The following is a 230686-nucleotide window of genomic DNA, read 5'->3' as shown; positions in this document are numbered from 1 at the left end:
ATGCAGATGGTTCAAAAACAAGACGTGGCGATTCCGGATCTTGCAAAGGAAATTTCGAACGATCCCGGACTTACAACCGAAGTGATCAAACTTTCCAACTCCGCTTATTACCGCGCGGCAAAACCGATCAAAACCGTACAAGAATCCTTGATGACCTTGGGAATCAAAACGGTAAAAGACATCATTCTTTTGACGGCGGCGAGAGGGATCTTAAAAAAAGATCTCAAAGGTTATCAAGTGGACGGCGAGGACAATTGGATTCATTCTTTGACGGTTGCAGAACTTTCCAAAAGAATCTGCGAACAAAAAAAACTCAAAGTAGGATCTGATCTCGCATTCACAGGTGGACTCCTGCACAATATCGGCAAGGTCATTCTCGCGGATTTTTTTCCGGCTGTGATCGTCAATCTTAGGGAAGAATTGAAAGCACATTCCTCTTCTTTCGAGGATCTGGAGCGAAAACATTTCGGTTATTCTCACGAGGAAGCCGGAGCCAAACTATTAGAAAAATGGAATTTTCCAAAAGAATTGGTTCACGTTGCGCAGAATTACAGTCGCCCCGAAGATGAAACCGAGTTTCCGGAATTGGTTTCCGTGATTCATATCTCTCATTCCATTTCCGTTGCGGCCGGAGTGGGAATCGACATCGCCGGTTTGTCGACTCCGATTTCCAATAAAGCTTTGCAGATTTTAGGAATTGCCGATTCTGACTTGCAGATGTATTACACGGTTCTTCCGGAAATACAGAAACATATCCGTGAGTTAATCCAGGCTTGAAAAAAAATTTCGCTTTGATCGGCCCAAGAGGGGTCGGAAAATCCAAGGTTTCTCGCAAACTTTCCAAATTAACGGGCATGCCCGTGGTTTCCACGGACATGATCGCCGTATACGAGATGGGTGGAATTTCAATTCCCGAATTCATCCAGAGAAAGGACGGGGATTGGAGAGCGTTCCGCGATTTAGAATTTAGAATTTTAGAAAAACTAAAATCTTCCCAAGGAATCATTCTCGATTGTGGTGGTGGAATCTTGTTTGATTTGGATTCCAAAGGAAAAGAGATTCTCAGTTCCCGAAAAATCGAACTTTTGAAATCGATCGCAATTGTTTTCGGTTTATCCCGTCCCACCGAGGCTTTGGTGGAAAAAATCCAAAATGACCCTACTCGCCCCCCGCTCAGCGCCGTAACTTCCTACAAAAATATCCTCGAAAGTCGCCTTCCTTCCTACCAAAATGTGTCCGATTTTTATCTAGAAATAGATGATTTGAAGGTCGAAGAGATTTGTTCCAGAATTCTGCAGAAAATTGAATATTGAATTGACACATTTTAGCGATATTTGGTTCCCTTTTTTCAAAGCTTTTAGAAAAAGAATACAAAACCGTATAAAGGCAACTAACGAGCCTCAAAACGGTATTAACAGGGAAGAACGATGTCAGAATTGGAAGTTCCAAAAAAGAACAAAAACTCGATTGAAAGACTCACGAAGATTATCCGCCAGAGAAACTATAAAAAAGCCACGGCTTATACTTACCTAAAATATAATATAGATTTTCTGCATTTTGCGGATAAACCCGCGGAAAAGATCACCTTAAAGGATCTGAACCGCTACATGGATCACTTAAGGAAGAGAAAAGTGTCCTCTTCCACCATTCAAATCAACGTAAGCTCCTTGAAGATGTTCTTCGAAGACGTGATGAAGATGGATTTGTTCCGTGACTTTCAAAGACCGGTCCGCGAATACAACAATCCGAACGCGATCACTTATAAAGAAATGCAGAATATTCTAAAAACTGCATCTATCAACGCGAAACACGAGCTGATGTGCGGCCTTGTATATTTCGGAGGTCTTCGTGTCGGAGAATTGATTTCGCTCAGATGGGCGCATCTCGATTCCAAAAGAAAATCGATTCAGATCAAGTCATCCGCTCTCGCACAATCCAGAACGGTGGAAATTCCGGTAGAACTCGGAGTTCTGATTAAAAAGTATGAAAGAGCGGCTTTGTCCTCGGCGAACTCGTATCTTTTTCCGGGAAAGAGCATGGGATCTCACACCACTTCGAGAAACGTGGAAAGAATCATTTCCGAAATCGGAAGAAGTTCCGGAATCCCGAGCCCGGTGACCGTTTTTACTCTGAGACACAGCAGAGCTTTACATTTGATCGCGGACGGCTCTTCGTTGAATCACGTGAAGGATTTTCTCGGTCACAAAACTCTTGCAAGCACGGAGTCTTACATTCCGGTTAAGAAGAATCTCAGAGCTTCGGTTCGCGAAAAATCAAGACAAGACGCTTTGAAAAACATCCGTAAAAAGTTCAGAACCGGTTAAAAATATATATTAGAAATCTTGAGTGAGTTCCTTCCGCGTCGACTTGATTCTTATCTCTCTTCTTTTTAAAAGAAGAGTTTGAATTCTTTGATGTCTTTCCTTGGTAAGAGGCATTCCTAAAAAAACAAAAGCGCCCAATAGAAAAAAACTGCCCACAACGGGACCGAAAAGAATCGAAAGACGAAAACCGAGTTCCGGGATCTGATCGGCGGATCCTTCCTGATAACCGATACCGCTCAAAAGAATTCCTCCGAAGCCGAGACCGAGCGCTCTCGCAACCTTGGTTGCCATTTTCCAAAGTCCGAAGAACCACCCTTCTCTCTTGTGTCCGGTGATCAGTTCGTCGTAGTCCACGATGTCCGCGACTAAGGAATCAAAGAGCAGGATCGCTCCCGCGAAAAAACCTCCGAACACTGCGACGAACAAGATCGGAACGATTCCTCTTTCCGGAAATAGAGGATAAACGATTACGGTCATCAACCCTAAAAGGAAAACTCCCCAAAACGCGGGCCATTTTTTTCCGAACTTTCCCGCCAAATAAACCCAAAGAAGAATGGAAAGAATCAAACAAAGCACGAACGGAACAAGAATCATCAGGCCGATTTCGGCTTCGGTTAAACGAATTCTATATTTATAATATAAGTTTACGATCGATGAATTGAATGTTCTTCCGAAAGTGGCGATGATAAACGCGCCGATCAAGGGTAGAAAATAACGATTTTTGAATACACTTTTTAAGTCGGAGAATCCGATTCGTTTGTTTTTGCGAGGATCGGTTTTTGTTTCCGGGCTTTTTTTGAAATCGGCGGCCGTGGCGGTTTGATCTCGTCCTTCGGTTGCGAGAAAGGCGATCGCGCAGGTTACGATCAAAATTCCCGCGATCGCGATCGAAGTGTAATTTCTCGTGATCAAAAGCCGTGATACTTCGTCTTGTGTGGGAAACAGAGCCGAAAAAACGGAAGGTAAAATCAAAACGAGAATAAACCCCACGTTGCTAAAAAAGAATCTCCATCCGAAAATACGGGTTCGTTCGCTCGGAACGAATGCCATCTCTCCACCGAGCGCGATATGCGGAACCGCGAGCACCGTCATGGACGTGTTTACGAGAAGATATACGAGCAAAAGAAAGAAAAATTTCTGGGTCTGCGTCTCCAAAGAAGGGGGAGAAAACATTAAGAAAACGGAAAGTCCTAAAAGAATTCCTCCGCTTAGGATATAAGGTCTTCTTTTACCGAAGTTCGTTCTCGTATGATCGGAGATATAACCCATAAGCGGGTCCGAGATCGCGTCCCATAAGACCGCGACCGCAAGTGCGATTCCGGCTAACGAGGCCTTGAGTCCCACCGCCGTTACGAAAAATTCCAAAAGATAAATCTGCGCTAAAACTTCTACCGCGGTGATTCCGATTTCGGCCACCGCGTATCCGGCCATAACTCGTGTGGGGACAGACTGAGAAGTCCGCATCGTAAACTTGGGAAGAATTCTTCCTAAGACTTAACCTTTCGAATAAACGGCTTGTTTTTTCAGACCTTTCTTTCGAAGCATTGGCCCGAGGCTTCCGGTCATAGCGGGAAATAAATTTCCGATCTTTGCGAGAATTCCTCTGCTTCCCGGAATCAAAACCTCGAGAGGTTTTTTCGTAAGAACCTTCCCAAGAACGATTTTGGAAACCTCTTCCACGGTAAGAACCTTATCTCCGGAAAAAGTCATGGAAGCTTGTTCGTAATCTTTTTGAAGATCGAGCATCGGAGTTTTGATCGCATCCGGACAAACCACGGATATGTAAACGTTCTTCTCTTTGAGTTCTTGAGCGATTGCAAGGGAGAATCCTCTGACCGCAAACTTGGAAGTGGAATATAAGGAGATCCCCGAAATCGGAGCGACTCCCGCCAACGAAGCGATGTTTACGATATGACCCGCGCCTCCCGCAACCATTCTTGTTGCGGCTTCTCTCGTTCCATACATCACACCTTTAGCGTTGATGTCCATGTGACGATCGATTTGATTCGCGGGGACCTCGTAGATATAACCGGGTAAAAGATAGCCGGCAACGTTTAGGAGCGCGTCGACTCTTCCCCATTTTTTATACGCGAGATCCATAACTTTTTTCCAATCGGAAGGAGAAGTTACGTCGAGTTTGGAAACAAGAACCCGATCCTTTTCGTTTTTCCAAGGAGCTGAGAATTTTTTAAGTTCCTTCTCGTTGATGTCCGTAATCAAAATCGAATGACCCGCCGCAAAGGCGTCTTCGGCCAATTTTTTTCCAAGACCGCCTGCACATCCAGTGATGAATAAAATCATATTCTTTTTTCCTTATTTAGGTTACGGGAGAACCGAAAGACAATCTTCCGAAGCTGAAAGTCGGAGCCGTTCCCGGAAAAAGCCAATAACTCGTCATTTCCGAAGAAGGCGTAACGTTGTAAAAGTCCGGATTGCGCGAGGAAATTCCCGCCATTTCCTTTTCCTGAACCATGGAAATGTATTGTTCCAATCCGATCTCGAGAGTGTTTCCGTTTAGGATCACTTCCATTCCGGTCGCTTTTGCGTATTTCTTAACGCCCGGGATGCGCGATTTTAAAGGAGAATAACTGTCCGCGCTCACTCCATTCTCACTCGAAACGAAAATCCCTTCGGGTGTATGAGCCACAAGAGAATGATTGCCCGCGGTATGTCCCGGCGTGCGGATGAGCGCAACCCCTTGTCCAAGTTCGACGTCGCCGTCGAGAACAATGATACGATTGCTCGCAACACCTCCGGTTCCGTTCGGACAATACCAATCCGATTGTGGAGGAAGAAGTCCTTGTACGGAATCCCATTCCTGTCTCATCACCAAAAGTTTTGCGTTTGGGAAATATCCTTTTTCACCGTTGGCGCCCAACCACTTGCGAATGTCCTGTGTATGAAGATGATCGTATGAAATGTAATCCACTTTCTCGGGAGAAATTCCCGCGTCTTGCAGACATTCTTCCACGGTGTTTAAGATCGGTGCGATGATCTTTTTACCGATGGATTGAAGCGGTCCGAAACTTTCGGAGAGTCTTTTGAAAAAAGGAGTTTCCGCGTTTCCGTCGAGATCCGAAGGGGAAAACAAAAGTGTTTTGATTCCTTCGGAGGTTCTATACTGAACGATAAAAAGCCGGTTCAGTATGTGCATGTATGGAGTCGGAAGGCTGTATGCGTTTAAGAGCGCATAACGTGTAGGATACGGAACTCGTACCAGATCGTACGACCTGTAAAAGACCACCTGGGAACCGGATAACATCTTCTCCCGAAATTTGCGAGCACGACGACGAACGTCTTCCAGACGGTCCACGGGATGTGGTAGATCCCTCGAACCTAAAAAATCGTGAATCGGTTTCAGCGAAGAATCCTTTTTTGTTTTGGAAGTGGAAGCGGTTTTAGTTGCGGAAGCTTTTGCCATCTCTTTTGGTTCCCTCGGATATGTGTTCGTATCCTACTGTTTTATTTTTTGAAAGTCAATTCAATCGTTCCAACGAAACGATCAGAAAGGTTTGTAGAGAACGATGTACGAAACTACAACACCTAAAAGAGGAAAGCCGAACCAGAAGACCTTTCCCAGGCTCGGTTTTTTGTAAACCGCCGTTAAAAGCCCGCCGTATGCGAGCCAGATTGCAAATTTTGCGATTACCCAACCCGGCCAAGGCCAAAGGATTCCAAGTCTCGCGAGCATTCCGAATCCGCCTAACAGGATTAAGAAGAGACCGATCCCGTGTGTGATCGCCACGATTTTTCGATTGGAGAATTCTCGGCCGCCTCCGTTGAGAACGTGAAGAGTCACACCGCCGAGCGCGGTGAAAAGAAGAAGGATTCCGAAAATATGGACCATTTTATATACTGTGTAAGAAATCATAAACCAGCGTTTCCTTTTTGAAAGTCGTTGTTTTCAATTTTAAATCGAGAGCCGCCGCGCTTGCGCGGCGGTCGCAGAGTCGGAGATCCGCTCGCGGCAATCCAATCTTTCGGGGAGAATGGACTTTGGCAACGATTGTTTGGAAAGAATAGTTTACTTTTCGAGAAGATGTTGAACTCCGATCCAGTTTCCGGTCGGAGGAGAAGCGATGTATTCCTGACAACGTTTCCGATACAAAATCGAAACGATGTCTTCCGGAAAAACCTTGAGCGCTTGTTCAAAATTGATGAGAGCTTCTTGAAAATCCGCGACTTTGTAAAGAATGATTCCTCTCGTAATCAAAGGAAGAGTTGTGTCCTTGAGTTTGCGGATATGAGGCGCGTCCGCTTCGTATACTTCATAGATGATGATCGGATCGGTTTTCCCTTTGACCACAACGGAATCGATTTCGCGGATCGCAAGACCGTCCGCGATCGTCATCGAAGAAAGAGTATTCTTCGTAATGAGAATATCGGCTCGGTAAAGGTTCGTTAAACTTTCCAAACGAGAAGCCACGTTAACCGTATCACCGATCACGGTCGTATCGAGTCTGGAACGACTTCCCACGGTTCCGAGCATCAGATTTCCCGTGTTGATCCCGATTCCAATTTTTAAACCTCTAAAGTGAGAATCTTTTGCTTCCGCGTTGATCGCCTGCACTTTCTTTTTCATCTCGATCGCCGCAAGAATCGCCTTGTCCGCCGAAGTTTTACCGTGAAGGTTCGGGTTCATCGCTTCACCTTCTCCGGAGAAAAGAGCGAGAATTCCGTCTCCCATAAACTTATCCACAAAACCTTCGTGTCTTTGAATCACGGGTTCCATACTCGCAAGATAGTCGTTGATAAAACGAAAGTTTTCTTCCGGCGTCATCTGTTCCGAAATCGTAGTAAACGAACGAATATCCGTAAACAAAACGCTCATTTCTTTGAGAACGGAATCTCCCAGATTCACTTCCACAGCGGAATCTTTTCCGAGAACGTTTAAGAATTGAACCGGAACAAAACGGAAGAACGCATTCTTCTGTCTTGCGAGTTCGAGTTTTTGTTGACTGAGTTCGATGTTTAAGTCTTCGGATTGACGATACAAAGAGATAAAACGGTTCGCGAGAATGGTGGTTAACGCGACTACGAACAAGAAATACGCAAACTGAGTAAAACGAATTCCCGATTGAAAGAAAACGGAATCGATCACGTCGTAAACCGCGATAAACACAACCGTGAACATGCTCGTCGCCAAAAGAATCGCGTCCTTCTTTCTTAGATAAACCGCCTTGCTCATAAAATACAAAAGATACAAAAGCGTGGGAAGAATGGAAATCTGCCAAAGTCGAAGGCTTGTCATCGTATAACGAAACGGTTCGACAAGAGTTACCGCCGCGATGATCAGGTTTAAGACGAGAATTCCGAAAAGAACTTTTGAGAACTTGGCTCTTCCGTAAAAATAATCCTGCATAAACAGAAGAAACAAGGGAGATAAAAGCGAAACGGTGGCGTATTCGATTCTTGTAATCCAGGTCGTATCGTGAATCACGTCGAACGCGATGTTCGATCTGGAAAGGGAATAAAGCGCCATAAAAACGCTGAAAATTCCGAAGTAAAGATTGTATCGATCCTCTCTTCGTTTTGCGTAAATCAAAAGATGATAAAGACCGAAGAATACGTAAATCGTATTCAAGCAAAGGTTGACTAACGTGGAAATTTCGCCGGAAAGTTTTTGTTCGGTTGTGATGGAATAATCCCCGTCGATATAAAAACCAAGATCCACGTTTTTAGAAAGCGCCGAAGCCGGAACGTCTCCGATCAAACGAAAGGTCAGAAGATTCTCACCCGGTTTTAAAAGACTTGAATCGACCGGAAGACGAAAACTACGGATCGTCCTTCGCAAAAGCATATCTTTTCCCGAAGAATCCAGATGAACTTCCCGATCGAGAGAATGTCCGTTCAGAAAAATCTCCCAGTTTTCGCCGATGGATTCTAGATATAAAAAGATGGGTTTGTAGATTTTGGTTTTGGAAAGATCCTCTCGGATTTGAAACCGTGTTTGAAGCGTGTATTCTTTCAAACCGACTCCGACGGGGGTTTCGAAAATTTCATTTAAGACGATCGGAAAGTTCGAGATTTTTTTTACGTTCGAAAGGGAAGAATCGATTCCGTTCGGATATTCTTTTTTGAAATCGTCGACCGCGATCCAAGTTCCTTTTCTTAAATCTATGGGTTTCCAAGATTCTTCGTTTTCAGAAAAAATCAAAGTTGGAATGAATGCGCAAAGGAAGAATAGGATCGTTTTCAAAGTCAGTGTTTTCCGTTTGAGGAGAATGTCGTTCTCAGAAGAGAAGTATATGGATTAGAAGTTTAGATTGTCTAATTTTCAACATTTTTATTCGAATCCGCTCCAAATCTTTTATTTCGTATCGAAAAGCGGTTGCATCACAGTCGAATTCTATATTTTTACTTACGGAGGAAATTTGAATGTCAGATTCGATGTTAGGAACAAATCTTCCCGCACTCAGTTTGGAAAGTACGGAAGGAAAGAGTGTAAAACTTCCGGAAGATATCGCGGGTTCTTGGACCCTTCTTTATTTTTATCCGAAAGACGATACCCCGGGTTGTACAAAACAAGCCTGCAGTTATCGGGATAATATTGGAGAATTCAAAAAAATCGGAGCCAAGGTCTACGGCGTGAGTTTGGACGACTTGGGTTCTCATGGAAATTTTATCGAAAAGTATTCCCTGAACTTTCCTCTTTTATCGGATCCCGATCATAAACTCAGCGAAGCGTTGGGAGTGTACGGAGATCAGGAATGGAGAGGAAAAGTTTATAAAGGACTTTCTCGGGATTCTTTTTTGATTTCTCCGGATGGAAAGGTTCAAAAGGTTTGGAGAAAAGTTGACCCTACTACAACCGTGGAAGAAACTCTCCAAGAGATTTCAAAAGTCAGCGGTAAATGATTGTCTAAACTTAAATTTTTAGTTCAGGAATACCAACTTACGGGACACTATCTTCAAGTAGAATTGGAGGTAGAGTCCGTCAAAAAAGAAACCGTTCTTTCTCTTCCCGTTTGGTCGCCGGGTTCCTATATGGTTCGGGATTATTCCAGACATGTTCATAAGATCGAGGCCTTTGCTTTAGGGAAGAATGGAAAGAGTTTGGAAGTTGTTCCAATCGGTCTCGATTCTTGGAGCGTTCAATCCGAGGGAGAATCCTTTCGCATACGTTATGTGGTATACGGTTACGATTATTCGGTTCGTTCCAATTACTTTACGACGGAATTCTGTCTTTTACATCCGCCGGCTTTGTTTTTATATCCCCGAGACGAGGAAGTTTCGGAAATTACATTAGAAATATCGAATACTCTCCCCTTTGAATTTTGTCATACCGGTTTGCACGGTAAGGGCAAAAAAAGATCTTCGATCAATTTGGATGAATTTTTGGATGCACCGATTCTTTTATCGAACCGCACGTCGATTCCGTTTCGTTCCGGAGAATGCGACCACGAAATCGTTCTCGAGGGAGAATTGTCCAAGTCCGTTCAAAAAACTTTGATCGCGGATCTTCAAAAAATTACTGGTGAACAGATCCGCGCGTTCGGCGGATCGCCGAACGCGCGTTACTTGTTTGTTCTGATTTTGTCGGAAGGAGCTTACGGAGGATTGGAACATCTCAATTCTTCCGTAAACATGTATGATCCGTTGAAGGCTCTTTCCAAAGACGGTTATTTAAAACTTTTGGAGCTTTTGTCTCACGAATACTTTCATCTTTGGAACGTAAAAAGAATTCGTCCCATCGCACTCGGACCTTTCGATTATCAAAAGCCGAGTCTTACGAAAGAATTGTGGATCGCGGAAGGAATCACTTCGTTTTACGACGCTTATTTTTTACTGAGAACCAAACATCTGGGCGCGGAATCCTATCTTGCAAAGGTAATGGAAGATCTGCAAAGTTTGGAAAAGTCGGAAGGAGAATCCTGGATGAGCTTAGAGGATTCTTCCTTTACCGCTTGGACAAAATTTTACAATCGCCCGAACGATCCGAACGCGAGCAACACGGGAGTTTCGTATTACGTAAAGGGCGGGATTTTGGCTCTTGCTATGGATCTTTATCTTTTATCTGAAACTTCCGGAAAATTTTCTTTGTTGGATGTGATGAACGAAGTTTATCAGATTTTTTTTGTCGGGAAAAAACGGGGTTTTACGAAAATCGAATTCTTTGAAGCGGCGAAAAAGAAAACAGGCGTCGATCTCAAGTTGGAGTTCGGGGATTATTTGGATAAACCGGTCGCGATTCCGATCGAAAGATATTTCCACAAAATCGGTGTTAAACGATCTGATTCCGCTCCGAGCATTGAACTTGGGTTTAGTACGAGAGAGGAAAGAGGAAATCTGATTCTCAGCAAGGTGGATTGGAAAGTTTTGGATCCTTCCGTGGATTTGAGTCAAGGCGACGAATGGATTGCGTTGAATGGAACCAGAATTCATTCAGGAAATCGTAAGGATCTTTTGAAACAATTTAAAGCCGGTGATAGGGTGGATCTTTTGATTGCGCGCAGAGGTAAGATTCTGAAACGAAAGTTGAAACTTTCCAAACGGTTTCAATCGAGTCAGTTTAAGTTCGAGGAACATCCGTCGGATGATCAGGTTCGTTTGCGGAATTTATTCTTCGGTCTTGGTTGAATTTGAAAATTGGATCCAACCGGCTTTGTTGTTTGCGATTTTGTTTTTGAATGTAGGAATTTTGTCGTGTTCTCACTTCTTTTCAGGACGGATACCAATCTCTGTAGTCCAATGTGAGAAAAATTCCGTTCGGTTCGCATTGTAGCCGTCTTGTGATGCTGTTGTTGATTAAATCGAGGTCGAGAATATATTTGTACTTTCGGTGGAACGTAGGAACTCCCGCATTCATAACATCCACGATAGAATTCGCGACTTCTAACTCCTCCAACGACAAAAGAAAATTAAAAAGATAACAACGAGACACCCCATGCACTTGCGCAAGAGTTCCTAAAAAAGTCCAACTACCGGTGCTAAGCCGAACATTGATTCTTTTCATCGTTTCTTTTCCGAAACTAGGTTGATACAAAGTGGTTCTCGCGTTCCTCCCTAATCTTGGAAGAGCTGTGAGATACTTACCATAACGACGCAACAAATAAGGAATTTTCTTGGGAAGTTTCCGCGCAACCTCCGGACTATAACGAATCCAAGTCGTTTCAGGAATCAGAAGAGTTGCAGTAATCGTAATTCTTTGCTGAAGCGGAGATTCAATTTCTTGATCAGAATCTAAAATCAGATAACCCATACAGGATACGGTTCTTAAACAAGATCAAACGTATCGATTTTCAAAATAAAAACGTGTTCAAAAAACCGAAAAAGGTATTTTCTTTTTCCGACAACTGACCACAAAGAAGGTCGTTCCACAATGTTTGCTAAAAAAAAATTAGAATTTTAAAAGACGCAAATCGCAATCAAATCGCGGTGATTCCACCGTCGACAGTCCAATTGGCTCCGTTGATATAGGAAGATTCTTCTTTTAACAAAAACGAAACGACTCGTGCGATCTCCGAAGGCGACGCAATCTTACGGGAGGGAGTCATCGCAAGAATCTTATTTCGATGATCGGAAACCTGATCCTCCTGAATGCCCATCGAAGTTTCCATATAACCCGGGCTGACCGCGTTAGACGTAATCCCAAAGCCACCCCATTCATCGGCGAGAGAGCGAACAAAACCGATCAACGCGTGTTTCGAGGAAGAATATGCGACCGAATTCGCGGCTCCGATCAAAGATAAGGAAGACGCGATGAACACCATTCTCCCTAATTGCAATTTTTGGAATATAAGCAAGAGCATTTTGGAAATTCGAAACGCCGATCGAATATTGATCGAAAAAATTCGATCCCATTCTTCCAAGTCAACTTCGGTAATCGAGTGATACGGACCTCCGTAACCAGCACAATGAATGAAACCGTAAGGAACCCAACCTTCGGCGGCACCCAAATTCTCCCATTTCAATAAGGAAGAAGAAAGATCCTCATCGTTCGTCAAATCCGTTTGGAGAAAGAATTCTCCGGAAAGAATTTTTTTCGGAGCCTGAACGTCGAGATTCACGACGGAGTAACCTTCTGCCACAAGAGATTCCACGATGGCACGACCGAGTCCCCCGCTTCCTCCCGTGAGAATCACATTCTTCTTTCCGATCGTTTCCTGATTTTTCGAAGACACTCTATAACCTCTTTGTAACCTTCCGTTCCGTATTTCTGGATGACAGAGGGACACACAAGAATTCTTTTGTTTCTCATGGAAAAACTTTTAGAAAGAGTCAATCATATCCTCGAAGCCCTCCCCTATATCACGAAGTATTCGGGCAAGACGGTTGTGATCAAATACGGCGGGGCCGCAATGGCAAAGGCCGATCTAAAAGAATCCTTCGCAAAAGATATCGTTCTTTTAAAATACGTGGGAATCAATCCCGTGATCGTTCATGGAGGCGGACCCGAAATCAATCGCCTCTTGGACAGTTTAAAAATTCCAACAGAGTTCGTTCACGGACATAGAGTTACGAACGCTCAAACCATGGACGTAGTCGAAATGGTTCTTACCGGAAAGGTAAACAAACAAATCGTGTCCATGATCAATTCTCAGGGAGGAAAGGCCGTAGGAATTTCCGGCAAGGACGGAAACCTAGCAAAGGCGGTAAAAACTCCGATCGAGATCGAACTCGAAGGAAAAGAAAAACAACTGTTTGACGTAGGCCTCGTCGGAAAGATCGAATCCGTAAATCCGGAAATTCTTCACAACCTCCAGAAAGAAGGATTCATACCGGTCATATCTCCCGTCGCGGAATCGGCGGAAGGAGACAGCCTCAACATCAACGCGGATACGTTCGCCGGTGAAATCGCGGGCGCGCTCAAAGCCGAGAAATTGATTCTTCTTACGGACACGGAAGGAATTCTCATCGACGGAAAACTCGCTACGGGTCTCAACCGAGGCAAGGTAAAGGATTATATTCGAAAGGGAGAAATTTCAGGCGGAATGATTCCGAAAGTGGAATGTTGTCTTACTGCGATCGATCAGGGAGTGAGAAGAACCCATATCATCGACGGAAGAGTTCCACATTCCATTCTCATCGAGATTTTTACGGATCAAGGTATTGGTTCTTTAATCGAATAATTTTTTGCAAATTTTCGATTCTTCAATTGTTATCGAAACTCCTTGACAGGGAACACTTTCTTGTGTCCAATGATTGAATTCTTCTTTTAAACGGTCCGTTAACCCCCTTTATGAGTGAAAGGCAACTATCCTTATCCCTAATTTCAGATATTACGGCGAGAATCAACTCGACCGACGACCTGGAAGAACTTCTCGGTATCATCATTGAAACAACGAAAGACGTTCTCAACACGGAAGGTTGTTCCCTTTTGTTGTACGATCGGGACGAAGACTGTCTCGTATTCAACGTAGCCAAGGGAACCAAGGGAGAATCCTTAACGGAACTGAAAGTTCCCCGAGGAAAAGGAATCGCCGGAATGGTTCTAGAAACTCTGGAACCCGTAATCGTAAACGACGCGGCGAACGATCCGCGCATTTATAGAAACATCGACGAAACGGTGGGCTTTGTTACGAACAACCTGATCTGCGTTCCGATGAGTACTCAAGGTGAAATCCAAGGAGTTCTCGAAGCGGTCAATTCTTTGGGAAGAAACGAGTTCACGAACAAGGACATTAAGGTTCTTCAATATCTTTCCGATCTCGCCGCGATCGCGATTCGAAATCGAAGACTGATTCTGGATTTGAAAAGCCGCGCCAACGAGCTGGATTGTTTGTTTCAACTCAGCCAGGCGATTTCGAACATCGCCGAGATGGATCAGTTCTTAAATCTCACCGTACATTCCATTTCGGAAGTGATGGGAGCGGAACGTGTTTCCTTGATCTTTTTCAACTTAAAAAGCGGTAAATACGAACTCAAAAAAAGCATCGGCTTTAGTCTTGAAGACGAAGAACATTTCATCAACGAGAAAGAAGGTGTGATCAAAAAAATCATCGAAACCGGCGCGCCCTTGCTCGTTCAAAACAATTCGAACAACATGGAAGAATGGGTTCGTCCCGAAAGATACAAAACGAAATCCTTCATCTCGGTTCCGATCCGTCAGGACGGAAAGATCATCGGGATTCTCAATTCCGCGGATAAAAAATCCGGGGATAGTTTTAACAACGCGGATCAAAACGTTCTCAGCACGATCTCGAATCAGATCGCCGAAGCGTACAATTCTCTTCTTTCCAAGGATCAAAAGGAAAAACTCAATTCGATCCGAAGAGATATGCAGATCGCTTCTCAGATTCAGGTGAATTCTTTACCGAACATTCCGAAAAAGATTCAAGGCCTCGAACTCGAAACGAGTTATATCGCTTCGAAAGAAATCGGCGGCGATTTTTACGATCTGATCTATCATAACCCCGACGAAGTGAGCGTTCTCATTGCGGACGTTTCCGGTAAAGGAATCGCCGCCGCGCTTTTTATGGAATTTTCCAAGACGATCATCGCCGGCGAGGTTTCTCGGAATTCTTCGACTAGCATCAGTTTGATGAGTGCGAACCGAATCATCCAGGAAAAATCCGGTTACTTTATGTTTGTCACCGTGATGCTCGCGAGAATCAACATGGCAAAACGTAGAATTCGTTTTTCAAGCGCGGGTCACAACGAACAACTTCTTTATAAGGCCAAAGAAAAAAAGGTGGTGAGTCTTTCCGGAAAAGGAATGCCTCTCGGGATTAAGGAATCCGAAATCGACGAACACGAAATTGATTATTCTCCCGGCGATCTTTTGATCCTTTATACGGACGGGGTCAGCGAAGCGATGAACGAATCGAACGAGATGTATGGACTTGAAAATCTTACAAGACTCATCGAACGAAACGGAGAAATGCCTCTCAGCGCCTTAAAAGAATTGATCATCGATACGACCGATGCATTCCGAGGTGAAGCCGATCCTCACGACGACTACACCCTCTTTATGGTTCGTCTTCCTTAAAAAAGTTTTTACTCTTCAAACGGAACGGATTTGCGTTTTCGATACATTGTGCGATTCCGTGTGATACGATAGAGTTCGATTTTCCCTTTCTTTAAAAAACGGTAAGAGTTTGCGAACGCTTCCGAGTAACATTCCGATAAAATCGAATGCATTGATAAAGAGGATGTGAGCAATCACGACGATTCTCTGCGCAAAATTTACTTTCGGCATGTCCTGTCTGTCGATGGAAAAGACACTTGCAAAAAATCGAATACTCAAGATCAGAATCGGCAAAACGGGACCGCAGTTTTTCAACCATAACAAAGATTTCGGCAGATAGGCCTTTGCCAAAAACGGAGTCAAACCCACCGTGTCTTGTCCTCGAAAAATTCTCAATTGAATCAATTCCAAAAAAGAATCGGGAAATTTATGAATGGTTTTTGCCTTCGATACAAAATGAATCGGAACGCCATCCTTCAAAAGTTTTAAACCCAAAGCCTGACATTGTCCCCGATACTGACCTTCGATCGGAACGAAATGATAACGATCGAATAATTCTCTTCGAAACGCGATGTTGTTCGCGTAAAAATTTTTCGTTTTCGTCGGATTCAAGACACTGCCGAAATACATAAAGTCGATCGTCGTTGCGGCGATTCCAAAAAGAGAATGATCGTATGTAGTTCTTCCCGAAACGACCTGCGCTGATTGTGTTTCAAAAGGCAGAAGAATTTTCTCCAACCACTCGTTTACCGGAACACAATCGGAATCCGCAAAGACTACGATTGCGGCCGTACTCGCCTGAAACCCCAATTCCTTGGCCTGATAATAATTGTCGAGCGGAGAGATCTGTAAGAATTTTAGATTTTTGAGTTCCGTTGTGCGAATCACCTTCGCTTTTTCCGTTTCGGAAATTCCATCGTGGGTTACGATGATTTCCTTTAAAGTTTTTATATCCAGGGTTTGATTTTTGTAATGAAGGAATAAACGCGTTAAACCGTGCAAAATTTTCTCTCGGTCTTCCGAGCCACCTCGTAAATTATTCGTTTCTAATATCAATGCAACGTCTTTCATCGTTTTACCTCGTGTTCTAAAAAATAACGAATTGTGGATGTCCACAAGTCACTTGAGTTTTTCAAATTCGGAAAAGTGTTCGAGTTCTGATTTCTTTTTTGAGTTAAAAGAATTCTAATATTCTGAATCAGCAAAGGATACAGATCGGTTTGGTTGGAAACGTCGATGGAAGTAAACAGTTTAGAATCTATCTTTTTTAAAACTTCCAGATTTTTCTCCTGCTCCGGCTGATCCGTCGATAAAGCAAGATAAGGAACCCTGTGATAGAGAACCTGCGCCAGAAGATTCATTCCGGGAGCGGAGATTACGAGTTTTGATTCTGAGAGAATCTTTGAAAAATTCGTATCGTAACTTCTCCAATTTTTTCTATGTGCGTATTGTTCTCCGATTGCGACATACGGAATTTTCAAATCGTCCAAGGCCTCTTCGAGCGACTCGGCCAAATACGAATCCGAAAAATAAGGATTCAAATAAACGAGAGCCGTGTTTTTACTTTTTTTTCGAGGAGTAAAATGAACGAGCGGCGGTAAATAAATTTCATCGGCTTTACGTTCTTGTTGGATCAGAGAATGGACGATATTTCCTTTGGATTGATTTTTTAACTTTCGAACCGTATCTCTGAAAAAAATTGCAAAGAACCTCGGAGCGATTCCGAAAAAATAATTCTCGATCGTAAGCCAAAGATTTTCCCCGTATACATGTATGATATCGACGGTAAAAAACTTAGACGCAAAGATCGGAACCGGATGTAGATCGTTCAAAATCAAATCGAACTCTTTGGAAATTTTCTTCAGAAATAAAAGATCTCTCACTGCATTTCCGAATAATAAGTAGAATGCCATTTTAAAAACGGTGAGAATTCGAATTAGGTTTTGTCTGGAATCATAATACAATCGATAGTTGCCCGGAAGAACAGCAGATGTAGTTCCCAAAGCCTCCAGAAATTTTTTTCCGTCCGCGTTGGTAGTTACGATGGAAACGTGAATTTCGGAAGTTCTCAAAACCGTCCACGCCAAGTGAGCACGAAATAGATGCCCTCTTGCGTCTGCGTTTGCGATCCAAAGAACTTTTTTCATCGCTACTAATGTTTTCTCACAAACAAAAAACGAATCGGCAAAATAGATAACACAAACATTGCGATTGCGGAAATCAATCCTCCTTTGTGATCCAGAGCCAGAGCTTCTTTTCTGAGTTTTACGTAGTCGCGGAACTCTGAAGGTTTGACAAGTCTGCGTAAGAATTTTAGAAATCCGCGAACATGTCTTTTCTCGTCGCGGATGATCGTCCTTAACAAAGAACCGGTTGGCGATTCACCGTCGATTCGTTTTAAAACTTTTAGATGTCTTTTGAAAATTCGAACGCCCATGTTTTCCAAGGTCAAAGCGACGACTAACGCGGGCACGACCGCGCCAGATGTAAATCGGTTTTCGAATTTCAAAATGAGAGAATGAAACGTTTCAATCTTTCGATTCGAAAATAAATACAACGGAATTTCAAGGTTCGACGGAGAGATATGTTGAATCCTCGTTTCGAAAATTCTTACGTGACCCGCTTCTTCTTTTTCATGAATTCTCAGTTCCTTACAAAGCCATTCGGGAGCGTTTTTCAGAATTTCGTCCAAAGAAAAAGATCCGTTGGATGCCGCCAATTCCTCCGCTCGCAAATAATGTTTTAAGATGAGAATTTCTCCCCATTTGCTTTTCTGTAAATTTGCAAGCGCCGCACTTTTGATTCGATCGACCAAAAAACATTTGAACTCGAACCAGATTCTGGAACTTCCGATTCGTTTCTGAACCGGAGGATGCGATTCGGGAAGAAGAATGGAAATTGACTCGTTCATGGACGTAAGGAAGATTCCAATTTTTCTAAGAAAATCGATCCAGTAAACGTGCCGGTGAAAAACGATTTCACCACGTTCTGATAGTTTTTGAGTTCGATCCGACCTTGCGGCCAGATCAAAACTCCGTTTGATCCCGATTTTTTAAAGACCAAACTTTCCCGTTTCGGAAGACCGTTTGTCCGGATATACTGAACCAAACTCGGATCGTCGATTCCAATCAGTGAAAGTTCCGTGATCAATACGGTTTTTGGGAAGAATGATGTAAGCGATTGCAGTTGAATTTCCCAATCGGTTTCGTTTAACGTGGATATTACGTCTTTTTTAGGCGCGGTGTCGCCGCCTGTGATCGTAAATTTACAATTCGTAATATTCTTGGATAACTTCCCCTTCCCGACTTGAATCGTAATATCGGATATTACCTTTCGATCGGTTTCCGAAGTTTTGGAAGCGCTTGTGTTTTCCAGATTGTCGACGACTTGAACCAATTCTTTTAGAAACTTGCTTGTTAAAGTCGGTGACAATACGGAGTTGCTCGAATCCTCTTTGGAAATTAAAATCGAACTTTTTTCTCCTTCGCGTAATTTGATTTCGAAATTCTCCATTTCCGCGGTCTTACATTTCTTTCGGCTCGTGAAGTGAGCGTGAATTTGAGGATTCAACTTCTTTCCTTTCTTTTCGATTTTATAATGGATGTTGATTCTTTTTTTTCCTTCATCGGTTTCGCAGGTTCCCGGTACAAGAAGATCGAAGAATAAAGTTTCTTCTTCGTAACTCTGAGAGTTTTGAAGTTCGATGGAATATTCGTTCACTTCGACTTTTGTATAGTCGTCAAACAAACTGAGTCGGACACAGGAATTTTCTTTTCCTATAAATCCATAGTTACCCAACGCACATGGGAACTGACTTTTTATAGAATAGAATCCTTTTTTCTCAAAGGAAGTCTGAGCAATCAACGAAAACGATGTCGTTAAGAATATTAAGAATATAGTATATAGAATTTTCATGTGGATCTCCTTTCCTTCGAACAACGGGTTCAAAGTCCGATCCGGGTTACTAAAAAGAAAAGAATTAGGCAATTCTTTTTTATGCGTTGTATTTTTTTAAAACGAGAATCGAAAGGCGATCGGAAAGAATTAGACGGTCACGTCTTTTAACACTTTGCCATATCCTGAATACAAATTCTCCGAAGGCAATTCTCCGCGGGAAAATAAGATATCATGCGCTTCTTTTAGACGATAGAATGGAACGCGGGCATATTGATGATGTTCTATGTGATAATGAATGTTATGTGGTCCGCAAAAGAAAGTCTGCCAGTTGGATCGAACAATGGACCTTGCGTTCAGGGTTTGATCCTTGTTCGGTGGATAACCTGCGTGTTCCGTAATTGCGCGGATTCTTGCAAATACTTGTAATATCGTAAGAGAAGGAAGAATCCAAAGACCGAAATAAAGTCCCATATGTCCGTAAAACGTCAGAACCCCGAGCAGGACACAATGAAAACTGAATATTGAAACCGCGACGAATAGTTTCGTTTTCAACGAAAGATTCTTCCTTAGGAGAAGATTCTTATGTTTTCCGCTTAAAAATTCGTAAACACTCGCAAAGTAAGAAATGCTCGTCAGATCTTTGAACAATCTCCAAGCCAATTCTTTTTTGGAAACCGGATAGTCGTTGATTTTAAAAATGACAGCGACCGGATCGTCGTGGACCATCGGAGCTTGATGATGTTTCAGATGTCCCGTTCTGTAATCATACAAGGAAACCGTCAAGGGCCCTGCCGTAAAGATCTGACCGATACGATCGTTCCAATTTCGATTTCGAATTAGAATTCCATGCGCGCTTTCATGCATCAATACCGCTAAAGCAAGTTGCGTTCGTGCAATTAAGACTGCTGAAATCGCATAAACAAAAAACGATTCAAAATAAGCGGAAGCGGCAAAACAAAATCCGATCAATGCCCAATCGAGCACCAAAGCCGTCAGCGATTTCATAGAATCGATCTTTGTTAAATGCGGAGGCAAACCGTTTTTCATTTTGCTTCCAGATGCGCCGGTTGTCCCGTCGAAGCCAAAAGCGATCTCCACAAAGTACTCCGATCGGGTTGTAACACCTTTCTTTCTTGAATGGCAACCGAAATCGGAAGATGTGTAAACACGTTGTTCCACATTCCTACGACCATATCGGTTTTACCCGCCATTGCCGCGTGGACCGCATTCTGAGCCAAAAATCCGCAGAACACGGAATCTTCCGCGTTAGCCGGAATCGATCTGATCGTATAACTCGGATCGATGTATTTGATGTTTACGGGGATGTTTTCCTTTTTAAAAAATTCTCCCATCGTGTTCTTTAAAAATATGCCGATGTCCCCCAGTTTCAGATTTCCGGAAGCATCCCGTTCTTCGGTCACGTCAAAAAATTTTTGACCGGCTCCTTCCGCGACGATGATGACCGCGTGTTTCTTTTTCTCGATGCGTTTTTTTAAGTCGTCCAAAAATGCTCCGTTCCCGTTTAGATCGAAGTTCACTTCCGGGATTAGACAATAATTTACGTTTCTGGAAGCGAGCGCGGCGTTGACCGCGATAAAACCGGAATGACGACCCATCAACTTGACGAGACCGATTCCGTTAGGCGCTCCTTTGGCTTCTACGTGTGCGCATTCCACGGCTTCCATCGCTTTGGAAAACGCGGTCGAAAAACCGAACGTTTTTTGGACATAGTTGATATCGTTGTCTATGGTTTTGGGAATTCCGATTACGGAAATTTCTTCTTTCCTTTTGGCGATTTCGTCCACGATTTCACGCGCGCCGCGTAACGTGCCGTCGCCTCCGATACAAAAAAGCATCTTCACACCGTAAAGACTCAGATAATCCACCATCTCGACCGCGGATTGATTTCCTCGGGAAGAAGCGAGCATGGAACCGCCTTCTTCCACGATATGCGCCACCTTCTCCGGAGTGAGTTCGATCGGTTTATGAGAATATTTTTTGACAAGACCTTGATAGCCGTATGGAAACCCGAGAATTCTCGAAACCCCGTAACGATAGTAGAGTTCCATCACTACGCCCCGGATCACGTCGTTGATCCCCGGACAAAGACCTCCGCAGGTCACGATTCCCGCGGTCACTTCCTTCGGATGAAAGAAAATTCTTTCCCGAGGACCGGCTTGTTCGAAAAAATCGGGACCGTTTTTGATATAGGAATTCCAATCTTCCTCGGATTGAAAAACCGTTCTGAACAAAAGCCTGGAAGAATCGCTAGTATAGTATTCATAATCCGCAGGACTCGGGATTGTACATTCGCCAAAATTTTTTATTTTTGTTTCCATCTTCTTGCGGGAGATATTTCAGGAATTCGGGGAAAAATCACCTCATTTTGCAATTTTATACTGACAGTTCTGTTCTATTTATATAGTCTTACAGACAGAACGGTTTATGAGCAAAAAGAGATCCCTCATTCTTTCTTTATGTTTGTTTTTGTTCGGGGTTTCGATTTTTTCCGTCGAGGATCCGACCTTTAGTCCGTTTGAACCGTACCATCTTTCTCGGGATTTCGATCTCAATCGTCAGAAATATCTACAAGTAGTCGCGATCCCTTATAAGGATCCGATGGAACTCAAACTCGGACCGGAATACGATACCGCGCCCGAAAAAAAATCTCCCGAACCTACGTTTATCAAAACTCCCGGACTTTCCTTTTCGGGAATGTTTCAACCGTTTTTATTTTCCGTCGTTCCGCACGGAAGCGTTCAATTCTTACCCGTTTCCGAAACCGTTTTTGTAAACGAGCTTCCTTCTCGAAACAGCAAACTCGTATCGGGAGCCTTTTCCGAAAAAAGAACCATGGATCGTATCACCGATTCCAGAAACCAAATCCAAGGATTCGGTTTGATGAGTTGGAATACGAACCCTCTTCAAAATGGAAGTAGCTCCGGGGTTATGTTTCTTTATATGAAACGTCATGCGGGTTTGGAAATGGATTTTAACGCGAGGATGATCGGAAATCAGGCCGGGCTTGCGGTTCTCGAATCCGCAAAGTCTACGATCGCGTTCAACTACTCCGTGTTTCCCGAAATCGGAGAAAGTTCCAAGATGAATTTCTTTCTTCAATTCTCCAGTATCAAACGGTTTCAGGATAGAAACCTCGGCTACTCGGGAACGACCGATCTCGGCGCGAACAACGCACGCGGTTTAAAATCCTACGAGTATTACTTGAACCCTGGGATTTCGTTTTCTTCCAGAAACTTGAGTCTGGAAGGAATGGTAAGAGTTCCGGTTCCGACCGCCGCTCAACTCGCGGGAGAACAACACCAGTGGATGCAGGACGTTCAGGGAATTCTCGGAATCAAGTATAGCTTCTCGGAAACTTCTTCCAAATAACGACAATCGATCGTAATGCGCGCTTGGCCTTTTCACGCGTTGTTACAAGCGCGGTCCATCGATAAACGACTGTTAGGTTATGATCCCCTGTTTTTTTAGGGAGAATGCAAGATCCATTTTACTGATTAAATGTTTCGCTCTTCCGAAACGAATCATTTTCTTCGGTTCGTTATCCTGTTTTGACGCGAATACTTCCAGACAGGTTTCGATCACCGGACAGGAATTATCGGTACAACCGATTTCGGTTAACTTTAAAACTTCTTTTCCCGTAAGTTCCAACGGATCTTTGAGCCACGAAATCAGCGTGGGATGAAAGGAAAATTCTTCCGTAGCGTTTCTGGTCTCCGAAAAAACGGGACCGTGATTGTGCACGGAAGAATGATTTGGAACCGCCGGTTTCATAGTGTTCTAGTTAGACGAAAAATCCCATGAGAATCTCAAAACATTTTATCGCGCTACGGACACCGCGAGAGGATCATACGCGAGATTCGGCGCGAGCCAACGTTCCACCGCTTCTATGCTCATTCCTTTTCGAGTCGCGTATTCTTCGATTTGATCCCGGTTGATCTTTGCAACCGCGAAATACTTCGATTGAGGATGTGCGAAATAAAGTCCGCTTACGGAACTCGCAGGCCACATCGCAAAGTGTTCGGTAAGAGTGATCCCGGTATTTTTTTCCGCTTGGAGCAAATCAAAAAGAACTCTTTTTTCGGTATGATCCGGCGAAGCAGGATAACCCGCGGCCGGACGAATCCCTCTGTATCTTTCACGGATCAGATCTTCCGGTGAAAGATTTTCGTCCTTATCGTATCCCCAATATTCTTTCCGAACTTTGTAGTGCATGTATTCCGCAAAGGCTTCCGCGAAACGATCGCCTAACGCTTTCGCCATGATGGAGTTGTAATCGTCCTGATTGTTTTCGAATTCTTTCGCGAATTCCTCCACTCCGTGTCCCGCAGTGACCGCAAATCCTCCGATATAGTCGATTCTTTCGGATTCTTTCGGCGCGACGTAGTCCGCCAAACAGTAGTTAGGTTCCGTCTCGTCTTCTTTTTGAATCTGCTGACGTAAGGTATGAAATACGGTAAGAAGTTTGGAACGTTTTTCGTCTTCGTAAACTTCGATGTCGTCTCCGACCGAGTTCGCGGGAAAAATTCCGATCACACCCTTGGTTCTGAAAAGTTTTCCATCTACGATGGTCTTCATCAGTTTTTGTGCGTCCGCGAAAAGTTCTCTCGCTTGTTTTCCGGTGGTTTCACTTTCTAAGATTGCGGGATATCTTCCTTTGAGTTCCCATGCGGTGAAGAACGGGGTCCAATCGATAAAAGGAATGAGCGTCTCCAAAGAAACTTCCTCGTCGAAAACGCGAACTCCGGTAAACGAAGGTTTGTCGATCTGCGTCGTCGCCCAATCGATTTCTTCGCGATTCTCCCTTGCCTGTTCCAAGGTGATCAGTTTTCTTTCGGCTCTTGTGTTGAAATAATTCTCACGAGCGGCCTTTTGATCCTCTATAATTTTTTGAGAATACGCTTCCTTTAAATCCGGATGAAGCAGTTGATTGACTACGTTCACAACACGGGATGCGTCGACTACGTGAACGACCGGTTGATCGTATGCGGGTGCGACCTTAACGGCGGTATGCGCTGAACTTGTAGTCGCGCCTCCGATCAACAAAGGAATTTTAAAACCGGTTCGTTTCATTTCGGAAGCAACGTGCACCATTTCGTCAAGCGAAGGTGTGATCAATCCCGAAAGTCCGATGATGCTTGCGTTATGTTTCTTTGCTTCCTCGAGAATCTTATCCGAAGGAACCATCACTCCCAAATCGATGACCTCGTAGTTGTTACAAGCAAGAACAACTCCTACGATATTCTTTCCGATATCGTGAACGTCTCCCTTAACCGTTGCGATCAAAAACTTAGGACGCGCGGCCTTTTCTTCGGATTGATTTTTTTCGTCTTCCATAAACGGCAAAAGATAAGCCACGGATTTTTTCATCACCCGAGCGCTTTTGACGACCTGAGGAAGAAACATTTTACCGGCTCCGAACAACTCGCCGACGATTTTCATTCCGTCCATCAGCGGCCCTTCGATGACGGTTAACGGACGTCCGTATTTAAGACGCGCTTCTTCCGTATCCTGATCGATGTATTCCACGATTCCTTTGACGAGAGCGTGAGAAAGTCTTTCCTCGACGGAGGTTCCTTCTCTCCAGGCTTCTTCTTTTTTCTCAGCCTTATCCCCGCCGCCAGCTTTGATGTTTTCCGCAAACTCGACAAGACGTTCTGTCGCGTCCGGCCTTCTGTTTAATATTACATCTTCAACATATTCTAATAGATCTTTCGGAATCTCTTCGTATACGGCGAGCATTCCCGCGTTTACGATCGCCATATCCATTCCGGCTTGGATCGCGTAATACAAAAAGACTGAGTGCATCGCTTCTCTTACGGGATTGTTTCCTCTGAAAGAAAAGGATACGTTCGACAAACCGCCGGAAATTTTCGCACCCGGGCAGATCTTTTTGATTTCACGAATGGCTTCGATGAAGTCCATCGCGTAATTGTTATGTTCTTCGATACCCGTCGCAACCGTGAGAATGTTCGGATCGAATATGATATCGGAAGGACTGAAGTTCGCCTTTGTTACAAGAAGGTCATACGCCCTTTTACAGATTCGAACCTTTTCGTCTTTGGTCGCCGCCTGTCCTTGTTCGTCGAAGGCCATTACGATCGCGGAAGCTCCGTATCTTTGAATCTTCTTCGCGTATTCCAGAAATTTTTCCTCTCCTTCCTTTAAGGAGATGGAGTTTACGATCGGTTTTCCTTGGATACATTTCAGACCTTCTTCCAAAACGCTCCACTTGGAAGAATCGATCATAAACGGAACCTTTGCGATATCCGGTTCGCCGGCGATGAGATTTAAAAAATGTCTCATCGAGGCTTCTCCGTCTAACAACGCTTCGTCGAAGTTGATATCGATGATGTTCGCGCCCGCTTCCACCTGTTGTAATGCCACGGAAACGGCTTCTTCGAAATTCCCTTCGATGATGAGTTTCTTAAACTTAGGCGATCCGGTTACGTTGGTTCTTTCTCCCACGAGCAAGAATCCCTTATCGGGAGTAACGTTCAAAGGTTCCAATCCGGAAAGACGCGTAAGTTCTTCGATACGAGGAAGAATTCTCGGTTTTTTACCGCGTACGGATTTCGCGGCTTCCGCGATATGTTCGGGTGTGGTTCCGCAACAACCGCCCGCGATGTTCAACCAACCGGAACTTGCAAATTCTTGAATATACTTTCCGAATTCTTCCGGGGTTTGATCGTATCCGCCGAATGCGTTCGGAAGCCCGGCGTTCGGATAACAACTGATATGACAGGAGGAAACTCTCGCAAGATCCTCGATATAAGGACGCATTTCGTCGGCGCCCAACGCGCAGTTGATTCCCACGGAAAGAGGATTACAATGTGCGATGGAATTGTAAAAAGCTTCCACGGTTTGTCCGGAAAGTGTTCTTCCCGATGCGTCGGTGATCGTCACGGAAAGACAAACCGGAATTCTTACTTGCAAATCTTCGAATACTTGTTCGATCGCAAAAATCGCCGCTTTTAAGTTGAGAGTATCGATGTTCGTTTCGGGAAGAAGAAGATCCACTCCCGCTTCCACAAGAGCGCGCGTCTGTTCGTAAAACGTCGCGACTAAGTCGTCGAAGGTGACTGCGCGAAACGCCGGATTGTTTACGTCCGGAGAAAGTGTCGCGGTTTTTGTGGTAGGTCCGATCGCTCCCGCCAAAAAACAAGGCTGATTCGGATTCGTTTTTTTGAATTTTTCGATCGCGTTACGCGCGCATACGACCGCGGCCTTATTCAGATCGGCTACTAAAAATTCGGTTTTATAATCCCCTTGCGAAATTTGATTCGAACTGAACGTGTTCGTTTCGAGAATGTTCGCGCCCGCTTCGAGGAACTTCACGTGGATCGCTTCGATCACGTCCGGTCTCGTCAAACAGAGAAGTTCGTTGTTTCCTTTCAACGGATGAGCGTGGTTCTTGAGAATTTCTCCCCTGAAATCTTCTTCTTGCAGGGAGAATCTTTGGATCATCGTTCCCATCGCGCCGTCGATGACCAAAATTTGTTTTTCGAGGAGCGAAAGGATTTCCTTAGCGGCGGGATTCGTATAGTTCTGAACTTTATAAGTCATGATAAACTTCTTCGATTTTTCTAAAAAATAGTATAACGTTATATTCTAATATTCAAAAATTTGGATCAACACATCCCTCTTTTTTTAAGGGGACCTTTACGTCCAAAATTAAAGGAGAATGTTTCGATTTCCGAGCATTCTCTCCCGTCCAATGACGCCAGATCGAAGGAACCTCGTAATCGGGGTAAATCGCTTCGACCGGACATTCGGGTCTGCACTTGTTACAATCGATACAAACCTCGGGATCGATATAAAGACAATCGGTTCCTTCTCGGAAGGCTTCGACCGGACAAACCGCGGCACAGTAAGTGTATTTACAATGCCTGCAAGGTTCCGTTACAACGTAAGCCATCGTTTCCGAGAAGACCGATCCTCCCGATACGAACCGTCGGACTTTAAGTCCGAAGCGCGCACCGGAAGTCTGCGGATCAGATCAATATCTGTAATTTTCCGGTTTGAAAGGTCCGGTTACCGGAACTCCCAAATAGTCCGCTTGTTTTTGGTTCAGTTTTGTTAAACGAACTCCCAACTGCTCGAGGTGAAGAGCCGCAACTTTCTCATCCAAATGTTTCGGAAGAGTGTAAACTCCCAACTCGTATTTCGTGTTGTAAAGTTCGATCTGAGCCAATACCTGATTGGTGAAAGAACAAGACATTACGAAAGAAGGGTGGCCTGTAGCGCAACCCAGGTTTACAAGACGACCTTCCGCAAGAACGATAATGGATTTACCTTCTGGGAAAGTGTATTTGTCTACTTGAGGTTTGATTTCTTTTTTGGTTACGCCCTTTTCGCCGTTCAATCTGGACATTTGAATTTCCGTATCGAAGTGTCCGATGTTACAAAGAATCGCTCCGTCTTTCATCGCTTTCATGTGTTCGAGAGTGATGATGTCGTCGTTACCGGTTGCGGTTACTACGATGTCGACTTGTTCGATGATGTCTTCCACACGAAGAACTTGATAACCTTCCATAGAAGCTTGAAGAGCGCAGATCGGATCGATTTCGGTTACGATCACTCTTGCGCCGAAGTTTCTAAGAGAAGCCGCGGAACCCTTACCTACGTCTCCGAAACCGCAAACGAGAGCCACTTTACCGGCGAGCATAACATCGGTCGCTCTTTTGATTCCGTCCGCGAGAGATTCACGGCAACCGTAGAGGTTGTCGAATTTGGATTTCGTTACGGAGTCGTTTACGTTGAAAGCAGGAACCTTCAATTCTCCCTTTTTGAGAAGTTTATAAAGACTCTTAACGCCCGTAGTCGTCTCTTCGGAGATACCGCGGATTTCGCTTAACAATTGAGGATATTTCTCGTGAACATAAGCGGTAAGATCTCCTCCGTCGTCGAGGATCATGTTCGGTCCTTTGTCTCCGAAGAAAATGGTCTGTTCGATACACCACCAGTATTCTTCTTCACTTTCACCTTTCCATGCGAAAACCGGAATTCCAGCCTTAGCGATCGCCGCCGCCGCGTGATCCTGAGTCGAAAAGATATTGCAAGAAGACCATCTAACTTCCGCTCCCAATTCCGTCAGGGTTTCGATAAGAACCGCAGTTTGGATCGTCATGTGAAGAGATCCTGCGATTCTTGCTCCCGCTAAAGGTTTTTTACCTTTGTATTCCTGTCTCAAAGCCATAAGACCCGGCATTTCTTTTTCAGCCAGAATGATCTCTTGTCTTCCCCACTCTGCTTGGGAGAGATCCTTTACTTTATAGCTTAAGCCTTTTTCCTGTGTTGTTGCGGACATTCTAGTCCTCCTTTTTCGTTGCTTGAATGATCAAAATTTTGAAAACGTTGCCCGTATCGAATTCCTCGTGGGCGCTGACTCTAAAACCGGAAAGTTCCAGCCAATCCTGTAAAAGCAAATAGTCGAATCCCAACCAAAGATCGGAAAAGTTATCCCTCATAAACTCCTGGTTGTGTTTTTTCAAATCCACAAGACAGAAGGTCCCGCCGGGCTTTAGAATTTTATAAATTTCGCGAATGACCGCGGGAGGATTGGAAAGGTGATGGAGCACCATAGACGCCACCACTGCATCCGCTTCGATCGTCGCAGAGGAAGCCACATCTTCCAAGGGAGAATGGATCAAAGAAACGTGTGCGTTTCCCGCGAACGCAACTTGCGCCTCTTCCACCATTTTCGGGGAAGAATCCACGCCGATCACCTGATCGGACTTGGTCAATAGATAAGGAATCAAACCGCCGGGTCCGCAACCCAAGTCGTATATCACCGAAGAAGAATCCGGCAAATAAGAAAGAATTTTCTTACGATAGATCGCGGGATCCAAAACGTCCTTTTGAATCGATTCCCAATCCTGAGCTACATTATTAAAATAGAATGTGTTTTTCTGATCTCTTCTGGAAAGAATTTCCGAAATCTGAGTTTGATCCTCGGTTCTAAACGGTAGATCCTCTTTATAAGCCAAAAGAAGATCCGTAACCTCGGAAGAAAAATCCGGATCCTTCTTTTCCTCCGGAATTCGGTAATATACCCAGGACCCTTCCCGTTCCGGGATCAAAAATCCCGCGTCGGTTAAGATTTTGAGATGTCGGGAAACTCGGGACTGGCCCATTCTCAAAACTTCCGTAATTTCTTGTACGTTCAACGGGGATAAGGATAGAATGTGGAGAATTCGGATTCTCGTTTCGTCGGAAAGCGCTTTGAGGGCCGAAAGAATCTGTTTCGGACCAACGCCCGAATAAATCTTTGCCTCTAAGGTTTCCATTGGGGATACAATATCAAGATATCTTGATATCCGCAAGCCTTTTATTCCGGAAATCGTGCCCTTCTCCTGAGAATTTGTATGAGTTCCCACAAATTTCACTTGACTTTAATATGACCAGTCGCTTTAAATAAAAACGATCCAAACGAAATCAAACTTCCGACAAACGGCTCAAGAGTTTACAAAGAATGAAAATTTCTCAAAAAGAATCAGAACTCAAAAGAAAGACGATTCTCGAGGCCGGAATCCGACTCGTTCGACTGTACGGTCCCGACGGAATCGGGATCCAAGAAATCGCTGACGAATCCAAGATCCCCAAAGGTTCTTTTTACAACTACTTTACTTCCAAAGATCAGTTCTTACTCGAAGCCTTGGAAGAATACACGAACAACGCGATCCTTTGGAACGAACAAACGATCGAAAAGGGAGGAAGAGGATTGTCTGCCCTAACCTATCTTTACGAACAGAAAATTCTTTTGGAAACGGAACTCCTACAAGACGGATTTTCCTGTTTGATCAACGTCTTGGCTCAACATTCTTCCTCGAAACGAATGGAACTCCGAAATCGATTGAAGGATTCTTTGGATCGGATCTCGAATGAAATTCTAAATTCTCTTCAAGTAAATCAAAACGAGAAAGACAAACAGAAGAACAGCGACATCGGAGCAAACGAAAACGTTCTCCATCGCATTCAATTTTTGGAATCTTCTTGGAGAGGGGCAATGTTACTCGCGAGAGCGACGGGAGAAACATCCTACCTGGAACGATTCCGTTCCGAAACGCGATTTTTAGAGAGGTAAAGAGAATGAAAACGGAAGAATTGACAGAAATCAAAAAAGGACATTTGACTCAAATCGGAGTTCGCTGGGATGAACTCGATCCGAACAACCACGTGAATAATAAAAATTTTCAAGGTTATCTGGACGAGGCTCGTATGAGAGCGATGCGGGACTGGGGATTTTCCATGGAAACGTTAAAGGAACAAGGATTCGGACCTGTGATTCTTTCCATCGGGCTCGAATTCAAAAAAGAAATCGGTTATCCGGAAACGATTACGATCGAATCGGATCTGTTTCTAAAAAGCCCTACCCGTGCGGTCTTCACACAAAGAATTCTCTGCCAAAACGAAACCCTTTCCTGCAACGCGAGTACGGATTGGGTGATTCTCAACTTAAACTCGAAAAGACCCGCAAAGTTTTTGGAAGTGATCGGACTCGGACAACCCGTTTGAATCTACTTTAGAATTTTTTAAAATTTAGAATCGATTTAAACAAAATCTAAGTCGATTCTAAACGAAAATTCGATCTATAACATTCTTTATAGCGACCTTAACTTCTACGTTAGACGCAATACCCGAGCATTCACTCATGTTCCGCCCGACTTGGGGCGTTTTTTCCGTTTTTGCGATCGTCCATTTTGAAAATCTTTCTTTTCAATCGAATTCGATTCTTCTAAATCAGTATTTACTCAAATTGGAGGATCCTTCTTGAAATCAAAAATATCCCTTCTTCTAATCTTCTTTCTTTTGCCGTTTCTAAGCGGTTGTGCGGAACTGCAGACTTTAAAAGGTAAGATCAAAACCCCCGAAATTTCCTTTGAAAAGGTGGAAATCGCCGAAATCACCCTGGAAGATATCAAACTCATCATTCAAACCGAAGTTAAAAATCCGTATCCGATCAATCTTCCCGCTTCCAGCTTGAATCTGGACGTTAAGATAGAAGGCACGCAGTTCAGCAAGGTGCAACTCAAGCTGGATTCCGTTCAAGGTTCTTCCAAAAAGCCTCTTCCCATCGAAGTAAAACTGAAATACGCGGACCTTGCGGCCTTGTATAAGAAGGTTCCCGGTAAAAAAGAACTTCTCATACGCGTGGAAGGTGAAGCCGCTCTTCCGATTCCCGAAAAATATGCGGTTCTTGCAGGCACCGATTCTTTAAAGTTCCCGTTTCAGGATGAAAGATTGATTCCTGCGGTTCTTCCGAACATAGAAATCAGAAATTTTAAAATCATCAAACCGGATGTTGCAAAGATTACGGAATCCGCAAATAGCGAAGAACTGGCTAAGAAGGCCGTATCGTTTTTAGACGCTCTTCTTTCTCCTAAGAATAAGAAATCACCCGGTTCCGCGTTAAACGCAGGATTGGATGCTTTGGATATTTCTATAGACACTCAGTTCGAACTCGTCTTAAACAATAAGGCGGCTTCCGATTTACAATTCCAAGATCTGAATTTCGAACTTTTTCTTGAAAACGATAAGTTCTTAACCGGTTCTCCGGTAAACATTACGAACAACGGTAAGGAATCCATTCTTACGATTCGTACAAGCTTTCCTCTTAAGTCCGTTTCCAACTCGATAGCAAACGCGGTTACTAAACGTAGTTCTTCATTTCGTTTAACGGGTAAGGCCGCAGTTGTATGTCCGGGAGTTTCAAGTGATCCTATCGGCTTCGGTTTTATAAAAGAGGGTAACTTTCGCTGGTAAGTAAACGATTACATCGGATGTACTTGTGATGCTTACAAATACATTCGATAAATTCTATTTAACTTCGGAAAAATGTTTTCAAGTTAAACATATTGTGATAAGAATAGTTCCTGAATTCGGAGAATCTAAATTCTCCGGATAGGATAAATGAGCGTAAAACAATATGGAAATCTACGAAAAAGAAAAACGGAAACTACTATCAGCATCGACACCGGAGCAGTACATCGAGTTATCGATTAAATCGAAACTGACCGGACCTAAAAAATCGAGTATCACTTCGGAATGGTTAACATCCACCGGGTATACGATCGATGATATCAAGTATGCGCGGAACCGACATCCCTTCTGGAGAAAGAAGAGGAACCAAGGTTCTTACGAGCGCAACAGCAAACGTCTGGAACAACACAATTATTACCGAACGGATCAGAAGATCGTTTGGGATAAAGACAAGCTCGGCAAGTTCTTCGACCTCAACACAAAAGGTTTAACAGACCATGAGTTGGCGAGAAGTTTCAAAACTTCGATTCCGGCTGTGAATCATATCCGCAGAAAGTTCCGATTTGCTTCTCAACTTTTGGAACTCGATAAACAAAAACCGGCAAAGGGCGGAATTTTGAAACTCTGCTCCCACAGTGAATCGGTCTTAAAGAGATTGATCCGGGAGAAGGAAGGGAAATAAGCTTCCTCCGGAGGCTTTTTATGGTCCCTTTCGATCTTAGATCGAGACTTATATCGATTTTTACTTTTTGCCTAACCGTTACGTTGTTTTCTTCCTGTTCCACCGAACAGGAGAAAACACAGGAGCCGATTTCCACTCGTAAAGCGGAACCGAATCCCTTTCAACTAGGGAATTCCAAGTTTAAGAGCGGAGAGTATTTGGAAGCGATCGAGTTTTATTCAAGGGATCTGGACGTAAACCCGGACAACCCCGTTTCTCTCAACAACAGAGGACTTGCTAAGAGCAAATCCGGGAACGAAACGGGTGCGATCTCGGATTACAGTCAAGCTATTGAAAAACGAGACGACTACGCCACGGCTTACAACAACCGAGGTTTTGCAAAAATTAAAATTTCCGATTATCAAGGAGCGATCCAAGATCTTTCTTCCGCGATCCGATTGAAACCGACCTACACGAACGCTCTGAACAACAGGGCGGTCGCAAACTGGGCGATCAAAGAAAAACAAAAGGCATGCGCGGATTGGAAGACAGCCGAGATCATAGGCCATAAGGAAGCGGAAAATTCGTTCGAGAAATTCTGCAATTGAAGGACTCCGGGAATCGCTTGCCGGGGAAAGAGGCTCTAAAAGACTAACCGAAGACTCTTTTCCCGGAACTCGGAATGTACACACAAAAACTTATTTCCAATTCAACTCTTAAACCAACTTCAAAATCCGTTTCTAAAACGCGATTTTCTCTTACTACCTTCGCGCTTCTATGTTTTATCTCCTTTTCGATCGCAGTCGCGTCTCCCGTGGACGACTTTTTAAATCCCGAAAAAAAAAGAAAGACCGCAAATTCTTCCCCGAAGAAAGAATCGGAACCGAAAACGAACGGATCTAAATCCTCGAACGTTTCGGAAGAATCATCCAAAGAAACCGTTTCTAAAAAGAATCAAAAGGAAAAAACTCCAGTAAGCGATTCCGGCTCGGGCGAATCCAAATCGGAAGAAAGAACATCCGAAGCTCCTTCCAAAAAATCCAAGATCAAAAAGGGAAAGGATGAAAAGAATTCTTCCGTTTCCAAAAAGAAAAAATACGAGGACGCGCTTCCTACCGTTAAAGACGACACCCCGTCTACTCCGAGTTATGCGACCCAAGGTTTTGAATCCGTCTCCGGCGGTGGAGTTCCCGTTCTTTGTTATCATCACTTAGCCGCGGAAGGCGGACCGATGGGCGGTTATAATCTTCATCCGAATCTTTTGGAAGAGCAGTTTAAGTTTCTCAAAGCGGCGGGTTATAAAACCGTTCGTTTGGATCAGTTCTACGATTATATCAACGGCAAAAAACCTTCGGACTTTCCCGAAAAACCGATTCTTCTGACGTTCGACGACGGTTCCAAAACACATTTGGAAGTGTTGGTTCCTCTTTTGAAAAAATACGGCTTTACCGCTTCCATCTTTATCTATCCTTCCATCATTTCTTCCGGAAAGAAATACTATCTGACCTGGGATCAGTTGAGAAGCGCGCTTGATAGCGGTGTTTTGGATTTAGGTTCTCACACATTGTATCATCCTAAACTTCCAACGATGAGCCGCGCGTTGATCCGCAAACAGCTCTTGGAATCCAAACAGATTTTGGAAACGAAAACGGGAAGAAAGGTTGTGGATCTCGCGTATCCGTTCGGTCTTTTTGATCCGAGAGTGATCGAAGAAGCAAAGGCGATCGGTTATAGAATGGCGTTTACGGTTAACCCTGGGAAGAATCTTCCGGGAACTCCCGTTTACAACGTTCATCGTTCCTTGGTTCCTTGGGGACAATCACAATCGGCATTCAACTCCATTCTTACCATGGCGCCTCCTCCAAAAATTTCCGTTTCCATTCTCGACGGATCTTGGGTGAAGACCGGTCAGGAATTTAAGATTCATCTGGAAGGAGTTCAACCGGAATCGGTAAGCATCAAAATCAAAAGTAAGAACGTGATCGAAGAAAATCATTCTCCGGATTATACGGTAAAGATCCCGGATTTTGCTAAAAAATCGACGTTCCTTCCCTTGATGATTCAAGCAAAGACGAAAGACGGAAAACAAATCCAATATCAATATCTTTTTATCAATCAGAAAGAATTTAAGAAACATCCCGACGGAGCTTTTTAAATTCTTACTTGAGTTTGCACGATGATCTCTGAAAGCATGGGCCTATGAGTTTCAGAGATCATTTTTCCTCCCACTCCTCTTCTTACTCCGAATTTCGCCCCGGTTATCCCGATGAACTTTTTTCCTATCTCAAAAGTCTCGTTCCGAACGGAAACGTTGTTTGGGATTGTGGAACCGGAACCGGTCAAGCCGCCGTTTCTCTCGGAGAAGTTTTTCAAAAAGTAATCGCAACCGATCCAAGCGCAAATCAGATTTCCAGCGCGGAACCGCATAAAAACGTAGAATACAAAGTCTGCAAAGCGGAGAATTCTACATTAGAAAATCATGAAGTAGATTTGATTACCGTCGCACAGGCGTTTCACTGGTTCGATTTCGAACCTTTTTACAAGGAAGCGATTCGAGTCGGCAAAAAAGGCGGGGTCCTCGCGATCTGGGGCTATAATATGCACAGAATTACTCCGGAAGTGGATGCGCTCGTGGATAAACTCTACGAAGAGATCGTGGGTTCGTATTGGCCTCCCGAAAGAAAATACGTGGAAGAAGAATATAAATCGATCGCGTTTCCGTTCGAAACGATCACAGCGCCCTATTTCGCGATGAAGGAAGAATGGACAGTCGAACACGTGTTAGGTTACTTAAGAACCTGGTCCAGCGTTCAGAAATACATTCAAAAAAACGAATCCGATCCGGTTCTACTCGTGGAAACGGAAATCCGAAACGTATGGGGTTCTACTCCTTCGAGAATCGTAGAATGGCCCTTATTCTTTAAGATCGGGAGACTTCCGGGTTGATTCCTTCCTTCGGAGAAGCGCTTCGTTTTTGGTTTCAGCTCGGTTGGCTCAGTTTCGGCGGTCCCGCGGGACAAATCAGTCTGATGCACAAAACCCTCGTGGAAGAAAAGAAGTGGATCTCCGAAGATAAATTTTCCCACGCTTTGAGTTATTGTATGATTCTTCCGGGACCTGAGGCTCAACAGTTGGCCACTTATCTCGGTTGGATTTTGCACGGGGTAAAGGGAGGAATTCTCGCCGGACTTTTGTTCGTTCTTCCCGCCGTGTTGATCTTTACACTGATTAGTATATTCTACTTTTCTTATGGGAATGTTCCGTACGTAATTTCGTTTTTAAACGGGGTCAAACCCGCGATTCTCGCGGTGATTCTTTTGGCTTTCGGAAATCTGGTTCTAAAAAGCCTGAAATCCAACGGACAAATTCTTTGTTTCGCGTTATCCGCAATCGGAATTTTGTTTTTTGAAATTTCGTATCCGTATCTTCTTTTGGCTTCCGTATTGTTCGGCTGGACGGTATTTCTTTTCGGTAAAAAGAATTCGGATATGGATACAAACTCGGACTTTGCGGAAACGTCTTCCTCAAAAACGGCAAATCTAAAATACCAAATTACGACATCCAAGTCGGAAACGACGGAAGCCGAGACCTCGGAACGAATCGATCTTCAAACCTCCTTCGACGAAGAACGCGAAAAAAATTCCGAGCTTTTAAAAAACCTAGGACGAACCGGAAGTATCGGTTTGATTCTTTGGGCGACTCCATTCTTAGGAATATTATTCTTTTTGAAAGCGGAGTTTTTGTTCTGGAAGGACTTGATTTTGTTCTTCACGAAGACCGCCTTTCTCACGTTTGGCGGCGCGTATGCGATTCTTCCTTCCGTGGCCGAATTTGCAACGCAACAAGCCGGATGGATCTCCTCAAACGAAATGTTGGACGCGCTCGCTTTCGGCGAAAGTACTCCGGGACCTCTCGTGATGGTTTTGACCTTCATCGGATTTTTAGCGGGCGCTCATCGGTTTGGTGGAATCGGTTCCGGTTTGCTCGGACTTTTATTAACGACCTATTATACTTTTTTACCCTCCTTCATTCTGATTTTGGGAGGAGCGAGTCTTGTCGAAAAAACGAAAGAATCCGAATGGATTCGAGTATGTTTCAGTTATGTGACCGCGTGTGTTTGTGCGGTGATTCTTTATCTAAGCGTATTTTTCGCTAAGTCCATTTTGATATTTCCGCAAACTTCGGCGACGAGTTGGGTCCAAAATCCGATCGCAACGACACAATGGCTTCCGTTGTTTTGGACAATCCTTTGTGTCGCTCTACTGAAATTCAAAAAAGAATATTCTATTATTCTGATATTCTTAAGCGGTTTGTTTTTCCTGGGAATCGAAACCTTGTTTCACTTATGAGTTCTGGTATAAACCCCGTCCCAGGTTTTTTCGGGAGGATTGTGTTTGTATTCCTCGCAACGTTCGATCAGTAGATGCGCGGCCTTGTCCTTACTTCCTCTCGTCATCTGCGAACTTTCGAGAAGTTCCTGGGCTAAGGACCATTCTCGGTTGAGATACGCCTCGAATCCTTTGGAAAACTCAAGAACGGAAGCTTCCAATCTTTCGGATACGTTATCCGGTCTTCCGATCAATTCGTAAAGTCGAACGGGTTCATTCTTCCCTTTGACGCGCACGACGTCCAACAATCTCGTAAAGAATTCGTCCTTGATCTCGTGTTGAACGGATTCGCTCACGAGAATGCTCACACCGTAATCCTTTCCCGCCGCTTCGAGTCTCGCCGCGAGGTTTACCGTATCTCCCATCATCGTATAAGCCGAAATGGAATCGGTTCCCATAAAACCCACTTTTGCCAGTCCGGTGTTGAGTCCGATTCGAATCTGCATCTCCTGAGCCTCGGGGATATAAGCCTTCTTGGCCTTCCATTCCTGTCTGAGTCCTTCGAGAGTTTCGATCATTTCCACGGAAGCCGCCGCGGCCTTGAGACAGTGTTTGTCCACTTCGACGGGCGCGTTGAAAATTCCCACGATCGCGTCCCCGATATACTTGTCCAAAACACCCTCGTGTTTTTTCAGAATCAGGGTCATCGCGGAAAGATATTCGTTTAACAAAGACGCTAATTCGACGGAAGTTAACTTTTCGCTAATATTCGAAAAGCCTGCTACGTCCGAAAAGAATGCGGTGATTCTTTTCTCGCTTCCTCGTTTGAGAGCCGCGAGATCCACCATCGCCTCGCTGACCACGACCGGATCGATCATCGTCCCGAGAATATTCTTGATCTTCTCCCTTTCCTTAAGACCGGTCACCATCGAGTTCAAAGCGATCGTAAGAGTTCCGAGTTCGTCCTTTCCGCCTTGTTCGAAGTGAACTTCCAAATTTCCCTGACCGACCTCTCTCGCATGAAAGATGATCCGTTTGATTTTTTGAACCACAAAACCGGAAATTAAAACCGCAAAAACGATCGCGGCCAAACAGATCAGCAACGCGGTTCCGATCGCGGAATTCTTATTCTTCTGAATCATCTCCAGACCTTCGGTTCGATCCACGATGGTTCTTGAAATTCCAGAAAGGTTCACGGAAAGAATCGTCGCGCTTACCTCCTCGCCGGAATCCGCGAGAAGAGGTTTGGAATCGAGGCTCCAAAGAATTTCCTCGGCCTCACTTCTCGAGTTTGCGACGATTCCGTATGGTATCAGTTTTTTCAACTGAGGAGTCGGAGTTTCGCTTTTGCCGGAGTAAATCCATTCTCGGATCGCGTCCCATCTTTCCTTGGAAAGATTTTGTTCCTTCGGATCTCTGAGATAATCGGAATAATTACCGGAACTTTGACTGAAACGTAAGACGATCAGATCCTCAAGACCCGCGTTCCTAAGCTCGCCTAACGCGTCGATGAGAACGTCGGTTTCGCTCTGAATCGGAAATGCGACGCGGGTTTTTACGGGATGTTTTTGTTTTAAGACCTTGAGTTTTTGCGCGGCCTCGACAAAATCCTTTTTATCTTCGGAAAATTCGTTTCGAAATGTTTCGAACTTTGTATCCCTTTCTTGGATCAGTTTCGCATAACGCGCATAAAGATCCCGAAACGTTTTGTCCTGAAACGGAGGAAGCGGAGGTTTTTTATCCTTCAGCTCCTGAATTCTTTTTTTCAACGGGGTGACCAAGTCGCGGATCTGCGCGGCATAATTCGCGTCCTGTTGCAGATAACGTTTGGCGAAGTCGGGCAATTCTTCCTTGAGTCGATTGGCTCTTTCGGTGGAACTTTGGTTTCTGAAAATCGGAGAATACAGCGTTTGTAATTCCATCTTTCCGATCGTGTAAGAATTTTGATCCGTATCCTGAGAAAAATCCAAGGAAAGAATTTTAGCGAAAGAATCCTTTAAGTTCGAATCGATGTCGTTTAGAAAGATGTTCGAATTGATCGAAACGTCCTGTTTGAAAATTTTCGTATCGAAAGAAGGAGTGAGGTGTTCTTTGATCTGATTTGAGATCACCGGAAAGGTCTGAATTCTATACTGGGACATGTTGAGTCCGAGTTCTTCGATCTTTCTGTGTTGTTTCGGAAGAGCCAACTCGAGAATGGAATGATCGAGATGATTTCTGGCCTTTTCGATTCCGTTCTTCAGATTGTCCATTCCGTGTTCCACGTCTTGTTTCGCTTTTTCGGAAATTTTTTCCTGAGAATGGAGTTCGTCCCATTTTTGTTTTTGTTCGTTTAAATCCGCTTCCAATACCGCGACCAGATGCGCCATGTTTTTGAGTTTTGTGTACATCGCGTCGGAGATGGCGAGACCGTTCGGATCCTTCAGTAAAAACTTGGTATTCTTTTCAAGTTCCTCGATGTCCGCCTTGGAAAGATAAACGGAATAGTAAGTATCCTTAATGGACGACTTACGTTCTTTTCCCAGAACTCCGAAAAGTTTCGTCTTGAATCCGAAAAAGCTGACTTCTTTTGTTTCTTGAGTAACCACCCTCGTTCTGTATTTACGAAGAGCCTGGCTCTGACGTTTTACCCGTTCTCGAAAGGATTCGACCCGGATCAAACTGCTCGAAAGATTCTCCAGTTCAAGAACCAAACTCGAGATATAATGTCTGGAAATTGCGGCTTCTTTTTCGTAACTTTGTGTAAGAATTTCCGTCTGTTGATGAACGTCGATGGCGGAAAGAATCATAACGGTAAGCGCGATCAATGCTCCGGTAAAAAGCGCGAGTTTCGCCCGGATACCAAGGTAAAAAAGATTTTTGATATTTATGAAAAAACCAAACCTCTTACGCAATTGTTCGCGGAAAACGCCCGTTTTGGATTCTTCTGATTGGATCGGATCTGTAGCCACCTGCGGTTCCTTGTTCTAAGTCTGTTCCAGTCATTCTGAAAATTAACCGATGAAAGAGTCACGAAATTAATATTCAAGTATAACGAATTTTCCGATTCGGTAAATCCGATTTTCGGAAAATAATTTCTTTTCGAAAATCTTTGACAAATCCTTTGGAGAACTCATCTTGTTCCGAATGCGAATTCCAGTTCGAATGAAATATACGCTTTTTATTTTCGGAATATTCGTTTCCGCTCATTCGTTATTCGCACTGGATCCCGCGGTGGTCATCAAACCGGAATTCGCCGGCAAACAACCTCTCTTAAAATCCGTCTATCTGATACGCGATCCGGAATCGCGTTATCTTCCCGAGAATTTTTTCAACGATCTCGAAAAAATCCCGGTTCGTGAAATTCAAAATACAACCTTCGGTTTCGGATACGATCCGGTTCCCTATTGGTTGGTTTTCGACGTGGAAACTCCCGAAAAAGTGGATCAGGAATTCTCGCTCGCGTTGCATTATCCTCATTTGGATCAAGTGGATCTGTATTATCAAACCTCCGGCGGACTCAAGGGAGAATATAAAACCGGAGATTCCCTTCCGTTTTATTCAAGACCGATCGAAAACAAACTGTTCATGTTTCCTTTACCGATCTCTAACAAGGGTAAGGCGAGAATTTTGGTCCGCGTGTTTTCGGAAGGCGCGCTCAGTCTGTCCATGACCCTCTACGAGAACAAGGAAAGAATCCGCGAAACGAAGGTGGAACTCGCAAAGGACTCGGCCTTTTTCGGCGCGTTAGCCGTCATGGCGTTCTTTAACTTTTTTCTTTATGTGGGAATCCGCGAAAGATATTTATTATATTATTCTTTTTTAATTCTCGCCGTTCTTTTGCACCAGATGATCCTTCCCGGATACGCGTTCGAATGGTTTTTCCAGGACCAGCCGATCTTCATCAACCAACTTCATCTGGAAGCGATCGCCCTGATGATGATTTTTATGGCGTTGTTCCTCGCTTCGTATCTGGATACGAAAAAGAACTATTCCCTTCTCAATTTGTTTTTAAAAGCCTCTCTTTGGGCGGGAATCGCGTTGGGATTTTTGATTCCGATTCTTCCGGGACGTTATCTGATTCCGTTTACTTCCCTATTCCCTCTTTTGCAGATGACGGTGATCTTTTTGATCTCCTTTTTCAGAGCGATCAAAGGAGATCGTAAGGCGATCATTTTTTTGACGGCTTGGTTCTTCACTCTTTCGGGAGGAATCATCTTTGCACTGAGCCGATTCGGATTCTTTTTAAAAGACGCACCGGCGATTCCGTTTTTACAAACGGGCATCATTCTCAGCGTTTTGTTTTTATCACTCGCGCTTTCGGAAAGAATTCGAACGATTCGAAAAGAAAAAGAGGAAATCGAAGAATACGCCGGCAAACTCGAAGAACTTTCTTATATGGATCCTCTCACCCGGATTTTCAATCGTAGATACTTCGACGAACAAATCCGAATGGCGTGGAGCAGATCTTCGAGACACCATTCTCCCCTTTCTTTGCTGATGATCGACGTGGATTTTTTCAAACAGTTCAACGATACATACGGGCACGTGGAAGGGGATCGCGCCTTAATCCGAGTCGCGAGAGAGATCCGAGCCAGTCTTAGAAGATCGCACGATATGGTGACTCGATACGGCGGGGAGGAATTCGCGGTGATCCTTCCGGATACTCCGATCGACGGCGCTGTAGTTGTCGCATTAAATATTCTGGAAAAAATCGAAGCGATGGAAATCACTCATATCAAAAGTCCGTTCGCAAAAATCACGGTTTCAATCGGGATCGCTTGTAGCGTGGATTCGGAAGCGACCACGGTTCAGGATTTGATTTCCGACTCGGATCGTAATCTTTACGCGGCGAAAACCTCCGGAAGAAACCGAATCCAACACTAAAACCTCTTCGTTTTCATTCTTGTTACGATTCGGACTCGATTAGGAATTTCTAAAGAATGAAAAATTTTCTCGACTGAATGAAAGGTTTTCATAGAATCCTTCCCTGCTATGAAAACCAATCCCATTCCGAAAATCCAATCCAGAACCCTATATCATGTTATGAAAGCCTCGGCGGAAACGTTCGCGGATCACACTGCGCAATATTACAAACCGGACGGTAAGAATTATCAGGCAAACAGTTTCAAAAATCTTTATGAAACCGTTCAACAAATCGGCTCGGGTCTTATCTCTTTAGGGTTGGAACCGGGAACTCCGATCGGTCTGATCGCGGATTCGGGAGCGCGTTGGCTCTGGTGTAGTATGGGAATTACGAACATCGGTTGTGTGGACGTTCCGAGAGGAACCGATTCAACCGGAGAAGATCTTCGATACATTCTCAACCACGCGGAATGTTCGATCGCGTTTTTGGAAAACGAAGTCGCATTAAAAAAAGTTCTCGCTCAGAAGTCTGAATTCCCCCATCTCAAAAAAATCATTCTGTTCGATCAAAAGGGAACGATCGAAAACACGGAACCATTCGAGATCATTTTGTTAAACGACTTGATTCAAAAAGGAAAAACCTGGATTCAAAGCAAGGGTAAGGATGAGTTTCATAAAAGGGGCTCCGCGATCCGAGAAGACGATCTCGCGACCATCGTTTACACTTCGGGAACGACCGGAAAACCGAAAGGTGTGATGCTCACGCACAAGAACATCGTGTTCAACGTCGATAGCACCTTGTTAGGCGAAGACCTCAACGTATATCCTACGGACAGAAGTATGGCGTATCTTCCTCCTTGGCATATCGCGGAAAGATTGGTCGAAACCATCTGCGTCCGCGCCGGAGGAGCCGAGGCCTTTACTTCTATCTCCACTCTCAGTCAGGATCTATCGGATATTAAACCGACATTGCTTCTTTCGGTTCCGAGAGTATGGGAAAGTCTTTACAATAAGATCCATGACAAGGTGAGAAGCGCTTCTCCGGTGCAACAGGCTCTATTCGGAGCGTTTAAGGAAATCGCGATCACGTATTATAAACATATCTCTCGCTTGCAAGGTTTGGAATATTCCTTAACGGAACAATCCACGTTCGCTTCGCTTTGGCAAAAATTCATTTCGCTTTGGATCGTAATTCTTCTTTGGATTCCGAACCAGGTGGCGCAACTCGCGTTCAACAAAATCAAACAAGGATTAGGCGGAGAATTGAGATTCGCACTTTCCGGAGCAGGAGCTTTGCCTCAATACATCGATACGTTCTTTAACGCGATCGGAATTCCGATTCTGGAAGGATACGGAATGACCGAATTATCCGGTATTTCCACCAGAAGAATTTTGGGAGAGATCACGGTGGGAACACTCGGACGTTGTATTCCCGGAGTTCAGATCAAACTCATGGATGAAAAAGGAAAAGAGATCACCCAACCCGGAGTTAAGGGAATCGCTTGGCACAAAGGCGATCACGTCATGAAAGGTTATTACAAGGAACAGGAAAAGACGAAGGAGATTTTGAGCTCGGACGGATGGTTGAACTCGGGCGATCTTTTGGCTTGGACTACCTCCGGAGAATTGAAGTATTCCGGAAGAGCCAAGGATACGATCGTTCTTTTAGGCGGGGAGAATTTGGAGCCCGAGCCGATCGAATTCGCTCTGGTTCGGAGCCAATTCATCCATCAGGCTATGGTGGTGGGACACGATCAGAAAACTCTCGGAGCCTTGATCGTGCCGAACGAGGAAGCTTTGGAAAAATATTTGAAGGAACTTCGTTCTAAAATGTTAAGCGAAGTCCGAAATTTGAACGGAGACGCGGACGTGATCGCGCTTTTCAAAAACGAGATCAAGAACCTAGTCTCGAACGAAAACGGTTTTAAAAATTTCGAAAAGGTTTCGAGTTTCCGGATTCTAGATAAAAAATTCGAGCCCGGAGACGAACTGACACAAACGATGAAGATCAAACGGAACGTGGTCTCCGATAAGTACAAAAACGAAATCGAAGAGATGTATCGTTAAACTTTAATTCGTCTTTTTAAAAAAAGAGCGAAGTGTTTCGAAAGGATAACCCGATTGGGGACCTCGAGGTTCTCATCGGGTTTTTTTAATACGAACAACTCCGAAAATTCTTTCCTAAGTGTAACCCTTTCGAACCAAGCCCGAAGAACTCCGCAGAATCCAAAGGAGAAACCTTCTTGTTCAAGTTCGATTCCAATTCAAAAAATATTTTATTCTATTTTTTACGCGCCGTGGTCGCATTCATATTTTTACAGACCTTATTCTACAAATTCACGGGCGCGCCCGAATCGGTTTTGATTTTTACAAAACTCGGTATAGAACCTTGGGGAAGAATCGGCACGGGTGTTTTAGAATTGATCGCGGCGATTCTTTTGTTCGTGCCGGGATCCAACTCGATCGGCGCTTTGCTCGGACTCGGACTCATGTCCGGCGCGATTTTTTCCCATCTATTCGTGATCGGGATCGAACAGGAAAACGACGGAGGACTTCTATTCTTTTTAGCGCTCGCAAGCGCCGCGATCTGCGCCCTTCTTCTCTGGATGGAAAGACAAACACTAACGTCCGTTCTGCGAAAACGATTTCAAAAATAGCTTTCCGAAATTCTCAAACCGGTTAAACTCTCGCAAAAGCACGGAGGTTTTTATGGGAGAAGAACAGGCGAAGATTCACGCGTTGAATAAGATCGTTTCCATCATAGACGAAAAGGCTTCGATTTACAGAAACGAAAGAAAGTCGATGCCTTCCGCGAGAGCGATCGCGGAAAAAAAACTGATTTTAGATCTGATCGACGACGGAATGAAACTCGCAAAAACGATTCAACCCAAACCCGCGGACTTGATCCGGGATTTGGAAACCTTAAACAAACAGTTTATGAATCTCTAATATTCTAAAAAAACGGATTTGCACAGATTCGAGGCGTTTTTTGAAAGATAAGGATCCATTCTTTCGAACAAATCCTTGAGTTCCGGTCCGTATTCTTTCAGAAACTTATCGTCTGCAGTTGCGAGTTGAAGTTCGTTGGCCGCGGTCAATTCGCAGAGTTCGTTTAATATTCTTCCTTCTAAAACCCGGACTTCGTCCGTAAGCCGATTCTTATGCAGAATCGGTTTTCCGTTTCCGAATTGAGCGTAAAGATGATTCCGATCACAGGTTCCATAAAGATAGACTAACGTTTCCGCTTTGCTTCCGATCAAGTTCTCCACTTCTTTACGAGCCGTCGTTTCCAAAAGAGAATCCTGAAATGCGAACGTTCCATAAACAGCGTGATAGAGCCCGGCATTGCATAGATCGATTGAGGAACCCCACTCCACCAAGATGTAAAAGGTCCCGGTCAGATGGGTCAGAAGATCACCATGTAGATGTTCTTTCCCCTGAGCGTGTAAACTTTTGAGTCGATCCAGAAGGATCGGATCCGGTTCCATTCTCATTCAAAAATCATTTCGAAACGTTTTGGCCGAGATTAAAAAGAAGAATCGCCGCAAACGCGGCCAGGATCGAAAAATAATGATACAGATTTAAACGCTCCGAAAAAAGAAACGCACCCACAAAGATAGAAGTCGTCAAAATCGAAAAAACGGCGTAGAGAATATAATACGAAGTTCCGTATCTGCTATACAGAAGATAAAATCCCAAAAACGTAAAGTAAAGTCCCGCACCGCTCAACCAAAAATAAATCCGATTCTGAGAAAGATAATCTCTCCAATCCTCCGGTTTGTAAAAGAAGAAGGAAACGACCAAAAGAAAAATACAAACGATCAACGTGGGAATCAAAAACAGGAACGGCCCCGCAGTCGGTGCGGATTTTTTCTGACCATACGCGTAGAACGCATTTCCGATCGCGGCGATCAAAGCAAAAAGAAACGGAAGAATCGCGGAACTCAATTTCATATTAGAATCTCCTCATGTATCCGAAGGTCCGAGACTTTTTCAACTCGCCTTCGTGGAAGCACAAGCGGTGGCCGATCGGATTCCGTCCATCGCCGCGGAAACGATTCCTCCCGCGTAACCCGCGCCTTCTCCGCAGGGATACAAACCTTGGATTCGAATGTGTTGCAAGGTTTCTCCATTTCTCGGAATACAAACCGGCGAAGAAGTTCTCGTCTCGGGCGCATGAACGACCGCTTCGTTCGTAAGATAACCTTTCATAGAGCGATCGAATTCCCGAAAACCTTTTCGTAAAGATTGATAAACGAAGTCCGGAAGAACCTCTTTCAACTCGACGGAAGTGATTCCGGGTGTATAAGAAGTTTTCGGAAGATCGGATGAAATTTTTCCTTCCACGAAGTCCGCAAGTTTTTGGGCGGGAGCTTTTTGAGTGCGGCCTCCGGCGATCCAAGCCTTATGTTCGATCGCTTTTTGAAATTCCATCGCGGCTAAGGGACCGTGTTTTGCAAACGGTTTAAAGTCTTCCATTCTCAACTCGACTACGATCCCCGAGTTCGCGGAAGGTCGCGCACGTTTCGAAGAGGACCAACCGTTCGTAACGATCTCTTCCGGTTTCGTCGCACAAGGAGCTACAACGCCTCCGGGACACATACAAAAAGAATAAACCCCTCTTCCATCCACTTGTTTTACAACGCTGTAAGGAGAAGGAGGAAGATAAGGATCGCGTACGTCGCAACGATATTGAATCGAATCGATCAAGGATTGTTTGTGTTCCACTCGAACACCGACCGCGATTGGTTTGAGTTCGAGTTCGATTCCTTTTTGATGCAACAATTCGAATATATCTCTGGCGGAATGACCGGTCGCAAGAATTACGTTTTTTGAATGGAACTTATCACCATCCTTCGTGATCACACCTTGAATTTGATTTCCGTTTAATAAAAAGTCGGTGACCCTTTTTTCGAAATGAACTTCCCCGCCCATCTCCACGATTTTTTCGCGGATCCGTCTTACGATCTTCGGAAGTTTATTCGTTCCGATATGAGGATGCGCTTCGACGAGAATGTCCTTGTCCGCTCCGAATCCGACGAGCCATTCGAGAATTTGCCGAACATTCCCTCTCTTTTTGGATCTTGTATAAAGTTTACCGTCCGAGTAGGTTCCGGCTCCACCTTCTCCGAAACAATAATTGGAATCCTCGTTTACGTTGTGATGAATGTTGACTTCTCTTAAATCGAAAGGGCGTTTAGATACGTCCTTCCCTCTTTCCAAAAGAACGGGTTTTAAACCGGAAAGAATGAGTTGAAGACACGCAAAAAGACCGGCGGGTCCGGCGCCGATTACGATCACCTCTTCCGCGTTAGACACATTGGGGAAGTCAGGAAGAAGAATCGGCTTTTCAACGAAGTCTTCTCGGATAAAAATCAAAACGTTGAGATTGTAATAAACCGTTCTTTGTCTTGCGTCTATGGAACGGCTGAGAATCTCGATGTGACGAATTTCACTCGAGTCGATTTTTATCTTTTTGGAAACGAAGTTCTTGAGCGCCTCGTCCTGCCCCGCAACCTCCGGGACGACGCGAAGCTGAAGTTCCTGGATCATAAATATACTGTTTTTGATCCGACGACTTCAGAACAATCTCAATTTCTTAGGACTCGGGCAACTTAGGTAGGAAAAGTAAAACCAAACAGGCCGCCAGATGCAAAACTCCCGCGAATAAACTCAAAGCAAAAAGACCGTAGTTCAAAAACGGAGCGATCAGCGCGGTTCCGCCCGAAGTGACCGTGATGATCGAAAGAAGAATCAAAGAAGAAGCTCGGTTGTCGTCTCCGTTTGCGGAGATGATTCCTCTTAAGAATCCGGTCGGTCCGCGAAGTCCCAAGCCGACGTTCATCAAAGGAAAGATCATAAGAACCACATTCGGATTGTTGTTTCCAAAAATTGAATATACTACCAGAAGAATCGAAGAGATCAAAGAACAAAGGGTTCCGATCGTGATCAGACGTTCCGGTTTGAGTTTTCGACTGAGAACGGAAGGAGACAAAACCGCGCCAGCGATAAAAAACGCGACTCCGATTGTTTGCATCTGCGCGAACTTGGAGATATCCGAGTTCATCGTTTTTACGATCACTACCGGAGCGCCGAAAACAAAAACCAACAAACCGCCTAAGTTCAATGCTTGGCTGAGGGAATATCTTTGAAAGACGGGGGATTTCAGTAAGGAAAGATAAGAGCCTTGTTTTCCGTTCGATGGAACGCCGACGTTGTCGATGCGAACGAACAAGAAAACAAGCGCAAGAAGAATGGAAAGAAAGGCCGTGAGAAAAAAAGAATACTTCCAAGTTCCGAAAGTCAAAAGCCAAACTCCCACGATCGGAGCCAACGCGGGAACTAAGGATTCTACACTTCCCAACATTCCGAGAGCCTTGGTCGCTCCCTTTTCATCGAAAAGATTTTTCGCGATCCCAGGAGCCAGAACGGCGGGCGCGGAAGAGAAAAGCCCTTGAAAGAATCTGCAAAGAATCAGAACGTCCAGATTCTCCGCAAAAGAACAAACAAAGGATGCAATGGCGTATAACGTGAGAGAGGAAAATAAAAGTGAAGAAGTTCCGATCCGAGAAGCAAGATTCCCGAACAAAAGCATTCCGAACGCCGTCCCGGCGACAAAGGACGCGATCACAAATTGGGAAGCGGTCTGATCTCCTCCCAAAATTTCGGGTAAGGAAGGAATGCTCGGAAGAACCAAATCGATCCCGGAAAGTCCCAAAACGGAACCAAGTCCCAGGAGCATACAAATCAAAAATGCGTTTTCATTTTTTACGGCGTTCATTCCAAAAATATCCATTCTCCAATGATTCAAAACCAAAGATCGAAATCTTATCGGAGAAAGCAAGAACTTAGAATGAATTAGCCTTCTTTGTTTTTGGTCGTCTTATAAAAACGAATCGATTCGAAAAAGAAGGAGTTTAGGAAACGGAAAGTCTGATCGCGGCCTTGTCCATTAGCAGTTTCATACATTGATTGTCGTTATCGATCGCCAGTAGCCAGGAACAATTGTTTCTTCCCGTTTTAGAAACGATTCTTTTACAAAGCGGACAGGTTTCCAAATTCTCATTCTCAAGTATTTCAAAAGCGGTAGTTTTTTCAAAAAGTTCTCTTCTCGGAGGAGAAGTCACTTCATAGACTTCCTTGAGTTCGTTGTTCTCGTTGAATTCGATTGAAATGATTCCGATCTCGTTCGCGCTACAGAGTTGTTTAAACGTTTCAAAACGATCCTTATCGTGAAAGAGTTCATAATCAAACATCGGAATGATAATATACGAATAATTCGAAAAAGATTTATAATTGATCGCCTGACTGATCGCTTTTGTAATCGAGTCGATCGAATTCGAAGCCTTCAATTCAAAGGTGTAAACCGAAAGAGTGTCGAAATTCAGATCCGATTCGATCTTATATCCTACGAAATCATAATTCTGAAGTTTACCGCCTCCCCGATCGAATTGAGCGTCTCTGACTTCCAAAGAAAGACATTCCGCGAGCTTAGGAAGAATTAATTTTCCAAGACCGATCTCGTCTTGTTTGTTCTCGTTTCCATAATAGACGAATTCGTTTTTCGTCTTATAAAAATAATTCCCCTTACCTCTCTTAAACTTATAGGTGCTGTTGTTGAAAACATAATCCTTAAAACCTTCTCGCACCGCCGATAGGTTCAAAATCGAAGGGTCGTTTTTTAAATAATTCATCATATTCGGAAAAATGAAAGATAAGGCCTCCCCCAATTCTCCGTCCTGTATCGTATCAAAAATTCTCTTCGCAAGAAGAGTTCCGATTCCACGAGGAAGATATACCTTAGTCAATTTCATCGGTCCACCTTGGCCTTGCGATGGCTTCCATTCAAAACCCAATTTGGATAGATAAGAAACAAGATCCGCCTTAAAGGATTGCCAACTCTCGCTCTTTTTACCGATGAGAATTTTCATCAAATGTTCTTTCGATAAACACGCGGTGTATTCCTTTATGGAAATTTGATAGTCCTGTTTGTCGGAATCCAACTCGATCAAAGCCGAGAATATATCATCAATATCTTTTAGAGAAAGTCTCAATTATGTCCTCCGCAAATGTCGCTGGCACAGTATAAAATCGTTATCTGTGTTTTTTAAGTCGGTTTAAAATATTAAAGGGAAACGGAAAGTCTGATCGCGGCCTTGTCCATCAACAGTTTCAGAAGCGATCGATTCTTTTTTGAAGAGCAGTCCGGTCGGATTCAGTCTTCGCAAGAGAAAGAGCTTTTTTAAAACTCGCTTTCGCTTTTAGATCGTCAAAATTCGAGTAGAGTTCGCCTAAAAGCGCGTGATAAAAACGATTCTCATTGAGAGTGAGTTTCTCCGCTTCGAGAATCGCTTTTTCTTTGCCTTTCACTTTGGACAACGCGTAAATTCGATTCAAAGCCGCAAAGGAAGAATATTCAATTTTCAGCAAGCGATCGTAGGCTTGCAGTATATTCTCCCATTTACTCGGAGAATCCTCTTTTTGAGTATGCCAATAAGCGATTTCGGCTTCTAAATGATATTTGGAAATCCGATTTCCTTTTGCGGAAAGACTTAAAAAATAACCGCCTTGAACGATGAGATTCCGATCCCAAAGGTTCGGGTCCTGATCTTGGTAAAGAATCGATTCGCCCTTTTCATTTTGTCTCGCGGAAAATCGGGAAGAATGAAAACAAATCAAAGACAAAAGCGCGTTCACTTGCGGAAGATTCGTAATTTCGTTCTCGGCAAGAAGACGACACAAACGAAACGCTTCGAAACAAAGATCCTTCCTAAGAATCTCGTTTTGACTTGTGGAATAGTAACCCTCGTTGAACAAAAGATAGATCGTTCGCAAAACAACGTTTAGACGATCTTCGATCTCGGCGGAACTCGGAAGTTCGATTCTAATTCTTTCCCGTTTTAATTTTTCTTTGGCGCGAAACAAACGTTTATTGATCGTTTCCTTGTTCGTCAAAAATGCGTCCGCGATTTCTTCGATCCCGAAACCGCAGAGAATACGAAGCGCCAAACCGATCTGAGCTTCTTCCGGAATCGAAGGATGACAGATCGTAAACATCATCCGAAGTTGACTGTCGATGATATTGTGCGAGGTAAGATCGATCTCCTTCTCCCAAAAATTTTCCAAAAACTCCGAATGCGCTCTTTTGAGTTCGGGAACTATCTTATCGGAGAATACAAAATCTCGTTGCAGATGATTTTTCGCCTTATTCTTTGCGACGTTATAAAGCCATGCGCTCGGGTTTTGAGGAACACCTTTGATTCCCCAAACCTGAGATGCGGTTAAAAAAGTTTCACTCGCTATATCTTCCGCAATATCCATACGATCCAAACCGAAACGTTTGGAAAGAACGGAAACGATCTTTCCGTATTCCGTTCGAAAAAGATGAGGTATTAATTCTCCATTCTCCATCTTAAAAAAAGTTCTTCTTCTAATCCGAAGAAGAACTCGATCATTCATTGATTCTCGTGAACACCTATTATTTTTCTGACTTCTACGCTGTTGCCGTCTCCGTTTAAGATCGGACATTCCTTTGCGATGCTCGCGGCTTCTTCGAAATCTTTCGCTTTGATTACGATAAAACCGGCGATCGATTCTTTGATATCCACATAAGGACCATCCGTAACGATTCCGTTCGATCGAATCACCTTACCTTCGGTCGATAAGCCCGTTCCTCCGGAGAATTTGTTAAGCGAAATGATTTTTCCCACCCAATCGTGGTATTGTTTCATATAAACTTCGAGTTGTTCCGGAGAAGGTTGAGCTTCTTTTGTGACGAGGTCCAAGCGCATTAAGATTAAGAATTCATCCATAATTTTACTCCGTTCGCATTAAAAAGTTCGAAAGTTTTTGTTCGTATTCTTCCGGATGAATATCACGAATCGTTCCGTGATCTCCGAAATCGGGAAGCCAAATCGTCTTTGGTCCTTCGTATAAGTCGAACAAATCCTGCGTTTGCCGATACGATACTACTCGATCTTTTTGGCTGTGAATGAAATAAATCGGCACACCGCTTTCAAGACGCAATGAATTTTTCGGGTTCAACAACCCGTCGAACCGACCGCGTAACATCGATAAGTCGATCATCGCTTGAACGAATTTTTTAGGAGCCGACTGCGCTTCCGGAGAATCAAAAATCAATCTTTGAAAACTTTCCATCGGATTCTCCGCTATAACCGCTTTCAATTTCGGCATCTGAGGCAATGCGATGAGAATCGAACCCGCTCCTATCGACGAACCCATTGCGTAGACTTTCTTATATTTTTTCAAAAGATAAAGATACGCGGAGAATACGTCCCGCGATTCTCTATGTCCGTAAGTCAATCCTTCGACCGGGCAAGGCGCGTCTCCGTGACATCCTAGATCGAACGTCAAAACGTCGAGTTTGTTTTTCAAAAAGAATCGAATGTGCCTCGTCATCTCTCTTCGATCGCTTCCCCCTCCGTGAACTAACAGGATCGCTCCTTGAGATCGGGAGAATCCGTTCTTCCTTGTTTCGATTTGCCAACCGGGAAGTTCGTAACCATTTATGGAAAGAATTTTGACTTCTTCAAATTCGAATTCTTTCGTTGCTCTTAAATTTCCGCAACCTTTACCCCAATGTGTTTCGGCTTCTTGTTTACAAACGGATAAATCCTTAACAACTCCGTGCCAAGACGGGAATAGAAGTTGATTGCTTGCGGACCAAAGTCCCGCGCAAAGGATCAGTAAAACTAAAATCGGGAGAACGGGGATCAGCCAGATCAGTTTCCGTTTCATAAATTGACTCCGTCGGTGATGTCCGAATAACATATTAATGCGAACAAATTCATTTTATCGCACTCCTTTGTGTTTAGTGGTTCACCTCTTTATCAATCGAATTTGAGAAAATTGGACATAGAATGGATTCTTTCTTTCAACAATGAATGTTTACTTGTACACAAATTTGATCAGAATTCTCATCCAAAATTTGCCCAAAATGCCTTACCCATTTTTTCCACGCCTTGTCGTTATCCGACGAAGGCTTTTTGAGCATCTTCCAGCCGAAATCTTGAAGATCGATCCAGGCGCCGTCCAAACGTATAATTCCGGAAGTCGAATAATCTTCCGGTAAGTTCCTGACATAACTTGAATTTTCTAAAATCTCCGAAGACGCGTTCGGGTAACTTGCTTCCAATTCTTTATCAAAAAGCGCCGGTTCATCGGGGAAAATCCAATAGTCCCAATGATGGGAACGAATCGATTCGATTTTGTCCTCATTGAGGCGATGTGGTTCCAGAGCTTGCTTTAAAGATGTATATATATCTTTTGTAGAACTGTGGATTAAGACGGTGATATGAGATCTCATTTTTGAAAATGATACGACGAATTTAGGTTCGGAGAATCGGCTACACTTGTGCAATACATTATAATATTCTTATTCGATTTTAAATTCTCATTAAAACGATGAAATCCGCTCGTCGAATGCTCGCCCTGAAACTATAGAACTACGTGTAGCTTTTAGAAACTTCCCGTTTCAACCTTACCAAAACGTTTGTAATTCGCAATGATGATACCGTTTGGAGAAATTCGACTTTCCGTTACTTTGAATGCCGCGGGAATCGTACCTTCCATAAACAACCTCTTTCCACTTCCCAAGGTCAGTGGATATATTTTGAGCCAAAACTCGTCCACCAAATCATGCTTCATAAGAGTCTGCACAAGATTTGCGCTTCCGTAAACGTGTAAATCCGGCCCTTCATCTTGCTTGAGCTTTATGATTTTTGCAACAATGTCACCGCCCAAAAAAACGGAAGGTCGCCATTCACTCGAAGTTTTTGTATTTGAAGCGACGTATTTGGTCGCAGTCATTACGCGCGGCCAAACGTCAGTATGTTTCGGCCAGTAGGATTCCCAAATGTCAAAGGTCTTTCGTCCTAATAGAAGATCGAAGGGCACATTCATTTGCTGGGCCATGACTGATCCAATTACATCGTCAGAATATGGAACTTGCCATCCGCCATAAACGAAGTCGCCACTGGTATCTTCCTCTGGCCCGCCTCCGGCTTGTATAACACCATCTAACGTGAGGAATTCAAGTACGATAATTTTTCTCATGACCAAGCTCCTGGTTCAATTAGGCTGAACTCAAAATGTAAGGTCAAACGTAGTCTTTGTCAACGGGATTTGGGTGGATGAGGAGGAAGTGCGAGAGAAGAATGGAGTGAGTGAAGGCGGTGACGAATTCATAACGAATCACTTTTTAAAAAGGATTCCCTTTCTTCCACTAAAGTATTCTCAATTTTTGGCGTAATCTCAAAGAAAAATTGTAATCTTCCTGTCGAGAACAGCCAATCGAAAAAGAGAAAATAGCTAATTTTTCCAATTAAAAATATTATAACGAAATCGTACGATAAAAACTGACTGGCCCCATACAGATAAAAAATAAAGACCAAAGGTAACGGCGCTCCCATTACCGAGCTCTCTAACCTACCGGCAAACAAGATCATTGCGACCGCACAAGAATTTCTAGAAATACTATAGAAAAGGTGAACATAGTTTTTATAATCATTAAATTTACCTTCCTCTACAGATCCACTCTCTAAGTTATATTCAATCGCCGCGATTCCAATCACAGATATCGAAATTAAAATAATAAAAGCGGGAAAGTACCTACTTTTAGAATGAAGCAACAAGTAGCATATACCAAAAATTAAAGTCGAAGCATTGTTGCCTAAATTTAACCATGTTACAAAGCAAATGTGCCGAAGGCCAAGCGAAGGTTGCGAAGCAATCCTGAAGCGCCGCGAGAAGCCGCAGTTAGGCGAAGTCCATTAAATCAGTAGATGTATTCTATTTACCAGAAATTTTATTTATTGTACCTTTAACTAATTCAACAGCCCGGTCAGATACCGGACTTGGGGTAGGTCCAAAAGTTATTTCCTTGGAGCTAAGAATGTCAAATACTTCCTTAAGCTCACTATTAGTGGCTTCCGTAATGAGAATTGAGTCACAGATAGCTTCTAGATGATCAGCTATTCGAAAATGATATCGTGTTATATGAACAAGAATTTGAAGCAGATACACTGCCAAAAACACTGAACCAATTCTAAGTATTGCGGAACCAATAGTATTAATCATAAAGGCCCGTTGACTTGCCTCTTCTTTTAAACGGGAATTCTCGCCTTTTAAAAGCTCGACGGCACTTTTCTCTACAGCTGTATCAGTACTAAAATCCTCCTTATTTGTTGAACCAAGAAAATTTTCATTAAATTTATAATCGAAAAAAAGAAGTTTTATTTCAGTACTTTTTGCAACATCAGCAGTAGGAAGCGTTTGAGCACTTGTGAAAAAGAAAGAAAGCATAAAAGCAACAACGATTACAATTAAAGCAATTAATATCTGTGCAAAACGCCTTGCACGGAGCGCTCTTTTACGCATAGCGACTATAACGATTTCCATCTTTTCTTCTTTTTCCATATTAATCCTAAAGGTAATTCTCTATACTTTTATCAAATCAAAATACTTTAAAACCACTTCTATATTTTGGAGAATGAACAAAGATTATTTTGACTGAAGTAATCGCTTAATGGATTTCGCCGAACGAAAGAGTATCCTCGACGTTGCGTGTCCAAGCGCATTAAGCGCGCAGGACTTGGCACAAGGTTCGAGCGACCTTAGTCGCGTCTCGCGAACCGAAGTGGCAAAGCAAAGTGCGGAGCCGGAGTGAAAGTCGCATTAGCGATCTCGAACGAAGCGAGGAGACGAAGTTAGACGTCGTTTGCCAAATCCTCAAGAAGAAATTTAAGAATCGTGTTTCTTAATACAAAACGAATTTTGTCAAATCTATCTAGTCTAATCATTTCATTCGTATCCAATGTAATCATTAAATGTGTTGGATTTGGATCTAGAATCGATTCACCGGAGTGAAAGTGGGCTGACCTAATTGTACCATATATTTCTTCAATTAATCGATCGTTTTTATTAATTTCTGGGTTGTATTTTCGCACGAACTGAGCGAATTTTTTCTTATGATTCTGAGATAGAGCAGATAGGGCTTCTACAGATGCTATTAAATATGCGATAGAAGCTGAAGGGAAATGATCTTCTAAAAATTTTGAAATCCTATAAAGCCTAAATACATTCGCGAGACAGTTGCCTACTTTTTCGCTTTGGAGCCATTTATATACTTTTCGAAATTCAGAAGGTAAATATTTTCTAGAGCGAGTAAATTTCAATATTGATTCTGTCGGATTTATAACTTTTGCAAACTCTCCTTTTTTTGGTAATTTACTATTTAGTAATGGCTCCACTTTAAACCCTGAATATTTCCTTTCATTCGTTTCAGTATTTTGCATCGGATATATCCAAACCATTCCTTGGGAACTTCTTGGTATATTTACATCTTGAACAAAAGACAGGTAATTTTGAATTTGATCAAATAGCTTAATTGATTCTACGTGCGATTGATTGTTGTTGAAAGCTAAAATTCTAAAATCTACATATATAACTCTACTTGTTAAACACAGATTCGCGTTATAAGAATCCGAGAAAGCTTCAGAAATGCGTATGTTATTATTTAACCAATATTCACCAACAAGTGGATAGCCAATATACTCGATTGATTTTCGAAAACAGTAACTTTCTTTTTTTACACTTACAAAGTCCGCTATAAGGGAAAGTAAATAAAGTGTAATTTTGTCTTTCACCTTTTTTGGAAATGCACCCTTCTTAGTCTTATTAATTCGAATATCATTTATTTTACCTTTAAAATCCTTTTGAAGAATTAGGTTAAATTTATATTCCGGATCCATTGATATAAATTCTATGTCAATTGCTAATGACTGTTCAGTTAATTGCGAGGCAGTTTGACCAATTTTAAAATTTCTATCATGGTTTCCTTCGAGCAAAGTAAATAATTTTTCTACATCCAATGGTTCTAAATTTTTGATTCTTTTGAAAATTTCATCCATGGCAAATGACGTCTAACGAAAGAGTCCCCTCGACGTTTGCGGTTCTGAAGCGCGCTAAACGCGCGGAAGAATTGGCACGAAGGCTTGAGTGAGCCTTAGCGAACGTCTCGCAAGCCGAGTGACAAAGCAAATGTGCCAAAGGCCAAGCGAGAGTTGCGTTAGCAATCTCGAAGCCTTGCGAGAAGACGAAGTTAGGCGAAGGTGCTGAGATCTGTTTCCAATTTCTTTTTTAATCTCTTCAAACCTTTTGTAATAATTTCTCGATTTTTCGCTTCTTTTACCCATTTAGGTAATCTTGTTACCATTGCCCATTTCGTTGGATAAGAAACTCGTTCCCGAAGATCTGCATCAATATAATCAACTAAATCATTTATATGATTCTCATTATAAGCCCAAAGTTCATGACTTCCTATTTTAAACTTTAGCCATAATGGCAACCCGAAATAAGGATCAATTCCTTGGGTCGCCGAATAAGAAATATTCCATTGTAAATTCTCTTCAGTTTCGTTATTGCAAACAGGACATTTAACCTTAGCTGTCATTGGAATTTTAGGTGAATACTTAGTGCGGTAAATACGTTTTTCAATCCACTGATATCCACACTTGCCACAAGGTCTTTTAAACGAGCCAGTAATTTCTCCCTTCCAGATAACATTTTTCTTTTCCTTATTAAAGGTACATTTTAAGCAGATGACTCGTTTAATTTCATCATGTTGGATTGGAAAATCATACTCAATACCTTGAACAGTTATGATTGCAATCGATAAACAATTCGGACATTCAACGAAAATCTTGTTTCGATATTTGTTTATTGATCTTCCGTTATTGGTAATTCTTTTTTTCATAAACGATATTATATTCAGCACTTTCGCCTAACGAAAGAGTCTCCTCGACGTTTGCGCTCCCGAAGCGCTTAAGCGCGAAGGGATTGACGGAGGCTTGAGCGAACCTTAGTGAGCGATTACAAGCCGAACGTCAAAGCAAATGTGTCGAAGACCGTAGTGAGGGTTGCGTTAGCAATCCCGAACGAAGCGAGGAGACGAAGTTAGGCGTCCGTTGTCGCCCCTAAAACGAATTGATGACTATTACTGATTACTTCAGATATTTGATTTCGATGAGACAAACCAAGAAGCGACGAATCCAGTAAAAGTTCCAAACAGACCTACCCCTGTCGTCATTAAGATCGCCGCTATTATCCGTCCCTCAGTCGTTACTGGGAATTTATCTCCATAACCCACAGTCGTGATTGTCGTATAAGACCACCAAAGAGCATCTTCTGCGGTTTTAATATTACTATTCGGAGTATCTTCTACCTGAAGAATCGCGATCGATGAAAAGATAATTATTATGAACGCCACTAAAGCAACTGATGAAAATGCGCCTTGAGCCTTATTTCTAAAAATGAAGTGAATTAAGTTTTTCGTAGATCGTAAAGCTCTGAGAATTCGTAAAAGTCGAATTAATCGGAATAACCTTCCTGCTCTAAAATAATCTAAAGTTGGAATACTCGAAAGTAAATCTATCCATCCCCATTTTAAGTAAGAAAGCTTATTTTCAGCAGTGAATAGCTTGTATGTAAAATCAAAGATGAAAAAGACACAAATTAGATTATCGATAAAGTTTAATAATTTTTCTAATTCTGAATCCAGCTTAATGAAAGAACTTAGTAATAATGTTGCTAAAACGTAAACTGATAAGACAACTGTCGCAAGATCGATAATCGCAAAAGGAAATTGTCTTTGGCTTTCTTCATTTTCCATTGAATTTTTTTAAAAAGTAATTTCGCGACAATGACGCCTAACGAAAGAGTCTCCTCGACGTTTGCGGTCCCGAAGCGCTTAAGCGCGAAGGGATTGACGGAGGCTTGAGCGAACCTTAGTGAGCGATCACAAGCCGAACGTTAAAGCAAATGTGTCGAAGACCGGAGTGAGGGTTGCATTAGCAATCCCGAACGAAGCGAGGAGACGAAGTTATGCGCTGAAGCCCTACCCCTATTAAAACTAAATTAAATTTTTAGTTTTTCAAAAGTCCTTATAATAGTCTCTAATGAAATACTTCCGTCAGCGACTCCGATCGTAAGTTCATACAATGTGCTTTCTGGATCTTCTATTTCAACTTCATTTAAATCTAGAAAAATCAGTGCAGACGCGAGAGCTACTCGTTTATTCCCATCTACGAAAGCGTGATTTTTACAAAGGTAAAATAAATACGCTGCTGCCTTTTGTATTAGGCCAATATGAAATTCTTGATTATCAAATCCGGAAAGTGGCTGTGCAATCGCTGATTCGAGAAGATTTTTATCTCTAATTCCGTAAGAACCACCATATTCTTCTATTTGGTTCTTATGAATGTAAAGAATCTCTTCATATGATAAATATCTAACTGAAGAAATTGGGTTCATTCAGCAAGTCGTTTAAGTGTCTTGCCGTGTTTCTTATTTATTTTTCCAAGACTTGTTTCTAATTTTCTATCAATAGGCGTAATAATCAAACTTTTACCATCCGTACTAATATTCAAAGAAGTATCGGAAGTAATATGCAAAAGTTCAAGAATTGGTTTTTCTATAATTAGTGCGGAACTGTTACCGTGTTGAATTAGTTTTTTGACCATGATTTAACTCGTTACAACTTAGTATATACGATGGTGTTACTAAAGTCAAATTTAATTCGGCTACGATTTGAAGTTTTTCCCCTTTAATCTTAGATCATCTACTTTCAAAATCATTTTTGGGGCTTTTGCGCATAACGAAAGAGTCTCCTCGACGTTGCGTCCGCAAGCGCTTTTAGCGTGAAGCGGTTGGCACGAGGTTCGAGTGAGCCTTAGCGAACGGCTCGCGAACCGAAGTGACAAAGCAATGTGCGGAGCCGGAGTGAGAGTCGCATTAGCGATCTCGAACGGAGCGAGGAGACGAAGTTAGACGTAGTGCCGTTACAAAAAAGGGGTTAATTTTTTTTAATGCTAAAATAGTCCATCCACAATAAAAGCGCATTGCCTGTTGAAACCCCTGCTCTAAAGTCCTTCCATTTAGGAACTGGGTAAGAGTAAATATATTTTTCGTTAATGTAGTATTTTGCTTCGTTTTCTTTCTTTTGAATAGTTAATTTCTTAAATCCCTTGGAAGAAATACCCGGAAGCTTACCATCGATAATTAAATGGTGATCGAAAATACGAAACTTACCTAAATTGGTGACTTCGAAATATAGAAAGTCTTCCTTTCCTGTAAAATCGCCAAATAAAATACCATAATATTTATCGTTATCACTAGCAGGTCCCGCTACAGAAACTTCTAAAATGAAATCATTTAGATAATTTAAATTTATCGGAATAGCGTTAAATCTTTCTTTATTGTCCAACGATCGAAAATAATACTTTCCTTTTTCTATTGTAGCTTCTTGCAATCCGTCATTACCTGTCCAGAACTGCTTATCATCATTTTCAAAATCATTGAAATAAATATTCTCTTTCATTAAGGGTACATTGAGGCTATTTGTTTCAGAACAACCAATAGTAAAAAATAATAGTGCTAAATTTAAAAAGTTTTTCATAATTGTTTTAAGGCATTACGTCTAACGAAAGAGTCTCCTCGACGTTGCGTGTCCAAGCGCCTATGTGCGCCGGACTTGGCGCAAGGTTCGAGCGTCCTTAGACGCGTCTCGCGAACCGAAGCGACAAAGCAATGTGTCGAAGACCGTAGTGAGTCCGAGCGGGAACCGTGAGTGACGAACGAAGCGAGGAGACGAAGTTAGGCGATGTGCTGAAAGTCTTACAATGGTTTATAGAGACTCGATTTTCCCAAGTAGTTTAAATTATTAATTTTACAATATTCTGAAAGCGTATCATTAAACCATTCTTCTGATTGTGGATGCAACATGACGCTTTCAATAAAATCGCTGATATTAGAAAAACTAACTTTAATACGGTCCGAAAACTTTTTCTTAGTTAATTTTTCATTTGAACCTAAACTTGCTAAAATTTTTTCCATTTGAATTGCCTCTTCGTCCGACATAGTTTCATTAATCGCTTCGTTGTCCTGATAAACTATGCGCACTTCTTGCTCGTGAGAAAAAGAAGATCGTTTATGTTTAAATGCTTCAATAAAATCTGTTTTGTTTTTTGCGATCTTTAGTCTTTTAATAGTTTCTTTTAAACTAATTTCATTCTTGTAATCAACGTATAATAATTTTAAGCCCTCTATCTGCTTCATTTTCGATTCTGATACCTCTACTCTAATAGCTTTCCGATCAAAATTGTATATCCGCCACATAGCATCGCTTTCTGGACATAAAGTCCAAGACTGAGCATAAAAAATATTTTCAAATCTTAGTCCTAAATTCATAAATAATGCTCTCTCAGGAGTATTAATACTTTTGAGATTAGCGGCTACTTCTTCTTTCCCTTGCTCAGAATTCAGCTTTCTGAAAATGAAACCTTCGTAAGGATCCTCCCATAATTTTGGCCTGACTAAAGTAAGTGATTGAGTCTGAATGAGATCGACAAATGAATAAAAACTCATGAAGCGAAAGATTTTTTTATCTTTATTATTTTTCATTTTTTTAATCCATTTCAGCATGTCGCCTAACGAAAGAGTCTCCTCGACGTTGCGTGTCCAGGCGCCTGAGCGCGCCGGACTTGGCACTTCGGTTCGAGCGACCTTAGTCGCGTCCCGCGAACCGAAGTGACAAAGCAATGTGCCGAAGGCCGTAGTGAGTCTGAGCGGGGACCGCGAATGGCGAACGAAGCGAGGAGACGAAGTTAGACGCCGTAATTTAACTTAATTTGATCTTTTTAATTAGCTCCATTATCGCATCAATTTTGATTCCATCGTTTTTTTCATCAGAATACGGAATCTCACCCGCGAAATAAGTATTTCTCATTATTTCTTTAAGTAATTCAGTTCGCGCTTCTACATTTTCTTTAGGAATTAATTCTGATAATAATCTAAAAGAATTAAGTACATTTTCCCTGTGAGTATTGATTGTAGATAGAAGTTTATTACTATTGTAATTTTTAAAACAGATTTTAACTAGATAAATCCACGAGGACAATATAACAATCCGAACTGAATACCAACTTATATATTTCAAAGAAAATTCAGTTTCTTTATATATTAAAACGTCCGAATTAAAATTATTAATTAAATAAGCAGGTAGCGTAATAAGAAAAATTAATCCGAAAACTAACCAGATTTCAGATGCTCCAATTTTGAAATAAGAGAAACGTCCTTCATCTACTCCATTTGTTTCAAATATACGCGAGTGTTTTAATGACTGTTTTCTAAAGATACTTGCATATTTTTCAATGCTAAGTTGTGCAAGTTCTTTACGTAATCCCTCAAGTAATGAACTAGTTTCGTTTTCTTGAGATTTTAACTTTGTAATGATCGACTCGACTTCCTGAGCTTTACTCGTCTCTAATGATAATATATAAGTTGATAAAGATGGATAAGGAATACCTCCGATATTTGGATTAATCGTAAATTGAGTAATAAGCGCTATTGCTTCATCCATCTCGACGATTATTTCGTTATAGGGTCTGGGATTAGTATTATCTAGAAGACGAAGTAATGTTTTTGCTGGTTTTCCGAATAACCCTGCATATGCTAATATTGACACTTCAATATTATGGGGAAGATTTACGTTAATAGAGATTTCCAAAACCTTTATAAAACTTGGTATATAATTTTTATATTGAGTGAGAACCCACTTAAGGTTTTGGTTAATAGACTTGTTATCTAAGCCAAGTATACTTTTTAGATCGAATATCGTATTCTGAGTCGTCTTAATTTGCTCATCATTCATAACACAGAGCTCCTAAATTATGGCGTCTAACGAAAGAGTCTCCTCGACGTTGCGTCCGCAAACGCTTTTAGCGTGAAGCGGTTGGCACGAGGTTCGAGCGACCTTAGTCGCGTCTCGCGAACCGAAGTGGCAAAGCAATGTGCGAAGCCGGAGTGAGGGTCGCATGAGCGATCCCGAACGGAGCGAGGAGACGAAGTTATGCGACGTTTCCTGACTTACTCACTGTTACTTTGCGCGATAGTGTAATTAAGTTTATTTGCGATTTTTTGAACGAAGTTCTTAATTTCATCTTTATGCGTCTCAATCCAACAAAGAATTATTCTGTCCATAAATTTAGCTTCAGTTATAGATAATTCAGGAAAGATCATATTAAATATCTTTTTAGATTTATCTGTTGCAGACAATTGTTGCTGGCTGACTAATGCTGAACATTTTTTGAAAGCCGTCGTTATCCCATTTAAAAATTGCTCAGCTGCTATAATATTAGCTTCATCGAGCAGCTCTTTTTCAATACAAGATTGACCAGGTAATGAGAATAACGATTCATCTGGAGATTCTCCAATATCAGCATCACGAATCCCGATCACCCGTTGTCCTTCTGAATAAAATAATGTTACCATTTTTTTAACATCATCCGTATTACCAACTGGAATAATTGTAGTATTTTCGAATAGGCTTCTATTGTATCTTTGAAAAATTTCACTTAACAATGCCTTAGCCTTTGTGTCCTCTACAAAAATGATATCTTTATTTGTTTTTACCGACTTCGATAATTCACGTGCTGCGTAAAATTCAGGTATATTATAAAGTACTGAAACATGGCCTATCTTATCTCTAATTATCAACTTTCTTGCTTGCGGTGGCAATGTATCAAATATATCTTGCGAATGTGTTGCAATAATTATTTGATGACCATTCCTTTTACTAAGTGTCATCAAATACCAGCCCAATCCTTTTTGAGCGTCTGGATGCAAAGTTAGCTCTGGCTCTTCAAGCAATATCAAACTTTTCTTCGGCAAAGATTCAAGAAATTCGATTAACCTAACAATTTTTTGTTCACCCGCACCCATATGTGGTTCAGTATACGAAATACCATTTCGTTCAAGCTTTGGAAACGTGTCAGACCATTCGCCTTTTTTGATTCCAACCGTTAGCAACTCTGATTTCGTATACGGTATTTCTAATATTTGAGAGATTGAAGCAGTGATTTTTGAATCTACAGATTTTGTATTTCTGATCTCTATTTGAGATTTAAAAATGTTAACACGATCTTTCTTTTCAATTCTAGGTGCAAAATTGCTTATTCCAATAAAATATACGTTTCTTAAAATAGATGCTTTTTTCGGATATTCCCATCGTGTTCTACTTGGAGAGTAAGGAACATCAAAGCCAATTGTGTCGTCCCAAAAAGTAAATCCAACTTTTGCGGGTAAATCAATTGCCGAAGTTTCACCTTTAAGTGCGCCCCGAATCCAATCACCCACTTTAAAATGACGGCCACCCTGCTCTTTAACATATGCCGTTGAGCACATTTGTAAAAATGTAGTCTTGCCACTTCCATTTATACCGGCAATTACCGATACAGGCCAATTAAATTCGATTTTCTCTTTTATCCCCCTCACATTCTCTATCGAAACTGATTTTAAAATATTTCCATATAATCCATTTCTTGCAGGAGGATTTAAAAAGACATCATCAATATCTTTTATTGCCTTTGATATGTTTTGTGCATTTGCCATACTATAAAGTCCTTACAATTAAAGTAAAAATTAAGAAATGTCGCATAACGAAATAGGCTTCTCGACGTTTGCGGTCCTGAAGCGCGCTAAACGCGCGGAAGGATTGGAACGAGACTTGAGTGAGCCTTAGTGAACGTCTTGCAAGTCGAGTTACAAAGCAAATGTGCCGAAGGCCAAGCGAGAGTCGCGGAGCGATCTCGAAGCGCCGCGAGAAGCCGCAGTTAGGCGAAGCTTTTGCTTAAAACAAAGTATTATTTTTGCAGTTTTCGCCTACGGGTAGATCCGTAATTTCAAATTTAGTACTATTGGGATCAATTTTAAAGAAATCTACCCCTTTAAATGAGTAAATAGAATTTGAATCATAGGATTTATTGTTTGATATCTCGCTGTTTGCATAATATTCCAAATAAGTGCAGCCATGCGTACAATTCTCGGCTTCACCTGCTCCACTGTAATAGAATACTTTTTTTGGGGATAACTTTAAAGATTTCATTACCGAACTCCAGCACCCGTGTTCAGAGCAAACATAGCCATCACAATTATAATATTCGGACAGAGTGTAAGATCCGTCAGCGCATAGCTTAATATAAGTCCCCTCTGCTTTCACTTTAATATTCAAGTGCTTACCAGGTCTTGTGCAACTATATTCATTTAGAGATGCTAATTGAAGCATTGCTCCAAATACGTAACCAATTTCATTTTTGAGAGTAATTACTTTAGCCCATTTCGCTTTAAAGCTCGGTGCATTTCTAATCGATAGAACATCCTCCCTCGAGGTAAATTCAATAACATTGACAATATCTTTTTCGAATAACTTTCCTAAGGTGGCAGATTGATTATTTGCTTCACTTTTGATATTTGCTTCCTTGGTAATGACCTGATACTTCGTTGTTTTCAAGGTTAATTTTGGTTTTTCATTGAAGATGAAACAGTGATTTAGCATAAGAAAAGACAAGATTAAAATAATTTTTTTCATGTTACAAATTTAGTTCTCCATTAAGATATTATTTGCAAAAATTTCGCCTAACGACCGAAGCTTCCCGACGTCGCTGTTCCCGAAGGGACGCGAAACGCTTCTTAATAGAATACTTTCTCTTTACTATTTAACTTCGTGAGCGAAGCGATGTGGTGGAACCCGGAGCGAGGGTTGCAACGCAAGCCCGAGCGGAGCGGGAAGCGTTAGTTAGGCGCTGTTCCCGCGAGCATCTCAAATACGTTTGCAAAAACCATTGCAACTGAATGAAACAAGAAACGCCTTCCCCTTCTCACACTCAGCCAAACAATTCCCAAAAAAGCGCAGCGGGAATGGCGCCTAACGACCGAAGCTTCCCGACGTCGCTGATCCCGAAGGGACGCGAAACGCTTCTTACTAAAATACTTCTCTTTTACTATTTAACTTCGTTGAGCGAAGCGATGTGGTGGAACCCGGAGCGAGGGTTGCAAAGCAAACCCGAGCGGAGCGGGAAGCGTTAGTTAGGCGTCCGTTCCCGCGAGCATCTTAAAGCCTTTCCAATAAACCATTGTAACTGAATGAAACAAGCAAAGCCTTCCCTTTCGCACACTCAGCTAAGCCCTTTCCCAAAAAGCGCAGCGGGAATGGCGCCTAACGAAATAGGCTTCTCGACGTTTGCGGTTCTGAAGCACGCCTAAGCGTGCGAAAGAATTGGAACGAGGTTTGAGTGAGCCTTAGCGAACGTCTCGCAAACCGAGTGACAAAGCAAATGTGCCGGAGGCCAAGCAAGGGTCGCTTGCGATCCCGAAGCGCCGCGAGAAGCCGCAGTTAGGCGACGTTTTGATTGATTTCAATAATCGTGCTTTATAAATGGTAAAATATTTTCTAAGAAAATTAATCTTTGGTTTTCAGCAGAATCCAAGTGCTCTATAATATTTTCATCCGATTCATCTGTTACTTCATTTTTAGACTGATTATTTTCGTTAGCAATTTTCATTATTTGCATTCTTATTAATTCTTTTTTGAATTCAATATTTGGAATTTGTTTCTCATTTACAGTCATTAAAATAAAATACATTCTCAAAAGAACAGGAAATAAATCACAATTGCTCAATTCGATATGACTAGTAAATATTTGATCATCCTGTAGCTCTTCATCTTTAATTACCTCGTTGGATTTAGGCAAGTAAATGCCTTCTTTATAATATTCTAGTAGTTTAGGATTAATTTTATAAGTTTTTAACTTTCCTATGATCAACTCTTCATTTTTTGATGTTTTTATAGAAATGCTTCTATCGAAAAGAATTCTAAACGTGATCGAATCAGATTCGTGAGGTATAGTAATTTTATCAAAGAAGGAATATTGTTTGTTTATTAGTTCTCTATCTTTGCTTACTTTGAGATCACATTGTCTACTATATCCGATTCGTCCATTTGATAACTTGATTTTAAAAAAACCAAAACCTACTATACCGCAAGAAAAACGGCTTTTTGCCCTCCTTAAGGATCCTTGAAGATTATTTATTTTGGCTTCTGCTTTGTTTGATTTATTATTAAAGTACGATTTATACCCAAATGTTTTGAAATTTGACAAGTCGAGGTGCAGTAATTTGTATTCTTCTAATAGTCCGAGATTTTCTGAAAATAAATCACTACTAAAGAAAGCAAAATAGAATAATAGAAATATCCGGATTTTCATTAATTTCAAAATGTCGCCTAACGTAATAGGCTTCTCGACGTTTGCGGTCCTGGAACGCGCCTAAGCGCGTGGAAGGATTGGAACGAGGCTTGAGCGACCTTAGTCGCGTCCCGCAAGCCGAGTGACAAAGCAAATGTGCCGAAGGCCAAGCAAGAGTCGCGGAGCGATCTCGAAGCGACGCGAGAAGCCGCAGTTAGGCGATGTTCTCAAATCCATTTACAATAATAATTTAGTTTAATTCCTATACTATATATGCATAGCTAAGGGAAGTCATCCCCGCCCGTATATAATGCACCATTGCATCTTTTAATTCGTAAATATGTATAATAGGAACCTTTGATTAATCCATACTTTTCTATTGATAGAATACCATAATTTGAGCAAGAGGGATTATATATGCACTCTCTATTATGTAGAGAGCGCATATATCTTTGATAAAATTTAATTCCTAAGATCCCCAAATACCTCATGTTTCTTTTTCAAATGTACAAACTAACCAGGCTCCACTTCCCCCTGAGCAACCTTTGACTTTGACTTCGCGATATTCACTCGAATGGAAACGCCATCCGTCTACCGCGTTTGTATTCAAAAAGTCACTAAACTGTTGGCAGCGTGCTTGATCCCAGCCTTGATCTTGGGCACCACATCCTTTGATCGTAGGCACGAAAGCCTTAACCATATACTTATAAGCCATATAAACTCCTAATTCTTAAAATTATTGCTGAGATTATTTAATAATTAAAACGAGTGAATTTAGAAGGCAAGTTTGCATATTCACTAGTTCTTTTTTGAGAATGTCGCCTAACGAAAGAGTCTCCTCGACGTTGCGTTCCCGAAGCGCTTGTGCGCGAGGGATTGGCACGAGGTTCGAGCGAGCCTTAGCGAACGGCTCGCGAACCGAAGTGACAAAGCAATGTGCGGAGCCGGAGTGAGAGTCGCATGAGCGATCTCGAACGGAGCGAGGAGATGAAGTTATGCGACGTCGCTATTCTTGATATTTAAAAATTTCCAAGATAGAATTTTACCGGTAAATCTTTCTTTTTCTTTAATGATAAAGAATGAAATAATGCATCTTGAACAAATTTATTCAAATTTTCAGTAGTAAACTTATAGCTTTTAGAATGAAGTAAAAATAACACGAAAAAAAGAAAAAAGAATACCAGTGTATATTTGTTATAAAGCTCGGTAGCCAACACATTAAATTCCAAATAGCAGTAAGCAATATAAAAACAAGATGTTATACCAGCCAGAATCAACGATATGAGAGAGGATCCATTTCCATGCATTAAATCGGTTAATGAGTCGTTTCGACTATTGATTTTTTCAAAAGATAAATCGTCCTCTCGCAATCTATGCCATAAAATATTAATGATCCTCCAATAGTCCTCTTCATTTAATTTTCTATATTTCCTCTTCAAGACTTTGGGTTCCCGAAAAAATTGTTTGATCACAGATAGCAGACCTTTTCTTTCAATTGCAGAATACTTATTTTGTTTTACGAATTTTAATAGCCCTGATTGTTCCAAATTTTTAATAAAATTTCGATATTTTGTTTTCGGATAAAAAGGAACATTCCAGAAGCAATAGTGATGAATTGCACTTATAACGAAACCTATACCAGCCGCGAAAGGAATAATTAGAGAGATTTCAATTTTGCTGTTCGCTAATATTTCGTAAAAATATATCTTCGGTAACAACCAAAGACTAATAAATACAAAAGTATATCCAAAGTAAATAAATACAGGAATTAGATAACGGATTATTTTATTGAATTCAGTCATATTTCCTTATAAGCTTTTATTAGCGATGTCGCATAACGAAAGAGTCTCCTCGACGTTTGCGGTTCTGAAGCACGCCTAAGCGTGCGGAAGAATTGGCACGAGGTTTGAGTGAGCCTTAGCGAACGACTCGCAAACCGAGCGACAAAGCAAATGTGCGGAGCCGGAGTGAGGATCGCATGAGCGATTCCGAACGCAGCGAGGAGACGAAGTTAGGCGCCGTTGGGTAATTTTAAAATCTGCATATATTACGCTTCCATTATTTGAGCCGCAATAAATTACCTTGATTACGCCAAAAAGTTGGTCTCCAATAATATAGTGATTCATCTAAGATGGCTCGTTGACACTGCTTGTTTGTAAAGGACTCAAACTTGTCCCGAATTGTATCGATAGGGCGCCAATCTGAATCTAAAAAATCTGTGGGGGCTGGCTTCCGAACATGTATTAGTAAACTTTTTTCTGAAGCATAAAATTCAAGAAAATTCAGCTGCGCTTGAAAAAGAGTTAGATGATTAGCCCCTCCACTGAGAGTAGTAGCAAATTCCAGCTGTAAAGCATCATCCTCCCAAAAACAAATTGGACAAATCTCGTAAGAACCTGGTGGTTCAGAAAAAACGATATAACCACAGCATGGGCATGGATAGAATAAATCTGTCATGTTTTATACTGAGTGCAATTCATAGCCTTTAATTAGGCAATCACATTACCCGAATATCATCTACTTTCAGCCGGATTACTAAATTGGGAGAATAATATTCCAATCGAGAGTACTATAACTTGTGCATAATTAGCCCAATGGCGTCTAACGAAATAGGCTTCTCGACGTTTGCGGTTCTGGAGCGCGCTAAACGCGCGAAAGAATTGGCACGAGGTTTGAGCGACCTTAGTCGCGTCTCGCAAACCGAGTGGCAAAGCAAATGTGCCGGAGGCCAAGCGAGAGTTGCGGAGCAATCTCGAAGCGAAGCGAGAAGCCGCAGTTAGGCGATGTGCTTAGTCATATTAAATTCCTAAGTTTCTTCCTTCTCTTTTAGTATCTCCCATCAAAATAAAAACAGAGCCCGCCGCTCTTCAATCGCAATAGTTGACCAAGACGTACATGATTATAGATATCCGACCCTTTATAATCATAAGCTAACAAATTAGAGTTTGAAATGTTTAAGTCTTCGCTAACGTATTTTTTTAAAGAATCGATCTGATCTTCAGAAATACGAAAATTATTAATCAATTTGAGGTTTTTAAATTTTAGCTCATCTCGACAAATAAATTTGATAAAGATAGAATTAGTATCTAAATCATGCACTTCATAAATATCCACTGCGTCATCGGGAATCACATTTGGAATCCAACCATTTAAATATGACTCAGATTTTCTCATTTCAGCATAATTTTGAAAATTCGAGGATATCCTTTCTGTACAGGAAATGAGAAGAATACAGATAATAAATTTAATCAAATACAGTAAATAATACTTTTTCATAGAGCTTTCCTAAATTGACATTCACTAAGCATGTCGCCTAACGAAATAGGCTTCTCGACGTTTGCGTTCCCGGAGCGCTTTGTGCGCGAAGGGATTGGAACGAGACTTGAGTGAGCATTAGCGAACGTCTTGCAAGTCGAGTGACAAAGCAAATGTGCCGAAGGCCAAGCAAGAGTTGCGAAAGCAATCTCGAAGCGCCGCGAGAAGCCGCAGTTAGGCGAAGTCGTTATAAATAAATCAATGACATGAGAGATAAAACGCAACCAATTTGTATTAAAATGATTAAGCTAAGCACAACTGCAATCTCAGTGGTCGAAGTTAAAGCTGGATTCTTTTCAGGGATATGTGGCCCATTATAACCTTTCCAAAGCTCCTCTGGTAGTGATGTAGGATCTTTTATGTATTTATCGCATTCTTCTTCTTTAAGCTTACCACTAATTGAAGTTATATACTTTATAAACGAATCATTATTTACGAATTTCCACATCTTATTACGTAACAACTCTCCAAACACAATAATACCAAAGGCAAAAATTATAATGTCTAGGCTTAAAATAACTAGGAACGCATAAGAACTTCCAATTAAAGCAAAATTCCCAAAATACTTATCAATATATCTTTTATATTTTTCATCCGACGGCCTTGTTGAGCTATCTTCAATAATTACAGTTCCTTCATATATATCTCGTTCTCTTAATTCCATAAAAGGAATTTTACTACCTTTAATTGTTCCAGTTACGTAAAGAGAAAAAGAACAAAATTCCCCAGTTTTCCATTGCTGAAACGAAAGGCTTATTGAATCTAAGGATAACGTTGCTATTTCCAATGGCAGATCACATTTTTCTTTGATAATTTTCATAATTTGATAATTCTTCGGTATCCAAAGTCTAAGACCATCGCCAATAACATTTCGAGAGTCACCTTTTGCAACTAACGTGACATCACCTGTATTTATAAGTCTCAGTCCAATGCGATATGGGTCCACTACCTCTTTTCGTTTATACGTAAATTGAACCTTTAGATCATCATCGCTACCAAGCATATTTAATTTTTGTACATAAAGCACTTCTACTTTGATTTCTCGTCTTTTTTGAGAGTACTGATTGTAGACCGATCCAACTGCAACCAAAATTGAAACCACAGTGGCAATCGCTCCTAAAGCAGACCAATTGAATGATTTACGTGGAGGTGTGGAGTTTATATCCGTTGATACAAAGACTTGTTCAATACTTTTCTTCGTCATTTTTTTTCCTATAAATTATTATAACGATTTCGCCTAACGAAAGAGTCTCCTCGACGTTTGCGGCCGCGAGCGTTTTAACGCGACCCGGTTGGCACAAGGTTTGAGTGAGCCTTAGCGAGCGACTCGCAAACCGAGTGACAAAGCAAATGTGCAGAGCCGGAGTGAGGGTTGCATTAGCAATCCCGAACGGAGCGAGGAGACGAAGTTATGCGACGTTTAGCTAAGAGGCAGTAAGAAACTATAGCCTGCTTAGATTTTTTTGTTTTATTTCCGCTTTCACAGTGTTAAAATTTTCGCTCAAAGAGAAAGGAGCAATTAAATGAAAGCATTTATATTTGCAGTATTAGGCTATTTAATCCTACATTCATACTTGGAGCATCTTGGCATTTTCTCTTTTTCAAAGAGCTATATGATTCTTTTGGAATATATAATCGGAATGATCCGATTATTCCGTTGGGCTTTGGATCTATGATAATTCAAGGGCTAATTTTAGCATATTTGTTTCCTTTCTTTAATAAAAAGGGGCATTCAATTATTCGAGGAATACAATTTTCCTTGATTATGGGTCTTTTTTTATATTCAGTTTCTACGGTAGCAAACGCTGCAAAGATTGAAGTAAATTCAATTTATATTTGGTTTGTAATACAGGCTATATTTCATACTATTCAATTTGCAATTGCCGGATTTTTTATCGGCTTAGCATATAAGAATCAAAAGATATAAATCATAAAACGTTAATTTTTCGCGGACATTATCTCGAATACTTTTAAGCTGGTAATTATTGGACAATTTCTTGCTATTTCTTCTGCTTGATCTATATTTTCAGCATTTACTATAATGTAACCCGTTATCGAGTTTAAATCTAGTGATAATTGGATTGTTCCGTTACGGGTAATTTCTCTCCCTATCGAAAAATGCCCGCCTGCATCCACTATTCTTTCTTTTATTTGAGTAAACCAATTCCCCCAAGCTTCCATTATTTCTTGTGTTGGTTTTTCAAAGCCGACAGATAAAAATAAATATTTTTTCATGATTTCTCCCAATGTACGAATCAATTATTTAACTGAATTTAAAGTAATCAATAGAAATTTTATGGTCTGATTTATTCGCGAGCTAAATGTCGCATAACTCCAACTCTGCGTCTTTCGTAAAAACCTCGCCACTCACAAAATAACCGAAGGGCGTAAAAACGCACAACAGCTAATCCGATTTTCGGCTTAGAGAATCGAGCGGACTTTCAATTTTGGTAACACGAACTTGACTGACTCGCGTGTAAATCTCCGTGGTACGGACGCTTTTGTGACCCAAAAGAAACTGAATGTGTTTGATATTCGTGCCTGCTTCCAGTAAATGAGTCGCGAACGCGTGACGAAGACTGTGGATGCTTACGTCTTTAGTAATCCCCGCTTTCGACTTTGCATTTTCGAAAATCTTTTCCGCAGTTCGAATGTGAATCGGCTTACTTGGATCTTGTCCGGGAAAAATCCATTCTTCGTAAGGATGAGAAACTCTAAATTCTTCCCAGAGCGAAAGGCAGGCCTGAGACAACATCGTAAAACGATCCTTCTTACCCTTGCCTTCTCGGATTTTTACCGTTTTTCTTTTTTCGTCTATGTCCTTCGGCTTCAGATGAACCAATTCACTCACACGCAAACCGCTCGCGTAACAAAAAGAAAGAAGAAGTTTGTGTTTCGGATTCTCAAGCGCGTTTAGTATTTTATAAACTTCTAAAGTGGAAAGAATGTCGGGAAGTTTCTGCTCCCTTTTGGGACGAGGAAGGTCCTTGAACCAAGGTTTGCCTAAAAAAACGCCGAAGTAAGAGTTGAGCGATTGAATTTTCGCCGTGACCGTCGCGGAACTCTGTCCTTTTTCCAAAAAGGAGAATTCCAGGAAAGAATTAAGATCCTCTTTCGTGACTTCTTTGGGATTTTTACCGGACCATTTCAAAAAAGAAAGCACGTTCGAATGATAGGAGCGAATCGTTCTTCGAGATGCATTACTCAGCTTTAGCTTTCGAATCCAATAAAAAAGTTCCAATTCTCCTTCGAGAGTTACTTTAGCATTTCTTAAACTTAGAAAATTCTCAAGAAGCGATTCCGAAAAAGGAAAAATCCAAAACTTCTTTTCAGAATTCCATTTCGCGTTTGGAAGCGTTCGGATCCAATCATAGGCGCCTTGATGATACGGAAAACGAACTAAAAGAAATCTCCCATTGCGTTCTAAGCGGAAGTCCATGGGGAAATCTTAAAAAACACTAAATGCATGTATAGCTTATTTTAAATAGAGCGTAACTATAGCTCCGCCGGGTAAGTCACAGGGTGTGGAAAAAATAGACGTCTGTAGTATACAGGTCAAGGAAATTCTGACACATTTCCTCTGAATGATTCTTATTTTTCACAGATTCGAGCGCATATTTCCTTTTGCCTCAAAATGAATCGAAATCATGTCAGCGATAACAGAACGATCCCGCTTTTCGAAATAGAAACGTTGTGTTCTTTTGAATTTTTAGATTCTCCAGTTCGAAAAAAGAACGGGTCAAAGATCGAGCTGAGGCAAACTCCAACGTGGGAATCAAAAGAGAGAAACTTGGAATTTAGAAATTATAAAATGGAAGGGAGAATTTTTTAGCTTCGGAGTTTCTTGCGCCTTCTCTAACGTTAGGCGGAATAGAAAGCGGAAAAGAAATACAAATCTACTTGGATCGGAATGAAGAAACGGCCTTGGCCCAATCTCTTTTGAGATATTCGAAAATTCTATCCTTATTCAAACGAGCGTCTTGTTTGCCGAGCTCATACGCCCTTCTCACCCCGATCGGGTCGGTGTAATCGAAAGAAGTAATCGGCAAAGGTTCGGATGGGGTTTGTAAAAAACATCTTTCCAAAAGTTTCGGATCTTTGCCCACGATCGTCGTCGGCTCGTAGTAGATTCCGATCGTCTTTTTATCGGGAGGGAAAGCTTCTAAAAGAAGGTTATTCGTCAGCCCCCCGTCGAAGTAATATTCTTTCCCGTGACTTTGAACCGATACGATCGGAGGAACCGAGGAAGAATTGAGAACGATCTGCTCCACGGTTTGTTCGTCTTCGAAGTCCTTTTCCGTAAATAAGACTTCTTTCATATTCCAATTTCTGAGTACTCTTTGCATTCTTTCCGTGTTTAAGCCGCGAAGACGATCCATTTCGTCTTCGAGAAAAGCTTTTGCGGTTTCTGCGATGAGTCTTGCAAGTCTGAACTTATTCTTAAATGAATCTTCCTTTGGAATGGCGCGTAACGTATGAATGAAAACTTTCGTTCCGGACTTCATAATCTTTTGAAAGTCCATTCCGAATCGGATCGTTTTGCGATACATGTCCTCGTGAGGAAACGCCCTTTCTCCTTTGAAAAGACGACTGAAATAAAAGTTGGCCGGATTCTTTCGAACTATGTTTTCGAAGAAGGCGACACATTCTTCCTCGTCTCCGCAAATCAGACAAAGAACCATCGCGGCTCCGGCGGAAACACCGGACACTTCTCGGAACTTCAATCCCCAGGATTTCATTTCGTGACCGAAACCCAATCCGTAGAACGCCTTACATCCGCCGCCGGCGATCGCAAAACAAATCTCGTCTTCCAGCCAAAGACCTTGAAAGGCTTCGCCGATTCTATTCTGAGATTCTTGTTTTCTTTCAAATGCGATGGAATCGTCTAAAACGGGAGGCATTCTTTTCCTTTTTCAAATGAGGGATTTTACCATCATCGAACAAAGTCGCCTTTTAGGGAAAGAAATTATTCATAGGTAAGAATTCTCACTTTTGGTGATTTGAGATTGATAAGAAAACTTTTATGAAAACGAACGGAGTTCGTAAGTCGTCGAATCTTCCGATGTTCCGACAGCATTTTAGTAAAACGGCTCGGCCCCACCCGCGTTGGGTGGAGGTGGAGAGGTGGTGGGAAATTTTCCCCGAAAAATCTCCCTATCACGAATCCCCTTTTCTTACAACCAAGAATCTTCCTCGATTCTGTCGGAACTCCGACAACAAACGCGCCGATTCTGCATTCACTCTTCAAGGTTCCGGTTCTAATTCGAGATCTTCCTTGTTTTTAAATCCGTATCCGTTTCGTTCCAAAACGTCGCCGATCACCAAGGCGATCCAGCTCGCAGTAAGTCCCGGAATCGAAGCGGGTGTTTCAAAATTCATTATATTCCAAAAAAGCCATACGATAAAACCGACAATCATGGAAAGAACCGCGCCTGTGGAAGTGGATCGTTTCCAAAAAAGTCCGGCGACAAGCGGCACAAACAAAGAAACAAGACTGAGCGCCGAAGCCTGCGATACGAGTTCGTATATGTTACTTTTCGTGATCGCCATCGAAAGCGAGACTAACGTGATCGTAACGACCGAAATTCTCAAGATACGAAGTAGAGTTTTTTCGTTGGGATCTTTGAGAAAAGGTCGAACCACATTCTCACCTAACACCGACGCAGGCGCCAAAATCGCGCCGCTCGCGGTACTCATCACAGCGGACAACAAGGCTCCGAAAAAAAGAATCTGCGTAAAAAGCCCAGTATGTGTTAACACCGTTTTGGGAAGAATCATCTGCGCGTCCTCTCCCGCGATCTGCGGATAAACCTTTCTCGCACAAAGTACGGCGAGCAAAGGAAGAAGGGCCACGCTTAAATAAAAAAACGAACCGAGCAGGGAAGAATACACAGCGACCTTTTCGGATTTCGAAGCCATTACCCTTTGAAAGATATCCTGCTGTGGGATCGATCCGAGTCCGATCGTCATCCAAGCCGCGATGTACACGAGAATACTTTTCGGTTCCGCTTCGGGTATAAATCGAAAGAATCCGGGTTTTGTGGACGCAAGAACGACGCCCAATCCGCCCGCTTGGGAACTCAGGTCCCAAACTAAATAAGCAAGTCCTAATACGATTAGAATCGTCTGCAAAAAATCCGTAAGCGAGATCGCCCACATCCCGCCAATCACCGTGTAGATCAACACCACTCCGGCTCCGATAAAAATTCCGATCGATACGGGAAGATCGGTTAACGAGTGTAAGATGATCCCCAACGCGACGAACTGAGCCGCGATCCATCCGAAATACGAAGGGATCATAAAGATACTCGATACGATTTCCGCCCTTCTCCCGAATCGATTTTTATAAAAATCTCCGAAGGTGAGAATGTTCATTCGATACAAAGGTCTTGCGAAAAAAAGTCCGACTAAAAAAAGACAAAGCGCGGCGCCAAACGGATCTTCGATGACTCCCAAAACTCCGTCTTCTACAAATCGGGAAGAAGCTCCGAGCAAGGTTTCCGATCCGAACCAGGTCGCGAACAATGCGGACGACGCGAGAAAAAGAGGAAGCCTTCTTCCCGCAAGAACGTAGTCTTTAGAATCGCTTACAAAACGAGATGCGACGGCTCCGATAAGAATCGTCGTGAGTAGATAAAGAATGACAGATATTCCGAGCAATGAATTCCCTTTGATGTATTCTTTCTAATTCTTCTCTTAGAAAGGCAATCAATTCTTGCTCGTCTGCTCCGTTCGACTTCGGTTTAAAATTCGGAATCGAATACGTTCTTTTTCGGTGCGGAATTCGTGGGACCGGACTTATCCTTATCCTTGGAACCGCTCGTCGGATCCGGAGTCGGAGCGCTGTTCGGTTTGGTTGCGTCCTTTCCGTCCTGATTTTCCTTCGGAGTCGTTTTGACTTCGTTTTGTTTATTCTCGGATTCCTTATCCTTTCCTTTTTTGGAATGATTCGTTCCGTAAGGACAATACACTTCCACGGTTTTTGTGGTGTAGACCGGGCCTGCAAAAAAATGAATGATCGAATCCGGAATCGTAGTCACCATCTTCACTTCTCCGGGAAAATTTTCACAGGAAGCTTCTTCGATATCGGAAAGAGCATAAATTCCAAACAACGTGTTCGCTTGTTTGTTTCTTTTATCGGGAGGCGGTGGCGCAAAAGCTGTCGACATAGGTTTGGCAGTTTCTTTGTGAATGATCACCGTGGAATGACAAACAATCGACTGAAGTCCGCATACGATCATAAAGCATAATGCGAAGATTCGATTGAGAGTTTGATTTAAGGATAACATTCGACCTCCAAGGTTTGGGGAGAATAAACAGTCAATGTCAATTGTTCCCAAACCGCGTCCCAAAACGATGTGAACTGATGCGCCGACCTCGGCCCTTCCGGACAGTATTTAGAAACGTCCACGATCTGTTCTTTCGGAAGCAATCCGAACAGATAATATTTTTGAGGAATCACATGGATCTTTCCGGGTTCGGCTTGTTTGACCTTTTGCGCTTCCAAAGCGCGTTTGCATTCGTTGGATTGTTGAAACACAAGACAAGCCGCCGGCGGATTCTGAGGAAAACGAACCCAAGCGTGTCTACAATCTTCTAAGGCAAGCGTCGAAAAGAAGAACAAAATCAGGGAGATCAGTTTAGAATTTTTTGTTTTTATTATATTCTTCATTTTGAATTCTCCCGATTCTTTTTAGTTTTGTTGTCTATAGGTTCGTACCGGTGTTCCCGTTTTCCCCACGCTCACATAAAGGAAGTTGATCGATCCAGATGGTACGGATACTGCTGAATATATCTGCTGAACGTTCGTGGAATCCGTTAACCCGTTACCCGCGATCTGACTCCAAACTGCGGAAGAAGATCCCGGATTCGCGGTGTTGGTTCTGTATATTCTGATTCCGGACGGATGATCGTAACCGACGTAAAGATACGATCCGTTTTTAGCGACCATAGAAATCGTTCTGTTCGTCGAATCTCCCATATTCGTGATTCCCGTTCCGTTGTCCCCGACCATGGACCAATCCAAAGCGTCACATTCTGTTGCGTTACCCGAAACCGTAGGATCGCATTTCCAGAGTTGGGCTCTTCGATTCGTATCGGTTCCGTCCGTACAACCCGCCACGGTTCCCGGTGATGTTCGAATTCCAAAGGCTTGCGTGCTCTGAACACAAACGGTTCTCGTTACATAAAGATTGTTGTTGAATTCCGCGAACTGGGAGAATGCTCGATCCCCCGGAATCAGATCGTAGAATTTATTGAGTTCAAGAGAGAACCAGTTGTTCGTCGGACTGTTGTGCCATTTCGAATTGGTTCTCGGTCCGATCTCAACCCAGTTCGAACAAGTATCGGGGCCGGTACAAGCCGCGGTCGGATCCGCGCTCGTGGATCGTATGATCGATCCGTTATGTCCTACGGCGTGCAGACCACCGTTTGCGGCATACATTCTATTCTTAAATACGAATGTGGAATCCACTCCGATATAATATCCCCAGTTCGGATGAGCATTATTATTGATTCCTAATGCACCGATCGAAGGCCCTCCGAAGTACGGAAGAAAATCGATTCTGATTCTTTTTCCTTTTGTTCCGTCAAACGCGTCGCAGTTGGTTCCGGGTGTACAGAATCCCGTGGTTCCGGAATCCGCCGAGTTAAACGTTACGAATCCGAAATCCGGAGCGTTCAATCCTCCGAAAAGCCCCACGCCGTCGTTGCTCGATTTTGCAAATCCCGCGAACACACGATCGTTTAAAACCGTAAGCGAAGAAACACCCGCGGTCAAAGATCCGGTGATCGATCCGAGATCGATGTATTTGAAGTTCACGTTAGACGACGTCGAAGAAGAATAATAGAGATAGTCGAAGAAATATTGTCCGAGCCCGTCCGCAACCGTTCTTGCCCCCGCGATAAAAAGATAAGCGGTACTTCCGAGAATTCCAGTGGAGAACGCGCCCCTTCCGCTTTCGTTATCCGGTCCGCATCCAAGCACCAAAGTGGCGTTATTCGACGTACATCCGGAATGTCCGAGAGTTACGTAAGGCGGAACAGCGATCGAATTCTCCCTTGAAGAAGCGGTGTTCGAACTTACGTTCGTGGGATCGCTATCCTGAGCGGTGGTATCTTTTTCAAAAGTGAACTGAACCGATTCCGGATTTCCTCCGTCATACGCAAACCGGAACGCACCGTTGCCCGTGTTGTTCGGACCGGAATAAATTTTGGAATTGTAATCCGCGAGATAACCGAATGTGGAAGCGTTCGGATCGATGGCCACTGGTCCGTCCGCAAAATTTACGGGAGAGGTTCCACAACCCAGAAAAGAAGCCCTGTCTCTCGGTGAAGATTGAAGATTCTCCGTATCCAATGAATTTCTAATAGAGCCCCAGCTTGAATTGTTGAACCCGTCGCCGTCCAAAGAATCCGCAGAGATGATCGCGTACTGCGCGCCCGTTTGAACCAAGTTGTGAACCACACAGACCTTCGCGGAATCAGCAGATGCTCCGTTACAAACCACTCCGTCCAAAACCTTGGCGCTGTTGATCGTTCCGAGATCGCTCGCTCCCGAAATTTTATAACGATTCCCGCATTCGGTCGAACCGGTACATTCCGCAGAGCCGGCAACGTTATTCCCCGTTTTAGGAGCTTTAGAAAAATTTAATACAATCGAATTTGAATTCGCACAGGTCGCCGAAACGATCTTGAGTTGTTCTTGACCCAAAAAATCCGCGTAGTTCGGGCAATCCAAGTTGTTCGGGATCGTGGAAAGATCTTGAACGTTCGACTTGTTGACCAGAATCGTATAAGGAGTATTCGAAGTTTGGGAAGAACCGAGAGTGAGAACGTAAACGGAACCGCTTCCGCTCACGGACGAAACCGTAATCACGGAAGAACTGGATGTAAAGTCCGTGTTATCGGAACAGTTTCCGGTTACCGCGGATGTCAAAGCGAGTTTGTAATTGCCCGCGGTTTTCACCTGCGTTTCGTTCATCGCTTCGGAGTATGTGATTCTCACCGTCGTCGGCGTCAAAGCGACTGCGTTCGTGATCGTAGGCGGCGTGACGTCCAAAAACACAACCGTCAAAGAAGTACTGCCACTGATTCCGCCTAACGTGGCCGTGATCGTGGAAGTTCCCGCGGCGATCCCGGTCGCGCGACCTTCGATTCCCGTGGAATTACTCGCGGTAGCCTTGGTCGTATCGGAAGAAGTCCAAGTCACCGAAGCGCTTAGATTCTGCATGGAACCGTCCGAATACGTTCCGGTCGCCGTAAAGTCCTTAGTCTGCGCGGTGTAAACCGAAGGATTGGTCGGGCCCACGGAAATTCCGACCAACACCGCCGCAGTGATCGTCATCGTCGTAGAACCGGAAACTCCTCCGAGTGTGGCAGTAATCGTAGTCGATCCGCTCGAAGTCGCGGTGGCGACTCCTTCGTGACCGATTGCGTTGCTGATGTTAGCCTTCGACACGTCCGAAGAAGTCCAAGTCGCCTGAGATGTGACGTCTAACGTGGTAGAATCCGAATACACTCCGATCGCGGTAAATGAATTCGAATTTCCGTTTGGAATGCTGATATTGGCCGGGGAAACTTGAATCGAATTCAAAACCGCGGCCGTAACGGTTACGGTCGTATTGGAACTCGAGGTTCCTCCGAGAGACGCGGAAATCTGAGAAGTTCCGGTGTCGATCGAAGTGATTCTTCCGTTGGCGCCGGACGCGTTACTCGCCGTTGCCACGGACGAATTGGAAGAATTCCAAATGACCTGCGTCGTCAAGTCTTGGGTCGTCCCGTCAGTATAATGACCGACCGCGGAAAAATCCTGACTGAGTCCTTTTGCGATACTCAACGAAGAAGTTGGAGCGATCGTGATGCTCGTCAAGGTCGCGCTCGTAATCGTCAACGTACTCGGATCGGAAGAAACCGCACCCATACTCGCGGTAATCTGAGTCGTTCCGGTTTGAAGACTCGTCGTCTTACCGTTGGTTCCCGATGCGTTGCTGATCGTCGCCACGTTCGGAGAAGAAGAAGCCCAAGTCACAACACCGGTCAAATCCTGATTGCTTCCATCGGAATAAAGACCGGACGCCGTAAAGTTCTGAGAGATTCCGTTGGCAACACTCGGATGCGTGGGATCGATTTGAACGCTGATCAAATTCGGAGAGGTTACGGAAAGATCCGCAAAACCGCTGACCCCGTTCAAACTCGCCGTAATTCTAGAACTTCCCGTAGAACCGTTATTGGGTGAATTTAATTTTTTCTTTGGACCCGAATCGACAACACCCAGTTGAATCACGGAAGTTTGAGAACTGTCCCAGACGACTTGATCGGAAATGTTCAAGTTGCTCCCATCCGAAAACACACCGGTTGCGATCGCTCTCGTAAAAGTGCCTTTCGCAACAAAAGAATCGTCCAGAGTAACTTGAATCGAATCCAGCACGGCCGCAGTAACCGTAAAGTCGATTGTGCTCGATGTTCCGCCTAACGTTGCCGTGATCTGAGTCGTTCCTTGTGTAATTCCCGCCGCCTGCCCTTGTCTGCCCGATGCGTTGTCAACGGAAGCGATCGTTAAATCCGCGCTCGTCCAAGCGACCGAAGTCGTAAGATCCTGCGTACTTCCGTTCGAATACGTACCGGTCGCGGTCAGATTGATGTTGCGACCGCCCGCGACGGAAGGAAGCGATGGAGTGATCGTAATCGAATTCAAAACCGCGTTTGTAACCGTAAGAACCGTCGTCGGAGAAACGACCGCGCCAAACGTAGCGGAAATGTTCGTAGTTCCCGCCGAAGAACCCGAAGCGATTCCCTGGGTTCCACCCGTATTGCTGATCGTTGCTCTTGGGGTATTGGAAGAAGCCCAAGTTACCCAAGAAGTAATATCTTGTGTACTTCCATCCGTATAAACTCCGGTCGCCGTAAACGTAGCGGTAAGACCTGCGGCGATCGAAGGATGAGTGGGAGAAATTTCTATCGAAGATAAAGTGGCCGCCGTGACTGAAATGTCCGTAGAAGAAGTGATCGCTTCCAAGGTAGCGGTGATCCGAGCGGTGCCCAAGGTCCCCGAACTCGGAGATTGAATCTCCCGTTTTGGAACCGAATTCAAATTAGCAATCTGTAATGTAGAAGAATCGGAAGTGGTCCAAGCTACCTGATCGCTTATGTTCTGAGACGAACCGTCCGAATAAACGCCGATCGCCTGAACGAACGTGGAAGTTCCTCTCGCGATCGAGGAAGAATCGGAAGTAACCTGAATGGACTCGAGAACGGCCGACGTCACGTTTAAGGAAACCGTGTTGTCCACTCCCCCGATCGCCGCAGTCACGTTAGTCGCACCAACCCCGACGCCTGACGCACGACCCGACAGACCGCTTCCGTTATCGACCGTTGCGGTTCCGGGCGTGGCGCTCGACCAAGTCACTTGGTTCGTGATATTCGAAACGGTTCCGTCCGAAAAAACGCCCGTTGCGGTTAAGGACAAAACCCTGCCCTTGGAGACGCTCGGGTTTGCGGGAGTGATCGAAATACTTACGAGTACGGCCGTAGTGACGTTCACCGAAGTCTGGCCCATAACGGCGCCTAACGTGGCAGTGATGTTCGCCGAACCCGGCGCTTGTGTGGTTAAAAAACCTTTGGCGCCGACCGAGTTGTCCACGGTCGCAACTCCCGTATTCAAAGAAGCCCAAGAAACCTGAGCCGTAAGATCCTGAGTCGATTGATTGCTGTATGTCCCGATCGCAGAATACTGTTGAACCTTGCCGAGCGCATACGTGGAATTTGAGGGAGTCACGGCGATCGAACTAAGAGTTGCCGCGCTCACAGTGACGTTCAAACTGGTATTAAACCCTTGATAAGATGCGGTGATCTGAGCATTACCGGAAGCGATTCCGCTCACCAAACCCGTGGAATCCACACCCGCGATGGAAGGTTGAGTTACATTCCACAGAACGTCCGGGTCCGTGGTGAGAACCTGCGTACTGCCATCCGAAAAAATTCCTTCGAGTTTACATTGACGATTAATTCCGACCGGAAGAGCGGTTCCCTGATTGACGCAGGTCATGATCAGATCCGTAAGAACTGCTGATGTTACGGTTAACGTTGCCTGCGCATTCTTACTTTGATAAAGAATATTTACGTTCCCCGAACCCAACTTCATACCTTTGACCTGGGACTGGGAAAGCAAACGAAGAATCGTAGAATCGGCGGAGGACCAACTCCCCTCGGAAGTAATATCCTTATGAGTATTGTCCTTATAGATCGCGGTTCCTTTTAGATTTAACGTTGTTCCTCTTGCAAAATTGGAATTCGGAACGGTGATCTCCACTCGATCCAGTTCGACAGGACCGCTCGCACCTAAAAAAAGCATCCAAAGAGAATCTTGAGAACCGCCCTTCTTACCCGCCAACAAACCGGGAGCGCCTGAGAATATAGGCCAGGCCGCGCACGCTTCCAAAAAGAAAACGGACAAAACGATATAAAAAATCGGAATCAGCCTATGAATTCTCCCCTTTTTCGGATAAAGGGAGGAATTTATACTCAAGGTAATCATTTTCAAACCTCGTTTCAAAGAAGTAAAAATGAAAATTGCGCGAGAATGCCTTAAACGGAGATCAACTCGGATCTAAAAGACAATATTGAATCACATTCAATATTCTATATAGTTAAGTATCATAATATACTCATTCATAGTATACGACGATACTTAGGTAATTCATTTCATCAAAAATTCGTTTAAGTCAACTCAAATAATAATTTTTTGACAAAAATTAGACGCAAACACAGAAAAGTACCGTCGCGCGTTAAGCAAAATGCAACAAACCGTAAACTTGTTCGAATAAAGTCTCGGGAATAGAAAGAAATCCAATTCAATAACTGGAATATTCAATATATTGAATTGAATCGGAGGATGGAATTTTTAAAAATTCGAGACGGATTTCAAATTTTGGAAATATTTTTCCTAACGTACGTTCTCGAAAAAAAGAATTTAAGGAAGGATTACTTTTTCAAAACGGCTTTTTTACAAAGATCCGCCAACTCGGCATGGTTCAGACCTTTGATTTCGCCCAAATTCTTAGGAGAATTCCGAACCGGAAGTCCGTAAAAACCGCCGTCCGTTTCGGAAATGTTGATAAGACATTCTCTGGACGGTTCGTTTCCCTTTAAGGAATTCATTTTATCGGACGCGCGGGAAAAACCGCTCTTTGTGTTTTCGAAAACGAATTCGATTTTTCCTTCGGAAGACCCGGTGCGAACGTTGATTTTTTCGGAAATCAGTTTGAGTTCGTTCGGTGAAAGAATGAGCAACGTAAAGATGACGAGAAGTTCTGACATAAATTCTCCTGAAAGTTTCCTGGATTTAGTTTTTATCTTTCGGTAAATTTCTGAGGTTCGTGGCCTCTCGCACAAGAATCGCGGTGGCCTCCTCCTGAAATCTTATGAGCAATTCCAATTCTTCGTCGGAATACCTTTCGAATAGGTTCCGCATCGCATCCCCCATCGGGCCGTAGATTTTAGCCGCGGCCTGCATACTTTCCGGATTGAATTCAACGACAACCTTTCTTCGGTCGTTTGGATCCGCGACGCGACGTACGATTCCGACCCTTTCCAGTCGGTCGATCACCGTCGTAACAGCCCCTGTCGTAAGACCCAAGGACTGAGCCAATTTTCCGGCCGCAATCGGGCCCCCTTCCAAAAGCGGAAGGGTTTTCATGTCCGTCGCATTCAGACCAAAACACTCCGCGGCGGCCTGATGAAACAAAACGGTGGCGTTGCTGGAACGGTGCCCGGCCAAATTGATCCTCTGTAGTAGTTCCTCTCGAGGAGAATTCTTTGATTTCTCGGTTGACATTTTATTTAGATTTATTAAGATACTTAACAATTCTTACTATTCAAGATAAAAAGTAAGACATAAGGAGCTTTTGTATGCATCCACAAGACAAAGAAATCCAAGTATTCGTCAAGCCTTCGATTGAAAAATGGAGAATGTCATGAGCTCGACCGAAAGAGTAAAACGCGTTCTGATCATCGGGGGTGGAATCGCCGGACCTACCCTGGCCCTATTTCTGAAAAAAGCCGGTTTTGAAAGCGAGGTATTCGAAGCACATTCTCAATCGGAAGGAATTGGCGGAGGTTTTAACATCGCCCCCAACGGAATGAACGTCCTGGCCGAGTTGGAACTCGCAGACGCGGTCATTCAAGCCGGCACCGCAACTCCTTACAGTTTCTTCAAAGACGAAAAAGGAAAACTTTTGGCGAAAATCCGTTACGGAGTTCCCGAAATCTACGGACAAACGGCCGTGAGTTTATCCAGAGCTTCCCTTTATAAAATTCTTTCCGAAGAAATGAAAAAACAAAACGTCCCGATCCGTTACGGCAAACGTCTTTCAACAATCACGGAAACGGCGAATAACGTGATCGCACATTTCGAGGACGGAAGCGAAACCACGGGTGATATACTGATCGGCGCGGACGGTATCCATTCCAAGGTCCGCAAATTCATTCTTCCCGAAGCGCCTAACGCGGAGTATGTGGGAATCGTCGGAATCGGAGGCTTCGTATCTCTGAACGATCTTTCTTCTTCACCGGAGAATCTACAAGCGATCACGTTTACATTCGGGCCCAACGGATTTTTCGGACACGGAGGCGGGGATTCCGGAACCGTTCTCTGGTGGACGAATCTTTCCAGGGAAGAATTCACCAGAGAACAAATCGTGGACCTCGATCACGATCGAATTCGTGCGGAACTTCTGAAACAGTTTCAAGGATATTATTCTCCGATCGAAGAATTGATCCGGAACACGAAAACTTTTCTAAGACACAACATTCACGACATTCTTTCCCTAAGCCGATGGAGCAAAGGGAGAATCGCATTGATCGGCGACGCCGCACACGCGGTCAGCCCGAACTCGGGACAAGGGGCTTCGATGGCGATGGAAGACGCACTCTTGTTTGCAAAACTTCTCCGCGACCTTCAAGGAAACTATATGCAAACTTTTGCAACTTTCGAAAAAGAAAGAAAAGGACGTGTGGAAAAAATCGTCGCGGAAGGCAGAAGAAGAGCCGGAGGCAAAGAGATCGTAACCCCGTTTCAATCCAAGATTCGAAATATGATGCTCAAAATTTTTATCGGTCTATTCGGAGAGGTCGGACAAAAATGGATCTTAAACTATAAAATTCCCTGGGACCCCAAAGACAAGGCCGCATAAGATGAAACGTCATTTTTTGATGACTTTTCCAGGAACCTCATCTCTTCCCGCGAAAAGACGAGGTTTGTGATTCCTTAGTAAAACTTCACGATATCCGAAATCGATTCTCTCGGAGTATGAAACGTATTCAAGTTTGAATTCGTTTTCGGATAACCCAAACTCAAACCGCAAACTACCTTCTCCGTCGGCGCCAAATTCAACTCGGTTCGAACAACTTCGGGAAACGCGGATAACGCGGCTTGCGGAACCGAACCCAAACCGTAACCTCTCGCGAGAAGCATCAACGTGTTCAGATAACATCCGATATCCAGAGCGATGTAAAAATTCAATTCGAACTCGGTCGTAATGAAAACGGCGGTGGGCGCTCCGAAAAATTCGAAGTTTCTCAACATGAATCCGTCTCTTGCGTCCTTGTCCTTTCTTTCAATTCCCGCGACTCCGTAGATCTTCATCCCGAGATCGAACATTCTTCTTTTTGCGTCGGATGGAAAACCGGTAGGCCAAATCGTATCGGGAACCGGTTCTCCTTGTTTCGCTCTTTGAACAAGAAGATCGGCCATCTTATCCCTTCTCGCGCCGCTCACAACGTGAACCTTCCAAGGCTGACTGTTCTTCCAACTCGGAGCACGCAAAGAATTCTTAAAAAGTTCGGAAAGAATCTTTTCGTCGATCGGAGTGGATTCAAAGTCGCGGATGCTATGACGCGTATTGACGGCCTCTTCCACGGTTTTGGCTACGCCGGTAATATTTACGAATTCTGTTTCGGTAGATTCCATAATTTCTCCAAAATGACTTGCGTTTTCGAACTTTCTCGGGTCTTATGAAGTTAGAAAGAATTAGAACAGACAAGTCTGTCTGCCTATTCAATCAGAAAGGAAGAAAAATGTCAAGCAGGGATTCGGGACCGAAGGATAGAATTTTAGAAACGGCGGTTCGGCTTTTTCAATCTCAGGGTTACGGAAATACGGGGATCAACCAGATCATCCAGGAATCCAAAACCGCAAAGGCGAGTTTTTACGATCATTTCCCTTCGAAAGACGATTTAGGAAAAGCTTATATAGAATTTTATGGACAGGGTCAAATCGTCCTTTTGGAAAAATTGAAATCCAGATCGAACAACCCTCAGGAATTCATTCACGCATGGGCCCAAATTTTAAAACGACAAACCAAAAAAAGCGGTTTCGCAGGCTGTCCGATGGCGAATACGGTCGCACAAATCGCATCCACATCCCTTTCGATTTCGGAAGAAACCAAAAAAGTTTCCTTGAGAACGATCGAAATTCTAAGCGACTATCTATCCGAATGGCAGAACGAAGGACTTGTTCCCAAACACACGGAGCCAAAACTTTTGGCGAGACGGGTTTTTACCTGTTACGAAGGTGTGATTCATACTTGGAAACTCACCGGAAAGATCAGCGCGCTCGACGATCTTCCGATTCTTGTGGAGGCGATCTTTCGATATTCCTGAGATTCGTTTCATCAAGGGAGAATGGACTTGCACTTTTGTAACCGATTCCGATTTCAAAATTGACCGAATCCTATACCCCTCGGAGTATGTTACCTATGAGACAGGACAACAATACCAAATTATTGATCAATCGGATTCATAGAATCAAAGGCCAACTCGAAGCGGTCGAAAAAGGGATCGTCGAAGATACGATGGATTGCGAAAAAACGCTTCTTCTTCTCAAAGCGGCGAGCCAAGCGATCAAAAAATTCGGAGAGGCGTATGTTCAGGACTATATGGATCGTTGTGTCATCGAAAATAAGAAAAAACTGGATCTCAAAAACGTAAAAATCGCGATCAAAGCCGCTTTCTTCTTCTAATTTTAGAATTTTTACTCCGCCGATAAACCCCAATCGGCTTATTTCGCCCATATCATCACGTCCTAAAATAATTTCGAATTCCGATCTCGGGAAGAAAATTTGCTTCCTTTTTTATAATACCATACGGGGTATTGTATTTATATACCCACTAGGGTATATAACAAGGAGAGAAAACATGAGAACTTGGTATTTGGAGCGGACATTATTCCTGATCGCGGGTGTCTTTTCCCTTTTGGGAGTAACCTTAGGATTCTTCGTAAGCCCTTGGGGCTTTATCATAAACGGATTGGTAGGATTCAATCAGATCCTTTTTGCGCTCGCAGGATTCTGCCCTATGGCTTTTATTCTCGGTAAACTCGGAATTCCTTCCGCCGCGGAGGTTTTCGGAGGGAAAAAATGAAATCTCATTCGAGTTTTCTAATATTCCTATTTATGATCTCGCCGTTTTCGGGCGAGGTCTTCGGCGAAAACGTTCTCGAGTTTTCGGAAGTCTGGGAAAAGATCCGCGTAGAATCCGCAAGTCTTCAAACGAAGGCTTCCGAAGTCAAAACTAACGAAATCGCTAAAAGCAGATCCGCAAAACACTGGCTTCCGAAAGTGTATGCCGACGCGCGTACGTTTCGAACCGACGACCCCACTCTCAACTTTATGGGAAAACTCGGACAAAGATCGGCCAATGCCTCCGATTTTTCTACGGAAAGTCTTCGATACCAACCGAGTAATTTTTTGGACTCGAACAATCAACCATACAACGGTATAAATCCTAACAACACGAACGTGTTCGCAAAGGATACACTCAATCATCCGGGAAACAATTCTTATTCAAAAGGGACATTGGGCGTCGAACTTCCTCTGTTCGAGGGGGGAAGCAAAGTCGCGTTTCATTCGATCCGGGAAAAACGACTCCACGCAGTCCTATCCGAGGAAAAATACTTTCGGTTTTTAGAATATTCAAAAGCGGCAATTCATTATCAATCCATCGTTCTCGCCGAAGAAAATCGAACCCGAGCGGAGAATCTTTCGGAGCAGATCCGAAATTTTCTAAATCGTTATAGAATCGGAAACCGTTCCAACCCGGTCGGTTTTTCAGGTCATCTCGCACTACAATCCTTACAGCTAATATTAGATGTTTCTAAAAAAGAATTCGAGTCCTTACGAATCTCCTCCGAAGAAACGCTTCTTCTATCGGCTCCGGGCCTAGGAGAGAATTTTAAACCGAAAAGAAATACGTTATTCTCCTTTGCCGATAAATATCTTCCCGTTTCCAAAGAAAAAGACTCGGCCCACACGCCTCTTACCGAAGTTTATCGTTTTCAATCCGAGGAAGCACAAGAAGGAATCGAGGCAGAAAGAGCGAAGTTTCTTCCCAAAATCGCGGCTTACGCGGAGACATACGCGTATAACGGAGCGAGGAACCAAGCCAATTCTTACAACGCGGGCGTTTATCTTCAAATGAATCTTCTGGATCCTTCCGATCTGGGGGCCTTGGACGAAGCGAAAGCAAAGGCAGAAAACGCCCGAAAAAAATCCAAAGAGATTCGACAAAACGAAGAGAATCGTTTTAAGATACTCGTTTCGAGAGAAAGAATCGTATTCGAAAATTTGAATTCGATTTACGAATCCATGCGGCTTCAAGAGGAACAACTTCAGGTTTCTCAAAAACTTTTTCGAAGCGGAACCATTCAAGCTCCACAGATGGCCGAATCCTTTTCCGCGATGGCCAATCTATTAAAACTCAAATCCTCTTCCGAACTCGAATATTTGAAAATCAGATCCGAACTTTCACTCTATTCATCGCACGAGAATTCTTATGAAAAATAAAATCGAATCCTCCGGTTTCGCGGGCAAACTTGCCTCCCTATTCGTTCATTCCAAACTCACACCAGTAATCGTGTTCGGAAGTATTCTACTCGGACTTATCTCCGTTTATTTGACTCCGAAAGAAGAAGAACCTCAAATCTCGGTTCCAATGATCGACATTCGTCTTTCCGCTCCCGGTTTTAACGCGCATGAGGTGGAACGAAAAGTAACCGAACCGGTGGAAAGAGCCGTATGGGGTTTGGAAGGAGTCGAATACGTTTATTCATCCAGCGCGGATCACGGTGCGATCGTAACGGTTCGATTCGAAGTCGGACAACCGATGGAACCTTCTTTGGTAAAAATTCATCACAAACTTTCGGAAATACAAGGACAGCTTCCGCCTAACGTATCTCCAGCGTCCGTAAAAGCTCTCACGATCGACGATGTTCCCTTTTTGGCGATCACGTTCAGTTCGATAACAAGAGACGACTATTCCTTAAGGATGTTAGTCGCTCCTTTGGCAAGGGAACTTTCGGGAACACCCGATCTGTCCAAGGTGGAACTCCTTGGCGGAAGAAAAAGAACCGTTCGAGTCGTCGCGGAACCGTCTCGGATGAACGGATATGGAATCGGTCTTTCCGAATTGGCGAATTCGTTAAAACGAAATAGCACAATCCTTCCTGCGGGAAAAAATTGGGGTAAAGAAAACGAATACGACGTGGAAGTCGGAGCCACAATTTCCACGTTAGACGAAATTAAATCATTGCCCGTGGCTCAACGAGGAGGACGGGTTATCCTTGTTTCCGACTTGGCTCGAATCACCGAAGGGCCGAGTGAAAGAACCAAAGAATCCCTGTTTTACGATCGAAACTCGGACAAGAAGGCCGCAAACGCGGTCACGATCAGTTTCGCAAAAAGAAAAGGAACCAATGTGGTTCCCTTATCCCGCGAACTTTTGGAACGCGCCGAGTCGTTTCGAACAAAACTACCCGCGGACATTCGAATGTCGGTCTTAAGAGACTACGGAGAAACCGCGGCTTCGAAATCTCACGAGTTGATAGAACATCTTTTGATCGCTACGGTTTCGGTGAGCGTTTTGATCGCGCTTTGGATGGGGTACAGGGCGTCGCTTGTGGTTTCAATCGCGATCCCGGTCACGCTCGCTCTTACATTAGCACTTTATTATTTTCTTGGATATACGTTGAATAGGGTCACCCTATTCGCATTGATTTTTTCGATCGGAATCCTCGTGGACGACGCGATCGTAGTCGTCGAGAATATAGAAAGACATTTTCACGAAAACCCGAAACTGGGAATCCTTCAAAACACGTTAAGCGCCGTTGCCGAGGTCGGGAATCCGACGATCCTCGCGACGTTCACCGTGATCGCGGCGATTCTTCCTATGGCTTTTGTCAGGGGACTCATGGGACCGTATATGAAACCGATTCCGGTCGGCGCGAGTCTTGCGATGATTCTTTCCTTGTTCGTAGCGTTTATCGTAACACCTTGGGTCGGAGTTCGAATTCTCAAAGAAAACAAATCTCATACAAAATCCGCGGAGACTAAGAATATCTCTAAACTCGATCGAATCTATATTCAATTTGTGGAATGGTTGCTGAGATCCAAATCGAATTCCATAAAGTTCGCAGGCGGCGTAGTCGTCCTGCTTCTTTTGTCGTTCACTTTGGTCGTTTTCAAAGCTGTAAAGGTGAAGATGCTTCCCTTCGACGACAAAAACGAATTCCAAGTGTTGATCGATTACGATCCAAAAACCCCTTTGGAAAAAAATCTACAAAGAACCAAACAACTCGCGGAATCGATTTTTCAAAACGAGAACGTCGAAAAAATTCAGATCTTTGCGGGAGAAGCCGCTCCATTCTCCTTTTCGGGAATGGTAAAACATAGTTTTTTACGAAACACGGATTGGAAATCGGATCTTCATGTCGTATTAAAATCCAAGGATCATCGTAAAATCAAAAGCCACGAAATCATAGAATCGCTTCGACCGATCATCGCGGAATTCGGAAACAAAGAAAACGCTCTCACAAAGGTTTTGGAAATTCCACCCGGACCGCCCGTGCTCGCGACCTTCGTCGCCGAAATCTACGGACCAACCGAAGTCGAAAGAAAACACGCCGCTCTACAAATTCGTTCCATTCTTTCCAAACAAGAAGGAGTTGTCGATTTGGATTCGAGTCTTCGAACCGAACGTCCCAAAATCGTTTATCCGTTTCGATCCACGTTAGGCGGAATACTCGGAGTGAGATCGGAAACGATCGCCAGAGACGCGCAATTCCTATTCTCCGAAACTCCCCTCTTTACGCTTGCAGAAGCGGAGAATCCGGAAGAGATCACAGTGGACTTATCCGTCGAAGATAAAACCCGTTCCTCCTCGAAACCGTTTCAAAACGTAAACGTTTCCTCATTGGAAAGCGGTTCGGTCGCATCGGAAATAATATTAAATTCTCCTTATATAAAAGAAAACGTCGTTCTCAATCGAAAAAACCTAAGACCTGTCGAATACGTAACGAGCGAGTTTTCCGGGAAGGAAGAAGCTCCGGTCTACGGGATCTTAAAACTTTCTCCGAAAATCGAATACCCGACTTCGACCTTGGAAACCCCGAGAAACGAAGATCGGGTTTTCGTAAAATGGGACGGAGAATGGTTCATCACCTACGAAGTCTTTCGGGACTTGGGCGGGGCATTTGCGCTCGTGATGATTCTCATCTATGTTTTGATTCTGGGTTGGTTTAAAAATTATTTCCTTCCCCTCGTCATCATGATTCCGATCCCGATTTCCTTGATCGGAATTCTTCCAGGACATTGGATCACAAACGCATACTTTACCGCGACTTCCATGATCGGATTCATAGCGGGCGCGGGAATCATCGTTCGCAATTCGATTCTACTTGTGGACTTTATCGAATCCGAACTCTTTCTAGGAAAACCTTTGAAACAATCCGTTATCGACGCGGGTGTAATTCGATTTCGTCCCATGTTGTTGACTGCGTCCGCGGTCGTAGTCGGAAGTTCGATCATGCTCTTTGATCCGATCTTCCAAGGTCTCGCTGTCTCATTAATATTCGGAGAAATCGCGGCGACCGTTCTGAGCCGCTTTGCAGTTCCCGTACTTTACTTTTGGTTTTTAGGAAATAAAAGAATGAAGGAATTCGAATCCGAAATGCAACTTTAAATTCAATCGACACAACAAACGTTATGAAATACATAACTCGTTTTTCTAATACGTTCGGCTTATATCAAATTTTAAAAAGAATAGTTTCAAGACTTTACTCGAATGAATGTTGCGGATCTATGTCGGATTCGCTTCGTCAAAAACTTTTTTCTTTATAGTTTTGCAACAAACTAGATTTCCCATTCGGATCGTTGCTTCGGAAACAAAAAGCATCACTTTATAGTATGCAATGATTTTAAGTCTTTAAAGAACGATAATCTATCTTGGCCATGAAGAAATCGCTTCGATTACAGATTATCGTCATTTATACGATTTTAACCGTTGTCAATCTTACGTTTGTTGCGGTCATGATTTTTGAAAATCAAACCGATCTTCTTATTTCCAACTTCACATTAGAATCGGATCGAGTTGCAAGGGAAATTCTTAAAAAGGTGGAATCCTTTGGAAACATCGACTTCGAAGATTCTTCCCAAACAAACGACTTTCAAAGCAAACTTTTCAGCATCGGTCTCACCAATTTTTCGGTGATCGCGGCGGAAAACGATTCCTTGGAAAACGTAAAATCCATTCTTTCCAACGGGGTTACGGCTAACGTTTCGGATCTCAAATCGAAATTAAAAAATATGACAAGTGCAAAAGCCGCGCTCAACACGTCGTATGATATCGAACTCGATACGGATCATTTTATCGTGAACCTGATTTTTTATCTAAACCCAAAAACGTTTCTTGTTTCCCAAATCAAAATGAAGGAAATGGTAGACCGACTCAGATCGCTTTACATTCAGCTCGGATTGATGCTCGTTTGGGGATTTGCGTTTCATATTCTTTTCGGAATTTTTCTATATCGCAAAATTTTCGTTCGTCTTTTCCTTTTAAAGGAAGTCAGCGAAACGATGGCCACCGGCAATTTGAACGCGAGAATTTCGTGGAACACTTCCGCCCTCGACGAACTGGACGCGTTAGGCAACACATTCAACGGAATGGCAGAACAGATTTCTTCCCAATTCGACACGCTTACTCTGAAGAACACGCAGATCCAAACCGAATTGGAAATCGGCAAAAACGTTCAGGAATGTTTTCTTCCGGAAAAACGTAAGAAGTTCAATCTCATCGAAGCAGAGATCGTTTATCAACCGATGCGGGAAGTCAGCGGCGACATCTACGACATCATAGAAATCAACGACACGAGAACCGCATTCTTCTTAGCGGACGCGACCGGTCACGGAGTTTCCGCGGCGCTCATCACTTCCATCATCCACTACAACGTGGAAAACATCATGAAGGAAACCGTAAACCCGGCGCAGATCTTCAATCAACTGAGCGACAATCTTTTTGAAACTTTACAAGGAACGTTCTTCGCTACGGGAATTTTCATTCTTTTTGAGAAGGAAGGCGGTTACGCTTATTTCTGCAGTGCGGGGCACAACCCGATCTATTACTATCGCAAAGCTCAGAATAAGATCGTGGTTTTAGAATCCACCGGTTTCGTTTTGGGAATCGGAATCCCGGACGAGTACAGCGTATTAAAAATCAAAACCTCTCCCGGCGACAAGATCCTCGTTTATACGGACGGCGTTTTGGACGCGACCAACGAAACGACCGAACAATTCGGAGACGATCGTTTGATGGATGCGTTTCAAAAATACGCGACCCTTTCCACGGGAGAAATAACGGAGAAACTTAAAAACGAAATTCATTCCTTTGCGAATATTTTTCCGGACGATGTCACCTTCGGAATCTTAGAGATCACCTAAAAAATGAAAAAAAGTATTTTGATCGCAATTCTAGGATTCCTATTGATCGTTTTTTTCGGACTCGTCGTACTCGATACAAAACTCTACGAATTGAAAGTAACTCTTGAAAAGAGAAAACTTTTTAACTTCTCCTTCTCCAGCGAAATTCTAAGATCCAAATTCGAAAGTATTCTTTCCAACCGAGACAATATCAAGGCGGAGATGAATCTAAACAATCTCCAGAGCTCGTTGATCGAAAGCAATCAGCTTGAAAATTTCAGCGTGGGAATTCTCCAAACTTTCGGTTCCGTTCTGATCAACGGAGTTCGTCTGATCACGGGCAAACCTTCGATCGACTTTGAAATCAGTTCCACGAAAATCCGCGCGCTCGAACGCGCATTCAGTTTGGAAAGAAACCAGGCCTACAAGGACGCATATCAAGCTTACGGAGAAACGTTAGACATCTTTGCAAAGGGAACGGACGAAAGCGGATTCATCCTTTTACACCAAGGTTTTTGTTTGGCCGTTCAGGGAGAATTCGATCTCGCGCTGAAGGATTTGGAATCCGTTCTGGAGAATAATCCCGGAACCGTATTCGCAAACGACGCCGAAATTCTAATCGCAATCATTCAAAAATCGAAACAAAGCGTTCGGGAAATCGAGGAGAATTTCGACAGCCCCGAGTCCAGGGCCAAAGCCTTTTTCGCAAAAGGAAATTACGCAAAGGTTTTGGAAGAATTCGCAAAATCGAATATGACTTCCGCAGAGATGAGATACATCCGCGCGTATTCTCTGGAAAAAACTGGAAACCAAAGTACGGCGATCACCGAATACGCAAAACTCGCTTTTTCGGACACGGATAAGGAAATCGCAATCAAGGCCAATCGAAGATTGATGATGCTCGGTCATTACTACAATGCGGGAAGTGAAATCGCGAGAATCTCGGATAAGAACGCGGAACGGTTAGGAGACGCAAGCGAGGCCGCCGAGATTCGCGCCTCCTCCGAAAAGTTAAAACCCGCGGGCCTAGACGAGAATTTTCGAAGTCTGAATGAAACCGGTAAGATCGACGAGAAAAAGACGGCGCTCAGCGGAGAACTTCAGGATATCGTAACTAAGTCGGACGCATTCTTAAAAAAAGCGGAAGACGATGCCAAAGTCGAAGCTCGTAACTACATAGCGGTTCAAGTTGTGGATTCGGTTCCGGTTTACGGAGACAAAATCATCATCGACGGAGACCAAACGAAACTTTTTTCCGCGCACTTCCCGATCACTCTTGCGACATACACGATCGATTCGATCGGTCTTATGAAGAATTCGATCAAAAATCCACATAAACTTTTATTCGTTCAAAACAAGGAGAAGACCCCGTTCTTAAAAGCGGTTTTCGAAGACGATCAGTCGATTACGTTGATCGAGAAAAAATCTAAGAAGAAAATCAACCTGAGTTCTCCGATTCAGATCGAGTTGTCCAAATGAAAAAAACTCTGGTTTATATTCTTCTTTTTACGTTCTTAAACGGATATCTACAAGCACATCGTGTGATTCTAAAATCCGGAGAACAACTTTCGGGGGATTTGAAGGAAACCGACGGGGCTTCCGATCATATCATTATTTCCACCGAAGGTGAAGACATAAAAATTTTCAAAAAAGATATCGCCGAAATGTTTTTCGAGGAAGCCGGAAATCATCTTTGTATGCATTTCAAGGGTCAACCGGAATCGAAATGCAGTTTGAAACTTCTCAAACTCAATGCAAGCACCGTATTTTACGTGGATGAAAACAACCGATATCTTCGCGTTCCGTTCAAGGACTTGGAATCGATTACGATCGAAGCCCCTTCCACAAAAGTTTTGGATCAACTTTCCAAAACCGGGTTTCAAATCGTGATCAAGTCCAAGGATCAAAGTGAAATTCAATCTCCCATCGAAAGTGTAAACGAAAACGCGATTTTCGTTCAAACCGAAACGGATGTAAACCCCATACCGATCCCAAGAGAAGAGATCCTGTCTTTGTTCTACAAAACTGCGGAGGATAAAAAAGATCCAACCAAAGAAAAAGAACCGATCAACCTGGTAGACTACTTGGTTCCGGGTTATTACGTCAAAAAACAGGGATATACCAAAAGCGGAATCGCGATGATGGGTTTAACCGGCTTTTTTATAGCGGGAAGCGTTTACGAATTTTTCGCCGCAAAAAACGCGGCAGGGAAAACTCCGGTTTATTTTCCTCAGAGCAACGGCTCTATTTTATGGGCGGAACAACCAAACGGAGAATTCGATAAACACAAAAGACTCAATCAACTTTTCTTAATATCCCTTGCCTGCACATATCTATTCAACACGGTTCTTTTGACCTTTCCGGTTGCCTTTTCGTATTTCTTTCAGGAAATACCGTCCGCAACACCGAACTTACATTCCGTGGAGAAGGACCAAAAATTCGAAATGAAAATAAATATTAACTTTTAGGAGCACAAAAATGGAAGCTACAAACAATTCAAAAGACGAGTTATCGGTGGAGGTTATATCCAATTCTCACGTAAACCATCTGTTAAAACCGCATATTACGATCGTAAAGACGAACGGAGAAGTGAACATCTTCTCTTCGAAAAAACTCAAAGATCTTTTCACTCTGAAAATCGACGAAGGCACTCGGGTTCTTTTATTGGATCTTTCTTCGACTACACATATCGATTCTTCCGGACTTGCGGTGTTGATCAGCACTCAGGCAAAATTGATGAAACAACTCAAAGGGGCTTTGATCGTATATTCGATTCCGAACTCGATCAGCAAGATTTTCGAATTAACTCGATTGGATAAACTCATCACCTTGTCGATCGACTTGGATGAAGCCGTCGATAAGGCGATGGCCTACTAAAAAACACCGATCCCTCTGGACTCGAAAGGAATTCGGGTTTAGAGGAAATTCTCCCCTCTCGAAACGATCTTCGATCGAAAAGAATTCCGACTTTTTAAAATTTCAATAACCGTCTTTGATCAAGTAATCCAAATGAAGTCGAATATCCGATTCGTCGGTGGCGTCGTCTAAAAGTGTATCGTTTGAGATCTTATCGTTCAGAACCTGAGTCAATTCGGCTTCGTTCTTAGCCAAATAAACTCCGTTAAAAACGGAATAGTTTTCGATCCACAACTCCAACTTCCTACATTCAGATAATATAATACAGTTATGATTGACCCGGATCGAATCCGAAATCATCTTTCGAAAGTTCGTGAGATTGATGAATTCTTCGTTTTCAATCTTATTCAGATCCAAAATATAAATTCCGGAAAACTCGTCTAAGATGGACAGAATGATATCTCGAACGTTCATGATGGAACGATTGTCGATCACACCGGACAATCGAATCAACATTACCTTGGCAGTCGTTCCTTGTACATTGAATGTAACGAACTCATTACTAACCTGCATTTGCACCCTCATACTTTAAAAAATTTTTTATAATCGAACACATAAGATAGAATGCCGAACATCGCAGTTGTCGTACGTATCGTTGAAAGATACGTTCACCACCAAACCCGAAGCCGAACTTAGATTCGAAGTCCAACCCGAACAATCCACTCCGGTCGAAAAAGAATTGTAATAACCCGTCCAGATACGAGCAGGAGTCGGCGACACGGACAAAGGCAAATTTTCAGAAATCGGAATCGTAAAAATTCCGGAAGAACTTGCGGAAGTTGCAGGAACGGAAAAAGAAGTTCCAAAAAAATACTGAGAATGGGAAGAATCGTTGCTGTGAACGTAATAACGTAAATTTTTACGAACGGGCCAATCCATCCCGCCATCGTCGTTCAAACTCGGCTTTCTTTGATACTGTGCGCCTAAAAGCGCGCGGTATTCGGTTTTATCTCCGGGAAGAAAATTCCCCTTTTCATTCTGACAAATCCTGTCCGCGCCGTCCAAACCGCCTAAATTCCCATCGTATCCTGCTCCGTTTGCGGTCGCGAAGAACATACATTTATCGGAATCTAAGATTCGAACGTTGACCTTTGCGACGACCAAACCGTTTTCATCCTTAAGATTCAACGTCAAATTCTCGTCGTCACAGTTCAAATCCGTGTTTGTGAAAAGCCGAACGGTGACCTTTGCGTTGTCGGAAGATCCTACGACGTTCGCTTCTTCGGAGAATGAAAGAGTATCGAATACATTCGATTCTTTGAATATTTTAACTTTATTAAGATTAGAACGGGAAGAAATCGGTATTTCGATCGTGATCGCCTGCCCCTCCACTACGGAGAAAAACGGAGAATTTTCCGTATAAGCCGGTGATCGTAACATCAAAGCGTTTAACAAAAGTCCGACTTGACTGTGGGAAGAATCAAGTTCAATCGGCGTTGCCTGCGCGCAGTTTATAAGAATCAATCCAAGAGACGCAACAGCAAAACTCAAAGAATTCTTTCCTTGAATTGACTTCGGAATAAAGCGAAATCGCTTTTGAAGTCTAAGATTCGAACGTAAACTGTTGGACATGTCTATAGTTTATTCAATTCATGCTCTTCGTTCACCGCATACTATAAAAGGAACACTTTTTTATTATTGGCCTATCCGCGTTTAAAAATTCATTCATCCCTTTAGGATTTTATGTTTTTCTTACTTATCAATTCGAAAAGACATTTCGAATTTGAATACTTTATTATGATAATTTCATAAACTGATTCCGATCGATTCAAAAGAATGAAAGAAATTTTATCTTTTTATATTCCGTTGATAACTTGAACGGCTCAGATGAAACCGTTTTTACAAATTTGGAGAATCCATTCATACAGAAAGATTTGTTTTTGTTCCGACAAGAATCAAAATCACATTCAAGTTTGATTCCATACGAAATATTGAAACTGTTTGTTATTGAGAAGTCAACGGAAACCGAAAGGAAGAAAGATCCGTAATCTGCGTGGGCTTTCCGTAATGATAACCTTGTAGAAAATTCGCACCACAATCGAGTGCGATTTTTTCAAGTTCAAGATTTTCGATTCCTTCAAAGACCGTTTTTTTACCGAGCGACAAAAGAACCTGAGAGATTGCCTTCAATACGCTTCGTTTACTTTGATTCGTATCGACTCCGATGATCAAACTTTTATCCAACTTCACGTAATCACATTCTATCTTTTCGATTCTCGAGAAATTCGAATTCCCGATTCCGAAGTCATCGATCGCAATCTGAAACCCGAAACGTTTTAAAATCGACATTTGTTCGATGATCAACGTCGTCTCTTCGTAACGACTTTCGGTAATCTCGAGAACGATCGAATTCGGAATCAGATTTAACTTTGAAAAATAAGAAATCAAATTGTCCGCAAATTCGGGATTTTTTAACTGAAAGGGAGAAACGTTGATCGAGATCAACGGATTGGAAGATAAGAATTCATTCTTACGAATCTGAGACAGATCCCAAAGTGCGTTTTGAATCACCCAAGCTCCGATGGAACTGATCAAACCCGATTCTTCCGCCAATGGAATGAAAACATCCGGACTGATCATCCCCTTTGCGGAATGATTCCAACGAGAAAGGGCTTCCAAAGAATGAAGCGCCTTTGTTTCCGCGTGAACGATCGGCTGATAATACAAAAGAAGTTCTTTTTTATGAACGGAATTTCTGAGGGATAAATACGTTGCGATCAAATTGGAAGAATCGTTTTGGTTCTGTGTCGCATAACGGCTGAAAGGATAATCGATCACTTTTTTCAAGTTCGCCCGCAATCCTTTGAGAATGTGAAGCGGACTTGTGGTCGTCTCCGCCGTGTGAAATCCGCCGATCGAAAGTTTGAGATGAAATTCGTGATTATCGATTTGGATCGTATTTTTCATATACGAAATCAAACTCGAAGGAATCCAATTGATGTCTACGTCCGGTTTGTTGATCTGATACGCGAAAAAGATCTGGTTTGTGGAAATGCGAAGACCCACGTTCTGACTGTTTGTAATCGTTAAGAATTCGGTATGTAGATCCAAAAATACGGCCTCGTAGATCTGAGTTTCGTATTTGTGAAGAGCGGGATGATTGTAGATTTCGATGTTTACGAGATAAAAATACGTTTTTTCAAGCTTGAGAGTGCGCACTAAATCGTGCTTTATCGAACGAAATCTCTGAATTCGATTCTTTTCCGTATTGGAAAGATTCCGTGCAGTAGATTCGATATGCGCGAGTACATACCCGCCCTTCAAGTTGATCTCAAAGTTGACCTTATAAATCAGATCATTTTTAGATCGGACCATCAATTGAATGTTTCTATCGTTTTTGAACTTTCGAAAAGCGGAGATATTGGAATGAATGTTGCCGTAATCGATAAATCTTTCGACTGCCTTCTTGAGCTTAGGATCCGAATCCAACAAAGAATTGTAATGCGGTTCCGAATAGAGTTGTTTTCCGTCGAAATCGTACAGCGAGTAGCTGAACACGTCGGTCGGATGTGACTTGTTCTCTATATAAAGATCGCTGTATTCGGAGATCATGAGATCATTATATATTAGAAGTCGATAGTTTCTTTTCATCTTATAACCTAAATTTCAAAAGAATTTTAGGTAAATTTTTCAGCTTATAATACTTACGATTCATTATTTCAACTTTTTGCATAAAGAAGAATGAAAAGAAAGAATCAAGGGCCTCAAAACAAAGGACTTTTGAATCCATGTTTTATCAATTTTTTCTTCAATATAAAGCACCGCTCACCAAAACAAAATTACAAATGAGTATTACTTACTCATATTGGAAAGGCATCCATCTTTAGATGGATTTCTCTTAAATATAAAACTCGGCTCAGTTTCTATTCCTCGGCGAAGACATCGAGCCCGAAGCGCGCCTAAGCCTCACAACAGCATTCATAAAAATAAAAACGGAATCGAAGCGCTTCCATCCATGTCTTTTTAATTTTATAGAACGTACAAAATAAAGACCGACTTTGTTTTTTCTCCCCTGCTTTTGCTCTTCAGATTTCAAAAGCGGGACTCATTCTTTCATTTCTATCTCTCAAACAGGTTCTATTCTGGAATCGTTTTTAGACCGTTTCAAAAACCAAGGCCTGTCTTCTTAGCAAAATATAACCTGAAATAAGCAGATTCTTTAATTCGACATGATTCTGCGTATTCAGCTATAGAGTTTTTGAAAAAGGACAAAAATTATTTTTTTGCAATTCATTTAACAATAGAACGTTAGATACAGCTTCTCACCATTCTTCGTCGGAAGATTGGAGCCTATTTCCAAGTTCGTTTAACATTTTAAGAAATTCTAAAATAAATTTCATGCGCATGAGAACTCATAATTCTTAGATTGTTTTTATTTTTGAACATCAATTTAAAAATAAATTATTTGTTTTTACAATATATTGATTTTATATTATAAATCGGATAATTAAGCGGTATAGGAATGCTACGCATGCAAATATTTTACATACAAAAGAAACTATTTATCTCCCGAAGTGTTGTTTAATTGATTTGTTATTAAACGGAATAAAAGTAATCAAGAATATTCAAAATTTCTTTTACAATCTAGATGTCAATTTCACTCTCGCATATAGAATGATTCATTTGTTCTGAATTTGAATAGACCAAATTGAATTCAGTTTAAAAATGAATATATTGATTGGAATATGGTGAGTTCACTATACTATTAATTAGAGATGAGCTTTAGTTTTCGAAACAAATAAACAAGAAAACCAAAAGTGAAGAATGGATTATGGTGAATATTTTAGATTCAATGTTTAATGAAGAAATCTTATTGAGCTTAATAAGATTTGGAGCGGGCTTTTCTTTAGTCCTAGGAATTGGAAGTTGGATACGCGCAAAAAGACAAATCGACTATCTGGTGTCGCTGGTTTTAGTATTAACCGCGATCTTTCAGTTTGTTGATGAATCCAGTTTGAGTTTATTCACACAACCTTGGATTCGAAAATTCCTATTTTTAGTCGATATCGTAGCGTTAGCCGCGAGCGGAACCCTTGTGTTTTTGATTTCAACGATGATTTTTAAGAAGTATTCGGAACTTCCTTTGATCTTCTATTGGAATCTTTTGGGACCGTTCATTCTCGCGTTACCGATCGCAACTTTCTACGAACAACAAGGCGGCAAAGAACTGGAATTCTTCCTATTTGCGGCCGATTTGTATGTTTTCGTGTATTTTGTGATCGCGGTGGCGAACGTGTTTATCGATAAAAAATACGAATCTTCCATGATGAGCTTTCGAACGGTTCTTACGTTGGTGATTTTGATTTCCCTGTGTATTCCCTTGGAAATCCTCGGAATCGTGCTTCAGAGCAAATCTCTGATCTTATTGTCCAGCGTTCACACTTCGTTTGCGGTGGTTTTCTATTATTTTCTTACTTTGATTTACCCCAATCTACTTGATTTTCTTTCACTGGAACCGAGTAAGAATCTAGTAAAACGATCCCTTTTACACGACGTAGACATAAACGCGTTGAAAGAGAAATTAGCCCGCATCATCAAGGAAGAAAGAATTTATTTAGACGAGGACATCCGCCTCCCCGATGTCTCCGAAGAGCTTGGAATTTCCGTACATCAGCTTTCTTTCTTTCTGAACAATCACTTAGGAAGTAACTTCAACAATTACATCAACCGGTTTCGAGTCGAAGAAGCTAAGTCCATGCTTCTCAACGATCCTTCTCGTTCCGTGGTTTCGGTGGGAATTGCCGTGGGTTTCAATTCGAATTCTTCCTTTTATAAGGCTTTTCTAAAGGAGACCGGAATGTCTCCGAAACAATTTAGGGAAACACAACCGAAGGTGATTCACTTTCAGTCCTCTGCTACGGCGGACATTCAATTTAGAAGCTGAACCTCCTCTAAACAAAAAAATCTGATGATCTTCATCCATGACGGAGGATTCCAACTCCGTCCATTCTTCCTTTGTAATCTTGAAAATCGATCGCATAGGGACCGTTTATCGAAGAATCGATTTCAGATTAAATTTAATTCTAAAATAGAATATATAAAATTCATGATATTTATAATTTTCCGTTTTTTAAATTATATTTGCCGAAGACCTCTCTAGAACTTGGAGGTTATAATAAAATGAACGGAAATAAAGCAATGTTTGAAATCTTATTTTCGCAGAAATTCCATAAACGCGGATTCAAAGTTTATCAAACTCCTCTCATGGAAGGAAATAATTCGAATGTTCAATTCAAGTCTACTCGCTGATACCCTATTTCATACGTTCTTCTCGGAAACAAATTTATTCTATGCGCACGCCGCCGGGGTTGGAACAGGAATCGTAATGGCGATCGCCAAACTTTACTCGGGGAAACGGGACGAATTCAGTAAATCTTATGGAACCATTCTCCTCAGCGTCAGCGTTTTTCTGATGGCAAACAACCGAGTGATCTTCCCGCAAGAAACCGATCCAAGACTCGCTCAGGATCCTGTGTTCTTAGGAGTTTATTTCGGATTGGTTCTTTACGCTTCCTCCGCGGTTTTGATCTGCATGATGTTCATTTTGGATCGTCTTCAAAATCCTTGGCAATACTGCAAAAAAATTCTTTGGATCGTTCCGATTGCATTGATCGCGGCCTTTGCCATTCCCGGAACGATTTACATCGGCCTTTGCGACTCCATCGCGATCCTAATCACTCTTTATACAACCGGTTGGTCGATTCGCGAGATTCTATCCTTGGAAGAGCAAAAAGTTTTTTTCAATTTTCCGTTCATCACAGCGATGATCACCACTTCTCTGATTTTGGATCTGATCGGAACATTGATGAATTCCACGAGAATGCTTATGTTTTCCGAATTGATTCCAGGCGTTATGATCGCCTACATTACGTTAATCGAGCGATTTTATCCCGTTCTTTTCAGCAGGGCTTACGGGGGAGAATCCGCGAAAACCTTAATGGATAGCCAGGCTTTTATCGATTCTCCCGTGGATGCGCTCATTGAGTCCGATGGTTTGACCGAATCCGGAAGGAATATTTTGGAGGGAGTGGAACTGGAAAAGATCGAGGAAAGAATCAATTCTTTTCTACAAGTTCGGGGTTATGCGGACGAAGAGCTTCGTTTGCCGGATTTCGCTTCTTATTTGGGCCTTTCCACACACCAAGCCTCGTATTATCTCAACAAACACATGTCGATGAAGTTCGCGGACTTTTTGAACATGAACCGAATCGAAGACGTTAAGCGAAACCTCCGAAGCAAATCGCATATGAATCTTTTGCAAATCGCTTTGGAATGCGGTTTTAACTCGGCTTCATCCTTTCATAGAGCTTGTGTAAAGTTTACGGGAAAATCTCCGAGAGAATTCAGAAAGTTGATCAATTCTCAGAGTTAAGGACCAAAGGCCCCTCTTAAATAAACGGGGCCTTTGGATTGTTGCGCTAAATAAAATTCTTCATCTTATAACGCGAGCGGTATTAAATTGGATTCTGTTGTATGGTTTATCCAACAGATAAAAAGGTTTTGGTTGGATCCATTCATCGTTAGAATGCAAAAAACGACGATTGAAAACTGAAAAGGAAGTCAAAGCGATTGTGATGACTTTGTTTTTCGGAGAAAAATTCTAAATTTTGATTCGTTGTCGAACATTCAGCCTCGTATTTCAAAAATCCATTCCTACTCTTTTTACTGCTTCGTTTCAGTGATTGTGTTCGTATCTTTCCAAGGTAAGCACGTGAGGGATTTTATGAAAAAAGAAAAATATCGACTCAACAAATCGAAAGAATCGATTGAAGTCGTTCTATTTTCAAAATCGAATTCCCGAACATTCCGTAAAACGTTCTTTTCCATTCTTCATTCTTTAATTTTTCTTTGTTTTGTCAGTTGTGTCGGAAACGGAAATCATTCTTGGAGCTTTAAGGGAATCTTCGGTCCGATGAATCTCTTTCAATCCTCCAATGCACCGCTTTTTCTCAATTACACTACAAGTCCTTTTGTTCTCACCAAGGACGTTCCGATCGCGACGATTCAACCAACAACAAGCGGCTCCATCAACGATTGTATATCCAGCCCCTCTCTTCCTACCGGACTTTCGCTGGATTCCAATTCCTGTGTGATTTCGGGAACACCCACGGTAAATCAACCCGCAACGAGTTATACGATTACAGCTTCCAACGCATCGGAAAACAAGGTCAGTACGATTCTGATCACGGTGAATATGAATCCGCCGGCGGGCCTAAACTTTGCAACCGGTCCTTTTACATTTACTGTGAACTCGGCTCTTACTACGATCAATCCGACTTATACGGGAACGATTACAAGTTGTAGTTCCAACGTCCCATTGCCGACGGGACTTTCTTTGGGTGGTTCCGATTGTTCTCTTTATGGAACTCCATCGCTCATTCAGACCGCCGCAAACTACGTCATCACCGCAACCAATCCGTTTGGAAGCGCGAATACGACGATTTCGATCACAGTCAACGCCGCACCTCCTACGGCTTTGAACTACGCGGGAACCCCTTTCGTTTTTACTCAAAATGCAACGATCGGCACGATCACTCCTACTTACACGGGAACGGTTACCGCTTGTAATTCGGACATTACTTTACCCGCGGGCCTTGCTTTGGATTCGGTTTGTCAAATCACGGGCACGCCGAACACGCTTCAAACAGCGACGGATTATACGATTACGGCGAGCAACGCCTATGGAAACACAACGTTCCAGATAAAGATTACCGTAAACCTTGCTCCTCCGTCTGCGTTGAGTTATACGGGCGGACCTTTCGTTCTTACCGAGAATTCCACCGTCACTTTAACTCCTACGGTAACAGGAACCGTCACGAGTTGCACCTCCGGCACCGCTCTTCCTACCGGGCTCGCGATCAATGCAACCACCTGTGTGATTTCGGGAACACCGACCGTAACGCAAACGGCCACGAATTATACGATCACTGCGAGTAATGCGTATGGCAGTACTACGGATACGATTTCACTTGCGGTCAATGCGGCGGCGCCTTCTGGACTTACTTATACACCGACGAACTTGACTTTTTACAAGGGAGTGAACACTTCGATTTCGCCGACCGTCACCGGAACGGTAACGAGCTGTACATCTGGCTCCACTCTTCCCAACGGACTTTCGATCAACTCGACGACCTGCGCGATTTCCGGAACGCCTACGAGCTTTCAAACCGGAACGAATTATACGATCACTGCGAGTAATTCTTCGGGAAGTACAAACGCTTCGATCAACATTCTCATATACGGAAACGCTCCGATCAAAACGATGCAGAACACTTGTTGGAACACCGCAGGAACCTTGGACGCAACCTGCGCGGCCGCCACTTCGAACGGACAAGACGGGAAACTCCAAAAAGGAGTGAACGCAAGTTTCACAAACCAAACCGTAAATGGAAACGAGTATATCGTCACCGATAACAACACAGGTTTGATTTGGACGACTTGCCACTTCAACAAAACCAATGCAGACTGCTCCGGCGGGACAACCGCTTATTACAATCTAACGGGTGCAACTAACGCGTGCATTGCGTTGAACGCACTCAATTCAGGAGCCGGTTACGCGAATCGAACCACCTGGAGATTGCCCACAATTTCCGAAATCGAAACCTTAGTCGACTTCAACGTAGGAGCTTCCCCGAGAACATTTACCACCGCGTTCCCGGGAACCTCGGGAGGTTATTACTATTGGAGTTCTACCCTTTATCTGCCGGATACGACTAAGTCCTTGGTTTTATACTTTTCCGACGGTGGAACAACTTGGACCGACAACGCACCTGCGGGCTCAGTCGCTCGTTGTGTTTCTACGGGACCTTAAAAGAAAGGAGACGCTATGATCCCGATCCAAACTCAAAATAAACGAAAGAATTTCGGTTCTTTTATATTTTATAATTTTATAATATTCTTTTTTGGACTTACGGTTTCCGTATCTGCGGCGCCTTATGTGGACAACGGAGACGGAACTGTAACCGACATAGGAAATGCGCTCATCTGGCAAAAATGTACGAATAACCTTTCGGGAAACAATTGTGAAATCGGCGGGACCACACAATTAAACTGGAACGACGCACTCAACTACTGCAACAACCTTTCTTTGGCGGGAAAAGTCTGGAGATTGCCGAACATCACCGAACTCCGAAGTATCGTAAAACACGCCGGGCTTTCACCGGTAATCGACAGCATCACCTTCCCCGCGACGGCAACACAATACTATTGGAGTTCTACCACATATTTACTCGCGACCTCTCAAGCTTGGTCGATCAACTTTCAGTCCGGATTTACGGCGGGAACCAATGGAAAAACGTATGTTCTGTTCGTTCGTTGTGTTACATCTCCTCCTTGAAGTGAGAAAGAATTTAGAACGGTTGTCGTTTTAGAAGAATTTTAAACGGAACTAAAATTTGCTCCGATTTAACCCGAACTCGAATAACGTCCGACCAAATTCAGTCCTACTCACCGCAAGTCGCATTAAAAAACGTAAAGATCATTCGATAAAAATGCCGTTCTGGCATGAAGTAAACTATTTGTCAATTTTTTAGTTTACTTAAACACACCTTTACGGGACATGGCTAATAGAGTCACTCCATAAGGATCGCTTACCGAACAAAACGACCTAAGCCGTTGATTCAAGTTATAGAGAATCGATTATATTCAAATGTTATCATGTCGCATTAGCAAAACCGATATTATGCAAATCATCGGGCCAATGAATCGGGATCTTACATTTCTAAATCGATTTGCAAATTATATATTTCACTTTTCACAAAGTTCGAAAAGGCAATTTGAAACCGCTCTCATTCAAATGAAAAAGAAAAACAATATAAAAAACGAACGGAACCGAATCGGAGGTTCCCGAATTGAAAATATAAAATTCGAACCAAACAAAATTAGAGAGCTAGTCGTTTATGAATACACTCATTCAAAATTTTTTAGTCCGCTTAGACGTTTCAAAAATCCGATCGAATTTCGAAGACAGAGCCTTCTATAAATCAAAGATACAAAAACTGATCGAAAGAAATCTCTTTTCCGCATTCGTTCTATTCTTCGGTTTATATTTAGCGATTTGGAATATTACGGTTCCCGAAATCACAGGTTTCGGAGACTTATCCAAACTGAAACTACTCTCTCTGATTTCCGCGTCCGCGGTATATTCCTGTCTTTTACTCAGACTCGTAGTCCACACGATTCTCGGCCTCCCGGTAAGTTGCAGATCCATCCTAAGGAACGCGGCCCTATCGATCGGAATCTCCTTCGCTTTTTTAATGTATTTCGAAAGTTCCATTCAAATGGTCATTACGGGAGAATTGTTGTGTTTCGGAATCTGCGGATTTACCGCCTTGGAAACCGGTTATTTGATCCGTTTTCGTAAGCTCAAAAAGGAATACTATTATCTTTTGCCGATCCTGATCGGAGTCGAAATCGCGATCGTGGGCGATCTCCTGGGAATCACTTTTTACAATTCCTATTGGAACAGTATTTCATACTATACTTATATATTTTTCATATTCGTTCTTTATCTGATCAAAAGAAGAATGAAAATCGAAAACGTAATCGAATCGGTTCAACCGGATCAAAGTTCGAGAACACAAATCAAGCCGGGATTTGAGAATCAAGCGGATATCGAAACGAACGAGTCTCGCTTCGAGGAAAAAAATCTTCTAAAGGAAGACGACTTAAAACGCGCGGAAGAAAGAATCGAGGGATTTATTCGCGAAAAATTATATGCGGACGACAGCATTCGATTGATCGATCTCTCCGCGTATTTAGGAATCAGCTTACATCAGGCTTCTTTTTATCTAAACAATCACATGAACACCGGGTTTTCAGACTTCATCAACCGAAACAGGATGAACGACGCACACAGGCTACTCGTTGAAAAACAAAATATGAATTTGTTGGATATCGCGTTCGAGTGCGGATTCAATTCTTACACATCCTTTCACAGAGCTTGTAAAAAATGGACCGGGAATTCCCCGAAAGGACTTAGAAAAAAAGCGCTTCTATAATTAGTCCTTTGCAAAAACTCTGTTTAAGATTCGCGGTAAATACCGGAGAATTGTTTAGATTCGACGTCCAATCTTAGGAGAGGACGTGCGAAATCCTCTGAATATGATCGAAAGAATTCTTGAAAAAACGTTACACTTGTTTCTTTCATCCGGTTTTTCTAAAACGAACACGGATGAAATCGCCAAGAACATAGGGATCAGCAAACGAACCCTATACCGTTATTACGACGCGAAAGACAAGCTGATAGACGCCGTATTCGCCTTCTTACGCGAAAAAGTGACAAAACAACACGAAGCGATCATCAAAGACCCCTCCAAAAGCCCGAGCCAGAAACTACGCGAAATTCTACTGATCATTTCCGAGCTGGGCGCAAAGATGGGAAAGACGTTTGCAAAAGACATCCAAAACGTGCGCCCCGATCTCTACGCTACGATGAGCGCGTATCGAAGACATAGAATCGGACGATTGGCCGATGTGGTCAAAGAGGGCCAGGCTACGGGAGAATTTAGAAAGGAAATCGACGCGGAACTGACGATCGACGTGCTGATCGCGGCCTTGGACGGAATTATTAATCCGACATATCTGATCGAATCCACGTTTTCGGTTTCAACCGCGTTCGAAACGGTCTTTAATCTATTCTTACAAGGAATCGAAAACGGGAAATCGAATTTACTCGAAACCAAAAAGAAGATCCCCGATTTCGAATCGGATCCGGATTCTTCCCTTCTCTTATTCCAAATTCTAAACTTCGACGATCTTACAAACGACTCAACGGATTTTTCTTCGACAATTCAAAGCCTTGAAGACAAAAAAAAATCTACCTGGCTAATGAATGCAAACTAGCCAAATAGATTCAGTGCTTTGTTTATGGAGATATAGGAGCTTAATCGACTGTTCGTTATTCGCTTAAAGCGAAACGTCTATGTTTATGAGTATATTAGAATTTTCTTTTTGGATCTCCCCTAATTATAAACTGAATTCAAGAACGTAAGAACGCGTTTGAATCGGAATTCGGATCCGAAAATCGACTTCGCAAAATAAATAATTTCTGAATCTATATTCTATTCTTTTTACAAATCAAGACGGGAAACTATCTGTGAAATGATCATTCAATTTTTCTTTTGTTAAACGACAAAGTGAATCATAAAAGAAGAATGTTTTGAAAGTATCCGGTGAGTGAAAGACACAGAATCCGTATCAATGCGATCCAAGCGCGTAGAAAAAATACGATAAGCTCTGCGAAACGAAAACACCGGAAAGTGAGACTTTGTTGATTTGAAATAAGAAACAGAAAGATGGACAGAGGCGCGGATGAAAAGAGATTCTAAAATTATCTATCTGGCTCGTTATTTCGAACAGAACCAGATAGATGAGTGCAATAGAGTGAGTTCCCTTCTACACTGATCATAATAACTTATATCAAAGAAGTTATCTCTTCAATATATAAGATGAATAAAATAAAATAGAATTCTTTTTTGAATTTCAAAAGAATCAAAGACCGAATTCTTGAATCAAAGAATCCAACTCCAGAGCTCTTCTAAGATCGTCAAAACCCAATACCGGATCGACTTCCTTGAGCTTATTGTAGTTCATAACCCAATTGTAGACTTTCATATCTTCGGTCATGATAAAATACCGATTGAATTTTTCGGAAATCGTATGCAGAATTCCCGTAAAAGCGCGTATAAATTCCGAATTGAGATTGGCGACTCTTCGAATATCCAAGACCAACATTCCTTCCATCTCGTGAAAAATGGAACTCAACTTGGCGGGGATTCCCTTCAAGGTTTCGTGATTCACCACACCCGTAAATTCTATCACTATAAGTTTATAACGGACCGTATTGATTTGCATTTCCTTCAATTCGTATCCGATCGTAATGGTCTGATTCATTGCAACTCCCGAAACATGGACGATTCTTTCCTCTCGACCCAAGCGAAAAGAATCTCTTTGTGTTATAGGAAGTGTAACAAATTACTTGGCAAAAAGCCTTTCAGCTTATAGCCTGAGGGAAAGATTCATACAAGATCCAGAATAGAATCGGCAAATGCGATCTCTTCCGCAGGCTCCATCAAATAATAACCCTGTGAATAGTCGATGTTAAGCGACATCACAGCGGCTAATTCTTCCTCGTTCGATACGAATTCCGCGACCACTTGCGCGCCGAGTGCATGGGCCATTTCCGTAATCGCGGAAGCCAATCGATACGAGGTTCGATTTTCATGAATTCCTTGAATGAACTTTCCGTCGATTTTGATAAAGTTCGGTTGAATTTCGATCAACCTTTCGAAGTTGGACTGCTCCACTCCGAAGTCGTCGATCGCGATCTTACAACCGATTTCCTTCAATTCCTGAAGGGATCGAGTGGAATTGGAAGCACCGTTCCAACGATCATTCTCCAGTATCTCGAAGATCACCCGATCGGAAGAAATTCCGTAATGAAGAAGTCGATTCATCACCCAAAGCGGAAAACCCTTTTTTTCCAGATCCGATTCGGTGATATTGATGGAGAAAGAATAATCCGGATGTTTGGAAAAATAACGAAACGTTTTTTCGACCATCAAGGGAGTAAGAAGGCGAATCAACCCGGTCGACTTTGCGATCGGGATAAAAATCCCGGGGTTGTAGATCTGAGTCCCTTCCATGATTCTCGCCAAACATTCGTATTTCGTAATTTTCTTAAGTTTGTTGTCGTAGATTCCCTGGAAGTAAGGAATGACGTTCCCGGCGGTAAGAGCCTCGTTGAATTTTTTTCCCAACTTCAGATTCGCGTAGATCCGATCCACCTTATTGGTCGTTTCCGAATAGGAAATGTATTCCGCGGACGAATCGTTTCCAGCCGTCATCATAGCCAATCTCGCCTTGTCGTAAACGTCGGATTGATCCGATGAAACTCCGATCGAAATCTTAACTTGAAAGGAAATCCCGTCCACTTCGATACATTCGGAACGTAGAAAAATCCGAAATGCGCTCAATAAAGAATAGAATTTATCCTCGTCGATCTTCGTAAGTACCGCGACCATATTGTCGTATATATGAAAGATTTCTCCGCTATGACCTACGAAAGAATTCAACAAGGAGAGGAATTCGCTTAACATTTTCCTATACGTCTCGATTCCGAAATTTTCCGCGATCGATCCGAAAGATTCGATTCTGATAAGAGCCATAGACGAAGACTCGTTTTCCACCAGTCTACGATCGATTCTTCGTTTTAAATTTTCGAAATTCGGAAACAAAGTTTCACGGTTGAATAGATACGTCTCTTCCAACTTGGAGCTGAGTTCCAAAACCTTGCAGTTTTGAAAATACGCTTTTACTGCCTCGGTTATCGTGAGAATCAAATCGTCCCGATCCCAGGGTTTGGCAAGATATCGATACAGATTCGCGTTGTTGAGTGCGTTCCCCAAGGCTTTGGCGGAAGCGTAACCGGTAAGCATAACCTTATACGTCTGCGGATATTTTTGATGAATTTGAACCAGAAGTTCGTCCCCGTTGATACCTCGTAAGAGTTGGTCGCAGATGACCAAAGGAACGTCGACCTGAGCTTGTTTATAATGTTCTAATATTTTAAGCGCGATCTCTCCGCTTTCCGCGACTTCGATTTCGTATTGATTCCCAAAGGCGGCTTCGATCGCATACTTAACGCTCGCTAGAATGACGATCTCGTCATCGACCACCAAAATTACGGGTCTGATATTCAAATTTGAATTTTGAACTTTCTGATGTTTTTCTGTCATTTTCATAGATTTATGTTTTAAATTTTGTTCCCTTTGCAATCAGGACTCTATAGTTCCGACATTGAAACCGAAGAAGAATTTTATGAATCATTCTTCCGTGATCCTTACGAATTGTCGGGACTGATTTCGCATTTTTATACGAAGCGGAACTTTCAATCAACTAACATTGATTTTAGAACTTTCTTTTTTAAACGTACACGCGCGGATAACGTGAATGATTTTTAATTTGGTGTTTTAAACAAAAGAGATAAAGTGAAGTTTAATTCTCTGCGGAGTTATAACATGAAGAGAACCCGTTTTGGTATAAATCGGGGTTGGAGTGAATTCAATATTTTGAATATGATTAAATTTTGGATTCCGAATTGGAAAACACTTTCGGATCAAAAACACAAACTCGATTTCTTCCGGCGCCCTTTGCTCGATACAAGGCTTGATCCGCGTCGGCAAACGATTCTTCCAAGTTTTGTTTTCCCTGAGAAATTCCTATACTCAATGTAACCGCGCTTCCGTCTTCCAGATGGACCTGGGTTTCCACTTCCTTACGAAGATTTTCCGCGATATTTTCAGAATCCTTCTGATTTGCTCCGAATAGGAAGACGGCGAATTCTTCCCCGCCCCATCGACAAACCGCGTCGCTCTGACGAATGGAATGACTGAGAACCTGCGCGACCTTCACCAAGGTTTTATCGCCGGTCTCGTGTCCGAACTTGTCGTTGACCTGTTTGAAATGATCGATGTCGATCATGAGGATCGTCCAATCCTTTCCGTGTCGGTTTCCGATGGCGAGCGACTTCTGAGTCAATTTTAGAAATCCTCTGCGATTCCAAATTCCGGTCAACGGATCCGTATGAATCAAAGTGGAAACCTGATTCATGGAGGATCTCAGCTTGATATAAAGAATCAAAACGATGGAAAACGTAAGTACGAGCGCCCAAAAAGGAAGAAGATTCTTTATTATAAAAACAACATATTCAATAATTTTAATTTCGTGCACGAGCCAGATTTCGCCGCTTTTGATCTCGAATCCGATCCAAAAACTTCCCTGGTCTATGAAAAAAGATTCCTTGGGGGTCATAACCGCGGACGCAACGGACGGAGAAAGCCTGTCGTCCAGATTGAAAGCGCTCGATTTCGCGACGATCTTTCCGTTTTCGTCGATGAGCATACTCTCGCCGATACAATCTCCGCTATCCAAAATTCTCCGCATCGCGTCGAGACCGATGTCGATCGATGCGACACCGATGAACTTTCCCTTTACGTAAACGGGTTCCGATACGGTAATCATCAATCCTTTGCCGGCAAGGTCTTCGTATAAATCCGTGATGATTTGTCTGCCGGTAGGATTCGCCTCAGGGTTGGCCTGAGTCCAAAACGGGCCCGTGTAAAGTTCTTCCGTGAAATAATAATTTTCGTCTTTGAACTTGGGGGTGATGTACAGAAATTTTTGTTTCGATAGATAGTAAGCCCAGACGACTTCGCTTTGTTTTTCGGTCAAGGATTCGAACTGACCTCTTAAACTCAGAGCTGCTTCGATTTCCTTCAAAAGAGAAGTATTAATCTCCGAGATTGAACCGACGGCGGTAAGAGTTCCCGCATCCGCGCCTTCAATATGTTCGCGACTGATATGAGGAATGCCGAATCGATTTAGATTCGGATAACCTTTGAGTTCTTTCAAAAGACCTTTGTTCGCAGGAGTATCTTCGTTGAAAGTCACGTAGTCGGCGATCGAAAGACCGAGCGCTCTCGTTTGTGAACCGACTCTTCGAATATAATCGTTCATCATACGAGATCTCATACCGACGATACGATCGATTTCCCTTTCCATTCTCAAATTTTCATAGATAAGAAAGAAAATCATCAAAACAAGAATCGCCCCCAAAAGAGAAAACATGATTCTTTTTTTAACTCTTACGTTTTCAACTTGTATGCCAATATGAGCTTTCAACTGCAATGAATTCACCTCGAAACGAGATCTATAAAAACGATCTAAATGAATGATGATACGTTTCGATTGAAAAAGAAATCGAAATTCTTTTCGATGAATTCTCAAAATAAAATATGAGAACTATCCTCTAAAAATGCGTAGAATGTGGATCTTTTAATGTACGGATTGAAGAAGAACGAAGAAAAGAAACCTATATTTGACAAAAACAAGATCTTTCGCTTATCAAAAGATTCAAATGATATGATGATTTGCTCATATTTTATCGATCGTATACTCGTCGCATAACGATAAGAATTTTTTAAAATCGAATCTGCAAGTATACGACTCTTTCTTTTACAAAGCTTAAATGATTTCAGTTTATAAATAGAAAAGATTAGGTGAGTATGTCTTCACCGATGTCGAATACACAAACTCGATTTCTCCCCAGGGTTTTCGCCTGATACAAGGCTTGGTCCGCGTGCGTGAATGCTCCTTCTAAACTGCTTCTCCCGCCTTGACCTTCCGAGATTCCTATGCTCAATGTGACGGACTTCCCGTCTTCCAAGAGAACCTTATTCTCCACTTCCTTGCGAAGATGTTCCGCAATGTTGATGGAATCTTCCGGATTGGCTCCGAATAAGAATACGGCGAATTCTTCTCCGCCCCAACGACATACCGCGTCTGTCTGACGGATACAGGTTCCGAGTATTTGCGCGACCTTTACTAAAATTCTATCCCCTTCGTCGTGACCGAATTGATCGTTGACTTGTTTGAAATGATCGATGTCGATCATCAGGACCGTCCAAGATTGTCCGTGACGATTGCTGATCGCAAGGGATCTCTGCGTCAGTTTTAAAAATCCGCGACGGTTTGCGATTCCGGTCAACGGATCCGTGTGGATCAACTTGGAAACGTGTTCCATCGATGCCCTTAGCTTTATGTACAGTATGAGTACGATCCCAAGCGCACATACAAGTCCCCAAAAAGGAAGAAGATTGGTTACGATCGAAACGACAAATTGAATCGCGGAGATTCTATGCACCAAACGGATCTCGTCTTTTTTGATCTCGAATACGATCCAGTAAAATCCGCCTTGTAAGAAGAATCTTTCCAATGGGCCGCTCGGAACCGGAAGTGTGGAATTGTTTAGATCGATCGGAGGGGTTTTCGCGATCACCTTTCGATTTTCATCCACGAGGTTGCTTTCTCCGATACAAACACCCACTCCTAAAATTCTTCGCATCGCGTCCAGGCCGATGTCGATCGAAGCAACCCCGATGAACTTATCCCTATAATAAACGGGTTCCGATACGGTAATCATCAACCCCTGCCCGCCTATATCGTCGTATAGTTCCGTAATGATCTGTTTCCGATCCGGATTTTTTTCCGGACTTGCGTCGACCCAAAACGGTCTTTTGTAAAGACCTTCGTTGAACACGTCCCGATAGACTTTCGACTTAGGAGCCACATACAAAAATTTCTGGGCGGAAAGATAATAAGCCCATACGACCTCGCTTTGTTTTTCAACAAGTGTATCAAACTGACCGCTCAAACTCAAGGCGGCCTCGACTTCTCTAAGATAAAACGGAGTGATCTGCGTCGAATCGAGGGAAGGTGTGGAAGATTCCGCGGGAGAAAATTCCTTTTTTCTGGGATTCTGATTGGTAATCCCGAACAATTTCAGGCTTGAATAATTCCTAAACTTCCGTAAAACTTTCGAGCTCGGAACGGAATCCTCGTAATAAACCATCGAGTCGCTGATGGATAAACCCAAGGCTCTGGTTTGATTGCTTACCCTGCGAATGTAATCCTGCGCGATCTTTGCTCTCATCCAAACGACACGATGAATTTCACTCTGCATCTTTTGCGCTTCGTAAACAAACGTGCCAATGATTAAGATTGGTATGATCGCCAATACCGTGAGAATGGTTCTTCTTTGAATCCTTGCTTCGCTTTGATATACGTTCATCGAATCTGACTTGCCTTTTTCAAGTGCAGAATTGTACACAATTTGATTCCACGCAATTGTTTATTGTTTTCTAATACGATACAATTATACGTTTCTATATTTCGATAATTTTTAGAGTTCGTTGTTTAAACCTGAAAGAGCCAAGATGATAAAATGAAGATTTCGACAATCGCTTTTATACCTCAAGGATTTGTAAGATCAGGAACAAAGTTCGTGTTATCTGTTTACCAAAAGCGAATAAAAAAGCCGAATACCACTTAGAAAGATTTCATTTCAGGAACTTGAAACGCAATTTAGACACAAATTCTCAATTTGTAAATCTTCGAATCGGATCCAAATTTTTTACGAAATCAAATTATAAAAAGAATAAGATAATCAAAGAATCTAACGTCGATTTGTTGATTGCACGAGGGGAAAGTTTTACGCGGAAAGGAAGGTTTCGTGGTTTTTGTATTGAGAATCGGCCGACGTCGGATTCGAAAAGCCCACTAAACTCCATTCTCCCCAAAGACGCCGAGGACCGAAATTTACGATCGACTCGACGCTTTAGAATATTCTATTTTTTGAATGTTATGGAGAAGCCAGTTTCTTTTGAGCCAAAGCAAAAATCACTTGGAATTGTTCCGGAGTCATTTTGTTCAGCTGGCCCACAGGAGAGTTTTCGATTTCACTGTGGTTATGAACGTAAGGCACATTCGATTTTTGTAAATCGTCCGGAGTGATATAAATCGTCTTATCCCCTTTCGTTACGGCAAGATAATCTGATTCGTTGATTTTTTTGACGTGGCTCTGCGCGTTTTCCAGCTCCACCTTTCCCTCACAATGACAGATGAAGGTCATATCCCCATAAACCGAAGTATAAAACTTGGTTCCGCGTACGCCCGCAGTATTGGTCGGAGTATGAAGACTCATCTTCTCGCCCTTGAGAAGTTTGTTCGTTAAGATCCAAGAACTTCCCTTGTTTTGATAGAATGATTTTTCGTCCGGCTCTTCCTTTACTTGAAAACGGGAATCGGATTGGATTTCGATCACGTAAGAATTCTCCCCAAAAGAAAGAGACACAACGGACTTCGATCCGGTTACGATCGTGTCTCCGTTTTGAATTTCCTGAGAAACATTCGCCTTGATCTTTTGATCCCCTCTTTCCACCGTAACGTCGCCTTTGATAAAGGTAATCGCACCTTTCGTCGAATCGGTTTTGTTTTTGCCGCAATCATACACCGATAAGACCGCGCAAACGACAACGATCACCGCCGATATTCTTTTCATAAATTCTCCACTATCCTTATTCGGACTTCGAATCGAACTCCATAAGATGCGTTTGGATTCCGAAAAGGCAAACGAAATATTTCGGATTCGTTTTGCGAAAGGTAGAATTACTTACCGATTTATAGAAACGTCGAACTTCTACTTGGATGTAGAATGATTTTTACGATAGAGTGCGGGAGAAAGTCCGGTGACTTTTGCGAACTGAGAATTGAACGCCGACTTGGAGTTGAATCCTACTTCGTAACCTATGTCCAAAACTCCTTTGTCCGGTTCGGAGATCAATCGTTTGCAGGCTTCTTGAACCCGATAATGATTTACCAATTCGTAAAAACTCATCTTTTGAACCTCGTTGAGATAACGAGACGTTTGATGTAGACTTAAACCGAGCCCGGCGGCGAGGTCCACCAGACGCAATTCCCCGTCCCGATAAAAGGCCCGTTTTTCCATCATGTCCTTCAATCGGAGATCGGCCCTTTCGATCTCTTCGCTTAACAAAATCGTATTTTGATATTTCGAGTTCCGTATGGCGACCGTCATCTCGTTGAAAAATCCGGGATGATTCTCCCTCAATACGAACATCAACAAAATCACGAGGACGATACATGACGCACCGGTTTTGAAAAGAATCTCGTTTTTGATAAAGAATGCGGAACCGATCAAAACGTTCGCGAGAACCGGAAGCAAAAGAATGGCCCATACGAGTTTTAATTCGTAGATCTCGTATTTCCGGGAAATGTGCAGATAAACCCTTAGGCAAAGAATGGAATATAAGGAAACTTGAATACAAGTGGCCAATGTGGCGACGTGAATTTTATCCCATTGAAACCGAGTGGAACTTTGTAGTATAGATTCCCGCAGAACGTTCGGTTCTTGCAGATAATATAGAATTTCGAATGCCGCAAAAAACAAAGCCGGAACAAAATGAAACCAATATTCGGAAACGATTTCACGGAACCCGGTCTTTTCCTCGGAGATTTTTTGCAGATAGGACTTTACGTAAACGTATACGAGCGGACCGACCAAGGTGATACATGCGAATAATAGAAAAAACGAATACGGAGTTTCCGCGAAACCGGGTTCAAAATACCAAGCGTATCGAAGAAGAATACTTCCGGTGATACATAGAATTACGATGAGGGTTGTGTTGATCCGAGTTTTTTTGATCCATTCTAAGACGGAATAGAAGAACGCGTTGGCCGCGCCGAAATAGATAAAATACGTCAGACTCGAATTCAAATAGTCCATCTCGTTTTCAACTCCGTTCTTTACGTTCCTTCTTACATTCGGATCGATCCGTTCGAATTTTAAGTCCTATCCGATCGGATCGCACGGCCCGACCGATCGGGCGGGTCGACTTGGATTTCATTTCGGTTTATTATTTTCGATATGAAACGTCAAACACATCCGCTTGCGATATTACAATTGAAAGGAACCCAGGAAGAAATGGGACGTCAATTCGGCGAGATCATGCAGAACATCGGTCAATACGATCCGATCTTCGATTTTTATCCGGTTATGGCCCGCAACTTACTTTTAGGAAGTCTTCCTCGGAATCGTCGCAACTTTCTTGCAAAAGGATTCTTATCCATGTATCTCAAATTCTCTCAGAATCAAATGAGAAAACATAGACCCGATGAATTTTCCAAACGGACGATCGCGGCTCTGGAAGCCGCGGGCAAAACTTCCAAAATCGAAAAGGATCTTTTTACGATGGATGCGTTTCAAAACTCCGTCGGTCTCTTAGGTTTGATTCAAATGTTACCCGAGCTCGCACATATCGGAGAGTTCGGCAAAACCCAACTGGTTCCGGCTTGTACAAGCGCGGCGGTTTGGGGAAATCACAGCGAAGACGGTATGTTATACCACGCGCGCAACTTCGATTTTCCGGGAGTGGACGTTTGGGATCTAAGACCCATCGTTGTTTTTTGTACACCAACTCAAGGTCTTCGTTACGGTTATATCACTTGCAGAGGAGCGGACGCACCGGGCATCACCGCGTTTAACGAAGCGGGTTTGACGTTATCGTTTCATACCCGTTTTCACAAAAAAATCGGCTCCAAAGGTTTGGGAGTGATCGACTTCGGACATAAAATTATTTCCGAAGCGCATAACATCGCTCAGGCGGTCGAAATCGCGCAAAAACATAAGATCAACTCCACTTGGGGAGCGATCGTTACGAGCTGTAAGGAAAAAGGTTCGAAGGCCGCGGTAATCGAAACCAATTTCGGAGACGTGGACGTGACGTATTCTCAACCGGGCGGAGAATCTTTCGTGAATACGAATCACTATCTAAGTCCTCGTCTTCAAAACGGAGAAATTCTCGCCTCCCCCGTTTTTAACAATCACACCGTGGGAAGATACAAACGCGCTCACCAAATTCTCGCGGAGACAAGATCCAAAGGAACAAGCGTAAAAAATTTACAAGAATTGTTAAGCGACACGATCGATCCGAGTAGCGGAGAATCGAGAATCATGGGTTCCACGATTCGTCAGATCACATCCGTAAAATCCGTCGTGATGAGTCCGGAAGCCGGTAAGTTATACGTTTCCATCGGAGTAGCGCCGACCGGAGACGGGCCTTATTTGGAAATCCCGATTTCTTGGGAAAAAAACCCAGGTTATAAGATCGTAGGCCCGAATGAAATTTCGAATTCGAAAAACAAAACCGGAAAGAAAAAAACTACGACATCCGAAACCGCGATTGAATATTATAAAAACGCAATGTTGATCAACGACGACCCGAAGCTGGGAGGCGTAAACGAAATCTTTTCCGAATTGGGCAAGGCGAAAAAGATTTCCTCGAAGGATCCGTCGATTTCGTTTTTACAAGCGATTCTCAAACTGGAAACGGGAGAATGGAAAGAGGCGATCCGTCTTCTGGAAGAGTCGGCTTCTTTCGAATCGGGTTCGTTTAGAAAAAATCAAGCCAATCTATGGCTCGCTCGAACTCATTCCGCGATCGGGTTGAAAAAATCCGCGAATCACTACTATCAAAAAGTATTGAACGGACCTAACACAAGGGACGAACTCGTATGGAAACAAAAAGCTATTTCGGATAACGGTTCTTATTCGAAACGGAAATTAAAACAGATTTCCCCGAACTTTTTACTGGTGGACGTAAACGAACTCTAAGAAACAATCAGCGTATGAATCTAAAAGATGCCGAGGACTTTTGCATACGCTGGTTATCTTCCTGGACGGGAAATCAACCGGACCGACTGATTCAATTTTATTCGGACGACGCATTCTATTCGGATCCGACCGCACGAAAAGGATTCCAGGGTAAGAATAAAATTCTTTCGTATTTTAAGATTCTTCTGCGTAACAATCCGAACTGGGTTTGGACGCACGACGAGATCATTCCGAACGAAAAAGGTTTTGTTCTGAAGTGGAAGGCCAAAATTCCCGTAAAAGGAAACGAGATGGTCGAATACGGAATGGATATCGTGGAAGTCACGAACGACCAAATCGTCCGAAACGAAGTCTACTTCGATACGAGAAAGTTGATGGAGAATATTCGTAATTCTTGATATTCTAATTTGATTCTTCGGAAAAGGATAAAAGCGCGCTCGGATTCAGAATCGCGATTCCTTTTTTGGAACTTTCGATAAGCCCCTCTTTTTTTAAACTTCGAAGCTCGCGGACGACCACTTCCCGAACCGTTCCGATGGAATCCGCGAGTTCCTGCTGGGATAACTTCACGGATAAATACGGAGGAGTTTCGCTACTCATGGCGTTTAAAAGAAGATGACGCGCCAATCTCTGACGAACTCCGGTAAACGCGATTCCATACACTTCACGCAAGGCCGCGTAAACCCTTTTAGCGCATTCTTCCGCAAAGGCCCAAGCGAGTTCGGGGGATTTTTTTCCGAAGTATCTGAGATCGTCGAAAGAGATCGCCAATACCTCCGATTCGCTCAACGCCTGCACAAAGGTCTCCTCCGGTTCTCCGAGTTTTGTTCCCACCGCGAGTGCGCCCACGATTCCCATCATTTCTCCACGTTTCGCATAACGCACCGTGGTTTGTCTGCCCGAAGGAGAAAAAAGATACATTCTGAAAATACCGGACAACACCAATCCCGCATAACGTGTTTCGTTCGGACCGCCTCGTTGGATCATCTGTCCTTCGGAAAACTTTACGATTTGCCCCTTCTCCAATAAGGGCACATACGACTCTTTTTTTAAAGGGGAGAATATGCTGAGCTCGACCGCCCTCGCGATTTCGTCCGTCAGTTTCATCCCGCCTCCCGAAGAATCCGATCCGTATTTTTTAATCCGAACTGGAACAAAAGTTCCAGGAGATTCGGATCCTGCAAGGTATGCTAAAGCGAATTCGTACCGAGTCAAGAGATTCAGGACGAATCGGAGGTCAGCGTAAATTATGAAAATTCTCAAGTACAGCGTTCGGTTTTTATCGATCCTTTCGGTTTTATCCGCATTCGGTTGTTTTTTAGGAGCTCCTTTAAAGAAGGAAGCCAACCCCTGGAGAGAAAACCCGACCAAGGAAAAAAGTTATTCGAGTTGGGAAGAAGTTTTTTCCAAACCGAGCAAACTCGAAGTTAAGGCGCTTTTAACGGGGCACGTTTTTACCGGTCCTTCCATTCTGATCGATTCCAAAAATCCGAAAACACCGGATAATCAAAAGATAGAACAATGGGTTCCCGCATTGAGTTATTTGGTGCGTCATCCCGTTCACGGAAATTTTTTAATGGATTCGGGAGTCCCTTCCGCGGACGAGAATGGAAACTGCGACTTCAGCCTGATCGGTCCGCTGTTTAACGTTCCTTGCCGTTCCGAAAAGGGATTCGATTCCGCAAGTCAGTTGAGTAAATTAAACATTCGGAATGAAGATTTGAAATTCGTTCTGATCTCCCATCTGCACTGGGACCATATCGGAGGAATGGAAGCTCTTAGATCGAGAGGACCGATCCGCGTTTTGATTTCCGAAGAGGAAGCCGAAGACGCAAGCAAAGCCTTTTCCATTCTACACGGATACGCTCCCCGTGCTTTATCGGTGGATTTCGATCTTTCGGTTTTGCCGAAGGACAAATTCAAAGAGATGCCTCTATTAGGAAAAGTTTATGATCTTTTCGGAGACGGTTCGGTTTGGATCGTCGCGGCTCACGGTCACACGGAAGGAGAACTCGCCGTTTTGTTAAACGAAGTCTCCGGTCCGATGTTGTTTACGTTCGATGCTTCGCATTTAAAAGCCGGTTTTGAAAACGAAATCGCTCCGGGAGCGACCGTAAACCGGGACAAGAGCGTGGATATCATTCGAAGAATGCGTTCTTTCGCCGCGGCTTATCCCAAGGTCAAGGTGATCTACGGACACGAACCGACTCAGTGGAGCGATAAAAGAATCGTTTCCTTGAGCAGAAACAAACCTTAAGACTTAGATTCGGAACGTTGAGGGGATTCGGCTCTTCTCAACGTTTCTATCTTTTCCTCGATTCCCTTTTTTTCAGTTTGAGTTTTTGCAAGAGAATGGGCTTTACGAAAATTGAATATGGATTTTTCGGGATTTTTCTTCGTATAAAGTTCCGCGAGCAACAAAAAGTAAAAATGATTGTCTTCGAGTTTTAAATTCTCGGCTTCTTTTAATGCGACATTCTCCCCTTTCACCTTATACAACGCGAAAATTCTGTTTAAAGCGACGCTCGGAGAATAGTTGATTTTCAAAAGTCGATCGTATGATTGAAGGATCTCTTCCCATTTTTCCTCGGAATCTTCCTTGATACAATGCCAGTACGCGATCCGCGCTTCCAGATGATACGAACTGATTTCGTTTCCTTTCGCGGAAAGCCCGAGATAACGTACTCCCAGAGCGATCAACTCCCGATCCCAGAGTTCTTCGTTTTGGCTTTCATAAAGAACGAACGTATCCTCTTCGGTACTACGCGCGTTAAAACGGGAAGCGTGAAAGCACATAAGAGCGACTAACGCGTTTGTTTTCGGGCGATCCGTTTTCGGATTTTCGGAAAGCATCAACGCCAAACGCAATGCCTCCAGACAAAAATCCTTTCTCAGAATTTGATTTTGAGTTTTGGAATAATATCCTTCGTTGAACAATAGATAGACTATGTGCAATACGTTGTCGAGCCTCGATTCGATCTCGTTTTCGAGAGGGAGTTCCATACTTACGTTTTCGCTTCTTAGTTTTTCTTTCGCTCTGAAAAGACGTTTGTTGATCGTTTCCTTATTGGATAAAAAAGCTTCCGCGATCTCGTCGATTCCAAAACCGCAAAGAATTCGGAGCGCTAAACCGATCTGAGCCTCGCTTGCAATCGCGGGATTACAAACCGCGAAGAGCATTCTCAATTGACTGTCCTGAATGTTGCGAGGAGAAAAATCCGGTTCGGAGATCGAAGATCGTTTTTCATCTCTTTCGTTTCTGGAAACGAGTTCGGGTATGATTTTTTTTGTGAGAATTTTGTTTCTTCGAAAATGATGAAGCGTTTTTTGTTTCGCGACCACATAGAGCCACGCGGTCGGATTTTTAGGAACACCTTTGATTCCCCAGTTCTCGGCCGCGACTAAAAACGTTTCACTCACGATGTCTTCCGCGGTTTCGATATGCTCCAATCCGAACTTGTTGCTGATCACCGCGACCATCTTCGAAAACTCCCTTTGAAACAGATGTTTTAGATCGTATTCTTCTTCCATGAAATTGAATCGAATTCAATCGGAACACCGCCCTCACCGAGGACGACATTCCGTTTTTTGAATGTTTATCCGATCACCTGTCTTACTTCCACACTTCCACCCGCGTCCAAAGCGGGACATCCGTGCGCCAACGTAATCGCTTCGTCCAAGCTGTCCGCTTTGACTATGATAAAACTTCCGAGTCGTTCCCTGATCTCCACAAAGGGCCCGTCCGTGATCACTCCGCCCGATTTCAAAACCTTACCCTCGGTCGCAAGTCTCGGACCGTTATCCGCGAACTTTCCCTGAGCGACGATTCCGCTTACCCAATCCTGCCATTTTTTGGAAAGGGCCTGCATCTCGTTCGGAGTCGCTTTCGTATAATCATAACTCGGCTGTCTGAATAATAGTAAAAAGTCTTTCATAAAATTCTCCCTTGAAGTTTCACATCCAACCCGTTTTCCATTGTCTGTATGAGATCAGCACCAAACAAAGAATTACGATCGGTGTCATGATATCTCCGATTCCCGCGCCGGCAAACGTATGCGAGGCCGAAGCTCCGATTAAGTTAAAACTATATCCGGCGTACGCCCATTCTTTGAGGGTTGAGAATCGATTCTGTAAGAAGGTGATCCCGCCGAGTATTTTAGCAATTCCTAAAATTTTCAACACATACGCCGGATAACCCAACGCGGTAACGCCGTCCACGACCGTTTTGAATCCGATCGTATAAAGAACTCCCGCGATGATCATGGTGATCGCAAAGAACAAAGTGATGGTCCAGTAGATCCATCTTGCCGTTTTGATCCATTTTTCTTTTTTGTCGATTGCAGTTGTCATATTTTTCCCTTCCTTTGAGTGAAACTCTTTCGGTTCCTCATTTGATTTTTCCTTCGGATTCGAATCGTACTTTCGAATCACACTCAAATGAGGATCGGGATTTGGGAAATTGGACATCGGGGGAGATTTTTTTTTAAGCGAACTCCTATTTTTTTAGATTCGATCAGCTTCTTTGAAGAGCGAGTTTCCCGCCGATAAAACCCATAGGAAGATACGCGCCCACAAGATCCACGACCGCAAACCAAATCGGAGAAGGAAGCATCATTACGTTCGCGATTCCTCCCGCAAGAAACAAAACTCCGATGACCATCGCAAAGATTATTTTATGACTCGCGCTGATCAGAGCCGCTACGTAAGCGCCCACCAAGGTTCCGAATGCGTGCGCGACAAAGGGAAGAATAAAATGTTTCGGTTGAAAAAGATGCATCGAGGCCTTGAGACCTTCCATCGTGGTTACGTCCGCGCCTTCGGGAGGAGCAATGATGGAGCCGCTCGCCGTAATGATTCCCATGTTGACCACACTTCCTAGTACAGCTCCGGCAACCAACGCGAGAATATTTTTAAGAATCGGATTCATATACTTACCTCCTAAGTTCCGTTCTATCTTGGGAGAAAGAGTTTCCTCTTCCGGGAGAATGTTGTAAATCAATAAATATTTCCGAATCGACCGAACGAAGGATTCGAAAAAAGTTACCTATGTTAAACATGAACGGACAAAGATCGGAATTTTTCGTAGGCAGTATTCAAACACAAATCAAGGACGAGATACAAAATCTTTCCTTTCCGGCTCTCATTCAATATCCCACGGTCCATTCTCCCCAACCGACTTCCTTCGGTCCGTACACGATGGACGTGGCGGTCGATGCGAAAATCGCGGACGGAAAATTTCCTTTGGTAGTAATCTCGCATGGAAACGGCGGTTCTCATCTTGTTTATCGAACGATTAGCACGTGTTTGGCGAAAAACGGTTACGTAGTCGTTATGCCGGAACACTACGGCAACAATCGAAACAACAACGAGTTGGAAAACACGATCGCAAATCTCGTCAATCGTCCCAAACATATCAGCCTGACCATCGATTCGATTCTTTCCGATCCACAATGGAATCATCATATTCTTTCGGATAAGATCGCGGTGATCGGACATTCGATGGGAGGTTATACCGCTCTGGCCCTTGCCGGAGGAATCCCTTGGACCCAAGAAGCGGAAAGAGTGGAAGTATCTTCGGATTCAAGAATCAAAACGATCGTACTCATGGCGCCCGGGGCGGGATGGTTTATGAATTCATTGAGTAAGGTTACGATTCCCATTCTTCTTTACGGAGCGGAACACGATCCGATCACTCCCGAATGGAACGCGGATATCGTTCGAAAAGGAGTTCCCGATCCTTCAAAGATTACGTATCGATTGGTTCCCAACGCGGGACATTTTTCTTTTTCGAGTCCGTTTCCAGACTCGATGAAAAATCCGAACTTTCCGCCCTCGACGGACCCGGACGGTTTTGATCGTGAAAAGTTCCATCAAAAGCTTCCGAAAGAAATTCTCGAGTTTCTGAATGAGAATTTATGACCGATCGGTAGTTGCGATTATTATAATACCTTAATCCACGAAAACCGTCACCCGCATGTATGTGGCCGGTATCGAAACCCCGGTCGTATCGGACTCATTCTGTTCCATCGCAAGCTCGATCAATTGAGTGCGGAGTTCCTCGACGGTTCCGTTTTTCTCCGCGGCTTCAAACGCGTTCATGGTCGGACCGTAGAATTTCCCCAACAGTTCGATCAAATCTTCCGGATTCCGATCGGAGGATATAAAACTATACGTGTCTTTGATCATGAATATTTTCTCTTTGGGTATTCCCGCCGCACCGAAGTAATCCAATACTATGGATTCCACACCCCAAGTCATCGGACTGATAAAATCCTCCGGCGGTTTTGGCAAATACGAAGCGCTGATCTTAAGCAACTGAGATACGAATGAAGTCGGATCGTTCGGAATCCAATTCCCCATCACAATTCGACCGCCGGGTTTGGTGACACGAACCATCTCTCTTGCAACGTCATAAGGTTTCGGGGCAAACATCGCGCCGAATACCGAGAGTGTTAGATCAAACGAATCATCCGAAACCTCTTTCAAATTACACGCGTCCCCTTCTTGAAATTTCAAAAGGGAAAGACCCATGTCGGCCGCTCGTTTATTTCCGGCGGCGACGAGATTCTTCGCAATATCGATTCCTAAAACTTCCGCTCCGATTTTCGCCAAAGGAATTGCGGTCGTTCCGTCTCCACAGCCGAGATCCAAAACTTTCAAAGGCGGTCTTAAACGAAGAGACTCGACGAGCGATTCTCCGGATTGACGCATCAATGCGGCAATTTCCGTAAAGTCGCCCTTCTCCCACAACATTTTATTCTGGTTTTCCGATTTCAAGTCCGAGGTCCGATTGATCATGAGCAAATCCTAATATAGAGTAATGTGTTCTCTGAGGAAGCGAAGAAGGAAACACCGAGCAATGCAAAAATTTGTTTACTCGCGATATACGTTCCTATTTTCTTCACATTAATTCTTCTGAACGGTATGGATTATATTTGCAGTTGAGGAAACCTCCTTGTATAATTCTGCAATGCTCGGAAAAAATACGCAGGCCCTCTCCATGGAAATGAATTCTCATTCGCTCGAACGCCCAGAGATGATATGCATTTGGGGTAGCCGTTGTATGTTCGCGGGCCATTTACCGGACTTAACTCTTCGTCGAAGAGCCGCCGCGACCGTTTGTATCAGTTTGGATGGAGAATTTCAAGTTTCTCTCAACGAGACGGATTGGATTTCTTTTCGCACGGCATTGATTCCTCCGATGGTGGATCATTCGATTCGATTCTCCGGCGCATTTTGTGTTCTGCTTTTTATGGATTTGAGCAGTCCTAATTATGAATCTCTAAGAACATCCAACTCGGAAAAAGAAAACGAAGGTATCTTCGTCTCTTTGAACGAAGAAGAACAACTGATCGATAAGGTGGAACAAATTCTTTCCGCAGATTCGAACAAAACTCTCGAAGAATTGTTAAGTCAGATGCCTCCGTTATCCGGAAACGAATCCCGGACCATAGACAATCGAATTCAGAAGATCGTCGAATTGATTACGACGATGCCTCAAGAGGATCATTCCGCAAAGGATCTGGCCGATCTCGCGGGAATGTCCGTTTCCAACTTGGAACATCAATTTAAAAAAGAAATCGGAATTCCGTTTCATTCCTTTCGCACTTGGTTTAGACTCAAATTGACCGTTTATTCGTTGTTACACGGGATGAGTCATACGGATGCGGCGCATCGCGCCGGGTTTTTCGATTCCGCTCATTTTACGAGAACCTTTCGTTCCACATTCGGCTTACCTCCGTCCGAAATTTTTAGAAACACAAGGTTGTTAAAATCGTTCATCGAAGTTCCCGCGAGTTACGCGGAATCTTGGTAGTGATCGTTCCGTTGCGATTTTATGTTCTTTTCCATTCTATCTATTCGTAACTCAGATAGGTTGTCATGACACCCTTGCCTTTCACGTCGACCGACCGGCTCGTTTCAATCCAGGATTTATCTTTCAATAAACTATAAGTCGATTCCGAAATCTGAATTCGACCGGAGACACCGTGCGATTCCAATCGACTCGCGGTATTCACAGCGTCGCCCCAAAGATCATACGCAAATTTTTTGCGACCGATTACACCCGCGACGACCGGTCCGGAATGGATTCCGATCCGCATTTTTAAAACGTTTCCGGTCGGATCTCGCAATGCTTTTATGAATCTTTGCATCTCGATCGCCATTCTCATCGCATCTTCCGCGTGACCGTCGCCCCGAACCGGAATTCCTGCGACGGCCATGTATGCGTCCCCGATCGTTTTTATTTTTTCCATTCCATATCTTTCTGCGAGTATATCAAAATAAGAGAATACATCGTTGAGAAAATGAACCAAGACTTCCGGTGAAACCTTTTGTGACATCACGGTAAAATTTTCTATATCTGCGAATAAGATCGAAACCATCGGATAACCGTCCGCAATCGTGGCCGGACTTCGTTTTAATCTTTCTGCGATGGGCGCGGGGAGAATGTTTAGCAAAATATTCTCGGCTCGATCGTGTTCTTGTTTATTTTTAGAAATGAAATAGTACAAGCTGAAGAATGTCAACGTTCCGGCCCCTGCTATGTTCATGACAAAGAATAAAATTCTTAGCTTAGGGTCCACGTTCACGGTCCACAACGGTGGATAAAGTTCCGAGAGCCCCGTTAAAACCAAAACGATCAAAAACAATCCGAACCAGATCAGACCGTGACGGATCGGACCGAAGGAAAGAGCTCCTAACGGACACAGGATCGCCCAGATGATGACCGCCCCCGAGTTTTCAAAACCGCCCAAGCTCAGTTGTAAAAATACGGGAAGAATGAGAATGAAAAGAAATTGCAGAAATCGAAACGCCAGATACTTACCCGTTGCAAAAACAAAAAACAAACTCAACAAGCTTAGAATCGCGTAACCGCCCGGAATGACAGCCGCTTGCGGAAAACCTAATATAAAATAGAGCATACTCCACATAAATCCCGCAACCGTAAAGGCTCTCGAAAAAATAATCAGTCCGTTCTTGTGAAGATTCTCGCGTTCCGTTGTTTCCATAGTCGATGACATTGTATCCTCGATCGAAAAATAAAAAATAATTTTATGATACGATCCTTTGTATCATAAGCACGGTAAAGAATCAATAGCTTGTATAATTCTGCAACCGACTCCAAAAAATTCCGAGCCGACTTTTTAACTTTTCCAAACCTCTGCAGTTTTATACAAGGCGCACCGAAAACGACACGATATACTGCAAAACGTGTTCGTCTCGATTACGAACGAACACCGACAAGAAAAGGCAACCATGAAGGACATTATTTTTCACCAACTCTTCGAAGTTCAATCTTCCACATATACCTACTTGATCGCGGATAAAGAAACGAAAGAAGCCGCGATCATCGATCCCGTTTGGGAAACGGTCGATCGGGATTTGAAGCTGATCCGGGAACTCGGATTACATTTACGTTATATACTTGAAACGCATATTCATGCCGACCATATAAGCGGAGCGAACGAGATCCGCGAGAATACGATGGCCGAAACCGCGATCAGCGCTTTAGCGGGAATCGATTGTGCCGATCTACAACTGGAAGACGGTCAAAATCTCCCTCTCGGGAACAAAGTAATCACCGCGATTTCAACTCCGGGACATACGAACGCTTGTATGAGTTTCCTCTTTGAAGGAATGGTTTTCACGGGAGATTCTCTTCTGGTTCGAGGAACCGGTAGAACGGATTTTCAATGGGGATCTTCTTTGAAGTTGTATGAAAGCATCACACAAAAACTATTCTCCCTTACCGACGATACTCAAGTTTATCCGGGTCATGATTATCACGGTTTAACTTCCACAACGATCGGGTTGGAAAAGAAGTTAAATCCGAGAATCGGAGGCAATCGTTCTAAAGAAGATTTTAGAAAGATCATGACCGAACTCCAACTCGCGGCTCCGAAAAAAATGCACCTTGCGGTACCGATCAACTCGGGATGCGGCAAATTCGAAACCGCAAGAGTTTTGAACCCGAATACGATATCGGGAATTCCGGTCGTTTCGAACGAGGACGTATTCGAAAAAATCGGAAACGTTAGAATCATCGATGTTCGTCATCCCGGAGAATTTTTCGGTGCATTAGGACATATTAATACAGCCCAACTCGTTCCGTTAGGCCCGGACCTAACCGAATTTTTAGAACGGGGCGATCGCGCCGAAGAAATCGTATTCGTATGTCGGAGCGGAAAACGTTCCGGCAAAGCCGCGGAAGAAAGCATTCGTTTAGGTTATAAATTCACGGCAAGTATGGCAGGCGGCATGTTGAATTGGAACGAGAGATCACTGCCTAAGGAGTAAGAAGAATGACGACAGAGTGGGTTATGGGAATTTTCGGGGGAGCGTTGATCGGCATCGCCGTTTCGTTGATGCTTTTATGGAACGGAAGAGTGACCGGTGTCAGCGGTATCGTCTACGGCGTTTTGATTCCGGAGAAAGGAGATACCGAATGGCGATGGTACTTCATCGTCGGGTTGTTGATCGGAGGACTTTCTTTAAAAGCGACGGCTCCCGATCTTTTAGCGGTGGAACTCCAGACAAAAACGTGGATCGGTGCGTTAGCCGGAATCTTGGTCGGTTTTGGCGCGATGTTGGGAGGCGGTTGTACGAGTGGACACGGAGTTTGCGGGGTGAGCAGATTCTCGGTTAGATCCATCGTTGCGACGATCGTTTTTATGGGCGCGGGTATGGGCGCGGTATTGTTTCTTCGAAAAATCGGGTTAATGATATGAAGTATAACCTCGGGGCATTGTTCGTGGGTTTGTTGTTCGCGGTCGGATTGGGCATTTCCGGAATATTACAACCGTCTAATATAGTCGGGTTTTTAGACGTCTTTGGAAATTGGAATCCTACCCTTCTTTTTACGATGGCCGGCGCGGTGGGAATCCACTTCATCACGTACAAATTGATACGTAAGAGAAAAACTCCCATGTTTACCAAGAATTGGTTCATCCCAACTCGACAGGAAATCACTCCGGCATTGGTAATCGGTAGCGTCATTTTCGGAATCGGTTGGGGATTGGGCGGTTACTGTCCTACGGTTTCCATCACTTCGCTTGCAAGCTTTGAATCTCGTCCGTTCATCGTTTTCGTAAGTATCATTTTCGGAATGTTGCTCTTTCGGTTCATGGATAAAAAAATGAATCTTAAGAGTAAGTTAGAATAAATTTTTAACGAAGATGTTGATACTCGGATACATCGCATCCTTCGTTATGGGAACTTCTCTCGGACTCATCGGCGCCGGTGGGTCCATTCTTATGGTTCCGATTCTTTTCTATTTCTTTGGACAAGACGCGATACAATCTACGACGAATTCTCTTTTTGTAGTCGGAATTACCGCGTCGGCCGGAGCGTTTGTCAAAGCGAAGGAAGGAAACATAAATGTTAAACTAGGAACGTTGTTCGTATTGCCGAGTTTCGTAGGAATCTACGTTGCGAGACATTTTATTCTCGGTTATCTTCCGAACATCATCGTTTCAGGCTTCGGTATAAATCTTACGAAGTCATTTTTAGTAATGATCGTTTTTGCAATCACGATGGTCTTTAGTTCTTGGGCCATGATTCATTCCGGAGAATCCTCCGATGAAAAATCCTTCGAATTCAATTTCACTTCGTTTAACATTTTTTCAATAATACGCAAAGGTCTTATAGTCGGAACGATCACCGGGTTTATCGGAGCCGGAGGAGGATTTCTAATCGTACCGGCTCTTGTGCTTCTGCTCAAGTTTCCTCTTAGACTTGCTATCGGCACTTCATCGGCGATCATCGCCGTAAATTCGCTTTTCGGATTTGCGATCAGTTCTCCTTCCGTTCGAATCTCGGATTGTCCCTTACTTTTAACCGTTTGTATTCTCGGGATCGGAGGAATGTTCTTCGGACAAATTCTTTCCTCAAAAATCGACGGAAAATATCTGAGACGAGGTTTCGGTTACTTTGCGCTTTTCATCGCGAGCTGGATCGTATGGGATCAAGGTTTTCGTTTATAACAAATTATGAATGTACGACCTCGCTAAATTTTTCTCCCAATAACGCGGCAACCGTTCCCGCTCCGGCCATCCCGCCCGATCCTGCGGCCAATAAAACGGAATGAGCGGGATTCACGTTGTCGCCGCAGGCAAAAACACCGTCCACCGAAGTAGCGCCTCTTTCGTTTACTTTGTAAAGACCGAACTGAGTTTTTTCGCAACCGAGTTGTTCTCCGATCGTCGACTTGAGTTTGAAAGGAATCATCGGTTGAAAGAATGCCGCGTCTCTTTCGATGATTTCACCGTTCATAAGGAGGATCGATTTGAGTTGTTCTCCTTCATGGACAAAACCCGTGATCTGCTCTTCTATCAAACGAACGTTTTTTCGTTTTAAAAGATCCTTCTGTTCCTCGTTGAATATCGCCTTCCCGTTCGTAAGAAGAATCAAATCGGATGCGAGATCGTTTACAAGGGTCACCATGTGAAACGTCATTTCGCTGTTGGAAATCAGAGCGATGCGAGATCCTCGAATTTCAAACCCGTGGCAATAAGGACAATGAAAGATCGATTTTCCCCAAAGCTCTTGAAAACCAGGAACGGACAAAGGACGGTCTTCGACTCCGTATGCAAGAATGACTTTCTTAAAGGAAGCGGTATCTCCCGAAGAGAACTTCGCATTAAAACCGAAAGAAGTTTTTTCCACGGAAACCACCGAAGCGTCAAAGAACGCGACCGTTTTATATTTTTCCAAATCCTTCTTAACCAACGCTCTCCACTCGGCCGGATGAATCCCGTCTCGGGTGGGAAAATTATTCAAGTGAGAAGAAGCCGCGTTTCGGGGGCGATTGTCGTCGCAAACCAATGCGCTTCTACTCATACGCCCCAACGCCAAGGCCGCGCTGAGTCCCGCGGGTCCTCCGCCGATAATTAAAACTTCGGAATCCAATTTCATAACTCATTCTCCTTGAAGAGAAACGCAATCGTGTTCTCTTCTACGATCACGATTAAAAGTTCGAAAGGCTATCGCTCTTGTAAAGAAGAATGTTCTAAATATTCAATTTTTTTGATATTATTCCTAATTTAGTTGAAGTATTGATACCTTTATGGTATCAATGATCCATGGACTTGTCGAAACTGAAATCTTTTATCATCGTAGCGGAAGAATTGAACTTCAGAAAGAGCGCGGAAATTTTGGGGATCTCACAACCTCCCCTGACCCGATTGATCTCCTCTTTGGAAGAGGAACTTTCCACAAAACTGTTCGAGCGGACCACAAGACAGGTTCAACTTACCGGAGCCGGGGTTTTTCTTTTGAAAGAAGGCAAGGAAATTATCGCCCGAGCCGAAAACCTTGAAAAGGAAGTTCGTTCCATCGGTAAACTCAAGGCGGGAAAATTAAACATCGGATTTTCAACCACATCCTTTCTTGCGAATCTACCGCATATCATCGACGAATTTCAGAATCGATTCCCGAAATTAAAATTTCAACTACATCAGGAAACGAGAAATCGAATTCTGAAAGGATTACGATCGGGACAGTTCGATGTTTGTTTTATGGAAGGAACCGTTTCGGAAGAAGGCCTGGAGAATCATTCGGTTCACGACGAAGGGCTCGGCGTCTTAGTTCCCAAAAAACATCCCCTCGCGAAACGAAAAGAAATTGAACTCAAGGAATTAAAGGACGAAACGATCATCTTACATCCGAAAAAAGAAGCGGGAAAATTCTATGATACCATCTCGCAACTTTTTAAACAGAACGGAATCAAACCGAAAGTATATGTGAAAAACGATCGGGAAAGTTGTCCCATCTTAGTGGCAACCGGTAAGGGAGTTTCTCTTACGATCTTAGGCGCTCAGAATATCGTTCCTTCCGAAACTCAATTCGTTCCTATCAAAAAATTATACCTTCCGGTCTCCGTCTTCTGGGAACCGGAAAATAAAAATCCTTTGTTGAAAACGTTTTTAAGTTTTGTAATCGAAAGCGGTTCTTTTAAGAATAAAAAAGCGGAATGTCTGATGGACGTAATGAGGCTCTAATACATCTCGATCGAACCGAAATTTTTCAACCTTGCTTCCGAATCAAAGAATTCTCGTCCGTATGAGAAAAGATTTTATCATAAATTTGGATCTTTAATTCCTGAGAATAAAAAAGATGATCGCCGCGAATGACAAGAGTATTCTTAAATTCTAATGCTTTTGCGTTTGCGGTCATAAATGGGGGTTGGATGATTCCCCAGTCGGGGCTCCCCTCTTTTGCATTGACTTCCAGATGAATCGGATCGCCCGCCTCCGTGTATGTTCCTCCGGCCACAACGGATGTTCCTCGAGGAATGGTAAACGCATGAAACACGATTCCGGTTTTGGCTTCCCACATCCAATATCCCGTTTGATCGTGAATTACCTGTTCGGTCGCCTTATCGCTGACCAACTGCCGATAATAAAGTCCAGTTAAAATCTGCGTTTGCGCGTTCGTTGTCGCGCCGATCGGTTCGTAAATTACGGTTTCATAATACCGTTTTACTTCCTTTCCGATTTTCTCCGGTGAAATATCAAGTCCCTTATCCCCTTCCCAACGTCCGATTAAATGAGCCAGCGGACCATACATTTCGTTTCCTTCGATCATTTACTCCCTGCTTTCCTTTGTATTTTTTGATAGTTAGACGATTCTCAAAGGTTCCATCGCAATGTTTTATTCATTCTTCTTTTAAGAATTCTGAACGAATCTGATACATTCTAATAAAATAATATCTTATATTCCTGACTGACTCAGCTTCTCGTATCGTTTTCTAAACTCTTCATTGGGAATTCGTTCTTCCCCCATACGTCGAAGTTCGGGTAAGAGCCCATTGACAAAATACATTTCAATCTCGCCTTTGTGTTTAGCAGGTACAGCGCCGCGATATTCGCAATTGAAAAAGTCTTTTACCAGTTCGTATGTGGCTTTGGAAATATTAATGCGACCTGGAATGCCGGACGATTCACAACGACTTGCGATATTGACCGTATCGCTCCATACATCGTATGCGAACTTCTTCTCGCCGATAACACCCGCGACCAAATCGCCGGAATGAATTCCAAGTCGAAGCTCCCAATAAGGAAGCCCCTGTTCCGCTTTGATTTCCTTCATTTGATTCATAAAGGCTTGGATTTCCAAACCGGCCATCACACAATTGACCGCGTGTGTTCCGCTTGATTCCGGAATGCCGCCTGCAAACATATAACTGTCTCCGATCGTCTTGAGTTTCTCGAGATTGTGCCTTTCCATTACACTATCAAAATATGAGAAACAACGATCAAGCTCCGCAACCAGTTCCGTCGGCGATAACGTTTCCGCAATTTGTGTGAAACCTTTGAAGTCCGTAAAACATACCGTCGCGCTTCGATGCAGACGCGGTTCGGAAACTCCCTTCTCCTTTAACTCTTGAGCGATTTCTTCCGGCAATATATTGAGAAGCAACTGCTCGGACTTTTCATGTTCCGCCTGTATCTTGGCTTCCGCTTCGTCTCGACCGCGAATGAAAAGATAGGCAAGCAAAAGAAGAAACAACTGACTGCCGATCACATCCATCAGAACTTCATCGGCTCGAAGAGTACCCGGCGCGGGCTCCGCTCCATACAAAGCCTGTCCTCCCAAAATTTTGAAATAGGTTTCGCGCGCGATAAACAAACAAAACGGAACTAACGCGAGGACGATTCTAGTTACCTTGTGTTTGCGAACTACAAGGAGCAAAGGAAGCAACATTGCTACAGAAAGATACAGATGCGCTTGTTGACCGGGGAAGGTAAAAATAATCGCTACGTCGATCACCCACAATGCAAAACACAAAAAAATCTGAGCCGTTAGTATGTATCCCCTTCTCAATAGAACCCAACTGATGACGAGTGTCGTTAAGAATACAACGGTAAAGATATCCAAGATAAAAATCAAATTCTCGGGAACCGGTTGCACCCAGGCCATAAGGATGAGGACCGCCAAGATGACGAGCGTGTTGCCGGTGAGACGGAATGAACGTCGTTCTTCTTCCGGGAGATCGGATAATAGATGACGCCCGAGTATCCAATGAAAAGCGGATCGGATCCTGGTTATCATAGATGCAACCTCCTAACAGTGCAACGAATCAGAACTAAAAGATGGGAGAATCTCTCAGATGTAAAGTCGCTTTCCGAATGGAAGGGTTGCGTATTTAGAGCCCGATCGATTCAGCTCAGTATCAATGTCTAAACGAATTGAATGAAGCGGCCGCAAAATCAATGAGAACGATTCGACGTGGCTTCATCGGACTTCATCCCGGTATAAAGATAATGAATCAGTTCTTTCGTGATCCTTCTTGCTTCCTTCAAATCCACAGACCGAAACATAACCTGTTTCCCCGCTAAAAGAACCGCAATCCCATGAACCATGGTCCAAGCCGAAGTCGCCGAGCTCACCGCGTCCTCGGTCCGGATAACTCCCGCTCTCTGACAATCGCGAATGATCTCTACTATGATCCTAAAAGATTCGTCTTCCATTTTAACCAAAGACTTATATTTAGAATGGCTTTCGATCTGATTCCCATACATGATTCGAAACAGATCCGGGGATTCCAATGCGAACTCCACGTAACAAACACCCGATTCACGAAAGAGAAGAAGAGGTTTTTTTCTATACTTGACCTGTAATTTTTTTTGACGTTCGGCGAGCATCCTAAAACCTTCTTCCGCGATGTCCGCATACAAGGATTCCAAATCTTCGTAATGACGATATGGCGCGGATTGGCTAACCCCCGCATACGTCGCGGCCTTACGAAGACTCAACGCCTTATACCCTTCTTCTTTCAAAATACGAAGCGAAGCTTCCAATAAGGCTTTTTTTAAGTCGCCGTGATGATACGAATTTTTATCTCGAGAATTTTTCATGTTGACGATTAATACATTTGAGGTTCTAGTTGGATTCAATAATGTAATAACTGTTCACATTGAATGGATCGGGAGGATTTTGTCAATGAATATCGATCAAATAGGAAACGAATTCGATATAATATTTATAGGCTCGGGAATGGGAAGTCTCTGCACGGCCAGCCTTTTAGCCCAATCTTACGGTAAGAAGATTCTTATATTGGAAAAACATTTCCAACCCGGAGGTTTCACGCACGAGTTCCAAAGAAAACAAGGAAAGTATCATTGGGACGTGGGAATCCACTACGTAGGAGACATGCAGGACGACGGTCTTTGCAGAAAGATCTCCGATAAGATCACGCGGAAAAAAGTTCAATGGAAACGTATGGCGGAACCTTTCGAAAGATTGATCTTTCCTTCCGTTTCATTCGACATCTACGGCGATCCCGAAAAATTCAAAGCCGATCTAAAAAATAAATTTCCGGAAGAAACGGAAGCGATCGAACGTTATTTCAAAGACATCAAAAAAACTTCGAATCTGTTCGGCAAATCGATCATGATGCGTCTGGCCCCTCCTCCTTTGGATTCCTTAACGGGTTTATTGGGAGAATCGAATATCGTAACTCTCAAAGAATATCTGGACGCGAACTTTTCAAGCCAGGAACTCAAAGGAATTCTCGCCGCACAATGGGGAGACTACGGCTTACCTCCGTCTAAGGTTGCGTTCGCGATGCACGCGACTCTTGTACAACACTATCTCAACGGCGGTTATTATCCGATCGGCGGAGCCGGAAAAATTTTCGACGCGGTCGAACCGATCATCGAAGAGTTCGGAGGCGCCGTACTTTCTTCCGTAGAAGTTAAGGAAATTCTAATAAAGGACGGAAAGACAGTCGGCGTAAAAGCCAAGGCTCTTCGAGGAGAAGAATCGGAACGGGATTTTTACGCCCCGATCGTCGTCTCATGCGCGGGCGCATATCCGACATATACAAAATTGATTCCGGAAAGTTATCCGATTCCATTTCGAAAAGGTCTAAAAGATTTTTATAATAAAGAAAAAATGACTACAAGCCTTTGTCTTTATCTCGGTTTGTCCGAAAGTCCGGCGCAGTTCGGATTTAAAGGAGAAAACTATTGGATCTTTTCCTCGAGCGATCACGATCAGAATTTCTCGGAAAGAAACGACTGGGTCGGAACGGACGGGGAAATTCCCAATCTCTATCTTTCCTTTCCAAGTCTGAAAAATCCGGAAGCAAAAAATCATACGATGGATGCGATCACTTTCACGGATTACGATCACTTCGTTCCTTGGAAATCGGAACCTTGGAAACGAAGAGGAGAAGAATACAAGCAACTCAAGGATAAAATCATCGAAAGGATTCTGTCCACATTAGAATCTCGTTTCCCCGGAATCACAAAGATCGTCGACTACGCGGAACTTTCGACTCCGATCACAAACGAACATTTCACTTCACATCCGGACGGTGCGATCTACGGATTGGCCTGCGTTCCGGAACGTTATAAAAAGGAAGAATGCCCTTGGTTCAACGTTAGAACTCCGATCGAAGGATTGTATCTCACGGGAGCGGATGCCGCTTCGCCCGGAGTGGCCGGAGCTATGATGGGAGGTCTCGCGGCGGCTCTTGCAATCGCAGGAAACGCGGAACTCCTAAAAGAACTTCGCAACTAAACGGGAAGAATGGAACGAGAAAAACTTCGCGCCATTCGAGTAAAAACCGTTTAAAACAAAATCGGGCCGTATGAAAAAGATGCGGTCCGAAAATATTCTATCTTTAGCATATTCGTAAAGTAGAATTATCGCATCTTCACCTGCATCAAAGACGACTACAACCTTCCGGGTTACAATGAAACGAAACCGGTTTCGAATTCTTATCGAGTTCAAATTCCACCGTATGTCGATGAAACTTCGCCTTGTCTTCGTGAAATTCAAATGTCAGTTTATATTTTCCGGGCAAAAAGAAAAACCGAGTATCCTCTTCGAATTGCGAAGATTGAACGTGATACCGATATAAAAGGGTTCGTTTTTCCGTGCCGATACTCAAAGACAAAGGTTCTTGAAAACCGTTCCAAGTAAGCGAAAAACCGATTTTTGGAGAATCATCCACCGATTGCAATTTTATTTTATGAATTTCTTCAAGAACGTTCCTCCAGTTCGATTTCCAATACGGTTGAATCAAAGTCATACCCGAATCCGATTTGTTATACGTTTCCCGATCGGCTCCGACTTGAACGCTTTCTCCGCCTCGATCGTAAATTTTTTCCGTTCGAGTTCCGATTCGATCAAAACGATTTTTCTGGATCGACGCGTATAAATTTTGAAGCAACTCGGGATCGATTCTAAAACAAAGAATATCTTCCTTTCGATCTTTCTTCTCCTTAACATGCGAAAGTTCTTTTGAAAAATAGAATTCCGTATGTTCGGGCCGCATTCCTCCGCCCCGATGAAACTCCAAATAAAAATCGGCGGGCATCTGTTTCGGTAAGGCGCTCAAACAAACCGTAGAAGAAGTTTGAACCAAGATTAAAATAAGAAATTTGTTAAACATCTGTGCGTTCCAAGTTTACCTAAACCCTATCTAAGAATGAAAATTTGGCGATTTCGATTTCTGTCTTAGAATCCGTAGAATTCTAAACTTCACAACTCGAAAATAATACGGTTGTTAGTGTCTCCGTTTATTTAACCGAGAATCTGCGCATTTTTTGCATTCTCACCTTCGTAAAAAACCGTAAATCCATCGAAATTAAGTCCGAACCAACAAGAATAACCCACTAAAAAGTGTTTGACTATATTCTCATATAACCACTTAATTATATAAGTATATATCTATGCAACAACTCGACGCTACATTTGCCGCACTCGCCGACTCCACACGTCGCGCAATTCTCATGCGCCTTGCCAAAGGCGATATGACCGTCATGGAGTTGGCCAAACCGTTCAAAATGAGTCAACCTGCGATCTCGCGACATCTCAGGGTTCTCGAACAAGCTGGGCTCATATCGACGACCGTCCGAGCACAAGAACGACCGCGGCGACTCGAGACCGCACCTCTAAAAAAAGCAACCGATTGGATCGAAAAATACCGCCAGATGTGGGAAGAACGATACCAAGCGCTCGATGCGTTACTTGTAGAATTACAAACGATACAAACTCAAGGAGATAAACAAAAATGAAAACGAATCAAAGAGAAGTGAAGATGGAATTGAGAGGTGATACGGAAATCGTATTCACTCGTTATTTTGCCGCGCGTCGCGAATTGGTATTCGACTGTCACACAAAACCGGAGTTGATGCGTCGATGGTTGATCGGCCCGGAAGGTATGGTGCTTGATACTTGCGAAGTGGATCTTAAAGTCGGCGGCAAATATCTATTCGTTTATGCGGATGCAAAAGGAAATCGATTCGGTATCTATGGAAACTATCGAGAAGTGACCGCACCGGAAAGAGTAACGAATACCGAAAATTACGCAACGGACATGCCGACCTTCAATTTGAAAACTGCGGTAGAGGATCCGAACGCTATGATCGAAGCGAGAACCTTCACGACGGAAGGCGATATGACGCTTATGACACACGTTTGCAAATACACTTCGGCCGAAGGACGTAAGATGGCGATGGAAACGAACTTCGTCGACGGTATGGGAGAATTCTACCAGCCACTGGATAAACTTTTATCGGAACTCTCGTAACCATGTCTCATTAAAAATGATGACAGTTCTTAAAGAAAATTCTTCTAATATACTTTTGGCGGGAAACGCTCGAGGTATATGAAGAATTTTTTGATATGGAACGATTTTGCTACGTATCGCGGAGACGGGTTTTCAACGAAACGTCACAGTCATTTTTACATTCAGATTAGTTTACCCGATTCCGGTCGGGTTCAATTGCGTACCCGCGACGGAGAATGGAAAACGTATAACTCCGTTTTCATTCCATCCGGCGTCAGCCATGAGATGATCCGAGTGGAAGGGAATCTAACGTTATTTTTTTTAGATCCATTGACCACGGGGTATCATCTTTTTTATGAAAGAAGTTTGGCGGCGAATCACTCCGCATTCGAAGTGGGAGATATATTCACGGACAAAAAGAAGGAACAGATAGCGTCCATTCTAAACCGATCCGATACGGAAGTGCGTACACAACTTCTTGAAATTCTAAATAAAGATTTTCCGATGAGATCCAAAAACGAATTGGATACTCGCATTCAAAAAAGTATATCCAATGTGGAGCTGGACGAATTCTCCCTTTCAAGTTTAGCCTTTGAAGCTCGATTATCGGTCGAACGTTTTCGTCATCTTTTTAGACAAGAAACCGGTGTTCCTTTTTCGGCTTATCGCCTTTGGTTAAAGACAAAGAAGGCCGTTGATAATTTAGCAAATCGTTCGCTCTTAGCGGACGTAGCGCAAGAAGGAGGATTTGCAGACCAATCTCATTTCACTCGTATCTTTCGCAGATCCTTCGGAATCAGCCCCTCCGACTTTACAAAAAAGAAAGAACCGTATAAAGCGATCTTCTTTTCGAAATAGCCGCTCCGTTCAAGACCGTTTTTCGGAAATCGGATATCGTCTTTGATATCGGAGATAATGAAAACATGAGTTCAAAAGTGACGGCGAAGAATTTAGCGGAATTGTTTTATGATACGGCGCAGAAATACGGCGATCAGCCCGCGTTCGGAACAAGAAATAAAAACAAAGAATTCGTTACGATAACGTTCCGAGAAGTTTATGAGAACGGTCTCGCTCTTGCAACGGCGTTAATCGTAGACTTGGGATTGAAAGCTCGCGAACACGTGGCCGTCTTATCCGAGAATAGAAAAGAATGGATCATCGCAAATTATGGAATATTGTTAAGCGGCGCGGCCGATGTCCCGCGCGGTACGGACGTAACCGACGGAGACATTCGTTATATTCTCCCCCACTCCGACGCGAAAATCGTGTTCGTAGAAAATGAAATCATACTGAAGAAGGTTCAGAATAACTTAAATCATCTACCGAACATCACGCAAATCATTCTTATGGATGACGAAGCGGTTATTACCGATAAAAAAATAATTCGAATGGCCGACCTCATCGCTAAGGGAAAAGAATTGCGTGTCTCCGGTAACCGCAAAGTGGAAGAAAGAATCGGTGCGATTCAACCTGATGATCTATTCACCGTCATCTATACTTCCGGAACGACGGGAGAACCGAAAGGTGTGATGTTAACTCATGCCAATATGATTTCTCAATTGCGTAATATTCCGATCGATATCGGACCTAAAGATCGTTTTCTTTCGATTCTACCCGTGTGGCATAGCTTCGAAAGAGTGTTTCAGATGGGAACGATCGCAATGGGAGCCGGCCAGTATTACACGAATGTAAGAAACATTAAGGAAGATTTATTGATCGTTAAACCGACATTCATGGCATCCGCGCCTCGATTGTGGGAAAATATATTTCACGGGATTCAATCGAAAATTCAATCGGGATCGGCGATAAGAAGAATCTTATTTAAGAGCGCTTATTTTTGTGCCCTGAAGGTTCAACGTGCTTTGAATTTTTTTAAAGGAAACCGACTCGATTTAAAAGGTCGGAATATTCCACAATCCTTATGGATGTTCGGACAAAGTTTTCTGTCGATCGGGATATTCATTCTTCCTTATATAATTCTCGACACGATCGTTCTTAAGAAAATTCGACAAGCTACCGGCGGAAAACTGCGCGGCACTGTTTCAGGAGGAGGAGCACTTCCTCTTCATATCGACGAATTTTTTAATGCGATCGGGATTCCTCTGTTTGAAGGTTACGGTCTAACGGAAACCTCCCCCGGTCTTGCGTTTCGTACACCGAATCGTTTGGTGATCGGAAGTGTGGGTCCGCTTTTTCCCGAAGTGGAAATACTTTTAAAAGATGTGGAGAGCGGAAAAATTCTGTATCCGCCTAACAAAGGTGTGAAGGGAGAAATTCATGTGCGCGGCCCTCAGATCATGAAAGGTTACTACAAACGTCCCGATGTCACCGCCAAAGTGATCACCAAGGACGGTTGGTTTAATACCGGCGATCTTGGAATCATTTCGTATAACAATACTCTCAAGATCGTAGGTAGGACAAAAGAGACCGTTGTCTTACTCAATGGAGAAAATATAGAACCTGTTCCGATTGAAAATAAACTCGCACAATCGCCGTTCATCGATCAAGTGATGATCGTTGGACAGGATCAAAGATTCTTAACGGCCTTAGTTCTGCCGGTCCTGGATCGGTTTCAAGACTATGGAAGAACGTATCAAGAACTCGCAGAGAATCCTACGGTGAAAGAAAAAATTTTACGCGAAGTTAAAGACGCAATGAATTCGGAAAACGGATTCAAGAGTTTTGAAAAGGTCGGAGATCTTCGTTTACTTCCGAAGGCATTCGAGGTTGGAGATGAACTTTCCGCAAAGATGTCGATCAAACGTCATGTCATCACCGAGAAATATCAAAAGCTGATCGATTCTATGTATCGGTGATTGTGATTGTGCGGGGCGATTGTGAGGAAATAAATAGAAATAACGGTTGTGTATATAGCCTTAGAATTTAGAATAAAAATGGCTTCGATCTACGAATCTAATAAGACCACAGGAACTTATGAATGCCTTCTATAATTATGATTTTTATTCTAATACTCATTTCAACTTTTAACTGCACATCAAAAGATACGATCCAAGAAAAAAGAAGACCTCTCAAAGGATTTTATTCAGTCAATGCAGAAGGAGGTTTACGATTGCGCGAAAATTCAAATATTCAATCAAAAATTATCCTTACTATTCCCGAAGGTAAAATTGTTAATATTCTTGAAGAGGTCGGAGAGATTGAAACACACAATGATAAAACGGGGAAATGGGTAAAAGTTGAATTTGAAAGAACAACTGGTTATGTATTTGGTCCTTTTCTTGCGAGAGTAAAAAGAGATCTTAATAATTTTAAAGATAAGTTCATAAAACTTGGCAATGGGAAAGATCATACAAAGATCTTTGAGACATTGATAGAAAGCAAATTACCGGAATCTTATGATCAAATCAAAGATCAAAGACCTTATAAATCAAATGAATTTCGACTTGAAAATTATGTTGTTCGTAACAATTATTCTGTAATATCGATCTCCCCTCGCAAAGAGTCTTGCGCAGGGTATTTACATTCTTATTGTTATAATTTTATCCTGAAGAACGGAAAAGTAATCAATACCGATATGAATCGTGAATCATACGGTGAACTTACACATATTTCGAAGAAGGCCGCATTCTTTAATATATCAGGTGGCGAAGGTGATGAATGTGGTGGTGCACTTGAAAGCTATACTATCGCTTTCGTGTTTAAAACAAAGAGAACATTACTTGCAAAAAGCGGATGGAGCGAAACCTGTCCCGACAAATGCCCGTGCGCAAATCCTAAAGTATTTACCAAAACCATTTATGAATATCTTCATGGCGATGGGACTCCATCAGATTCAGAGTTACAAGGAATTTTTAAATAGATTCTAATTCGATAAAGAAGAACGATAACCTCTCTCTTTGATTAACTTCCAGTTCAATTCTATCTGATGCTTCTTCTCGATTTCAACAATGTATTCTTTCACTAAGTGGATCGATTCTTTATCCAAATTCAATAAGTCAGATTTATTTTGGCCTGTTACATTTAGGCCAACGATTCCGCCTGTGGCCAAACTTTTAAGCAGTTCGTCCGTCATTTCGATTTCAATTCCTTCAGACAATGAATCGGACCTTGTGAACGCTCGAATCGGAAGCTTATTAATAATTTGGATCTCCATTGTTTTTCCATTTTGGACGAGTTCAATCTTACCAACGTTTAGAACGGTCGTTGATATAAAATCAAGCTCAGCTTTGTAATGCCACTGGTTCGCATAATAGTAGTGCTTGATTGTAAAACGTGCAGAAAGCCTGTTACTATTCAAAGAAAGGACAAGGCCAACCTGTCTATCCCCATACGATTCGATTCGCCTCATTGGGAAGCAAGATAAGTAAATCATTACGATTATCAAAGCAAATAACCTACACAGTAAAGAATGTTTAAACGATTGCATCGGTTATTTTATAAAAGTAACTCTTAAGGCTTCGATGAAAATTCTATGTATCGCCCCAATATTCAAAAGAATATGAATTTCTATTTTTTTCTTTACTACTAATTTGTATTATTAAAGGAAATCTTTTTTGGTAAGCATAACAAGCAGAAAAAATATACATACCCTTAACGTTTCTTTTGTCCAAATATCAACATTGGTGCCGTAGGTTCTATTGCAACTTGCACAGTTCAATTAAATAATTTGGGGAAGTCTCATGCATAAGGATGCAACCTTTACTCGAAATACATATTAGATCTAATTTCAGAAGAAATAAATCTTCCATCATTACAGGAGATTAACAGTATTGTTAAATAGGATATTAGATATTGTTTGTAAATCTTCAAACTAACTCAACAAATAAATTTATATTTGACCGGAACATGCTCTTTCGTATTCCGAAATAATATCTAATGTTTGCTTATAGAACTTCGATTCTATTGGCATCGAGATAATAGCAGAGTCCCATTTCCAAGGAACAAATAGATAAACAAACCCAATGTAAACCGTAACCGAATCTGAAGTTTCATACGATTGCTGACACTTTGAGCCCCCTCCTACATTCCATTGATGCTTATAGTAATACTCATACCAGGAAGGTATTAAAAATAGAGTAATCGCAGAAAAAAGTGTTACAACGTTTTTTCGCAATTCAGCCATTTCATCAGGATTTCGCTGAGTCATAGTTGATTTAAGTAAAATATTGATATGCTTTCTCGGAGCGTCATTATTGCTTACACTCCGACAAGTCTTGTTTACATCCTCTACGCCTTGACGAATCCCATATTCAAAATTTGAAAGCAAAGATGCTCGATAAAGCCAAGAATTTTTTGAATACATACCACTGTAATCGGAATCTTCTGAGAACTTTAGTTGATAGAACGAACAATCCGATTCGGAACGATTCACTTTTGTTTCTATTTTGTTTTCAATAAAAACACATTCTAAAGAACAAAATAAGAACATCGATAGGTAAATGTTCCTACTTAATCTGATCATGCACCTTCACTCCCTCCAGAGCCTTCTGGAGAATAATCCCCACCCGTTATTCCAGCAGCGATAGTCATTATCCCCCAAACAACCAAAGCTGGATTTCCCGTAAGAAGTCCAATAATTACCATAAAAGCACCACCAAGGATCAAAATGCCGTCCCAGCCTTCTACCCAATTAACTAAATCGCTGTGTTCTAAACTCCAGTCACGCGCATTACTATTTCTTGAATACTTACCGCCGCTTAAAATTTCTCGCACTTCACCATCGATTCCTCTTCCAATTGCTCGCCCTGCTTTATCGACATTCTTAAAGAATTCTCGGGCACCATGATCTGCATTTCTAAGAAGTTCTCGGGCTCCCTTATCCGCATTTTTAAAAATTGGTCTCCAAGTATGATCTACGCTATGAGCAATAGTCCTTCCAATATGATCCGCACTTCGTGCAATCGCTCTTCCAATGTGATCGATACTCCTTCCAATCGCTCGTAGCGTTCCGTCCATTGCTTTTGCAGCAAGAGTGATCCCTCCAGCCATATGCTTAATGATTTCCATAAACATATGCCAAATATTAATTTGGCCACCTGGGTCACGGTAGCTTAGAGGATTGCCCTCTACATACATGTAGAGGTTGCTACCTGAAACAGACTCACCATTTACAACCGAATCCGCCTGTAAGAATCTTGCAATCGCCGGATCATAATATCTTGACTTATAGTATAAAAGTCCGGTTTCTTTGTCTTCCTCTTGGCCAGTGTATTTATTTCTGAATACATCAGGTCCATAGGAATCCGTTCTTAAAATTTCACCGTAAGGCTTGTAAGACACGAAACTCGTTCCAATTGCAGACCCACCCGATATAGGTTTTCCTGCACCATTAGTCGCCATAGAAATAGATCCTAAATGGTTTGGATGAAAGAAAATCATCCCTGGAACCGGAGTTCCTCCAATGTTACCCCCACCGGAGCCAACTCCTGGATTTGAAACAGACGGTGTATCTGTTGGAATCGATGAAGGAAAAACAACCCAAGGAGGGTCACCGTTTTTACTACCGGTTCCAGGTAATAAACCACAGGAATAGAAATTAAATCCCATAAAAACACTTAATAGAAGAATTGGGGTGATCCCTACTTTTGCTAATTCAAAGGTTTGAAATGATTTAGACTTACTTACACTAAAGCCAATAAATCCCATTAAACAGATACCGAATAAGGAAATCATAGTTAAACGGAATTGATTTCCAATCCTTCCGTTCTTAGCTGCAAATAATGCTTCAATACCAGAAAGATAAATATCATATGTTTTATTCTTATAATATTCCCTACAGTCCTTTACTACTCCTTTACAAAGGGATTCTTTAGGATGAAGAAGCGTACCTGCGACGTCCGAAGAATTTTCCATCTCGAACTGAGCGTTACTCAGTAGTGCCACATCTTCCAAAGATAATTGAGAAACAATATCCCCGCCTAATCCTTTAATATACAAGGTATGTAAGGGAGAAAAGCCAGGACGAAAACTTACCTCATAGTCTCCATCAAGACTGACAACGCTAGTTCCATCAGACTGCTTACTCTTTCGGACTCGAGAACCTTTGTAATCATAATCGTAAGTAAGCGTTTCCCCATCTTTTGTGATCATTTTCTGAAGCTTACCCATCGGGTCATATTCCAAGACATCTCCATCGCGATTCGTCATCAAACCAGAGCTATCGTAGGAATATGTTTTGGCTCCTTGCGGAGAAACAATTTGGGTTACAGCATGCAAGTTACTTCCGCTATAAGAGTAAGTATTCGCCCCTTTTTTGATTAGATTACCAGTATCCGAATATTGGTAATCTTCGGTGCCGTATTTACCGCTCGCGTTCGTCAAACGGTTGAAAGAATCATATTGAAAATTCTGTGTTCTTCCCGGATTTTTTAAGTCTTCAATTTTCGTAATATTTCCGGAAAGATCATAGTCGTATTTAAGACTCTCGTATACATCGGAGTCGATGCCAGTTACAATCTCAATCGGCCTCCGATTGATAGGATCAAAATAAATGTTCGTTTGAACCCCATTTCCAACAGTTCGCTGAACCTTAAATTTACCTCCTTCAATTAGAGGCCCGACATAGTTTACAACTGGATGACCGGAACTACTTCCATCAGCAGAGTCCATAGTAATTGAAGTTAAATAACCGGCAGGCGTATACTGATTATGAAGTACAGTTCCATTCGGGTAAGTTAAATTTGTGACACGATTCCCTAAATCGTATTCTTTCAAAAATATTAAAGTGAGATCCTCTTGATTCAAGTATTTACGAATCTTAGTTTGATTCCCTCTTACATCATACTGAAAATCAGTCTTTCCAATAGAATCAATAATAGAAGTGATTCTTCCAACTCCGTTTGTAACACCAGATTCATCGTAATTTAACTGAATGGTTTTCGTGTCATTGGAATTGTTTCCAACAATTCGGATCACCCTATCCAAAGTATCGTATTGGTAAGTCGTATAGGAACCGTTTGCATTTCGTTGCTCTTGCACCTTTCCAGATGGAGATAATTGGAACGTTGTAGATCCCGTATCGACAGTCGATTGTGAAAGCTTTTGACCTAATAAATTATAAGAGAAATTAACGTTTTTACCTTCTGGGTCTCTAATTTGTGTCGTCTTGCTGTTGGCATTGTAAGCATACTGAATCGTTTTTCCATTCTCAGTTTTAGAAAGAAGTTCTCCCAATGCATTTTTTGTGACTGATAATGAATTGATTTGATTTGAGTTAACTGTCGTTACTGACCCCGTAGTAAATCCAGAATAGACTAAATCCGCTTTTTTGCCTGCAGTGTCGGAGATTGTGACTACCTTATTTTCAGAATCATATAAATAAGTAGAAGTCAGGAAAGGAGTTACTCCAATATAAGGCTCTGTCTTATTTTTCAAAAGACCATTCGAGTAGTAAACTCTATCCTCAATAATAATAATTGCATCTGCTGCAAGTGATTCCGATCGAATCACCTGTCCGTATGCATCATGCGTCTCTTGGATCCAAGAATTTCCTGTTTTAGGATCTTGAATTGTTTTTTTGATTTTTTCACCAGAAGGACTACCAGTCTGAATATATTCTACTATCTCGGACCAATCGGATTCTCCCGGATATTTTGTCCCGATCAATCGTCCATAAGAATCGTATAACTTTTCCGATCGATTCCCGTTAGAGTCAATACTCACTAATTCCCCACCGAAAACATAATCATAAGATTTTTGAATCTGCATACCCAAGGAATTCGTAAGTCGGGTAGCGTACGTACGAGCTATAGAATCATATTCAATTAAATTAATATTTCCGCTCGCTTCCCGAATTGAAGTAGGATTTCCGTAGCTGTCGTAAGAAAGGATCGATTGAACAGAATATTCTGTAGTTCCTGCTTTGAGTAGAGTTTTAACATCTGTAGGTAAGTGATTTGAATAGATAATTTCAATCTGAGAAGCGACATTCCCTCCCTTCGACTTTCTTTTCTGAAGAGTTTCAGACAACACCCAATCGGCCAATGACGGATTGTAAATATTATCTTCTCGCAATGTCAGAGAAGCGTTGCCGTCAATTTGAGTTACCTTAGAAAGAATGTTATTGTAATTATCATACGTATAATCAGTCTGCGAAGTCGAAAGCAATGCGTTGTCTTGATACTTTGTATTCACTTCTTGCGACTTTCTTACGTTTATGCTACCAAATGGGCTACCCAGGGAAACAAATGTAGAAGTAACCGAAGACATTAGGTTGTTATTCAGGAAATTATCTCGTTTCGTTTCTAAAGCTGTGAAATTTGGATTTGTCCCCTGATAATAGGAAATATTTTTTTCTCCGGTTCGACTATTCGCTGTTGTAATTTTTGCAAACCCCATCATGGAACGATTGTCTTGATCTTGAATATAAGTTCTTCCGTTTTCAAAAACATATGACTCCGATTCCCCAAGCCCATTTGCAACCTGTGAATAGACATTCGTCGCCACAGAATATGGAGCTAAATTTGGCTTCAAGAACGCGCCAATCGAACTCGCGTTGATTGCATTCACCACGCTTGGATTAGATGAATCATAGGTATTTGCGTAGCTAATCTGAATGCCTTTTTCTTGTACGCTCAAAATATCAGTTAAAAGTCCCTGAGAAATTTTTTTGGAATAAGAAGGCTCAACATAATCAATATTCAAAGCCTTACTATGAGCTGTTTGATTTCTTTCAAATGAATGAAGATTATTAACCAAGGTATCATTGACCAAGTTTCGCATCGATCCCCTGAACCCAATAAAATCGGAGCGTCCATCCTGATTCGTATCCATTGCGACTGAAAAAGAAGCCGCTGGGAAACTTACATCTGCCCCATTTGAATAAAAGAGGCCATTGTTCTTACTTCGAGAATAAGAAACGTAAATAGTTCCGCTTTGAAAACGGATAAAGTCAGCCTTACCGTCTCCATCAACATCCGCAAATGTTTTTGTATTCACAAAGTTACTATAAACTTTAGCACTGTCGGACGCCATCAATGCAGGATTTGGAGAAACAGGAACTGTTTCGTTATAATCAAAGATAACGTCTGTGTTACTATCATCCGAGCCATTCTTTACATGAAATCCGGTGCCCTGAAAAAAGAATGTATAGAAAGAAATAGAGTCTAACGTGCCATCCCAATTCACATCAAACTGCTTAATCTGTGCCCCATCATTTGAAACTTCGAAAGTTGTATCAAAGGAAGAAGTAGATGGGTTATATAGATCAATTTGAAAACCGTTATTAACTAATGAAATTCGATCTGCCGCGCCGTCCCAATTCATGTCGCGCATCGAATAGCGCTTGCTGTTTGCAATACTACTTGATACTTCGTAATAAGGCGTCGTGTAACTAACCGGAAAAGTTAATGGAGATCTTACAACATGGCCGTCAGACAAATAAACATAGAGATTATTATCTGCAGAGAATGTAATTAGATCTAAATAGCCGTCTCCATTGGAATCTGCAAGAAATCGATCTCCTTCCATTCCCGCCACACCAATGTAACTGGATGTAGTTGTTCTAACGGAAAAGTTTCCACCGCTATAACGTAAGAAAGAGATACTCAGATTTTTACTTCCGTCTGGATTATCCGTCATTCTAACATAGTCCGCGATCCCGTCGTTATCCATATCGACAAATTGCCTAAAAGAAGAGCCAATTCCTGGAATACTCAGAACGATTGGATTTGTATTTAAGTTTCCGCCCGATGCCAAATAAATAAGGAAATTATTAGAAGTATCAGTTTGAATAAAGTCACTCTTCCCGTCCGCATTTAGATCCATAAGTCCTTGATAAGAGTTTGGATTTGATTTTAGAATTGCAGGAATGCCAATAGGATTAAAGTTCGCACCAGTTAAACTTAAACTTATATTTAATTCCACATTATCATTCTCTAATGCAATAAAATCTGAGACAAGATCCCCATCAATATCCCCCTGAAAAACTTTTGACTTTTCATTGAATGTAAACGTCTTTCCACCGATCGGCGATGTAGCGCCGGGATTCGCGCTATCATATCGAACTAGTTGATTGCTTTGTTTATTACCTGAAATCCATACTGGCTCAGGAGCTTTTTTCGGATTAAAAGTTGCAAGGAAAGTTTGAGAACCAACAACTCCATTGACGCACACATCACCAATGGAATCCATATAACCCCAACAAGCCAATCCAGCAAACCCACCCGAAATAGCCATGCAAGTTGCATCAGCGGAACACGCGCATACTAAAGCAGCGAAATCACAATCCGACTTGATAGATGAATTTTCGAAGCGATAACTCATGTCAATTGCAGAAGGAGAAGATTTAGAAGTAGAGCCTGCAGTGGGTGAATCGTTATTATAATTGAACGTAACGGGTCCATAGTTTTTACGATCTATCCCAGCGAGCCGATTCTTTTTATCAAAGAGCTCATTGTCATAGGTAAGAGTGTATTTCTCTGCTTCAAGGACTGTTCCATTGTCTTGCTTTTGTGTAACTGAAATAGATCTAATTCTCTTGGTTAATTTAGCTTGAATATTCAAGAAATTTGATTCTACTGCATCATTACGATCTTCTATTTCAAATAGAATAACTGTATTACCTTGATTGTATTCAATTCTGTCTGGAATCGGTATTCCGTTTGAAGAACTATATGGCTGATATTTAATATTGTAACCATTCCCATGTAAATCTCTCACTCGATTAAGCGCCCATATTCTGGAATTTCCGTTGAGATTTCGAATTGTGGCATTTGAATTAGGGTTTTCGGTGGAGGCATCTTCCCCAAAATAATAACTTGTACCATTTCGATCCTGCACTACCCAAGAATCCGATAGTTTCTTAAATTGGAAAAAGGATTCAATTTTAGTATGATAAATGTTAGCTGAAGTTTGAATTAACTTACCAGCAAAACTAACGTAAGCATCATTTCCATCATTGTGAATTCCTTTTGATGGATCGATTGAAATCGTTAAGATACCCGATAGATCCCAACCGCCACCTACCAATCCGTCGTTTTGAAAAGAATTATACTGCAACTCTATGGATGGAGTTATGTCTTTGGTTCCTTTGGGAACTTGAATCGGAATCGAAGCATTCAAGGCTCCGAAAGAATCAACGACTATCTCAGGAAGAGGTTGAGGAATTCCCGTTTCGGAACTTGGACCAGAAAGAGAAAACATCTGTAAAAATGGAAAAGCAGCGATGCTTGAAACAACAATTAAAAGAGCGAGAGCGGTTTTAAGAATACTTGCACGAGTAAAAATCAGTACATTAAATTTCATTTTATAAATAGTTTCCTAAGATGGTATGAATGTATCATAGTGAGTCTTTTTTAAGCAACCTCAGTCAATGCTTTTTCTACATATTTGCATCAAATATATTTCCATTTATTTTCAATTGAATTACTTTATTCATAATTTTGCTGTCTTTAGCTTAGATTCACTTGACTATAAGCCATTAGGTGAGTTTTTGACTTATAGAATTCTATGCGTATTAATAATATGTTCTATTTTTTAAATTGCGAAATAACAAGTTCTCAAATTATAAATTATATCAAATAGTTTCTTAAATTATGTCCAACTACCAGTTTTTCTCTCGCAAAAGCACGTTATTCGTTCTGCTTCTATTTTCTTCATGGTTTGGCACCTCAGCGCTTGATCCCGCCGAAATTGTCCTGAAAGACGGCTCAGCGTTTATTGGTAAACTCCAAGAAGAGTCCGATATTCGAGTGAAATTTCTTTGGAAGGAAAAGAGTTACGAAATTCCAAGGAAGGATATTGCCTCCATTGATCCCACAAAAAACGGATCAGACACCTCTTATCACTACACCTCTTTCCAATTAAAAGATGGTAGCACTATCAAGGGTGTTGTCGCAGAAGATTCAGATAAGGAATTGATGATCAAAACTGATTTGGGTTTTATTCATATAGATAGGAACAAGATCCGATCTTCCGATGCACCTGAAACTCTGAATCCAGTTTTAAATCCCAAGTATTTAAACACAGGTGATAAAAACTGGAATCACAAAATTGGTTTTTCAATTCAAGCATTGGCAAATGGCTCGCCTCTCGGAGCCTCAAATCCAGCTACCTTCGGCGGGGCGATGTATTTAGAACCAGCTTTCTTTGAATTACTTAAATTCAGACCAGGCATTCGATTAGAATATCAAGTATCTAATTCAAACGCATCGAATTACTCTTTTCTAAATCAATTTTTTTACTTCAATCGCTCTTATCGCATTGGAGAAAGTTTAATCTGGGATTTCTATTCTAATATTGGAATTGGTACATCGACCGTACAATATTCCGGTAATGGTCAGAAACTTTCGGGAACGAATCCGGCAGTTTATTTTGAAATCGGATGGCAAGGTCTGCAAATCAGGTCAGTTGTGTTTCGAACCGGTATACGTTCAACTTGCATTTTTGAATCGAATGGTCAAGTCTGCAACGCTGGCATCGAATTGGGAGCTTTATTGATCTTATGATTCTACCTTACTTAAATTCATGTTTAAGGAAATTAATATGAACAAAATCAAATCAATAATCAGTAAGCTATTATTAGCCCTCGTTATAATGGGAGCATTTTCCAATTGCAAAAATGAAAAAAAGGGGGCGAAGGACCTTGAGTTACTATCCATCTTACAATTATTATCTGGCTTCAGTCTTCCAGGACCAAAGCCGGAATGGACTCGAATATTAGGAGCGACTTCAGGGGGAGTTCAAGTTAAGTCGATTACTTCCGATTCGAATAGCAATGTCTATGTAACGGGGCAAGCTGGTGGTAACGTCGATGGTCAAGGTATCACTGGCTTTTACGATCTTTTTGTTTCAAAATACAATTCTTCAGGCTCCAAGCAATGGACTAAATTAATGGGGGTTGCTGGAGACCAAACAATTGCCTACGGAATCGCATCTGATTCTTTGGGAAATGTATATGCAGTCGGAGAAACTAATGGAGCACTGGATGGAGAAGCGTTCTTCGGAACTTCTGATTTTGCTGATCGCAACTTTTTCATAGTGAAGTTTGATTCCAATGGTAATAAACAATGGACTCGATTATTAGGGGTAACTGGTTACACTAGCGCTTCATCAGTAACGACTGATACCAATGGAAATATCTTTGTAACAGGCACTTCAATAAGCGGTTTAGATGGACAAACTTTTTCCGGCGGTGGGTCTGGATATTTCATAGTAAAATACAACTCATCTGGAACAAAGCAATGGACAAAGTTATTTGCAGGTCCAAAGCCAACTGGTATAACTTGTGATCTTAACGGAAAAATTTATTTAACTGGCTTAACTAGTAATATGACTACTATGGATGGAGTGGCTGTCAATGGAACGAACGATGCTTTCTTAATCCAATTTGATGCGAACGGGAATAAATCTTGGACAAGGTTAACAGGAGCTACTGGCAAAGATACACGTTCAAATGGTATTACAACAGACTCATCTGGTAATATTTATCTCACTGGGTCTACGAACGGAAGCATCGACGATCAAATAAAATCTGGCGGCGTATTGGATTTACTCATTATTAAATTTAATAGTAGTGGAAATCGCGTTTGGACTCGCCAGGTTGGATTTACTGGTAATCCCTTTGCAGTTTCGAATAAAACTTCCACGGGTATGGGAGTCAAAGTTGGAAAAGATCAAGAACTGTATGTTACTGGTTTTACAAATGGCAATTTAGACAATCAAACTCATTCTGATCCAACAAGTGATAGAAAGAATCTGTTTCTTACCAAATACGATTTTAATGGAAACAAAATTTGGACTTCTATCGCTGGACAGAAGGGGTATATTTCTGAATCCTACTCAATCACAACAGATCCGCAAGGGCATCCATATTTAACAGGCTATACCAATGGGCCTTTAAATGGGGAATCTCTTGCAGGTAGTGGATCAAATTTGTTCGTAATAAAATACCAATGAAATTCTCCATCCTCGCTTTCGGAATTATCGAATGAAATATACTGTTACTCTTATACTATTATTTTTCTCAATTAACTGCGGCCAGTCTCCCTTGATCGACGGCTCAAACCTTGATACCCACAAACTCGATGGGTTCCCTCTCGTTATTCCTGGAGCCACAAGCGCGGCCTTCATATTTAAATGCAAAGCAGAATCTTCAGCCGCAGTTGCTTACGGTAGAGGAAGCATCGAAGGAATTATGCCAAGCATTACGAATTCGAAAGATCATATCGTAGTAATCAATAACCTTGAAACACAGACAAACTACTTTTATTCAGCCTTCTGTGGAGACTTACAATCTCCTCCTAATCCGTTACTTCTTACTTTTCAAACCCTCGTAAGCGACCAGCCACAGAAGACCCGAGGTATTTGGATTATAGGAGGACTCGGAGCTGGAATTGCTCCAATTGCTCAGGTAGATCTGTATGATCCAGTAACGAATCAATGGATTCCATCAATCACCAGTGTTCCTACTCCGAGAGCCTACTCCAATATTGTTTCTCATCAGAATAAAATCTACGTTATGGGTGGTTTGGTAAAGTCAGGGGTAACTTTCACAGCCGTAAATACTGTAAACGAATACGATCCATTCAATAATGTTTGGAAAACAATGGCTTCGATGCCGGATACACATCAAGGTGGTATTGCTTTCTCATCTGGAAATGATATTTACATCATATCTGGAACAACCTCCGCGGACATGACAACTGGAACACTTGCAAACACGGTTTACAAGTTCACCCCTTCCTTAGGAACCAATGGAACTTGGTTAAAATACGTTTCAAACAGTGCGATTTTTCAAAGAGTGGATATGCCGGGCTGTGCGATTCACGATACTTTGTTTTTCTCTGGTGGACGACGAAACACGGACGGCCTTCCATTTAACACCTCAGACGCTTATATCCCCAGCGGGAATACAACCACCTCCCTTGTCGAAGCGACGATCAGCCAGGCAAAATATGGAGCCGCGATGGCTTGTTACCGTCCAAACCCAAAGGATACCTACCCTGCTGATCCAGCCGCGATTTTAATTGCCGGAGGATCAACGACCGCCGATGTATTTCAGCCTCCGACATCGGTTACGTCCACCAATACCTTTGATTATAGTTTAGCGACAACCTCCAATTATACTGCCGGAGGGATTATACCAACCGCACTCTATTATCCAGCTATGGAAGTCTCCTATGAACTTAGGAGAGCATTTCTTTTTGGTGGAGCCAATCTCACCAATGTTCCGCAAGATAAAGTTTACTCTATGGATTTAGGAAACCCGACGACTACTCCGTGGAGAACAGAGACAATTACCCTACCTGTTGCACGATACGGACACAAAGCGGTTATTTTGAGTAGATGAAGATGAAAAATATTATATGCCTAATCTTATTTTCGATCATTCTTTCTGCTTCTATCTATCCGCAAAGCACCGACGAAAATACTTCTTATCAACAAATTAAAGACTTTATCGATTCAAATCGTGTTGTTGAAGCACAATCCCTTCTGGATGAATGGATCAAAATCAATCCGAATGATGTCACACTTCAGCTTTATCAAACGGAAGTTTGGATCAAAGTTGCTGATCAGAAATATAAGGAACGTAAGTTCAAAACTGCTTTCTCATACTACGAAAAAGCTTTCTCCAATTGGCCTAACAACCCCTCTCTTCGAGCCAGATATATGGAGCTAAAAGACAAGAAACTTGTGGATCATGTCTCCTCTTCTCCAATTCTTAAGACTCGTTATTCCGGATTTGGCCCTCAATCAAACGAGAGCGGTAGTTTAAATATTCCGTTTCAAGAAATAAATGAATCTCTTAAACAAATTAAGGAAGAAATCCATTTTTTACAAGAGAAATCATATCATTTCTATCTAACTCTCACCTTAATATCATTGTCGATTCTACTTCAGTGCTTTATTTTATTGAAGTTAGGTTTTCGTCGTTAGAAAACCACAGTGTTACTTGAAATCATAAATCTAAATCAACAGAAATACTTGAATAAACGATGACCGAGCTTAAAAATCTTGAAGATAAATTAAATTCTAATTTAAATAGAATTTCGATTATTCGAATTGCTTCATGGTTCACATTTATTATTTTTTGGATATTCTCCTTTTCGACGATTTGTCAACAAACGATTTGGCTTCACAAAATTCAATTTTTTGCAAATTTACGTTTAGATTACTACTTATGCTTTTTTGGGTTATTAATTAGCTATGCAATTATTTTTCCAATTGCAAGGTATGCGGACCGCCATCGGATGTGTAATTCAATGAACCTGTATCACGGAGATCACCGTTTACCGACAATCTATAAGAAAATTCGTAAGATGAATTGAATTCACTACTGAAAGGGACGTAAGCTATGCAATTTTCAATACTAGCTTTGTGCCTTCTGCCTTCACCAATTTGATATTCAAATTCTATATCACTATTCTTAATTTTACATTGAGTGAATGATTTTTTCTCAGTTGCTTCTTCTGTTATTATTGAATCACCTGTTCTGAAAATTGCGGGAATCCAATCGAAGACTAAAACGACAGGAATTATAAGCCCAACCGATAGAACAGTTCCTAATCCCAATGCATAATAGTAGCTTCCCTTTCCGCATTCATTCGTCGAATTAGTGTGACAAAGAGTTCCATCTTTATCTCGCATAAGAGAGGTTGTGACTTTTACTTTCGTTTCGTATTTAATCCCTTCCATTTGCCTGATGGAAAATTCTAAAAAGTTACCTTCTGCGTCCGGAGGAGAAACAGCAAAATCAGCTACCTCCGTTCCGTTCCCGATTTGATTCTTTTGTATAACGACTCGATCTTCTTTATAACCGAGACAAGCGAATACAAAGAGAGAAAGGAGGAAGATCACGAACTTTCTTAGTTTAGTCTGCGTAATTATTTTTGATTTCATATTTGTTCTCATTAGGTGAGTTAAAGAAAGGGAACCTCATCCGAATCGAATGAGGTTCTCAGATTCAATTTACTCGCTGTCCTTTAAGATCTTGATCGATAACGATCTCTCGATCGCAAGAAAAGAACTTAGCTAAATTGGTAGGTGGATTTGTGTCGCCAAAGACAATGAACTGATCGCAGGCACTCAATTCTACACGTTCGCCTGGATTCAATTGAGCTCTTGTTACGAGCCTTTCCTGACCGTTATAAACAGAAATGTAGAGAACTCTGCCGGAAAGGTTTCCGATTTTTGGAAATGCACTTAATTCTTGTGTACACAAATAAAATCCTAAAATAATCGACAAGATTTTTAGAATGGAATGTCCTAATTTCATATATTGACCTCAGATTCAATAATCGAGACCCACATTTTAATGTGCCCATTCATGATGTCAAACAAAACACACATCATAATGTGGATATGAACGACTAAAAGCTGTATTTCTAAGCCATCCACATTTTAGACTGTAGGTAATAAAATCAATTCCCCACATAATAATGTGGGTGAGTAAAAAAGAATTTTCAGTTGAAACTGACGAATTTCGAAAAAAATTAGGAATTAAGATTCAATCTTTACGCAAATCGCGAAATATTACGCAAGAAGAAATGGATGATGGGTCTGAACTTTCAGTTCATTTCCGCACAATTCAAGAAATTGAATCCGGCAGAGCTAATACTACGATTAATACAATTCTAAAAATTTCTAAAAGATTTAAAGTTAAACCAAAAGACCTTTTGGATATTTAATAAAATGAATATTAAAATCAATATCGGAAATTTTATTTTTTCCTTTCGACCGTGCTAATTTTCAAAAAAACCATATCGTTAATTCTATGCTTAGTGATTTTAATTCATAGTTTCTATATTTGGTTTGGCACTGCATGGAGTGCAGGTGAATCCAGAACAGAAATGCCAGGTTTTGTCAGTATCATGCCTCTACTCTTTCTTTTCTTTCTAATGCAAAACTTAATCAAATTATTTAAGAACCTTAAGAATCGAATTCTTCATACTTTCATTTATCCATTACCGCTTCTATGCATTTACTCAGTCTTCTATTGGAAAATCGATGATTTGATTTATATTACTTTTTCTTCTTGTTCCCTGTTATACATAATTTTAGAATTTTTTGAATTTAGAATACAAAATTCAAAAAATGCTTAATTTCAAATCTATAGACAAGCTTTAGCTCACAATGAAAATAATCTTAATTCTTATCATTCTTATTCAATTTCATTGTGCCACTATTTTTGGAACCGTGATCGGCGGTAAGATAGATGAGGATCACGGCCAAACGGTCGGACTTATTTCCGGCTTTAGCACCGACGTCGCAATTAGTATTTATACAGGCGCAAAGTATGGAGCCTTATACGGGCTGGGATACGCTGGAATTACAGTTGTGTCTCTTCCATTAATTTTTTTCATTTTGATGAATCCGTTTGGCCACGGAGAACCTTTAGAATTTCCAATTTATCGAGATGATGATAATGGAAGATACTTAAGAGAATTATTTCAAAATCAAAAGCACTTTAAAGTTTATCCGAACTTACATGAAGATAAGAAGCGAACGACTGCATCAGATAAAGAATTTAAAATGAAACTTCTCTCCGGTTTAACATATTCGAGCCATCACTTTTTCGAATTTGATGATATCGTTAGGGATCAAGAAAAACAATATTCAATTGAATCAGTTGAGACAATCACTAAGAATATGCAAAAGTTTAAAAAGCTCTTTGGACAAAATTTCATATTTTACATAGATGCAACTGTAAATCTTTCATCTTGTTTTACTGAACGAGTTTCAAATAAAGCTCATCTCCAATCAATTAAATATAATCTTACCTCTTACAATTATCCTGAAAATTTTCAATATACGAGTTATATTACGACTACCGGTACGATTCAATTATTTTTAATCGATTTCAAAAATTCAAAAACAACACGTTATGACTATCAAGATTCGATAAAGATTTATAATGAGTTTGGCAATAAAGAATGCCCAAATCAAGACGAAGTTAAATCCTATGCCTTCGACCACTTAGGGACGAAAGGAGGAAACCTTCTTTTTCCAAAAATAAAAGCAATTAAACATAAATTTATAAGTAAAGATCCCAATGAAGAAGTGCAAGAATTACTACTTGATGGCATAGAAGGTATATCATACGGATATCAAATAAAAGACATTTCTCCGAAAGCAAAAGAGAAATGGACAGAAGCGCTTATAAAATCAAATTTCAAATCCGAAGGCGCATATGCAAATCTTGCTTTTTATTATCTGAACAAAGGATTTCTCCGGGAAGCAATAGAGATGTTTACAAAAGCTGCAGAGTTAAATGGAGAGAATCAGAAATATTGGAAAAGAAAAATTGAAACTATTCAGTCGATTTTGAATGCTGAAAATCAAAATTTAAAGAAGAGTCAGTAACAATCTTCCCAGCTCTACAGATCTATTAACGTTTCTCATGGAAACATTATCTCGATAAACGCTGAATTGGATAAATACGGTTATTCAATTCAACGGCCAAAGAATAAGCTTCTTGAGCCTTATCAATCAGTCCCTGATCTAAATATATTAAAGCGCGCGTACGATGCAAATATGCTTCACTTCCATCTAAGAGTTCCGCCTCATGCATCAAAGAGTTTTGTCGTTCAACGTCGCCTAATCGACCGAAGATATAAGCCAAATGAGCACACACGTAAGCCGTAGGATTCACTTTGTATATTTCAGTAAAAGCATGTTGTGCCCTAATGAAATCACCTTCAACCATCGAAAGAAATGCAAGACTTATCCTACTACCATAATTGTCCGGTTCTATTTGAGATACTTTCGTGAAATATAATTTCGCTTTTTCAGTTTCGTTCAGATGCGCGTAGGCTAATCCTAAAAGAAAAAAATCATCTTTTCCTGACACATCTTTTGCAAAATGTTTGATTACTCTCGCAATGGCAGAATAACCGACTGGTCGCAAACAATAATAGATTATCGTTCTCAGTTGATCGAATCCAAATTCAGGGAGCTTTCGTGTATTCACTATAATAGACGCGGCTTCTGCGTAAGCTTGTTTATTTAAAGCAGTAGCAATTTCGGCCCATAGTAAACTCGATTTTTGGAAACTTCGGATAAATAAAAGACCATCGGTTCCATATACCTTTCCCCCTACTTTGATCTCCCGAGGATAGAGATTACCTAATGATAATAGTAGAAAGTTGAAGAAAAATCCTATTAGCATCCATTGTATAAAGTCAGAAGAAAAGTTCAGAGCAATAAATCCGAATAGCGGCAATGCGATTATTCCATTGAATGCAACTCCCGACAAAAATATTATTCTTGAAGTGATCAAAGATTCAACAGGAGCGTGAATCGTAAGGCCTGAATGATAAAACAAATTTCGCCAACTAAATGTGATTCGAAACCTACCTATTGTAATCTCGAATAGATTTTTTGTAGTTCCATCACATAAATTTATATGCACAGTAGATTTCGTAAACATTAATGCGGCAATTGCATGACCAAATTCATGGAGTATGATGTTCAGAGGAGTAGATATAAAAGAAGATAGAAGGAATATTAAATATGGAGGCATATTGTTTTAATATTATGAAGTAAAATTCGCACAACGAATATAGCTAACGATTCAATAAGCAAAAAATTGTCCGAAAGCCCAAACTTTATTTGTATCATCAATGCTAATTAGTAGCCAGTAGCTTTCCCAATCTTTCACCTTTTCCTTCTCCAAAGTCCGACCATGAATGATTACCTTCTTCCCCTTTGGAAGGCTTTTTAAGTATGGTCCGTCATACACATTTACTATGTAATCAAGCTTTTTATAATGAATTCCCGGACCTTCGCGTAAGACAACGGATTCAGTCACTTCACCAACTCTATTCCCCATAGTAATAATTTTACGATTCATATATACTCGTTCATTTCCAGCGGGAAGTAAAGATTGTTCTATATTAAAGGTAACGACATTTGATGGTTTTGCATCCGAGCTAAACACCTTAAATTTATGATTAGATGAACATACCAAAGAATACTCATATTCAATATCCAAAGGAGTAGGTTCAATGATGCATTTACCGTTATGGAAGGTTGCCGGGCAGTCCTGACCATTCCGTTCTCCTGAAGTACAAAAGTTGGACTTCAACTCAATAGAGTTATTTTTGAAAGAGTATTTACCTTTGTTGAACCAAGTCCAACCCTCTGAATCATAGCTAAATTCGTATGAGCCGTTATCATTGAACTTTAAATAAAGAGCATGCAATCCGGAAGTATTGGAAAATTGATTTTCTTTTATGACTTTATCAATTGACTTTGCGGGTTTTAATTTTATTTGTTCTTGCCGACAGGAAAACAGATTAATTACAACGAAGAAAGCAACTGCTTTTAGCAAAGTATTGCCAATCTTATTCAAGAGCTTTTCAACTTGATGAATATTCTCAGCGTCCGAACAAAAATACTTTAAATAACTCATTTATACCCCTTTCCCATTAATTCAAAGAATTTTTTCGAATCGTCCGATCAATCTTCATTCATTTCGAAATTAAAAGCTTGAACAATCTTCAGAAGATTTCCTAATCCGTTAATTACAAGAGGTATGCCTTGACGGAGGACCACCTCGATCTATGTAATCTTCCCAATTTAACTCATACTCTAAATTAATTTCTTCACACTCAAATTCACTCGATCCGTCTTTACACATTTTATATCCCGACTTGCATATATTCCCTTCAGGGTCAATGTTTGAATCTTCTGGCTTTATGCAGCTTTTACTATGGGAATGCATAAGAATTTTATTAACATTTGAATCATATCTCCAGGTGCCTAAAACAATTTCACCTATTCCGGCAGCGGCATCCTCTCTAAACTTTCCGTTAGGGCAAAATGTAATTCCGTCCGTTCCAATATGAAGTGAAATTGGCTGCTTTAAATTTTTAATTTCGGCCAAGAAGAATTGCTTACTTGCATCAACTAAATATTTTCTACTTGGCCAATTTATATCAACTCTCAAATATTGAAGGTCATCGTCAGTTAGGATACGATGAAAATTCTTGTATCCGTTATTAACTGCTTTATCTAAATATTCGAATGCCTTAATTTCCATTTCTTTTCTTGAATAAGCGCATGCTAAATTGTAGTATAAAAGGTCTTTTCTTTCGTAATTCAGCAGCTCAGCAATCTCATAAGATCGGATTGCTAAATCTAAATTGCCAATATTCCAAAGACTGTTACCATAATTATAATAAATACTACCGGTCGCATAAACTTCGAGAGCCTTCTCATATGCAGATATTGCATCGGCATCTTTTTTATTCTTATAGAAGGTCAAACCGATCTTTTCAAATTCAAGAGCCTTCGCCGTCTGATCCTTGTTCTCTCTTTTAGTCAGAGCATATGTGTCCGTTAGATATTTATTACTTTCAAATTTATTACAAGTGAGCAGTAAAATTGTAGAAAGAAAGATAAGTATTATATTCATTTGATTCCTAATTTTGTTTTATAAGATGTTTAGCAAAATGCCTAAAGACAAAATCTATAACGACGAATTCACAATTACACGATCATTCTGTCTTTAATATGCCTTTAAATATTGCTTTGTCTCAATTGTTAAATCATTCATTGATTTCGGAATAAAGTTATCCTTACATTGAGTAGGCAATCCATTAGTAAATTTATGATATCTAGGGCCAATGCCTTCAACTTCGAATTCTTCTCCGTAATACGGCCGAAACAAAGCCGCTAATGCAGATTTAGTAAATGATAAATCTCCAGGAATTTCTTCCGGTTCGCGACTGGATTTAACACAACCAACGAATTTATAGGAGTCATACACTTCTTGTTCATTGTGATTAAGGTGTGCCTTTCCAACGCCTTTTGCAAAGCACCTTTGATTTATATTTAAACTCAGATTGTTCTTAACAATTGACCAATCACCTAAAAAGACTTTTTTTGAAACGTCATAGTCATGTGTTGAATAAGTGACTAATTTTTGATTCGGGCAAAGCAAATGCACAACAACATTATTCGGACCGAGAACCGTTATTACGCCAGTTAAGTTTGAGGGAGAATAATTTAGTATTTTCGTTGTCAAAGACCGTTTTAAATCTTTCCAATCCTTAAGTTTCCTTAAATTTTCAAAAAGAGGTTCGTTCTCAATACGTTCCAAATCCGAAAAACCTCGATCGGTAGCGTACTTTAAAAACGTTAAAGACTCCTGACTTTTTCCTTCCGCACTGTAAGCTGCACTTATTAGGTATAAGGATTCTTCTGGAAGATCTGTAGCAAACATTTGTCGAATTGAGTTCTGAAGTGCAGCTTTAGCGTCATCGAACTTTCCCACTCCAAGTAAGGATCGCCCATATTCATAGAATAATCTTTCACTCTTAACCGATTTTAACATAAACTCGGAACTTTCTTTAGCCTCTGAATATTTCTTTTCATCGTTCAGTTTAATAATTTTTGCAACTTCTGATTCATTAGCGGAGGTTTGCCTTGAATCTCCTTCGGAAATGATTAACAAGTTATTTTTCGTTTCAAATGGAACTGCTTTAGGGAAGTTTCTATTTCTTCCATATAAATGAACAAAAGCGGAAAGGAGAATTGTGATTAATATTATTTTCTTCATTTTTACCAAACTTTTATGAGGTGCCGAATAACGTATCTCTGAACCAAGGTCAGAGCGATTCTGCTTTTACTATCCACTGCTCTACATATTCCAAATATCCTATATCAGGCATAAGCGTTTTGGCTTTTTTTAAGTGTTCTAATGAAGAATTTTTATTATTTAACCAATAGTAAGTGACTCCGATATTCAAATTCGAAATGAAATCCTCGGAATAAAGAGACAATGCTTCAGAAAGGTATTTCTGAGCCATCGGATAATCCTTTTTTATCAAATACATATTCCCTATGTTGGATAAAGTAGGTAGCCTCTGGTCGTGGTCTAAATAATCAGTCATTTCTAATGATTTTTTATAAAACACCAAAGATTCATCATACAATTTCATTTCGCTCAATATAAATCCGATTTCATAAACTTGCTTGTATGTTAAATTTTTAAGATTCTTGATTTTAATGATGTTCTTCTGAAAATATTCAGAGTCCCCCGCATAGTATGCTATCATCGATCTTAGATATAACAAATAATCTTGCAATGATCCTGAGACCTTAACATTATTTAATTTATTTGTGAATTGCCGATGTTCTTTCATGCTAATGAAATGGCCGACAACCCTCAGATAATTGTTAGGAGAAGTTGTTGATAATTCTGAAAGTTGATCGTAAATTTTGGAATTGGAAATTGATGGGACTTTGATTACAGCCATTTGTCCATTTGGAGAAATGGAGTTAAATACAGGTTCACAGGCCAAATCAACGAAACTATACATTACGTTATCTGAAATAACTGTGCAATTTTTGAAACAATCTAAAAGAGTCTGAATTACCTCATCTTTTTTTCCAATTTTGAAGAGGGCAAATGCCTTATTGCCATAAAGATCACCAAACGAAGGTCGGAACTTAATACCATCGTCAGCATACTTGATCGAAGCAATGTAGTTGCCTCTACCAGCTTCCAAAAACGATAAATAATTTAGTGTATTAGGATCATTCCCGTTTTTCGTAAAAGCTTCGTTAAAGTAATATAAAGAATCTTTTTCATCTAAAGCGAAACCGACTAAACTTGAAACGCCAAAAAGCAAATCTTTACGATAATGATTACGCTTTGAAAATTGGGTCTCCGCTATTTTCTTCACATTGGATAAAGGTATTTGCATATTTTTGAAATAATTTAAAGCTGCATTTGAATTAGCATATTCATCTGCAAGCTGATGAGCAATTCCTGCAAACAAAAGATATTCGGGTTCGGATTTCGCTTTAATTCTCGCATACTTAGCTGCTTCAGAATATTTACCTTCAAGAAAAAGATTTTCAAACTCATTAGAAGTCCCGTATACTACAGTGGACCAAAATATTAATATTATTAGATATAAATTCTTCATATTTCCCTTTAAAAAAGCGCCTAACGAAATGAAGTCCTATCAAGCATCGTCATCATTTCTTTTTTTGCTCAACTTTCCGCCAATCGAATTTTAGCGGATCTTCAAGTTGAGCCGTTGGATCGAACGGGTGATTATACTTCGAATTTGAAAAAATAATATAGTATAAAACTTTAGCATTAGAAATAGGCCATTTTACCGATGTTCCTACTTTTCCAAGAACTTGACCTTTAGAGACCTTATCACCCTCTTCTACTTCAATAGAATCAAGAGGACCGTAAATTGATTTTACTCCGCCTCCATGATCCACCATTACTATACCGCCATATCCTTTCGGATTTTTATCAAGGAAAGCGATCACTCCGTCGCTTACAGTCGGTATATCCGGACTTTTTTCAACTTTCATTCTCAATCCTCTTGTATAGATGGATCCGGTTGTATCTTTAGTAATCGGAACGACACTTCCGTATAACTCTCGAATCTTATCGTCCATTCTGACAAACTGCGAACCTAATTCGATCAGAGAATTTTCTCCATCGGATAAGCTGTATTTTATTTCTATTGTTTTTGGATTTCTAACGTAGAATCTTAGAAGCTCTGAATTCTTCGAATTCTTAATTGTGCATATATATAATTCACCACAGTTTACACTTAGATCGGTCGCAATAAAGTCCGCATAAGCCGAGTTTAGAATTAGAGCATACTTGGTATTATTCTTATTTGTTAGAAACCGAAGATAAAGCGGTGAATAATTTTTATCCTTATAGCTATTCTCTGATTCTATATTAAGTTTCCAAAGCCCGTCTAATTCTACAGAATAGTTGTCATCAGAGCTATTTATTCGCCCTGCCTGAACAAACAACAATAGCATTAAGATTAAATACTTTTTCATTTTCACCTATTAAATGTTAGCTTGAAGAAAATACGACATCGAGACACACCCGGATGCGGCGTAGCAAGAATTTATTTAAGAAATGGGTATAGCCAAGACTTCAAATGTGAATTACAAACGTAATTTTTTTCCTCATACGCCCTATAATTAAAATCATCCCAGTTATTAGAACCGGTTTTCTTTTTGCCCCAATTAAATTCTTTTCTTTTGCTATTCAGAAACCATTTCATCACGGAAGTTCCATCTCTATTTACATAGCTATCGCTCGAGAAATAAATTTGAATTTCTTCAGAGTTTCTTTTTATATCCGTAACTCTTACGCTAAAACTACTATATTTACTCAATATAGCGATTGTATCTATGATAGTATTGATTTCAATTGAGTAAACTTCGTAAAAAACATCGTCCCCGTCCCCACTCAAGAAATCTTCCGAAATAAAATTTAATTGGCAATGATTCTTCCCAGTCTTATTGAAATAAGATCGTAACTCATTATAGAATTCCTCTTTAATAAAGGGATCACCTTTATATAATGAGTTGCGTTTGTCATAAAAACTTTGATCAAGAATTTTAGCAAAGCCACTAAATATCCATCCAGTCTGATTTAAATATTTAATTTTCCACCATGGGGCTTTCGTATTTTCTATTGTTTCAGAAATATCACTTTTAGCAAGAATCGTAAAGAACTCGTCTTTCGGAATAAGCATTAGTTTATCAGAATTAGTATTAGAATTCACTCTTAAATATAATCCATTAGGTGCAATTACGTATCCTTGCTCCTCCATTGGGATTTTACAATTTAACGAAAAAATAAATATGAAAGCGTAGTTTATAGTTTTCCTGTAGTTCATTTTTAATTCCTATATTATTATCTCATGCATAGGACGAAGCGGCCATTGCATTCTCTATTCTTCAGTAGATTCCTTGCTACAAGGATAATTAAAATCCTTACCCGGGCAAGGTGTGCCAATCTTTCCTGCTTCAATTCTGAAAAGCAATACAGTAAAATAAATCCATCGGAAATGGAATCGATTTTTGAAGATCATTAAATAAGATGAATATGTATGCAAAACCTACACCTTTTTTCCAGAGTCCAATTACATGCACATATTTGTAACCTTTTGAGAAGTCTGAATTCCCTTCGATTAAACCTGACATACCATAATCCGCTCCATATTCGGGCCTAACTCCTTCAGGCGGAAACATGCTAAATCTTCCTATCAATTCTCCATCTTTCGGCTGACTAATGTTCAACATCACAACCTCTGTCGAAGTGCGAAATAAATACTCGTTTTGCTTTTCATCCGAATATGTTATTGAATTAGGAAATAAGGAAATCCTTATCTCGCCGTCATAACCTTCTTTGCGAAAAGCGTGCTGATAAGCAACGTCTTCTTGGTTTATTCGACTTACTGGTTTGTATGAGGATTTATTTTTGAATTTAACGGAAATTGATTCGAGAGCCGACTGAAATTCGGGATATTCGTTGCCTTTTGCATTTAACTCAATTAAACCTAATACCAAAATAATTATATATAGACTTAATCCTACTAATACTCTCATTATTATTTCTTACCTGATACTTGAAAAACGAATAACGTTTGAAAACCGAGGCCACAAGCAGAGCAAAATCACTAATTTTTATCCGATCGCCAGAGTGATTATTCACTACAACACGCATAAGACATCTATTCCTTCGAAATTAATAATTACTTAGTCATGGCAAAGCAACTATTAAGGTTTATATAAATAATAGATCTTACCTTTCCATGAAACACCCCTCATTACTTCTTTGCCAGTTTCATGACTAATATCTTTAATTAAAGGTGTGCCCATAATTACAATTTCAGTTGGGTTTATAAAGCCTATAACTAAGCTTCCTTTTATCCAATCAGCATCAAGGTTACCTAAGTAGCAAACATTTCCCTCACATTCTAATTTCATATCTTCCATTGAAAAGGTCTCATAATCATCTGGGTCGTAGTTATAAAACTTAATTAAGTTATTTGTAACAGAAAATTTCATAAACGGAATTTTTAATTGTTCATCCTTAGGAGGTGCTTCATAACCAGCTTCAATCCAAATATTTTCAATTAAGGAATAAGCCTCTTTTGTCGTTATCAATTTTAAATCACTACCAAAAACATGCTTCCCTTCGATCCAAACAAGAGTTCCTTTATTAAGGATCTGAAACCAACAAAGCTCTGTAGGTGTGTATTTCTCATTTGGTATTATAGGAACGAAATATCTATTTATTTTATGGATTTTTTTCGTAATTTTTGCAGAAGTAATTTTAGTGTCGTAGTTAGGTTCTCGATAGAGATCAATTTTACTGTCATTCGAGATCAAGATATAGCTTTTATTATTAAAAAAATTCCCATTGATTGATTCTCCAAAACTTGGCCTAACATAAAGCCCTATAAAAATTACAACAATTATTAATCTCATTTAACATCTCTTATGTTTACTAATTAACCTAAAGAAACAGTCTACTCGCAAGAAGAAATTATACGACACACGTGGTCATTTACTAAACCTTATTCCTCCGTAATAAACACGGAGAATATCTTTTTATTCTTTGTCTCAAATGAACATTGTGAAACGTCAGAATATAGCAAATCTGTTTCTGCAGACTGCTTACGTTCTTTCAACTTAACATTTAATTTTTTTGACGCCGATTGAATACTGTCACCGAAGACAACTGACTTGAAAAGTTCTTGGTTCGAATTTCCGTAACTACTCAACTGAAGCGAATAAACTTTATCCCTTTCTTCTTCTCCCCCATCATAAACGTACAGGACCGTCTTTGTTTCTTTGTCTATTATATAAACCTTCGCATTTTGATTCCTATGCTTCATATTATCATAGACGGGACCATATTTATCTTCAATAGAATCAATGGTTTCCTTATAGTCTGATCCGAGCTTTATCCCCATCAAAGAATCAGAAAAACATGCACTTTGATCCAATGGTGCATTAGATTTCTTTAGAGATCCAAGAAAAAACACCCGCTTTTTATTTTTGAATGCTCCATAAAAGAATATAGTCGCTTTAAATTGAACATTAGTATTTATTTCGTTTTGCAGTTCGGTAAATTGAGATTGAGTAATCCAAATTTTTTGCGTTTCTTTGCGGTTTTGAAGTGATATCTCGTATTTGTAGTCACTGAATTTATATTTTTCGATTCGTGAGTTACCATACGAATCAATAACCCATTTCTCATTGTTAGGAATTTCAATGATTGGACCTACTGCTTTAACCAATACATCAAATTTAGGCAACCGTGTATCAGTATTGAAATCTGAGTCGGAAGAATTTTCTAAAGGAACTACTTGTCGAAAACGTGAAAACGAAATCAGGTCCTCGGAAAAGAGATCAATCGATATCAATAGAATAAGTAGTAAAACGAGTTTCTTCATTATTTCTCCAATGTTTTCGTAACTTGTCGCTCTAACAATACTATACGTTATTCCCCCATTTCCAGACAAAGAATTTTTTCAACTGCACCGTTCGCCCCAACTCTACTATAATTCCGTAATATACTCACTGCTTTTCAGCAGAAATCTCCTTGACAACTCCCCCTTTCTGTGTATACAAAAGAACCCTCCGGAAACCAGCAGTGACCCTCACTTTAAATCAAAAAACAGTTTCGATCCCCAAGTTTTCTAACCTTCCCGTAGAAACCACAGGGACTAACGTGTTTTGGTCGGACTTAGGCATATCCCCTCGCTCCATTCCTCACCAAACATCCTTTTTCACCCCGCTTAACTCTGCTTCCATCACTACTAACTCCCTTTATCCCAGATGGAGTAGCCGAACTCGTAAATCTCTTAAGAATTCCCATTCTCGCTACTCTACCTCAAATGAGAACTCACCTTTCAACATCCCTTTCTATACCAAGATCACAAAAAAAATCCTCAATGAATTTTATCCCAAACACTGCCCTCACTGTGATCAGATCCTTACAAAAGAGATCTCCACTCGACCCGATGTAATTCGCTGTGAGATCGTAGGTATCAGTGTTCAAGGCTGAGTTATACTCCCCTGAATCACTTTAAACTTCCGCTGTGGATGTTCGGATTCGTATTTCATGAATCACTGATTCAATACCCTAAAGTGCTGACTTCTTCGGAGATTGCAAGAAAGTTAAGAATCAGCTACAAGGCCGCATCGCTGTTAAAGAGAAGGTTCCAATTACTCTGCTCCGATCTCTTACCGATCTACAAAGAGCTCACTTTTAAAGTTTTAGAAACTCAGTTCAAAGAGTTTAAGTTAGATCCAAACTCTGATACCTCCCTCACTCGCAGAATGGCTAAGAAACCCTATGTATGTGCTGATTCAGCGGTTTTATACAGTGCGAGTCAAAGAGCGAATAAAGGAAGAGCTCGTTACAGAAAGACTGGATTAACAGCCTCCATCTATCTCTCTGAGAAATTAGGAGGGAAACAGGTTGGAACGTTATTCCATTCCATCGCGATTAAGAACGGTCCTGCTTTCTTTACATCAATCTCAGATACAAAAGCCGATACAATCGGACCTCTGTTAGTTAAACAGTTACCATTCTCTACTCCACTCTTTACGGATGAAGGCTATCCTTGGCTCTTTGGTGTCTACAAGAACCATCGATCCGTAAATCACAGTGCGAAATCAAAAGACAATCGATACAGGTTAGCGAAGAACAGATGGAGCAGGGATGGAGTTCACAATCAGGTCGCTGAAGGAAATCATCGTTTAGTCAAAGCAGCTTTCTCCGCTTACGGATACATTCGTCCTGAGTTCAGTCAGTTGTATTTAGATGAATTCAGTTTTCTGAAGAATGCGAATGTAATCGGACTCGAAGCTCTGGGGAATAGTGAAATTGGGGAAAATTCTAAGAAATTTGATGAAGTCCACTACTCTACCACGGTGAGGAATGGAGCGAGGAGATAACATACATCCCTACTCGATAAACATCTCATCGGTAAAACGAGAAGCCTCGCCGATCAACCTACTTTCCAAAAGATTAAACCCGACTCTTCTGAAATAAGGTTCGATCATCTTGAGATATTGTTTTTTGGTCCGAACGTGCGCGTAAGGATCTTCAAAATAAATATCCTTCTTCATACGAATGTAATCGGCCTTGGTAGGAACGGAGAAATAAAGATACTTAACGATTTTATGAAGTTTCTCAAAGACCGGACGAAGATCGCCGTCGATGTATTGAACCACCGAGTTGCAAATTCCAAGATCGAACGGAAGATGAACAAAATAAGAAAGATCCAAATCCTGAACGGTGGTATTCAACACGGACATGTTCCAAGCTCGAATCCATTTTTGCGCGAGAAGTTCGTCGAGCATCTGCTCCGAAGGATCGATCGCGAGAACTCTTCCGGGTTTAAAAATTTTCACCATTTCCTTAAGAAGAATGGCCTTACCGAAGCCGAAGTCGGCGATCGAGTTTACCGGAATTTCCATCAGATTCAGAATCGATTTCGCATAACGCGCATGTTCTTTCGCGTTGAAAGTAGCATCCACGTCCGTACCCGAACCGTAGATGTCCCTCCAATATGCGGTTTCAAACGGAAGACCGTTGGCGCCTACCGTCGATTCTTCGTCGAGTTCCGAATCGGAATTTGAATTCTTTGTGATCGACCTTTTATTCCAGATGGATTTCAAGGAATCAGTTCCGGACTTAAAGAAGAAGAGGAAAAAATCCCCGTAAGAAAACGATTTAATCTTTTTTCACCGTTACCGGAAGGAAGTTGAGACTTCGCTTTTTCCACTTGGATCTTGATCTGAGTGTTTTCCTTTTCTCCGGAAATCACTTTCGTCAAAAATCCGGTGATCAAAATCTGTTCTCCCGATAAAAACACGAACTGAGGATTCTTAAACTTATAACGTTTCAACATTTCCCGTTTGTCCGCGAGCCAGACCTCTTCCAGAAAAAGATAATCTCGATTTTTCCATTCCTTCGGCTGAACCGGAAACAATCTTTGTTTGGAATGAAAATACACGTAAGACGAAACCGCGGGACTCGCGTAGATTTTTTCGTCCGTTTGAATCACTTCCCTACTTTTTAAGTTTACGAGATCCTTCGTAAACGCGGAAAGTTTTACGGCGTTGATTCCCGATGTCGGTTTAACGGAAAAATAAGCGGACACAAGAAGAATGACGATCAGAGCCGCGCTCGCGGAAATCGTATTGAGTTCCTTTTCGGATCTCAAAAGAAAATTTCCTATGTAAAGAATTAAGAACAAAGGCCCGAAGTTGGCGACGTAACTCCAAAGAAGTTTATAAAAAGTTTCGAAGGAATTCTCCCCATAAAAATTCGTCGTGACTAAAATTGTAAGAAGGGTCAGAAACACTCCCATATAAACGAGCAGAACGAGTTGTGGAATGTTCCTTCGTTTAAAGAAAACGGATTGGTTCTTTTTTCTTTCCCGGATTCCTACCGTTCCCGCCTTCGTTACGAAAATCGTAAGACCTACCAAGAACACGGTGAAGTGAGAAAAGAAACTTCCTAAGATACAAACGACGAGCAGGAATATGTCGCCCAACGTCTCCATTCTAAACGCGAGAAAAAGAATCAAAAGAAAAAACAAACCGAACAATTCCGGATAAAAAACCAGAGGTATGGAATACGTAAGCGGCGTGATCGCGGAAAGATAACATAAAAGATAGTGATTCGGTTTCCACTTCTCCCTTTGTAAGGTCAGCCCAATCAAATGAATGCTAAGAGAAAAAATAAACGCGGAAAGCGAAAAGAGAGCTGTTGTATAATTGAGTCCGGTGATCGATTTCCAAAAATCCAGGACCAAAAACGGAAGCGGAGCTTCGTCCGAGAAAAACTTGCCTTCTTCGGTCAAGGACCGGAGGTTTGCGAGCATTCTCATCGCTTCCGGATTCAACGGTTCTCCGAACCAGTTATAGAGCACGGAAAGAACGACTGCGAGACCGATCGCAGATAGGAAAAGGAAGATTGGGTTGGCTTTATTGCTTCTTTCTAAGTCCATGGGGGCCCGTAGGGTTTTTGCGGAAATCAGAGCAAGGATAAAAATTTGGGTGAAATTCTACCAACACATTTTGAAGTAACAATGAGAACCTCGAATCGGGACAGAATTCATGGAAAACAAAGATCATATCCTTTACGACAAAACCGGAAAACCATCCAAAGAACCGGCCTGGATCTTCAGAACCTACGCGGGACACACAAACGCGAGAGAATCCAACGAACTTTTTAGAAAAAACCTCTCCAAGGGACAAACGGGACTTTCCATCGCGTTCGACCTTGCAACCCAGTGCGGTTACAGCTCCGATCACCCGGTCGCAAGACCCGAAATCGGGAAAGTCGGCGTTCCGATCAACACCCTGGAGGATTTCAGAATCCTATTCAATCAGATCCCGATCGAAGAAATGAACACTTCGATGACGATCAACGGGACTTCTATGTATCTTTTGTCCCTCTACGTGGCCCTCGCCCATGAGCGCGGAGTGGACGTTTCCCTTCTTCAAGGAACCACCCAAAACGACATCATCAAAGAATACCTCGCAAGAGGAACTTACATCTTTCCACCGGCTCAATCGATCCGAGTGATCGTGGACATGTACGAATACAGCTTGAAAAATATTCCGAAATGGAACCCGTCTAACATCTGTTCGTATCACTTGCAGGAAGCCGGAGCGACTCCGGTGCAGGAACTTGCGTTCGCACTCGCGACCGCGATGGCCATCCTCGACGCGATTAAGGAAAGAAATTGTTTCACCGAAGACGAGTTCGAACAGTGTGTGGGAAGAATTTCTTTCTTCGTAAACGCGGGAATTCGTTTTGTGGAAGAGATGTGCAAGATGCGCGCTTTCACGGATATGTGGGAAGAAATCACGATCAATCGTTATCACGTAAAACAGGAAAAATACCGTCGTTTCCGTTACGGGGTTCAAGTGAACTCTCTCGGTCTTACCGAAGAACAACCCGAAAACAACGCGTGGAGAATTCTCATCGAAGCGTTAGGCGTCACCATGAGCCGCGACGCTCGTTGTAGAGCGCTTCAACTTCCGGCTTGGAACGAAGCGCTTTCACTTCCAAGACCTTGGGATCAACAGTGGTCCTTGAGATTACAACAGGTTCTCGCGTATGAAACCGATCTTCTCGAGTATCCCGATCTATTCGAAGGTTCTAAGGTAGTAGAGAGTAAGGTAAAAGAACTCAAAGAAGAAGCTTACAAAGAGATTCAGAAGATTCTCGACATGGGCGGAGCGATCAAGGCGATCGAAAACGGCTACATGAAATCTCAGCTCGTGAAATCCCAAGCGGAACGTCTCGCGAAGATCAACAACAACGAACTCGTCATCGTAGGAAAGAACAAGTGGACCGAAGGAACTCCTTCTCCTCTTATGACCGATCAAGACGGAGGAGTTTTTAAAGTGGATCCTAAGTCCGCGGAGGAAACCCTCGAAGTACTTGCGAAAGTAAAAGGCGCACGGGACGCAAACAAGGTTAAGGCCGCGCTTGAAACTCTCGAAGCCGACGCAAAAGCGGGTAAGAATTTAATGCAAGCATCCATCGAGTGCGCGAAAGCCGGAATCTCCACGGGAGAATGGGCGGACGTACTCAGATCCGTTTTCGGTGAATACAGACCCGCAACCGGAGTCGAAGGACAAAAACTCAATCTCGAAACCGATAAGGTAGTTCGTGTGAGAGGAAAGGTTGAAGCATTCTTAAAAGCGAACGGTTCCAGACCGAAGATCGTAGTCAGCAAACCGGGGTTAGACGGACATTCCAACGGAGCCGAGATGATCGCGGTTTCCGCAAAACACGCGGGCTTCGACGTGATCTATTCCGGAATTCGTTTAACGCCCGAAGAAATCGTTCAAACCGCAGTGGAAGAAAACGCGGACGTGATCGGAGTTTCTATTCTTTCCGGTTCACATCTCGAACTCGCGGAACAAATCTTCTCGGAACTCAAACACTACAAAGCGGATATCCCCGTCGTATTCGGAGGAATTATACCTCCATCCGACTTCGATGCGCTTACAAAACTCGGTGTGAAGGCGATCTTTACTCCGAAAGATTACGATTTGATGGACGTGATGGAAAGAATCATCGACATCATCTCGAAAACGATCAAAGCCGCATAACGTAACGCACATTCGTTTCGGAAATGGTTGTGAAACACAAAGAAGAACTCGCGGATCTCATCGAAGGCGCGCGGGAGGGAGAAAAATTTCCTCTCGCAAAGCTCATCTCCGGTGTGGAAAGATCGGATTCTTTTCAATTTAGAAAGAATCTTTTTGAAACTCTCGCAGAACGCGGTCTGAACGGTAACGATTCCCTTACGGTCGGGTTCACCGGAACTCCGGGCGCGGGTAAATCTTCTCTGCTCGGAGAACTCGCGACTCAATTTTTAAAAGCCGATAACGGAGAAACGATGGCCATCGTAGCCATCGATCCTTCCAGTCATATCTCCGGAGGTTCGTTGCTCGGCGACCGAACCCGTTTGTCTCTTCCCGCAAGAGAAAAAAGAATCTACTTTCGTTCCCAACCGAGCCAACTCGAACTCGGAGGAGTGAATCCGTATACGTATCACGTAATCCGTTTGCTTCGTTGTTTTTTTAGATACGTATTTATCGAAACCGTGGGAATCGGCCAGAACGAAATCGAGGTTTCCAAACTTACGGATCTTTCCTTTCTCGTTTTACAACCGTTAGGCGGGGACCAGGTTCAATTTATGAAAAGCGGAATCATGGAAGTTCCGGATTCTTTTATCTTGAACAAATGCGACGAAGAAGTTCTCGCCAACTCCAGTTATCACATGTTGATCACCACTCTGGAATTTCTAAAAGACATTATGCCGGGGAAGAATCTTCCTCCCGTTTTCAAAACCTCCACCAAAACCAAACAAGGTATCCCAGAACTTTTGGATTATATCCGAAACGCGAAACCGAACTCGGACCGTTCCAAAGAAACCGATCTGCAACTTAAGAAGTGGATCAAAAACGAATATGGCAATTTCGGTTTAAAGATCGTGGAAAACCTTCCCTACTCCGCTTCCTCCAACTTCGAAACTCTGGAAGGACTCGCTCTTCAAGAAATTCGAAAGAATTTAAAATCGTAATTAATAAACCAATAAACCGCTGGATTTCCGGCGTCGCTTGCGTCAAATTCTCGCATGTTTTCACGAATTCGATTTTCACTTGCGTTTACCCTTTTCGTCTTTGCTCTTGGTTCCCTTTTCGCAGACTCCGCCTATCCGCGGTTAGACTGGGAGGTGGTGGAACAAGACGATTATTCTGGGTTGGTTCCGCCGAACGCGGATGAAAAGGTCCGCAGTTTTCAAGGCGCATTGATCGCGGGGAATTGGGTTTTATGGCCTGCAATTCTTCCGGGTGCGAACGATAAGGAAAGCCACGGTATTCTTTTTAGAAATCTAAAAAACGGAGAAGCAAAACGAATCGATTTGGGAGAACCGGTGCGCGGTTTGGCATGGGATCGCGAGAACGAACTCGTCTATGCAAGACTTAAGAAAGAAATCGCGGTGATCGCACCCTCTACGCTTGAAATCAAAAAAAGAATTCCTTTTGTGCAGACGAACAGCGGCTGGACTTCGATCGGAATCGTTCAGGGAAAACTTTTTTCGATCCAAGGAAACACATTCTCTTTTTATGATAAAGATTCCGGCTCCGAAATCGAAAACAAGGAACTTCCCGTTTCGAATGTTTCGAACGCCTATGTATGTTCGGATAAGGAAGTTTTTCTTTGGTATTCCGAAGGAGAATTCAATCTCCATTCTTACAATCCGATTTTAAATTCGATCAAGGATCATCTTTCGGTTCGTATCGATTCCAAGTCGGCTCCGAAACTCGCGTGTAAGACGGGTGGCCAAAGTCGTTCGAACCCGATCGGGTTCGTTTTGATGGATCCTGAAAAATCGTATTATAAAAATATGATACGGATCGGAGACCAACTGTATTCGGTTTCAAAGGAGAATCAGATCCTCAAGGGAAATCTGAGTTATCGTTTTTCTCCCAAAATCGACAAGATCGTTTATACCGCTTCGATCGCCGCAAAGGAAAAGGATTCTCCGGAAACGGAAATCGCGATCGTGATTCCGCCCAAAGAAACGGCGTATCAAATTCTCAGCGAAGAAGTATTTTCAAAAAACGGAATATTCCAAGAGGACGCTCAGAACAACAGAACCTTGATCGTAAAAGTTCCTGCTCTTTCCGCGGGTCAATCTTGGACCGAGGTCGTATATTCCGCAAAACTCACACGTTTCAACTTGGATTCGGGACTTTCGGATTTCAAAACGTCCTGGGACGACTGGAAAGTTTCCAAAGAATGGAAACAATTTTTGGAGGACAAACCCGTTTATAAAATCGAAGATCCGGGTATCGTTTCCGTTCGGGATCAACTCAAAGCGGATTCGAATAACGTCGAAGGTTATATCCAAGCGGTTTACAAACATATCACCAAGAACTTGGTATATAAACAGGACGGGAGATTCGATCCGGCTCCGGTCGTTTTACAGAACGGTCACGGTTCTTGTACGGAACACAGCTACGCGCAGATCGCATTACTTCGAAGCGCGGGGATTCCCGCAAGGCTCGCTTGGAATTGGCTCCCGGTCAGCCCAAAACCGGAATTGAATCATAAGATCGCGGAGGTTTGGCATCCTTCCTTCGGATGGATTCCGATGGAACCGCTTTCGTATCCGAGAGTTAGAGCGGGTCTTACACATGCAAAACACATTATATTCGCAGTTTTGAATTCTCCATCGCATTCGATCGTAAAAGGCGGGGACGTTCTGATCGGTTTTACAAAACCTTCCGGCGGAGCTTCTCGTTCCTTGAATATCGATCTTCTTCCCGACGATTCGGTCGCGTCCCGCAATCTTTCTATCGAGAATCCGATCTTGGAGGATTCTTTCCCGAAAGTAAAACCGATTCGAAATAAGATCTTGGATAAGGACGACGTTCGAAGCGTGGAATAAACGACCGAGCGGCCGAACGATTTCGACTCGGCCGTTTCCGATTTTTTACGACGGATAATTTAAACGGACATCACTTCTTCTTGACATTTGGAATTTTTTTTCTTAGTCTATTCTCCCTATGAATCCCACAAAGACCATTCTACTATTCTTACTTTCGTTTTCTCTTCTTGCAGAAGGAACGGATCATCCCAATCACGCGATCGGCGAATCCTTACTGAAAATCTCCAAACGTGCGAACCTTCCCGAGGCTACGGTTTCCGGAAACGGATTCAAAGCTGTCGCTCTCGTAGGCGATGTGGACGGGGACAACGGACCGGGAACCTTGGGATATGTAAAGAATATGCAGGATGTTGCAAAGGTTCTCCGCGCGAGAGGAGTTCAAGTTACGGAATACTACAGTCCTAAAAATTCATGGGATCAAATCAAGGAATCGATCAAAGGCGCCAATCTTGTTTTATATGCGGGACACGGAGTCGGAAGCAATCTCAACGATTCTCCTTATCATCAAAAGTATGTGGGCGGTTTTGCATTGAAGGGAAAATTCGTTTCGAACGACGACGTTGAGAATGTTCTCAAACCCGCGCCCGGAGCCGTGGTATTGTTTTTAGGAGCTTGTTTTACCGCGGGCAATATGGCGTACGATATGGGAGTGATCGACGCGGAAGAAACCAAACATAGAATCGCTATGTACTCCGCTCCGTTTTTAAAAGCGGGCTTTCAAGGTTATTATGCGACATGGGCTCCTTGGACCGCTCAGAGTCTGGTCGCCGAACTTTTTACGGGAAAATCGTACGGTTCCATCTATGACTCTCAAACGAATCTTTCCGAAGTGACTAAGATCGATCACCCGACGTATTCCAACGGAAAGTTATTCTTTCACAAAGGAAAACAAGACGCAAAAGTCGTTTTTGATTACGCGTTTGCGGGAAACCCGAACGCAAAAATTTCAACCTCATCGCCCGCAAAGGATGATTCTCAACCAGCAACTAACAACACGCAGACGACGTTAAGCCCCGAAGAACAAAGCGCAAAAAACAACGCTTTGATCAAGGCGGCTTACAAAAAGGATTTAAAAACTGCGGCGAAATTGTTAAACGAAGGCGCGGATCCGAACGCGGAAAGTAAGGGATGGAGAATTCTTCATCTATCCGTCTATTTTGATCTTCCCGAACTTACCAAACTTCTTTTGGATAAAAAAGCCGATCCGAACTATCAAGTGGACGGATTTACCGCACTTTCGCTGGCGACAGCGTACGAACGAACTTCGATCATTCCCCTACTCGAAGCCGCGGGCGGAACCAAGTCCAGATCCGCGTCGATCAAACCGAAACCGGAAAAACCTTAAGCGGGCGCGGAAGAATTACTTCAGAAGTTTAAACCCATGGGTCCAAGATTGCGACAAAAATCCGGGAATACACCAAAGAATACAAAGCGGTTCGATCGCTCTTGCGGCTTCCGCTTTCCCCATGTCCTCCACTTCCCATCCAAACGTATTCAAAATATCTGATACGATTTTTTTGGAAGAATCCTCGTTACCGCAGATGAACATACTCGGTTTTCCGTCTTTAAACTTCGGGTCTACCATTACGCCGTTCCCCACGGAATTGAAAGACTTTACGAAGTGAGCCTTCGGCGCCTGCTTCTGAAGTTGTTCCATTAAGGATTCATTGTATGACGTGTAAAACTTCAAGACACCGTTCACGGGAGGTTCTTCGGCGATCGGATTCGTCGTATCGATGATCGTTTTTCCGTCGAGAGAATCGATTCCGGCTAACTTCAAAACTTCGGAAGCGATGTTTCCCTTAGAACATAGAACTAAAATTTCTCCGAAACTCGCGGTTTCGGCGAACGTTCCCACGGACGCGGACGCTCCTGCCTTCGACAACCAGTCTTTGAGTTTAGCCGGATCTCTGGTTCCGATCTTTACTTCTGCTCCGTATTTTAAAAAGCCGTTCGCCAACGTTTGACCGACCGCGCCGGAACCCAAGATTCCGATCTTCTTTCCTTTCATGATGTTTCTCCAGAAACAATTCTTAAAGATTCGTCCGAAAACGATCAAACAGGATTTATAGATTCGGCTTTTATTTTTATATGCGCCCGACCCGATAAAACGGACAATATCGAATCCTTATCGCGAAATTTATGAAAATATTTGTTTCCTAAATCGGGACGAACTCTATCTTGATTCCTTAATCCGATCGGCCACGTTCGGTCTTTTACATAAAACCTTAATTAAGAGTGAAACTTTGACAAGGAGTCAAAAATGAAAACAACTTTCCGTTCTGTAAGCGCGACGTTTGCGATCGCGTTCTGCATCAGCCTTCTACCTTCTTATCTTTTTGCGGAAGAAGACGCGCACTACATCCAACCGGACGATTTCTTTATCACTAAGGAAGAATTCAAAAATCAAGCTTGGATTCACGTTCATCTTGCAAAACAACTCACTGCGCCTTCCGTCAAAACGAAAAACGAAGGCGAGTTTCTTCAAGTTCACGACGGCAACAAGGTTTGGACGAAATTCTATTACGCGACCGAAATTGCAAAACCGAGCGATCTTAAGATCGGAACCGTGGTGATCATGGCCGATATCGGAACCGAAGACGGTTATCGCGCTCCCGAGAACAAGGACGAATCCCGCAACGGTTCTTGGTTCATCGCTAAGATCACGGACGTTTCCGATCTTTACAAAGGAATCGTAACCGTTTCCGGCGGTTATAAAATCAAGGTGGATGCGATCCGCGTTTCCGTGAAACCGGTTCACAAAGGTAAGTAATCGTTTGATTCTTTCCTAAATGATCAAAAAACCGAACGCGGATTTTGCCGTCCAGTTCGGTTTTTTGACATATTCTCGCCCTTGTTTTCGGAATTCTTACAAGCCCGAAAACGGTTCCGAACTTTCCCGTTCTCATTTTTTTTCGTTCCATCCGCAACTTTTCTGCAACCTACCCCGATTCTTTCGCTCCTATTTTTCAACAGGGGTTAACTAAATGGCGATCATTCTTTCGTTTTTCATTGCGCATTGGTTCTTATCGGCTTTTGCTCAATCATTCTTCCTTCACAGATACGCGGCGCACGCGATGTTCAAAATGAACAAGTTCTGGGAAAAGTTTTTTTACATCTTTACTTGTGTGGCTCAGGGTTCTTCCTTCCTGAATCCGCGCGCTTATGCGATCATGCATAGACAACACCACGCCTATAGCGATACCGGAAAGGATCCTCATTCTCCGGTCGCTTCCAAAGGATTTTTGGATATGATGTGGAAGACCGCTTTGAATTACGAAGCGATCCTGGAAGAAACGGCTAACGTTGAAAAAGAATTCAAAGGCAACTATCCGCAATGGCCTGCGATCGACGCTCTCAGCAATTCATGGACGTTCAGACTTACGTTCGGAACCCTTTACACGTTATTCTATCTTTACTTCGTTCCTGCGGGTCAATACGGTTGGTATCTTCTTCTTCCGGTTCATTGGCTGATGGGACCGATCCACGGAGCGATCGTGAACTGGTGCGGTCACATGTATGGTTATAGAAATCATAAAGAGAATCCGGACAACTCGAAGAACACTCTATTCGTGGACTTTTTGATCGCCGGTGAATTGTATCAAAACAACCACCACGCGCATCCGAATTCCCCGAACTTTGCGTTCCGTTGGTTCGAATTGGATATGACCTATCAGGTGATGAGAATTCTTCATATGCTGAGAATCATCAAAATCCAAAGAGCCGTTTGGACCGAAAAGGGAAAGAAAGTTCTTCGCGGTTCGGACGTCCTGGTAGAACCGACCTCGACTTCCACGGTAGCCGCTTAAATTTAGAAACTCCTAATATACAAAAAAGCCCGCAAACAAGCGGGCTTTTTCACTGACTCGGAAACTACTGCCGACTCCGATCAATCCAGATTCTCCAAATCCTTTAAAACTTCGTCTTCGTAATTCTTTTTCAATCGGTTTAAAAAATCTTCCGCAAGAGAAATGCGATCGTTCAGAACGAGGGTGAACAATTCGTTTAACAATTCTTTTTCATCGAACCCGGTAAACAACCATTCGAGAAGTTCGAGAGCGAGGTCCATTCTCCCCTCGGTCGCGATCATCGTTTTGAATTCTTTTTTGATTTCCTCTTTTTTACCCGTTTTCAAAAAGTTACGGATCTTCTCCGGATAAAGATTGAGTAAGGTTTGTTTTTTTGCGTTGGGAGTGAATACGAAATTCTTTTGATCGGAAGGAAGATGGGAAAGCACGGCCTCTTCCGCAGACTCTACGGAAACGCCGGTTTCCTTCAAGGTTTTGAGAAGCACTTCGCCTAACAAAAAATCCTGAAAAGGATGAAACGGAAATCCGGCCGAACTTCCGCCTGCGTTACCCGATGCGGAATCGGAACTCATTCCTTTTCGATCTCCACTTGTTTACGAACCTTTTCAAAAAGGTTCTCAAGCTCGGATGGAGTGAATTCTTTTGTAGGTTCGAAGGAACAAAACACGGCTCTGTAGTATTTGTCCTTGTGTACAAGATAAAAACCGGATTCTTCCATCAACGTTCTGAGTTTGGTTTCACGGGAGGATGCGATCACGATCGTCACCGAGGATAACTTACTCTTTCTATGATCGATGTGAAAGTAACAAAGAGCCTCTTCCGGATCGAGACGATCGATCTCTTCCTTGATTTCGTCGAAACTCGTAACGTCTCTCGGACCCTTCGGATCGCGGTAGTTGATGAGGACCCTTTTAAAGTAATGGACCTTGTTGCCTTCGGGTGTGATCTCCACTCCGTTCAAAACGCGTCTTTCGTCGGCGAGTTCCTTCATGAGGAATTCTCCCCTGCCCCTGGAACTTTCTATGTCGAAAAGTTCGGAAGAGAAGTCGCCCTTCTTTACGTTTTCGTTGATCTGCGATAGGGTGTATTTCATCCCGGGTTGCATCTCGTGTTTGAAGGACATCTTAAAAAACGGATTCACAACTTCATTATGTAATTCTAATTCAATTTCGGCGTATTTTCCCTGACCGTGTTCCACGATGTTCTGCGTGGCTTCGGTCGCTATGATTCGGATCGTGTCCGGATCAAGACCGGCTAACGACGAATAACGGTGTACGAAGTTTTTGATCTCGTATAAGGTTCCCAAACTTTCGTCGATTCTTCCTCGGATTTCGTTCTCTACGATTTCTTCCCGAAAGATTCTGGCGTAATAACGCACGCTCGCCATTCCCCTTTTGAGATAGGGGGACTGAGCCGTGTTCTCTATTTGCCGTTTGAGTCTTTTGTTTTCATCTTCTAATTCTTGAATTCGTTTCTCTTCTGGGGACATAAAGCTCTTTATTTCTGTAACGAGATTTTCACATTCCCGATCTGAAAACCGGGGGATTTCTAAACTACCTTTCAATGCTATGGGTTCAAGTGATAATTCGTTTTTCATGCTGAAAAAACAAAACGAACCTTTCGGTCCGGGCCGTATTCGAAAAAAATACAGATCGTTTGATGCCCTATTCAAGATGACATCTGAAATCCCAGTGAGTGTTTATGAGCTTTCGTCAAAAAATATTTTTAATTTTAAGTGCAAGTCAGTTGTTTTTGGTTTTGATTCTCGCGATCACATTCATCCAGATGATCGACCGGGTCAAAAACGAGCCGCAGGATAAACGGGCTCTCGATAAATCGGTAGATTTTCAAAAGGAACTCAGGCATAAAGAAGAAACGATCCGCTTTATGCTCAAAGAGCTGGAACGAAATTCAAAAACGATTTCGATTCTCGAAGCGGGTTCAAGCAGTAGAGGTCTTTTGGATTCTCAGAGAGAATATTTTCTCGGGATCATGAAACAATACGACCTTTCAATCTTCGAAGTCATCTCCTCTTCGGGCAAGGTGGTTTATCGTTTTCATAGACCCGGAGATTTCGGGGACGATAAGTCCAAACAAAAAATCGTTCAAGAAGCGTTGAGCGGAAAGATCGCTTCCACTTTGGAACTCGGTCACAGCGGCCTTGGCCTTCGAGTGACTTCTCCTTTGAGAAACGGTTCTTTGGTATTGGTCGGCCAGGTTGTGGATCAAAAATTCACCGAGAACATCACCGGCTCGACCGACGTTCACATGGCGATTTATGAAAAGGAAAAACAGATCTCCACTTCCGGTCCGATGATTCAGGAATATATGAAGAATCATCCGATCCAAACCTTGAAGAACGGATCTCGATTCTCCTATAACGGAAAGTATTTTTATCTGACTCGAATTCCGTACGAGAACAAGGGACTGACCAATCTCGCCCTCGAATTTCTCCTTTTGATCGACGAAACGGATCTGCACAACGCGACCCGGAATCTTTGGATCTATTGCGGTCTTTTGGCGCTTTCGATCTTTATAGGAATTCTTCTCGTTTCTTATCTGTTCTCAAGGGACATCATCAACGCGGTAAAAGCGTTGAACTTCGCGATGAAAAATCCTTCCGAAGACGAAACGACCATCATCGATTTGGACCGTACGGACGAACTCGGTCAGATGGGAGAGGTTTTCGTAAACATGAAGAAGGAACTACTCGATCACCAACTTTCTCTGGAAAAAAAGGTGGAGGAGAAAACTCAGGAGCTTCAGGAAACGTTAAACGAAGTCCAAGCGCTGAAGGAAAAGCAGGACGGGGATTATTATCTCACATCCCTACTCATTCAGCCGTTGACCTCCCTTCGTTACGCGGACGAGAACACAAAAATCGAATCCATTCTCAAACAAAAAAAAGAATTCCGGTTTAGAACCAAAAACTCCGAAATCGGAGGGGATCTTTGTTCCATCCAAGAGATCACTTTGATGGGTAAGAATTATCTCGTAGTTTTAAACGCGGACGCGATGGGTAAATCCATCCAAGGCGCGGGTGGTGCGCTCGTGATGGGAACCGTTTTCAAAGCGATCGTGACGAGAACTCAGCTTTCGCGTTCCAATCAGAAAAAAACTCCCGAGAAATGGTTGAAGGACTGTTATACGGAGCTTCAAAACGTGTTCGTAACGTTCGACGGAAGTATGCTCGTATCCGCGGTGATCGCGCTCATCGATCACGAAACGGGAGCCTTGTATTCCATCAACGCGGAACATCCTTGGATGGTTCTTTATCGGGATGGAAAGGCTACGTTCTTAGATCCAGAGTTGTTGCTTCGTAAGATCGGGTTTACGGAGAATGCGTCCGAGCCGGTCATCCGCGTTTTTAAACTCGAACCGAACGACTTTTTGTTCATCGGTTCCGACGGAAGAGACGACATTCTTCTCCGCAAACCGGGTTCGGAAGAATCCTTTATGAACGAGGACGAAACCCTTTTTCTAAGACTTGTGGAACTCGCAAACGGAGACCTTCAGGATCTGGAAAAACTTCTGAGCCACGCGGGCGAAGTAACGGACGATCTTTCCATTATGAAAATTGCATATAAGACTCCGACGGAACTTCCTCTTCAGAAAATTCCTTCCGCGGGCGACGAATACAATCTTCTCGTTAAGGAAGGGATTCAACAGATTCGAAAGAAAAATCTCACCCAAACAAGAGAATTATTCGAAAAGGCATTGGCGATCAGCGCGTCCGATCCCGGTTTATACAAACAACTTGCAAGAATCTGCATCCATCAAAAGGAATATCCGACCGCGGCGGGTTATGCGGAGAATTACATCGCGAAGTTTCCGTTCGACAACGAATTTCTATATTACACTTCTTTTACGCTTCGTAAAACGAAGGAATACTTCAAAGCGATCGAATATTCGGAACGTCTTCGTTCGAGAGAACCGGGCAATATCCGAAATCTAAAACATCTCGTGGAACTCTATCGTCTCGTCGGAAATCGTTCCAAGTTCCGGATGATCATGGCGACTTTAAAAGCCATCGTAGCCGAAAAAGAATCCAGAGACGAAGACAGGGATCAGGACGTTTCCTCCGAGCCGGTTCACGCTTAAACGAAAATTTAGAGCGCTGAAAATTCTTCCGGCTCGAAAAATGGGTTTCTGTTTTCAAACCGATCTTGTATTTGGATCATTCAATGACCTTGGAACGTCTACAATCGGCCAAACGGGTTTTGATCCTCGGAAAAAGAACCAAGTTCGAGTTGGATATGGAAGAATGGGGTTCTCTCGAAACGATCCAAAGAATCTATATGATTCAAAACGATTCTTTCCCGAGAATCCACGAATCCCATCTGAGACAGCTGGAAAACCGGGAAACTCTCAAAAAACTTTTTCCCGAAAGCACCTTCATTTTTAGAAAGGACATGGACAAACATCCTCCGTCCGACTTCGATCTCGTGATCGCACTCGGCGGGGACAATCATTTCACATTCGTAGCGCACCACGCCGTGGATACGTTGGTGCTCGGTTGTAATTCCGACCCGCCCACGTCGGTAGGAGCGCTTCTTTCCTTTCACGTAGAGGACATCAAAAAGGCCCTGGAAACCGGTTGGGAGAATGCGGTCATCGAAGAATGGCCGCTGATCGAAGTGAAGATCCATTATCCGGACGGGAGAAAGGTCAGCACATTACAAGGCATCAGTGAAATTTCGATTCGAAACAACAGCCCCGATTTAACGAGCCGTTTTCTGATCTGTCACGGGGAAGAAATGGAAGAACAGAAATGTTCGGGGCTTCTCGTGTATACAGGAGCGGGTTCCACGGGTTGGGTTATGTCCTGTGAGAATACGGATACAAGTTTTGACAAACAATCTCCGTTTTTTAAAGTCTATTGTAGAGAGCTTCGAAAAAAGGAACATACTCGGTATACTCTGGATCATTTTACGGTCGCAGATACTTTTAGTTTGATTTCCGAAATGAAAGGTGGAATTTCGATCGATTCGCTTGCGGAAACGATTTACGATTTTCCACCCGGCGCAAAAGCTGAATTTAGCCTCTCCCAAAAAAAATTACACGTAGTGGTTCGTAAGTTATGAGTCAATTGAACATCAAAAAGAAAGAAACCTCGGCCGGAGTTTTTGTATATTCACTCGACGGAAGATTGGATGAAAGCAGTTTTACGGATTTCAAAAGCGAGATCATCGATCCCCCTCACCCGGAAGTCGTGATTCTCAATCTGAACGAACTCAAATACATTTCCAGCTCGGGAATCCGCGCGATCTTCGAGCTCAGAAACAAACTTACCAACGACGGTAAAAAACTGATTCTTACCGAAGCGTCCGAGAAGGTGATTCAAATCTTCAATCTTTTAGGACTTTGGAAACCGTTCACTCATTTGACCACGGAAGCCGAAGCCATCGAAGTAGCGGCCAAATAAGGCCGCAGACATCACTTTAGATAAATTGCAACTACTCCCGGCCTCGGCATGGAATTCCCTCCGTGCGGCCAATGGCTCGTCGGGTTTTGATAGTCCTTCGTATTCTCCCCCGGATGTTGAACCGAAAGAAACAATTCCCTTTGATCCGGAGTAAACCAAAGTCCCGTAAACTCCGCTCCCGTCGGCGAGGAACCGAATTGAAACGCCTTACCCGCGTCCTCTCCTTCCGTCGGAATCACGAACAAACCGTTATTGCCGAATTTCTTATATACGGATCTGTTTAAGTGTTTCTGAGAGATATCGGTGACCATCCATAGATTGCCGGACGAGTCGAAGGCCATGTTATCGGGAGAAGCGAAACCCGAACCCTTTCCGCCCGCGGCGAACACCTCGAAATCGAATTCAATTCCCGCGTGATCCCCCGATTTTTCCTGGATACGGAGAATCTGTCCGAATAAATTTCCGTGTTTGTCGTTGTTGGTCATTGCGATAAAAACGGTTCCGTCCAAAGGATGAATTTCTATATCCTCGGGACGATCCATAGGAGTCGCTCCACAAACTTTTGCGGCTTCCCTACAATAAACCAAAACATCGGCTTGGGTTTGAAAACGTCTATCACCGTTTTCTTTTTTAGCATTCTTTAATGTTTCGTTGGTTTCTAAATCCAGAGCAATCCAAATCCCGCGATCGAAATCCGCGGTGTAAAGAGTTCCCTCCTCCAAAAGTAAGGAATTTGCCGCGCCCGCGGAAGCGTCGTATGTATTCTTGGAAACGTATTTGTAAACGTATTCGTCTTTTGAATCGTCTCCCATATAAACCACGAGTTTGCCGGAAGGCGATAGAACCAAAGCCGCGTTTTCGTGTGCGAATCTTCCGAGTGCGGTGTGTTTTACCGGCATGGACTTCGGATCGAAAGGATCGACTTCGATCACCCAACCGTAATGAGTCTCGTGCGGAAGTTTACAAGGTTCGATGACCCATTCCACGTTTTCTTCGCAGGAAAGAACGGTGTTCCAAAACGTGACTCCGCCCGAACAATTGGCGAAGGTTCCGAAAACTCGGTTTGTGTTCGCCATCGCGGGACTTCCCGCCGCCGGACCCGTTAGACGAAATTCCGTAAGACCGTTGATCCTTCTTCCGTATTTAGAATCGGGGGACAAGGTCCATTCTCCGTTGTTCTTCGCGATTCGAATCACGGAACCGCCGAGAGAATACAGATATTGTTCGATCTGTTTGTCCGTTCTTGTGTTCGGTCCGGGTTTGAGAACGTCGTATCCGTTTACGTAATATTCCAAAGTTCCGAGGGTTTCGTGATTGTTCCAAAGAAGACCGGTGTCCTTCTTACTTGCAAAAGGAAGAAAACAATTGAAGTCGGAGTTATATCCGAACGTATCCCCTTGCGGATTGATTCTATCTCCGTAAAGAGCGATGGTGTTGTATTTATAACCGTTGGGAAGAATCACCGCGTCACTTTCGCTGGAAGAGATCGGTTGAAATTTCGGGAAAGAATTTTTTTTAGAAGGAACGGACGGTTCCAACTTTTGTTTTCCCGGTTTTGTCGAGCTAAGAAGAGCGCCCGACTTTGCGATCGCTAACGCGGCCGCGCCCTTCCCTAAGTATCGCAAGAATTGGGATCTGGAGAGATTCATACGTCGAACTTTTCAGGATTGAAAAACGTCGCCATCCTGAAATTCCGCATTTGATTCCATTTTATCTGGTTGTAATAATCGCAAGGATTGGAAAACTAACGGTTTAGAACCGGATCGTTCTTATACATGAATTCGTCATACACCACTCCGTTTTACAAGATCCTTTTAACGATCGGATTCGGTTCGATTCTTTTCTTTCTTCCTTTTTATCTCATCGTCTCCGGCGAAAACAAACATCTCGGTCAAGTCTATCAAAATCTAAGAGAACCGGGCCCGACCGTTTTCGGAACGCTCACGGAATCCGTGCGTGTGGAAAAATCGGGAAAGAGAGCCTATCTCGTTTCGTATCGTGTTCCGGACGAATCCGGAAAGTTATACGAAATCACGGAACAAGTGGACGAGAATCTTCACCAAAGACTTAGGGTGGGAGACAGTATCGAAGTGCGTCGATTGACCTTCGAGACGTTCGGCAAAACCAGAGTTTTGGCGAGAATCAAAAAGAATTCCCTCTTTATCAACGACTTCGACTTTCTGGAGATGTTCGCGATGGCGGGACTTTGTTTTTCCGGGCTTATACTGTCTGCGGGAATTTACTACTGGATCTTCAAGGGTCAGGTAGCTTGATAAAAAACGGATTTTCCTTTTGGAAGATCAACTGCACCTGATACGGTTCCATCACGTATCGAGAAGGATTCATCTCGTAGGATATATACAGAAAGTATTTGTCGTATATTACGATATACATATATTCCTGAAATCGAATGTGTTGCATTTGATTCCGAATTCCTCGCATCCAGATGGAATTCCCCTGAACCCTTTCGTAGCGAATGCTCGCCGCTTTGATCTGTTTGAGATATTCCTGAGTAACGGAAGGTTCTCTTCTTCTGAGTTCGAGTTTAAAGGAACGGATGAGGTTGTATTCTAACTTTGCCTTTTCGAGTGCGTCGATGTCCGGGATCGTACGGAAATAATATTCGTAGTATTCCTTATCGAGTGTGGCGGCGTCTTTTTTGTGAACGTCTCCATTCTCCTCCGGATTGGCCGGTTGAGAAACGGGGGCGGAAGTCGGCGTGGTTTGAGCGGTTAAAACGTTCGCCGAAGTTAGGAGTAGAATCAGAAAAAGTTTTGTCCGAAGTCGATCCATAAAACGCACAGTATATGTATCGGACCAACTTCGGAATTCCAAGTCTTTTTTCCGGTTTTTAGGAGGCGCTCAGTTCCTCTAAAGTCTCCGTGGTCCGCTTGAGATATTCCGAAAACTCGGCTTCCCCGAAAATCTTGGAGGATAAAAGGGCCATATCGTATACCGTACGGACCAACTTATCGGCCTTAGACGAACCTACCCCCGTCGACAAGGAAAGAATGTTCTTCACAAGAGACGATCTCGTGTTGATCACGAGGGTATGATTCTTGAGCAGATCCATAGGTTTCTGACCGCCCATCATGTTCATCTCGCTGAGCCTTCTCAATTGTTCGGGCAAAAGAACGACCGCGGGAACACCCTCCGCTTTGAGCGGTTCCGCCTTGATTTCCAAACCGTCTCGTTTTAAGGTCTTCTCGAACAGTTCACGCACACGATCGGACTCGGTTTTGTTATCGCCGTCGACGATTTGGGAAGAATTTTCCTGATCCACTACTCCGTCCGCGAGTTCGGAATCCACTCTCTGAAACTTCATGTCCGGATTTTTGGATTCGAGAAACTGAACAAAGTGAGAATCGATTCTTGTATCCACGAGGATCGCTTCGAGTCCTTGAGACTTTAGAAGATCCATATATACGGAAGAAGTCTCCGACTCGTTCGCGTAAAAGACCTTGCCGTTGTTCTTATCCTTGTTTTTATTCCAATAATCTTCGAGACGTACGATTGCACCGTTCGAAGTTTTGAAGAACACGAGATCTTTTGCCGCGTCGTAGAACTTGTCGTCCGTGAGCATTCCGTATTTTACGAAAATCGAAATTTCGTCCCAGTTTTTCGTGAAGTCCTCTTCGCTCTTTTTGAATTCTTCGTTCAGACGATCCGCGATTTTTTTTACGATATGCGAGGATATCTTCTTCACCAAAGGATCGCTTTGCAGATAAGAACGAGAAACGTTGAGAGGAAGATCGGGAATGTCGATCGTTCCTTTGAGAACGGTGAGAAATTTCGGAACCAGATCGTTCGCGTCGTCGCTTACGAACACGTGATTGCAATAGAGTTTGATACCGGATTGGTTTACGTCCAATTCGTGTTTGAGTTTAGGAAAATATAATATTCCTTGGAGACGAAACGGATAGTCCACGTTTAAGTGAACGTGAAAAAGAGGTTCGCCCGAAAACGGAAAAAGATAATTGTAAAACTCATCGTATTTCTCCTTGGTAACGGACGCGGGTGTTTCGGACCAAAGAGGAGTTTGTTTGTTGGCTTGTTCGTTTTTTACGAAGATCGCAACCGGTAAAAAGTCGCAGTATTTACGAATCAGTTCTTTCAGTTTCCACTGATCCAGATATTCTCCCGAATCTCCGTCGAGGAACAAAGTGATTTTGGTTCCTCTTGTAGATTTGTCCGAAGAACGTAAGGAGAATTCCGTACCGGATTCGCTTTCCCATACGACGCCGGTCGAACCTTTTTTATACGACTTGGTTTCGATGATCACCTTCGTGGAAACCATAAAGCAGGAATAAAAACCCAAACCGAAATGACCGATGATCTCGGGTTTTGCCCCTTCCCCTTGAAATTTTTTTACGAATTCTTCCGCACTGGAGAACGCGATCTGATTGATGTATTTCTGAACCTCATCGGAACTCATACCGATTCCGTTGTCTTCGATCGTAAGAGTTCTTTTTTCCTGATCGAATTCTAGATCGATTCTATAATCGGTGCCGCCTTCGAATTCTTCGGAGAATGCGATCTTTCTTAACTTTGTGATCGCGTCGCTTGCGTTGGATACGAGTTCTCGAATAAAGATATCTTTTTCGGAATAGAGCCATTTTTTGATGATTGGAAAAATATTCTCCGTCTCGACGGAAATTCTGCCTTTGATTTCTTCGCTCATAGATCTTCCTCTTTTCTATTTTTCAAAAGGCGGTTTGCCGCATTGATCAGATGTTTTCGATCTTGAAAATTTAACCGAACAGCAAGTTCCGCAAAACCGGATTCTCCCTTGGAGACTTGCACCAAAAAGGAAACGTCGGCTTCGGAAACCCCTTTTGCAAGCAGGGACTGCCTTAATACCAAGCCTCTTTTGGTTCCCACTCGCAGGTCAAGTTCTTTTAAAATGAGAATTCCCCAGATCGGAAATAGGATCGGAATCGATAAGATCGCGCCGAGTTCGGCGTCCGGTTTTCTCAAACGCAACCAAGTAAGAATCCCCACAAAGAAGAACAACAAACCCGCCGATGAAATCAATAAAACTTGAATATTCCATTCTTCCGAAATCGGACGGATCGAATTATTTTCCTGAGAACGTTTTTTGTTTCGAGTCGGAGGTAGAACGTTTACGGATGGAATTTCAAACGAAACGGTCTTATAACTTCCCGCGTCGGGATCGAAAAAAACGAAGTCCCGTCTTTCATCCTTCCAAACTCCGATCGAACGCATTCGAAATCCGTATTCGAATCTTGCGGTGGAATAAAAACCGTAACCCGAGTTCTCCAGTTCCGTGAATTTCCAAGTCCTCGCAGTGTCATACAACGTGATTCCGGAGGAACAATTCTTTTCATCGGCACAAACCGGAAGCGGTTCCTTCACCGAAGAAAGATTTCCTTCCCCCTCTATCGTCACGCTCACATACAAGGTATCGTCCGCTTCGATCGAACTCGGATCGTTTTTGATTCTGGCCCTCGCCTTAAACTTTCCGACCGCGCCGCTGAAGTTTCCCGCGAATTTAGGAAGTTCCTTTACCTGAATCTTATTCGGAGTTGTGGAAATCGTTTTCGCGTTAAAGTAGGATTGAAGTTGACCTTCGAGTGAAAACGTAGTTTTACCGAGATGATATTCTCCCGCGCGAAGCGGTATTAAAGAATAAATTTCCTTGTTATACACTGCGATATCGTAGATGTTTCCTTCGTATAAAACCTGATCGGGAATTTTCACGGCGACTCCCGTAAGAATCTCGCTTCTAAAATACGGAAACTGAATCGAGTCCGCGGGATTTCGATCGAAGTACGGTTTACGAACGTCCCTGTAATACAACGTAAAGTAACCGATGATGGGTTCGCCGATCCAAGCTTCCTTCTTACTCGTTTGAAAGATCACTTTTAAGTCCGCGGTTTCGGGAAGATCCTCTCCTTCAAACTGAAAGAATCGATCGAAGAAGGAACCTCCCCTACTCTTCGCGGTTTGTGATCTTGCAAGAACCTGAATCTGCAAAGGACCGGGAACGAATTTTTTTCCGTTCACTTCTATGCTGACCGGAGGAAGCGAAAACACTCCTTGTCGTATCGCCTTGATTCTGAATTTTAAAAGACGTTTTCTAAAAACTTGAAAGTTGATGATCGTGGTGTTCTCTTCCGAACCCGCGTAAAAAACGGTTACGTCCCCGTTGGAAACGGAATTTTGAGGAATGGAGAATTTGGCTCCGATGTCCATCTCGAAAACCGCATACGATTCTTCTCCGAGATGAAACATGTTTCGCGTAACGTAGAATTTTGTTTCCTCGGCAAAAATCGGAAACGTACAAACCAAAAAGGATAAAACCAAAATGTGCTTCACCAAAAAACCTCTCTGTCCCGGCTCTTTCTACTTTTTCTGCGCACCTTGTTCAGATCCAGGGAATCCATGATCCTTTTTGTTTCCTCATCGGTTAGACGATCTCTTGGGTTCTGAGAACCGTGTTCTTTACTATTCTTTTCTTGAGAATCTCCGTTCCCCGAAAACGTTCCGCTCCCGCTCTGCGGAGAATTGTTTTGCGGCTGAGAATTTTTCGAATTCTTGGGTTGATTTTGAGAACCGGAGTTCGCCGAACCCGAATTAGGCGGAGGTGTTCTTCTCAGATACTCCAGATTTTTTCTCGCTTCGGTAAGATTCGGATTGAGTTTTAGGGCTTTGATATATTCTTCCGCGGCTTTTTTACGGTCTCCCATACGCATATAACTGTTTCCCAGATTGAATCTGGATTTCCATTGAACCTCGGGAGAGGACGAGGGAGAATTTGCCGATTTTTCAAAATGTCGAATCGCCTTATCGACGTTACCCGATCTAAACTCTACGGAACCCCGATTGAATTCCAGTCTTGAATCCTCCGGAAAATAGGACTCGGCTTCCTGATACATTTTCAAGGATTCCGAATATTCTCCCTGATTGTAGTGTTCGAGACCCTCGCCGACCCGGTTTCCTCCCGGATCCAACTCTACTGCGTGGGCGGAACCCGCAAAACAGAAACACAGGAACATTAGAAGAGTCGAATATTTCAATGTACGAATTCGTTTCATGCGGCCGTTCCCGATTTCTTTTTTGAAAACAGAAAGTATTCCACGAAAATCCAATCCGCCAAAAGAAGAAGAACTGCTACGAACAGAAATTTTCCGGAACCTTCGGCGCGTTTCAGATCCTTCTTTCTCGAATACAAGTTCTCTTCCAAAGTAAGAATCTCCTTTTTAAGCGTTTCCGGATCGGGAGGATTTCCGTCCAAGGTATAAAAAGATCCGTCGTTCTTACTTGCAAGATTTCTTAAGAAGTTATGATTCATTTTGGAGTGTATGATCCCCGGCGAATTGAAGTTAGGCGTAAGAGTTCCGTCCTTCAAAAGAAATCCGCTGAGCCCCGAATCCTCGTCGTTGTATGCGATCGGTCCGCCTTCCGGTGTTCCCGCGGCCCATACTTGAAAATTCGCGGGAAACGAAATCGGCTCCGGATCGTTTTGATCCTCCCCGTCCGTAACCAAAATCAGAATCCGATTCCGAAAAATCTTTTCAGACTTGAGCAATTCGTCCGCTTTTAAAAAAGCCTTATTCAAATCCGTGCCCCGATCTCCCACCATGTCCACGTCCAAACCGCGAACGTAATCCGAAAACGCGGAGATGTCGGAGGTCATCGGACAGTATAAAAACGGACTGGCGGCGAACACGATCATACCGAATCGATTCCCGGAAAACCCGGGAAGCATACGCAATAGAATTTCCTTAAACCTCGCCAATCGATTGGGCTGACTGTCGATTGCTTGCATGGAAAGACTTACGTCCACAAGAAAGAGTATATCGACTCCCTTGAAAGATTCCTCCCTTTTTTCGTCCTTATAATCGGTTTTCAAACCGGAAAAGAACACGCAGGTCAAAACCGCAAAGATCAGAAGAACTCTCGCCAAAACGAGGCGCGTATTCGGAAAGGAAGAAACCCGTTCGAGACCGGGATAAAAGATTCTCCATTCCTTTATTTTATAAACTACGAATATTCTAAGAATGGAATATATTATCCAGACGACCGTCACGGCGAGGAATACGCTTTTCAGATACGAGGAAAATTCGTAGTTCATACGTAATACCTGAAAAAGAAAGAACGTAACATCAGATCCAACAGCAGAACCGCGAGCGCTCTGTAGAGCCAGATCTCGTATTCCGTTTCGCGGACTTCCTTGGGAGGAGCCTGCAAAGGATCTTTTTCAAGAGTGTCGATCGACGCAAGTACGGCCCTCATCTCTTCCGGATCTTCGGCGCGAAAGAATTGACCTCCCGTATTTGCGGAAAGCTCTTGAAGAATTTCGAAATTGATCTCGTAAGAACTGTCTTCCTTTCCGATTCCGATCGAATAAATCTTCGCGCCAATATGTTCCGCGAGATCGGTCGCCGTCACCGGATCGATCTTACCCGTATTGGAAACTCCATCGGTGATGAGAACGATCAACCTGGATCTCGCTTGAGAAGTTCTCAATCGATATGTGGAAAGAATGATCGCGTCGCCGATCGCGGTTCCTTGTTCCTCCACGGTTTCTTCTTCAATCGTTCCCAAAATTTCGTTGAGAGATTCTCGATCCCCCGTCAACGGAGCCTGCAGATAAGCCGCGCCCGCAAACACGACAAGACCGAGCCGATCGTTCTTTCTTTTTTCGATAAATCTGCGAAGAAGTTTTTTCGAAACACCCAGCCTTGTTTCCGGAAGAAAATCCCTGCTTCTCGACATGGAACCGGAAACGTCCAATGCGATCATGATATCGATTCCTTCTTTTTCATCGGGAAGGAATGTGGTTTTTTTACCCGGACCCGCGAGCGCGACAACGATCAAACTGATCGCGATCGGACGTAACAACGGAAGAAAGATTCCGAGATTTTCGAACTTAGAAAGGACCCCTTCCCTTCTACCGGGGAGGCGGACTTCCATTCTTCGTAAATACATTTTGTTTTTATAATATATGAGAGCCCAGATCCAAACCGGAGCCAGCAGAAAAAGAGCGTAAGGATATTCGAAATTCATTTTTTATCCCAGATCCCTTTCCAATGCGAGAATTTATCCTCTGCATCTTCCTTAGTAAGAAACGCCTCTCCCGGTCTGAATTTTTTTTCAGTAAGAAATTTCCGCCAGGATTGAAGCTCCTTTTCCTCGAACGGAAACTGATCGTATAAAAAACGGAACAATTCGACTTCCGTGAAAGCAGAAGTTTTTCTTCCCGAAAGATTCGCGGATTTTTCGCGGATATAACCGGACAACAAACGAGCGAAGTCCCGCGCGGGAATCGGTTCTTTTTTTAAAAGTTCATTCAATCGAATCTCAAAAACTTCGATTCGTTCCAAGGTCGGCTCGGCCTGAATGATGGCGTCTAACGGAGAATTTTCGGAAGAATAAATCCGATACGCGTAGATCCCGAAGGCAATCAACAAACCGCCGAGGATCAGAAATACGAGAAGTCTTCCCAAATAAGAACCCGAAAAAGTCATAGGAGGAATGATATCGGCCGGCCCGGTATCCGAATCCGGAATCGAAGAATCCACGAGCACTTTCTCTTTGGAAAATTCTTTTTTACCGTTCGAGTCGGTCCAGGAAACGGGAATCCAATATTCCCCCGTAACGTAATATGCGAAGTCGACCGTAAGCGAATTCTCCTTTTTTTCGGAATATAAAACCTCGAACCAGGGAAGATCCGGTGCGTTTTCCGAAAAATGAAATCCTACTTCGGGAAACTGAACGTCCTTCACATCGGCTCCGGTCCATTTGAGTTCGTAACGGATTTTTTCTCCGATCAAAGCCTTCTGCGGCGAAATCGATTCGACCGTTCCGGCGTTCAGATCCGCGACGAGCCCGAACCCAGCGTAGAATATTAGAATCCAAGAATACAATAAAATATGAATTCTCTTTTTCATTTTGAAAAATACCGGATCAGGCCCTTGGATTTCAAATCCTGTTCGGTCAGATCCAAAAGAGAGGACTGAAAAAAGGACCGTAAGGATCTGAGTTCGAATTCCGGAGAAAAACTTTTACCCAAAAGCCCTCCGGCTTTTTCCTCGGGGTCACGGGTATAAAAAAAGGACAACATAGATTTCGGAGGATCGATTTCAAGAGGATCCCTGAATCGAATCGCGTGCAGTGAATAATGTTTTTTCAAACCGGAATATTTTTTTAGATTCCGGATTCCGATGAAGTCGCTTAACAAAAATACTTCCGCGTGTCTATGAACTCGGTTTTTTAGATATTGAAACGGCAAAAGAGGATTTGAAGGACGCGACACGAGATCTCGCACGGAAATCTTTTTTAAAACGGGAAGTAGTTCGTCTCTTGATTTTAGAAAATCGGTTTCCCATTCGACCTTGTCGCAATAAAGAACGATCTTTGCACGATTCCCTTTTTGAACATAAAGAAGCGAAATAAGCGCGAGAACTTGAAACGCATTTTCGGCCCGCGAAAATTCTCCGGAACCCCATTCCATCGAAGAGGATATATCGTAAAACAGAATGGCCTGTCTTTCTTTCTCTTCGTAAAATTCTCGAACGTAAAGTTCTCCGAATCGGGAGGTTACATTCCAATCGATGAGACGAGTATCGTCTCCAAAACTGTAAAGACGAACGTCCTTAAAGTCGAGGCCTCTTCCCCGTTTGGGACTTTCCGCGCTTCCGGTCTTTTCCTTTAAAGAACGGGTCCTGCGTCCGAGCTCCAGGCTCGAGAGAATCGATAAAAATTCTTTGCGGATCATTCGAATCGTCCGGCAAACTCGCGTTTAAGGAACCGGAGTCGCCTCCACAACGGTTTGAATCAGGGATTCCACGTTCAATTCCTCGGAGATGGCTTCGAACGTAAGAAGAATTCTATGTCTTAGAATTTCCACGAGCGAAACCTTGACGTCTTCGGGAATGACATACGTTCTTCCGTTTAAAAGCGCATTCGCTTTAGAACTTTTTAATATACTCAAGGACGCCCGAGGAGAAGCTCCGTGACGGATATAAGGTATCAACTCGGGGATGGTTCTTTCTTCCGGTCTTGTATTACGAACCAAACGAACGATGTAGGACTTGATTTTCTCTTCGATGAATACGTCGTCCACCAAGGATGAAAGTTTTAGGATCTCTTTGGAGGTTACTACCTTTTTGATCTTTCCGTTTTCGGAGTTGAGTTTTCCGTGTTGATCGAGAATCGCGACTTCCTCTTCCAATGCGGGATAACTTACGTTGACTTTCATCAAAAACCGATCCATCTGCGCTTCGGGCAAAGGATACGTTCCGTCCTGATCGATCGGGTTCTGAGTTGCGATCACAAGAAAAGGTTTATCGAGTTTATACGTTTTATCTCCGATCGTGATCGTCTTCTCTTCCATACTTTCGAGAAGAGCGGATTGAACCTTTGCGGGCGCGCGATTGATTTCGTCCGCGAGTAGAACTCCGGTGAACACGGGCCCTTTTCTCGTTTCGAATTCCGTTGTTTTTGGATTGAATACGACTGTTCCGACGAGGTCGGCCGGTAAAAGATCGGGAGTGAATTGAATTCTTTTAAAGTCCAGATCGAGAGCGCCCGCGAGAGATCTTGCGAGCAAGGTTTTTGCAAGTCCGGGCATTCCTTCCAAAAGAACGTGACCCTGACATACGAGACAAACCAGGACGTTGCGAATGACTTCGTCTTGTCCCGTGATTTCTTTTCCCAATTCTTTTTTGAGAGTTTCCAGTTTGATTCTGGCAAACTCCACGTCTTCTGCGGAAAGCAGATCTTTTTCCATAGGGTAAGAATCGGACGACCTGCGATCCGATTCAAGCATTCTTCGAAAAGAGAAACGCTCCGAGCGCTTGTAGATTTAGGTTTTTTCTACATTCTCCCTTTTCTCCATTGACAATACTTACAAATTGTGTAAGCATTAATTCGTTGATCCAAAGTTTTAAAAACAAGGATACCGCAAAAATCTGGGAAGGTTTGTTCGTGAGATCGATCCCGAATCAGATTTCGGAAATCGCTCTTAGAAAACTGAGGATGATCCACAACTCTTCGAGCGTGGAAAATCTAAAATCTCCGCCGGGAAATAAACTCGAGATTCTCTCCGGAGACAGAAAGGGTCAATATAGCATTCGAATCAACGATCAATGGCGTATTTGTTTTCGTTGGAATGAGCAAGGAGAGCATGACGTGGAAATCGTGGATTATCACTGAAACCCTGAAAACACAAAACGTCATCAAGAAAGAACATGAAAAAATGGATTAAAAACCCTCACCCGGGCGACATTCTCAACGAAGAATTTCTCAAACCGCTGGGCTTAAGCGCGTATCAATTGTATAAGGATACCGGAATTCCGCAATCCCGCATCAGCGAAATCATTCACGGGAAAAGAAGCGTATCCGCGACATACGCGCTCAAGTTGGGAAAGTATTTCGATCTTCCCCCCAAGTTCTGGTTAGGTTTGCAAAACGACTACGATCTTATGCAGGCGGAAAGAAAAATTCAAAATCAACTTTCCAAGATCAAAAAACATTCCGTAGCCTGACTTTTCGCGCCGAGGTTCCGACCTAACTTAACGTTTCGCGTCCCAATTGCCCGAGCTATTGTTGCCTCGATACGTTCCGCTGATCGAACGTCCTTCCAAAACGCCCGAATATTTTTGGGAGAATGGGACGTTGCTACCGATCTCGGAACATTTCACGCCGACGCAGGAACGAACGAATTGAATCTGATTTCCTTTCGTAAAAATTCCTCCGAGCGATTCGGCTTTTCCTTTTCCCCAATTGGAGAACTTTAGAATTCCATAAAGTCTTCCGTTCTTCCCTCCGAAAAACTGGAGAGTGCCCTTGTGCGGACCGACGGTAAGTTGATACGTGCCCACAAAAAGTTTATCGTTTGCGGAAAGTTCGGCCGAGTCCGAAGGTTTTTCTTCGGCTAAGAATTCTATCTTCTCCACCAACTCCGTGGGGATCTCCTGATCCGGATCGGTGATCTTTACAAATTTACGATCCATAGAAACGAGAATACCTTGTGTAAAAGATCCGCTATACGTGACCTTCGCGGTTCTCCCGATGTCCGAACCGGGGCCGCAGTTTCTCAGAAGATAACCGATGATAAAAAACAAAATCGCGGTGGGAATAAAAATCGTAAGGTCGCGTTTCCAAAAGGATCGCGGAGAATTTTCAATGCTCATACGATATTATCGGAGAATTTCGAAAAGCATTCATACCGGAAAACAAAAAAGCGGAAGGCAACCTTCCGCTTTCGATCTATCGCTCTTCAGCTTAGCTGAATCGGCGAGACACTGGAAAATTTGCAGGATTACTTACAGCCTTGCATTTCTCCCATTCTTTTGTTTTCGTTTCCGTTGATGTAATACACTTTACCGGAAGCAAGAGTCCAACAACCGTTCTTTTTGTTCGTTCCGACCATGATCGGACCCTCGCCCACTTTAGAACCGTTGTCGTCGTATTCGATCGCCTTTGCGTCGCTTACGATTTCGAACTGTTTGTTTCCGTTTTTGTAATACGTAAACGGAATATCGGGTTTGTAACTCGCCTTAAGCTCGTTAGTCGCCTCATCTATGTTCATGATGGAGAATTGAAGTTTTCCTTTCCCGATCAGTTGTCCTTCCTTGTTATACGCTTCCGCGGAGGACATCATAAACTCGTTCATCATCTCGCCTTTGTAAGCGGGATTTCCGTTGTTCCAATTGAACTTCCAAACGCCTTTGCGCGTATGTTCTCTTTGACCTTCGGCGAAGACGTTTCCGTTTTTATAATATTCTTTCCAATAGCCGGAACGAAGAGCCTTCTTTTCTTTCGGATCTTTTTCCTTTTCGTCCGCCGGAGCCGGTTTCGGTTTGTAACCGCCTTCCATCTGGATCGATCCGTTGTCGTAATACGTTTTCCAAATTCCGGTTTTCAGATCGTCCTTGTAAGAACCTTCGCTTTGAACGGTGCTTCCGTCCTTATGATAGGAAGTTTCCGCGCCTTGTTTCTGTCCGTTTGAGTAATTGGAAACTTTTTTCTTAGCTCCGTTTTGTCCGGGCTCCGCGTAGTATTCCGTCCAAAGACCGTCTTTTTGATCGTCTTTGTAAGAACCCTCCTCATCCATCAGACCTTCGTTGTTCTTTTTCCAATAAGGTCCGTTCTTCTTATCCGCTTTGTAAACCGTGCTTTCGGTCGGAGTTCCGTCTCGTTTTAATTTTTTCTCTTCGCCTTCCTTCACGCCGCCGACGTAAGGAGTGTCACGAAGAACTTCTCCGGTTTCATACAGGGTTTTCCAAGAACCTTCGCGTTTGTCGTCCTTGTATTCACCGGTACGAATGAGAACGCTGACTTTCTTCTTCGTCGCGGAATCTTCCTTCTCCTGATATTCTTTCCAAGCTCCGTTCTTTTTGAACTTCTTGATCTGATCCGGTTTTAAACCGTCGAGTTGTTCGGGAGTACAGGGTTTGCCGCTACAATCCGTAACGACCGGACCTTCGGCCTTCATGTTGAAGGTTTCCTTATATTTTTCCACACGGATATTCGGAGGGAGAATTTGAATTTCCTGATCCTTGCCCTTATTTTCCACGCCGGGAATCGTAGAGCAGGAAACGGCCACGACTGCGAGAAGAGACAAGCAGAGTTGTTTCATGATTATTCCTTGTAAGTTTTGAAAACTTCCCACAAACGTTAAAGAGCCGAATTCAAAAGTCAAGAAATTCCGAAGCCGAGAATCGAACGGCTCCGTGAAATTTATTTTTTGTCGAGATAGTAGTGGAGTAAAATGAATCGGATGAAAGGTCTATAACAATCCAAAGAAATATGGCCGCTGTCCGCATACGTGTTACAAGCGTAATAAGAATCCTTGCTCATATCCACCAAAGGAATCCCAGCCTTTTCGTGAAGAGGACGAACGATTTCAAACCACGGTTCGGGAATGTTCAACTCGTTTAAGACCTTTTCCATCGGCGCAGACGCACCCGGTTTTACGAACAGAGCGTTCCATTTTTTTTCCCGAAGCAGATCCAATATCTTCCCGTAAAAAGAATACTGCATTTCCGATGGAGCATACGAAGGATAAATCCAACCCACCGTTTTACGCGCCGACTCCTGAATCTTACCGAAATCCTTTTCGACATACGCGCCCGCGGGAGAAATCGAATTTCCCTTATCGGTTTTGAGCGTTGCGATCGTCATAGACTTCAACATCTCGCCGATTTCAAAATTCTCGTTTTTCAGACGTTTGATTACGTTTCCGACATAGGGTTTGTTGTAACTCACACCGAAAAGAAAATTCGCGAAGTAATAGTTTACGTTTTCCTTACCCAATGTCCATGCGTATTTTAGAATGAAGATCGGATCGAAGCTGTTTGCTAAATTCGATTTTTTGAATGTAGTGCTGTTCTTGTTGAATTGAAACGGATCGCTTTCGATCACGATCAGATCCGGATTCACCCCGCCCTTGGAAAGACCTTCCAGAAAGTAGAGATAATACGCGGGAGTCGTAACCGCGGAAGAAAGATTGTAGATATCCCAATCCGGATAAAACGCCTGAAGATCCGAGTTCTGAAAGTAAAGCATCCGGGAAGAACCCATGAGAATCATGAGTTTCTTTTTCTTTTCCGGGTTTTTGGAATATTCTCCCTCGGAACCGTATTTGGAAACGATCTCCTGGAGAAGTTCCTTTTTGACGTCGTAGTAGATGTAAGTGAATTCTTGTTTTACGTAGTCCCGGACCTTATCCAAAAAGAAAATTTTATCGAATAGGAAGATTGCGAAAAAGAGAAGAACTGGATACCAGAGAAAGGGCTTGGACTTCAAGAGATTCTCCCGGTCGAAGAAGTTAATATGAAAAGAGCCGGTAAAGACACCGGCTCAGATTCTTTGAGAAGCGGGTAGCTGTCAAATGAAATCAGGCAGTTACCATGTCTTTCTGGGAATGTTTGCGTTTCTTCTGAAGATCCGCGAACCATTCTTCCCCGTGCTTATGATAAGCGACAAGACGTTTCACGTAGATTCTTCTTTCGGGAATCAGAACGCGTCTTGCTTCATGAATGATCTCTTCTACGATTTTTGCGTGAAATGTGAAGTGACTGGAAAACAGATTGAAGTATTCACGATCGGAAGTTTCCCAAGGTCTGGAAGCGATGTCCGTAAAATACTGTTCTAACTGACCGATGTCCTGCTCGAAGTCCGATTCATAAGGAGAATTGACGACGGCGATCGTATCGGTGAGGTCTGTGAGGGTTTGAAAGTAAGTCTCTAATTCAGGTAGTTCCACAGGTAAAATCACCGTTCCTATAGGTTCCTTTTACCATTTTTTTTAGAGGCCTTGCACGTTCAAGATTTTTTGAGATACTCTCTCAAATGTTTTCCTTCTTCATCCCATCCTTCGGAGGCCGCTTCGATCCAAACGTCGTACTTATCGCCTAGGGGATAACCGGAATTCGTTACGACCAACTTGGAAGAATTCTCACTCAAAGAATGAAATTCCAGTTTCAATTCGATATCGCCTGCGGGATGATCCTGCCAAAGCAGTATCAATTCTTTTAACGGTATTATCTTTTTATAAATACCGTTGGTTGTGAGATCGCCTTCCATTCCGAGTCTCCAAGTCCAGGCAAAGTTAGCGCCTTCTTTCGGACGACCGGTTACCTTATCCGCGAGCCAGTGAATCAATTCTTCGTTCACGGTGACCGCGTTCCAAACTCTCATCAAAGGATAGTCGAACTGAAATTCCTTTACAACACTTCTCGTTTCCATGCTTCCCTTCTAGTGAAAATCTTTATAAAGTTTTTTGAATAGAGTTCGCTCCAAAAATCCCGGAGCAATATTGCGTAACCATTTTAAAAAGAATCCGGAGCTGTCCATGATGACGAGTTTCGAACCCGGATCTTCCACCGCTTCGATCATCTTAAGCGCGACTTCTTGCGGAGATTTTATTTTTTTACTCGAATGTTGCGCCTCGTTCAAAACGTTTCCGTCTCCGTCGAGACCGGATGCGCGCAATTTCGTTTTTGTATAAGGAGGACAAAAAATGATAAACGACAAGCCGTCTTCGGAAAGTTCGATTCTTGCGGCTTCCAAAGCGGCGTGTAACGCGGACTTCGAGGAAGAATACGCGCTTCGACCCGGAATGCCGTAGAGCCCGCTCACGGTGGAAGTCGCGATCACCGAACCTCGGTTTAATTTGATCTGAGGCAGAAGTCTTTGGATCAAATAGATCGGTCCGAAAAAATTGATGTCGAAGGTTTTTCGAAAGGTTTCGATGCGGGTTCCGTCAAACCGAGAATGTGTGGTGACGCCGGCGTTCGCAAAAAGAACGTCGATACCTCTGAGGTCTTTCGAAATTTTTTTAACCGCCTTATCGATTTCCTTTTCCGAACTCAAGTCGGTCGGAATGTGAATCAGATCGGCCGCGATATTTCCTTTTCGCTTTAACAAGGCAGGCTCGGTTCTGGAAAGATTGACCAATGTACAATCCAGTTTGGAAAGGATCTCGAGAACGGCTTCTCCGATTCCCGAAGAACCTCCGGTGACTACGATCGTCTTGTTTGTCCAGAAGGAAGGGTCCATTTCACAGAGCATTCTTCCCGCAAGAAGGAAGTATTCAAGAATTTTTTTACGCGCGTCAGAGCGGCTTTGCTACGAACGCGTGACGTTTATCGGACCGTGAGCGCGCTCGAATTAAACGGATCCTTAATCACGGAAGATAAAATCTTCTCCAAAATCGCAAAAGAAACCGAACTAAAACTGATCGTCTAAAGTAAGTTAGGCCGATCCGTTGTCGTTTGCGCTGACCTCGTCTTGAATCACTCTCGCTTCCGCACGGAACGCGATATACGACCAAACCCATGTGATTAAAATCGTAACCTTATTCTTAAATCCCACCTGATAGAACAAGTGGACAAAAAGCCAAGCAAGCCAACCGAAAAGACCTTTCATCTTGAGCACGCCCACTTGAGCGACCGCGTCCGTTCTTCCGATCGTAGCCATCGCGCCCTTGTCGATATAATGAAACGGTTTTCTTTTTTTGCCCTTGAGATCGTTTTGAATCGAGGCCGCGACATATCTTCCTTGTTGCATCGCAACGGGAGAAACTCCGGGCAAAGGACGTTCCAATCCTTTCGAATAATTGGCGATATCTCCGATCACAAAAAGTTCGGGATGACCCTCTATATTGCAGAATTCGTCCACCATCACTCTTCCGGAACGGTCCAAGGTGGCGCCTAACGTGCTTGCGATCGTATTCGCCTGAACACCCGCCGCCCAGATCACGGTTTGAGTGGGAATCGTTTTTCCTTCCAGCTGAACCCCGTGTTCGTTGATGTCGATCACGCGAGTTCCGACAAGAACTTCCACTCCCCTACTCTCCAGACGTTTTTTGGTGAATTCTCCCAAAGACGCGTCAAAGGTCATGAGTAAACGGGGAGAAGCCTCGATCAAAGTGATCTTGGACAACGCGGGATCGATGGTATGAAACTCGTCTCGGATGATCTGATGCGAAAGTTCCGCGATGGAACCCGCGAGTTCCACTCCGGTCGGTCCTCCGCCTATGATTACGTAGTTTAACAGCGATTTAACGACTTCCGGATCTCCGGACAATTCCGCTTTTTCAAAGGAAATCAGAAGTTTATGACGAATTTTCAGGGCGTCCTTGAGATTTTTCAGACCGATCGTATGTTTTTCCCAGTGATCGTTTCCGAAATAACTGGATTTTGCACCGGCTGACAATATTAGATAATCATAATTTGTTGAAGTGTTTTGATAATAGACCGTTTTAGTCGCCGGGTCGATTTTAGTCGCCTCGCCCAAAACCACGGTTACATTCTTACTTTCCCCGACCAAAGAACGGGTGGGAATCGCGATGTCCGCGGGACTCAAAACCGCGGTTGCAACTTGATAGAGTAGGGGTTGAAAGAGGTGATGATTCTTTTTATCGATGACCGTGATCTCGAGATCGGCGTTCTCGGAAAGTTTTTTAACGGCTTGCAAACCGCCGAAACCGGCGCCGATGATGACTACTTTCTTTTTCTTGGATTCGCTCATGTGTGAGGAAATTCCTCCTGTATTTAAGCTTTTAAATCCAGTTTTCTAGAGAGGAGAAATTCCAGAAAGTCTTCTGCGGTATCCGACACAATATTTTGCACTTCGTCGAAGTCCTTCAAGGTTCCGTAATACGGATCGGGAACTTCGGAATCTTTTTTGGAATCCTTTTGAAAAAAACGAAACAGTTGAACTTTCTTTTTTTCTTCGTCCGCGGACGTAAGATACAAAACGTCCTTTTGATTCGATTTGTCCATGGTGAGAATGTAATCGAACTCTCGAAAATCTTCCTTTCGAAACTGTCTCGCTTTGTGAACGAGTTCGATTCCTTTTTTTCTCGCGGCTTGTCTCGTTCTCGGATCGGGCAATTCTCCGATATGATAGCGTGACGTACCGCAGGAATCCACGTAAAAGGAAGATTCTAAGTTACGTCTTTGAATCAAATCCAAGAACGCGCCCTCTGCTGCGGGAGAACGACAGATGTTTCCGAGACAAACGAATAAAACCCGAATCGGATTTCCTCCGTGCGGGTTTTGTTTTTCAAAAGAATGATTTATTTCAGAGTGATCTTCGACCATAAAAACTCAGGAATCCATTTCATAAGATATCCCACGAAGGCCCATGGGAACCAAGGAACTGTAGCCGATAAAACATTGTTTTCAATTCTTTTATAAATTTTTTGTGCACCCTTCTCCACCGGAACGACAAATGGCCGCGACTTCATCTGATTGTTGATCGGAGTGTCTATAAAACCCGGATGAATCACAGTCACCGAAATTCTAAAACGTTTTATTTCACCTCTCAAAGCTTCCATATATGTGGAAAGTCCAGCCTTCGAGGAAGAATAACTCGCGGAACCCGGAAGCCCTCTAAAAGAAGCGACGGAAGAGATCGCAACAATCTGACCCGACTTTTGTTTTTGAAAAATCGGAAGAACCGCTTCCACACCGGCCATCGCTCCGATCAAATTCGTTTCAATCACCGCGCGATCCGCTTCGAAACTTCTTCCTCCATAAGAAGAAGTCGTTGAGATCCCCGCGTTTAAAATGATCAGATCCAAACCTCCGAGTTCCTTTGCGAGTTTCGGTATCACTTTAAAATTCTGATCCGTGTCGGAAACGTCGAGCGGAGCAAAAAGAATCTTCCCTTTCGCACCGGCTGACTTCAATTCTTCGGCGATCTTCTTCAAAGAATCCTTTCTTCTCGCCGTAAGAGCCACGTTGGCCCCAGCTAACGCATACAATTTCGCCAATTCTTTACCGATTCCGGAGCTTGCACCTGTGATGATTACATTTTTCATAAAGGACAACTTAGTGTAAGATTATAACTTGCTTCAAACATTAATTTCAGCTCAGGACGCGTTTATTTAGTTTACTGAAAAAACCTTCAAACCTTAAGTTTGTAAAATAAGCCTCTTCCGGGAGGCCGTGCGAAAAAGAAGGTGGTAAGGTTATGGACCTGAACCAGCAAGATGAAATTACCAGACTCAAAGGTTTGGTGGAACTTTACGAAAGAATTTCCAGGCTCAGCGAAAGTGAACTTTTAGCGGCCGAAAGAATTCTCGAAGCCCAAGAGAACAACGCGGGAATGGCGAGGCTTGAACTGATCAAGATGAATGAACAGCTCAAAGCCATTCGAAACATCGGTCCCGATCTCAAAACCAAGGTCATATCCTTGTTACACGACCAGGAATCGGGTTTGAAAGAATTCAAAATCCGCATCCGAGAACTTTCCGCCAACAATCCTTTTTTCTATTCCGACTTTTTCAGAATAATATCCCATCTCGAAATCCAAGAGAACGAAGCGCGGGAACTCTGGGACGAAATTTACAATCACGGCGAAAACATGAGTTCTTCCCTGGGAAGAAGCGTGAACTTCGTAGTGTCGATGTTGGATTACATATTTAGTAAAAATAGAATCATCGAAAACCCGAAGATCGTGGAACTCTATTCCTTCGAAGAGATCATCCTAAACACGGTCATCGACGAAACGAGCGGAATCTACAACCGAAGATACTTCAACATCATTCTCAACAAAGAAATCAACCGAAGCGCGAGATACCAAAGGGACTTTTGTCTTTTGATCTTCGACGTGGACAATTTTAAGATCGTCAACGATACATACGGGCACGGATTCGGTGACGACATTCTCCGTTTGATCGCGGGAACGATGCTCTATTCGTTTCGACAAGAAGACATCTGTTGCAGAATCGGCGGGGAAGAATTTGCGGTGATTCTTCCCGAGACTCCGAAGGAAAACGCGCTCGTAGCGGCGAATCGTTTTCGGAATTATCTTCTCGAGGCGTCCATGAGTCAGTACGGTTTGGCTGTAACGGTTTCGGGAGGAATCTGTAGATTTTCAGAGGACGGAAAGGATACGAACGAATTGTTTAAGAACGCGGACGCCGCTCTTTACAAGGCGAAAAAAACGGGAAAGGATCGGTTCCTCGTATTTTCGCCGGATCTATAAGAACGATCAAACGTGGATCGATGATTCGATCAATCTTCGGGAACCCTATATTCGTATTCTCCTGAATATTCTTCCAACTTTGAAATGAGAATCGCGTTTGTGTTCGCCAATCGATCCGCAAGAATACGAACCATCTTAGCCGAAAAGTCCGGGTTGTTGATTAGAAATTTCTCAAGTTGTTGTTTGCTTTCGATCACCGCAAGTTGACAATCTAAGATCGCCTTCGCCGTTGCGGTTCTCGGCATCGCGCGGAACAAAGCCATCTCTCCGAAAAAATCCCCTTTTTTCATCACTGCAAGACGTTGTACGATGTTCTTTCTCGTAAAAAAGACTTCGACCGAACCGGAAAGAATCACATACATCGCGTTATTCGTTTCACCTTCTTTAAAAACGATTCCGCCCGCCGGGATCTGCACCTTGTTCATTTTTTAAACCGACCTAAAATATTTGCTTCTTTACCAAAAAATCGCATATTGACAGATGAATATTAATTCTACCCCGGAAAAGTACACTCTTTTATGATTTTCAACCTTTCTCTTTTTATGGATACGTTCGGACTTTGTATCCTGATTCTCGCCTGTATTGTTTCCGATAAACCTTCTCGGATTCTTTTTTCATCTCCTCCGAAAAATCAAACTCCGGGTGGGAGAAGCGAGTCAGTGGACTTCATTCGGGGACTTGCGATCACCGGTATCGTTTTTATCCACGTGAATTCCTATTATCAATACTTCGGTCCGAATGAAAACGCGTCCGCGTTGACCCTCGCGCTATCCAATCTTTCCCGTTTCGGAGTTCCGGCCTTCATCCTTTCTTCCGGAATTTTTTTAAAGCCTACAAACCTTAGAGACTACTGGAAACCCAAGTTCCTTTCACTTCTACTTCCATATTTCATCGTAAGTCTTTTAGCGGCCTATGTAAAACTCGGAACCCTACCCGACATAGGGGATTTTTTAATCGGAATCGCCTTGGGAACCTGGTGCGCGCCCTATTATTTCGTTCCCCTTTTGGTTTCGTTTTATGTAATATTCCCTTTTTGCGACCGCTTTCTCGGCCAGTTTAACACGAAAAAGGCGGTTTTATACTTTTTATTTATAGCGCTTATACTGAACTTCGTATCGAACCACGTATTTCGTTATTCGGACATCGCTTGGATCAAAACGATCGAGCCGATTCTTTTTACGGGTTTTATTTTCTTTTTCGTCTTCGGCTTGTTAGCCGGGAAGTGGTTCAAAGAACCGAAAAATTTTCTGATTCTTTCGGAAGAGAAGTCGTCCCCCCTCCCCTACTCCCTTCGAAGAATTCTTTTTTTCGGCCTTTCGATCTATTTGATCGGGGTTTTTGTGGCGGGTTATCTCTGGAAGTTCGATTCTTCCAATCACCTGATCTTTTATCCTCTCGCGGCCTTTCTGTTTCTTTTCTTTTGGGCGGAAAAGGTCCAGGAACAAAAGCGACATAAAAACTGGATCCACACCTTTGCGTTTGTGGGCAAAAACAGTATGGGAATTTTTCTTCTGCATCCGATTTTGATTCATCTGATGCACGCTTGGAGCCCGTTCGAATGGGGTCGGAACTACGCCTGGTTTTTGATTCCGGTTGTCGGCTTCGTCAACGTGGCGCTCCCGCTCGGCGTTTGGCTCGCCGTTACGAAAGTGTTGGATTCGGTTTTCAAACCGGGAAAACGCGGGAACTCTGCGAGTTAGAACTGTGGCCGGGGTTCCGACCACTTTCGAATTACATTCCGTTTGAGAATTCTTTTTTAACCGTCACACCCGAGTCGCGAACGGTCTTCAACGCCTCTCCATAACTCACGAGAATTTTCAGAGCGAAATCGATTCTGTTCCGGATATACGAATCCTCGTTGCTCGTCGATTCCGGGCCGTTCAAAACGTGTTCCGCGTCGCGAACGATGATATGTTCCGGAATATAACAGAGTTTCGTGTTTTTATAACTGCTCATGCGCAACTCCGCGACCGGATAAGCTCCGCCTCGACTGGCTGAAACCGCGCTTATCAAAACTGGTTTGTGACCGACCACGCCCGTATTGCAATAAAGAATGAAGTTTTTCAAACCGGGAGAAGCCATCCCCGAATATTCAGGCGTAACAAAAACGTATGCGTCCGCGCTTTTGAGTTCCGCTTCGATCGGTTTCCAAATTTTATCCCATTCTTCCCCGCCGTCCCAAAAGGAATCGTCCCATACTGGAAGTTTATGATTTCCCAAATCGAGAACCCAAGCCTCGTGACCGAAAGATTCGAGACGGTTTCCCATCCATTTTGCGACCTTTGCGGACTGGGATACCTTCCGGTGTGGACCGGCAATGATTGCGAGTTTCATGTTTTCTCCGTTGTTAGAGGAATCGATTAGTCTTTGATTCCGTATTTCTTTTTAAGCGTGGAAAGTTCCTTTAGGAATTTTTCCCTTTGTTGTGAAGTCAACTTCGACAACTGAACCGTCACCTTTGCGGGCGCGGATTTCCGGGGTGAAATCATTTCACCCCCTCTGCCTTCTTTTTGTTTTAAAAGTTCTTCCAGATTTTTAACGGAAGCGTCCTTACCCGATTTGATAAGATCGGCTACGGATTTTTGATCGAGTCTTGCGATCGAACTGAGTTGTTTTACGTATCGTTCGGTAAAACCCAAAACCTTGGAGACTTCCTCCGCGGTTTTCCGTTTTTCTTTTCTCAAGAACTGAATCGCTCTGCCGACTTCCCAAGGGTTGAGACTTTTTCGTTTTTCGTTTTCTGCGAGCGCCATTTCAAAACATCTGTCTTCGGACGCGGACGTTTCGATCGCGGCGATCGAGTTCCACTTGAGAATCTTTGCCGCCTGAAATCTTCTTTCGCCGGCCACGATCTGATATTTTTTGCCGGACTTTCTGACTACGATCGGCTCGATGAGTCCGAGACGTTTCATCGACTCGACTAAATCCGAAACTTCCTCCTTACCGAAAACCCTCGGCTGTGTCGGGTTCGGCGCAATATCGGAAAGAAGAATCTCCGCTTTGGCCGATTCTTTTTCACCGAACGCGGTAAGAAGATCCATTCCCGCAAAATCGGAACGTTTAGCCATTTGAAATCCTCTCTATCAATTCGTCGGCTAGCGATGAAAACATTTGCATGGCCTTGCCGTCGTATTCTCCCAAAAGTTTTTTCTTCGCCTGGGCCTGTGGGATCGACTCCCTTCTGTAAACGACCGTGTTAAAAACCTCGAAATACTTTCGAATCGCGTCGGCAAGCCCCGCGAGTGCGCGCGCGTCCTCGTATTGATTGAGAACCGCGCCCAGAAGATTGAGCGAAGGATTTGCCTTCTTCTTAATTTTTAGAATGGTGGAATGAAGATCCTTGAGACCTTGAACGCTAAAAGCCCTCGTCTGAATCGGAATCAAAACGTGATCGGCCGCGATCAGTGCATTCTCAAGAATCAAGCCGAGAGAAGGAGGACAATCGATGATGACGTATTTATACGAAGAACGAATCGGTTTGAGCGCATCCTTGAGAAGTTCGAAGTCGTCTCTTTCATAGGGAGTCGTAAAGTTCGCGAGATGAATCGACGACGGAAGCAGATCCAACCCCGGAGCAAGCTGGACCAAAAGATCCTTTACCGGAACCGGTTCCTCGCCTCGATAGCCGAGGGAATGAAAAACGGATCTTTCCACGGAGCCGAAAAAAAGTTGAGTGATGTTCGCTTGCGCGTCCCAGTCTACAAGAAGAACGGGGGCCGATTTGGAAAGCGCTTCTGCGAGACAAACCGAAACGGTCGTTTTACCTTCTCCACCTTTTTGATTGGAAACGGCGATGATCGCGGAATCGTAAACGGCTTCGTTCGCTTTCTGAAAGTATTTTTCGATCGTATCCCGATCGTATTTACCCTTTCCCGATGAAGGAATTTTCCATTCCTTGACCTTCGACAAAAATTCTTCCTCGGACGAAATTTCGTACTCATCTAAAATCTGGCGGGTTGTTAGAGTTTTGGAACTCATGAAAGAACTCTCCGAATCAGAATCGCCCGAATGCGGGATCGATGTCAATTCAATACTATGTCTCATGGATTTCATACCGCTAAAAAACGGAATTGCGTGAGTAGGGTAGGGCGGCTATTCTGCCTTGATCCGCTTTTGCGACTATTTGAGGGTGAAATGATTTCACCCTTCGCAAACGGCCTTAGCTCAAAAATAAAAACAGGCTTATGAATACAAAAAAACATTTAGTCAATACCACCTTAGTTTTTTTCATCATAAATTCTTCCTTCTTCAATTCGATCCAAGCGCAGACTTTTAACGCGGCGGAACCGGAACCTCCAAGACTTCCGCTCGAAAAGGAAAAGCCGATCGCCGAAGAAGAAACCTTTTTTAAAAAGCTGATCCGTCAGTCCTCCTTTACCGTTCTTGCTGGAAGAAACGGAGGCGACAACATCTTCGAAACCGGAACAAAATACGCGAATCTTTCGGGACTCAGAGGCGGCTCGAGAATCACGTATCAAAGGGACTTCAACTACGGAGGACTCGGGTTCACGCTTCGTTGGAAAAAATGGGAAGCGGACCTTAACTTAAAAACGACCGGCCGATACGTAAACGCGGGCGAGGGACGGGACGAAGACTTTTATCTCGGCGACCCGACGGTTGAACGAGGAACCAAAATTTCAACGAGAGAATTTTCGTATTACGACACGCCGTACACGTTTATAGGATCGCGCAATTTTGCGGACGGGAAAGGTCGTCTCTCGATGAAACAGGACAGACAATCCTTGATACTCCGAAGATATTTCGGAGACGGCGATCCGGATTCGAGAAAAGAAGGAAAGGGTCTTTATCTCACCGGTGGTTTTCAATATACGTTTATGAAATACGTCCTCTACGACGTGTTTCAGTTTTTCGACGCAAACCCGGTTTTTTTAAACCGAATCGGATTGGGTTTGAGTCTTTCCTATTCCACTTATGAATTTCCATTGGGACTCGGCTACAGATATTCCAACGGAGAATGGATTTGGGAAACCTCTCTTTCCGGAATTTTCTGGAGCGGCCACTTCCGCGACTTTCACTATCAAAGGGCTCTCAATTTTATCGGAGACGTTTCCGGTTTCGGAGTAGACTTCAATATGGGAGCCGGAAGAATTTTCGGGAATTACGTTCTATTCTTAAAACTCAACGAACACAGACTTTTCGGAGACGGGCATTTTTCAACGAAGGGCGGACTCAGCTACAACGACATTCTTTCCCAACACTTAGGACAATATAAGAATTATATGAACCTAAAAGAATGGAACGTGGAACTGTCTCTTACCGGCTTTCTCTATTAACAAGGAATCACCGGTTTGAAAAAAAGAATTCTTCTCATCAACCTGGGCGGCCCCCGCAACACATCCGAAATCGAAAAGTTTCTGATCGATCTTTTTGAAGACCCGCTCGTATTCGACCTTCCTCTTCCCGAGCTTATCAGAAGACCCTTGGCTCGATGGATCGCGAAAAAAAGAGCGCCGAAAGTCGCTCGCACCTATGAGTCGATGGGATTCGGGGGAGGTTCTCCGATCGTATCCGAAACGGCAAAACAGGCGGACGCGATCGCGAAGGAGCTTCAAAAAATTACGGGCGAAGAATGGGAAGGTCAAATCACGATGACCTGCGGTTATCCGGATATTCGAAAACTCGAACGAGAAACTCTTACTCCTTCCGAAAACAACATTCTTCTTTCCTTATATCCTCATTTTTCAAGATCCACCGTTTTGAGCACGGCTAAACTCGTGGAACAAACCCTCGGCACCTGTCCTTTAAACAAAGAAGGTTGGGTGGCGCCGTTTCATTCTTCTCCGATCTATTTGGAGGCGATTCGGGATTTGATTCTTGATTTCTTTCAAGGTAAGTTGAACGCGAACGAATTCCTACATTCCGAATCATTCGGCAAAGTAGAGAACTGGGAAACGATCGAGCTCGTTTTTAGCGCACACGGAATTCCTCTGAGGCTCATCCAAAAAGGAGATCGTTATAGGGAAGAGATCGAAACCAATGTGCAAAATTTAAAACGACTTCTTCGCGAAAAAGGATTTAAAGGAGAATGTCATACTTCGTTTCAGAGTAGGGTAGGGCCTTCGAAATGGACGGAACCGAATACGATCCACATGCTCGAAGAGTTGGGGAAGAACGGAGTAAAAAGGGTAGCCGTATATCCGATCAGCTTCGTAAGCGATCATCTGGAAACTCTGGAAGAGATCGGGGAACAACTCAAAGAAGTCGCGCATGAAAACGGAATCGGCGAATATCATAGAATTCCGGCGCCGGGGATTTATCCGAAATTCATAGAAGCTATGGCAAAGATCAGCCTTGAATCTACCCTCGCGCCGAAAAACGAATGTCTTTGCGCGAAGTTAGGCGGACATAAACCGGATTTTAAATCGGGAGAATGTACGATCAATTCTTAATTTAGAGAACGATTATTAGAAAGTTTCGTCAGCATGCCTTGCCGTTTCGCATAACGTTCCAAGCTCTTTCCAAAATCGCGCTGAGCCCGATCCCGTATCGGAAATTTCCTTCCACGAAAACTCCTTCGGGAAGACTTCGATCCAGCTCCTTGTTAAACTCAAGAAGGGCCGCGTCATAAACCGGAAGCGCGGATTTCCAAATCGTAACATAGTGATTGAGAGGCGCGGAATTTTGTGTCGCGATTTGCGATGTGATCTTTTTCCGATCCTCTTCCAAGATAGAAACGATTTCCTGTTCTTTCATTTTGGATATTTCAGGATCCAAGGCTCCGCCGAAAATATACGTTTCCGAATAATGACCGTCCGTAACCCTCCCCGTAAAAATCGAAGAGTTCAACAATACCCCTCTCGCGCGAAAACCCGCTTCGGGTGGAAATAAAATTCCGAAGCCGGTCTTCTTACCGAGCAGAGATTCGTTACCGAACCTCGTCGCGGTTACGACTCCGAGAGTTCTACATACCTTTTCGTATCGTTTAAAAACGGGAATACTCGAAGCTAAAATTTTTAAAGACGATTCCAAACCGCAGGCCAATGTGATTCTTGCTTTCGGATATCTTTTTCGAAGAACGGATAGGGCAGGGGATTCTTCCGATCGAAGAATTTTGGAATCGGGAGACGATTGAATCTTAGCCTCCATCGCGTTTAGAAGCTCTCCGAGTCCGCCTCGAAAACTCACCGTTCCTTTTCTTTGTCTGGGAACCTTCGGTTCCGATTTTTTCTTTTGCATCGCCGCGCGCAGATTTTTCCACAGCGGCTCGTTCGAGGAGATCCATTTACCGATTACCAACTCGGCGGACATCTCCTTTAGATTTCCTGCATATACTCCCGCGAGCCCCGGAGCCAACACGTCACGGACGGCCGATTCTCCGAGTACGCGAGTTCCCCAATGATGTACGGATTCTTCCCTTTGCAAGCCGGCGGGCAAGAAAAAGAGTCCGTATAACAGGCGTAAGACGCCCATAAAAGAAAGAGGGATTCGTTTTGGAGAAGAGTCCTTCCAGATATATCTTTTTTTAGAGGTTTTTTGGGTGGGAATGATTTCTAAATTGAGCGCGGCCGCAAATTCTTCCAGCCGATACGAATTTAAGATTCCGTTTGCCGCGGTTTCAACAAGTCCGAAAGGAGTTTGTACGGATTGTATCAAACCTCCCGGACGATTTTTCTTTTCGTAGAGAAGGACCGATTCTCCCTTTAAAACGGAAAGTGTAGCGTAAAGAAGTCCGGTGAACCCGGCGCCGACGACGATATGATCCGGTTGTTGTATGGCCACGGATCTATTTTTGCCGAGACCTTAAAGATTGTAAATCAGCAATCTTTTTAAAATTGGTATCGATATCCGAATGTATACTTGGATTCTAAAGTCGAAGAGGATGCCGCTCCTCCGTTGAAAGTTCCCGAGTTTGCCATCGGATTGTAATCGAAGATCAATCCCTTAGAGGCTCCGTCCGAGATTCCGACCTTGGAGGAAATTTGTCCGCCGAAGATAAACGCATCGGCTAAGTTGATCAGATAAATTCCCGCCAACACTCCGATGCTTGTTTGAAGATTTTTATAAGCCTTATCGACCGCTTCTCTTCTATCCTGATACGGACTGAACTGTTGGTTGTAAACATACAACGCCACCGGATCCGAAAGCGCGGGGGCCAATTGAGGATTTGCAATACCGAGAGCCGCGAGTGTGATCGAATCCTGAGAATACGGATTTCCGTAACCCTCGTAGTCTTTTTTAGCGGCAAGATACTTGCGATTATTCTCATATACCGCGTAACCCGCGGCTAAGAAAAGAGTAGGATAGATGATCGCGGCGAATTGTCTTCCGCTCGCCCATTGTCCCCAACCGGGAAGAATCGCCGATCTTGCAAGCGCGCCGGTTTTTGATACCGCGGGTTTTGGAGGAGGAGCGGGTGGAAGAGGCTTATTTTTTTCGGCTTCTTCTCTTTCCTTTCTAAGACGTTCTTCCTCGTCGTGTTGTTTTTGAAGTTCGAAGTTTCTTTGTTTGGAAAGTTTTTCGTCTTCCATTCTTTTGATTTCGGCGTTGCGGATTCTTTCTTCCTCTTCTTCGTCGATATCCTTATAGATGACTTTTAAGATTTCTTTTTTCTGTACGACTCGTTTGCCTTCCTTGGTTTGAATCGTAATCGTCTTTTGATTTTGTGTGACTACTTTTCCGCGAAAACTTCCGCCCTCGTGCAAAAGTACAGTCTCCGAAAAAACGGAGAATGTGATGATAAAGAATAATGCGAAAATCAGAAAAAGGTTTTTCAAGTATGAAATCAAAACGGTCCTTCCTACTATAAAGTATACGACCCCCGCTAGCAAGAATCGCCACTCCTTATCAATAAATTATTGGACGAAATTTTGACCGAAAACGGAGCGAATGCCCTTTAAATCGCTCTTGAAAAAACTCTCGATTCCGGGCTTTTTCTCCTCAATCTGAGGTCCAGACCCGTACAAACGTTTCTGAGAAAAGGCCAACCCTTTTCGGTCAAAGTGAGAAGATTTCCTTCCCACTTGATTAAATTATCGTCTTCCATGGAGGCCAAATACAGCCTCACATCCCGCAAAATTTGCTCCGGTACTATAACCTTTCCGGTTGTCGATAATTGCAAAATTAACGTTCTTTGTTCCAAATCTTCGGCGTCTAGTTTATGTCCTCTAAGTGTAGCAAAACCTTCTTCGTGGATATGTTTCTGATATTTTTTTACGATTTTTTCGTTTTGATGAAAACAATCCCAACTATCCGAAATTGCGGAAACTCCGAGCCCCAAAAGCATGTCCGTGGTTTTTGTGGTATAACCCATGAAGTTTCTGTGTAAGGTTCCGTTTTTTGCGGCTTCGGAAAGCGAATCCGTTTCCAAAGCGAAATGATCCATTCCGATTTCGAGATAACCCGCTTTCAAAAACATCTCTCTAGAAACCTCGTATAACTCGCGTTTTTCGGAACCCGAAGGAAGATCCGCTTCGGTAAACAATCTTTGTGCGGCTTTGATCCAAGGAACGTGTGCGTAACTGTAGAACGCGATCCGATCCGGTCTAAGCTCGAGAGTTTTTTCCACGGTGCGTTTCATGTTTTCAAGATTTTGTTTCGGAAGTCCGTAGATAAGATCGAAGTTCACCGAAGTAAATCCTATCTTTCTGGAAAGTTCCGTGATACGTTCGGTCATCTCGAAAGGTTGGGTGCGATTGATCAATCTCTGAACTTCCGGATCGAAGTCCTGAACTCCCAAGCTCACTCTTCTGAAACCGAAATCGTGAAGAATCTTGAGTTGTGTATCTCTGGTTCTGCGCGGATCGACTTCCAAAGAAAACTCCGGCTTGGAGGATACATTCATTCTTTTTAATATAGAATCGAGTAAAAACTCCAGATTCTTTTCGGAAAGATAAGTCGGGGTTCCTCCACCGAGATGAAGTTCTTTCAGTTCGCGTTTTCCGATTTCGGGAACCTCTTCGAGATAATTGGCGAATTCCAACAAAAGCGCCTCTATATACGGGTCTTCCACGGAATGATTTTTTGTGATCGAAGTGTTGCATCCGCAAAACGAACACAAGGATTCACAAAATGGAATATGCAAATAAAGTGATAGGGAAGAATTCTCGGGTTTCAAACGATTTCTTACTTTGTCCAACCATTCTTCCGTGGTCGGATTTTCGGACCAATAAGGCACCGTTGGATAACTCGTGTATCTCGGCGCCGGTATATCATACTTTGCAATCAGTTCTTTTGCGGTTGTCATTGAAATGTCTCTCTTACGATTTCTACGAACGTTTTCACATTTTCTTCGGGGGTTTTCGGCATCACTCCGTGTCCGAGCCCGCATACCCAACCGATTCTTTCTTCGGGAGAAAGATCGCGATAGGGCCTCAAAAAGTTTATTAGGGTTTTCTTAAATTCTTCCCTTTCCATAAACAATAAGGTCTGATCAAAATTTCCTTGGACCATTCTTCTTTCGGTTTTTAAAACGTCTTTTAAATCCCATCGATGATCGAAACCGAAACCGGCAAGGCTGGAAATCTCACGGATCATATTGAAGTGCGGAGACGCAGTTCCCCTTCCATAATATCCGACTTTTCCAGGAAAACTATCGGCTAAGGTTTTTACTCCGGGAATCACGATCTCGCGAAAAAATTCGGGAGAAAGGTCCCCTCCGGCCGTGTCGAAGATCATAATCAGCTCGGCTCCGCCTTCGAGTTGAAGTTGGATGTTCGCTTTTAAAAATCGGACGATCTTTTCCAAAAATTCGTTTCTGACATCGGTGAGAGTTTTCGGAAGTGAAAGATTGCCCTCGTGTTTTCCAGAAACCGCATACGTAAACAAGGTCCAAGGCCCGCCGACGAACCCGATGATGGATTTGTTTTTAGGAATTTTTTCCCGAGTCAAACGCATCGCGTCTTTTTGAAACTGCATAAAGGAAATTGAATCTTCCACGGACTTGAGTTTTTTCAGATCATCTTTGGATCGAATCGCAAAACCGAGTGCGGGCCCCGCGTCCGTATATTGAAGTCCCATGCCGAGCGCTTCCAATGGAAAAAGAATATCGGAAAAAAGAATCGCCGTATCGAAATCGAATTCGTCCACGGGTCCGAACGCAACCTCGGCCGCGAGTTCCGGGATCTTACAAAGTTCTTCGAAAGAATGTTTTTGTCTTAAGGTTTGATAGTGTTTATGATAACGTCCGGCCTGTCTCATCATCCAAACGGGTGGAATCTTTTGTGCAATTCCGTTGATAGCGTTTTGATACCGCTCATTCGACATCTTTGATTTCTCCAATCCATTGATAACCGACACCACGCACCGATCGTATGACTTTCTCACCTTCTTCTCCGAAGGCTTGTCTGAGTCTTACAATCGAGTTGTCTATGGTTCGGTTTGTGGGGAAACTTTCTTCTCCCCAAAGTTTATCCAATATTTCGGCGCGACTTACGGTTCGATCTCGTTCGCTTACGAGAAAGTGGAGTAGGGCGCAATCCCTTTTGGACAAAGGGAATTCTTCGTTTTCTTTTTTGATTTGAAATCCTTGAAAGTCCAAGACGTAGTCTTTATAAAAAAATCTGGTTTCCTCTATGGAATGTTTATGAGATTCTAATACGTGTTTTACTCGGATTAAAAGTTCTTTGAGATGAAACGGCTTGGGTATGAATTCTTCGGCGCCGAGTTCGAAACCTCTCAGTCTTTCCGGCGCTCCGGCTTGTGCGGTTAAGAATAGAAACGGAGGACAATCCTTTGTTTCTTTCAATTCTTCCGCGAGCGTAAAGCCGTCTCCGTCCGGCAATCGAACATCCAAAAGAATGAGATGAGGTCTTTCGTCCTTTACCAACTTCTTTGCGGAGACCGCGGAAACGGTCCAATGAACCTCGTAACCTTCTTTTTGAAGACGTTCTTGCAGAGTTTCTCCGAGAGAACGATCGTCTTCGACTAACAGCAATTTGGCTTTCATCTTCGGCCGTCCTCTTTTCCCGAGCCAGGAAGAATCAAGTCCACGCGAAAGCCGGCGCTTTGTGGAATTACATGCATGGAACCTTTCATCTTCTTGGTTAATTCTTTTATGATATAAAGGCCGATTCCCGTTCCGCTCGTGCTCCCGTGTCTTTGAAACGGAACTCCCAGCGCTTGGTGTTTTCCGTCAAACCCGCTTCCGTTGTCTTTTACGGTAATCAACACCTGATCGTTTTTTTGTTTTTCGGAAATGACTTCGAATAGGCTAGCCTTTCCGTGTTTGATGGAATTTTCGACGAGATTTCTAAAAATACTTTCGAGAGCCTTTCGATCGGCGCACACCGAAACGTTTTCGAGATGCGAAAGATCGATCTTCAATTCCGGAAAATCCTCGGCGATCGAAAGGAAGATCTCAGGCACATTCGTTTTTTCTATATAAAGAATTTCGGATCTTGTCAGACTTGCAAGATACATCGCGCGGTTCATCTGCGATTCGATTCTCACCGAATCCATTAGCAATCTTTGAATCAGTTTACTTTCGTTACGATTCGGAAGTTCTTCTTGAAGACTTTCGGCTTGCAAACGAAGACTTGCGAGCGGAGTTTTCATTTCGTGTGTCACGGTGGAAAAAAAATCGTGAATCATTTTGTTTCTTCGAATGTCCCGATACGAAAGCCATATCAGCGTTACACCGCCGATAAAAAGCATCAAAAGGAAGAATGTTCCTTCCATCTTGATCATTCTACTTTGTCTTTCCAACACCAAAAGACTTTCCGACGCGGAAGAAGCGTCTAACTTTGCGCTCAACCCCGCGACGATGTTCGTGAGTTTGAGTCCGAGCCAAAACCACCAAACACCGAGCGAGACGGTGACCAAAAGCCAAACGATCGCGAAAAGAATTCTAGAATTTTTCCAAAGAGAAGACATTAAAGTTCTTTCAGAGCCTTGTCCGCTATCTCCAAAGTTTTTGCGATGACTCGATCGTCGTGCGCCCAAGATAAAAATCCCACCTCGTAACCGGATGGGGCCAGATAAATTCCGTGCTTTAGTAAAGCATGAAATACTTTTGCGAATCCTTCTTTGTGTCCTTCGGGGATTTGATCGATTCTTCGAACCGGTTCTTGCGTTTTTTTTCGAAACCAAAATAGGGAAGAATGGGTTACAGCCTCCCATTCTTGACTGGATTTGCGATCCAGAAGACGGATCATTTCGGTTGTTAAGATTTTGGTCCGATCGTCTAACACAGAATAAACGGAATCCCTTTGCGCCTTTTTCAAAGTCGCGAGCCCGGCTCTCATCCCGAACGGGCTTCCGCTCAAGGTTCCCGCCTGATAAACGGGACCGGAAGGAGCGACCAGATCCAAAAGATCCTTTCTTCCCGCATAACATCCCACGGGAAAACCCCCGCCGATGATCTTGCCGTAGGTTACGAGATCCGGCTTGATCCCGAGTAAACCCGCCATTCCTTGAAATCCGGTACGAAATCCGGAAATCACTTCATCAAAGACGACTAACGTGCCGTGTTTTTTTGCGATTTCAACGATCTTGGTTAAAAATTCCTTTCTTTGGATGAGAAGTCCGTAGTTCGCCGGAAGAGGTTCGATGATCAACGCGGCTATATTCTTCCCTTCGGTTTCAAAAATTTTTTCAACGGCTTTCTCATCATCCAAAGGAAGTACGAGCGTGTTTGCGATCGCCGTAGCGGAAATCCCCGCGCTGTCGGAAGAGGATTCTCCGGCAAGTCCGGAGCCCGCTTTTACGAGAAGTGCGTCGAGATGACCGTGATAACATCCGTCGAACTTTAAAATTTTTTCACGTCCGGTAGCCGCGCGAGCAACGCGAAGCGCGCTCATTACGGCTTCGGTTCCCGAGTTGACAAAACGAACTTTTTCGGCCCAAGGAATTTGGCTCGTGATAAACTCTGCGAGTTCGAGAGAGTATGGCTCCGCGGCTCCGAAACTCCAAGCAAGACCCGCGGTTTCACGAACGACTTCCTCCACTTCAGGATCACGATGACCGAGAATCAAAGGCCCGAAACTCAGACAATAATCGATATATTCTTTTCCTTCGATGTCGGTTAACGTGGCTCCGTTTGCGGACGCAAAGAAAACGGGAGTGCCTCCGACCGAACGAAACGATCGCACGGGAGAATGTACGCCGCCCGGAGAAACCTTCTTCGCTCTTTCAAAAAGTTCATCCGAGTTCTTTCCTTTCCAGGATTCGGAAATCAATTTAGAATTGGTTGTGTGTTGACTCAAGATAATATCTCCTTGCCTCTTCTTGCGGCGTAGGTAATCAGATAAGCCGATCCGGCTCTGGAAAAGATCTGCCAGGTTTCACGCAAGGCCGCGTCGAAATCGCAGAACCCGTTTTGTGCGAGATAATGAATCGAAGCGTATTCTCCACTGACCTGATACGCACCGGTGGGAAGCCCGGTTTTTTCGCGGATCGGACCGATGAGATCGATCGAAGTCATTCCCGGTTTGACCATCAGAAAGTCCGCGCCTTCTTCTTTGTCTCGGATCGAGGAAAGAATGGAATCCTCCCGATTGCGAACGTCGATTTGATAGGAGGAACGATCCCCGTGCCCCGGCGCGGAATCCGCGGCGGCTCGAAACGGTCCGTAAAAATTACTCTTAAACTTGGTAGAATAACTCATAATTGGAATATTCGAAAATCCGTATGTATCTAATATCTCGCGGTGACTTTTGACTCTTCCGTCCATCATGTCGCTCGGGGCGATTCCATCCGCACCCGCCTGCGCATACGTCAACGCGATCTGAGAAAGATGTTTCACCGAAGAAGGATTATCGATTCTTCCGTCCTCATGCAAAAGCCCGCAATGTCCGTGAGTCGTAAGGGAACACATACAAGCGTCGATCCACAAAAAAGCATCGGGAAATTCTTTCTTTAAGGATGAAATGGAACGTTCGTAAAAAGATTTCGGAATTTCAGTATTGGATTTGAGCTCAGGAACCAAAAAAAGAATGAAGTGTTTCAGACCCGCTTTCAGATCCGATTCCACCTGTTTCAAAACGGAAGCTTCGGTGTCCCGAAAAACTCCCGGAAGAGAATCCATTCTTTCCTTTTCCTTAAGTCCTTCCACGATAAAGAGAGGCTGTATTAGTTTTTTTGAATTTAAACTTTCCGAAGACGCAAGATCCCGGAGCGGGGCGTTAAGACGGATTCTTCTCTGTTTGGTTTCCAAGCTCTTTTCCTTTGAATTCTTTGAGTCCGAGACTCTCAAGCCAGGACTCGTAGTGTATAAAGATGGATAGGTTTGCGGATTCTCCCAGAACTTTTCGGATATGAGAGGAAGTAATTCCGGGTCCGCAGGCGTGAAATCGATTTCGAATCTGCGGAAAAAGCGAAAGCGCTTTGTCGAACTGCGATGCGCTCATCCAAAAGAGGTGCGTCTTTTCGGAAAGATCGGGATAATCTTCCATCGCCTGAGTTTGATACGTAAGAACACGTTCGATCCCCGAAGCGACTTCGGTCGAACCGACGTGTGTGCACTTCACGAAGTCCAAAGACTTTCCAAAAATGGAATATTTCGGAAGTTCCTCTTCACCGAGCGCGTCCAAGGAACCGTGCACCCAGATATCGCGTTCGCTGAGTTGAAACCAAGTTTTTAAACCCGAAGTCCAAATCAGCCCTTTGTGTTGCAGGGCCGGGTCCAAGTTCGGATACGCGTTGCCCCGAGTTACGAGCCAATCTTTGGCGATCAATTCTTCGGGAAGAATCATCCGATCTTCTTTACCGTCTGCGGACAACGTAAACCCATGCAAAGAATCTAATGGGATTCTTTTTTGTTTTACGGCTTCGCCGGGAACCGGGTAGGCGTTTGAGAGCGCCGCCGCAGGCGGCGCGGAGTTTACGAAAAATTGTTCCTCGATTTCCAGAACTTCGCCGGCGTCCGTAAGTCCTCTTTGATACAAAACTTTTCCGTACGGTTTATGAAGAATGGAAACTCCGATCTTCTGATGACAGCCTCCGCCGAATCGTTTGAGAATTTTACGTTCTTCTTCGACCGCGGAAACCACTTCCGTGTTGCTCAACGAACGGATCAGATTTAAAACCCAAGAGTCTTCGGTTCGGGATTCCGCCGCGATCGCGCCTTGCGCGGGCGCGGTGGGATTTAACGAAAGAGGAAAGATTTGATACGTGGATTCTGCGAGAGCACCCCTTAAGAACTTTCGTATTTCTTGATATTCTAATTCGTCAGAATTCAAAAAACTTTCGGACAAAAGACGGTCGAGTGCGGCTTTGGCAAGAACAAGTCCGTCCGCGTCGGATTCTCTCCATTTGCGGATCCTTGTTTGAATGTTTCCGCGGACGGGCAAAAAAGTAAGAATCGAATTTTTATAACGGGAGGGGAGGGACTTACTTAAGAATTTTTTAAGGTTATATTCTCTTCTCGGAGAAGACGTTTGAATTTTCAATTCTTCGGGAGAATATTTCGAAAGAGATGAATTTTTCCAAAGAAGAACGTCTCTTTGATCCGCACGATCCAAAACTCCCACGATCGTCGTGCCGGAATGACCTTCAAGATCCAAATCCTTCCAAGAATGGATCACCAGATCCACTTTTTTTTCCACGAGATCCTTTGTAAGATCCTGAGTGAAAACGCCTCGGGTTCCCATTTTCCAAAGAGGGGTTTGCAGATCCTGATCTCCGGAAGCTTCTCTAAAATGAAGTTCGACCGGAAGGTCCGGGAATTTTTCCCTTAAGGCACCGAGTACAAGGTAGGTTTGAAGTCTTGCGAGAGCGCTTTTGCGGGAACCGATCTTCAGAACGCGGGACAATTCAGATCTTCCCAACCGAAAATGAACTGTTGCGCTTCGAGTTCCCTTTCTTCCACGAGTTCGTCGAGAGCGGGCTGAACCCTTTCCCGAATTTGTATGGCCCTTTCTTCGGTTTCACGCAAAGAATCCAACATCTCCGCAAAGGAAACGTAAGAAACCTGATCCGGCCATTTTTTTTCCAAAGGAACTTCCCTGAAGTCTACGACGACCGTATCCGAAACAATGGAATTCATATAGGAATCCAAGTCCAAAGGAGCCGCGATCACGATCGCTTCCCCGTCCGACGGATTCCATTCGCTTAACAATTTTGTGGAACAACCGGATTCTTTAGAAAGTTCTAATAAACGTTTTTCGTTTCGACCCACGAGGGTAACGTTTCTGTTTTTCAACCAGGGGAGAATTTTCTCCGCAAGTTGTCCCGTTCCCAAAAGTGAAACGGAGTTTTGATCCTTGAGATATTTATTGGCAAGACCGCCGTACGACTGTTCGCCGATGTTTTGAAGATAACGAGAACGAATGCTTCTTGAATCCTGAATCAAACTGTCTCTGAACTTAGCGAGATATTCTCCGAAAGCGGAAGAGGGGAGAGAATTATTTTTGAACTTATCTCGAAACTGAGCGAGGACTTCGGTTTCTCCCAAAAGTCTAGAATGAAGACCGGAAATGACTTCGAGCAAAAAGCGATATCCTTCGTAACCGTCATAGGTTTCTAAAGTAGAGGGTTGATGAGAAGGTTCGCCATGAATCCGACTATCTGCGATCCAGATCGTACGCATACAAGTCATCCAGGAATAAGAACCCGGAATCTCTACATTCTCTCTATCCTTTTGAATAGAATGATAAACTCGCAGAGTGGACCACATATCGATAAAAGAACTATACCAGTTTTAAAGCTTTGATTGTCAAAGAAGTGTCACTACAGAAAAAAAGTTTCTGTTGACTTTATTGAGACTGATTTTCAATTTAGATTTATGCACTTGGAAATACAAACACAGGATTGGATCGTATATACGATCGTAAGCGCGACCGCGATTCGTTTGTTTTTCCCCTTGATCTCGGTGATCCGAGAATTCACAAAAAAACCGTCCGACAACTCGGAAGAAGACTTCGGTTGTTACAACGGCGCCTGCAAAAACTGCGACATAACCCCCGCTTCAAAAAAGAACGATCCCATTCTCCACTAAAGCAAGAGCGACTCCGTCCTCTTCGTTACTGTATCGCGTAACGTGTCTCGCCGTATTTTTGATTTCGGGAATCGCATTCTTCATCGCAAACCCGGCTCCGCTATGAAGAAGCATTTCAAGATCGTTGCGTTCGTCCCCGAAAGAAATAACTCCCTTTCCGTCCAACCCTTTGAGTGAAAGAAAACGGGAAATTCCGGACCACTTGGAAACGGAAACGTTGATGATCTCTACGCAGTAAGAAACGCCCGGGATCTTTGTAAGAATACAACGCAGTTCCGCCGCCTCCGGCAACGAAGAAATTTTTTGAACCAGAGAATCCAGATCTTCCTTACGAAGTGAAAGAAAACATATCACCAAAATCTTTTCCAGATCGGCGGAAAGAAAATCGCCGATCGATCTTGTTCGAGAATGATCTCCTCCCGAATAGTTGTGATACGCTCCGTCCGTGATCGGAATTTCCGTGAGCATGTCGATTCCTTCTTCGAACTTGTCTACGTGAAGAATCGGTGGTGTATGAAATTCTTTTCCCAAAAGAAGAATTTTCTGAACCAACTCGAGATCCAGATAACTTTCCGAAATTCTTTCGGCGTTCGGAGACTTTCTAAGAATCTGCCCATTGTTGGACACGACATGAACTTCTCCCTTGAACTCTTTCGCAAACGCGAACGTGGAATAAAATCTTCTTCCGGTTGCGATCACTAAATTCTTCCCCTGATCGATCGCGCTTTGAAGCACCGAATGGGTGAGAGGGGAGATTCTACTTTTTGAATTGAGAAGGGTTCCGTCCAAGTCGACGGCGATCGTGTGAATTTGGGTCGGATCGAAAGACATAGATTGTTTCAGTAAATCGGATTGGGGATTTTAGAGAATGATTTTTTTGATTTCTTTGACATTGAAGTTCCCGCGTTTTGAGTCGCAACCCATTGCACGCGCGAGGTCATGGGTACCGAGGTGACGTCACTCGGAACCGTATGGGTTGAAGTTTTAGAAAAAACGGAGGAGCGTCACGCATGGGAGCAAT

General features: G+C 42.8%; 205 protein-coding genes and 4 pseudogenes (1 of these 209 cut by a window edge). 77 read left to right on the top strand and 132 right to left on the bottom strand.

What is annotated here, in order from left to right:
• From CH367_RS11230 to CH367_RS11220, 3 genes are all read left to right on the top strand, one after another.
• Positions 1–777: the 3' portion of an HDOD domain-containing protein gene (locus tag CH367_RS11230; RefSeq protein WP_100762592.1), read on the top strand. The gene continues 75 nt to the left of window position 1, outside the view; 777 of the gene's 852 nt are visible here — the last part of the coding sequence; its start codon lies off the left edge, out of view; the stop codon is at positions 775–777.
• Positions 774–1313, top strand: coding sequence for a shikimate kinase (locus CH367_RS11225; protein WP_100762591.1), 540 nt, complete (start codon positions 774–776; stop codon positions 1311–1313). The genes CH367_RS11230 and CH367_RS11225 overlap by 4 nt, the downstream gene beginning before the upstream one ends.
• A 114-nt stretch (positions 1314–1427) precedes the next feature.
• Positions 1428–2324, top strand: a complete 897-nt coding sequence (locus CH367_RS11220) for a tyrosine-type recombinase/integrase (protein WP_100762590.1) — start codon at positions 1428–1430, stop codon at positions 2322–2324.
• Between the two features lie 9 nt (positions 2325–2333).
• Here CH367_RS11220 and CH367_RS11215 read toward each other — a convergent pair whose 3' ends face one another.
• From CH367_RS11215 to CH367_RS11195, 5 genes are all read right to left on the bottom strand, one after another.
• On the bottom strand, positions 2334–3788 hold the full coding sequence (locus tag CH367_RS11215) for an MFS transporter (protein WP_244284557.1): 1455 nt from the start codon (positions 3786–3788) through the stop codon (positions 2334–2336).
• Between the two features lie 30 nt (positions 3789–3818).
• The gene (locus tag CH367_RS11210) at positions 3819–4625 is read right to left on the bottom strand and encodes an SDR family NAD(P)-dependent oxidoreductase (protein ID WP_100762588.1); all 807 of its coding nucleotides are present in this window, start codon (positions 4623–4625) and stop codon (positions 3819–3821) included.
• A gap of 16 nt (positions 4626–4641) precedes the next feature.
• On the bottom strand, positions 4642–5745 hold the full coding sequence (locus tag CH367_RS11205; RefSeq protein WP_100762587.1) for an MBL fold metallo-hydrolase: 1104 nt from the start codon (positions 5743–5745) through the stop codon (positions 4642–4644).
• 81 nt (positions 5746–5826) lie between these two features.
• Positions 5827–6195 carry a hypothetical protein gene (locus tag CH367_RS11200; RefSeq protein WP_100762586.1) on the bottom strand — a complete coding sequence of 123 codons (369 nt, stop codon included), beginning with the start codon at positions 6193–6195 and terminating at the stop codon, positions 5827–5829.
• Positions 6196–6348: 153 nt separating this feature from the next.
• The gene (locus CH367_RS11195) at positions 6349–8523 is read right to left on the bottom strand and encodes a 7TM diverse intracellular signaling domain-containing protein (protein ID WP_100762585.1); all 2175 of its coding nucleotides are present in this window, start codon (positions 8521–8523) and stop codon (positions 6349–6351) included.
• A gap of 179 nt (positions 8524–8702) precedes the next feature.
• Between CH367_RS11195 and CH367_RS11190 the strand changes: the two genes are divergently transcribed.
• Together CH367_RS11190 and CH367_RS11185 are read left to right on the top strand one after the other, a co-directional pair.
• Positions 8703–9182: a peroxiredoxin gene (locus CH367_RS11190; protein WP_100762584.1), complete on the top strand. Its 480-nt coding sequence runs from the start codon at positions 8703–8705 to the stop codon at positions 9180–9182.
• On the top strand, positions 9183–10904 hold the full coding sequence (locus CH367_RS11185; RefSeq protein ID WP_100762583.1) for a M61 family metallopeptidase: 1722 nt from the start codon (positions 9183–9185) through the stop codon (positions 10902–10904).
• An 82-nt stretch (positions 10905–10986) separates the two neighbouring features.
• Here CH367_RS11185 and CH367_RS11180 read toward each other — a convergent pair whose 3' ends face one another.
• Both CH367_RS11180 and CH367_RS11175 read right to left on the bottom strand, forming a co-directional pair.
• Positions 10987–11526 (bottom strand): DUF1564 domain-containing protein, encoded by a 540-nt coding sequence (locus tag CH367_RS11180; protein WP_100762582.1) that lies wholly within the window; start codon positions 11524–11526, stop codon positions 10987–10989.
• Positions 11527–11692: 166 nt separating this feature from the next.
• Positions 11693–12448 (bottom strand): SDR family NAD(P)-dependent oxidoreductase, encoded by a 756-nt coding sequence (locus tag CH367_RS11175; protein WP_100762581.1) that lies wholly within the window; start codon positions 12446–12448, stop codon positions 11693–11695.
• A 75-nt stretch (positions 12449–12523) separates the two neighbouring features.
• Between CH367_RS11175 and argB the strand changes: the two genes are divergently transcribed.
• Positions 12524–13396, top strand: coding sequence for an acetylglutamate kinase (gene argB / locus CH367_RS11170; protein WP_100762706.1), 873 nt, complete (start codon positions 12524–12526; stop codon positions 13394–13396).
• A gap of 110 nt (positions 13397–13506) precedes the next feature.
• Positions 13507–15255 (top strand): GAF domain-containing SpoIIE family protein phosphatase, encoded by a 1749-nt coding sequence (locus CH367_RS11165; protein WP_100762580.1) that lies wholly within the window; start codon positions 13507–13509, stop codon positions 15253–15255.
• A 15-nt stretch (positions 15256–15270) separates the two neighbouring features.
• Here the strand turns inward: CH367_RS11165 and CH367_RS11160 are convergent, their stop codons facing one another.
• From CH367_RS11160 to CH367_RS11135, 6 genes are all read right to left on the bottom strand, one after another.
• Positions 15271–16305 (bottom strand): glycosyltransferase family 2 protein, encoded by a 1035-nt coding sequence (locus tag CH367_RS11160; protein ID WP_100762579.1) that lies wholly within the window; start codon positions 16303–16305, stop codon positions 15271–15273.
• Complete coding sequence (locus tag CH367_RS11155; protein ID WP_100762578.1) at positions 16302–17381, bottom strand: hypothetical protein; 1080 nt, start codon at positions 17379–17381, stop codon at positions 16302–16304. Before CH367_RS11155 ends, CH367_RS11160 begins: the two co-directional genes overlap by 4 nt.
• 5 nt (positions 17382–17386) lie before the next feature.
• Positions 17387–18145 (bottom strand): ferritin-like domain-containing protein, encoded by a 759-nt coding sequence (locus CH367_RS11150; RefSeq protein ID WP_100762577.1) that lies wholly within the window; start codon positions 18143–18145, stop codon positions 17387–17389.
• The gene (locus tag CH367_RS11145; RefSeq protein WP_125226120.1) at positions 18142–19149 is read right to left on the bottom strand and encodes a hypothetical protein; all 1008 of its coding nucleotides are present in this window, start codon (positions 19147–19149) and stop codon (positions 18142–18144) included. The genes CH367_RS11150 and CH367_RS11145 overlap by 4 nt, the downstream gene beginning before the upstream one ends.
• A 129-nt stretch (positions 19150–19278) precedes the next feature.
• Positions 19279–20178 carry a fatty acid desaturase family protein gene (locus tag CH367_RS11140; protein WP_100762575.1) on the bottom strand — a complete coding sequence of 300 codons (900 nt, stop codon included), beginning with the start codon at positions 20176–20178 and terminating at the stop codon, positions 19279–19281.
• The gene (locus CH367_RS11135) at positions 20175–21470 is read right to left on the bottom strand and encodes an ATP-dependent 6-phosphofructokinase (protein WP_100762574.1); all 1296 of its coding nucleotides are present in this window, start codon (positions 21468–21470) and stop codon (positions 20175–20177) included. The genes CH367_RS11140 and CH367_RS11135 overlap by 4 nt, the downstream gene beginning before the upstream one ends.
• 106 nt (positions 21471–21576) lie before the next feature.
• On the opposite strand from CH367_RS11135, the gene CH367_RS11130 reads away from it, so the two are divergent.
• Entirely contained in the window at positions 21577–22521 is a 945-nt protein-coding gene (locus CH367_RS11130) for an LIC_20087 family outer membrane protein (RefSeq protein ID WP_100762573.1), read from the top strand.
• Between the two features lie 72 nt (positions 22522–22593).
• Here the strand turns inward: CH367_RS11130 and CH367_RS11125 are convergent, their stop codons facing one another.
• The 5 genes from CH367_RS11125 to CH367_RS11105 all read right to left on the bottom strand — a co-directional run bounded on the left by CH367_RS11125 (position 22594) and on the right by CH367_RS11105 (position 29438).
• The gene (locus tag CH367_RS11125; protein ID WP_100762572.1) at positions 22594–22923 is read right to left on the bottom strand and encodes a hypothetical protein; all 330 of its coding nucleotides are present in this window, start codon (positions 22921–22923) and stop codon (positions 22594–22596) included.
• 45 nt (positions 22924–22968) lie between these two features.
• Positions 22969–26715, bottom strand: a complete 3747-nt coding sequence (gene metH, locus CH367_RS11120; protein WP_100762571.1) for a methionine synthase — start codon at positions 26713–26715, stop codon at positions 22969–22971.
• 52 nt (positions 26716–26767) lie between these two features.
• Positions 26768–27067 carry an indolepyruvate ferredoxin oxidoreductase subunit alpha gene (locus tag CH367_RS11115; RefSeq protein ID WP_100762570.1) on the bottom strand — a complete coding sequence of 100 codons (300 nt, stop codon included), beginning with the start codon at positions 27065–27067 and terminating at the stop codon, positions 26768–26770.
• Between the two features lie 81 nt (positions 27068–27148).
• Positions 27149–28459, bottom strand: a complete 1311-nt coding sequence (gene ahcY / locus CH367_RS11110; protein ID WP_100762569.1) for an adenosylhomocysteinase — start codon at positions 28457–28459, stop codon at positions 27149–27151.
• A gap of 1 nt (position 28460) precedes the next feature.
• Positions 28461–29438, bottom strand: coding sequence for an ArsR/SmtB family transcription factor (locus tag CH367_RS11105; protein WP_100762568.1), 978 nt, complete (start codon positions 29436–29438; stop codon positions 28461–28463).
• A gap of 185 nt (positions 29439–29623) precedes the next feature.
• Between CH367_RS11105 and CH367_RS11100 the strand changes: the two genes are divergently transcribed.
• From CH367_RS11100 to CH367_RS11065, 8 genes are all read left to right on the top strand, one after another.
• A complete protein-coding gene (locus tag CH367_RS11100) occupies positions 29624–30235 on the top strand; it encodes a TetR/AcrR family transcriptional regulator (RefSeq protein WP_100762567.1) in 612 nt (203 codons plus the stop codon).
• A gap of 5 nt (positions 30236–30240) precedes the next feature.
• Positions 30241–30666: an acyl-CoA thioesterase gene (locus CH367_RS11095; RefSeq protein WP_100762566.1), complete on the top strand. Its 426-nt coding sequence runs from the start codon at positions 30241–30243 to the stop codon at positions 30664–30666.
• A 255-nt stretch (positions 30667–30921) separates the two neighbouring features.
• Positions 30922–31914, top strand: a complete 993-nt coding sequence (locus CH367_RS11090; RefSeq protein WP_100762565.1) for an LEA type 2 family protein — start codon at positions 30922–30924, stop codon at positions 31912–31914.
• Between the two features lie 163 nt (positions 31915–32077).
• The gene (locus CH367_RS11085) at positions 32078–32593 is read left to right on the top strand and encodes an LB099 family protein (RefSeq protein ID WP_100762564.1); all 516 of its coding nucleotides are present in this window, start codon (positions 32078–32080) and stop codon (positions 32591–32593) included.
• A gap of 20 nt (positions 32594–32613) precedes the next feature.
• Positions 32614–33180, top strand: coding sequence for a tetratricopeptide repeat protein (locus CH367_RS11080; protein WP_100762563.1), 567 nt, complete (start codon positions 32614–32616; stop codon positions 33178–33180).
• A gap of 176 nt (positions 33181–33356) precedes the next feature.
• On the top strand, positions 33357–34727 hold the full coding sequence (locus tag CH367_RS11075; RefSeq protein ID WP_341865107.1) for a polysaccharide deacetylase family protein: 1371 nt from the start codon (positions 33357–33359) through the stop codon (positions 34725–34727).
• Positions 34728–34771: 44 nt separating this feature from the next.
• Positions 34772–35518 carry a class I SAM-dependent methyltransferase gene (locus tag CH367_RS11070; RefSeq protein ID WP_100762562.1) on the top strand — a complete coding sequence of 249 codons (747 nt, stop codon included), beginning with the start codon at positions 34772–34774 and terminating at the stop codon, positions 35516–35518.
• Positions 35515–36921, top strand: coding sequence for a chromate transporter (locus CH367_RS11065; protein ID WP_100762561.1), 1407 nt, complete (start codon positions 35515–35517; stop codon positions 36919–36921). The genes CH367_RS11070 and CH367_RS11065 overlap by 4 nt, the downstream gene beginning before the upstream one ends.
• On the opposite strand, the gene CH367_RS11060 is transcribed toward CH367_RS11065, so the two are convergent.
• Positions 36912–39851, bottom strand: coding sequence for an adenylate/guanylate cyclase domain-containing protein (locus CH367_RS11060; protein WP_100762560.1), 2940 nt, complete (start codon positions 39849–39851; stop codon positions 36912–36914). The genes CH367_RS11065 and CH367_RS11060 overlap by 10 nt on opposite strands.
• Before the next feature lie 193 nt (positions 39852–40044).
• Here CH367_RS11060 and CH367_RS11055 point away from each other — a divergent pair, with 193 nt between their 5' ends.
• The 4 genes from CH367_RS11055 to CH367_RS11040 all read left to right on the top strand — a co-directional run bounded on the left by CH367_RS11055 (position 40045) and on the right by CH367_RS11040 (position 44694).
• On the top strand, positions 40045–41766 hold the full coding sequence (locus CH367_RS11055; RefSeq protein WP_165783270.1) for a sensor domain-containing diguanylate cyclase: 1722 nt from the start codon (positions 40045–40047) through the stop codon (positions 41764–41766).
• 108 nt (positions 41767–41874) lie between these two features.
• Positions 41875–43812, top strand: a complete 1938-nt coding sequence (locus tag CH367_RS11050; RefSeq protein ID WP_100762558.1) for a long-chain fatty acid--CoA ligase — start codon at positions 41875–41877, stop codon at positions 43810–43812.
• Between the two features lie 176 nt (positions 43813–43988).
• Positions 43989–44402 carry a DoxX family protein gene (locus tag CH367_RS11045; RefSeq protein WP_100762557.1) on the top strand — a complete coding sequence of 138 codons (414 nt, stop codon included), beginning with the start codon at positions 43989–43991 and terminating at the stop codon, positions 44400–44402.
• A 52-nt stretch (positions 44403–44454) separates the two neighbouring features.
• Positions 44455–44694 (top strand): hypothetical protein, encoded by a 240-nt coding sequence (locus CH367_RS11040; RefSeq protein ID WP_010572360.1) that lies wholly within the window; start codon positions 44455–44457, stop codon positions 44692–44694.
• Here CH367_RS11040 and CH367_RS11035 read toward each other — a convergent pair.
• From CH367_RS11035 to CH367_RS10835, 37 genes and pseudogenes are all read right to left on the bottom strand, one after another.
• Positions 44691–45233: a DUF6817 domain-containing protein gene (locus tag CH367_RS11035; protein ID WP_165783278.1), complete on the bottom strand. Its 543-nt coding sequence runs from the start codon at positions 45231–45233 to the stop codon at positions 44691–44693. The genes CH367_RS11040 and CH367_RS11035 overlap by 4 nt on opposite strands.
• A 13-nt stretch (positions 45234–45246) precedes the next feature.
• On the bottom strand, positions 45247–45699 hold the full coding sequence (locus CH367_RS11030) for an EamA family transporter (protein ID WP_100762555.1): 453 nt from the start codon (positions 45697–45699) through the stop codon (positions 45247–45249).
• Between the two features lie 39 nt (positions 45700–45738).
• Entirely contained in the window at positions 45739–47298 is a 1560-nt protein-coding gene (locus tag CH367_RS11025; RefSeq protein ID WP_100762554.1) for an NAD(P)/FAD-dependent oxidoreductase, read from the bottom strand.
• Positions 47299–47344: 46 nt separating this feature from the next.
• On the bottom strand, positions 47345–48526 hold the full coding sequence (locus tag CH367_RS11020; RefSeq protein ID WP_165783269.1) for an MFS transporter: 1182 nt from the start codon (positions 48524–48526) through the stop codon (positions 47345–47347).
• 136 nt (positions 48527–48662) lie between these two features.
• The gene (locus tag CH367_RS11015; RefSeq protein WP_100762552.1) at positions 48663–49799 is read right to left on the bottom strand and encodes a hypothetical protein; all 1137 of its coding nucleotides are present in this window, start codon (positions 49797–49799) and stop codon (positions 48663–48665) included.
• A gap of 118 nt (positions 49800–49917) precedes the next feature.
• Positions 49918–51156, bottom strand: a complete 1239-nt coding sequence (locus CH367_RS11010) for an RNA polymerase sigma factor (RefSeq protein ID WP_100762705.1) — start codon at positions 51154–51156, stop codon at positions 49918–49920.
• Positions 51157–51200: 44 nt separating this feature from the next.
• On the bottom strand, positions 51201–51557 hold the full coding sequence (locus CH367_RS11005; RefSeq protein WP_100762551.1) for a YciI family protein: 357 nt from the start codon (positions 51555–51557) through the stop codon (positions 51201–51203).
• Between the two features lie 4 nt (positions 51558–51561).
• Positions 51562–52503 carry an alpha/beta hydrolase gene (locus CH367_RS11000; RefSeq protein ID WP_100762550.1) on the bottom strand — a complete coding sequence of 314 codons (942 nt, stop codon included), beginning with the start codon at positions 52501–52503 and terminating at the stop codon, positions 51562–51564.
• A gap of 720 nt (positions 52504–53223) precedes the next feature.
• The gene (locus CH367_RS10990) at positions 53224–53820 is read right to left on the bottom strand and encodes a dihydrofolate reductase family protein (protein WP_100762548.1); all 597 of its coding nucleotides are present in this window, start codon (positions 53818–53820) and stop codon (positions 53224–53226) included.
• 128 nt (positions 53821–53948) lie between these two features.
• Positions 53949–54338, bottom strand: a complete 390-nt coding sequence (locus CH367_RS10985; RefSeq protein ID WP_100762547.1) for a hypothetical protein — start codon at positions 54336–54338, stop codon at positions 53949–53951.
• Between the two features lie 217 nt (positions 54339–54555).
• Positions 54556–55182, bottom strand: coding sequence for a hypothetical protein (locus tag CH367_RS10980; RefSeq protein WP_100762546.1), 627 nt, complete (start codon positions 55180–55182; stop codon positions 54556–54558).
• 290 nt (positions 55183–55472) lie between these two features.
• Positions 55473–56675: a hypothetical protein gene (locus CH367_RS10970; protein WP_125226117.1), complete on the bottom strand. Its 1203-nt coding sequence runs from the start codon at positions 56673–56675 to the stop codon at positions 55473–55475.
• A 191-nt stretch (positions 56676–56866) separates the two neighbouring features.
• Positions 56867–57520: a hypothetical protein gene (locus CH367_RS10965; RefSeq protein WP_100762544.1), complete on the bottom strand. Its 654-nt coding sequence runs from the start codon at positions 57518–57520 to the stop codon at positions 56867–56869.
• A gap of 252 nt (positions 57521–57772) precedes the next feature.
• Positions 57773–58435 carry a potassium channel family protein gene (locus CH367_RS10960; protein ID WP_100762543.1) on the bottom strand — a complete coding sequence of 221 codons (663 nt, stop codon included), beginning with the start codon at positions 58433–58435 and terminating at the stop codon, positions 57773–57775.
• 245 nt (positions 58436–58680) lie between these two features.
• Positions 58681–59076, bottom strand: a complete 396-nt coding sequence (locus CH367_RS10955) for a type II toxin-antitoxin system death-on-curing family toxin (protein ID WP_100762542.1) — start codon at positions 59074–59076, stop codon at positions 58681–58683.
• A complete protein-coding gene (locus tag CH367_RS10950; RefSeq protein ID WP_100762541.1) occupies positions 59073–59285 on the bottom strand; it encodes an AbrB/MazE/SpoVT family DNA-binding domain-containing protein in 213 nt (70 codons plus the stop codon). The genes CH367_RS10955 and CH367_RS10950 overlap by 4 nt, the downstream gene beginning before the upstream one ends.
• 332 nt (positions 59286–59617) lie before the next feature.
• Entirely contained in the window at positions 59618–60220 is a 603-nt protein-coding gene (locus CH367_RS10945) for a hypothetical protein (protein WP_100762540.1), read from the bottom strand.
• 218 nt (positions 60221–60438) lie between these two features.
• Entirely contained in the window at positions 60439–61224 is a 786-nt protein-coding gene (locus CH367_RS10940) for a DUF2971 domain-containing protein (protein WP_125226116.1), read from the bottom strand.
• 217 nt (positions 61225–61441) lie between these two features.
• A complete protein-coding gene (locus CH367_RS10935; RefSeq protein WP_100762538.1) occupies positions 61442–62473 on the bottom strand; it encodes a hypothetical protein in 1032 nt (343 codons plus the stop codon).
• Positions 62474–62688: 215 nt separating this feature from the next.
• Positions 62689–64212 carry an ATP-dependent nuclease gene (locus tag CH367_RS10930; RefSeq protein WP_100762537.1) on the bottom strand — a complete coding sequence of 508 codons (1524 nt, stop codon included), beginning with the start codon at positions 64210–64212 and terminating at the stop codon, positions 62689–62691.
• 238 nt (positions 64213–64450) lie between these two features.
• Positions 64451–65188: an SH3 domain-containing protein gene (locus tag CH367_RS10925; protein ID WP_100762536.1), complete on the bottom strand. Its 738-nt coding sequence runs from the start codon at positions 65186–65188 to the stop codon at positions 64451–64453.
• A gap of 826 nt (positions 65189–66014) precedes the next feature.
• Positions 66015–66863, bottom strand: a complete 849-nt coding sequence (locus tag CH367_RS10920) for a flagellar hook-basal body protein (protein WP_100762535.1) — start codon at positions 66861–66863, stop codon at positions 66015–66017.
• Positions 66864–67123: 260 nt separating this feature from the next.
• Complete coding sequence (yidD, locus tag CH367_RS21160) at positions 67124–67333, bottom strand: membrane protein insertion efficiency factor YidD (RefSeq protein ID WP_100762534.1); 210 nt, start codon at positions 67331–67333, stop codon at positions 67124–67126.
• Entirely contained in the window at positions 67330–67557 is a 228-nt protein-coding gene (locus tag CH367_RS10910) for a DUF4177 domain-containing protein (protein ID WP_100762533.1), read from the bottom strand. Before CH367_RS10910 ends, yidD begins: the two co-directional genes overlap by 4 nt.
• 304 nt (positions 67558–67861) lie before the next feature.
• Positions 67862–68644, bottom strand: a complete 783-nt coding sequence (locus CH367_RS10905) for a BA5345 family protein (RefSeq protein WP_100762532.1) — start codon at positions 68642–68644, stop codon at positions 67862–67864.
• 256 nt (positions 68645–68900) lie between these two features.
• Entirely contained in the window at positions 68901–69299 is a 399-nt protein-coding gene (locus CH367_RS21155) for a CPCC family cysteine-rich protein (protein ID WP_100762531.1), read from the bottom strand.
• Positions 69300–69668: 369 nt separating this feature from the next.
• Complete coding sequence (locus tag CH367_RS10895) at positions 69669–70118, bottom strand: YbbD-related protein (protein ID WP_100762530.1); 450 nt, start codon at positions 70116–70118, stop codon at positions 69669–69671.
• A 226-nt stretch (positions 70119–70344) separates the two neighbouring features.
• Complete coding sequence (locus CH367_RS10890) at positions 70345–71361, bottom strand: hypothetical protein (RefSeq protein WP_100762529.1); 1017 nt, start codon at positions 71359–71361, stop codon at positions 70345–70347.
• Positions 71362–72095: 734 nt separating this feature from the next.
• A complete protein-coding gene (locus tag CH367_RS10880) occupies positions 72096–72392 on the bottom strand; it encodes a YciI family protein (protein ID WP_100762528.1) in 297 nt (98 codons plus the stop codon).
• Between the two features lie 169 nt (positions 72393–72561).
• Positions 72562–73596 (bottom strand): tyrosine-type recombinase/integrase, encoded by a 1035-nt coding sequence (locus tag CH367_RS10875; protein ID WP_100762527.1) that lies wholly within the window; start codon positions 73594–73596, stop codon positions 72562–72564.
• 457 nt (positions 73597–74053) lie between these two features.
• Positions 74054–75058, bottom strand: coding sequence for a patatin-like phospholipase family protein (locus tag CH367_RS10865; RefSeq protein WP_100762525.1), 1005 nt, complete (start codon positions 75056–75058; stop codon positions 74054–74056).
• A gap of 343 nt (positions 75059–75401) precedes the next feature.
• Positions 75402–76817 carry a high affinity choline transporter 1 gene (locus CH367_RS10860; RefSeq protein WP_100762524.1) on the bottom strand — a complete coding sequence of 472 codons (1416 nt, stop codon included), beginning with the start codon at positions 76815–76817 and terminating at the stop codon, positions 75402–75404.
• An 83-nt stretch (positions 76818–76900) separates the two neighbouring features.
• A complete protein-coding gene (locus CH367_RS10855) occupies positions 76901–77446 on the bottom strand; it encodes an LIC_10461 domain-containing protein (protein WP_425268830.1) in 546 nt (181 codons plus the stop codon).
• Positions 77434–77829 carry a Bor/Iss family lipoprotein gene (locus CH367_RS10850; protein WP_100762523.1) on the bottom strand — a complete coding sequence of 132 codons (396 nt, stop codon included), beginning with the start codon at positions 77827–77829 and terminating at the stop codon, positions 77434–77436. The genes CH367_RS10855 and CH367_RS10850 overlap by 13 nt, the downstream gene beginning before the upstream one ends.
• Before the next feature lie 21 nt (positions 77830–77850).
• Positions 77851–83607, bottom strand: a pseudogene (locus tag CH367_RS10845) (beta strand repeat-containing protein); the annotation flags it as partial.
• 530 nt (positions 83608–84137) lie between these two features.
• Entirely contained in the window at positions 84138–84473 is a 336-nt protein-coding gene (locus CH367_RS10840; RefSeq protein WP_100762521.1) for a hypothetical protein, read from the bottom strand.
• A 25-nt stretch (positions 84474–84498) separates the two neighbouring features.
• A complete protein-coding gene (locus CH367_RS10835; RefSeq protein WP_165783268.1) occupies positions 84499–84933 on the bottom strand; it encodes a MarR family winged helix-turn-helix transcriptional regulator in 435 nt (144 codons plus the stop codon).
• Between the two features lie 196 nt (positions 84934–85129).
• On the opposite strand from CH367_RS10835, the gene CH367_RS10830 reads away from it, so the two are divergent.
• Entirely contained in the window at positions 85130–86347 is a 1218-nt protein-coding gene (locus CH367_RS10830) for an FAD-dependent oxidoreductase (protein WP_165783267.1), read from the top strand.
• Positions 86348–86421: 74 nt separating this feature from the next.
• Here the strand turns inward: CH367_RS10830 and CH367_RS10825 are convergent, their stop codons facing one another.
• A complete protein-coding gene (locus CH367_RS10825; protein ID WP_100762518.1) occupies positions 86422–87123 on the bottom strand; it encodes a nitroreductase in 702 nt (233 codons plus the stop codon).
• Between the two features lie 107 nt (positions 87124–87230).
• Here CH367_RS10825 and CH367_RS10820 point away from each other — a divergent pair, with 107 nt between their 5' ends.
• The 9 genes from CH367_RS10820 (at position 87231) to CH367_RS10780 (ending at position 97777) form a co-directional block, all read left to right on the top strand.
• Positions 87231–87815: a TetR/AcrR family transcriptional regulator gene (locus CH367_RS10820; RefSeq protein ID WP_100762517.1), complete on the top strand. Its 585-nt coding sequence runs from the start codon at positions 87231–87233 to the stop codon at positions 87813–87815.
• A 95-nt stretch (positions 87816–87910) separates the two neighbouring features.
• Positions 87911–88174, top strand: a complete 264-nt coding sequence (locus CH367_RS10815; RefSeq protein WP_100762516.1) for a metal-sensitive transcriptional regulator — start codon at positions 87911–87913, stop codon at positions 88172–88174.
• A 175-nt stretch (positions 88175–88349) separates the two neighbouring features.
• Positions 88350–88574, top strand: coding sequence for a YgaP-like transmembrane domain (locus CH367_RS10810; protein ID WP_100762515.1), 225 nt, complete (start codon positions 88350–88352; stop codon positions 88572–88574).
• Positions 88571–89995, top strand: a complete 1425-nt coding sequence (locus tag CH367_RS10805) for a TolC family protein (RefSeq protein WP_100762514.1) — start codon at positions 88571–88573, stop codon at positions 89993–89995. The genes CH367_RS10810 and CH367_RS10805 overlap by 4 nt, the downstream gene beginning before the upstream one ends.
• Positions 89985–93167, top strand: coding sequence for an efflux RND transporter permease subunit (locus CH367_RS10800; protein WP_100762513.1), 3183 nt, complete (start codon positions 89985–89987; stop codon positions 93165–93167). The genes CH367_RS10805 and CH367_RS10800 overlap by 11 nt, the downstream gene beginning before the upstream one ends.
• Positions 93168–93436: 269 nt before the next feature.
• Positions 93437–94921, top strand: coding sequence for a SpoIIE family protein phosphatase (locus CH367_RS10795; protein ID WP_100762512.1), 1485 nt, complete (start codon positions 93437–93439; stop codon positions 94919–94921).
• A 3-nt stretch (positions 94922–94924) separates the two neighbouring features.
• Positions 94925–96379, top strand: a complete 1455-nt coding sequence (locus CH367_RS10790) for a tetratricopeptide repeat protein (protein WP_100762511.1) — start codon at positions 94925–94927, stop codon at positions 96377–96379.
• Positions 96376–97368, top strand: coding sequence for an LB_137 family protein (locus CH367_RS10785; protein WP_100762510.1), 993 nt, complete (start codon positions 96376–96378; stop codon positions 97366–97368). Before CH367_RS10790 ends, CH367_RS10785 begins: the two co-directional genes overlap by 4 nt.
• 10 nt (positions 97369–97378) lie before the next feature.
• Complete coding sequence (locus tag CH367_RS10780) at positions 97379–97777, top strand: STAS domain-containing protein (RefSeq protein ID WP_100762509.1); 399 nt, start codon at positions 97379–97381, stop codon at positions 97775–97777.
• Positions 97778–97879: 102 nt separating this feature from the next.
• On the opposite strand, the gene CH367_RS10775 is transcribed toward CH367_RS10780, so the two are convergent.
• From CH367_RS10775 to CH367_RS10765, 3 genes are all read right to left on the bottom strand, one after another.
• Complete coding sequence (locus CH367_RS10775; RefSeq protein ID WP_100762508.1) at positions 97880–98272, bottom strand: hypothetical protein; 393 nt, start codon at positions 98270–98272, stop codon at positions 97880–97882.
• Positions 98273–98356: 84 nt separating this feature from the next.
• On the bottom strand, positions 98357–99307 hold the full coding sequence (locus tag CH367_RS10770; protein WP_165783266.1) for a DUF1554 domain-containing protein: 951 nt from the start codon (positions 99305–99307) through the stop codon (positions 98357–98359).
• Between the two features lie 453 nt (positions 99308–99760).
• Complete coding sequence (locus tag CH367_RS10765; RefSeq protein ID WP_100762704.1) at positions 99761–101368, bottom strand: EAL domain-containing protein; 1608 nt, start codon at positions 101366–101368, stop codon at positions 99761–99763.
• A 1219-nt stretch (positions 101369–102587) separates the two neighbouring features.
• Between CH367_RS10765 and CH367_RS10760 the strand changes: the two genes are divergently transcribed.
• The 6 genes from CH367_RS10760 (at position 102588) to CH367_RS10730 (ending at position 110659) form a co-directional block, all read left to right on the top strand.
• A complete protein-coding gene (locus CH367_RS10760) occupies positions 102588–103700 on the top strand; it encodes an AraC family transcriptional regulator (protein ID WP_100762506.1) in 1113 nt (370 codons plus the stop codon).
• 339 nt (positions 103701–104039) lie between these two features.
• A complete protein-coding gene (locus CH367_RS10750) occupies positions 104040–105188 on the top strand; it encodes a helix-turn-helix domain-containing protein (RefSeq protein ID WP_100762703.1) in 1149 nt (382 codons plus the stop codon).
• Positions 105189–105539: 351 nt separating this feature from the next.
• Positions 105540–107627: a putative Ig domain-containing protein gene (locus CH367_RS10745; protein WP_100762504.1), complete on the top strand. Its 2088-nt coding sequence runs from the start codon at positions 105540–105542 to the stop codon at positions 107625–107627.
• 15 nt (positions 107628–107642) lie between these two features.
• Positions 107643–108152, top strand: coding sequence for an Lcl C-terminal domain-containing protein (locus tag CH367_RS10740; RefSeq protein WP_100762503.1), 510 nt, complete (start codon positions 107643–107645; stop codon positions 108150–108152).
• 562 nt (positions 108153–108714) lie between these two features.
• The gene (locus tag CH367_RS10735; protein WP_100762502.1) at positions 108715–109815 is read left to right on the top strand and encodes a helix-turn-helix domain-containing protein; all 1101 of its coding nucleotides are present in this window, start codon (positions 108715–108717) and stop codon (positions 109813–109815) included.
• 103 nt (positions 109816–109918) lie between these two features.
• Positions 109919–110659 (top strand): TetR/AcrR family transcriptional regulator, encoded by a 741-nt coding sequence (locus CH367_RS10730; protein ID WP_100762501.1) that lies wholly within the window; start codon positions 109919–109921, stop codon positions 110657–110659.
• Positions 110660–111307: 648 nt separating this feature from the next.
• On the opposite strand, the gene CH367_RS10725 is transcribed toward CH367_RS10730, so the two are convergent.
• From CH367_RS10725 to CH367_RS10700, 6 genes are all read right to left on the bottom strand, one after another.
• A complete protein-coding gene (locus tag CH367_RS10725) occupies positions 111308–111709 on the bottom strand; it encodes a hypothetical protein (protein WP_100762500.1) in 402 nt (133 codons plus the stop codon).
• 125 nt (positions 111710–111834) lie between these two features.
• Complete coding sequence (locus CH367_RS10720; protein ID WP_100762702.1) at positions 111835–113553, bottom strand: EAL domain-containing protein; 1719 nt, start codon at positions 113551–113553, stop codon at positions 111835–111837.
• Positions 113554–113896: 343 nt separating this feature from the next.
• Positions 113897–115444, bottom strand: a complete 1548-nt coding sequence (locus tag CH367_RS10715) for a sensor domain-containing diguanylate cyclase (RefSeq protein ID WP_100762701.1) — start codon at positions 115442–115444, stop codon at positions 113897–113899.
• A 427-nt stretch (positions 115445–115871) separates the two neighbouring features.
• Positions 115872–117446, bottom strand: coding sequence for a sensor domain-containing diguanylate cyclase (locus CH367_RS10710; protein ID WP_100762499.1), 1575 nt, complete (start codon positions 117444–117446; stop codon positions 115872–115874).
• A 570-nt stretch (positions 117447–118016) separates the two neighbouring features.
• Positions 118017–118715 carry a FecR family protein gene (locus CH367_RS10705; protein WP_100762498.1) on the bottom strand — a complete coding sequence of 233 codons (699 nt, stop codon included), beginning with the start codon at positions 118713–118715 and terminating at the stop codon, positions 118017–118019.
• 138 nt (positions 118716–118853) lie between these two features.
• Positions 118854–119960 (bottom strand): helix-turn-helix domain-containing protein, encoded by a 1107-nt coding sequence (locus CH367_RS10700; RefSeq protein ID WP_100762497.1) that lies wholly within the window; start codon positions 119958–119960, stop codon positions 118854–118856.
• Positions 119961–120101: 141 nt separating this feature from the next.
• On the opposite strand from CH367_RS10700, the gene CH367_RS10695 reads away from it, so the two are divergent.
• Both CH367_RS10695 and CH367_RS10690 read left to right on the top strand, forming a co-directional pair.
• Positions 120102–121847, top strand: coding sequence for a C45 family peptidase (locus CH367_RS10695; RefSeq protein WP_244284553.1), 1746 nt, complete (start codon positions 120102–120104; stop codon positions 121845–121847).
• Between the two features lie 14 nt (positions 121848–121861).
• Positions 121862–122245, top strand: coding sequence for a nuclear transport factor 2 family protein (locus tag CH367_RS10690; protein ID WP_100762496.1), 384 nt, complete (start codon positions 121862–121864; stop codon positions 122243–122245).
• 4 nt (positions 122246–122249) lie between these two features.
• Here the strand turns inward: CH367_RS10690 and CH367_RS10685 are convergent, their stop codons facing one another.
• Positions 122250–122954, bottom strand: coding sequence for a Crp/Fnr family transcriptional regulator (locus CH367_RS10685; protein WP_100762495.1), 705 nt, complete (start codon positions 122952–122954; stop codon positions 122250–122252).
• Between the two features lie 142 nt (positions 122955–123096).
• Here CH367_RS10685 and CH367_RS10680 point away from each other — a divergent pair, with 142 nt between their 5' ends.
• The gene (locus tag CH367_RS10680) at positions 123097–124104 is read left to right on the top strand and encodes an MBL fold metallo-hydrolase (RefSeq protein ID WP_100762494.1); all 1008 of its coding nucleotides are present in this window, start codon (positions 123097–123099) and stop codon (positions 124102–124104) included.
• On the opposite strand, the gene CH367_RS10675 is transcribed toward CH367_RS10680, so the two are convergent.
• The 4 genes from CH367_RS10675 to CH367_RS10660 form a co-directional block, all read right to left on the bottom strand.
• Positions 124101–125378 carry an RNA polymerase sigma factor gene (locus tag CH367_RS10675; protein ID WP_100762493.1) on the bottom strand — a complete coding sequence of 426 codons (1278 nt, stop codon included), beginning with the start codon at positions 125376–125378 and terminating at the stop codon, positions 124101–124103. The genes CH367_RS10680 and CH367_RS10675 overlap by 4 nt on opposite strands.
• A 65-nt stretch (positions 125379–125443) precedes the next feature.
• Positions 125444–125782, bottom strand: coding sequence for a YciI family protein (locus CH367_RS10670; protein ID WP_100762492.1), 339 nt, complete (start codon positions 125780–125782; stop codon positions 125444–125446).
• Between the two features lie 19 nt (positions 125783–125801).
• Complete coding sequence (locus CH367_RS10665) at positions 125802–126197, bottom strand: DoxX family protein (protein ID WP_100762699.1); 396 nt, start codon at positions 126195–126197, stop codon at positions 125802–125804.
• 163 nt (positions 126198–126360) lie between these two features.
• A complete protein-coding gene (locus CH367_RS10660) occupies positions 126361–126774 on the bottom strand; it encodes a hypothetical protein (RefSeq protein ID WP_100762698.1) in 414 nt (137 codons plus the stop codon).
• A 119-nt stretch (positions 126775–126893) separates the two neighbouring features.
• Between CH367_RS10660 and CH367_RS10655 the strand changes: the two genes are divergently transcribed.
• Positions 126894–127766: an alpha/beta hydrolase family protein gene (locus tag CH367_RS10655; protein ID WP_244284551.1), complete on the top strand. Its 873-nt coding sequence runs from the start codon at positions 126894–126896 to the stop codon at positions 127764–127766.
• A gap of 30 nt (positions 127767–127796) precedes the next feature.
• Here the strand turns inward: CH367_RS10655 and CH367_RS10650 are convergent, their stop codons facing one another.
• On the bottom strand, positions 127797–128645 hold the full coding sequence (locus CH367_RS10650; protein ID WP_100762491.1) for a class I SAM-dependent methyltransferase: 849 nt from the start codon (positions 128643–128645) through the stop codon (positions 127797–127799).
• A gap of 157 nt (positions 128646–128802) precedes the next feature.
• Here CH367_RS10650 and CH367_RS10645 point away from each other — a divergent pair, with 157 nt between their 5' ends.
• Positions 128803–129663, top strand: a complete 861-nt coding sequence (locus CH367_RS10645) for a helix-turn-helix domain-containing protein (RefSeq protein WP_244284550.1) — start codon at positions 128803–128805, stop codon at positions 129661–129663.
• 40 nt (positions 129664–129703) lie between these two features.
• Here the strand turns inward: CH367_RS10645 and CH367_RS10640 are convergent, their stop codons facing one another.
• Positions 129704–130858: an adenylate/guanylate cyclase domain-containing protein gene (locus tag CH367_RS10640; protein ID WP_100762489.1), complete on the bottom strand. Its 1155-nt coding sequence runs from the start codon at positions 130856–130858 to the stop codon at positions 129704–129706.
• A 247-nt stretch (positions 130859–131105) separates the two neighbouring features.
• Here CH367_RS10640 and CH367_RS10635 point away from each other — a divergent pair, with 247 nt between their 5' ends.
• The 4 genes from CH367_RS10635 to CH367_RS10620 are packed head-to-tail and all read left to right on the top strand — an operon-like array spanning position 131106 to position 133831.
• On the top strand, positions 131106–132146 hold the full coding sequence (locus tag CH367_RS10635; RefSeq protein WP_100762696.1) for an MBL fold metallo-hydrolase: 1041 nt from the start codon (positions 131106–131108) through the stop codon (positions 132144–132146).
• A gap of 5 nt (positions 132147–132151) precedes the next feature.
• Positions 132152–132577 (top strand): YeeE/YedE family protein, encoded by a 426-nt coding sequence (locus CH367_RS10630; protein ID WP_100762488.1) that lies wholly within the window; start codon positions 132152–132154, stop codon positions 132575–132577.
• Positions 132574–133011, top strand: a complete 438-nt coding sequence (locus CH367_RS10625; RefSeq protein ID WP_100762487.1) for a DUF6691 family protein — start codon at positions 132574–132576, stop codon at positions 133009–133011. Before CH367_RS10630 ends, CH367_RS10625 begins: the two co-directional genes overlap by 4 nt.
• Positions 133012–133024: 13 nt before the next feature.
• The gene (locus CH367_RS10620; RefSeq protein ID WP_100762486.1) at positions 133025–133831 is read left to right on the top strand and encodes a sulfite exporter TauE/SafE family protein; all 807 of its coding nucleotides are present in this window, start codon (positions 133025–133027) and stop codon (positions 133829–133831) included.
• Positions 133832–133835: 4 nt separating this feature from the next.
• Here CH367_RS10620 and CH367_RS10615 read toward each other — a convergent pair whose 3' ends face one another.
• Positions 133836–134762 (bottom strand): NAD(P)/FAD-dependent oxidoreductase, encoded by a 927-nt coding sequence (locus tag CH367_RS10615; RefSeq protein WP_100762485.1) that lies wholly within the window; start codon positions 134760–134762, stop codon positions 133836–133838.
• Between the two features lie 167 nt (positions 134763–134929).
• Between CH367_RS10615 and CH367_RS10610 the strand changes: the two genes are divergently transcribed.
• Positions 134930–135847 (top strand): LysR family transcriptional regulator, encoded by a 918-nt coding sequence (locus CH367_RS10610; RefSeq protein WP_100762484.1) that lies wholly within the window; start codon positions 134930–134932, stop codon positions 135845–135847.
• 25 nt (positions 135848–135872) lie between these two features.
• On the opposite strand, the gene CH367_RS10605 is transcribed toward CH367_RS10610, so the two are convergent.
• The 3 genes from CH367_RS10605 to CH367_RS10595 all read right to left on the bottom strand — a co-directional run bounded on the left by CH367_RS10605 (position 135873) and on the right by CH367_RS10595 (position 138706).
• The gene (locus CH367_RS10605) at positions 135873–136433 is read right to left on the bottom strand and encodes a heme-binding beta-barrel domain-containing protein (RefSeq protein WP_100762483.1); all 561 of its coding nucleotides are present in this window, start codon (positions 136431–136433) and stop codon (positions 135873–135875) included.
• A 126-nt stretch (positions 136434–136559) separates the two neighbouring features.
• Positions 136560–137900 carry an adenylate/guanylate cyclase domain-containing protein gene (locus CH367_RS10600; protein ID WP_100762482.1) on the bottom strand — a complete coding sequence of 447 codons (1341 nt, stop codon included), beginning with the start codon at positions 137898–137900 and terminating at the stop codon, positions 136560–136562.
• A 158-nt stretch (positions 137901–138058) separates the two neighbouring features.
• Positions 138059–138706, bottom strand: coding sequence for a TetR/AcrR family transcriptional regulator (locus tag CH367_RS10595; protein WP_100762481.1), 648 nt, complete (start codon positions 138704–138706; stop codon positions 138059–138061).
• An 85-nt stretch (positions 138707–138791) separates the two neighbouring features.
• Here CH367_RS10595 and CH367_RS10590 point away from each other — a divergent pair, with 85 nt between their 5' ends.
• Positions 138792–140375, top strand: a complete 1584-nt coding sequence (locus CH367_RS10590) for a phytoene desaturase family protein (protein WP_100762480.1) — start codon at positions 138792–138794, stop codon at positions 140373–140375.
• Between the two features lie 145 nt (positions 140376–140520).
• Here the strand turns inward: CH367_RS10590 and CH367_RS20810 are convergent, their stop codons facing one another.
• Positions 140521–141252 (bottom strand): hypothetical protein, encoded by a 732-nt coding sequence (locus CH367_RS20810; RefSeq protein ID WP_208861997.1) that lies wholly within the window; start codon positions 141250–141252, stop codon positions 140521–140523.
• A gap of 280 nt (positions 141253–141532) precedes the next feature.
• Between CH367_RS20810 and CH367_RS10580 the strand changes: the two genes are divergently transcribed.
• From CH367_RS10580 to CH367_RS10560, 5 genes are all read left to right on the top strand, one after another.
• On the top strand, positions 141533–141877 hold the full coding sequence (locus CH367_RS10580) for an ArsR/SmtB family transcription factor (protein WP_100762478.1): 345 nt from the start codon (positions 141533–141535) through the stop codon (positions 141875–141877).
• On the top strand, positions 141874–142392 hold the full coding sequence (locus CH367_RS10575) for an SRPBCC domain-containing protein (RefSeq protein ID WP_100762477.1): 519 nt from the start codon (positions 141874–141876) through the stop codon (positions 142390–142392). The genes CH367_RS10580 and CH367_RS10575 overlap by 4 nt, the downstream gene beginning before the upstream one ends.
• Before the next feature lie 78 nt (positions 142393–142470).
• Entirely contained in the window at positions 142471–143229 is a 759-nt protein-coding gene (locus tag CH367_RS10570; protein WP_100762476.1) for a helix-turn-helix domain-containing protein, read from the top strand.
• A gap of 65 nt (positions 143230–143294) precedes the next feature.
• On the top strand, positions 143295–145187 hold the full coding sequence (locus CH367_RS10565) for an AMP-dependent synthetase/ligase (RefSeq protein ID WP_100762475.1): 1893 nt from the start codon (positions 143295–143297) through the stop codon (positions 145185–145187).
• Between the two features lie 122 nt (positions 145188–145309).
• Entirely contained in the window at positions 145310–146191 is an 882-nt protein-coding gene (locus CH367_RS10560) for an SH3 domain-containing protein (protein WP_100762474.1), read from the top strand.
• A gap of 3 nt (positions 146192–146194) precedes the next feature.
• Here CH367_RS10560 and CH367_RS10555 read toward each other — a convergent pair whose 3' ends face one another.
• From CH367_RS10555 to CH367_RS10545, 3 genes are all read right to left on the bottom strand, one after another.
• A complete protein-coding gene (locus CH367_RS10555; protein WP_125226115.1) occupies positions 146195–146704 on the bottom strand; it encodes a hypothetical protein in 510 nt (169 codons plus the stop codon).
• A 456-nt stretch (positions 146705–147160) separates the two neighbouring features.
• The gene (locus CH367_RS10550; protein ID WP_244284548.1) at positions 147161–147793 is read right to left on the bottom strand and encodes a hypothetical protein; all 633 of its coding nucleotides are present in this window, start codon (positions 147791–147793) and stop codon (positions 147161–147163) included.
• Positions 147790–154575: an RHS repeat-associated core domain-containing protein gene (locus CH367_RS10545; protein ID WP_100762471.1), complete on the bottom strand. Its 6786-nt coding sequence runs from the start codon at positions 154573–154575 to the stop codon at positions 147790–147792. Before CH367_RS10545 ends, CH367_RS10550 begins: the two co-directional genes overlap by 4 nt.
• Positions 154576–154865: 290 nt before the next feature.
• On the opposite strand from CH367_RS10545, the gene CH367_RS10540 reads away from it, so the two are divergent.
• Genes CH367_RS10540 through CH367_RS10525 form a run of 4 tightly spaced genes read left to right on the top strand, consistent with a single transcriptional unit; the run spans position 154866 to position 159207 of the window.
• Positions 154866–155777, top strand: coding sequence for an LA_3334 family protein (locus CH367_RS10540; RefSeq protein WP_100762470.1), 912 nt, complete (start codon positions 154866–154868; stop codon positions 155775–155777).
• A 37-nt stretch (positions 155778–155814) separates the two neighbouring features.
• Positions 155815–157227 (top strand): SBBP repeat-containing protein, encoded by a 1413-nt coding sequence (locus CH367_RS10535; RefSeq protein WP_100762469.1) that lies wholly within the window; start codon positions 155815–155817, stop codon positions 157225–157227.
• A gap of 31 nt (positions 157228–157258) precedes the next feature.
• Positions 157259–158620 (top strand): Kelch repeat-containing protein, encoded by a 1362-nt coding sequence (locus CH367_RS10530; RefSeq protein WP_100762468.1) that lies wholly within the window; start codon positions 157259–157261, stop codon positions 158618–158620.
• Positions 158617–159207, top strand: coding sequence for a tetratricopeptide repeat protein (locus tag CH367_RS10525; RefSeq protein WP_208861994.1), 591 nt, complete (start codon positions 158617–158619; stop codon positions 159205–159207). The genes CH367_RS10530 and CH367_RS10525 overlap by 4 nt, the downstream gene beginning before the upstream one ends.
• A gap of 276 nt (positions 159208–159483) precedes the next feature.
• Here CH367_RS10525 and CH367_RS20805 read toward each other — a convergent pair whose 3' ends face one another.
• On the bottom strand, positions 159484–160170 hold the full coding sequence (locus CH367_RS20805) for a hypothetical protein (protein ID WP_165783263.1): 687 nt from the start codon (positions 160168–160170) through the stop codon (positions 159484–159486).
• A gap of 64 nt (positions 160171–160234) precedes the next feature.
• A complete protein-coding gene (locus tag CH367_RS10515; RefSeq protein WP_244284547.1) occupies positions 160235–160546 on the bottom strand; it encodes a hypothetical protein in 312 nt (103 codons plus the stop codon).
• Positions 160547–160685: 139 nt separating this feature from the next.
• Between CH367_RS10515 and CH367_RS10510 the strand changes: the two genes are divergently transcribed.
• Entirely contained in the window at positions 160686–160958 is a 273-nt protein-coding gene (locus CH367_RS10510) for a helix-turn-helix domain-containing protein (RefSeq protein WP_425268838.1), read from the top strand.
• Between the two features lie 445 nt (positions 160959–161403).
• Positions 161404–162633 (top strand): tetratricopeptide repeat protein, encoded by a 1230-nt coding sequence (locus CH367_RS10500; RefSeq protein ID WP_100762465.1) that lies wholly within the window; start codon positions 161404–161406, stop codon positions 162631–162633.
• Between the two features lie 46 nt (positions 162634–162679).
• On the opposite strand, the gene CH367_RS10495 is transcribed toward CH367_RS10500, so the two are convergent.
• The 10 genes from CH367_RS10495 to CH367_RS10450 all read right to left on the bottom strand — a co-directional run bounded on the left by CH367_RS10495 (position 162680) and on the right by CH367_RS10450 (position 172517).
• Positions 162680–163594 carry a tetratricopeptide repeat protein gene (locus CH367_RS10495; RefSeq protein ID WP_165783265.1) on the bottom strand — a complete coding sequence of 305 codons (915 nt, stop codon included), beginning with the start codon at positions 163592–163594 and terminating at the stop codon, positions 162680–162682.
• 249 nt (positions 163595–163843) lie between these two features.
• Entirely contained in the window at positions 163844–164683 is an 840-nt protein-coding gene (locus CH367_RS10490; protein WP_100762463.1) for a hypothetical protein, read from the bottom strand.
• A gap of 108 nt (positions 164684–164791) precedes the next feature.
• Positions 164792–165688, bottom strand: coding sequence for a tetratricopeptide repeat protein (locus CH367_RS10485; protein ID WP_100762462.1), 897 nt, complete (start codon positions 165686–165688; stop codon positions 164792–164794).
• A 93-nt stretch (positions 165689–165781) separates the two neighbouring features.
• Positions 165782–166834, bottom strand: a complete 1053-nt coding sequence (locus CH367_RS10480) for a hypothetical protein (protein ID WP_100762694.1) — start codon at positions 166832–166834, stop codon at positions 165782–165784.
• Between the two features lie 49 nt (positions 166835–166883).
• Positions 166884–168209 carry a tetratricopeptide repeat protein gene (locus CH367_RS10475; protein ID WP_100762461.1) on the bottom strand — a complete coding sequence of 442 codons (1326 nt, stop codon included), beginning with the start codon at positions 168207–168209 and terminating at the stop codon, positions 166884–166886.
• A gap of 52 nt (positions 168210–168261) precedes the next feature.
• Positions 168262–169098 carry a M23 family metallopeptidase gene (locus tag CH367_RS10470; protein ID WP_100762460.1) on the bottom strand — a complete coding sequence of 279 codons (837 nt, stop codon included), beginning with the start codon at positions 169096–169098 and terminating at the stop codon, positions 168262–168264.
• A gap of 71 nt (positions 169099–169169) precedes the next feature.
• Entirely contained in the window at positions 169170–169949 is a 780-nt protein-coding gene (locus CH367_RS10465; protein WP_100762459.1) for an SH3 domain-containing protein, read from the bottom strand.
• A 130-nt stretch (positions 169950–170079) separates the two neighbouring features.
• A complete protein-coding gene (locus CH367_RS21005; RefSeq protein ID WP_244284544.1) occupies positions 170080–170661 on the bottom strand; it encodes a hypothetical protein in 582 nt (193 codons plus the stop codon).
• 171 nt (positions 170662–170832) lie between these two features.
• Positions 170833–171546, bottom strand: coding sequence for a hypothetical protein (locus tag CH367_RS10455; protein ID WP_100762458.1), 714 nt, complete (start codon positions 171544–171546; stop codon positions 170833–170835).
• A gap of 89 nt (positions 171547–171635) precedes the next feature.
• Positions 171636–172517: a hypothetical protein gene (locus tag CH367_RS10450; protein WP_100762457.1), complete on the bottom strand. Its 882-nt coding sequence runs from the start codon at positions 172515–172517 to the stop codon at positions 171636–171638.
• Between the two features lie 464 nt (positions 172518–172981).
• Between CH367_RS10450 and CH367_RS10445 the strand changes: the two are divergent.
• Positions 172982–174027: pseudogene (locus tag CH367_RS10445) on the top strand (transposase).
• Between the two features lie 9 nt (positions 174028–174036).
• Here CH367_RS10445 and CH367_RS10440 read toward each other — a convergent pair.
• Both CH367_RS10440 and CH367_RS10435 read right to left on the bottom strand, forming a co-directional pair.
• On the bottom strand, positions 174037–174726 hold the full coding sequence (locus CH367_RS10440; RefSeq protein WP_100762692.1) for a class I SAM-dependent methyltransferase: 690 nt from the start codon (positions 174724–174726) through the stop codon (positions 174037–174039).
• 23 nt (positions 174727–174749) lie between these two features.
• Positions 174750–176090 carry a hypothetical protein gene (locus CH367_RS10435; RefSeq protein ID WP_100762456.1) on the bottom strand — a complete coding sequence of 447 codons (1341 nt, stop codon included), beginning with the start codon at positions 176088–176090 and terminating at the stop codon, positions 174750–174752.
• Positions 176091–176199: 109 nt separating this feature from the next.
• On the opposite strand from CH367_RS10435, the gene CH367_RS10430 reads away from it, so the two are divergent.
• From CH367_RS10430 to CH367_RS10415, 4 genes are all read left to right on the top strand, one after another.
• Positions 176200–178212 carry a protein meaA gene (locus CH367_RS10430; protein WP_100762455.1) on the top strand — a complete coding sequence of 671 codons (2013 nt, stop codon included), beginning with the start codon at positions 176200–176202 and terminating at the stop codon, positions 178210–178212.
• 29 nt (positions 178213–178241) lie between these two features.
• A complete protein-coding gene (locus CH367_RS10425; RefSeq protein ID WP_100762691.1) occupies positions 178242–179189 on the top strand; it encodes a P-loop NTPase family protein in 948 nt (315 codons plus the stop codon).
• Positions 179190–179345: 156 nt separating this feature from the next.
• On the top strand, positions 179346–181064 hold the full coding sequence (locus tag CH367_RS10420) for a transglutaminase-like domain-containing protein (protein ID WP_244284543.1): 1719 nt from the start codon (positions 179346–179348) through the stop codon (positions 181062–181064).
• Between the two features lie 118 nt (positions 181065–181182).
• Positions 181183–182409 (top strand): ankyrin repeat domain-containing protein, encoded by a 1227-nt coding sequence (locus tag CH367_RS10415; protein WP_100762453.1) that lies wholly within the window; start codon positions 181183–181185, stop codon positions 182407–182409.
• Positions 182410–182424: 15 nt separating this feature from the next.
• On the opposite strand, the gene CH367_RS10410 is transcribed toward CH367_RS10415, so the two are convergent.
• Positions 182425–183075 (bottom strand): NADPH-dependent F420 reductase, encoded by a 651-nt coding sequence (locus tag CH367_RS10410; protein WP_100762690.1) that lies wholly within the window; start codon positions 183073–183075, stop codon positions 182425–182427.
• Between the two features lie 252 nt (positions 183076–183327).
• On the opposite strand from CH367_RS10410, the gene CH367_RS10405 reads away from it, so the two are divergent.
• Positions 183328–183837: a hypothetical protein gene (locus CH367_RS10405; RefSeq protein WP_100762452.1), complete on the top strand. Its 510-nt coding sequence runs from the start codon at positions 183328–183330 to the stop codon at positions 183835–183837.
• Between the two features lie 214 nt (positions 183838–184051).
• The gene (locus tag CH367_RS10395) at positions 184052–184873 is read left to right on the top strand and encodes an acyl-CoA desaturase (protein ID WP_100762450.1); all 822 of its coding nucleotides are present in this window, start codon (positions 184052–184054) and stop codon (positions 184871–184873) included.
• A gap of 80 nt (positions 184874–184953) precedes the next feature.
• On the opposite strand, the gene CH367_RS10390 is transcribed toward CH367_RS10395, so the two are convergent.
• Positions 184954–185445 carry a hypothetical protein gene (locus CH367_RS10390; RefSeq protein ID WP_100762449.1) on the bottom strand — a complete coding sequence of 164 codons (492 nt, stop codon included), beginning with the start codon at positions 185443–185445 and terminating at the stop codon, positions 184954–184956.
• A complete protein-coding gene (locus CH367_RS10385; protein WP_100762448.1) occupies positions 185442–186362 on the bottom strand; it encodes an ATP-binding protein in 921 nt (306 codons plus the stop codon). Before CH367_RS10385 ends, CH367_RS10390 begins: the two co-directional genes overlap by 4 nt.
• 212 nt (positions 186363–186574) lie before the next feature.
• Here CH367_RS10385 and CH367_RS10380 point away from each other — a divergent pair, with 212 nt between their 5' ends.
• The 3 genes from CH367_RS10380 (at position 186575) to CH367_RS10370 (ending at position 190298) form a co-directional block, all read left to right on the top strand.
• The gene (locus tag CH367_RS10380) at positions 186575–188974 is read left to right on the top strand and encodes a PP2C family protein-serine/threonine phosphatase (protein WP_100762447.1); all 2400 of its coding nucleotides are present in this window, start codon (positions 186575–186577) and stop codon (positions 188972–188974) included.
• A gap of 83 nt (positions 188975–189057) precedes the next feature.
• Positions 189058–189957, top strand: a complete 900-nt coding sequence (locus CH367_RS10375) for an NAD(+)/NADH kinase (RefSeq protein WP_100762446.1) — start codon at positions 189058–189060, stop codon at positions 189955–189957.
• Positions 189954–190298 carry an STAS domain-containing protein gene (locus CH367_RS10370; RefSeq protein WP_100762445.1) on the top strand — a complete coding sequence of 115 codons (345 nt, stop codon included), beginning with the start codon at positions 189954–189956 and terminating at the stop codon, positions 190296–190298. Before CH367_RS10375 ends, CH367_RS10370 begins: the two co-directional genes overlap by 4 nt.
• A gap of 11 nt (positions 190299–190309) precedes the next feature.
• Here CH367_RS10370 and CH367_RS10365 read toward each other — a convergent pair whose 3' ends face one another.
• Complete coding sequence (locus tag CH367_RS10365) at positions 190310–191947, bottom strand: PhoX family protein (RefSeq protein ID WP_100762444.1); 1638 nt, start codon at positions 191945–191947, stop codon at positions 190310–190312.
• 126 nt (positions 191948–192073) lie between these two features.
• On the opposite strand from CH367_RS10365, the gene CH367_RS10360 reads away from it, so the two are divergent.
• Positions 192074–192571: a hypothetical protein gene (locus tag CH367_RS10360; RefSeq protein WP_100762443.1), complete on the top strand. Its 498-nt coding sequence runs from the start codon at positions 192074–192076 to the stop codon at positions 192569–192571.
• Here the strand turns inward: CH367_RS10360 and CH367_RS10355 are convergent.
• The 9 genes from CH367_RS10355 to CH367_RS10315 are packed head-to-tail and all read right to left on the bottom strand — an operon-like array spanning position 192552 to position 202056.
• Positions 192552–193100, bottom strand: coding sequence for a hypothetical protein (locus CH367_RS10355; protein ID WP_425268837.1), 549 nt, complete (start codon positions 193098–193100; stop codon positions 192552–192554). The two genes, CH367_RS10360 and CH367_RS10355, sit on opposite strands and share 20 nt — an antisense overlap.
• Before the next feature lie 49 nt (positions 193101–193149).
• On the bottom strand, positions 193150–194979 hold the full coding sequence (gene htpG, locus CH367_RS10350) for a molecular chaperone HtpG (RefSeq protein ID WP_100762441.1): 1830 nt from the start codon (positions 194977–194979) through the stop codon (positions 193150–193152).
• Positions 194976–196640: a BatD family protein gene (locus tag CH367_RS10345; RefSeq protein ID WP_425268828.1), complete on the bottom strand. Its 1665-nt coding sequence runs from the start codon at positions 196638–196640 to the stop codon at positions 194976–194978. Before CH367_RS10345 ends, htpG begins: the two co-directional genes overlap by 4 nt.
• Positions 196634–197356 carry a TPR repeat-containing protein BatC gene (gene batC / locus CH367_RS10340; protein WP_100762440.1) on the bottom strand — a complete coding sequence of 241 codons (723 nt, stop codon included), beginning with the start codon at positions 197354–197356 and terminating at the stop codon, positions 196634–196636. The genes CH367_RS10345 and batC overlap by 7 nt, the downstream gene beginning before the upstream one ends.
• Complete coding sequence (batB, locus tag CH367_RS10335; protein WP_100762439.1) at positions 197353–198396, bottom strand: VWA domain-containing protein BatB; 1044 nt, start codon at positions 198394–198396, stop codon at positions 197353–197355. The genes batC and batB overlap by 4 nt, the downstream gene beginning before the upstream one ends.
• Positions 198393–199331 (bottom strand): VWA domain-containing protein BatA, encoded by a 939-nt coding sequence (batA, locus tag CH367_RS10330; RefSeq protein ID WP_100762438.1) that lies wholly within the window; start codon positions 199329–199331, stop codon positions 198393–198395. Before batA ends, batB begins: the two co-directional genes overlap by 4 nt.
• A complete protein-coding gene (locus CH367_RS10325) occupies positions 199328–200215 on the bottom strand; it encodes an LB_053 family protein (RefSeq protein ID WP_100762437.1) in 888 nt (295 codons plus the stop codon). Before CH367_RS10325 ends, batA begins: the two co-directional genes overlap by 4 nt.
• The gene (locus tag CH367_RS10320; protein ID WP_100762436.1) at positions 200212–201042 is read right to left on the bottom strand and encodes a DUF58 domain-containing protein; all 831 of its coding nucleotides are present in this window, start codon (positions 201040–201042) and stop codon (positions 200212–200214) included. Before CH367_RS10320 ends, CH367_RS10325 begins: the two co-directional genes overlap by 4 nt.
• Before the next feature lie 24 nt (positions 201043–201066).
• Positions 201067–202056, bottom strand: coding sequence for an AAA family ATPase (locus CH367_RS10315; RefSeq protein ID WP_100762435.1), 990 nt, complete (start codon positions 202054–202056; stop codon positions 201067–201069).
• Between the two features lie 143 nt (positions 202057–202199).
• Here CH367_RS10315 and CH367_RS10310 point away from each other — a divergent pair, with 143 nt between their 5' ends.
• Together CH367_RS10310 and CH367_RS10305 are read left to right on the top strand one after the other, a co-directional pair.
• Complete coding sequence (locus CH367_RS10310) at positions 202200–202481, top strand: type II toxin-antitoxin system RelE/ParE family toxin (protein WP_100762434.1); 282 nt, start codon at positions 202200–202202, stop codon at positions 202479–202481.
• Between the two features lie 35 nt (positions 202482–202516).
• Positions 202517–202813 (top strand): HigA family addiction module antitoxin, encoded by a 297-nt coding sequence (locus CH367_RS10305; protein WP_100762433.1) that lies wholly within the window; start codon positions 202517–202519, stop codon positions 202811–202813.
• A 27-nt stretch (positions 202814–202840) separates the two neighbouring features.
• Here CH367_RS10305 and CH367_RS10300 read toward each other — a convergent pair whose 3' ends face one another.
• From CH367_RS10300 to CH367_RS10275, 6 genes are all read right to left on the bottom strand, one after another.
• Positions 202841–203461 (bottom strand): LIC20036 family protein, encoded by a 621-nt coding sequence (locus CH367_RS10300; protein WP_100762432.1) that lies wholly within the window; start codon positions 203459–203461, stop codon positions 202841–202843.
• A gap of 128 nt (positions 203462–203589) precedes the next feature.
• Positions 203590–204909, bottom strand: a complete 1320-nt coding sequence (locus CH367_RS10295; protein ID WP_100762688.1) for an LIC20035 family adhesin — start codon at positions 204907–204909, stop codon at positions 203590–203592.
• Positions 204910–205010: 101 nt separating this feature from the next.
• Positions 205011–206078 (bottom strand): DUF1574 domain-containing protein, encoded by a 1068-nt coding sequence (locus tag CH367_RS10290; RefSeq protein WP_100762431.1) that lies wholly within the window; start codon positions 206076–206078, stop codon positions 205011–205013.
• Between the two features lie 91 nt (positions 206079–206169).
• The gene (locus tag CH367_RS10285) at positions 206170–206538 is read right to left on the bottom strand and encodes a hypothetical protein (RefSeq protein ID WP_100762430.1); all 369 of its coding nucleotides are present in this window, start codon (positions 206536–206538) and stop codon (positions 206170–206172) included.
• 59 nt (positions 206539–206597) lie between these two features.
• Positions 206598–207020 (bottom strand): SRPBCC family protein, encoded by a 423-nt coding sequence (locus tag CH367_RS10280; protein WP_100762429.1) that lies wholly within the window; start codon positions 207018–207020, stop codon positions 206598–206600.
• Between the two features lie 9 nt (positions 207021–207029).
• The gene (locus CH367_RS10275; protein ID WP_100762428.1) at positions 207030–207845 is read right to left on the bottom strand and encodes an SDR family NAD(P)-dependent oxidoreductase; all 816 of its coding nucleotides are present in this window, start codon (positions 207843–207845) and stop codon (positions 207030–207032) included.
• Between the two features lie 87 nt (positions 207846–207932).
• Here CH367_RS10275 and CH367_RS10270 point away from each other — a divergent pair.
• Positions 207933–208022, top strand: a pseudogene (locus tag CH367_RS10270) (PIN domain-containing protein); the annotation flags it as partial.
• A gap of 6 nt (positions 208023–208028) precedes the next feature.
• Here CH367_RS10270 and CH367_RS10265 read toward each other — a convergent pair.
• From CH367_RS10265 to CH367_RS10255, 3 genes are read right to left on the bottom strand one after another with little or no spacing between them, the layout of a single operon-like run.
• The gene (locus tag CH367_RS10265) at positions 208029–209306 is read right to left on the bottom strand and encodes an NAD(P)/FAD-dependent oxidoreductase (RefSeq protein WP_100762427.1); all 1278 of its coding nucleotides are present in this window, start codon (positions 209304–209306) and stop codon (positions 208029–208031) included.
• Positions 209307–209329: 23 nt separating this feature from the next.
• Positions 209330–209881 carry a low molecular weight protein-tyrosine-phosphatase gene (locus tag CH367_RS10260; protein WP_100762426.1) on the bottom strand — a complete coding sequence of 184 codons (552 nt, stop codon included), beginning with the start codon at positions 209879–209881 and terminating at the stop codon, positions 209330–209332.
• Positions 209857–210603, bottom strand: a complete 747-nt coding sequence (locus CH367_RS10255) for an SDR family oxidoreductase (protein WP_100762425.1) — start codon at positions 210601–210603, stop codon at positions 209857–209859. The genes CH367_RS10260 and CH367_RS10255 overlap by 25 nt, the downstream gene beginning before the upstream one ends.
• A 152-nt stretch (positions 210604–210755) precedes the next feature.
• Here CH367_RS10255 and CH367_RS10250 point away from each other — a divergent pair, with 152 nt between their 5' ends.
• On the top strand, positions 210756–211772 hold the full coding sequence (locus CH367_RS10250; RefSeq protein WP_100762424.1) for a sensor domain-containing diguanylate cyclase: 1017 nt from the start codon (positions 210756–210758) through the stop codon (positions 211770–211772).
• Between the two features lie 29 nt (positions 211773–211801).
• Here the strand turns inward: CH367_RS10250 and CH367_RS10245 are convergent, their stop codons facing one another.
• Positions 211802–212197, bottom strand: a complete 396-nt coding sequence (locus CH367_RS10245) for a cyclic nucleotide-binding domain-containing protein (RefSeq protein WP_100762423.1) — start codon at positions 212195–212197, stop codon at positions 211802–211804.
• A gap of 93 nt (positions 212198–212290) precedes the next feature.
• On the opposite strand from CH367_RS10245, the gene CH367_RS10240 reads away from it, so the two are divergent.
• Positions 212291–213472 carry an acyltransferase gene (locus CH367_RS10240; RefSeq protein ID WP_100762422.1) on the top strand — a complete coding sequence of 394 codons (1182 nt, stop codon included), beginning with the start codon at positions 212291–212293 and terminating at the stop codon, positions 213470–213472.
• A 31-nt stretch (positions 213473–213503) separates the two neighbouring features.
• On the opposite strand, the gene CH367_RS10235 is transcribed toward CH367_RS10240, so the two are convergent.
• From CH367_RS10235 to CH367_RS10225, 3 genes are read right to left on the bottom strand one after another with little or no spacing between them, the layout of a single operon-like run.
• Positions 213504–214106, bottom strand: coding sequence for an NADPH-dependent FMN reductase (locus CH367_RS10235; protein WP_100762421.1), 603 nt, complete (start codon positions 214104–214106; stop codon positions 213504–213506).
• 26 nt (positions 214107–214132) lie between these two features.
• Positions 214133–214840, bottom strand: a complete 708-nt coding sequence (locus CH367_RS10230; protein WP_100762420.1) for a ParB/RepB/Spo0J family partition protein — start codon at positions 214838–214840, stop codon at positions 214133–214135.
• Positions 214833–215750: a ParA family protein gene (locus CH367_RS10225; RefSeq protein ID WP_100762419.1), complete on the bottom strand. Its 918-nt coding sequence runs from the start codon at positions 215748–215750 to the stop codon at positions 214833–214835. The genes CH367_RS10230 and CH367_RS10225 overlap by 8 nt, the downstream gene beginning before the upstream one ends.
• A gap of 206 nt (positions 215751–215956) precedes the next feature.
• On the opposite strand from CH367_RS10225, the gene CH367_RS10220 reads away from it, so the two are divergent.
• Together CH367_RS10220 and hemH are read left to right on the top strand one after the other, a co-directional pair.
• Positions 215957–217066: a putative porin gene (locus tag CH367_RS10220; RefSeq protein ID WP_100762418.1), complete on the top strand. Its 1110-nt coding sequence runs from the start codon at positions 215957–215959 to the stop codon at positions 217064–217066.
• A gap of 15 nt (positions 217067–217081) precedes the next feature.
• Positions 217082–218182, top strand: a complete 1101-nt coding sequence (hemH, locus tag CH367_RS10215; RefSeq protein ID WP_100762417.1) for a ferrochelatase — start codon at positions 217082–217084, stop codon at positions 218180–218182.
• A 28-nt stretch (positions 218183–218210) separates the two neighbouring features.
• On the opposite strand, the gene hemG is transcribed toward hemH, so the two are convergent.
• The 10 genes from hemG to CH367_RS10165 form a co-directional block, all read right to left on the bottom strand.
• Positions 218211–219512 (bottom strand): protoporphyrinogen oxidase, encoded by a 1302-nt coding sequence (gene hemG / locus CH367_RS10210; protein WP_100762416.1) that lies wholly within the window; start codon positions 219510–219512, stop codon positions 218211–218213.
• A 47-nt stretch (positions 219513–219559) separates the two neighbouring features.
• A complete protein-coding gene (locus CH367_RS10205) occupies positions 219560–220519 on the bottom strand; it encodes an LA_0442/LA_0875 N-terminal domain-containing protein (protein WP_100762415.1) in 960 nt (319 codons plus the stop codon).
• A gap of 107 nt (positions 220520–220626) precedes the next feature.
• On the bottom strand, positions 220627–221976 hold the full coding sequence (hemN, locus tag CH367_RS10200; RefSeq protein ID WP_100762414.1) for an oxygen-independent coproporphyrinogen III oxidase: 1350 nt from the start codon (positions 221974–221976) through the stop codon (positions 220627–220629).
• Positions 221973–222995, bottom strand: a complete 1023-nt coding sequence (locus CH367_RS10195; protein ID WP_100762413.1) for a uroporphyrinogen decarboxylase family protein — start codon at positions 222993–222995, stop codon at positions 221973–221975. Before CH367_RS10195 ends, hemN begins: the two co-directional genes overlap by 4 nt.
• The gene (locus CH367_RS10190; protein ID WP_100762412.1) at positions 222985–223677 is read right to left on the bottom strand and encodes a response regulator transcription factor; all 693 of its coding nucleotides are present in this window, start codon (positions 223675–223677) and stop codon (positions 222985–222987) included. Before CH367_RS10190 ends, CH367_RS10195 begins: the two co-directional genes overlap by 11 nt.
• On the bottom strand, positions 223674–224603 hold the full coding sequence (locus CH367_RS10185; RefSeq protein ID WP_100762411.1) for a sensor histidine kinase: 930 nt from the start codon (positions 224601–224603) through the stop codon (positions 223674–223676). The genes CH367_RS10190 and CH367_RS10185 overlap by 4 nt, the downstream gene beginning before the upstream one ends.
• Entirely contained in the window at positions 224603–225934 is a 1332-nt protein-coding gene (gene hemL, locus CH367_RS10180) for a glutamate-1-semialdehyde 2,1-aminomutase (protein WP_100762410.1), read from the bottom strand. Before hemL ends, CH367_RS10185 begins: the two co-directional genes overlap by 1 nt.
• Positions 225931–226884: a porphobilinogen synthase gene (hemB, locus tag CH367_RS10175; RefSeq protein WP_100762409.1), complete on the bottom strand. Its 954-nt coding sequence runs from the start codon at positions 226882–226884 to the stop codon at positions 225931–225933. Before hemB ends, hemL begins: the two co-directional genes overlap by 4 nt.
• Entirely contained in the window at positions 226853–228481 is a 1629-nt protein-coding gene (locus tag CH367_RS10170) for a type 2 periplasmic-binding domain-containing protein (RefSeq protein WP_100762408.1), read from the bottom strand. Before CH367_RS10170 ends, hemB begins: the two co-directional genes overlap by 32 nt.
• The gene (locus CH367_RS10165; RefSeq protein WP_100762407.1) at positions 228466–229344 is read right to left on the bottom strand and encodes a Rossmann-fold NAD(P)-binding domain-containing protein; all 879 of its coding nucleotides are present in this window, start codon (positions 229342–229344) and stop codon (positions 228466–228468) included. Before CH367_RS10165 ends, CH367_RS10170 begins: the two co-directional genes overlap by 16 nt.
• Before the next feature lie 108 nt (positions 229345–229452).
• On the opposite strand from CH367_RS10165, the gene CH367_RS10160 reads away from it, so the two are divergent.
• Positions 229453–229665: a hypothetical protein gene (locus CH367_RS10160; RefSeq protein ID WP_100762406.1), complete on the top strand. Its 213-nt coding sequence runs from the start codon at positions 229453–229455 to the stop codon at positions 229663–229665.
• Here the strand turns inward: CH367_RS10160 and CH367_RS10155 are convergent.
• Positions 229636–230558 (bottom strand): annotated as a pseudogene (locus CH367_RS10155) (Cof-type HAD-IIB family hydrolase). The gene CH367_RS10160 and the pseudogene CH367_RS10155 overlap by 30 nt on opposite strands.
• Positions 230559–230686: the final 128 nt, after the last annotated feature.

The sequence above is a fragment of the Leptospira barantonii genome, assembly GCF_002811925.1.
GTDB lineage: Bacteria > Spirochaetota > Leptospiria > Leptospirales > Leptospiraceae > Leptospira > Leptospira barantonii.
Note: the sequence above shows the minus strand (reverse complement) of the source record. Positions and strands in the feature narration are given on the sequence as shown.

Excerpts from the sequence above, each read along its gene's own strand:
- CH367_RS10815 (WP_100762516.1), top strand. The coding sequence starts at position 87,911 with ATGAGACAGGACAACAATACCAAATTATTGATCAATCGGATTCATAGA.
- CH367_RS11160 (WP_100762579.1), bottom strand. The coding sequence starts at position 16,305 with ATGAAAGACGTTGCATTGATATTAGAAACGAATAATTTACGAGGTGGC.
- CH367_RS10390 (WP_100762449.1), bottom strand. The coding sequence starts at position 185,445 with ATGAGTTCCGATTCCGCATCGGGTAACGCAGGCGGAAGTTCGGCCGGA.
- CH367_RS10725 (WP_100762500.1), bottom strand. The coding sequence starts at position 111,709 with ATGAATCAGACCATTACGATCGGATACGAATTGAAGGAAATGCAAATC.
- CH367_RS10575 (WP_100762477.1), top strand. The coding sequence starts at position 141,874 with ATGAAAACGAATCAAAGAGAAGTGAAGATGGAATTGAGAGGTGATACG.
- CH367_RS10325 (WP_100762437.1), bottom strand. The coding sequence starts at position 200,215 with ATGAAAAAGAGAATTCATATTTTATTGTATTCTTGGATTCTAATATTC.
- CH367_RS10735 (WP_100762502.1), top strand. The coding sequence starts at position 108,715 with ATGAATACACTCATTCAAAATTTTTTAGTCCGCTTAGACGTTTCAAAA.
- batB (WP_100762439.1), bottom strand. The coding sequence starts at position 198,396 with ATGAACTACGAATTTTCCTCGTATCTGAAAAGCGTATTCCTCGCCGTG.
- CH367_RS10295 (WP_100762688.1), bottom strand. The coding sequence starts at position 204,909 with ATGAAACAACTCTGCTTGTCTCTTCTCGCAGTCGTGGCCGTTTCCTGC.
- CH367_RS10540 (WP_100762470.1), top strand. The coding sequence starts at position 154,866 with ATGTCCAACTACCAGTTTTTCTCTCGCAAAAGCACGTTATTCGTTCTG.
- CH367_RS10600 (WP_100762482.1), bottom strand. The coding sequence starts at position 137,900 with ATGATAACCAGGATCCGATCCGCTTTTCATTGGATACTCGGGCGTCAT.
- CH367_RS10610 (WP_100762484.1), top strand. The coding sequence starts at position 134,930 with ATGGACTTGTCGAAACTGAAATCTTTTATCATCGTAGCGGAAGAATTG.
- CH367_RS10715 (WP_100762701.1), bottom strand. The coding sequence starts at position 115,444 with ATGTTTTCTCTTTTGGGGGCGATTCTTGTTTTGATGATTTTCTTTCTT.
- CH367_RS10530 (WP_100762468.1), top strand. The coding sequence starts at position 157,259 with ATGAAATATACTGTTACTCTTATACTATTATTTTTCTCAATTAACTGC.
- CH367_RS11070 (WP_100762562.1), top strand. The coding sequence starts at position 34,772 with ATGAGTTTCAGAGATCATTTTTCCTCCCACTCCTCTTCTTACTCCGAA.
- CH367_RS10615 (WP_100762485.1), bottom strand. The coding sequence starts at position 134,762 with ATGAAATTGGATTCCGAAGTTTTAATTATCGGCGGAGGACCCGCGGGA.
- CH367_RS10230 (WP_100762420.1), bottom strand. The coding sequence starts at position 214,840 with ATGGCTAAACGTTCCGATTTTGCGGGAATGGATCTTCTTACCGCGTTC.
- CH367_RS10760 (WP_100762506.1), top strand. The coding sequence starts at position 102,588 with ATGGTGAATATTTTAGATTCAATGTTTAATGAAGAAATCTTATTGAGC.
- CH367_RS10940 (WP_125226116.1), bottom strand. The coding sequence starts at position 61,224 with ATGAAAAATAATAAAGATAAAAAAATCTTTCGCTTCATGAGTTTTTAT.
- CH367_RS10190 (WP_100762412.1), bottom strand. The coding sequence starts at position 223,677 with ATGAAAGCCAAATTGCTGTTAGTCGAAGACGATCGTTCTCTCGGAGAA.
- CH367_RS20810 (WP_208861997.1), bottom strand. The coding sequence starts at position 141,252 with ATGTTTAACAAATTTCTTATTTTAATCTTGGTTCAAACTTCTTCTACG.
- CH367_RS11095 (WP_100762566.1), top strand. The coding sequence starts at position 30,241 with ATGAAAACGGAAGAATTGACAGAAATCAAAAAAGGACATTTGACTCAA.
- CH367_RS11180 (WP_100762582.1), bottom strand. The coding sequence starts at position 11,526 with ATGGGTTATCTGATTTTAGATTCTGATCAAGAAATTGAATCTCCGCTT.
- CH367_RS10990 (WP_100762548.1), bottom strand. The coding sequence starts at position 53,820 with ATGAGAAAAATTATCGTACTTGAATTCCTCACGTTAGATGGTGTTATA.
- CH367_RS10800 (WP_100762513.1), top strand. The coding sequence starts at position 89,985 with ATGAAAAATAAAATCGAATCCTCCGGTTTCGCGGGCAAACTTGCCTCC.
- CH367_RS11030 (WP_100762555.1), bottom strand. The coding sequence starts at position 45,699 with ATGAAATTGAGTTCCGCGATTCTTCCGTTTCTTTTTGCTTTGATCGCC.
- CH367_RS10315 (WP_100762435.1), bottom strand. The coding sequence starts at position 202,056 with ATGGAAAAAGATCTGCTTTCCGCAGAAGACGTGGAGTTTGCCAGAATC.
- CH367_RS10910 (WP_100762533.1), bottom strand. The coding sequence starts at position 67,557 with ATGGCTTATAAGTATATGGTTAAGGCTTTCGTGCCTACGATCAAAGGA.
- CH367_RS10855 (WP_425268830.1), bottom strand. The coding sequence starts at position 77,446 with ATGTTATCCTTAAATCAAACTCTCAATCGAATCTTCGCATTATGCTTT.
- CH367_RS11125 (WP_100762572.1), bottom strand. The coding sequence starts at position 22,923 with ATGAAACCGGCGGTTCCAAATCATTCTTCCGTGCACAATCACGGTCCC.
- CH367_RS10640 (WP_100762489.1), bottom strand. The coding sequence starts at position 130,858 with ATGGAAACAACGGAACGCGAGAATCTTCACAAGAACGGACTGATTATT.
- CH367_RS10840 (WP_100762521.1), bottom strand. The coding sequence starts at position 84,473 with ATGTCAGAACTTCTCGTCATCTTTACGTTGCTCATTCTTTCACCGAAC.
- CH367_RS10320 (WP_100762436.1), bottom strand. The coding sequence starts at position 201,042 with ATGATCCGCAAAGAATTTTTATCGATTCTCTCGAGCCTGGAGCTCGGA.
- CH367_RS10930 (WP_100762537.1), bottom strand. The coding sequence starts at position 64,212 with ATGGCAAATGCACAAAACATATCAAAGGCAATAAAAGATATTGATGAT.
- CH367_RS10865 (WP_100762525.1), bottom strand. The coding sequence starts at position 75,058 with ATGCCTCCCGTTTTAGACGATTCCATCGCATTTGAAAGAAAACAAGAA.
- CH367_RS10680 (WP_100762494.1), top strand. The coding sequence starts at position 123,097 with ATGAAAATTCTCAAGTACAGCGTTCGGTTTTTATCGATCCTTTCGGTT.
- CH367_RS11100 (WP_100762567.1), top strand. The coding sequence starts at position 29,624 with ATGAAAATTTCTCAAAAAGAATCAGAACTCAAAAGAAAGACGATTCTC.
- CH367_RS10880 (WP_100762528.1), bottom strand. The coding sequence starts at position 72,392 with ATGAAAAAATATTTATTTTTATCTGTCGGCTTTGAAAAACCAACACAA.
- CH367_RS10260 (WP_100762426.1), bottom strand. The coding sequence starts at position 209,881 with ATGGTCGAAGATCACTCTGAAATAAATCATTCTTTTGAAAAACAAAAC.
- CH367_RS10965 (WP_100762544.1), bottom strand. The coding sequence starts at position 57,520 with ATGAAAAAAAGAATTACCAATAACGGAAGATCAATAAACAAATATCGA.
- CH367_RS10805 (WP_100762514.1), top strand. The coding sequence starts at position 88,571 with ATGAAATCTCATTCGAGTTTTCTAATATTCCTATTTATGATCTCGCCG.
- metH (WP_100762571.1), bottom strand. The coding sequence starts at position 26,715 with ATGACTTATAAAGTTCAGAACTATACGAATCCCGCCGCTAAGGAAATC.
- CH367_RS10475 (WP_100762461.1), bottom strand. The coding sequence starts at position 168,209 with ATGAAGAATTTATATCTAATAATATTAATATTTTGGTCCACTGTAGTA.
- CH367_RS10565 (WP_100762475.1), top strand. The coding sequence starts at position 143,295 with ATGAGTTCAAAAGTGACGGCGAAGAATTTAGCGGAATTGTTTTATGAT.
- CH367_RS11205 (WP_100762587.1), bottom strand. The coding sequence starts at position 5,745 with ATGGCAAAAGCTTCCGCAACTAAAACCGCTTCCACTTCCAAAACAAAA.
- CH367_RS10945 (WP_100762540.1), bottom strand. The coding sequence starts at position 60,220 with ATGAAAAACTTTTTAAATTTAGCACTATTATTTTTTACTATTGGTTGT.
- CH367_RS10950 (WP_100762541.1), bottom strand. The coding sequence starts at position 59,285 with ATGGTCAAAAAACTAATTCAACACGGTAACAGTTCCGCACTAATTATA.
- CH367_RS10375 (WP_100762446.1), top strand. The coding sequence starts at position 189,058 with ATGACCTTGGAACGTCTACAATCGGCCAAACGGGTTTTGATCCTCGGA.
- CH367_RS10745 (WP_100762504.1), top strand. The coding sequence starts at position 105,540 with ATGAAAAAAGAAAAATATCGACTCAACAAATCGAAAGAATCGATTGAA.
- CH367_RS11025 (WP_100762554.1), bottom strand. The coding sequence starts at position 47,298 with ATGATCCAGGAACTTCAGCTTCGCGTCGTCCCGGAGGTTGCGGGGCAG.
- CH367_RS10820 (WP_100762517.1), top strand. The coding sequence starts at position 87,231 with ATGTCAAGCAGGGATTCGGGACCGAAGGATAGAATTTTAGAAACGGCG.
- CH367_RS10665 (WP_100762699.1), bottom strand. The coding sequence starts at position 126,197 with ATGACAACTGCAATCGACAAAAAAGAAAAATGGATCAAAACGGCAAGA.
- CH367_RS10590 (WP_100762480.1), top strand. The coding sequence starts at position 138,792 with ATGAATATCGATCAAATAGGAAACGAATTCGATATAATATTTATAGGC.
- CH367_RS10740 (WP_100762503.1), top strand. The coding sequence starts at position 107,643 with ATGATCCCGATCCAAACTCAAAATAAACGAAAGAATTTCGGTTCTTTT.
- CH367_RS11200 (WP_100762586.1), bottom strand. The coding sequence starts at position 6,195 with ATGATTTCTTACACAGTATATAAAATGGTCCATATTTTCGGAATCCTT.
- CH367_RS10720 (WP_100762702.1), bottom strand. The coding sequence starts at position 113,553 with ATGACAGAAAAACATCAGAAAGTTCAAAATTCAAATTTGAATATCAGA.
- CH367_RS10455 (WP_100762458.1), bottom strand. The coding sequence starts at position 171,546 with ATGAGATTAATAATTGTTGTAATTTTTATAGGGCTTTATGTTAGGCCA.
- CH367_RS11215 (WP_244284557.1), bottom strand. The coding sequence starts at position 3,788 with ATGCGGACTTCTCAGTCTGTCCCCACACGAGTTATGGCCGGATACGCG.
- CH367_RS10225 (WP_100762419.1), bottom strand. The coding sequence starts at position 215,750 with ATGAGTTCCAAAACTCTAACAACCCGCCAGATTTTAGATGAGTACGAA.
- ahcY (WP_100762569.1), bottom strand. The coding sequence starts at position 28,459 with ATGTCCGCAACAACACAGGAAAAAGGCTTAAGCTATAAAGTAAAGGAT.
- CH367_RS10365 (WP_100762444.1), bottom strand. The coding sequence starts at position 191,947 with ATGAATCTCTCCAGATCCCAATTCTTGCGATACTTAGGGAAGGGCGCG.
- CH367_RS10650 (WP_100762491.1), bottom strand. The coding sequence starts at position 128,645 with ATGATCAATCGGACCTCGGACTTGAAATCGGAAAACCAGAATAAAATG.
- CH367_RS10240 (WP_100762422.1), top strand. The coding sequence starts at position 212,291 with ATGATTTTCAACCTTTCTCTTTTTATGGATACGTTCGGACTTTGTATC.
- CH367_RS10255 (WP_100762425.1), bottom strand. The coding sequence starts at position 210,603 with ATGAAAAATGTAATCATCACAGGTGCAAGCTCCGGAATCGGTAAAGAA.
- CH367_RS10605 (WP_100762483.1), bottom strand. The coding sequence starts at position 136,433 with ATGATCGAAGGAAACGAAATGTATGGTCCGCTGGCTCATTTAATCGGA.
- CH367_RS10705 (WP_100762498.1), bottom strand. The coding sequence starts at position 118,715 with ATGAAAAGAATATCGGCGGTGATCGTTGTCGTTTGCGCGGTCTTATCG.
- hemN (WP_100762414.1), bottom strand. The coding sequence starts at position 221,976 with ATGACAACCGCAAAAGAACTGATTGCAAAGTATGATATACCGGCGCCG.
- CH367_RS10500 (WP_100762465.1), top strand. The coding sequence starts at position 161,404 with ATGAAAATAATCTTAATTCTTATCATTCTTATTCAATTTCATTGTGCC.
- CH367_RS10685 (WP_100762495.1), bottom strand. The coding sequence starts at position 122,954 with ATGAAACTGACGGACGAAATCGCGAGGGCGGTCGAGCTCAGCATATTC.
- CH367_RS10765 (WP_100762704.1), bottom strand. The coding sequence starts at position 101,368 with ATGATCTCCGAATACAGCGATCTTTATATAGAGAACAAGTCACATCCG.
- CH367_RS11000 (WP_100762550.1), bottom strand. The coding sequence starts at position 52,503 with ATGAAACGGAAACTGATCTGGCTGATCCCCGTTCTCCCGATTTTAGTT.
- CH367_RS10935 (WP_100762538.1), bottom strand. The coding sequence starts at position 62,473 with ATGAATGATGAGCAAATTAAGACGACTCAGAATACGATATTCGATCTA.
- CH367_RS10235 (WP_100762421.1), bottom strand. The coding sequence starts at position 214,106 with ATGAAACTCGCAATCATTGCCGGTCCACACCGGAAGGTATCCCAGTCC.
- CH367_RS10220 (WP_100762418.1), top strand. The coding sequence starts at position 215,957 with ATGAATACAAAAAAACATTTAGTCAATACCACCTTAGTTTTTTTCATC.
- CH367_RS10630 (WP_100762488.1), top strand. The coding sequence starts at position 132,152 with ATGACGACAGAGTGGGTTATGGGAATTTTCGGGGGAGCGTTGATCGGC.
- CH367_RS11105 (WP_100762568.1), bottom strand. The coding sequence starts at position 29,438 with ATGGAAACCTTAGAGGCAAAGATTTATTCGGGCGTTGGTCCGAAACAG.
- CH367_RS10490 (WP_100762463.1), bottom strand. The coding sequence starts at position 164,683 with ATGAGTTATTTAAAGTATTTTTGTTCGGACGCTGAGAATATTCATCAA.
- CH367_RS10250 (WP_100762424.1), top strand. The coding sequence starts at position 210,756 with ATGGACCTGAACCAGCAAGATGAAATTACCAGACTCAAAGGTTTGGTG.
- yidD (WP_100762534.1), bottom strand. The coding sequence starts at position 67,333 with ATGAGGTATTTGGGGATCTTAGGAATTAAATTTTATCAAAGATATATG.
- CH367_RS10875 (WP_100762527.1), bottom strand. The coding sequence starts at position 73,596 with ATGGACTTCCGCTTAGAACGCAATGGGAGATTTCTTTTAGTTCGTTTT.
- CH367_RS11055 (WP_165783270.1), top strand. The coding sequence starts at position 40,045 with ATGAAATATACGCTTTTTATTTTCGGAATATTCGTTTCCGCTCATTCG.
- batA (WP_100762438.1), bottom strand. The coding sequence starts at position 199,331 with ATGAATTTCGAATATCCTTACGCTCTTTTTCTGCTGGCTCCGGTTTGG.
- CH367_RS10780 (WP_100762509.1), top strand. The coding sequence starts at position 97,379 with ATGGAAGCTACAAACAATTCAAAAGACGAGTTATCGGTGGAGGTTATA.
- CH367_RS11130 (WP_100762573.1), top strand. The coding sequence starts at position 21,577 with ATGAGCAAAAAGAGATCCCTCATTCTTTCTTTATGTTTGTTTTTGTTC.
- CH367_RS10795 (WP_100762512.1), top strand. The coding sequence starts at position 93,437 with ATGAAGAAATCGCTTCGATTACAGATTATCGTCATTTATACGATTTTA.
- CH367_RS10920 (WP_100762535.1), bottom strand. The coding sequence starts at position 66,863 with ATGAAAATCCGGATATTTCTATTATTCTATTTTGCTTTCTTTAGTAGT.
- CH367_RS10280 (WP_100762429.1), bottom strand. The coding sequence starts at position 207,020 with ATGGAAACGAGAAGTGTTGTAAAGGAATTTCAGTTCGACTATCCTTTG.
- CH367_RS10305 (WP_100762433.1), top strand. The coding sequence starts at position 202,517 with ATGAAAAAATGGATTAAAAACCCTCACCCGGGCGACATTCTCAACGAA.
- CH367_RS11010 (WP_100762705.1), bottom strand. The coding sequence starts at position 51,156 with ATGGAGAATGGAGAATTAATACCTCATCTTTTTCGAACGGAATACGGA.
- CH367_RS11190 (WP_100762584.1), top strand. The coding sequence starts at position 8,703 with ATGTCAGATTCGATGTTAGGAACAAATCTTCCCGCACTCAGTTTGGAA.
- CH367_RS10810 (WP_100762515.1), top strand. The coding sequence starts at position 88,350 with ATGAGAACTTGGTATTTGGAGCGGACATTATTCCTGATCGCGGGTGTC.
- CH367_RS10410 (WP_100762690.1), bottom strand. The coding sequence starts at position 183,075 with ATGAAAGGAAAGAAGATCGGAATCTTGGGTTCCGGCGCGGTCGGTCAA.
- CH367_RS10890 (WP_100762529.1), bottom strand. The coding sequence starts at position 71,361 with ATGACGAAGAAAAGTATTGAACAAGTCTTTGTATCAACGGATATAAAC.
- CH367_RS10625 (WP_100762487.1), top strand. The coding sequence starts at position 132,574 with ATGAAGTATAACCTCGGGGCATTGTTCGTGGGTTTGTTGTTCGCGGTC.
- CH367_RS10980 (WP_100762546.1), bottom strand. The coding sequence starts at position 55,182 with ATGGAAAAAGAAGAAAAGATGGAAATCGTTATAGTCGCTATGCGTAAA.
- CH367_RS10895 (WP_100762530.1), bottom strand. The coding sequence starts at position 70,118 with ATGAAAAAGTATTATTTACTGTATTTGATTAAATTTATTATCTGTATT.
- CH367_RS10535 (WP_100762469.1), top strand. The coding sequence starts at position 155,815 with ATGAACAAAATCAAATCAATAATCAGTAAGCTATTATTAGCCCTCGTT.
- CH367_RS10165 (WP_100762407.1), bottom strand. The coding sequence starts at position 229,344 with ATGTGGTCCACTCTGCGAGTTTATCATTCTATTCAAAAGGATAGAGAG.
- CH367_RS10415 (WP_100762453.1), top strand. The coding sequence starts at position 181,183 with ATGAATCCCACAAAGACCATTCTACTATTCTTACTTTCGTTTTCTCTT.
- argB (WP_100762706.1), top strand. The coding sequence starts at position 12,524 with ATGGAAAAACTTTTAGAAAGAGTCAATCATATCCTCGAAGCCCTCCCC.
- CH367_RS11040 (WP_010572360.1), top strand. The coding sequence starts at position 44,455 with ATGGGAGAAGAACAGGCGAAGATTCACGCGTTGAATAAGATCGTTTCC.
- CH367_RS11035 (WP_165783278.1), bottom strand. The coding sequence starts at position 45,233 with ATGGAACCGGATCCGATCCTTCTGGATCGACTCAAAAGTTTACACGCT.
- CH367_RS10635 (WP_100762696.1), top strand. The coding sequence starts at position 131,106 with ATGAAGGACATTATTTTTCACCAACTCTTCGAAGTTCAATCTTCCACA.
- CH367_RS10580 (WP_100762478.1), top strand. The coding sequence starts at position 141,533 with ATGCAACAACTCGACGCTACATTTGCCGCACTCGCCGACTCCACACGT.
- CH367_RS11080 (WP_100762563.1), top strand. The coding sequence starts at position 32,614 with ATGGTCCCTTTCGATCTTAGATCGAGACTTATATCGATTTTTACTTTT.
- CH367_RS10465 (WP_100762459.1), bottom strand. The coding sequence starts at position 169,949 with ATGAACTACAGGAAAACTATAAACTACGCTTTCATATTTATTTTTTCG.
- CH367_RS10710 (WP_100762499.1), bottom strand. The coding sequence starts at position 117,446 with ATGAACGTATATCAAAGCGAAGCAAGGATTCAAAGAAGAACCATTCTC.
- CH367_RS10550 (WP_244284548.1), bottom strand. The coding sequence starts at position 147,793 with ATGATCAGATTAAGTAGGAACATTTACCTATCGATGTTCTTATTTTGT.
- CH367_RS11115 (WP_100762570.1), bottom strand. The coding sequence starts at position 27,067 with ATGGCTTACGTTGTAACGGAACCTTGCAGGCATTGTAAATACACTTAC.
- CH367_RS10275 (WP_100762428.1), bottom strand. The coding sequence starts at position 207,845 with ATGCTCTGTGAAATGGACCCTTCCTTCTGGACAAACAAGACGATCGTA.
- CH367_RS10655 (WP_244284551.1), top strand. The coding sequence starts at position 126,894 with ATGTTAAACATGAACGGACAAAGATCGGAATTTTTCGTAGGCAGTATT.
- CH367_RS11150 (WP_100762577.1), bottom strand. The coding sequence starts at position 18,145 with ATGAACGAGTCAATTTCCATTCTTCTTCCCGAATCGCATCCTCCGGTT.
- CH367_RS10385 (WP_100762448.1), bottom strand. The coding sequence starts at position 186,362 with ATGTCCCCAGAAGAGAAACGAATTCAAGAATTAGAAGATGAAAACAAA.
- CH367_RS11085 (WP_100762564.1), top strand. The coding sequence starts at position 32,078 with ATGGAAATCTACGAAAAAGAAAAACGGAAACTACTATCAGCATCGACA.
- CH367_RS10730 (WP_100762501.1), top strand. The coding sequence starts at position 109,919 with ATGATCGAAAGAATTCTTGAAAAAACGTTACACTTGTTTCTTTCATCC.
- CH367_RS10695 (WP_244284553.1), top strand. The coding sequence starts at position 120,102 with ATGAAACGTCAAACACATCCGCTTGCGATATTACAATTGAAAGGAACC.
- CH367_RS10700 (WP_100762497.1), bottom strand. The coding sequence starts at position 119,960 with ATGGACTATTTGAATTCGAGTCTGACGTATTTTATCTATTTCGGCGCG.
- CH367_RS11020 (WP_165783269.1), bottom strand. The coding sequence starts at position 48,526 with ATGAACGCCGTAAAAAATGAAAACGCATTTTTGATTTGTATGCTCCTG.
- CH367_RS10360 (WP_100762443.1), top strand. The coding sequence starts at position 192,074 with ATGAATTCGTCATACACCACTCCGTTTTACAAGATCCTTTTAACGATC.
- CH367_RS10620 (WP_100762486.1), top strand. The coding sequence starts at position 133,025 with ATGTTGATACTCGGATACATCGCATCCTTCGTTATGGGAACTTCTCTC.
- CH367_RS21155 (WP_100762531.1), bottom strand. The coding sequence starts at position 69,299 with ATGACAGATTTATTCTATCCATGCCCATGCTGTGGTTATATCGTTTTT.
- CH367_RS10160 (WP_100762406.1), top strand. The coding sequence starts at position 229,453 with ATGCACTTGGAAATACAAACACAGGATTGGATCGTATATACGATCGTA.
- CH367_RS10825 (WP_100762518.1), bottom strand. The coding sequence starts at position 87,123 with ATGGAATCTACCGAAACAGAATTCGTAAATATTACCGGCGTAGCCAAA.
- CH367_RS10480 (WP_100762694.1), bottom strand. The coding sequence starts at position 166,834 with ATGAAGAAAATAATATTAATCACAATTCTCCTTTCCGCTTTTGTTCAT.
- CH367_RS10185 (WP_100762411.1), bottom strand. The coding sequence starts at position 224,603 with ATGTCTTCTCTTTGGAAAAATTCTAGAATTCTTTTCGCGATCGTTTGG.
- CH367_RS10265 (WP_100762427.1), bottom strand. The coding sequence starts at position 209,306 with ATGAGCGAATCCAAGAAAAAGAAAGTAGTCATCATCGGCGCCGGTTTC.
- CH367_RS11155 (WP_100762578.1), bottom strand. The coding sequence starts at position 17,381 with ATGAAAAAAGTTCTTTGGATCGCAAACGCAGACGCAAGAGGGCATCTA.
- CH367_RS10485 (WP_100762462.1), bottom strand. The coding sequence starts at position 165,688 with ATGAATATAATACTTATCTTTCTTTCTACAATTTTACTGCTCACTTGT.
- CH367_RS10370 (WP_100762445.1), top strand. The coding sequence starts at position 189,954 with ATGAGTCAATTGAACATCAAAAAGAAAGAAACCTCGGCCGGAGTTTTT.
- CH367_RS10405 (WP_100762452.1), top strand. The coding sequence starts at position 183,328 with ATGAAAACAACTTTCCGTTCTGTAAGCGCGACGTTTGCGATCGCGTTC.
- CH367_RS10775 (WP_100762508.1), bottom strand. The coding sequence starts at position 98,272 with ATGTTGATTCGATTGTCCGGTGTGATCGACAATCGTTCCATCATGAAC.
- CH367_RS10430 (WP_100762455.1), top strand. The coding sequence starts at position 176,200 with ATGGAAAACAAAGATCATATCCTTTACGACAAAACCGGAAAACCATCC.
- CH367_RS11210 (WP_100762588.1), bottom strand. The coding sequence starts at position 4,625 with ATGATTTTATTCATCACTGGATGTGCAGGCGGTCTTGGAAAAAAATTG.
- CH367_RS10435 (WP_100762456.1), bottom strand. The coding sequence starts at position 176,090 with ATGGACTTAGAAAGAAGCAATAAAGCCAACCCAATCTTCCTTTTCCTA.
- CH367_RS10670 (WP_100762492.1), bottom strand. The coding sequence starts at position 125,782 with ATGAAAGACTTTTTACTATTATTCAGACAGCCGAGTTATGATTATACG.
- CH367_RS10925 (WP_100762536.1), bottom strand. The coding sequence starts at position 65,188 with ATGAAAAAAATTATTTTAATCTTGTCTTTTCTTATGCTAAATCACTGT.
- CH367_RS10380 (WP_100762447.1), top strand. The coding sequence starts at position 186,575 with ATGAGCTTTCGTCAAAAAATATTTTTAATTTTAAGTGCAAGTCAGTTG.
- CH367_RS10970 (WP_125226117.1), bottom strand. The coding sequence starts at position 56,675 with ATGGATGAAATTTTCAAAAGAATCAAAAATTTAGAACCATTGGATGTA.
- CH367_RS20805 (WP_165783263.1), bottom strand. The coding sequence starts at position 160,170 with ATGAAATCAAAAATAATTACGCAGACTAAACTAAGAAAGTTCGTGATC.
- CH367_RS21005 (WP_244284544.1), bottom strand. The coding sequence starts at position 170,661 with ATGAGAGTATTAGTAGGATTAAGTCTATATATAATTATTTTGGTATTA.
- CH367_RS10395 (WP_100762450.1), top strand. The coding sequence starts at position 184,052 with ATGGCGATCATTCTTTCGTTTTTCATTGCGCATTGGTTCTTATCGGCT.
- CH367_RS10245 (WP_100762423.1), bottom strand. The coding sequence starts at position 212,197 with ATGAACAAGGTGCAGATCCCGGCGGGCGGAATCGTTTTTAAAGAAGGT.
- CH367_RS10785 (WP_100762510.1), top strand. The coding sequence starts at position 96,376 with ATGAAAAAAACTCTGGTTTATATTCTTCTTTTTACGTTCTTAAACGGA.
- CH367_RS10675 (WP_100762493.1), bottom strand. The coding sequence starts at position 125,378 with ATGGAAGAAGAATACGATCTAAAACATCTGTTTCAAAGGGAGTTTTCG.
- CH367_RS11220 (WP_100762590.1), top strand. The coding sequence starts at position 1,428 with ATGTCAGAATTGGAAGTTCCAAAAAAGAACAAAAACTCGATTGAAAGA.
- CH367_RS11005 (WP_100762551.1), bottom strand. The coding sequence starts at position 51,557 with ATGGATGAATTCTTAATCTTAATGCGCTTGGACCTCGTCACAAAAGAA.
- CH367_RS10955 (WP_100762542.1), bottom strand. The coding sequence starts at position 59,076 with ATGAACCCAATTTCTTCAGTTAGATATTTATCATATGAAGAGATTCTT.
- CH367_RS10525 (WP_208861994.1), top strand. The coding sequence starts at position 158,617 with ATGAAGATGAAAAATATTATATGCCTAATCTTATTTTCGATCATTCTT.
- CH367_RS11165 (WP_100762580.1), top strand. The coding sequence starts at position 13,507 with ATGAGTGAAAGGCAACTATCCTTATCCCTAATTTCAGATATTACGGCG.
- CH367_RS11140 (WP_100762575.1), bottom strand. The coding sequence starts at position 20,178 with ATGAAAAACGGTTTGCCTCCGCATTTAACAAAGATCGATTCTATGAAA.
- CH367_RS10300 (WP_100762432.1), bottom strand. The coding sequence starts at position 203,461 with ATGAGCATTGAAAATTCTCCGCGATCCTTTTGGAAACGCGACCTTACG.
- CH367_RS10555 (WP_125226115.1), bottom strand. The coding sequence starts at position 146,704 with ATGATTTACTTATCTTGCTTCCCAATGAGGCGAATCGAATCGTATGGG.
- batC (WP_100762440.1), bottom strand. The coding sequence starts at position 197,356 with ATGAAACGAATTCGTACATTGAAATATTCGACTCTTCTAATGTTCCTG.
- CH367_RS10515 (WP_244284547.1), bottom strand. The coding sequence starts at position 160,546 with ATGAAATTAGGACATTCCATTCTAAAAATCTTGTCGATTATTTTAGGA.
- CH367_RS10560 (WP_100762474.1), top strand. The coding sequence starts at position 145,310 with ATGCCTTCTATAATTATGATTTTTATTCTAATACTCATTTCAACTTTT.
- CH367_RS10570 (WP_100762476.1), top strand. The coding sequence starts at position 142,471 with ATGAAGAATTTTTTGATATGGAACGATTTTGCTACGTATCGCGGAGAC.
- CH367_RS10790 (WP_100762511.1), top strand. The coding sequence starts at position 94,925 with ATGAAAAAAAGTATTTTGATCGCAATTCTAGGATTCCTATTGATCGTT.
- CH367_RS11135 (WP_100762574.1), bottom strand. The coding sequence starts at position 21,470 with ATGGAAACAAAAATAAAAAATTTTGGCGAATGTACAATCCCGAGTCCT.
- CH367_RS10850 (WP_100762523.1), bottom strand. The coding sequence starts at position 77,829 with ATGAAGAATATAATAAAAACAAAAAATTCTAAACTGATCTCCCTGATT.
- CH367_RS10660 (WP_100762698.1), bottom strand. The coding sequence starts at position 126,774 with ATGAATCCGATTCTTAAAAATATTCTCGCGTTGGTTGCCGGAGCTGTA.
- CH367_RS10830 (WP_165783267.1), top strand. The coding sequence starts at position 85,130 with ATGAGCTCGACCGAAAGAGTAAAACGCGTTCTGATCATCGGGGGTGGA.
- htpG (WP_100762441.1), bottom strand. The coding sequence starts at position 194,979 with ATGAGCGAAGAAATCAAAGGCAGAATTTCCGTCGAGACGGAGAATATT.
- CH367_RS10905 (WP_100762532.1), bottom strand. The coding sequence starts at position 68,644 with ATGACTGAATTCAATAAAATAATCCGTTATCTAATTCCTGTATTTATT.
- CH367_RS10960 (WP_100762543.1), bottom strand. The coding sequence starts at position 58,435 with ATGGAAAATGAAGAAAGCCAAAGACAATTTCCTTTTGCGATTATCGAT.
- CH367_RS10750 (WP_100762703.1), top strand. The coding sequence starts at position 104,040 with ATGTTCAATTCAAGTCTACTCGCTGATACCCTATTTCATACGTTCTTC.
- CH367_RS10690 (WP_100762496.1), top strand. The coding sequence starts at position 121,862 with ATGAATCTAAAAGATGCCGAGGACTTTTGCATACGCTGGTTATCTTCC.
- CH367_RS10450 (WP_100762457.1), bottom strand. The coding sequence starts at position 172,517 with ATGAAGAAACTCGTTTTACTACTTATTCTATTGATATCGATTGATCTC.
- CH367_RS10195 (WP_100762413.1), bottom strand. The coding sequence starts at position 222,995 with ATGTCGAATGAGCGGTATCAAAACGCTATCAACGGAATTGCACAAAAG.
- CH367_RS11145 (WP_125226120.1), bottom strand. The coding sequence starts at position 19,149 with ATGAAAATTCTATATACTATATTCTTAATATTCTTAACGACATCGTTT.
- CH367_RS11050 (WP_100762558.1), top strand. The coding sequence starts at position 41,875 with ATGAAAACCAATCCCATTCCGAAAATCCAATCCAGAACCCTATATCAT.
- CH367_RS10595 (WP_100762481.1), bottom strand. The coding sequence starts at position 138,706 with ATGAAAAATTCTCGAGATAAAAATTCGTATCATCACGGCGACTTAAAA.
- CH367_RS10470 (WP_100762460.1), bottom strand. The coding sequence starts at position 169,098 with ATGAAAAAGTATTTAATCTTAATGCTATTGTTGTTTGTTCAGGCAGGG.
- CH367_RS10545 (WP_100762471.1), bottom strand. The coding sequence starts at position 154,575 with ATGAAATTTAATGTACTGATTTTTACTCGTGCAAGTATTCTTAAAACC.